Source organism: Kribbella sandramycini (assembly GCF_013131805.1).
Classification (GTDB): Bacteria; Actinomycetota; Actinomycetes; order Propionibacteriales; family Kribbellaceae; genus Kribbella; species Kribbella sandramycini.
Genome location: NZ_JABJRC010000001.1, coordinates 459,994 through 690,679, shown reverse-complemented (window position 1 = coordinate 690,679; position 230,686 = coordinate 459,994). Strand labels below are relative to the sequence as shown.

201 protein-coding genes, 1 tRNA gene, 1 other RNA gene and 1 riboswitch (2 of these 204 running past the window's edge) are annotated in these 230,686 nt (G+C 69.8%); of the genes, 111 read left to right on the top strand and 92 right to left on the bottom strand.

Translation table 11 applies throughout. The annotated features are described in order from the left end of the window. Positions 1–345, top strand: partial view of an NAD(P)/FAD-dependent oxidoreductase gene (locus HPO96_RS02970; RefSeq protein WP_171670767.1) — the 3' end only. Its footprint begins 669 nt before the window's first position; the window shows 345 of its 1,014 coding nt (coding positions 670–1,014); its start codon lies beyond the left edge, outside the window; the stop codon is at positions 343–345. Positions 346–454: 109 nt separating this feature from the next. Further along, positions 455–1,036, top strand: coding sequence for a DUF305 domain-containing protein (locus HPO96_RS02965; RefSeq protein WP_171670766.1), 582 nt, complete (start codon positions 455–457; stop codon positions 1,034–1,036). 208 nt (positions 1,037–1,244) lie between these two features. On the opposite strand, the gene HPO96_RS02960 is transcribed toward HPO96_RS02965, so the two are convergent. After that, complete coding sequence (locus HPO96_RS02960; protein ID WP_171670764.1) at positions 1,245–2,792, bottom strand: helix-turn-helix domain-containing protein; 1,548 nt, start codon at positions 2,790–2,792, stop codon at positions 1,245–1,247. A 90-nt stretch (positions 2,793–2,882) separates the two neighbouring features. Between HPO96_RS02960 and HPO96_RS02955 the strand changes: the two genes are divergently transcribed. Then, positions 2,883–4,148: an NAD(P)/FAD-dependent oxidoreductase gene (locus tag HPO96_RS02955; protein WP_171670762.1), complete on the top strand. Its 1,266-nt coding sequence runs from the start codon at positions 2,883–2,885 to the stop codon at positions 4,146–4,148. Between the two features lie 245 nt (positions 4,149–4,393). Here HPO96_RS02955 and trxA read toward each other — a convergent pair whose 3' ends face one another. Continuing rightward, positions 4,394–4,783, bottom strand: a complete 390-nt coding sequence (trxA, locus tag HPO96_RS02950) for a thioredoxin (protein ID WP_171670761.1) — start codon at positions 4,781–4,783, stop codon at positions 4,394–4,396. A gap of 67 nt (positions 4,784–4,850) precedes the next feature. Further along, entirely contained in the window at positions 4,851–5,726 is an 876-nt protein-coding gene (locus HPO96_RS02945) for an aldo/keto reductase (RefSeq protein ID WP_171670759.1), read from the bottom strand. 632 nt (positions 5,727–6,358) lie between these two features. Here HPO96_RS02945 and HPO96_RS02940 point away from each other — a divergent pair. The 8 genes from HPO96_RS02940 to HPO96_RS02905 all read left to right on the top strand — a co-directional run bounded on the left by HPO96_RS02940 (position 6,359) and on the right by HPO96_RS02905 (position 16,285). After that, positions 6,359–7,423, top strand: coding sequence for a conjugal transfer protein (locus HPO96_RS02940; RefSeq protein ID WP_171670757.1), 1,065 nt, complete (start codon positions 6,359–6,361; stop codon positions 7,421–7,423). 49 nt (positions 7,424–7,472) lie between these two features. After that, a complete protein-coding gene (locus tag HPO96_RS02935) occupies positions 7,473–7,760 on the top strand; it encodes a hypothetical protein (protein WP_171670756.1) in 288 nt (95 codons plus the stop codon). Next, a complete protein-coding gene (locus HPO96_RS02930; RefSeq protein WP_171670754.1) occupies positions 7,760–8,332 on the top strand; it encodes a hypothetical protein in 573 nt (190 codons plus the stop codon). The genes HPO96_RS02935 and HPO96_RS02930 overlap by 1 nt, the downstream gene beginning before the upstream one ends. Then, positions 8,319–11,108, top strand: a complete 2,790-nt coding sequence (locus HPO96_RS38900) for an ATP-binding protein (RefSeq protein WP_171670752.1) — start codon at positions 8,319–8,321, stop codon at positions 11,106–11,108. The genes HPO96_RS02930 and HPO96_RS38900 overlap by 14 nt, the downstream gene beginning before the upstream one ends. Next, positions 11,105–13,084, top strand: coding sequence for a TrbL/VirB6 family protein (locus tag HPO96_RS02920; RefSeq protein WP_171670751.1), 1,980 nt, complete (start codon positions 11,105–11,107; stop codon positions 13,082–13,084). Before HPO96_RS38900 ends, HPO96_RS02920 begins: the two co-directional genes overlap by 4 nt. A 156-nt stretch (positions 13,085–13,240) precedes the next feature. After that, positions 13,241–14,020 carry a hypothetical protein gene (locus HPO96_RS02915; protein ID WP_171670749.1) on the top strand — a complete coding sequence of 260 codons (780 nt, stop codon included), beginning with the start codon at positions 13,241–13,243 and terminating at the stop codon, positions 14,018–14,020. Positions 14,021–14,035: 15 nt separating this feature from the next. Further along, positions 14,036–15,184: a VldE C-terminal domain-containing protein gene (locus HPO96_RS02910; RefSeq protein ID WP_171670747.1), complete on the top strand. Its 1,149-nt coding sequence runs from the start codon at positions 14,036–14,038 to the stop codon at positions 15,182–15,184. A gap of 36 nt (positions 15,185–15,220) precedes the next feature. Beyond that, positions 15,221–16,285: a M48 family metalloprotease gene (locus HPO96_RS02905; RefSeq protein WP_171670746.1), complete on the top strand. Its 1,065-nt coding sequence runs from the start codon at positions 15,221–15,223 to the stop codon at positions 16,283–16,285. 83 nt (positions 16,286–16,368) lie between these two features. On the opposite strand, the gene HPO96_RS02900 is transcribed toward HPO96_RS02905, so the two are convergent. The 3 genes from HPO96_RS02900 to HPO96_RS38895 all read right to left on the bottom strand — a co-directional run bounded on the left by HPO96_RS02900 (position 16,369) and on the right by HPO96_RS38895 (position 20,078). Continuing rightward, positions 16,369–17,460 (bottom strand): winged helix DNA-binding domain-containing protein, encoded by a 1,092-nt coding sequence (locus tag HPO96_RS02900; RefSeq protein ID WP_171670743.1) that lies wholly within the window; start codon positions 17,458–17,460, stop codon positions 16,369–16,371. Between the two features lie 45 nt (positions 17,461–17,505). Further along, positions 17,506–18,486 (bottom strand): SDR family oxidoreductase, encoded by a 981-nt coding sequence (locus HPO96_RS02895; protein WP_184999622.1) that lies wholly within the window; start codon positions 18,484–18,486, stop codon positions 17,506–17,508. A 155-nt stretch (positions 18,487–18,641) separates the two neighbouring features. Then, the gene (locus HPO96_RS38895; RefSeq protein ID WP_171670741.1) at positions 18,642–20,078 is read right to left on the bottom strand and encodes a flavin-containing monooxygenase; all 1,437 of its coding nucleotides are present in this window, start codon (positions 20,076–20,078) and stop codon (positions 18,642–18,644) included. 71 nt (positions 20,079–20,149) lie between these two features. On the opposite strand from HPO96_RS38895, the gene HPO96_RS02885 reads away from it, so the two are divergent. The 8 genes from HPO96_RS02885 to HPO96_RS02850 all read left to right on the top strand — a co-directional run bounded on the left by HPO96_RS02885 (position 20,150) and on the right by HPO96_RS02850 (position 30,114). Further along, positions 20,150–20,737 (top strand): TetR/AcrR family transcriptional regulator, encoded by a 588-nt coding sequence (locus HPO96_RS02885; RefSeq protein WP_171670740.1) that lies wholly within the window; start codon positions 20,150–20,152, stop codon positions 20,735–20,737. A 136-nt stretch (positions 20,738–20,873) separates the two neighbouring features. Beyond that, positions 20,874–22,334: a M4 family metallopeptidase gene (locus tag HPO96_RS02880; protein ID WP_171670738.1), complete on the top strand. Its 1,461-nt coding sequence runs from the start codon at positions 20,874–20,876 to the stop codon at positions 22,332–22,334. Between the two features lie 41 nt (positions 22,335–22,375). Then, positions 22,376–23,281 (top strand): oxidoreductase, encoded by a 906-nt coding sequence (locus HPO96_RS02875; protein WP_171670736.1) that lies wholly within the window; start codon positions 22,376–22,378, stop codon positions 23,279–23,281. 432 nt (positions 23,282–23,713) lie between these two features. Then, positions 23,714–25,306 carry a CocE/NonD family hydrolase gene (locus HPO96_RS02870; protein ID WP_171670734.1) on the top strand — a complete coding sequence of 531 codons (1,593 nt, stop codon included), beginning with the start codon at positions 23,714–23,716 and terminating at the stop codon, positions 25,304–25,306. Beyond that, on the top strand, positions 25,303–26,349 hold the full coding sequence (locus HPO96_RS02865) for a lactonase family protein (protein WP_171670733.1): 1,047 nt from the start codon (positions 25,303–25,305) through the stop codon (positions 26,347–26,349). Before HPO96_RS02870 ends, HPO96_RS02865 begins: the two co-directional genes overlap by 4 nt. A 77-nt stretch (positions 26,350–26,426) precedes the next feature. Further along, a complete protein-coding gene (locus HPO96_RS02860; protein ID WP_171670731.1) occupies positions 26,427–28,892 on the top strand; it encodes a LamG-like jellyroll fold domain-containing protein in 2,466 nt (821 codons plus the stop codon). 70 nt (positions 28,893–28,962) lie between these two features. After that, positions 28,963–29,775: an aldo/keto reductase gene (locus HPO96_RS02855; RefSeq protein ID WP_171670729.1), complete on the top strand. Its 813-nt coding sequence runs from the start codon at positions 28,963–28,965 to the stop codon at positions 29,773–29,775. A gap of 3 nt (positions 29,776–29,778) precedes the next feature. Continuing rightward, positions 29,779–29,846, top strand: a riboswitch (guanidine-III (ykkC-III) riboswitch). Between the two features lie 19 nt (positions 29,847–29,865). Next, positions 29,866–30,114: a CBU_0592 family membrane protein gene (locus HPO96_RS02850; protein WP_171670727.1), complete on the top strand. Its 249-nt coding sequence runs from the start codon at positions 29,866–29,868 to the stop codon at positions 30,112–30,114. Here HPO96_RS02850 and HPO96_RS02845 read toward each other — a convergent pair. Next, positions 30,111–30,944: a hypothetical protein gene (locus HPO96_RS02845; protein ID WP_171670726.1), complete on the bottom strand. Its 834-nt coding sequence runs from the start codon at positions 30,942–30,944 to the stop codon at positions 30,111–30,113. The two genes, HPO96_RS02850 and HPO96_RS02845, sit on opposite strands and share 4 nt — an antisense overlap. A 174-nt stretch (positions 30,945–31,118) precedes the next feature. Between HPO96_RS02845 and HPO96_RS02840 the strand changes: the two genes are divergently transcribed. From HPO96_RS02840 to HPO96_RS02830, 3 genes are read left to right on the top strand one after another with little or no spacing between them, the layout of a single operon-like run. Beyond that, positions 31,119–32,153 (top strand): AAA family ATPase, encoded by a 1,035-nt coding sequence (locus HPO96_RS02840; protein WP_171670724.1) that lies wholly within the window; start codon positions 31,119–31,121, stop codon positions 32,151–32,153. A gap of 29 nt (positions 32,154–32,182) precedes the next feature. Continuing rightward, on the top strand, positions 32,183–33,145 hold the full coding sequence (locus HPO96_RS02835) for a DUF58 domain-containing protein (RefSeq protein ID WP_171672319.1): 963 nt from the start codon (positions 32,183–32,185) through the stop codon (positions 33,143–33,145). Next, positions 33,145–34,098, top strand: a complete 954-nt coding sequence (locus tag HPO96_RS02830) for a VWA domain-containing protein (RefSeq protein ID WP_171670723.1) — start codon at positions 33,145–33,147, stop codon at positions 34,096–34,098. The genes HPO96_RS02835 and HPO96_RS02830 overlap by 1 nt, the downstream gene beginning before the upstream one ends. 51 nt (positions 34,099–34,149) lie before the next feature. Here the strand turns inward: HPO96_RS02830 and HPO96_RS02825 are convergent, their stop codons facing one another. Then, positions 34,150–36,360 (bottom strand): glycoside hydrolase family 9 protein, encoded by a 2,211-nt coding sequence (locus tag HPO96_RS02825; protein ID WP_202885470.1) that lies wholly within the window; start codon positions 36,358–36,360, stop codon positions 34,150–34,152. A 170-nt stretch (positions 36,361–36,530) separates the two neighbouring features. Here HPO96_RS02825 and HPO96_RS02820 point away from each other — a divergent pair, with 170 nt between their 5' ends. Genes HPO96_RS02820 through HPO96_RS02805 form a run of 4 tightly spaced genes read left to right on the top strand, consistent with a single transcriptional unit; the run spans position 36,531 to position 40,642 of the window. After that, entirely contained in the window at positions 36,531–37,808 is a 1,278-nt protein-coding gene (locus tag HPO96_RS02820) for an ABC transporter substrate-binding protein (protein ID WP_171670721.1), read from the top strand. Beyond that, positions 37,805–38,767 carry an ABC transporter permease subunit gene (locus HPO96_RS02815; protein ID WP_171670719.1) on the top strand — a complete coding sequence of 321 codons (963 nt, stop codon included), beginning with the start codon at positions 37,805–37,807 and terminating at the stop codon, positions 38,765–38,767. Before HPO96_RS02820 ends, HPO96_RS02815 begins: the two co-directional genes overlap by 4 nt. After that, positions 38,764–39,591 carry a carbohydrate ABC transporter permease gene (locus HPO96_RS02810; RefSeq protein ID WP_171670717.1) on the top strand — a complete coding sequence of 276 codons (828 nt, stop codon included), beginning with the start codon at positions 38,764–38,766 and terminating at the stop codon, positions 39,589–39,591. Before HPO96_RS02815 ends, HPO96_RS02810 begins: the two co-directional genes overlap by 4 nt. 40 nt (positions 39,592–39,631) lie before the next feature. Next, positions 39,632–40,642, top strand: coding sequence for a LacI family DNA-binding transcriptional regulator (locus HPO96_RS02805; protein ID WP_337796489.1), 1,011 nt, complete (start codon positions 39,632–39,634; stop codon positions 40,640–40,642). A 206-nt stretch (positions 40,643–40,848) separates the two neighbouring features. Here the strand turns inward: HPO96_RS02805 and HPO96_RS02800 are convergent, their stop codons facing one another. The 6 genes from HPO96_RS02800 to HPO96_RS02775 form a co-directional block, all read right to left on the bottom strand. Continuing rightward, positions 40,849–41,346 carry a DUF3145 family protein gene (locus tag HPO96_RS02800; RefSeq protein ID WP_171670715.1) on the bottom strand — a complete coding sequence of 166 codons (498 nt, stop codon included), beginning with the start codon at positions 41,344–41,346 and terminating at the stop codon, positions 40,849–40,851. Positions 41,347–41,591: 245 nt separating this feature from the next. Then, a complete protein-coding gene (gene fabF, locus HPO96_RS02795) occupies positions 41,592–42,827 on the bottom strand; it encodes a beta-ketoacyl-ACP synthase II (protein WP_171670714.1) in 1,236 nt (411 codons plus the stop codon). A gap of 108 nt (positions 42,828–42,935) precedes the next feature. Beyond that, positions 42,936–43,184, bottom strand: a complete 249-nt coding sequence (locus HPO96_RS02790; RefSeq protein WP_171670712.1) for an acyl carrier protein — start codon at positions 43,182–43,184, stop codon at positions 42,936–42,938. A gap of 77 nt (positions 43,185–43,261) precedes the next feature. Beyond that, the gene (locus HPO96_RS02785; RefSeq protein WP_171670710.1) at positions 43,262–44,257 is read right to left on the bottom strand and encodes a beta-ketoacyl-ACP synthase III; all 996 of its coding nucleotides are present in this window, start codon (positions 44,255–44,257) and stop codon (positions 43,262–43,264) included. Next, positions 44,254–45,180 carry an acyltransferase domain-containing protein gene (locus HPO96_RS02780; RefSeq protein ID WP_171670709.1) on the bottom strand — a complete coding sequence of 309 codons (927 nt, stop codon included), beginning with the start codon at positions 45,178–45,180 and terminating at the stop codon, positions 44,254–44,256. Before HPO96_RS02780 ends, HPO96_RS02785 begins: the two co-directional genes overlap by 4 nt. A 78-nt stretch (positions 45,181–45,258) precedes the next feature. Next, positions 45,259–46,464 (bottom strand): helix-turn-helix domain-containing protein, encoded by a 1,206-nt coding sequence (locus HPO96_RS02775; RefSeq protein WP_171670707.1) that lies wholly within the window; start codon positions 46,462–46,464, stop codon positions 45,259–45,261. Positions 46,465–46,502: 38 nt separating this feature from the next. On the opposite strand from HPO96_RS02775, the gene HPO96_RS02770 reads away from it, so the two are divergent. Further along, a complete protein-coding gene (locus tag HPO96_RS02770; protein ID WP_171670705.1) occupies positions 46,503–47,564 on the top strand; it encodes a PHP domain-containing protein in 1,062 nt (353 codons plus the stop codon). On the opposite strand, the gene HPO96_RS02765 is transcribed toward HPO96_RS02770, so the two are convergent. Further along, entirely contained in the window at positions 47,450–49,483 is a 2,034-nt protein-coding gene (locus tag HPO96_RS02765; RefSeq protein WP_171670704.1) for an NACHT domain-containing protein, read from the bottom strand. The two genes, HPO96_RS02770 and HPO96_RS02765, sit on opposite strands and share 115 nt — an antisense overlap. A 142-nt stretch (positions 49,484–49,625) precedes the next feature. Between HPO96_RS02765 and HPO96_RS02760 the strand changes: the two genes are divergently transcribed. From HPO96_RS02760 to HPO96_RS02750, 3 genes are all read left to right on the top strand, one after another. Further along, a complete protein-coding gene (locus HPO96_RS02760) occupies positions 49,626–50,630 on the top strand; it encodes a pirin family protein (RefSeq protein ID WP_171670702.1) in 1,005 nt (334 codons plus the stop codon). A gap of 8 nt (positions 50,631–50,638) precedes the next feature. Then, positions 50,639–50,977, top strand: coding sequence for a hypothetical protein (locus HPO96_RS02755; RefSeq protein ID WP_171670701.1), 339 nt, complete (start codon positions 50,639–50,641; stop codon positions 50,975–50,977). 111 nt (positions 50,978–51,088) lie between these two features. Next, positions 51,089–52,102, top strand: a complete 1,014-nt coding sequence (locus tag HPO96_RS02750; protein WP_171670699.1) for a hypothetical protein — start codon at positions 51,089–51,091, stop codon at positions 52,100–52,102. Here HPO96_RS02750 and HPO96_RS02745 read toward each other — a convergent pair. Next, positions 52,074–53,558, bottom strand: coding sequence for a peptide MFS transporter (locus HPO96_RS02745; protein WP_337796488.1), 1,485 nt, complete (start codon positions 53,556–53,558; stop codon positions 52,074–52,076). The genes HPO96_RS02750 and HPO96_RS02745 overlap by 29 nt on opposite strands. Positions 53,559–53,644: 86 nt before the next feature. Here HPO96_RS02745 and HPO96_RS02740 point away from each other — a divergent pair, with 86 nt between their 5' ends. The 4 genes from HPO96_RS02740 to hisD all read left to right on the top strand — a co-directional run bounded on the left by HPO96_RS02740 (position 53,645) and on the right by hisD (position 58,285). After that, positions 53,645–54,637 (top strand): hypothetical protein, encoded by a 993-nt coding sequence (locus tag HPO96_RS02740; RefSeq protein ID WP_171670697.1) that lies wholly within the window; start codon positions 53,645–53,647, stop codon positions 54,635–54,637. An 84-nt stretch (positions 54,638–54,721) separates the two neighbouring features. After that, a complete protein-coding gene (locus HPO96_RS02735; protein WP_171670696.1) occupies positions 54,722–55,513 on the top strand; it encodes an IclR family transcriptional regulator in 792 nt (263 codons plus the stop codon). 138 nt (positions 55,514–55,651) lie between these two features. Next, positions 55,652–56,929, top strand: a complete 1,278-nt coding sequence (locus HPO96_RS02730; protein ID WP_171670694.1) for a chymotrypsin family serine protease — start codon at positions 55,652–55,654, stop codon at positions 56,927–56,929. Between the two features lie 93 nt (positions 56,930–57,022). Beyond that, complete coding sequence (gene hisD / locus HPO96_RS02725) at positions 57,023–58,285, top strand: histidinol dehydrogenase (protein WP_171670693.1); 1,263 nt, start codon at positions 57,023–57,025, stop codon at positions 58,283–58,285. A gap of 9 nt (positions 58,286–58,294) precedes the next feature. Here the strand turns inward: hisD and HPO96_RS02720 are convergent, their stop codons facing one another. The 8 genes from HPO96_RS02720 to HPO96_RS02685 form a co-directional block, all read right to left on the bottom strand. Next, on the bottom strand, positions 58,295–59,254 hold the full coding sequence (locus HPO96_RS02720) for a dihydrodipicolinate synthase family protein (protein WP_171670691.1): 960 nt from the start codon (positions 59,252–59,254) through the stop codon (positions 58,295–58,297). 19 nt (positions 59,255–59,273) lie between these two features. After that, positions 59,274–60,011 (bottom strand): amidohydrolase family protein, encoded by a 738-nt coding sequence (locus HPO96_RS02715; RefSeq protein ID WP_171670689.1) that lies wholly within the window; start codon positions 60,009–60,011, stop codon positions 59,274–59,276. Continuing rightward, complete coding sequence (locus HPO96_RS02710) at positions 60,008–60,883, bottom strand: amidohydrolase family protein (RefSeq protein WP_171670688.1); 876 nt, start codon at positions 60,881–60,883, stop codon at positions 60,008–60,010. Before HPO96_RS02710 ends, HPO96_RS02715 begins: the two co-directional genes overlap by 4 nt. Next, positions 60,880–61,977, bottom strand: a complete 1,098-nt coding sequence (locus tag HPO96_RS02705; protein ID WP_171670686.1) for a mandelate racemase/muconate lactonizing enzyme family protein — start codon at positions 61,975–61,977, stop codon at positions 60,880–60,882. The genes HPO96_RS02710 and HPO96_RS02705 overlap by 4 nt, the downstream gene beginning before the upstream one ends. After that, entirely contained in the window at positions 61,974–62,732 is a 759-nt protein-coding gene (locus HPO96_RS02700; RefSeq protein WP_171670685.1) for an amidohydrolase family protein, read from the bottom strand. The genes HPO96_RS02705 and HPO96_RS02700 overlap by 4 nt, the downstream gene beginning before the upstream one ends. Then, positions 62,729–63,460, bottom strand: a complete 732-nt coding sequence (locus tag HPO96_RS02695) for a creatininase family protein (protein WP_171670683.1) — start codon at positions 63,458–63,460, stop codon at positions 62,729–62,731. The genes HPO96_RS02700 and HPO96_RS02695 overlap by 4 nt, the downstream gene beginning before the upstream one ends. Further along, positions 63,457–64,410, bottom strand: coding sequence for a Gfo/Idh/MocA family protein (locus HPO96_RS02690; RefSeq protein WP_171670681.1), 954 nt, complete (start codon positions 64,408–64,410; stop codon positions 63,457–63,459). Before HPO96_RS02690 ends, HPO96_RS02695 begins: the two co-directional genes overlap by 4 nt. Before the next feature lie 99 nt (positions 64,411–64,509). After that, positions 64,510–65,034: a GNAT family N-acetyltransferase gene (locus HPO96_RS02685; protein WP_171670680.1), complete on the bottom strand. Its 525-nt coding sequence runs from the start codon at positions 65,032–65,034 to the stop codon at positions 64,510–64,512. Positions 65,035–65,114: 80 nt separating this feature from the next. Between HPO96_RS02685 and HPO96_RS39850 the strand changes: the two genes are divergently transcribed. The 3 genes from HPO96_RS39850 to sfnG all read left to right on the top strand — a co-directional run bounded on the left by HPO96_RS39850 (position 65,115) and on the right by sfnG (position 67,574). Further along, on the top strand, positions 65,115–65,186 hold the full coding sequence (locus tag HPO96_RS39850; protein WP_420371457.1) for a putative leader peptide: 72 nt from the start codon (positions 65,115–65,117) through the stop codon (positions 65,184–65,186). A gap of 61 nt (positions 65,187–65,247) precedes the next feature. After that, complete coding sequence (locus tag HPO96_RS02680) at positions 65,248–66,465, top strand: acyl-CoA dehydrogenase family protein (protein WP_171670678.1); 1,218 nt, start codon at positions 65,248–65,250, stop codon at positions 66,463–66,465. Then, complete coding sequence (gene sfnG, locus HPO96_RS02675; RefSeq protein ID WP_171670677.1) at positions 66,465–67,574, top strand: dimethylsulfone monooxygenase SfnG; 1,110 nt, start codon at positions 66,465–66,467, stop codon at positions 67,572–67,574. Before HPO96_RS02680 ends, sfnG begins: the two co-directional genes overlap by 1 nt. Before the next feature lie 171 nt (positions 67,575–67,745). Here sfnG and HPO96_RS02670 read toward each other — a convergent pair whose 3' ends face one another. Beyond that, positions 67,746–68,948, bottom strand: a complete 1,203-nt coding sequence (locus HPO96_RS02670) for a hypothetical protein (RefSeq protein WP_171669882.1) — start codon at positions 68,946–68,948, stop codon at positions 67,746–67,748. Between the two features lie 173 nt (positions 68,949–69,121). Beyond that, the gene (gene aceE / locus HPO96_RS02665) at positions 69,122–71,890 is read right to left on the bottom strand and encodes a pyruvate dehydrogenase (acetyl-transferring), homodimeric type (protein ID WP_171670675.1); all 2,769 of its coding nucleotides are present in this window, start codon (positions 71,888–71,890) and stop codon (positions 69,122–69,124) included. Positions 71,891–72,144: 254 nt separating this feature from the next. On the opposite strand from aceE, the gene HPO96_RS02660 reads away from it, so the two are divergent. The 5 genes from HPO96_RS02660 (at position 72,145) to HPO96_RS02640 (ending at position 84,351) form a co-directional block, all read left to right on the top strand. Further along, a complete protein-coding gene (locus tag HPO96_RS02660; RefSeq protein WP_171670674.1) occupies positions 72,145–72,585 on the top strand; it encodes a DUF3052 family protein in 441 nt (146 codons plus the stop codon). Between the two features lies 1 nt (position 72,586). Next, positions 72,587–73,051, top strand: coding sequence for a redoxin domain-containing protein (locus HPO96_RS02655; protein WP_171670672.1), 465 nt, complete (start codon positions 72,587–72,589; stop codon positions 73,049–73,051). A gap of 21 nt (positions 73,052–73,072) precedes the next feature. Further along, positions 73,073–73,149 (top strand) — tRNA-Val (locus HPO96_RS02650). A gap of 100 nt (positions 73,150–73,249) precedes the next feature. After that, entirely contained in the window at positions 73,250–73,483 is a 234-nt protein-coding gene (locus HPO96_RS02645) for a hypothetical protein (RefSeq protein ID WP_171670671.1), read from the top strand. Between the two features lie 428 nt (positions 73,484–73,911). After that, on the top strand, positions 73,912–84,351 hold the full coding sequence (locus tag HPO96_RS02640) for a non-ribosomal peptide synthetase/type I polyketide synthase (RefSeq protein WP_171670669.1): 10,440 nt from the start codon (positions 73,912–73,914) through the stop codon (positions 84,349–84,351). A gap of 353 nt (positions 84,352–84,704) precedes the next feature. On the opposite strand, the gene HPO96_RS02635 is transcribed toward HPO96_RS02640, so the two are convergent. Further along, on the bottom strand, positions 84,705–85,658 hold the full coding sequence (locus HPO96_RS02635) for an ROK family protein (RefSeq protein WP_337796487.1): 954 nt from the start codon (positions 85,656–85,658) through the stop codon (positions 84,705–84,707). Between the two features lie 198 nt (positions 85,659–85,856). Between HPO96_RS02635 and HPO96_RS02630 the strand changes: the two genes are divergently transcribed. Both HPO96_RS02630 and nagZ read left to right on the top strand, forming a co-directional pair. Next, positions 85,857–86,786 carry an ornithine cyclodeaminase family protein gene (locus HPO96_RS02630; protein WP_171670667.1) on the top strand — a complete coding sequence of 310 codons (930 nt, stop codon included), beginning with the start codon at positions 85,857–85,859 and terminating at the stop codon, positions 86,784–86,786. Between the two features lie 22 nt (positions 86,787–86,808). Continuing rightward, on the top strand, positions 86,809–88,290 hold the full coding sequence (nagZ, locus tag HPO96_RS02625) for a beta-N-acetylhexosaminidase (RefSeq protein ID WP_171670666.1): 1,482 nt from the start codon (positions 86,809–86,811) through the stop codon (positions 88,288–88,290). Here the strand turns inward: nagZ and HPO96_RS02620 are convergent. Next, positions 88,274–89,470, bottom strand: coding sequence for an ROK family protein (locus HPO96_RS02620; protein WP_171670664.1), 1,197 nt, complete (start codon positions 89,468–89,470; stop codon positions 88,274–88,276). The two genes, nagZ and HPO96_RS02620, sit on opposite strands and share 17 nt — an antisense overlap. Before the next feature lie 93 nt (positions 89,471–89,563). Between HPO96_RS02620 and HPO96_RS02615 the strand changes: the two genes are divergently transcribed. The 5 genes from HPO96_RS02615 (at position 89,564) to HPO96_RS02595 (ending at position 95,915) form a co-directional block, all read left to right on the top strand. After that, positions 89,564–91,195 (top strand): alpha-amylase family glycosyl hydrolase, encoded by a 1,632-nt coding sequence (locus HPO96_RS02615; RefSeq protein WP_171670663.1) that lies wholly within the window; start codon positions 89,564–89,566, stop codon positions 91,193–91,195. Positions 91,196–91,217: 22 nt separating this feature from the next. Beyond that, the gene (locus tag HPO96_RS02610) at positions 91,218–92,507 is read left to right on the top strand and encodes a Nif3-like dinuclear metal center hexameric protein (protein WP_202885469.1); all 1,290 of its coding nucleotides are present in this window, start codon (positions 91,218–91,220) and stop codon (positions 92,505–92,507) included. 60 nt (positions 92,508–92,567) lie between these two features. After that, a complete protein-coding gene (locus HPO96_RS02605; protein WP_171670659.1) occupies positions 92,568–93,281 on the top strand; it encodes a zinc ribbon domain-containing protein in 714 nt (237 codons plus the stop codon). 76 nt (positions 93,282–93,357) lie between these two features. After that, positions 93,358–94,482, top strand: coding sequence for a bifunctional RNase H/acid phosphatase (locus HPO96_RS02600; protein ID WP_171670658.1), 1,125 nt, complete (start codon positions 93,358–93,360; stop codon positions 94,480–94,482). Positions 94,483–94,487: 5 nt separating this feature from the next. Further along, positions 94,488–95,915, top strand: coding sequence for an RNB domain-containing ribonuclease (locus HPO96_RS02595; protein WP_171670656.1), 1,428 nt, complete (start codon positions 94,488–94,490; stop codon positions 95,913–95,915). Here the strand turns inward: HPO96_RS02595 and HPO96_RS02590 are convergent. After that, entirely contained in the window at positions 95,904–96,470 is a 567-nt protein-coding gene (locus HPO96_RS02590) for a TetR/AcrR family transcriptional regulator (RefSeq protein ID WP_171670655.1), read from the bottom strand. The genes HPO96_RS02595 and HPO96_RS02590 overlap by 12 nt on opposite strands. Before the next feature lie 48 nt (positions 96,471–96,518). Here HPO96_RS02590 and HPO96_RS02585 point away from each other — a divergent pair, with 48 nt between their 5' ends. Continuing rightward, the gene (locus HPO96_RS02585; protein ID WP_171670653.1) at positions 96,519–96,995 is read left to right on the top strand and encodes a GNAT family N-acetyltransferase; all 477 of its coding nucleotides are present in this window, start codon (positions 96,519–96,521) and stop codon (positions 96,993–96,995) included. On the opposite strand, the gene HPO96_RS02580 is transcribed toward HPO96_RS02585, so the two are convergent. Then, entirely contained in the window at positions 96,992–98,149 is a 1,158-nt protein-coding gene (locus HPO96_RS02580; RefSeq protein WP_171670651.1) for an alpha/beta hydrolase, read from the bottom strand. The two genes, HPO96_RS02585 and HPO96_RS02580, sit on opposite strands and share 4 nt — an antisense overlap. Before the next feature lie 40 nt (positions 98,150–98,189). Then, positions 98,190–99,092 carry an aldo/keto reductase gene (locus HPO96_RS02575; protein WP_171670649.1) on the bottom strand — a complete coding sequence of 301 codons (903 nt, stop codon included), beginning with the start codon at positions 99,090–99,092 and terminating at the stop codon, positions 98,190–98,192. Positions 99,093–99,183: 91 nt separating this feature from the next. Between HPO96_RS02575 and HPO96_RS02570 the strand changes: the two genes are divergently transcribed. Next, a complete protein-coding gene (locus HPO96_RS02570) occupies positions 99,184–99,681 on the top strand; it encodes an NUDIX domain-containing protein (protein WP_171670648.1) in 498 nt (165 codons plus the stop codon). On the opposite strand, the gene HPO96_RS02565 is transcribed toward HPO96_RS02570, so the two are convergent. Beyond that, positions 99,682–99,858 (bottom strand): hypothetical protein, encoded by a 177-nt coding sequence (locus HPO96_RS02565; protein WP_171669880.1) that lies wholly within the window; start codon positions 99,856–99,858, stop codon positions 99,682–99,684. It lies immediately after the preceding gene. Between the two features lie 63 nt (positions 99,859–99,921). After that, complete coding sequence (locus tag HPO96_RS02560) at positions 99,922–100,614, bottom strand: helical backbone metal receptor (protein WP_171670646.1); 693 nt, start codon at positions 100,612–100,614, stop codon at positions 99,922–99,924. 293 nt (positions 100,615–100,907) lie between these two features. On the opposite strand from HPO96_RS02560, the gene HPO96_RS02555 reads away from it, so the two are divergent. Then, positions 100,908–101,528 carry a histone H1-like repetitive region-containing protein gene (locus tag HPO96_RS02555; protein ID WP_171670644.1) on the top strand — a complete coding sequence of 207 codons (621 nt, stop codon included), beginning with the start codon at positions 100,908–100,910 and terminating at the stop codon, positions 101,526–101,528. 52 nt (positions 101,529–101,580) lie between these two features. On the opposite strand, the gene HPO96_RS02550 is transcribed toward HPO96_RS02555, so the two are convergent. Further along, the gene (locus HPO96_RS02550) at positions 101,581–101,769 is read right to left on the bottom strand and encodes a hypothetical protein (RefSeq protein ID WP_171670642.1); all 189 of its coding nucleotides are present in this window, start codon (positions 101,767–101,769) and stop codon (positions 101,581–101,583) included. Between the two features lie 55 nt (positions 101,770–101,824). Between HPO96_RS02550 and map the strand changes: the two genes are divergently transcribed. From map to HPO96_RS02535, 3 genes are read left to right on the top strand one after another with little or no spacing between them, the layout of a single operon-like run. Beyond that, on the top strand, positions 101,825–102,673 hold the full coding sequence (gene map, locus HPO96_RS02545; protein ID WP_171670640.1) for a type I methionyl aminopeptidase: 849 nt from the start codon (positions 101,825–101,827) through the stop codon (positions 102,671–102,673). Then, a complete protein-coding gene (locus tag HPO96_RS02540) occupies positions 102,670–102,903 on the top strand; it encodes a hypothetical protein (RefSeq protein ID WP_171670639.1) in 234 nt (77 codons plus the stop codon). The genes map and HPO96_RS02540 overlap by 4 nt, the downstream gene beginning before the upstream one ends. 25 nt (positions 102,904–102,928) lie before the next feature. Next, positions 102,929–103,195: a hypothetical protein gene (locus HPO96_RS02535; protein WP_171670637.1), complete on the top strand. Its 267-nt coding sequence runs from the start codon at positions 102,929–102,931 to the stop codon at positions 103,193–103,195. 16 nt (positions 103,196–103,211) lie between these two features. Here HPO96_RS02535 and HPO96_RS02530 read toward each other — a convergent pair whose 3' ends face one another. The 4 genes from HPO96_RS02530 to HPO96_RS02515 form a co-directional block, all read right to left on the bottom strand. Then, on the bottom strand, positions 103,212–104,678 hold the full coding sequence (locus HPO96_RS02530; RefSeq protein ID WP_171670635.1) for a S10 family peptidase: 1,467 nt from the start codon (positions 104,676–104,678) through the stop codon (positions 103,212–103,214). Between the two features lie 69 nt (positions 104,679–104,747). Further along, entirely contained in the window at positions 104,748–105,875 is a 1,128-nt protein-coding gene (locus HPO96_RS02525) for a ThuA domain-containing protein (RefSeq protein WP_171670633.1), read from the bottom strand. Positions 105,876–105,883: 8 nt separating this feature from the next. Continuing rightward, positions 105,884–108,697 (bottom strand): carbohydrate-binding protein, encoded by a 2,814-nt coding sequence (locus tag HPO96_RS02520; protein WP_171670632.1) that lies wholly within the window; start codon positions 108,695–108,697, stop codon positions 105,884–105,886. 13 nt (positions 108,698–108,710) lie between these two features. Beyond that, on the bottom strand, positions 108,711–111,518 hold the full coding sequence (locus HPO96_RS02515) for a fascin domain-containing protein (RefSeq protein WP_171670630.1): 2,808 nt from the start codon (positions 111,516–111,518) through the stop codon (positions 108,711–108,713). 142 nt (positions 111,519–111,660) lie between these two features. Between HPO96_RS02515 and HPO96_RS02510 the strand changes: the two genes are divergently transcribed. Further along, entirely contained in the window at positions 111,661–112,029 is a 369-nt protein-coding gene (locus HPO96_RS02510; protein ID WP_171670628.1) for a DUF952 domain-containing protein, read from the top strand. Between the two features lie 8 nt (positions 112,030–112,037). Further along, positions 112,038–112,437: RNase P RNA component class A (gene rnpB, locus HPO96_RS02505), an RNA gene on the top strand. A gap of 11 nt (positions 112,438–112,448) precedes the next feature. Here the strand turns inward: rnpB and panB are convergent. Continuing rightward, on the bottom strand, positions 112,449–114,431 hold the full coding sequence (gene panB, locus HPO96_RS37855) for a 3-methyl-2-oxobutanoate hydroxymethyltransferase (RefSeq protein WP_238354679.1): 1,983 nt from the start codon (positions 114,429–114,431) through the stop codon (positions 112,449–112,451). Positions 114,432–114,595: 164 nt separating this feature from the next. Then, positions 114,596–116,368, bottom strand: a complete 1,773-nt coding sequence (locus HPO96_RS02495; protein ID WP_171670627.1) for an NAD+ synthase — start codon at positions 116,366–116,368, stop codon at positions 114,596–114,598. Positions 116,369–116,949: 581 nt separating this feature from the next. Between HPO96_RS02495 and HPO96_RS02490 the strand changes: the two genes are divergently transcribed. Genes HPO96_RS02490 through HPO96_RS02480 form a run of 3 tightly spaced genes read left to right on the top strand, consistent with a single transcriptional unit; the run spans position 116,950 to position 119,521 of the window. Continuing rightward, entirely contained in the window at positions 116,950–118,113 is a 1,164-nt protein-coding gene (locus HPO96_RS02490) for a DUF418 domain-containing protein (protein WP_171670625.1), read from the top strand. Positions 118,114–118,121: 8 nt separating this feature from the next. Further along, entirely contained in the window at positions 118,122–118,580 is a 459-nt protein-coding gene (locus tag HPO96_RS02485; RefSeq protein WP_337796486.1) for a hypothetical protein, read from the top strand. Continuing rightward, positions 118,577–119,521 (top strand): hypothetical protein, encoded by a 945-nt coding sequence (locus tag HPO96_RS02480; protein WP_171670623.1) that lies wholly within the window; start codon positions 118,577–118,579, stop codon positions 119,519–119,521. The genes HPO96_RS02485 and HPO96_RS02480 overlap by 4 nt, the downstream gene beginning before the upstream one ends. On the opposite strand, the gene HPO96_RS02475 is transcribed toward HPO96_RS02480, so the two are convergent. Continuing rightward, positions 119,447–119,854 carry a hypothetical protein gene (locus HPO96_RS02475; RefSeq protein ID WP_171670621.1) on the bottom strand — a complete coding sequence of 136 codons (408 nt, stop codon included), beginning with the start codon at positions 119,852–119,854 and terminating at the stop codon, positions 119,447–119,449. The genes HPO96_RS02480 and HPO96_RS02475 overlap by 75 nt on opposite strands. A 116-nt stretch (positions 119,855–119,970) precedes the next feature. Here HPO96_RS02475 and glnA (HPO96_RS02470) point away from each other — a divergent pair, with 116 nt between their 5' ends. Further along, on the top strand, positions 119,971–121,311 hold the full coding sequence (glnA, locus tag HPO96_RS02470) for a type I glutamate--ammonia ligase (protein WP_171670618.1): 1,341 nt from the start codon (positions 119,971–119,973) through the stop codon (positions 121,309–121,311). On the opposite strand, the gene HPO96_RS02465 is transcribed toward glnA (HPO96_RS02470), so the two are convergent. Together HPO96_RS02465 and HPO96_RS02460 are read right to left on the bottom strand one after the other, a co-directional pair. Then, positions 121,308–121,877, bottom strand: coding sequence for a peptidylprolyl isomerase (locus HPO96_RS02465; protein ID WP_171670616.1), 570 nt, complete (start codon positions 121,875–121,877; stop codon positions 121,308–121,310). The genes glnA (HPO96_RS02470) and HPO96_RS02465 overlap by 4 nt on opposite strands. A 45-nt stretch (positions 121,878–121,922) precedes the next feature. Further along, positions 121,923–122,477 (bottom strand): hypothetical protein, encoded by a 555-nt coding sequence (locus tag HPO96_RS02460; protein WP_238354678.1) that lies wholly within the window; start codon positions 122,475–122,477, stop codon positions 121,923–121,925. Between the two features lie 147 nt (positions 122,478–122,624). Between HPO96_RS02460 and HPO96_RS02455 the strand changes: the two genes are divergently transcribed. Further along, positions 122,625–125,609: a bifunctional [glutamine synthetase] adenylyltransferase/[glutamine synthetase]-adenylyl-L-tyrosine phosphorylase gene (locus tag HPO96_RS02455; protein WP_337796485.1), complete on the top strand. Its 2,985-nt coding sequence runs from the start codon at positions 122,625–122,627 to the stop codon at positions 125,607–125,609. Positions 125,610–125,622: 13 nt separating this feature from the next. Further along, complete coding sequence (gene trmB, locus HPO96_RS02450; RefSeq protein ID WP_171670614.1) at positions 125,623–126,327, top strand: tRNA (guanosine(46)-N7)-methyltransferase TrmB; 705 nt, start codon at positions 125,623–125,625, stop codon at positions 126,325–126,327. Here the strand turns inward: trmB and HPO96_RS02445 are convergent. After that, positions 126,308–128,872, bottom strand: a complete 2,565-nt coding sequence (locus tag HPO96_RS02445; RefSeq protein ID WP_171670612.1) for a family 78 glycoside hydrolase catalytic domain — start codon at positions 128,870–128,872, stop codon at positions 126,308–126,310. The two genes, trmB and HPO96_RS02445, sit on opposite strands and share 20 nt — an antisense overlap. Before the next feature lie 92 nt (positions 128,873–128,964). Between HPO96_RS02445 and HPO96_RS02440 the strand changes: the two genes are divergently transcribed. The 6 genes from HPO96_RS02440 to HPO96_RS02420 all read left to right on the top strand — a co-directional run bounded on the left by HPO96_RS02440 (position 128,965) and on the right by HPO96_RS02420 (position 133,877). Beyond that, on the top strand, positions 128,965–130,368 hold the full coding sequence (locus HPO96_RS02440) for a M1 family metallopeptidase (protein WP_202885467.1): 1,404 nt from the start codon (positions 128,965–128,967) through the stop codon (positions 130,366–130,368). A 91-nt stretch (positions 130,369–130,459) separates the two neighbouring features. Next, positions 130,460–130,573: a putative leader peptide gene (locus tag HPO96_RS39495; RefSeq protein ID WP_337796484.1), complete on the top strand. Its 114-nt coding sequence runs from the start codon at positions 130,460–130,462 to the stop codon at positions 130,571–130,573. Positions 130,574–130,656: 83 nt separating this feature from the next. Then, positions 130,657–131,721 (top strand): aliphatic sulfonate ABC transporter substrate-binding protein, encoded by a 1,065-nt coding sequence (locus HPO96_RS02435; RefSeq protein WP_171670611.1) that lies wholly within the window; start codon positions 130,657–130,659, stop codon positions 131,719–131,721. A gap of 24 nt (positions 131,722–131,745) precedes the next feature. Then, complete coding sequence (locus tag HPO96_RS02430; protein ID WP_171670609.1) at positions 131,746–132,552, top strand: ABC transporter ATP-binding protein; 807 nt, start codon at positions 131,746–131,748, stop codon at positions 132,550–132,552. Next, positions 132,539–133,414 (top strand): ABC transporter permease, encoded by an 876-nt coding sequence (locus HPO96_RS02425; RefSeq protein WP_171670607.1) that lies wholly within the window; start codon positions 132,539–132,541, stop codon positions 133,412–133,414. The genes HPO96_RS02430 and HPO96_RS02425 overlap by 14 nt, the downstream gene beginning before the upstream one ends. Positions 133,415–133,487: 73 nt before the next feature. Then, positions 133,488–133,877: a PLDc N-terminal domain-containing protein gene (locus HPO96_RS02420; RefSeq protein ID WP_171670605.1), complete on the top strand. Its 390-nt coding sequence runs from the start codon at positions 133,488–133,490 to the stop codon at positions 133,875–133,877. Positions 133,878–133,893: 16 nt separating this feature from the next. On the opposite strand, the gene HPO96_RS02415 is transcribed toward HPO96_RS02420, so the two are convergent. The 4 genes from HPO96_RS02415 to HPO96_RS02400 form a co-directional block, all read right to left on the bottom strand. After that, entirely contained in the window at positions 133,894–134,148 is a 255-nt protein-coding gene (locus tag HPO96_RS02415) for a WhiB family transcriptional regulator (protein WP_272954505.1), read from the bottom strand. Between the two features lie 224 nt (positions 134,149–134,372). After that, positions 134,373–134,732, bottom strand: a complete 360-nt coding sequence (gene crcB / locus HPO96_RS02410) for a fluoride efflux transporter CrcB (RefSeq protein ID WP_171670604.1) — start codon at positions 134,730–134,732, stop codon at positions 134,373–134,375. Continuing rightward, a complete protein-coding gene (locus tag HPO96_RS02405) occupies positions 134,729–135,139 on the bottom strand; it encodes a fluoride efflux transporter FluC (RefSeq protein WP_337796483.1) in 411 nt (136 codons plus the stop codon). Before HPO96_RS02405 ends, crcB begins: the two co-directional genes overlap by 4 nt. Further along, entirely contained in the window at positions 135,136–135,666 is a 531-nt protein-coding gene (locus HPO96_RS02400) for a histidine phosphatase family protein (protein WP_337796544.1), read from the bottom strand. Before HPO96_RS02400 ends, HPO96_RS02405 begins: the two co-directional genes overlap by 4 nt. A gap of 643 nt (positions 135,667–136,309) precedes the next feature. Between HPO96_RS02400 and HPO96_RS02395 the strand changes: the two genes are divergently transcribed. Both HPO96_RS02395 and HPO96_RS02390 read left to right on the top strand, forming a co-directional pair. Continuing rightward, positions 136,310–137,389, top strand: coding sequence for a 3-deoxy-7-phosphoheptulonate synthase (locus HPO96_RS02395; protein ID WP_171670602.1), 1,080 nt, complete (start codon positions 136,310–136,312; stop codon positions 137,387–137,389). Between the two features lie 73 nt (positions 137,390–137,462). Next, positions 137,463–139,538 carry a phosphocholine-specific phospholipase C gene (locus HPO96_RS02390; protein WP_171670600.1) on the top strand — a complete coding sequence of 692 codons (2,076 nt, stop codon included), beginning with the start codon at positions 137,463–137,465 and terminating at the stop codon, positions 139,536–139,538. Here the strand turns inward: HPO96_RS02390 and HPO96_RS02385 are convergent. Further along, complete coding sequence (locus HPO96_RS02385) at positions 139,528–140,535, bottom strand: LacI family DNA-binding transcriptional regulator (RefSeq protein WP_202885466.1); 1,008 nt, start codon at positions 140,533–140,535, stop codon at positions 139,528–139,530. The genes HPO96_RS02390 and HPO96_RS02385 overlap by 11 nt on opposite strands. 128 nt (positions 140,536–140,663) lie before the next feature. Here HPO96_RS02385 and HPO96_RS02380 point away from each other — a divergent pair, with 128 nt between their 5' ends. The 4 genes from HPO96_RS02380 (at position 140,664) to HPO96_RS02365 (ending at position 145,287) form a co-directional block, all read left to right on the top strand. Continuing rightward, positions 140,664–141,662: a substrate-binding domain-containing protein gene (locus HPO96_RS02380; protein ID WP_337796482.1), complete on the top strand. Its 999-nt coding sequence runs from the start codon at positions 140,664–140,666 to the stop codon at positions 141,660–141,662. 120 nt (positions 141,663–141,782) lie between these two features. Next, positions 141,783–142,658 (top strand): ABC transporter permease, encoded by an 876-nt coding sequence (locus HPO96_RS02375; RefSeq protein ID WP_337796481.1) that lies wholly within the window; start codon positions 141,783–141,785, stop codon positions 142,656–142,658. After that, positions 142,655–143,449 (top strand): ATP-binding cassette domain-containing protein, encoded by a 795-nt coding sequence (locus HPO96_RS02370; RefSeq protein WP_171670595.1) that lies wholly within the window; start codon positions 142,655–142,657, stop codon positions 143,447–143,449. The genes HPO96_RS02375 and HPO96_RS02370 overlap by 4 nt, the downstream gene beginning before the upstream one ends. Further along, complete coding sequence (locus HPO96_RS02365; RefSeq protein ID WP_171670594.1) at positions 143,446–145,287, top strand: glycoside hydrolase family 32 protein; 1,842 nt, start codon at positions 143,446–143,448, stop codon at positions 145,285–145,287. Before HPO96_RS02370 ends, HPO96_RS02365 begins: the two co-directional genes overlap by 4 nt. Here the strand turns inward: HPO96_RS02365 and ybaK are convergent. Beyond that, on the bottom strand, positions 145,274–145,759 hold the full coding sequence (gene ybaK / locus HPO96_RS02360) for a Cys-tRNA(Pro) deacylase (protein ID WP_171670592.1): 486 nt from the start codon (positions 145,757–145,759) through the stop codon (positions 145,274–145,276). The genes HPO96_RS02365 and ybaK overlap by 14 nt on opposite strands. A 465-nt stretch (positions 145,760–146,224) precedes the next feature. Next, positions 146,225–146,899, bottom strand: a complete 675-nt coding sequence (locus HPO96_RS02355) for a helix-turn-helix transcriptional regulator (protein WP_171670591.1) — start codon at positions 146,897–146,899, stop codon at positions 146,225–146,227. Positions 146,900–146,975: 76 nt separating this feature from the next. Between HPO96_RS02355 and folE the strand changes: the two genes are divergently transcribed. Further along, complete coding sequence (gene folE, locus HPO96_RS02350) at positions 146,976–147,590, top strand: GTP cyclohydrolase I FolE (protein ID WP_171670589.1); 615 nt, start codon at positions 146,976–146,978, stop codon at positions 147,588–147,590. A gap of 25 nt (positions 147,591–147,615) precedes the next feature. Here folE and HPO96_RS02345 read toward each other — a convergent pair whose 3' ends face one another. Both HPO96_RS02345 and HPO96_RS02340 read right to left on the bottom strand, forming a co-directional pair. Further along, positions 147,616–147,939 carry a hypothetical protein gene (locus HPO96_RS02345; protein WP_171670587.1) on the bottom strand — a complete coding sequence of 108 codons (324 nt, stop codon included), beginning with the start codon at positions 147,937–147,939 and terminating at the stop codon, positions 147,616–147,618. Between the two features lie 199 nt (positions 147,940–148,138). Next, on the bottom strand, positions 148,139–148,492 hold the full coding sequence (locus HPO96_RS02340) for a DUF805 domain-containing protein (RefSeq protein WP_171670586.1): 354 nt from the start codon (positions 148,490–148,492) through the stop codon (positions 148,139–148,141). Between the two features lie 83 nt (positions 148,493–148,575). On the opposite strand from HPO96_RS02340, the gene HPO96_RS02335 reads away from it, so the two are divergent. The 3 genes from HPO96_RS02335 to HPO96_RS02325 are packed head-to-tail and all read left to right on the top strand — an operon-like array spanning position 148,576 to position 153,763. Continuing rightward, positions 148,576–149,982, top strand: coding sequence for a 3' terminal RNA ribose 2'-O-methyltransferase Hen1 (locus HPO96_RS02335; protein WP_171670584.1), 1,407 nt, complete (start codon positions 148,576–148,578; stop codon positions 149,980–149,982). After that, positions 149,979–152,498 (top strand): polynucleotide kinase-phosphatase, encoded by a 2,520-nt coding sequence (locus tag HPO96_RS02330; RefSeq protein WP_171670582.1) that lies wholly within the window; start codon positions 149,979–149,981, stop codon positions 152,496–152,498. The genes HPO96_RS02335 and HPO96_RS02330 overlap by 4 nt, the downstream gene beginning before the upstream one ends. A 20-nt stretch (positions 152,499–152,518) precedes the next feature. Further along, complete coding sequence (locus tag HPO96_RS02325; protein ID WP_238354677.1) at positions 152,519–153,763, top strand: alpha/beta fold hydrolase; 1,245 nt, start codon at positions 152,519–152,521, stop codon at positions 153,761–153,763. 1 nt (position 153,764) lies between these two features. Here HPO96_RS02325 and HPO96_RS02320 read toward each other — a convergent pair whose 3' ends face one another. After that, positions 153,765–154,745, bottom strand: a complete 981-nt coding sequence (locus tag HPO96_RS02320; RefSeq protein WP_171670579.1) for a carbohydrate kinase family protein — start codon at positions 154,743–154,745, stop codon at positions 153,765–153,767. A 95-nt stretch (positions 154,746–154,840) separates the two neighbouring features. Between HPO96_RS02320 and HPO96_RS02315 the strand changes: the two genes are divergently transcribed. Genes HPO96_RS02315 through HPO96_RS02295 form a run of 5 tightly spaced genes read left to right on the top strand, consistent with a single transcriptional unit; the run spans position 154,841 to position 158,621 of the window. Then, the gene (locus HPO96_RS02315) at positions 154,841–155,476 is read left to right on the top strand and encodes an O-methyltransferase (RefSeq protein ID WP_171670577.1); all 636 of its coding nucleotides are present in this window, start codon (positions 154,841–154,843) and stop codon (positions 155,474–155,476) included. Beyond that, positions 155,473–156,114: a heme ABC exporter ATP-binding protein CcmA gene (gene ccmA, locus HPO96_RS02310; RefSeq protein WP_171670576.1), complete on the top strand. Its 642-nt coding sequence runs from the start codon at positions 155,473–155,475 to the stop codon at positions 156,112–156,114. The genes HPO96_RS02315 and ccmA overlap by 4 nt, the downstream gene beginning before the upstream one ends. Then, positions 156,111–157,667, top strand: coding sequence for a DUF6297 family protein (locus tag HPO96_RS02305; RefSeq protein ID WP_171670574.1), 1,557 nt, complete (start codon positions 156,111–156,113; stop codon positions 157,665–157,667). Before ccmA ends, HPO96_RS02305 begins: the two co-directional genes overlap by 4 nt. A gap of 49 nt (positions 157,668–157,716) precedes the next feature. After that, positions 157,717–158,067, top strand: coding sequence for a PadR family transcriptional regulator (locus tag HPO96_RS02300; RefSeq protein ID WP_171670573.1), 351 nt, complete (start codon positions 157,717–157,719; stop codon positions 158,065–158,067). After that, a complete protein-coding gene (locus tag HPO96_RS02295; RefSeq protein WP_171670571.1) occupies positions 158,064–158,621 on the top strand; it encodes an HAAS signaling domain-containing protein in 558 nt (185 codons plus the stop codon). Before HPO96_RS02300 ends, HPO96_RS02295 begins: the two co-directional genes overlap by 4 nt. Here HPO96_RS02295 and HPO96_RS02290 read toward each other — a convergent pair. Then, entirely contained in the window at positions 158,610–159,662 is a 1,053-nt protein-coding gene (locus tag HPO96_RS02290) for an LLM class flavin-dependent oxidoreductase (RefSeq protein WP_202885464.1), read from the bottom strand. The two genes, HPO96_RS02295 and HPO96_RS02290, sit on opposite strands and share 12 nt — an antisense overlap. 79 nt (positions 159,663–159,741) lie before the next feature. Here HPO96_RS02290 and HPO96_RS02285 point away from each other — a divergent pair, with 79 nt between their 5' ends. Continuing rightward, positions 159,742–160,176, top strand: a complete 435-nt coding sequence (locus HPO96_RS02285; RefSeq protein WP_171670569.1) for a VOC family protein — start codon at positions 159,742–159,744, stop codon at positions 160,174–160,176. 3 nt (positions 160,177–160,179) lie between these two features. Here the strand turns inward: HPO96_RS02285 and HPO96_RS02280 are convergent, their stop codons facing one another. The 3 genes from HPO96_RS02280 to glnA (HPO96_RS02270) form a co-directional block, all read right to left on the bottom strand. After that, positions 160,180–160,539 carry a YciI family protein gene (locus HPO96_RS02280; protein WP_171670567.1) on the bottom strand — a complete coding sequence of 120 codons (360 nt, stop codon included), beginning with the start codon at positions 160,537–160,539 and terminating at the stop codon, positions 160,180–160,182. Between the two features lie 27 nt (positions 160,540–160,566). Beyond that, positions 160,567–160,905, bottom strand: coding sequence for a YciI family protein (locus HPO96_RS02275; RefSeq protein WP_171670566.1), 339 nt, complete (start codon positions 160,903–160,905; stop codon positions 160,567–160,569). A 136-nt stretch (positions 160,906–161,041) separates the two neighbouring features. Next, positions 161,042–162,466 carry a type I glutamate--ammonia ligase gene (gene glnA, locus HPO96_RS02270; RefSeq protein ID WP_171670565.1) on the bottom strand — a complete coding sequence of 475 codons (1,425 nt, stop codon included), beginning with the start codon at positions 162,464–162,466 and terminating at the stop codon, positions 161,042–161,044. A 190-nt stretch (positions 162,467–162,656) separates the two neighbouring features. Between glnA (HPO96_RS02270) and HPO96_RS02265 the strand changes: the two genes are divergently transcribed. Further along, a complete protein-coding gene (locus tag HPO96_RS02265; protein ID WP_171670563.1) occupies positions 162,657–163,124 on the top strand; it encodes an RDD family protein in 468 nt (155 codons plus the stop codon). 58 nt (positions 163,125–163,182) lie between these two features. Further along, positions 163,183–163,698 (top strand): hypothetical protein, encoded by a 516-nt coding sequence (locus tag HPO96_RS02260; RefSeq protein ID WP_171669879.1) that lies wholly within the window; start codon positions 163,183–163,185, stop codon positions 163,696–163,698. On the opposite strand, the gene HPO96_RS02255 is transcribed toward HPO96_RS02260, so the two are convergent. The 3 genes from HPO96_RS02255 to lipA form a co-directional block, all read right to left on the bottom strand. Further along, positions 163,695–164,975, bottom strand: coding sequence for an SAM-dependent methyltransferase (locus tag HPO96_RS02255; RefSeq protein WP_171670562.1), 1,281 nt, complete (start codon positions 164,973–164,975; stop codon positions 163,695–163,697). The genes HPO96_RS02260 and HPO96_RS02255 overlap by 4 nt on opposite strands. 175 nt (positions 164,976–165,150) lie before the next feature. Next, complete coding sequence (locus HPO96_RS02250) at positions 165,151–165,846, bottom strand: DUF4191 domain-containing protein (protein ID WP_171670560.1); 696 nt, start codon at positions 165,844–165,846, stop codon at positions 165,151–165,153. A gap of 16 nt (positions 165,847–165,862) precedes the next feature. Next, positions 165,863–166,801, bottom strand: coding sequence for a lipoyl synthase (lipA, locus tag HPO96_RS02245; RefSeq protein ID WP_337796480.1), 939 nt, complete (start codon positions 166,799–166,801; stop codon positions 165,863–165,865). A gap of 221 nt (positions 166,802–167,022) precedes the next feature. Between lipA and HPO96_RS02240 the strand changes: the two genes are divergently transcribed. Together HPO96_RS02240 and HPO96_RS02235 are read left to right on the top strand one after the other, a co-directional pair. Beyond that, positions 167,023–168,369, top strand: coding sequence for a sensor histidine kinase (locus HPO96_RS02240; RefSeq protein ID WP_171670559.1), 1,347 nt, complete (start codon positions 167,023–167,025; stop codon positions 168,367–168,369). Continuing rightward, complete coding sequence (locus HPO96_RS02235) at positions 168,366–169,028, top strand: response regulator (RefSeq protein WP_171670557.1); 663 nt, start codon at positions 168,366–168,368, stop codon at positions 169,026–169,028. The genes HPO96_RS02240 and HPO96_RS02235 overlap by 4 nt, the downstream gene beginning before the upstream one ends. On the opposite strand, the gene HPO96_RS02230 is transcribed toward HPO96_RS02235, so the two are convergent. Continuing rightward, positions 169,000–170,148, bottom strand: coding sequence for a low temperature requirement protein A (locus HPO96_RS02230; protein ID WP_337796479.1), 1,149 nt, complete (start codon positions 170,146–170,148; stop codon positions 169,000–169,002). The genes HPO96_RS02235 and HPO96_RS02230 overlap by 29 nt on opposite strands. Before the next feature lie 142 nt (positions 170,149–170,290). On the opposite strand from HPO96_RS02230, the gene HPO96_RS02225 reads away from it, so the two are divergent. Beyond that, entirely contained in the window at positions 170,291–171,031 is a 741-nt protein-coding gene (locus HPO96_RS02225; RefSeq protein WP_171670555.1) for an NAD(P)H-binding protein, read from the top strand. Further along, positions 171,028–171,222 (top strand): hypothetical protein, encoded by a 195-nt coding sequence (locus tag HPO96_RS02220; protein WP_171670554.1) that lies wholly within the window; start codon positions 171,028–171,030, stop codon positions 171,220–171,222. Before HPO96_RS02225 ends, HPO96_RS02220 begins: the two co-directional genes overlap by 4 nt. Positions 171,223–171,232: 10 nt before the next feature. On the opposite strand, the gene HPO96_RS02215 is transcribed toward HPO96_RS02220, so the two are convergent. Next, positions 171,233–172,117, bottom strand: a complete 885-nt coding sequence (locus HPO96_RS02215; protein ID WP_337796478.1) for an RNA polymerase sigma-70 factor — start codon at positions 172,115–172,117, stop codon at positions 171,233–171,235. Positions 172,118–172,325: 208 nt separating this feature from the next. Here HPO96_RS02215 and HPO96_RS02210 point away from each other — a divergent pair, with 208 nt between their 5' ends. The 3 genes from HPO96_RS02210 to HPO96_RS02200 all read left to right on the top strand — a co-directional run bounded on the left by HPO96_RS02210 (position 172,326) and on the right by HPO96_RS02200 (position 175,445). Continuing rightward, on the top strand, positions 172,326–173,207 hold the full coding sequence (locus tag HPO96_RS02210) for an ABC transporter ATP-binding protein (RefSeq protein ID WP_171670550.1): 882 nt from the start codon (positions 172,326–172,328) through the stop codon (positions 173,205–173,207). Next, entirely contained in the window at positions 173,204–174,373 is a 1,170-nt protein-coding gene (locus HPO96_RS02205; protein WP_171670549.1) for an ABC transporter permease, read from the top strand. The genes HPO96_RS02210 and HPO96_RS02205 overlap by 4 nt, the downstream gene beginning before the upstream one ends. Before the next feature lie 109 nt (positions 174,374–174,482). Next, complete coding sequence (locus tag HPO96_RS02200; RefSeq protein WP_171670547.1) at positions 174,483–175,445, top strand: LysR family transcriptional regulator; 963 nt, start codon at positions 174,483–174,485, stop codon at positions 175,443–175,445. 33 nt (positions 175,446–175,478) lie between these two features. Here HPO96_RS02200 and HPO96_RS02195 read toward each other — a convergent pair whose 3' ends face one another. Together HPO96_RS02195 and lipB are read right to left on the bottom strand one after the other, a co-directional pair. After that, a complete protein-coding gene (locus tag HPO96_RS02195) occupies positions 175,479–177,212 on the bottom strand; it encodes an MFS transporter (RefSeq protein ID WP_171670545.1) in 1,734 nt (577 codons plus the stop codon). An 86-nt stretch (positions 177,213–177,298) separates the two neighbouring features. Then, complete coding sequence (lipB, locus tag HPO96_RS02190) at positions 177,299–178,009, bottom strand: lipoyl(octanoyl) transferase LipB (RefSeq protein WP_337796477.1); 711 nt, start codon at positions 178,007–178,009, stop codon at positions 177,299–177,301. A gap of 103 nt (positions 178,010–178,112) precedes the next feature. Here lipB and HPO96_RS02185 point away from each other — a divergent pair, with 103 nt between their 5' ends. After that, positions 178,113–179,564 carry a protein kinase domain-containing protein gene (locus HPO96_RS02185; RefSeq protein ID WP_171670541.1) on the top strand — a complete coding sequence of 484 codons (1,452 nt, stop codon included), beginning with the start codon at positions 178,113–178,115 and terminating at the stop codon, positions 179,562–179,564. A gap of 78 nt (positions 179,565–179,642) precedes the next feature. On the opposite strand, the gene HPO96_RS02180 is transcribed toward HPO96_RS02185, so the two are convergent. The 3 genes from HPO96_RS02180 to lpdA all read right to left on the bottom strand — a co-directional run bounded on the left by HPO96_RS02180 (position 179,643) and on the right by lpdA (position 184,135). Next, entirely contained in the window at positions 179,643–180,533 is an 891-nt protein-coding gene (locus HPO96_RS02180; protein WP_171670539.1) for a TIGR01777 family oxidoreductase, read from the bottom strand. A gap of 151 nt (positions 180,534–180,684) precedes the next feature. Continuing rightward, a complete protein-coding gene (sucB, locus tag HPO96_RS02175; protein WP_171670537.1) occupies positions 180,685–182,592 on the bottom strand; it encodes a 2-oxoglutarate dehydrogenase, E2 component, dihydrolipoamide succinyltransferase in 1,908 nt (635 codons plus the stop codon). 154 nt (positions 182,593–182,746) lie between these two features. Beyond that, the gene (gene lpdA / locus HPO96_RS02170) at positions 182,747–184,135 is read right to left on the bottom strand and encodes a dihydrolipoyl dehydrogenase (RefSeq protein WP_171670536.1); all 1,389 of its coding nucleotides are present in this window, start codon (positions 184,133–184,135) and stop codon (positions 182,747–182,749) included. A gap of 137 nt (positions 184,136–184,272) precedes the next feature. Here lpdA and HPO96_RS02165 point away from each other — a divergent pair, with 137 nt between their 5' ends. After that, the gene (locus HPO96_RS02165; RefSeq protein WP_171670534.1) at positions 184,273–184,590 is read left to right on the top strand and encodes a hypothetical protein; all 318 of its coding nucleotides are present in this window, start codon (positions 184,273–184,275) and stop codon (positions 184,588–184,590) included. 14 nt (positions 184,591–184,604) lie between these two features. Here HPO96_RS02165 and HPO96_RS02160 read toward each other — a convergent pair whose 3' ends face one another. Further along, positions 184,605–185,375 carry a nitrilase-related carbon-nitrogen hydrolase gene (locus tag HPO96_RS02160; RefSeq protein WP_171670532.1) on the bottom strand — a complete coding sequence of 257 codons (771 nt, stop codon included), beginning with the start codon at positions 185,373–185,375 and terminating at the stop codon, positions 184,605–184,607. Positions 185,376–185,404: 29 nt separating this feature from the next. Here HPO96_RS02160 and HPO96_RS02155 point away from each other — a divergent pair, with 29 nt between their 5' ends. Then, positions 185,405–186,043 (top strand): GntR family transcriptional regulator, encoded by a 639-nt coding sequence (locus HPO96_RS02155; protein ID WP_171670531.1) that lies wholly within the window; start codon positions 185,405–185,407, stop codon positions 186,041–186,043. On the opposite strand, the gene HPO96_RS02150 is transcribed toward HPO96_RS02155, so the two are convergent. After that, entirely contained in the window at positions 186,030–187,334 is a 1,305-nt protein-coding gene (locus tag HPO96_RS02150) for an MFS transporter (RefSeq protein ID WP_171670529.1), read from the bottom strand. The two genes, HPO96_RS02155 and HPO96_RS02150, sit on opposite strands and share 14 nt — an antisense overlap. A gap of 91 nt (positions 187,335–187,425) precedes the next feature. Here HPO96_RS02150 and HPO96_RS02145 point away from each other — a divergent pair, with 91 nt between their 5' ends. Next, positions 187,426–188,100: a DUF2848 domain-containing protein gene (locus HPO96_RS02145; RefSeq protein WP_171670527.1), complete on the top strand. Its 675-nt coding sequence runs from the start codon at positions 187,426–187,428 to the stop codon at positions 188,098–188,100. Beyond that, positions 188,091–188,426, top strand: a complete 336-nt coding sequence (locus HPO96_RS02140) for a cupin domain-containing protein (RefSeq protein ID WP_171670526.1) — start codon at positions 188,091–188,093, stop codon at positions 188,424–188,426. Before HPO96_RS02145 ends, HPO96_RS02140 begins: the two co-directional genes overlap by 10 nt. Here the strand turns inward: HPO96_RS02140 and HPO96_RS02135 are convergent. Continuing rightward, positions 188,415–189,908: a leucyl aminopeptidase gene (locus tag HPO96_RS02135; RefSeq protein WP_171670524.1), complete on the bottom strand. Its 1,494-nt coding sequence runs from the start codon at positions 189,906–189,908 to the stop codon at positions 188,415–188,417. The two genes, HPO96_RS02140 and HPO96_RS02135, sit on opposite strands and share 12 nt — an antisense overlap. A gap of 97 nt (positions 189,909–190,005) precedes the next feature. Between HPO96_RS02135 and gcvT the strand changes: the two genes are divergently transcribed. From gcvT to HPO96_RS02095, 8 genes are all read left to right on the top strand, one after another. Continuing rightward, positions 190,006–191,109 (top strand): glycine cleavage system aminomethyltransferase GcvT, encoded by a 1,104-nt coding sequence (gcvT, locus tag HPO96_RS02130; RefSeq protein ID WP_171670522.1) that lies wholly within the window; start codon positions 190,006–190,008, stop codon positions 191,107–191,109. A gap of 105 nt (positions 191,110–191,214) precedes the next feature. After that, positions 191,215–194,049: an AfsR/SARP family transcriptional regulator gene (locus tag HPO96_RS38890; protein WP_171670521.1), complete on the top strand. Its 2,835-nt coding sequence runs from the start codon at positions 191,215–191,217 to the stop codon at positions 194,047–194,049. Positions 194,050–194,346: 297 nt separating this feature from the next. Beyond that, on the top strand, positions 194,347–195,354 hold the full coding sequence (locus HPO96_RS02120; RefSeq protein ID WP_171670519.1) for an ABC transporter permease: 1,008 nt from the start codon (positions 194,347–194,349) through the stop codon (positions 195,352–195,354). A gap of 41 nt (positions 195,355–195,395) precedes the next feature. Next, positions 195,396–197,159 (top strand): ABC transporter substrate-binding protein, encoded by a 1,764-nt coding sequence (locus HPO96_RS02115; protein ID WP_171670518.1) that lies wholly within the window; start codon positions 195,396–195,398, stop codon positions 197,157–197,159. A 105-nt stretch (positions 197,160–197,264) separates the two neighbouring features. Beyond that, entirely contained in the window at positions 197,265–198,257 is a 993-nt protein-coding gene (locus HPO96_RS02110) for an ABC transporter permease subunit (RefSeq protein WP_171670516.1), read from the top strand. After that, the gene (locus HPO96_RS02105; protein WP_420371453.1) at positions 198,254–199,408 is read left to right on the top strand and encodes an ABC transporter ATP-binding protein; all 1,155 of its coding nucleotides are present in this window, start codon (positions 198,254–198,256) and stop codon (positions 199,406–199,408) included. Before HPO96_RS02110 ends, HPO96_RS02105 begins: the two co-directional genes overlap by 4 nt. 19 nt (positions 199,409–199,427) lie before the next feature. Further along, on the top strand, positions 199,428–200,486 hold the full coding sequence (locus tag HPO96_RS02100; RefSeq protein ID WP_171670514.1) for an ABC transporter ATP-binding protein: 1,059 nt from the start codon (positions 199,428–199,430) through the stop codon (positions 200,484–200,486). Between the two features lie 66 nt (positions 200,487–200,552). Next, positions 200,553–203,423, top strand: a complete 2,871-nt coding sequence (locus HPO96_RS02095; RefSeq protein ID WP_171670513.1) for an AfsR/SARP family transcriptional regulator — start codon at positions 200,553–200,555, stop codon at positions 203,421–203,423. 7 nt (positions 203,424–203,430) lie between these two features. On the opposite strand, the gene HPO96_RS02090 is transcribed toward HPO96_RS02095, so the two are convergent. From HPO96_RS02090 to HPO96_RS02040, 11 genes are all read right to left on the bottom strand, one after another. Then, the gene (locus tag HPO96_RS02090; RefSeq protein ID WP_171670511.1) at positions 203,431–203,982 is read right to left on the bottom strand and encodes a hypothetical protein; all 552 of its coding nucleotides are present in this window, start codon (positions 203,980–203,982) and stop codon (positions 203,431–203,433) included. Positions 203,983–204,030: 48 nt separating this feature from the next. Continuing rightward, positions 204,031–205,140, bottom strand: a complete 1,110-nt coding sequence (locus HPO96_RS02085; protein ID WP_171670509.1) for an ROK family transcriptional regulator — start codon at positions 205,138–205,140, stop codon at positions 204,031–204,033. Positions 205,141–205,170: 30 nt separating this feature from the next. Then, complete coding sequence (locus HPO96_RS02080) at positions 205,171–205,926, bottom strand: adenosylcobinamide-GDP ribazoletransferase (protein ID WP_171670507.1); 756 nt, start codon at positions 205,924–205,926, stop codon at positions 205,171–205,173. Then, positions 205,923–206,450 carry a bifunctional adenosylcobinamide kinase/adenosylcobinamide-phosphate guanylyltransferase gene (locus tag HPO96_RS02075; protein WP_171670506.1) on the bottom strand — a complete coding sequence of 176 codons (528 nt, stop codon included), beginning with the start codon at positions 206,448–206,450 and terminating at the stop codon, positions 205,923–205,925. The genes HPO96_RS02080 and HPO96_RS02075 overlap by 4 nt, the downstream gene beginning before the upstream one ends. Continuing rightward, positions 206,443–207,252 carry an ECF transporter S component gene (locus HPO96_RS02070; protein ID WP_171670504.1) on the bottom strand — a complete coding sequence of 270 codons (810 nt, stop codon included), beginning with the start codon at positions 207,250–207,252 and terminating at the stop codon, positions 206,443–206,445. Before HPO96_RS02070 ends, HPO96_RS02075 begins: the two co-directional genes overlap by 8 nt. After that, the gene (locus HPO96_RS02065) at positions 207,249–208,859 is read right to left on the bottom strand and encodes an ABC transporter ATP-binding protein (RefSeq protein WP_171670502.1); all 1,611 of its coding nucleotides are present in this window, start codon (positions 208,857–208,859) and stop codon (positions 207,249–207,251) included. The genes HPO96_RS02070 and HPO96_RS02065 overlap by 4 nt, the downstream gene beginning before the upstream one ends. After that, positions 208,856–209,944, bottom strand: a complete 1,089-nt coding sequence (locus HPO96_RS02060) for a CbiQ family ECF transporter T component (protein ID WP_171670501.1) — start codon at positions 209,942–209,944, stop codon at positions 208,856–208,858. The genes HPO96_RS02065 and HPO96_RS02060 overlap by 4 nt, the downstream gene beginning before the upstream one ends. Next, complete coding sequence (locus HPO96_RS02055; RefSeq protein WP_171670499.1) at positions 209,944–210,633, bottom strand: SCO2322 family protein; 690 nt, start codon at positions 210,631–210,633, stop codon at positions 209,944–209,946. The genes HPO96_RS02060 and HPO96_RS02055 overlap by 1 nt, the downstream gene beginning before the upstream one ends. A 131-nt stretch (positions 210,634–210,764) precedes the next feature. After that, the gene (locus HPO96_RS02050) at positions 210,765–210,977 is read right to left on the bottom strand and encodes a hypothetical protein (RefSeq protein ID WP_171670497.1); all 213 of its coding nucleotides are present in this window, start codon (positions 210,975–210,977) and stop codon (positions 210,765–210,767) included. Then, positions 210,974–211,984, bottom strand: coding sequence for an aldo/keto reductase family protein (locus tag HPO96_RS02045; RefSeq protein WP_171670496.1), 1,011 nt, complete (start codon positions 211,982–211,984; stop codon positions 210,974–210,976). Before HPO96_RS02045 ends, HPO96_RS02050 begins: the two co-directional genes overlap by 4 nt. A 31-nt stretch (positions 211,985–212,015) precedes the next feature. Further along, positions 212,016–212,606: a DUF3043 domain-containing protein gene (locus HPO96_RS02040; RefSeq protein WP_171670494.1), complete on the bottom strand. Its 591-nt coding sequence runs from the start codon at positions 212,604–212,606 to the stop codon at positions 212,016–212,018. Positions 212,607–212,772: 166 nt separating this feature from the next. On the opposite strand from HPO96_RS02040, the gene HPO96_RS02035 reads away from it, so the two are divergent. The 4 genes from HPO96_RS02035 (at position 212,773) to HPO96_RS02020 (ending at position 216,343) form a co-directional block, all read left to right on the top strand. Beyond that, the gene (locus HPO96_RS02035) at positions 212,773–213,579 is read left to right on the top strand and encodes a PspA/IM30 family protein (RefSeq protein WP_171670493.1); all 807 of its coding nucleotides are present in this window, start codon (positions 212,773–212,775) and stop codon (positions 213,577–213,579) included. Further along, positions 213,576–213,851 carry a PspA-associated protein PspAA gene (pspAA, locus tag HPO96_RS02030; protein WP_171670491.1) on the top strand — a complete coding sequence of 92 codons (276 nt, stop codon included), beginning with the start codon at positions 213,576–213,578 and terminating at the stop codon, positions 213,849–213,851. The genes HPO96_RS02035 and pspAA overlap by 4 nt, the downstream gene beginning before the upstream one ends. A gap of 265 nt (positions 213,852–214,116) precedes the next feature. After that, the gene (locus tag HPO96_RS02025) at positions 214,117–215,643 is read left to right on the top strand and encodes a sugar transferase (protein ID WP_337796476.1); all 1,527 of its coding nucleotides are present in this window, start codon (positions 214,117–214,119) and stop codon (positions 215,641–215,643) included. A gap of 100 nt (positions 215,644–215,743) precedes the next feature. Beyond that, on the top strand, positions 215,744–216,343 hold the full coding sequence (locus HPO96_RS02020; protein ID WP_171670489.1) for an RNA polymerase sigma factor: 600 nt from the start codon (positions 215,744–215,746) through the stop codon (positions 216,341–216,343). 32 nt (positions 216,344–216,375) lie between these two features. On the opposite strand, the gene HPO96_RS02015 is transcribed toward HPO96_RS02020, so the two are convergent. From HPO96_RS02015 to HPO96_RS01970, 10 genes are all read right to left on the bottom strand, one after another. Beyond that, positions 216,376–216,747: a hypothetical protein gene (locus tag HPO96_RS02015; RefSeq protein WP_171670487.1), complete on the bottom strand. Its 372-nt coding sequence runs from the start codon at positions 216,745–216,747 to the stop codon at positions 216,376–216,378. Positions 216,748–216,754: 7 nt separating this feature from the next. Further along, positions 216,755–218,374: a right-handed parallel beta-helix repeat-containing protein gene (locus HPO96_RS02010; protein ID WP_171670486.1), complete on the bottom strand. Its 1,620-nt coding sequence runs from the start codon at positions 218,372–218,374 to the stop codon at positions 216,755–216,757. A gap of 35 nt (positions 218,375–218,409) precedes the next feature. Further along, positions 218,410–219,606 (bottom strand): glycosyltransferase, encoded by a 1,197-nt coding sequence (locus tag HPO96_RS02005; RefSeq protein WP_171670484.1) that lies wholly within the window; start codon positions 219,604–219,606, stop codon positions 218,410–218,412. Further along, positions 219,606–220,832, bottom strand: a complete 1,227-nt coding sequence (locus HPO96_RS02000) for an O-antigen ligase family protein (protein WP_171670483.1) — start codon at positions 220,830–220,832, stop codon at positions 219,606–219,608. The genes HPO96_RS02005 and HPO96_RS02000 overlap by 1 nt, the downstream gene beginning before the upstream one ends. Beyond that, complete coding sequence (locus HPO96_RS01995; RefSeq protein WP_171670481.1) at positions 220,829–222,454, bottom strand: YveK family protein; 1,626 nt, start codon at positions 222,452–222,454, stop codon at positions 220,829–220,831. Before HPO96_RS01995 ends, HPO96_RS02000 begins: the two co-directional genes overlap by 4 nt. Further along, positions 222,451–223,662 (bottom strand): Wzz/FepE/Etk N-terminal domain-containing protein, encoded by a 1,212-nt coding sequence (locus tag HPO96_RS01990; RefSeq protein WP_171670479.1) that lies wholly within the window; start codon positions 223,660–223,662, stop codon positions 222,451–222,453. The genes HPO96_RS01995 and HPO96_RS01990 overlap by 4 nt, the downstream gene beginning before the upstream one ends. 67 nt (positions 223,663–223,729) lie before the next feature. Beyond that, the gene (locus HPO96_RS01985; protein WP_171670478.1) at positions 223,730–225,658 is read right to left on the bottom strand and encodes a heparinase II/III family protein; all 1,929 of its coding nucleotides are present in this window, start codon (positions 225,656–225,658) and stop codon (positions 223,730–223,732) included. Further along, positions 225,655–227,799 (bottom strand): bi-domain-containing oxidoreductase, encoded by a 2,145-nt coding sequence (locus tag HPO96_RS01980; RefSeq protein WP_171670476.1) that lies wholly within the window; start codon positions 227,797–227,799, stop codon positions 225,655–225,657. The genes HPO96_RS01985 and HPO96_RS01980 overlap by 4 nt, the downstream gene beginning before the upstream one ends. Before the next feature lie 12 nt (positions 227,800–227,811). Continuing rightward, the gene (gene asnB / locus HPO96_RS01975; protein WP_171670475.1) at positions 227,812–229,728 is read right to left on the bottom strand and encodes an asparagine synthase (glutamine-hydrolyzing); all 1,917 of its coding nucleotides are present in this window, start codon (positions 229,726–229,728) and stop codon (positions 227,812–227,814) included. 1 nt (position 229,729) lies between these two features. Beyond that, on the bottom strand, positions 229,730–230,686 hold the 3' portion of the coding sequence (locus HPO96_RS01970) for a glycosyltransferase (protein ID WP_202885463.1). Its footprint extends 270 nt past the window's final position; only the last 957 of its 1,227 coding nucleotides appear in the window; its start codon lies beyond the right edge, outside the window; it ends in the stop codon at positions 229,730–229,732.

Here is a 230,686-nt window from a genome sequence, read left to right as displayed (position 1 = left end):
GCGCCCGCATCGACCGTGCTGGGAGCAGGTCCGCTCCGCCAGCGGGTACGCCGCCGGGTGGTCGGTCGGGTGTTGCTAGTAGGGGACGCCGCCGGGTACATCGACGCGCTGACAGGGGAGGGGATCGCGGTAGCGCTCCGGACGTCGGCCGAACTGGTGGACTGTCTGCTCGACGACCGCCCGATGGACTACGAGGCCGCCTGGCGCCGGGTGTCGCGTGAGTGCCGCCTGCTGACGGCTTCGTTGCTCTGGGCCCGTAACCGCCGCCTGCTCGCGCCACACATAGTTCCGGCCGCGGCCCGGCTCCCCGGCGTCTTCGCGCACATCGTCAACCGCCTCTCCTGACCGGCCCGTGGCGGCTTTCCGACACCCTCTGTACCTCGTCCAGCACGCTCGGTACCCTCACCACAACGCACCCCCTCGCGACCACCGCCCCGTCTTGAGGAGTCTGCTCATGAAAGCTCTCGCTGCCCTGGCGTTGCTCGCCGCCCTGGCCGGCTGCGGCTCCCCGACGGTGGCCGCGCCGCCGCCGGCTGCCACCCCGACGCCCAGCGCACCAGCCAGCACCCAGCCCGGTGAGCTGAAGATCGACCCGTCGTTCAACTCCGAGGATCTGGCCTGGATCGAGCTGATGATCCCGATGGACGACCAGCTGCTCCGAGTGCTCGCGATGGCCGAGCAGCAGGCGTCCGACCCCGCCATCCGCGCCTTCGCGACCAGCGTCGCCGACGGCCACCGCACCGAGCTGGAGCAGCTCAAGGAGACGCGGACCCGCTCCGGCCTGCCGATCCGCAACCCGCACGAGGGGCACGACATGCTCGGCATGATGACCGAGCCCGAGATCGTTGCCCTCGGCAAGACGTCCGGCGCGGCCTTCGACCAGTTGTTCGTCAAGAACCTCAAGGAACACCTCGACGAGACGATCGTGATGGCCGGCAACCTCGGCAAGATGGGCAAGGACCCGCGGACCAAGGAGTTCGCCGCCGCGATCGCCGTCAGCCGCGCGGCGCAGGTCAAGGAGCTGGCCGCGCTGTAACAACGACAAGGGGTCCGGCGATCGCTCAGACAATCGCCGGACCCATGAGCCCGAGCCTCCTGGTGAAAGGCTCGGACCCGGCCGCCGCTCCAGCCTCCTGGTGAAAGGCTGGATCAGCGACAAGGAAGACTCTGTCAGCCGCATGTTGCCCAACCATTGCCGGAACATGAAGCCTTGTTACACGGGCCTGTGGCGTAGCTCTCAGTGCTCAGTGACCGGTGCGCACGGTCGCGATCTGCAATTGCAATGCCAGTCGTTCGACTGGATCACTGAGATCGAGCTCGGCGATCTCGCCGATCCGCTTCATCCGGTGCCGCAAGGTGTTCGTGTGCAGATGCAGCTCCCGCGCTGCCCGCTGCGGCTGCCCCGGATGCTCCAGCCAGGACTGCAGGGTTTCGACGTACCCGGTGTCGTGCTCGATGTCGTGCCGCAGCAGTGTCGCCAGCGGACCGTCCATCTTGTTCACGTCCAACGACATCACTGCCCGGTGCACAGTCAGCACGTGCCAGGCCTGCTCGACGCGCAATGCGGGCCCCGGTGCGACGCCTCGGCGTACCAGCCCTAACAGCTCGACTGCCTCGGCCCGCGAGCTCGGCAGATCCGCCGGACCGCGCGCCGGGCCGCCCGCTGCGGCCACCGTGCCCGGTGCTGTCTTGCTTTGCTCGGCCACCAGCTTTGCCAACCACGTCCACGACCCTGGGCCTTCGGCGTCCGTGACGACAGCGAGCACTGTGCCGTCCAGGTCGGCCAGCTGTGGGTCGCTCCATCCGTGCCGTCGTCCGATCGACTCCCACAGGTCGAGCTGTTGCGGTACGTCGTACCCCTCAGGCGATCCGAGTGCGACCACGCGCCACGGCTGGGGCGGTAGACGCACGTCGACCGGGTTGTCCGGCGAGAACTGCCGTAGCAGCGTCCGCAGTCGATCGATCGCACTGCGCCGCGCTACATCGGCCTGCGCGCGCAGCCGCAGCATGTGCAACGCCAGTACGGACGCCGCGTTGCTGAGCTCCGCAGTGACCTCATCACTCACCGGACCATCGACAACCGCCCAGATCGACCCCAGCCACTCACCACCAGCCCGCACCGGTACGACGAGCCGCGGCCTGATCCCGTTCGGCCCGTCCGGCACCAGAAACGGCTCACTGGACCGAGCCAGCCGCCGAAAGATCCCCCGGGCCCGGAAGTGCGCAATCACCTCAGCCGGCACCCGTCGACCGACGATGGTCGACACCCGCGTCGGGTCGGTGAAGTCCTGATTGGAGGAGTACGCCAGTACGCGGGACTGGTTGTCCTCAATCGTCACCGGAGCGTCGACAATCGCCGCAGCCGCGTCAGCCAGCGCAAACAGGTCCTGATGGACGCCGGCGTCTCCAGCAACCGGGGAGTCCGGCGCGGCAGCCCGGTCGATGACACCGCGCAGCAGCCAGACCACATGCGCCCACGTCACGCTCGGCTGCAGCGCGATCAACGTCAGCAGCCACCGCTCGGCTGCGGCGATCACAGTCGGCTCCTGAGCGACCGACGTCCGCAGTACGACGCCGGACGCGTTGCCGGCCGCGCAGCGCTCGACCAGCTCCACCGCCTCCTCGGCGTCCCGCAGGCCGAGCCCCAGCACCAGATCGCCGGGCTGACCGGTTGCAGGCTCCTGCGGATCGGCCAGAAAGACGTCCCGGACTTCTGCGTCGCCTTTACCCGGCGCGACCACGTCGAAGAGCGCAGGGCCGACAGCAGTGACCAGGTCAGGCGCGGTGATCATGAAGTTATTGTGCGCTGAGCACAGTCATTTGTCCCGCGAATGGTGTGATCGCACCATGACAGCCGTCTGCAGCGGGCGCACCATCGATACATGGTCGCTGCTGGTTCCACTCATATCGTTCCCGACCGCGTCGCCGTCGTCGGCGCGGGCATGGTTGGTCTGGCCACCGCTTGGTTCCTTCAGGAGGCGGGCGTCGAGGTCACCGTGCTCGACCGCGAAGGCGTCGCCGCAGGCGCGTCCTGGGGTAACGCCGGCTGGCTGACGCCCGGCCTGGCCACTCCGCTGCCGGAGCCGGCCGTCCTGAAGTACGGCGTCCGCGCGGTGCTGAGCCCGTCCTCGCCGGTGTACGTGCCGCCGAGCGCGAGCCCGCGGCTGCTCAACTTCCTGACCCGGTTCGCCCGGAACAGCACGGCCGGCCGCTGGAAGACCGCGATGGAGTCGCTGGTCCCGATCAACCGGCAGGCGCTGCCCGCGTTCGACTTCCTGGCCAAGGCCGGGGTCGAGGCCCAGACGTACGAGGCCAAGTCGTTCCTGGCGGCGTACCGGACGGAGGCCGAGCGCAGCGTCCTGCTCGAGGAGATCGAGCACATCCACGCCGCCGGCCAGGGCATCGAGTTCGAGGCGATCACCGGTGACGACGCCCGCGAGATCGAGCCGTCGCTTTCCGACGAGATCGGCGCCGCGATCCGCCTGCACGGCCAGCGCTTCATCAACCCGGGCGAGTACGTCGAGCTGCTCGCCGACTCGGTCCGCGCCCGCGGCGGCCAGATCATCAGCGGCGTGATCGTGAAGGACATCATCGACGAGATCCGCGGCGTCCGGCTGATCACCGGCGACGGCGAGACGGACCCGTTCGACGCGGTCGTGATGGCCACCGGCGCCTGGCTGACCGACCTGGCCAAGGACTTCGGCGTCAAGACCGTCGTCCAGGCCGGCCGCGGCTACAGCTTCAGCGTCCCGATCGCGCACGTCCCGGCCGGGCCGGTCTACTTCCCGGCCCAGCGGGTCGCCTGTACGCCCCTCGGCGACCGGCTGCGGGTCGCGGGGATGATGGAGTTCCGCAAACCCGAGGCGAAACTGGACCCGCGCCGGATCGACGCGATCGTGGCGGCGGCCCGTCCGCTGCTCCGCGACGCCGACCTGGACGCCCGTACGTTCGAGTGGGTCGGCCCGCGGCCCTGCACCCCTGACGGTCTCCCGATCATCGGGGCCACCGCCTCGCCGCGCGTCTTCGCGGCCGGCGGGCACGGGATGTGGGGGATAACGCTGGGTCCGATCACCGGCCAGCTGCTGGCCGAAGCCATCACCACCGGACGTACCCCGAGGGAGCTCGCGCCGTTTGACCCGCTGCGCTGAGCCCCGCGGAGGGACCGGCGTCGACCGGTCCCTCACGGGGTGCTGACCACGCCTCTGACGGCACAGGTGAACCCTTCCGGACGGCAGCCTCACCCGCCCGGCAACCACCAGGCTCACCCGCGCCGCTCCGGTCAGCGCCCCCGGAGCGGGCCCTGGAAGTCGATCTCCTGCCCAGGGCCCGCTCCCGATCAACGAACGAAGCCCCGGACTCCTGTCGGAGGAGCCCGGGGCTTCGTTCGTACGGATCAGTGCGTGTGCGGCTCGCTGCCGTGCTCGGCCTCGTGCGCGGCGATCTGCGCGCGCACCTCGTCCATGTCGACCGCCCGCAGCTGGGTGATCAGATCCTCCAGCGCGGCCGCCGGGAGCGCGCCCGGCTGCGAGTACAGGACGACGCCGTCGCGGACGGCCATCAGGGTCGGGATCGACCGGATCTCGAAGGCCTGGGCCAGCTCGACCTGCGCCTCGGTGTCCACCTTGGCGAACCGGATGTCCTCATGGGTCTCCGAGGACTTCTCGAACACCGGGCCGAACATCTTGCACGGGCCACACCACTCCGCCCAGAAGTCGACCAGGACGAGGCCTTCGCCACCGACGACCGCGTCGAAGTTCTCCTGGGACAGCTCGACCGTTGCCACTACGACCTCCGAAGTTAGACGACTACAGGTCCTACAACACCGAACCGCCCCCGAGTGTTCCCGGCGCTCAGATCGGCATGTCCACGAACGGGGAAGCGTAGTCCCGGACCTCCTGGAGGATCGACGCGGCGTCGTCGGCCGACAGCTCCGCCCGCTCCCGCTCGGCGATGATCATCTGCTTCAGCAGCCGCGTCTCGCCGGCCGTCGCCAGCCCGGTGATCTCCGGGTGCCCGTTCAGCAGCCAGGCCGTCGCCGCGGTGATGTAGCGCTGCTCGTCGAACGGCCGGTACCAGGTGTCGTACGTCTTCTCCTCGCCGTCCCGCCAGCCGCGCCGGGCGATCATCTTGATCGTCATCAGGGCGGCGTCCGAGGCCTGGACGGCGGCGACCAGCTCGGCGTAGTCGGCGGCGTACTGCGGATCGGTCGACAGGTGGTAGTTCAGCGGGGTGAGCACGGAGTCGAAGTCGAACCGGCGCAGGCCCTCCCGGTGCACGGACGGCGCCTGCGCGGTGTGACCGGTGATCCCGATCGCGCTGACCAGACCCTCCTCCTTGGCCCGGACGGCGGCCTCCAGCGAACCGCCCTTGCCGGTCACCAGGTCGAGGTTCTCCAGATCGCAGACGGCGTGCATCTGGATCAGGTCGATGTGGTCGGTGCGCATCCGCTCCAGCGAACGATTGATCTCGGCCCAGGCCTCGGCGTACGTCCGCCGCCCGGTCTTGGTGGCGAGGAAGATCCGGTCCCGGATCTCGGGCATCCGCGGGCCCAGCCGGAGCTCGGCGTCGCCGTAGTCGGCCGCGACGTCGAAGTGGTTGAAACCGGCGTCCAGGGCCTCCTGGATCGAGGCGTCGGCGCGATCCTGGTCGACGCCGCCCAGCGACGCGGCGCCGAAGATCAGTACCGAGGACTGGTGGCCGAGCCGGCCCAGTCGGCGAGTTTCCATCCGGGTCCTCCAGGGGTAGCAGGGGTACTGCGACCCTATGCCCGGACAAACCGGTTTTGACCCCTCGCCACGGGAGAGTTTTCCACAGGGGAGTCCGCGGATCGGTTACTATGCGTGATCAGTTGGTGCGTTCTTTTACCATGTTGTTCGCACGGGTTTTCGAACCTGTCGGCGGCGTGTGGCATGGTGTGCGCTGCCCGATCGACAAGGTGGGGATGAGAGAGGAGCTATGGCGACGGTACCGAAGGTGTCACGCTTGGCGTTTCAGGGTGACACTGCCCGCGAGCGGGGTAACAGTATGGCTGCGGGGAGCGATGGAACATCCGGATCCTGGTCCCAGGGCTCCCGATGGACAGTTGCTTGCCGTATCCTCCCGGCTACTGTCCGCGTAACTGCTGTCTGAGGGGCGGGTAGGTATGAGTTGGTGGCGAACTTTGCTGAATCTGCCGCCAAAAGGTGAGCATTGGGCAGACCAGCGGCGGCCGAAGAAGGCCGGTCGCGGGCGCCCGCAGAGCACCGCACCGGAGTGGTGGCAACACCCCGACGGCCCGGTGTCACCCACCCCTCGCCAGGCACAGGGCGTAGCCGCGCAGTATTCCGCGCCGCCCGGCCCACCGCCCGCCGGTGGAGTGATGGCTCCGCCTCGGCGTCCGGGTGCTCCGCAGCCGGGGCCGGGTCAGACCGGTCCGGCGCCGGCCGGTCCGCCGCCCGAGCAGCGTACGGGGCAACGTCCGCCCGAGCGGCTGCGGCAGCGGTCGCCGCACGGCGCCCATGCGGCTCCCGGTCCGGTGCGCGAGGTGCTGGAGCCCGGTCAGGCCCCGTGGTCGACCGAGCCCGAGTCCTCGTTCTCGACCTGGGCGCGGCGGTTCTTCCGCGGTCTGGTGGTCGCTGTGCTGCTGCTCGCGGCCATCAGCGGTATCCGCTCCTGGATCAGCCCGAACCGCACGCCGGAGACCGTCGTCACCGGGCAGAACAGCTTCCCCGCCGACGAGTCGCGCGCGATCGCGACGCGGTACGCGATCTCCTACCTGACCTGGGACGAGCAGACCCCGGATGCGCGCGCCGCGCAGGTCCGGCTCGACCTCGCCGCCGGCCTCGACACCCGCGCGGGGTGGAACGGCCGCGGCAAGCAGGCGGCGATGATCGCGTACCCGGGTGAGGTCAAGATCGATCCGGGCGGTGTCGCCGCGGTCGTCGACGTCCGCGTGCGCGTGCAGACCTACTTCCTGAAGGGCCGGGTCTGGACGCCGGGCGCCAGTTCCTGGCAGCGGCTGTCGGTCCCGGTCGCGCGGACGGCGGCTCGCGTGGTGGCCAGCGGCGCGCCGACCTTCGTCCCGGACGGTCCCGCCCCCCTCCCGGAGAACCTGCCCGAGTCCGGCGTACCGGATGACGATCTGACGGCTGCAACGCTCAAGGACGCGGAGGCGTTCTTCAGTGCGTACGCCGAGTCCGACAACAAGGTGGCCGCGGTGACGGCGCCGGGTGCGACGATCCGCAGTCTGGGCGGCGCGGTCAAGCTCGAGAAGCTGAAGGACTGGCAGGTCTACACGGGTAACGACGACGAGCGCCGGGCGACCGCCGCCGTCACCTGGGACGGCGCGGGGGACACCGCGCTGGACCAGACGTACACGCTCACGTTGCGGCGTACTGTCGCCACCGACGGAGCACAACGATGGCAAGTGGCCGCCGTCGGATGACATCAGCGACTGGCCGTCGGATCACCGAGGCACCAAGGGAGACACCGCAATGACGACGCACGAACTGGCTGTGAGCGTGGTTCAGCTCGCCGCGCCGCTGGCCGACAGCAACGTCCCGACGGGCGCGGATTTCAAGGACTGGGTCCTGGTCATCGCGGGGAACATCTTCATCGCCATCCTCGTGCTGCGGGCGATCGGCCACTACTTCAAGCGCGAGTGGGGCGAGCTGTTCGGCCACATCGCGGCCGGGGTGCTGGTCGGCGGGCTGATCTACGCCAACAACCAGACCATCAACGTGCTCAAGGGCTTCTGGGGATTGCTCTCCGGGGGTAATTGATGCGTGTCGGCCGGACCCTTACCCACCACTTCGAGATCGAGACCCGGCAGTACGACCTGCTCGGCATCGACCTCGGAGAAGGCGCGCGGCGGCGGATGATCATCTTCGGCGCGGTGATCATCCTGCTCTGGATCGCGTTGCTGTTCCCGTTCATCGGCGTCCCGCAGAAGGGCACCGTGAGTCTGTACGTCGTACCGCCGTTCGTGATCACCGCGTTCGGCTGGCGGCCGGGCAAGTTCCACGAACGCCGCCGCCGCGTGACCGAGTGGGCGCTCGCCGTCCGTTACGCGTTGCGCGCGCATCGGCCGATCATCGGGCTCGGCGCCCGGGCCGCCGACAAGACGGAGTACCTGCCCTGGCGGGAGCGCGTCGCGACCCAGAAGGTGGCCAACCTGGCGAAGGCCAGAGTGACCCCGGAGTGGGAGCGCGAGGCCGTGGTAGAGCTGGATCCGATGGTCCGCGCCGGCGCGGACATCACGGTGAACCAGCGCGCCCGGCTGCTGGGAGCGGACCACGTACGCCGGATCTCCGGCAAGAACTCATCCGGAAGAGGCAGGCATGAAGATCGCTGACAAGCTCCTCAACCTGGTGGGAGTCGGCCGCGAACGCGGCCTGCCGCCGCCACGCCTGGTCGCGATCGCCGATGGCCTCCTGGTCACCGAGCGCAGCGCCGAGGCGTGGTTCCTGATCTCGGTCGCCAACACCGACCTGGCCACCGAAGCCGAGCAGGACGCTGCGCTGGATGCCGCGGTCAGTGCCGCCGCGACCATCCTGGGCGACCGGCTCAGCCACCTCAAGGTGGTCTGGGGCCGCTCCACCGGCCAGGACTACATCGACTCGGTCGCCGGCCACTACCGGCTCGGCGACCACGAGGCCTGGGCGCAGACCCGGGCCGACCGGATCGACGAGATGCGGATGCCCGAGCGGTACGTCGCGCTCGGCGTCCACCTCAGCGACCGCGACCCGCGCGCCACCGCGCAGGTCCGCGGCTCGATCAGCGACGCGCTGGGGACGACGTCCTGGCGGGTCAGCGCGCGCGAGCTCGCCCACCTGGACGAGCGGGTCCGCAAACTCGGCCGCCAGCTCGGATCGACCGTCTGGCGGGCGCACACCGCGCCGGCCGAGGTGATCTCCTGGCTGATCAGCCGCGAGATGCACCGCGGCGCCGTCGCGGCTCCGCGCCGCGGCCTGATCACCGGCGCCTCGCTGGCCCGGCTGACGTCGGGCCGCGTCGTCCCGTACACCGATCACCTGCGGATCTACGACTCGCGCGGCCAGATCGCGGCGTACACCTCGGTGCTCGCGATGACGGACTTCCCCGAGGAGCTCGAGACCCCGGGCGCGGGGGAGTGGCTGCGGACGCTGTCCGAGATCAAGGCCATCGACGACGACGGCGACGAGATCGACGTCACTGTCGAGGCGTCGGTGCGGTTCCGGGTGCTGACCAAGAAGACCGCGCGCCACCTGGTCGACGAGACCCGGAAGAGCGCGAAGGAGCAGCGGCGGTCGGCCGCCAAGGGCACCGCCGAGGAGACCGCCGACGAGATCGTCGAGACCGAGCGGGTGATGCGCGAGGTCAAACGCGATATCAACCGCAGCGGCCTGACCCTGGTCGAGGACCACCCGCGCCTGCTCGTCAGCGCGGACACCCGCGAAGACCTCGAGGCCTACGTCGACGCCGTCATCGCCCACTACGCCGACCGCGGTATCACCGTCGCGACCGGCGCCGACGAGCAGCGCGACCTCTGGCTCGAATCCCTGCCCGGCGACCAGCTGCGGGTGCCCGACCTCGGCCACGTCCGCGAGTCGACGGCGTTCTTCGGCTCCTGGTTCTGGGGCGGCGCCTCGATCGGCGACGCCACCGGCCCCGCCATCGGCTACCTGACCGGCTCGACCCCCGGCCTGGTCCGCTTCGACGCCGCCGCCGGTTCGGCCCTCGGCGACGCGACCACGACGCTCTTCCTCGGCCGCTCCGGCCGCGGTAAGACGACCGCGGCGATGCTCGGCGGCCTCGACTCCGCCTTCGCCGGTGCCTGGGTCCCCCTGCTCGACCTGAAGGGCGACGCCGCCGGCGTCTCCGCAGTCGCCGCCGAGTACGGCGTACCGACCGCAGTCATCGAGATCACCGCCCAGTTCTCCGGCGCCGCCGACCTGCTCCGCGTCCTCCCCGTCGACGACGCCCTGCTCCAAGCGCCGTCCCAGCTGATGCTCCTGCTGCCCCCGCACCTGCGCGGCGCCGCCGAAGCCCCAGTGGTCGCCGCCACCCGCGCCGAGATCCAGTCGCCGGATCCGTCCTCCTGGGGCGTCATCCAGCGTCTGTGCAACTCTGAAGAGGAGACCGTCCGCACCGTCGGCTTCGCGCTCCGCGACCTCGTCGAGACCGGCCTCGGCTCCGTAGTGGCCGGCCCGCCCTCGGGCCTCTCCTCCCTCACGACCAACCCAGGCCTCTGGGTGGTCCAAATGCCCGGCCTCACCCTGCCCTCACCCGAATCGGCCCCAGAATCCTGGTCCCCGATCGAGCGCGTCGGCATGGCCTGCCTCCGCGGCTGCCTGGCCTGGATGATCCGCACCACCGGACGCCGCGAATTCCGCGGCCGCTCCAAGGTCGTCATCGTCCCCGAGGTCCACCTCCTGACCAAGACCCCCGACGGCGCCTCCTTCCTCGACTACATCGCCCGCGTAGGCCGAGCCCTCGGCGCCTCCCTGGTCCTCGACACCCAAGACCCGGCCTCCATCCTCAAACTCCCCGGCCTGGTCGAGCAGATCACCACCCTCTTCGCCTTCAGCCTCCGCTCCAAAGAACAGGTCGACTCCCTCCTCGAACTCCTCGGCCGCCCCCAAACCGCCCCCTACCAAACCCTCGTCCGAGGCATCAACACCGCCGCCAACGGCAAATCCATCCGCCACGGCCACTGCATCATGCGCGACCGCTGGGACGAAGTAGCCACCGTCCAGATCGACATCCCCTCCCAGCGCGTAGCCGCCCTCCTCCGCACCACCCCCGAATCCGAACACGCCCCCACCACCACCCCCGCCCTCCCACCCCCCACCCCCGCCGACCCCTTCACCGACCAAGACCCCGAAGACCTGATCCCCCCCGCCGCCACCGCCCAATCCCAAGCCCACACCACCACCCCACCCCCCACCACCCCCCAACCAGACACCCTCCAACACCCCGTCCCCCCACCCGCACCCCCCAACGGCACCCCCATAACCCGCCACGAATCCCCCATCGGCCCCGACGAGGTCTACGACCAAGAAGCCGACCACCCCGCCTACAACGAAGCCATGCACACCCCCACCCCACCCCCCGACGACCGCCCCTCCAAAAAGGAGCACGTCGCATGAAATGGCAGCGCCGGGCCCGCGCGGCGCTGACCGTCCTGGTCATCTGGACCATCGTCAGCAGCCAAATAGCCCTGGCCGCCGACCCCGACCAGGGCCCCACCAACCCCACCGGCTTCGCCGACCTCCTCCCCACCCCCGACCTAACCCACGGCGACACCCGAACCCTCTTCGAGCAATACAGCCCGATGGACTACGGGCTCGACTTCGATACGGGCTTGTCGAACACGTTCAACATGATCTTCAACGGTTACGCGTCGATCGTCATGATGTACGTCCTGGCGATCACCCGCGCGGCGATCTCGGTCGGTTGGTGGCTGTTCTCCTTCACGGATGTCAAGCCGCTGACTGATGCCACCTCGGCGACGATCGGCGCGACAGGGACTCAGCTGGCCGGTTGGTTGTTGCCTTCGGCACTCGCTTTTGGTGCTGTTGTCGCGTACACACAGCGCCGCGCTACGGGGAGCGCGATGGGGCAGCTCGTCTGGGTCTTCGTCGCGGGTCTGCTCAGCGTCAGTTTCGCGGTCGCCCCGGCGACCTGGTTGCGTGGGGTCGACGGTGCGCGTCAGCTCGGAGCCGGGGCCGTCATGACGGCTTCGTCAGATGCGTTGGGCCCCACAAGCCAGAGCCCGATTCCCTGGCCTGAGCCGGGGTTCACAGGCACTCCACGCGACACCTTGCTGCGTAAGTCGGCAGACGCGAGTTGGCGGGGCTTCGCGGTAACGCCTTGGTGCATTGCGGAGTTCGGATCGATCTCGGCCTGCGAGCGATATGGCAAGGGCATGCTGACCGCGGGTGTCAGCCATGACGCGAGGAACGACTACGTCGACAGAGTCATCGCGCCCGCCGAGGGCGGAAACGACTCTCCGACCGTTCAATGGATCAAGGGTGAGAATCCCTTCGGGCGGGTCGCGGTCGTCATGATCGCAGCCATCGTTGCCACGTTGTTCGGATTCCTGAACATCGGCTTGGCGTTCACTGCGCTGATGGCGTTTATCGGGGCATTGTTATTGTTGGTCGTGGGGGTGTTCTTCGCCTGTTTGTGGATCATTCCGGGTCGTCCACGACAGTGGGGGATGAACTGGTTCGAGGCGCTGGTGGGGCTGGTGCTTCAGTCGTTCCTGGCGATGCTCGTGTTCGGCACCGCGCTGACGCTCGTGACCGCCGTGTTCACCTTGTCGGGACCACTCGGCTGGCTTCCGGTGACCGGGCTGGCGATCGTGGTGCTGCTCGTCGGGTTCAGGCTTCGGCGATTGCTGGACAACCTCACGACGATGATGCGGCCAGGCTCTGGCAGCATCATGCTCGGAGGGATGGCGCGTCGCGGCGCGACGACCGCAATCAGGCGACTCGCCGGCATGCTGGGAAGCCGCGGAACCTCACCACAACCTGCGGAGCGCACGCGGGACCGCAGGAGCGGTGCCGAGTCCGCCCCGCAGCGCGTGTCGTCGGTTCGGGTGTATCGGCAGGCTCCGGTTGTCGGGTCCTTGGGGCGCGGTTCCGGGAGTTCGCCGTACGAGCTGACCAGTGGCGCCGGGCGACGCGGCGATGGCACGGCAGGCGGTGGGCAGGATGGCCCAGGGGCGGGCGGACGCCTTGCGGCAGCCGCGGCGCCAGGCGCGCCGACGTCTGCGCTGAATCTTGCCCGTTCCCGCAATCAGAACAAGTCCGAAGGCAGACGAACCATCTCCGTCACGACCGCGGGCGTCGCATCAACAGGAGCGGCCTCTTCGTCCGGCGGTTCGCGTAGCTCGGCCGATGCGCCAAAGGCTCGCCATTCGCGGCGGTCGGTCTCCGCTCCGGCCAGCGAGAGCAGGTTCGAGCCTCGTATCCACTCGTCGTCGGCGAGCCTTCGTGAAGGCCCGCCCAAGGCGCAGCGCGTGCGGCGAAAGTCACCTGGCTCACAGCAGCGGACATTCCGCGAGTACTCGGCTGTGACCAAGGACGGCGTGACCGTGCACGTTCCGACGCGCAGGTGATGCCGGATGGCCCGCAGACCACGTTCACCCCGGGACCGTCGCGAGGGCGGTTCAACTCCCCGGCACCGTAGCGACGTTCCGGACCGCTACGGCGCTGACGAGGAGTCCTACTCCGGGCGCCGTCGTCCGGAGGCTCCGGACGGCTGGCGTTCGTTGATGAGCTCCGACTACGACTACCCGGATGAGCTCGATGAACTCACCGGTCGTGAGCGCCGGCGGGCCAAACGGAACTGGCGCCGGGACGATCATGCGCAGCGAATGGCTTGGCTGCGCAATCAGCGCCAAGCTGAGCCCACCAGTCCGGCGATCATCGTCGGCCTGGTGGTCGTTGTCGCGATCGTCGTCCTCGGACTCGGTGGCGGTCTGCCACGCCTGTTCGGCGGAAACAGTTCCGACGACGGCGGTCCGGTCAGCCTCCTGACGCCGGGGCGATCGGTGGTCCTTCCCACCGAGCCGTCGGACGGCGGTCAGCCGACCAGTTCGGCGACCACGACGCAGGTCACACCGCCTCCACCGCAGACACAGCGGCCGTCGGGTACATCCCTGGCACAGGCGAACGAGATCGTAAGTGCCTGGGCGAAGGCGTTCTACACGCGCGACCCCGGTGCCGAAACTTACGCGGCGCTGGTCGCGCGGTGCACGAAGTACATGACTCCGGACGTCGCCTCGAGCTTCAGCTCGGCCGGTGACCCGACCTACGACGCGCTGAAGAACGACAGCGGCAAATCGACGGTGCTTGCCGCACCGGTAACGACGCCGCCGCCCACTGCGGACGCGCCGGTCGACACCCCGGAGCGGATCACCCGATTCGTCAAGGTCACGATCAACCTCACCGGAAAGCGGCCACAGAGGTTCGACGTCCCGCTGCTGGTCACCGTGAGCAGCCAAGACAATCAATGGCTCATCAGCGACGTGTCCGGCGGGACCGGGCCATGACGACGGGAGGCCACGATGTTCGACGAGCGTGATCTCGGGCGCGGGCTCTTGTCGTTCGGGAGCCGGGGCCTTGCTGCGAAGGCGGCAGTTGCCTTGGCCATGATCGGCGTGGCGAGTTTGCTGATCCTCGCGCCGTTCGGAGGTGGCACCACGTCTCAGGCCGCATGTCTGCCGGGCCTTCCGGGCCAAGGTGGGGATGTGCGGCCGAAGGGGCCGTTGCGGCAGGTGCAGGTCGGGTTCGCTCAGCTGATCGACCAGATCGCGCGGGATCGGGGCCTGCCGGGTAAGGCGACGCTGATCGCGATCATGACCGGCCTGGTCGAATCAGAGTTGCAGAACCTGGACTATGGGCATGCCGACTCGCTCGGGATCTTTCAGCAGCGGCACCTCGCGGGCTGGGGAGAGCCCGACCAGATCAGAGACCCTGTGTACGCCATCAACGCATTCTTCGGTGGTGACGATCCGCCGTCCCCGCCGGGTCTGGTCGACATCAACGGGTGGCCGTCGATGGCGCTCGGCGACGCCGCGCAGAAGGTACAGGTGTCAGCATTCCCGGACCGGTACGCACAGCGCGAGAGCGAAGCGCGCGACATTGCCACTGAGGCAGGCATCGATCTCACCCGGCCTGGAAACCCTTACGCCGGCCGCTCAGGCGCACCGACGGCCGGCTCGGGTGACGGCGTACTCGACAGCGACGACGACTGCGGCGGCGGCGAAGGCGGCCTGACCAGCGGCCAGCCGGTGAACGGCGTCTGGCCGCCCGAGCGTCAAAGCGTCACCGACCCGACCGGCACCGGCGGCCTCGTCACACCGCGCACCGCCAACTGGGTCGCCGAAGCCCGCAAGAACCTCGGCACCCTCAGCATGAGCTGCTGGGACGCCCACCTCTGGAACCCCGCCAGCGACCACCCCCGCGGCAAAGCCTGCGACATCATGGTCGGCGCCGACTCCAGACGCTCAGCCCCCGCCAAAGCCCGCGGCGACCAGATCGCCAACTGGGCCATCACCACCGCCGGCACAACCGGCGTCCGCTACGTCATCTGGTACGGCAAGATCTGGTCCTCCCGCCGCGGGACCTGGATCCCCTACAACGGCGGCGGCGTCTACGTCCCCACCGACGCAACCGGCGGCCACTACGACCACGTCCACGTGTCGATGTGGTAGCCATGTACCACCGCTCGACTACAGGAGGAACACCTCATGATCGGCCCCGGTGAGCCTGACAACCAGCCTGGCGCTGAGGAGCCGAACACAGCATGGGGAGCGATTCCCCCTGGTCAGCCGGGACCGCCGAATGTCCGTCCCCAACAGCCGTGGGGTCAGGTTCCAATCCCCTTTGGGCAGCAGAACGACGGTCAGGCTCCGCGGCAGCGGTTGCCCGAACCCTCCGCCTGGACTGCCTTGCTCTCTGCCGTTCCATGGTTTTTCTGGAGCCTGGTACTCGTCGTTTGGGTCGCTAATGCCGTCGGATTTCCGCGCGGCTGGATCGTCGTCGGCCTGTGGATCTTGTCGGCGGGGTTGATCTTTCTACCCGCGACCGAGGACCTGCTCGCGAGATATCTCTTCCGGCTGCGGAGACCGACTCAAGTGGAGATGCAGCGCTTGGGCCCGCCTTGGCAACAACTGCTGCATCGAGCGGCAACGCCAGAGGGCCGGTTTGTGTTGTGGATCCAGGAATCTGACGAAGTCAACGCGAGCCCGACGCCTGGACATACCGTTGCCGTGACGAGATGGGCGCTGTACACACTGCCGCCTCAACACCTCGAGGCCGCGCTGGCGCACGAGCTGAGTCACCACCTCGGTGGACGCGCCTGGTTGAGCCTCATCAATTTCTGGTACTCGATACCGGCTCGCGGGGGTCTGATCGTTGTTCGGGCAATCGCGGGACTGATGCGGCGAGTCCCGGCACTCGGATGTGCGGTAGTAGGTTTCCTGGTACTTGCCTACGCCGGCATCGCCCTGGTGGTGTTCACGTTCGACCACGGCTATATTTGGCCGTTTATCTATCTGACGCCGTTCGTCGCCCCTCCCTTGCTGGCCTTGCTGAGCCGTTGGCAGGTGAAAGAAGCCGACCGGAAGGCGGCGTTGCTCGGCTACGGGCCGCACTTGGTACAGGCCCTCTATGGCTGGCAGATGCAGCACCAGGATTCGATGGGTCGTGAGACCAGCCGCCGCGCTCAAGTCATGTCGAGCACGCCATCGCTGATAGAACGCGTCCACACGATCGAACGGGCCGGCGGCGTCCCACCACAGACCTGGAGCTAAATCTTCAATCGACAAGTCTTTGTCGGCTTGAACATATCTATGCAAGTTCTGCGGCCCGTCCCTCTTGGGGCGGGCTTTGGGGTTTAGGGGGTGAGGATTTCGATCTCGTGGGTGGCGGTGGGGTTGGTGAAGGTTAGGAGGGTTTGGGCTTCGGTGGTTAGGGGGGAGTGGGTTTTTTTGGGGAGGGGGGTTAGGGGGGTTATTTGGAGGTGGGTTTGGGTTTTGGTGTTTTTGGTGAGGCGGTAGGTGGCGGCTACTTGGCCGTTGTGGAGGATGGTGCCGGAGGAGAAGAGGGATTGGAGGCGTTTGGGGGTGGGGGTGAAGCGGGAGCGGTCGGCGTGGGAGATGAGGAGGTTGTCGTATTCGGGGAGGAAGCGGATGGGGGGGTCGGTGTCTTCGGCGGGGAGGGTGAGGTGGGGGAGGTCGTAGAGGGTGCGGTTGGTTTCGGCGTCGGTGTAGGTGCGGAGGTCGAGGCGGTCGAAGATTTCGGAGAGGTGGGTCAGGCCGGACCAGGTCTGGGCGTCCATGACGGAGGCGGGGCCGTAGGCGGCGAGGTAGCGGAGGACCAGGGAGTCGGGGTCGGGGTTGGGGTCGAGGGGGGCGTGCAGCCAGAGTTCGGGGAGGGACATGGCGGGGTTGCCGCCTTTGCCCCAGATGCCGCGGGGTGGCGTCTGGATGGTGGGGAGGAGGCAGCGGACGGCGTGGGCCAGGGCGGCCGGGTCGCGGTCGGGCCAGAGCGGGCCGAGGTGTTCGCGGAGCTGGACGGCGGTGGCGGGGCTCTCGGTGATGCGGTCGATGCCGGCTTGCAGGACGGCGGGCATGTCGAGGCCTTCGAGGCGGTGCCGGCCGAAGGTCATGTTCTGGAAGACCTCGCGGTCCAGGCGAGGCTGGATGAGCGGGCGGAACGCGAGGAAGTCGCGGCCTGACATCAGGTGGATGGTGGCGCGCATCATCGAGCCGCGGATCGCCTGGCGGGATTCGAGCAGGTCGACGAGTTCGTCCTGGTGGAAGTCCTTGAGCCGCGTCCAGAGGCCGACGTACGGCGCCAGCGGCTGCTGGGCCTGCATGCCGACGAGGTGCTCGATCGCTTCGTACGCGGTCGCGTCGCGGCGCTCGAGGAGCCACTGACGCTGGAGGGTGGCGCGGTTCTGGGCCTGCAGGCTCAACTTCGACATGGCAGATCTTCTCCCGGCGATCGGTTCATTCGCCAGGAAATCAGGTCAGTGTCGCGATGTGCTGAAGGTGCTGACACGCTCTGTGTACGACGCGCGTGCGGCCGGGTCGGCGTACAGGCCGCGGTCGTCGCCGGCGAGGCGGCGGGCGTGGGCCATGACGGTGCTCGGGACGAGGCCGTCGAGGAGTTTCCAGCCGCCCAGCCAGCGGGGGACGGCGAGCTCGGGCTGGCGGGTGCGGCAGGTGCGCAGTACGGCGGCTGCGACGTCTTCGGGGTCGACGGTGGGGAGGATGCCGCCTAGGCGGACGCCGGATGACAGTGAGGTGCGGACGGCGGAGGGGAGGACGGCGCTCGCGGTCACCCCGGTGCCGTGCAGTTCGCGGCGGACGGCGGCGGTGAGGCCGACTGCGGCGTACTTCGAGGCGTTGTAGACGGCCATGCCGGGGAAGGGGATCTTGCCGGCCATGGAGGCGATGTTGACGATGTGGCCGTGGCGGTTGGCGAGCATACCGGGGAGAACGAGGCGCATGCCGTGGATGAGGCCCCACACGTTGACGTCGAGGGTCGCGCGGCTGATCGCGTCGTCCTCGTCGAGGAAGCTGCCGAGGGGCATTACGCCGGCGTTGTTCACCAGTACGTCGATGCGGCCGTGCTGGTCGAGTACGTCGTCCACGAACTGCTTGAACGAGTCGCGCGAGGTGACGTCGAGCTGGCGGACGGCGGGGGTGGGTCGGGTTTGTTGTTGACCGGCGTGGGCTTCGGCGGTGGTCGCGTTGCCGTCGCCGGAGTTGGAGGGGGTCGGGTGGGTGTTGAGCGAGGGGTGGGCTGGGGGTTGGTGGGTGTTTGAGCGGGCCTGGGCGGTGGAGGTGGGGTTCGGGGCGGTGGGGGCTGCGCTGGGGGTGGGGTCGAGGTCGGCGGGGTGGACGGTGGCGCCGGCGGTGGTGAAGGCGGCGGCGGTGGCTTGGCCGATGCCGCGGGCGGCGCCGGTGACGATGACGACCGCGCCGGTCAGGTCGAGGGGTTTCATGAGGTTACCTCCGGGGGCCTGTGGTGGTTGGGGTGGTTGTGGACCGGCGGGGGCTTTGGTGGTGGTCGGGTGGGCGGCGCCGGGTGTGTGAGGTGCGGAGGAGTCGACTGGGTGGGCGCGAGGTGCTTCGGGAGTGGGGTTGGGGAGGTTTGGGGTTAGGAGGGTGGGGTGGGGGTGATTTTGTAGTGGGTGGGGGTGAAGGTGGTTAGGGTGCGGCGGAGGGTGGGGGTGGAGTGGGGGTAGTTGAAGGAGTTTTGGCCGGTGGGGTCGTGGTAGTAGCTGGTGCAGTTGCCGGTTTCGTAGACGGTGGTGCGGAGGGCGGCTCGGGTGGTGGTGACGAAGTGGGCTTGGGGTTCGGGGCGGACTTCCAGGATTGAGTCGGGGTGCGAAGTCAGGGCGGTGAGGATGTGGGCCAGTTGGGCTTCGAGGATGGTGAAGGCGGAGGTGTGGCCGGTGCCCAGGTTGGGGCCCAGGAGGTTGTAGAGGTTGGGGTAGCCGGTGACGGTGGTGCCGAGGTAGGCCTGGGGGGAGCCTTGCCAGGTTTCGGCGAGGGAGGTGCCGGCGTGGTTGTGGATGAGGCCGGCGATGGGGAGGTCGAGGATCTTGAAGCCGGTGCCGAAGATGACGGCGTCGGCTTCGATCTTGGTGCCGTCGGCGCCGATCACGGCGGAGCCGTCGAAGGCGGCGACGGCGGTGGGGTGGACGGCGACGTTCGGGGCGGCCAGGGCGGGGTAGTAGGTGTTCGACATCAGGATGCGTTTGCAGCCGAGGGTGTACGCTGGGGTCAGCACCGACCGTAAAGTTGCCGAGGGCACCGATCGTCGGAGGTGCAGGCGGCCGGCGGCTTCGACCACGCGCATCAGGCGCGGATGACGGAAGCCCAGGCCGAGCAGCTCCATTCCGAGGTACTCCGCGCCCCGGAGCAGCCGCTGCGCGATCGGGAAGCGCCGAAACAACCATCGCTCCAAGTGCGGGACGTAATGGTCCGGCTTCGGCAGCACCCACTGCGCAGTCCGCTGAAAGACGTGCAATGAATCGACCACCGGCTGCAGCTCCGGAATGAACTGCACCGCCGAAGCGCCCGTCCCGATCACGGCGACCCGCTTGCCGGCCAGGGAAACCGAATGGTCCCACCGCGACGAATGAAAGACCGGCCCGTCGAACGACCCCGGGATCGCCGGCATCAGCGGCTCGTGCCAGGGTCCGGTCGCCGTGATGAGCACCCGCGTCTCCAGCGGCCCGTCAGACGTCTCCAGCACCCACGAGGAGCCGGACCAGTCCGCCCGCAGCAGTTCGACCCCGAACCGCAGATGCGGGTCGACGCCGTACGCCGACGCCGTGTCGGCCAGGTACTGCCGGATCTCCTCCTGCCCGGCGAACGCCCGTGTCCACGACGGGTTCGGCGCGAACGAGTACGAGTACAGCGCCGACGGCACGTCGCACGCACACCCCGGATAGGTGTTGTCGCGCCATGTCCCGCCCAACGACTGCGACTTCTCCAGTACGGCGAAATCCGTGATACCCGCCTGGCGCAACCGGATCGCCGCGCCGAGTCCCGACGCACCCGCGCCGATGATCACCACATCCATCATCAGAATCACCTCCAGAAACCGACGGTATCTGAATACCCAGGGAATGCCAATGCCTCGCTAGAGTGCGGTCCATGGCGAGGATGACCCGCGCGGAGAGCCAGGCGCAGACCCGCGAGACGCTGGTCGCGACGGCGGCCGACCTGTTCCTGAAGGACGGGTATGCCGCCACGTCGCTGGAGAAGGTGGCCGACGAGGCCGGCTTCTCCAAGGGCGCCGTCTACTCGAACTTCCGGAACAAGGACGAGCTGTGCCTGGCCGTCGTCGACGCGATCCGCGCCGATCAGGCCCAGAAGCTGGCCAGGGCGCTCGAAAACCGAACCACCCTCGAAGAGATGCTCGCCGGGTTCGAGCGGTGGGCGGAGGCGACGATCGGCGACGTCGGCTGGACAACGTTCGAGGTGGAGTTCTCGGTCCGGTCCCGGCAGGACGAGAGCATCAGAGTGGCGGTCGCGGAGCGGAACCTCGCGATTCGGGAAGCGGTGACCCTGCTCCTCGACGAGCATGCGCGCGCGTTCGGCATCACGCTGCCGATGCCCGCCGCGGACTGCGCGACCGCGCTGCTCAGCCTCGGCGTCGGGCTCGGCGTCCAGCGCGCGATCGACCCGCAGGTCGGCGTCGCGGTGCTACCGAGCGTGATCCGGCTGCTGGCCGGCGGCTAGCAAGGATTTCCCTTGCCGCCCGGAAATGGCCGGACGTTCTGCTTCCCACCGGGTACCGAACCGAACTAAGGTCTCGACGGATCGTAGTGGTTGCGTCACGCAACCCGAACGAATCGCCGACTGTGGGAGGGAACGTATGTCGAAACGCCGCAAGGCGATCGTGGCCGTCACCGCCGGGCTGGCCACCATCTCACTCGGGCTGTCCTTCACGAGCGCTGCGGGGGCAGCGCCGGAGGCCGCGACCAGCCTGGGTGACCTGAAGCTGATCAAGACCAAGACGTCGCTGCTCGGCAAGCACTACTGGTACCAGCAGACCTTCAAGGGCCTGCCGGTGATCAACGGGTACTACGCGAAACACGAGTCCAAGGCCGGCGTGCAGATCGCCGACGGCCGCGACGCCGTCCCCGCGAACCTGGACGTCTCGGCTGCTCTGCCCGCCGCCGGCGCGACCACCAAGGCGAACGACGCGATCAACGCGCGCCGCGCCCGGGCCCGGATCGCCGGCACCGAGAAGGAGGCCGAGCGGATCCCGGCCGCGACCCAGGGCACCGCGCAGCTCGCGGTCGTCGGCGGGCCGAACGCGCGCCTGGTCTGGGCGGTCACCAGCCGCTCCGCCGAGGGCGCCAGCCGCTCGCTGGTGGACGCCGACAGCGGCGCCGTCGTCGAGTCGAAGGTGATCACCGATCACGCCACCGGCCGCGGCTCGGTCTTCGACCCGAACCCGGTGGTCAGCGAGCAGAACGAGCAGCTGACCGACAACAACGACAAGAACAGCGACGAGTTGTTCCTGGCGCAGAAGAACGTGCTGCTGCGCAACCTCGACGGCTCCGGCAAGCTCAACGGCACCTACGTCAACATCAAGGAAGCCAAGGGCGGCGTCGCCGAGAACAAGAACAACAACTTCGTCTACCAGCGCCAGAACGACAAGTTCGAGCAGGTGATGGCGTACTACCACGTCAATCAGACGCAGGAGTACATCCACCAGCTGGGCTTCACCGAGGTGAACAACGAGTCCCAGGACTTCGCGATCAACACCTTCGCCGGGGACAACTCGTTCTACGACCCGTCGATCGACAAGATCACCATGGGCGAGGGCGGGGTGGACGACGGCGAGGACGCCGAGGTCATCTGGCACGAGTACGGTCACGCGATCCAGGACGACGTCGTCCCCGGGTACGGCGAGTCCCTGCAGGCGGGCGCGATCGGCGAGGGCTTCGGCGACTACTGGGCCGTCACGATGTCCGTCCCGGTCAGCAACGGTTTCGAGCTGCCCTGCGTGATGGACTGGGACGCCACGTCGTACACCTCCACCGAGCCGCACTGCCTGCGCCGCACCGACACCGGTAAGACGACCGACGACATCGTCGGCCAGGTGCACGACGACGGTGAGATCTGGTCGAACGCGCTGTGGGACATTCACAACGCGCTCGGTCGGGACAAGGCCAACAAGGTGATCCTCGAAGGCCAGTTCTTCTACGCGCCGGACACGTCGTTCGCCGACGCGGCCCGCGTCACCGTCCAGGCGGCCCGGCTGCTCTACGGCAAGCCGACCGCACAGCAGGTGACCGACGCCTTCAAGGCCCGCAAGATCCTCTGAGCGTGACCACTCCAGGTCATGCACCCGCTACGGTGGGCCGCATGACCTGGAGTACCGCCGACATCCCAGACCTGACCGGACGACGTGCGCTGGTCACCGGCGCGACCAGCGGCCTCGGCTACGAGACGGCCAAGGTCCTGCTGGAGCGGAACGCCGAAGTCGTGCTGGCCGCCCGCAACCCGCAGAAGACCGCTGAAGCCGCAGTCAGCCTGACCAAGGCGACCGGCAAGGTGCCGCGGACGGTAGAGCTCGATCTGGCCGATCTGGCCAGTGTCGAGCGGGCGGCGTCCGAATTGGCGCAGAACTACGACGGCCTGGACATCCTGGTCAACAACGCCGGTGTGATGGCGACGCCGTACCGGCAGACCATCGACGGGTTCGAGCTGCAGATCGGCACCAACCATCTCGGCCACTTCGCGCTGACCGGCCGGCTGATGCCGCTGCTCGCCAACGGCCGTGTGGTCACGGTCAGCTCGTTCATGCACAAGTCGGCGATGGGCCTCCAGCAGGCCGACCTTCGCCAGCCCGCGGCCAACTATTCGAAGTGGCCGCAGTACAGCAAGTCCAAGCTCGCGAACATCCTCTTCATGCTCGAGCTCGGACGCCGCGTCCCACAGATCCTCAGCGTCGGCGCGCACCCCGGCTACGCCTCGACCCATCTCCAGGCCGCCGGTCCCGAGCTCGCCGGGCAGCGCCTGCAGGCCAAGCTCTGGGCCGGGATGAACCTCTTCGCCCAGTCCGCCGCGGCCGGCGCATGGCCCAGCCTGTACGCCGCGACCCAGCCCGGCCTGCAGCCGGGCGCCTACGTCGGCCCGAGCTTCTTCGAGTACCGCGGGACGCCGAAACTCGTGCACCCGACCCGCCTGGCGCAGGATCCGGCCCTCGCCGAACGCCTCTGGTCCTGGTCGGTCGAGGCCACCGGCATCGATCCGGCTTTGGTGGGCTGACCCAGAAGCCGGCTGGGCTGGCCCAGCAAACGGTGGGAGGGCCTACCGCAGGCGGTTCGCCCGCCCCGGCTTTGGTGGGCTGACTCAGAAGCTGGTTGGGCTGGCCCAGCAAACGGTGGGAGGGCTTACCGCGGGTGGTTCGCCTGCCCCGGCTTTGGTGGGCTGACTCAGAAGCTGGTTGGGCTGGCCCAGCAAACGGTGGGACGGCTTACCGCGGGCGGTTCGCCTGCCCTGGCTTTGGTGGGCTGGCCCAGTAAACGGTGGGAGGGCCTACCGCGGGCGGTTCGCCTGCCCTGGCTTTGGTGGGCTGGCCCAGAAGCTGGTTGGGCTGGCCCAGCAAACGGTGGTCGTGGGCACTCTCCGTGCCGAGCTAGTGACACACCGGCAAACTGCACGTTACCCTCTGGTAATTTCCGAGCCGGAGGTCGTCCCGTGCGCAGAATCGCCGCCGCCCTAGCCCTTGCTCTGCTGGCCGCACTCGCGCTCGGCCCGCCCGTCCAGGCCGCCCAGCCCGGGTTCAGTACGTCGTACCAGCGCATCCAAGGGGCCGGCGGCATCCAGATCGGCGCGGTGGTCCTGACACCCACCGGGCAGGGGAGTGGCCCGTTCCCGCTGGTCGTGATGCCGTCCAGCTGGGGTGTCCCGAACCTCGAGTACGTCGGTCAGGGCGCGAAGCTGGCCAAGGAAGGCTTCCAGGTCATCTCCTACACCAGCCGCGGCTTCTGGGACTCCGGCGGCGGGATCGACATCGCCGGCCCGCCCACCGTCGCCGACGTCTCCAAGGTGATCGACTGGGCCGCGCTGCACACCCCCGCCGACACCAGCAAGGTCGCCGCGGTCGGCATCTCGTACGGCGCCGGTACGTCGCTCCTGGCGAGCGCCGAAGACCCGCGGATCAAGGTGGTCGGCGCGCTCAGCGGCTGGGCCGACCTGATCAAGTCGATCAACCCCAACGAGACCGTCTCGCTGCAGGCCGTCGCCGGTCTCCTTGCCGCCGGCAATGTCACCGGCCGCCCAGGCCCCGAGATGCAGTCGCTGCAGACCAAGTTCGTCACCGGTCAGTGGGACGCGGCAATTGCCGAAGGCAAGCAGCTTTCACCCGTTCGCTCCGCCCAGACCGTCGTTGCCAAGATCAACCGCAACAGGCCGGCCGTCTTCCTCGCGAACGCCTTCGAGGACTCGATCTTCCCGCCCACGCAGTACACCGACTTCTTCACCGCGCTCACCGGCCCGAAACGGCTCCTGTTCGCACACGGCGATCACGCCGTCCCCGAAGTCCCCGGCGCGATCGGGCTGCCCAATGAGACCTGGGACGAACTGGTCTCCTGGATGCGCCACTACCTCACCGGCGCCGCCAACGGCGCGGACGCCGAACCCGCCGTCCAGCTCAAGTCTCAGCGGAACGTCTGGCGCGGCTACCCGAACTGGGCCGCCGTCGGCGAGCCGATGACGACATACCTGACCAAGCCGACCGGTGTCATCCCAACTGGTGGACTGCAGGCGAATCGACCAGAAACTGCCTGGAATCGGGGTATCGCGGCCGGCGTGCCGACGATCGCGGACAGCGGGGTCGCCCTGGTTTCCGGCGTACTGCAAGGTTTGTTGTCGATTCCGACCGGCGTCGCCACGCCGCTGATCGATCGATCATTCGCCGGCGTCTGGTCCGGCCGGCCCGCCGAGCGGACGACGATCGTCAACGGGTCCCCGGAACTGCGCTTCACAGCAACACCCTCCGTAAAGGACACTTCACTCTTCGCGTACCTCTATGACGTCAACGCGCTAGGAGTCGGATCCTTGATCTCGCACAAACCGCTCACACTGCGAGGGGCTACCCCCGGCCAGGCCGTCTCGATCGACCTGCGGATGGAGGCCACCAGCTGGGAAGTTCCGGTCGGTAATCGCCTCGTCCTGGTCGTCGACACGGTCGACCCGCGCTACCTCGGCCGGAGCTCCGTCGGCAGCACGGTCACCTTCAGCTCGCCGGCCGGCGACCCGTCCACGCTGACCGTCCCGGTGGCGGCATGACGACGACGCGCCGGGGATTCCTCGGCCTCACCATCGCCGCGATCCCCGTCGCCGCCGGGGTGTCGAAGGCGACCGCCGCCGATCCCCGCTACCTGTACTACGGCAAGTACGGCGACGGCGTCGGGATCGCGACGTACGACGCGGCCGGCAAGATCACCGCGGTAAGCACGCTCAAGGGCGTCGCCGACCCGTCGTTCGTGATCCGGACCGGGAACCGCCTGTATGCCGTCAACGAGCAGCAGGCCGGCGCCGTCACCGCGATCGCGATCGATGCCCCCGGCAAGCTTCGGCAGATCAACCGGCAGACCAACGGCGGCGCCGCGCCCTGTCACCTGGTCGTTGCCGACGGCCACGTCATCACCGCGAACTACACCTCCGGCGACGTCGCCGTGCACAAGCTGCGCTCGGACGGCGGGATCGGCAGCCGGACGGATCTGGTCGAACACCAGGGTTCCGCGCCCCACGCCCACCAGGTCGTCCAGATCGGCCGGTACATCCTGGCCGTCGACCTCGGCACCGACTCGGTCTACACCTATACGCTCACCAACGGGAAGCTCGCGCTCAAGTCCCAGGTGAAGCTGAAGACCGGCGCCGGGCCGCGGCACCTCGCCGTCCACCCGTCGGGCAACTTCGTCTACGTGGCGAACGAGCTGGACAGCACGATCAGCGTGCTCCGGTACGTCGATGGCGTGCTGACCGTGTTGAACACGCAGACGACCGTGCCGGCCGGCTCGCCGAAGAACTACCCGGGCGAGGTGATCATCTCCGCGGACGGCCGCTTCGTCTACCTGACCAACCGCGGGCACAACAGCATCGCCGTGTTCGCCGTCAACGGCGACGGCTCGACGCTGACGCTGAAGGGGACGCCGTCCGCGGGCGGCGTCTGGCCGCGGCACTGCATCATCGACCCGACCGGCCTGCTGATGTTCGTCTCGAATCAGAACTCGGGCAACATCGTCAGCTTCGCGGTCGACCCGCAGTCCGGTGGGCTGACCCAGAAGAGCTCGTTCAGCACCCCGAGCCCGGTGTGCGTCAATGTTTGATTTTGATTGAGGTCTTGCGTTTTTGAGATGAGAACGTTTCCATGGGAGCGCCTTTCTCCGCCCCGAGAGGAGCTCCCATGCTCAGAGTTGTCGCCGCGGCCGCGCTTGCGGCCGCGGCAACCCTGGCGCCGACCGTTCAAGGTCCGGCCCAGGCCGCCCCGGACTGGCAACCCGGCACCCCACCGCTCAGCACGCCCTGGACGGCCGACGTCTCGCCGTCCAACGCGCTCCCGGAGTACCCGCGCCCGCAGCTGACCCGGCCCGAGTGGCGCAACCTCAACGGCCTGTGGGAGTTCGCCGCGGCCGCGCCGGGGGAGCAGCCGCCGATCGGCCGCACCCTCGGCGAGAAGGTCCTGGTGCCCTACCCGATCGAGTCCGCGCTGTCCGGCATTCAGCGGCACGAGGACCGGATGTGGTACCGCCGGACCTTCACCGTGCCCCAGCAGTGGAAGAACCAGCGCCTGCTGCTGCACTTCGGCGCCGTCGACTACGACGCCAAGGTCTATGTGAACGGCCGGCTGGCCGCCACGCACCGCGGTGGGTACGACGGCTTCGACGTCGATGTCACCAACTACCTGCACCGCAGCGGCCCGCAGGAGCTGATCGTCTGGGCCGAGGACCTCACCGACGAGACCTTCCAGCCGATCGGCAAACAGCGCAAGGTCGGCGACCGCGGCATCTTTTACCAAGGCAGCAGCGGGATCTGGCGCACGGTCTGGATGGAGCCGGTCAGCGCGGCCCGCGTCGACCGCCTCCAGCTCACCCCCGACCTGCCGGGTAAGGCGTTCAAGGTCACCGCCGACACCTCCGGTCCGGCGAATCTGGACGTCGAGGTGACGGCGTACGACGGTCGTCGTCAGGTCGCCAAGGTGCGCGGCAAGGCCGACACCCAGCTCCGCGTCCCGATCCCGAACCCGAAGACCTGGTCACCCGACAAGCCGTTCCTGTACGACCTCAAGGTCCGCCTGATCGACCGCGGCAAGACCGTCGACCAGGTCGGCTCGTACGCCGGCATGCGGTCGGTCGGTCTGGTCAAGGGCCAGGACGGCCGGCTCCGGATGGGCTTGAACGGCAAGGTGCTGTTCAACCTCTCCACCCTCGACCAGGGCTTCTGGCCGGACGGCCTGAACACCGCGCCGACCGATGAGGCGCTGGCCTTCGACCTCGTCCAGCACAAGCGGCTCGGCTTCAACACCGTCCGCAAGCACATCAAGGTCGAGCCGGATCGCTGGTATTACTGGGCCGACAAGCTCGGCCTGATGGTCTGGCAGGACATGCCGTCGGCCAAGACCTCCCCGATTCCGGACCCGTGGCGCGACCAGTTCAAGTCCGAGCTGCACGAGATGATCGAGGAGCACAAGAGCTTCACCTCGATCACCGTCTGGGTGCCGTTCAACGAGGGCTGGGGCGAGTGGGACCGCGAGGAGACCGGCCGGATCGCCGACTCGGTCAAGGCGCAGGACCCGTCCCGCCTGGTGAACGCGCACAGCGGCGTCAACTGCTGCGCCTCCAAGGGCGACTCGGGCCGCGGCGACCTGATCGACCACCACGCCTACCTCGGCCCGGGGACGCCGTCCCCGGCCGGTGAGCGCGCCGCGGTCGACGGCGAGCACGGCGGCTTCGGACTGAAGACGCCCGATCACATGTGGTTCGGCGACGGGTTCGCCTACGAGATGACGCCGGACAAGGCGACGCTGACCCGGCGGTACGTCGAGAACCAGCGCGATGTGCTCAAAGCCGCCAACCGGTGCGGGATCAGCGGCTCGGTGTACACCCAGATCACCGATGTCGAGGGTGAGCTGAACGGCTTCTTCACCTACGACCGGCAGGTCCCGAAGATGGACTTCGCCCAGGTCCGCACGATCAACGAGCAGATGATCGCGGGCGCCGACGGAACCGGGACCGGTACGCCGCCGCCCGGCCCCGGCACACCGGGTGCCGACGGCATCCACTTCTATCCGCTCGACGGCACCACCGAGGACGTCGTCGGTGATCAGGACGCGACGCTGATGAACGGCGCGACCTTTGCCCCCGGCAAGAACGGCCAAGGCGTTGCCCTGAACGGATCCAACCAGTTCGTCGACGCCGGCGCCGCGCTGCTCGACACCAGCGGCAACTACACCGCGAGTGCCTGGGTGAAGCTGAACAAGGTCGACGGTTTCCAGACCTTCGTCAGCCAGGACGGCGATCGCGACAGTGCGTTCTTCCTGCAGTACTCCGGCGCCGACGAGCGGTTCGCGATGAGCTTCCCGGGGGTCCGGGCGCTCGCGCCGACCAAGCCGAACGCGGACCAGTGGTACCACGTCACCGGCGTCCGGGACGCGACCAAGGGCGAGCTGCGGCTGTACGTCGACGGTCAGCTGGCCGGCGCGAAGTCGGCCTGCACGCTGGACGCGTCGTCCACCGGCAACACTGTGATCGGCCGGGCGAAGTTCGGCGGTAACCAGGTCGACTTCCTCGACGGCACGATTGATCAAGTGCACGTTTACGATCGCGCCCTCACCGATGCGGAGGTGCAGACCCTGTACGCATCGGGTCGCTGACACACCGCCGAGATGCGAGCGCTTCGCACCTCCCCGATCCTTGTAAGCACCAAAGAGGGAGGTGGCTGCGATGGCCGCGCCTAGCCAAGCGCTCGCGCCTCGGACTGTCAGCGGGTTCCGACCACCGCGGTTCGGGCTCGGCGGCTCGCGTCTCGGCGAGCCGCCGGGTCCGGACGGCGACGCGGCAGCCACCGCGACCGTGGACGCCGCCTACCAGGCCGGGATCCGGTTCTTCGACACCTCCCCGGCGTACGGCGAATCCGAGCGCCGGCTCGGGGCCGCGCTGGCCCGCCGGCCGCGCGGCGAGTTCCTGGTCTCCACCAAGATCAGCGGCCCGGACGCCGAGGAGTCGATCCGCGCGAGCGCCCAGCGGCTCGGCCTCGCCGTCGATCTCGCGTTCCTGACCGAGCCGGCCGCGGTCGGCCCGGCGTCCGGCGCCCTGGAGGGGTTGCGCCGGCAGGGGCTGATCAAGGCGATCGGTGTGGCGTCCGGCGACTGGCAGCTCCTCGACCACCTCGTCCGTGACCACGAGCTGGACTGCGTCCTGCTGGCCGGTCACTTCTCGCTGCTCGACCAGAGTGCGCAGCCGTTGCTGGATCGCTGTCTCGCGCGGAGCGTCTCGGTGGTCGTCTCCGGGGTGCTCTCACCCGAGGTCCTGCACAGCGACAGCGTGCAGGCCCGCCGGATCTCGGCCGTCTGCGAGCGGTACGGCGTTTCGCTCGCCCAGGCCGCGCTGGCGTTCCCGGCCCGGCATGCCGCGGTCACCTCGGTGCTGATCTCGGCCGCGAGCCCGGCGGAGATCCGCGCCGACGCGGCTCTGGTCCGGCAGCCGGTGCCGGCGACGCTCTGGCGGGATCCGGAGCTGCTGCGCTTGCTATCCTGAGGGCAGGGCCCGCGGATCGCGGGTTCCCGGACGAGTGGTGTCGTACCCGGTCGGCGAAAAGACGGCACCTGCCCCTGGAGGGGCTTTCCGATGCATGTCCTCGATGTTGTCGAGATCGCCGGCGCGCTGACCATTCTGATCGCCTTCGCGGCCGCCCAGGCCGGGCGGCTGCGGCAGCGCACGGTCAGCTACCAGCTGCTCAACCTGCTCGGCTCGGGCGTCCTCGCGGTGATCGCTGCCGTCGAGTCCTCCTGGGGCTTCCTGCTCCTGGAGGGCAGCTGGGCGATCATCAGCCTGGTCGGCCTGCTCACGCTGAACCGGACCAGGCAGGAGACCTAGAACCGATCGTTCGGATCGGTCGGGGTCGCGCTGGACGTGCCGGTCGGGTTCGGCGTCCCTGGCGTCGGGGACGCCGTCGGGTCGGGCGACTCCGTGCCCGGCGGCGGAGTGGTCGGGGTGATCGTGACCGTGACCGTGTTCGTCGGCGTCGGGACGACCGGCGGCGGGTCGAGCGGCTCGGCGTTCCGGAACAGCAGCCAGGCCAGGAACACCGCGACGGCCATGATCAGCGCCATCGCGGCCAGGGCCCACCACAGCGCGGCCCAGGAGGCCGGGCGCAACGCGTTCGGCCAGGGCAGCGGCCAGATCCGGAACAGGCCCGGGCGGCGCCGGTTCTCCCAGTAGTGCCGGAAATCCGGCCCGCGCAGCCGGCCGGCCTGCGGGATCCGGTCCATCAGGACGGCCGACAGCACCTCTTCACCGCGGCGTTCGGCGAGCAGCCGCTCGTCGGCCGCCGCGCTGGTGCCGTCGTCCGCGCGGATCGGCCCGAAGGCCGCCCAGAGCGCGAGATCGTCGTCGTCCGCGCCGTTGTGGGCCAGGACGACGTCCTCGGGCAGCGCGTCGACGGCGTGCACGAACCGGTCCCGCGCGGCGGCGTCGTCGGCCGAGCCCTCGGTCATCATCGCGACCACGGCGTCCTGGCCGGTCTCGTCGGCGGCGGTGTAGAGGTAACCGGCCGCGTTCGCGCCGAGCCGGCCGCGCAGCCAGAACTCGCCGACCCGCGGCGGATCCTCGGGCTGCAGCGGCAGCGCATCCGGAATCACGCGCGCAGGTGTGTCCGCCGGCTCGTCGGCCGACGGCGCCGCCGCGGGTGATTCGGTCGCAGTCATCGACCCAATCCCACCACATCGGTGGTAGCAGTGTCGCCACGGACCGGATTTGCGCGGCCGGGGAGGATGTCCTGGTGGGCCGTGCAGCGCCGGACCCGCGGATCTGATGGAATGGCCGATGTCGAACGCAATCGGGGAGTGACGGTCCGCAATCTGGACCCTGGAAGGACAGGCATGACCGAAACCACGGTTCCAGCTGGATCGGTGGCGCAGCAGTCCCGGCTGATCGGTGAGGCGATCAACGAGGTCAAGCGGGTGATCGTCGGCCAGGAGCACATGGTCGAGACGCTGATGGTCTCGTTGCTGGCCAAGGGCCACTGCCTGCTCGAAGGCGTGCCGGGCGTCGCCAAGACGCTCGCCGTGCGCACCTTCGCGGCCGTCGTCGGCGGCACCTTCGCGCGCATCCAGTTCACCCCCGACCTGGTCCCGTCCGACATCGTCGGCACCCGGATCTACCGGCAGACCCGGGAGGCGTTCGACATCGAGCTCGGGCCGACCTTCGTGAACTTCGTGCTCGCCGACGAGGTGAACCGGGCCCCGGCCAAGGTGCAGTCGGCGATGCTGGAGCTGATGGCCGAGCGGCAGGTGTCGATCGGCGGCCAGACCTTCCCGATGCCGAAGCCGTTCATCGTGATCGCCACCCAGAACCCGATCGAGTCCGAGGGCGTCTACCCGCTGCCCGAGGCGCAGCGCGACCGCTTCCTGGTCAAGATCGACGTGCCGCACCCGCGCGGGCACGAGGAGTTCGAGATCCTGCGCCGGATGAGCGTCGACCCGCCCGAGCCGCGGCAGGTGCTCAAACCCGAGACGATCATGGAGCTGCAGCGCTCGGCCGAGCAGGTCTTCGTGCACAACCTGGTCGCCGAGTACGCCGTCCGCCTGGTGATGGCGACCCGGACGCCGACCGACTTCCACCTGCCCGACCTGGAGCCGATCATCGAGCTCGGCGTCAGCCCGCGGGCGACGCTCGGCCTGATCGCCGCCGGCCGCGGCCTGGCCCTGATCCACGGCCGCGACTACCTGCTGCCGAGTGACATCCAGACCGTCGCCCTCGACGTGATGGGCCACCGCCTCGGCCTCACCTTCGACGCCGTCGCCGACAACATCGACCCGCGCGCCGTCGTCGAGCGCATCCTCGCCACCGTCCCACCGCCCCAGCCGGTCTGGCGCGACGGCTCCGATGGCACCGGACGGCCGGAGTTCGTCTAGTGAAGGATCGCCCCGACCCGCGGGCTGCGATGACGATCTCGCAGCTCGCGCCCGAGCGCGCGCTGCGCCGGCTGGAGCTGAGCGTCGTGCGGCGGCTCGAGGGTTATCTGCACGGCGACCACCTGGGCCTGCTGCCCGGCCCGGGGACGGAGCTGGCCGAGGCCCGGGCCTACCAGGTGGGCGACGACGTCCGCCGGATGGACTGGGCCGTCACCGCGCGGACGACGATGCCGCACGTGCGGGATCTGATCGCCGACCGGGAGCTGGAGACGTGGGCCCTGGTCGACCTGTCCGGCTCGATGAACTTCGGGACGTCGACGCTGGAGAAGCGCGAGCTGGCGGTCGCCGCCGTCGCGACGGTCGGCTTCCTGACGCACCGGCTCGGTGACCGGTTCGGCGGGCTGATGCTGCGCGACTCGGCGTTGCGGCGCTGGCCGGCCCGGTCCGGCCGGCTTGCGCTCTACGGGCTGCTGCGCGCGTTGCTCGCCGAGCAGTTCAGCAGTGAGCAGCAGGCCAGCCGCAGCGATCTGGCCGCCGCGCTGGAGTCGATGGCCCGCACGCAGCGCAAACGCGGGCTGCGCGTGGTCGTCTCCGACTTCCTCACCCCCGAGGACGGCGAGGTCGACAGCCGGCTGGAGCCGTCGTGGGAGCGCGCGATGCGCAAGCTGACCGCCCAGCACCAGGTGCTCGCGGTCGAGATCGTCGACCCGCGCGAGCTGGAATTGCCGAATATCGGCGTCGTGATGATCGGCGACCCCGAGACCGGCCAGGTCCGCGAGATCGACACCCGGCGCCGCAAGGTCCGGGAGGCGTTCGCGCTGGCCGCGATGGCACAGCGGGAACGAACCCGGATCGCGCTGCGTAGGGTAGGTGCCGGGCATCTGGTCCTGCGCACCGACCGGGACTGGGTCGCCGACACCGTGCGCTTCGTCCTCGCCTACCGGCGGATGGCCCCGCGCTTGCACCAACCGCCGAAGGGAGTGGCTCGCTGATGGATTTCCTGTCTCCCGGCAGGTTGTGGATTCTGCTGGTCATCCCGGTGATCATCGCGGTCTACGTCTACTTGCAGCACCGCCGCGCGCAGTACGCGCTGCGCTTCACCAACATCGCCCTGCTGGACCGCGTCGCGCCCCGGCGTCCGCAATGGCGCCGGCACCTGGCGGTCGCATTCGCGCTGCTGGCCGCCTTCTCCTGCACGGTCGCGTTCGCGCAACCCAAAGCGAAGGTGAAGGTGCCGCGCGAGCGGGCCACGATCGTGGTCGCGATCGACGTCTCGCTGTCGATGATGGCCACCGATATCGACCCGAACCGGCTCGAGGCCGCGAAGCGCTCGGCGAAGAACTTCGTCAACCAGCTGCCCGGCAAGTTCAACGTCGCCCTGGTCAACTTCGCCGGGACGGCGTCCATCATCGTCCCGCCGACCACCGACCGGGCCACCGTGCTGCGTTCGATCGACGGGCTCGACCTGGCCGAGTCGACCGCGACCGGTGAGGGCATCTTCACCTCGCTGCAGGCGCTCACCCAGGTCCCCCCGGACCCGGACCACCCGAACGACCCGGCCCCGGCGCGCATCGTGCTGCTCTCCGACGGTAAGCGCACCGTCGGCCGCACCGCGCAGGAGGGCGCCCAGGCCGCCAAGGCGAAGAACACCCCGGTCTACACGATCTGCTTCGGCACCGACTCCGGCTTCATCGAGATGGAAGGCATCCGGCAGCGCGTCCCACCGGACCGCGCCGAGCTGCGCAGCGTCGCCGACATCAGCGGCGGTGAGGCCTACACCGCCGAGTCCGCCGGTGAGCTCGAGGACGTCTACAAGGACATCGGCTCCTCGGTCGGCTACGACGAGGTCGACAAGGAAGTGACGTCCCGCTTCGCCGGTATCGCCATGCTCTTCACTTTGGCCGCGGCCGGCGCCTGCGTCGCCATGGCCTCCCGCTTCCCGTAGTACGACGAAGCCCGGCCCCCTGCACCAGGGAGCCGGGCTTCAGCGGGTTGGTCAGGCTTCGTCGGCGTACGCCGTCAGCCAGGCGAGGGCGGAGTTCCAGTTGATGGCGACCTCGTTGGTGGAGTACGAGCCGAGCTCGTCCAGGTAGCACTTGGCCGGGGCACAGCCCTGCAGGTTGCGCTGGGCAACGGGATCCTGAAGGCCGGAGTTCGGGCCGCCGGCCAGCGAGCCCGGGTACGGCGACGGGAACGCCGGGTTCAGCGAGTGCGACCAGAACCGATGGTGCTGCTGGTGGCTGTCACGTTCGCCGTAGCCCGTCACGTAGGACTGGTTGAGCGCATTCCGCCCGAGCAGGTAGTCCAGCGACTCCAGTGCCGCTGACTTGTACGCCGACCGCCCGGTCAGGTCGGCCGCGAGCGCGAGAATCATCGCGTTGTTCGCCGTCCCGCTGTTGGAGCCCCAGACGTATCGCCCGTTGGCCGGCTTGTACGGGTTGGCGTAGCCCTGCGACCGCAGGTCGGCCAGATAGGTGTCGGCTGCCTTCGCGATCCGGCCGACCAGCTTCAGCTGATCGAGGATCGACAGCCGCCACGGCGCCCGGGCGAGGGCGAGGTCCGCGAGTCCGCCGGTCTCCTGCCAGGAGAAGCCGTCGGCGGCCTTCAGCGTGGTGGTGATGTGCCGCTTGTACGCCGTTTTCCCGGTCGCCGTGAACAGCTCGGCCGCCGCCCAGGAGAACTCGTCGGTCACCTTGACGTCGTCGTACGCGCCACCGCCGACGCCGCCGTCCGGTGCGTAGACGGCTGGGTGCTGCAGCGCCGCCGTCCAGGCCTTCTGGGCGATCGAGAGGCAGCGGTTGGCGAACGCGTGGTCCCAGCGTGCGTAGACGCGGGCACAGCGAGCGCCGATCGCGGCGACGTTCAGCGTCGCGGCGGTGGACGGCGGGTAGAGATACCGCGGCTGCGGGTCGGACGCCGGGGCGAGGGCCATCCCGGTCCAGGCGGCGTCGTGAATCTTGTGGTGGACCATGCCGGCCAGCGGTTGACCGGCCGGGACCTGCATCCGCAGCAGGAAGTCGATCTGCCACCTCGCCTCGTCGAGGACGTCCGGCACCCGGTTGGTGTTCTCGGGGATCTTCAGCGCGATCTTGTCATCGGTCGCCTCGTAGAGGTCGAGCAGTTGCCAGGCGGCGATCGCGCCGTTGACGACGTACTTGCCGTGATCGCCGGCGTCGTACCAGCCGCCGCGGACGTCGAGGCTGTAGTCGCAGCTCCCGGGGACGCAGGGGACCGACGTGTCGCCCTTGTTCGGCGCGACGCCGACGTGTCCGGCCGCCCGGGCCCACGCGTCGCCGACGTACTTCGCCTCGATCGGGATCCCGCTGCGGTTGTTGTAGAAGTACTCCAACGACTCCTGCCGGAGCTTCGAGTACAGGTTCTTCGCGATGTCGAACGGCTCGCTGACGTCCTCGCCGACGACGAGCCGGAAGCCGCTGCCGCTCTTGCGGTAGCTACCGAAGTCGATCAGCTGGACGTCGTCGCCCGACAACGCGTCGGCGCCGTACGGCGTGGTCTTGCCCCGGGCAACCGTCGTGTTGCTCGCATCAACCAATCGCCACTCCAGGGGAGTGGTTGCCGTCGTCACGTACGTCGCCCGGTGCGGCCCGCTCGGCAGGTAGCCGAGCTGGTTGACGCGGACCGGCGAGCCGAAATCGCGAACCCCACCAGGAGGCACGATCCCGCCGACGACCGAGATGTTGTCCAGACACAGCGTGTAGGCCTCGGTCGCGCCACCGGCCTGGAAGGACAGCTGACCATGGGTGTCGGTGACCGGCGACGTCCCGGTGAAGGTGAAGCTCTGCATGGTCGTCGTCGCGGTGACCGTCCGGTTCAGCGCCGTCCCGTGCGGCGGGCCCTGCTGCTGCAGCACCGCCTTGAAGGCGATCGGCTTGGTCGCCGACGCGTCGAACTTCAGCGTGTACGGCTGCCCCTGCTCGAGCGGCAGATCGTCCTGGCCGATCATCGCCTCCCACGGGTTGACCGTCCCGGCCGGCACCTGGGCGCAGAGCTTCCCGTCGGCGACCGCGGACGGCGTGGTCGAGCTCGACCACCACGGCTCCCGCTCTTCGTCGAACGTCCCGTTCAGCACCCGCTCGTACGGCGGGTCGGCCGCCGTGGCCGAGGTGGTCGCGACCAGGGTCGCAGCGAGGACGGTGAGCGCGGCGGAGCCGGCGATCACGGCGGATCGTCGTCGGGCAATGGGCATCGGTATGCCTCCGGGAGAAGCTGGGAGCGCTTGCAGAAACCTGAGCGTCGCCGGATCGAAGTGCTGTGTCAAGACTGAAATGAGGGAGAAATCTAGGCTTCACAAAACTCGGGCAATCGCTTACCGTCTGCTGGAAGCGCTCCCAGTTTCTTCCAGTTTTAGGAGTTCGGATGTCGGCAAAGTGGTGGGCAGCAGTGGCGGCGGTGGGTCTGGTGGCAGTAGCCGGGTGCGGGGGCTCGGGAGACGACGCGGCGGCCGACGGCACGATCACGCTGACCGTGAAGACGTTCAGCCAGTTCGGGTACGACGAGCTCTACAAGCAGTACGAGAGCACGCACCCGGGGATCAAGATCAAGGAAGACAACATCGCCAAACTGGTCGACTACACGCCGAAGCTGCAGCAGTGGCTGACGGCGGGCAGCGGCGCGGGTGACGTCGTCGCGCTGGAGGAGGGCATCCTGGTCAAACTGATGGCCAAGCCCGACCAGTTCGCCAACCTGCTGGACCAGGGCGCGGGCAGCCTGAAGGGCAACTTCCTGGAGTGGAAGTGGAACCAGGCGCTGACCACCGACGGGAAGAAGCTGGTCGGTCTCGGCACCGATATCGGCGCTCAGGGGATGTGTTATCGCACCGACCTGTTCGCCAAGGCCGGGCTGCCGACCGACCGGGAGCAGGTCGGCGCGCTCTGGCCGACCTGGGACCAGTACCTTGCCACCGGCAAGAAGTTCGCCGGCGCCAACACCGGTGCGAGCTTCTTCGACACCTCCGGCTCGATCTACCAGAACATCCTGATGCAGCAGGGCGACACCACGTACTTCGATCGCTCGAACAACCTGATCGTGGACAGCAACCCCGGCGTCCGGAAGGCCTGGGACCAGACCGTCTCGATGGTCGACGCGGGGCTGTCCGGCAAGCTGCAGATGTGGAGCCCGGCCTGGAACGCGGGTTTCAAACAGGGCACCTTCGCGACCATCCCGTGCCCGGCGTGGATGCTCGGCATCATCAAGGACCAGGCCGGTCCGGAGAACGCGGGGAAGTGGGACGTCGCCCGGGTGCCGGGGGAGGGAGCCGTCCGCGGCGGGTCGTTCCTGGCCGTGCCGACGCAGAGCAAGCACCAGAAGGAGGCCGCCGAGCTGGTGAAGTTCCTGACCAGCCCGGAGGGGCAGACGGCGGCGTTCAAGGCGAAGAACAACTTCCCGTCCGCGCCGCAGGCGCTCGACGACCCGGCTGTCGCGGGCGCGGTGAACGAGTACTTCAACAACGCGCCGGTCGGCAAGATCTTCGCCAAGTCCGCGAAGGAGCTGAAGCCGGTCTACCTCGGCCCGGAGAACCAGCAGGTCGGCGAGGCGGTGGGTGACGCGCTGACCGCGGTCGAGCAGGGCAAGCTGAAACCGGACGAGGCCTGGTCCAAGGCCGTCGCCGACGCCCAGCGGGCTGCCGGCAAGTGACCACCGACGCTCCTGCCCGCCCGGCGCGGACCGCCCCCACGCCGGGCGGCGCCCGCACCCGGCCGGGGTGGTGGAACCGCTTCGACCTGCACGGATCGCCGTACCTGTTCATCGCGCCGTTCTTCGTGCTCTTCGCCGCCTTCGGCCTGTTCCCGCTCGGCTACACCGCTTGGGTCTCGCTGCGCTCCTGGGACCTGACCGGGGACGCCGGTTTCGTCGGGTTCGCCAACTACAGCCGGCTCTTCGGCGATCCGGATTTCTGGAACGCCGTCGTGAACACCCTCGGGCTGCTCGTGCTCGCGACCGTCCCGCAGTTGCTGCTGGCGCTGATCGTGGCCGCGCTGCTGAACCGGCCGCTGCGCGCGCTGCTGGTGTTCCGTCTCGGCGTCCTGGCGCCGATCGTCACCTCGGTCGCCGCGGTCGCGATCGTCTTCGGCCAGCTCTACGGCCGCGACACCGGTCTGGTGAACGGCGCACTCGGCCTGATCGGGATCAGCCCGATCGACTGGCAGGCGGGCAAGCTGTCGTCCTGGGTCGCGGTCTCCAGCATGGTCAACTGGCGCTGGACGGGGTACAACGCGCTGATCTACCTGGCCGCGATGCAGGCCATCTCGCGGGATCTGTACGAGGCCGCGCAGATCGACGGCGCCGGCCCGATCCGGCAGTTCCGCAACATCACCGTGCCGCTGATCCGGCCGGCGCTGATCTTCACCGTGGTGATGTCGGTGATCGGCGGCATGCAGCTGTTCACCGAGCCGCTGCTGTTCGGTCAGGGCGATGTCTCGGGTGGCAGCCTGCGGCAGTTCCAGACGATCGCGATGTACATGTTCGAGCAGAGCTTCCAGAACTTCGACTACGGGTACGGCTCGGCGGTCGCCTGGATGATCTTCCTGCTCACCGTTGTGGTCGGCGTCGTCAACCTGCTGATCAGCCGTCGCCTGCGGGGAGGCGCCCAATGAAACAGCGCAACACGCTCGTCTACCTGACCTTGCTGGTCAGTCTGGTGCTGTCGATCTTCCCGCTGTACTGGCTGTTCGTCGTGGCCACCCGGTCGAACGACGTGATCGGCCAGTTCCCGCCGCCGCTGGCCCCGGGCGGCAACCTGGGCGACAACATCCAGCGGCTGTTCGGCCCCGAGGCCGAGGAGGCGCATTTCGCCCGCGGTCTGCTCAACTCGGCGATCGCCTCGATCTGCGTGACCGTCTCGGTGGTCTTCTTCTCGTCCCTGGCCGGGTTCGCGTTCGCGAAACTGCGCTTCCGCGGCCGCAACGCGCTGCTGATCTCGGTGCTGGCGACGATGATGGTGCCGGTGCAGATGGGCATCGTGCCGCTCTACATGGTGATGGTGAAACTCGGCTGGCAGAACCACCTGCAGGCGATCATCGTGCCGTTCCTGGTCTCGGCGTTCGGCGTCTTCCTGATGCGCCAGTACGCCGAACGCGCCGTCCCGGACGAGTTGATCGAAGCGGCCCGGCTGGACGGCTGCTCGACGTTCGGGCTGTTCGTCCGGGTGGTGTCACCGGCGCTCCGCCCGGGCGCCGCCGTTCTCGGCCTGTTCACGTTCATGGGTACGTGGAACGAGTTCCTCTGGCCGTTGGCCGTGATGGAGGCGGACAACCCGACCGTCCAGTTCTCGCTCAGCCAGCTCGCCACGCAGTACTACACCGACTACACGCTGATGTTCACCGGGACGCTGATCGCGACCGTGCCGCTGCTGCTGGTCTTCATCCTGTTCGGCCGGCAACTCATCAGCGGGATCATGGACGGCGCAGTCCGGTCCTGATGACTTACCCTCTATCCACTCCGACCTCTAAGGACTGCTGGTGACCGACCACTCCCGACGCCAAGTCACACTCGACGAAGTCGCCGAGCGTGCCGGGGTGTCCCGTTCCGCCGCGTCGCGGGTGATCAACAACGCGCCGCATGTCAGCAAGGCGAAGCGGGAGGCTGTGCAGCGGGCGGTCACCGATCTCGGCTACGTGCCGAACGCGACGGCCCGGGCGCTGGCCACCCAGCAGGTGGGCGCCGTCGTCCTGGCGATCTCCAGCGACAACCCGCAGGTGTTCGCCGACCCGTTCTTCGCCGAGGTCGCCGTCGGCGTGAACTCGGTCCTCGAGGAGACCGAGCTGGAGCTGATCCTGCAGCTGGCTACCTCGAGCCGCGGCCAGACCCGCCTCGAGCAGCTGCTGCGGACGCGGCAGGCCGACGGCGTCATGCTGATGTCGATGCACGGCGACGATCCGCTCGCCCAGCTCGCCGAGAAGTCCGACGTACCGGTCGTCTTCGGTGGCACCCCGACGAACTTCGAGCCGCAGTACTACGTGGACGCCGACAACCGCGGCGGCGCCCGGCTGGCCACCGAGCACCTCGTCGCGACCGGCCGGCGCCGGATCGCGACCATCACCGGCCGGATGGACGAAAGCGCCGGCACGGCCCGGTACAAGGGCTACCAAGAAGCCCTCGCCGTGGCCGGTCTCGACGCGGGCCGCGTCGTGTACGGCGACTTCAGTGAGGAGGGCGGCGGGCAGGCAATGGAGCAGTTGCTCGCCGAACACCCGGATCTGGACGCCGTCTTCGTCGCCTCGGACCAGATGGCGATCGGCGCGATGCGTGTGCTGAAGCTCGCCGGCAAGACGATCCCGGGGGACGTCGCGGTCGTCGGCTTCAACGACGTCGCCCTGGCCCGGCACACCGAGCCGCCGCTGACGACCGTCGCGCAGCCGATCCAGTCCCTCGGTCGCGAAATGGCCCGGATGCTGCTCGCGCTGATCGCGGGGGAGTCGCCCACCCCGCTGATCCTGCCGACCCGCCTGGTCCAGCGCGCATCCAGCTGAACACGCACGAAGGGCGCGAACCCTGAGGTTCGCGCCCTTCAAGTGGTGCGGCCGCTGTTTTCGATGACCGGGGGTGTCCCGACACCCGGTGACCCAGCGGCCACGGCCCCTCCACCCTTGTGGAATGTCTGATGCTCACTCTGCCCGAAAAGTTCGGGCGTTGTCTGTGCTCTTCACGGCTTTCTTCTCAAGTTCTCAGGGTGTGTTCAGACAACCTGGTGCAGCCAGCGAACCGGAGCGCCGTCTCCGGCGTACCGGAAGGGTTCGAGCTCGTCGTCCCAGGGCCGGCCGAGCAACCGCTCGACCTCTTCGGTCAGGTCCGCTTCGCCACTGGCCGCCTTCAGCATGGCCGCCTTCAGCCGCTCCTCGGGCACCATGATGTCGCCGTGGACGCCGGTCGTCGCGTGGAAGATCCCGAGCGTCGGCGTGAACGAGTACCGCTCACCCTCGACGCCGTTACTCGGCTCCTCGGTCACCTCGAACCGCAGCTTCTGCCAGCCGCGCAGAGCCGACGCCAGCTTCGCCGCCGTCCCCGCCTCGGCCTGCCAGGACAGCTCGGCCCGGTAGGTGCCCTGGGCTGCCGGCTGCGGCGTCCAGTCGAGTTTCACGGGCACGCCGAGTACGCCGCCCGCGGCCCACTCGACATGTGGACACAACGCTGACGGCACCGTGTGGACGTACAGAACGCCACGAGTCGTCGCCACCAGGACCTCCTGTGCTCGAGGTGCGCCTTCCCCAGCGTTCTCGAACAACTCTTCGGCCCCGGCGGAGCACTGCGTACATACTGCACCACAGACCCCCGCAACACCAGTAACTTCGCCGTGTCAACCACCTCACGGCCGTGTCGCGGGTCTGTCGGTAAGGACATGAGGAGGGCCGCGATCTGGGCGCCCCCGACTGGCCGGAGCCGGCGCGCCGCGCCCCTACCTCATGTCCTTCCCGACGTTGATCAGACCGTCTTGAACGCGATCGCGGCGTTGTGGCCGCCGAAACCGAACGAGTTGTTCAGGGCGGCGAGGTCGCCGTCGGCGAGTTTGCGCTGCTCGGTGGCGACATCCAGCTCGATCTGGTCGTCGAGTTTGTCGACGTTGATCGTCGGCGGGACGACGCGTTGGTGCAGGGCGAGCACGGTGGCGATCGACTCGACCGCGCCGGCGGCGCCGAGCAGGTGGCCGATCATCGACTTCGGCGCGGTGGCGACGGCGTCGTCCGCGGCCTTGCCGAGGGCGAGGCGGATCGCCAGCGACTCGGCGATATCACCCTGCGGGGTGGACGTCGCGTGCGCGTTGATGTGCTTGATGTCGGCCGGGGTCAGGTCGCCCTCGGACAGCGCCCGCTCCATCGCGCGGCGCGCGCCGGAACCGGTCGGGTCGGGCTGGGCGATGTCGTGACCGTCGGCGGAGATCCCGGCGCCGGCGATCTCGGCGTAGATCTTCGCGCCGCGGGCCTTGGCGTGCTCGTAGGACTCGAGCACCAGGATGCCCGCGCCTTCACCGAGCAGGAAGCCGTCGCGGTCGGCGTCCCACGGCCGGGAGGCGCGCTCGGGCTCGTCGTTGCGCTTGCTGAGCGCCATCATCTGGCTGAAGGCGGCCAGCGGCAGCGCCATGATCGCGCCCTCGGTGCCACCGGCCAGGACGACGTCCGCGCGGCCGAGGCGGATCTGGTCCAGCCCCAGGGCGATCGCCTCGTTACCGGAGGCGCAGGCCGAGACCGGGGTGTGCACACCGGCCTTGGCGCCGAACTCGAGGCTCACGTACGCGGCCGAGGAGTTCGGCATCAGCATCGGGATCGCCAGCGGCGAGACCCGGCGCGGGTTGTTCTGCAGGGCGTCGTAGTTCGCCAGGGTGGTGTGCAGGCCACCGATGCCGGAGGCAACGGCCACGCCGAGGCGCTCCTTGTCGAGACCGGAGCCCTCGAGACCGGAGTCGGCCCAGGCCTCGCGCGCCGCGACGACCGCGAGCTGGGCGTTGCGGTCCAGCCGGCGGGCCTTCACGCGCTCGATCACCTCGGTCGGCTCGACCACCACCGGCGCGGCGATCTGGACGGCCAGGTTCTGCACCCAGTCGTCGGTCAGCCGGCGCGCGCCGGACCGACCGGCCAGCAGGCCTTCCCAGGAGCTGGCCACATCGCCGCCGAGCGGGGTGGTGGCTCCGAGCCCGGTGATCACGACTCGGGTCTTCGACATCTGTACCTCATCCTTCACGAGATCTGGGGGAGTGGGAGGGCCGGTGGTGCTCATCGGTTCTGAGCCCGATGAGCACCGGCCAGCACGGGTACGGCTGATCGAGTTGGATCAGCCGTTCTGGGCGCGCTCGATGAACGCGACCGCGTCGCCGACGGTCTTCAGGTTCTTGACCTCGTCGTCGGGGATCTTCACGTCGAACTTCTCCTCGGCGGCCACCACGACCTCGACCATGGAGAGCGAGTCGACGTCGAGGTCGTCGGTGAAGGACTTGTCCAGCTGGACGTCCTCGACCGGGATGCCGGCGATCTCGTTCACGATCTCGGCGAGGTCGGAACGGATCTCTTCGGTGCTGGCCATTGCAGTGGTTCCCTTCGAATGGTGTGGTTCAGCCGGTGCGGCCACCTGAGCCGCCCCGGACAACTATGGCGGATGCCTTACGGCAGCCGGATGACCTGGGCGGCGTAGGTGAGCCCGGCGCCGAAGCCGATGACGAGCGCGAGATCGCCGCTCTTGGCCTGGCCGGACTCGCGCAGCGCGCTGATCGCGAGCGGGATCGAGGCGGCCGAGGTGTTGCCCTGGCGCTCGATGTCGCGGGCAACGATCACGTGCTCGGGCAGCTTCAGCGCCCGGCGCATCGCGTCGGTGATCCGCATGTTCGCCTGGTGCGGCACGAACAGGTCGAGCTCCTCGGCCGGGACGCCGGCCACGTCGAGCGCCTGCTGCGCGACCTTGGCCATCTCGAACGACGCCCAGCGGAAGACCGGGTTGCCGTCCATGGTCAGGTTCGGCCAGTTCTGGCTGCCGGCTGCCTCCTGCCAGGACTCCTTCTGGCTGATCACGGCGTGCTGCGTACCGTCGGAGCCCCAGACGACCGGACCGATCCCCGGCTCGTCACTCGGGCCGACCACGGCCGCGCCGGCGCCGTCGGCGAAGATGAACGCCGTGCTGCGGTCGGTCCGGTCGGTGATGTCGCTGAGCCGCTCGACGCCGATCGCGAGCACGTACTTCGCGCTGCCGCCGCGGACCATGTCGTTGGCCAGTGCGAGCCCGTAGCAGAACCCGGCGCAGGCGGCCGACACGTCGAACGCGGCCGCCGTCGGGGCGCCCACCTCGACCGCGATCTGGGTCGCGATCGCGGGCGTCTGGTACAGGTGCGTGACGGTCGAGACGACGACGCAGCCGATCTGCGCCGGGTCGATCCCGGAGTCCTGCAGGGCCTCCTTGGCCGCCTGCACCGACATCATCAGGATCGTCTCGTCGTCGGAGGCCCAGCGGCGCTCCTTGATCCCGGAGCGGGTCTGGATCCACTCGTCGCTGGAGTCGATGTGCTCCAGGATCTCCGCGTTCGGCACCACGCGGCGCGGCCGGTACGACCCGAGGCCGAGCACCCCGGCGTACGGTGTGCCGGTCTGGGCCGCGATCGCGGTCATGCGTGCTTCCCGACGAACGCGCGGGCGTCGTCGAGCTGGTCGGGGGTCTTCAGGGCGAAGGTCTCGACGCCCTTCAGGTTGCGCTTGGCGATCCCGGCCAGCGTGCCCGCCGGGGGCAGCTCGAGGATTCCGGTGACGCCGAGCTCGGTGAAGGTCTGCATGCACAGGTCCCACCGGACCGGCGAGTTCACCTGGGCGACGATCCGGTCGAGGGCGTCCTGACCGCCGGTGACGACCTGGCCGTCGCGGTTGGAGAGCAGCTTGACCACCGGCTCGCCGGTGCTGATCGCGGTCGCGTACCTCGCCAGCGTCTGGACGGCCGGCTCCATGTGCTTGGTGTGGAAGGCGCCCGCCACCGAGAGCTGGATCAGCCGGGTCTTGGCCGGCGCGTCGGCCGCGAACGCGGCCAGCTCCTCGACGGTGCCCGCGGCAACGATCTGGCCGGGGCCGTTGTCGTTGGCCGGGGTCAGGCCGTACTCCGCGAGCTTCGCGAGCACCTCGTCCCGGTCGCCGCCGAGGACGGCCGTCATCGAGGTCGCGGTCAGCGCGGCCGCGGCGGCCATCCCCTTCCCGCGCTCGCGGACGAGGACCATCGCCTGCTCGACGGTCAGCGCGCCGGACAGGGCAGCGGCGGCGAGCTCACCGACGCTGTGGCCCGCGAGCGCACCGGTCTTGGCGACCGCGTCGGCCGGGTCGTCGAACAGCGCGGGCGCGGTGGCCAGCGCCGCGGCCACGAGCAGCGGCTGCGCGATCGCGGTGTCGCGGATGGCGTCCGCGTCGGCCTGGGTGCCGTAGTGGGCGAGGTCGAGACCGGCGACCGCGGAGAGCCAGTTCAGCCGGCTCTCGAAGGCGGGATCGGCCAGCCACGGCTCGAGGAAACCTGGGGTCTGAGCACCCTGACCGGGCGCGACGATGACGAGCACGTGACCACTCTCCCTGAACAGCTGCCCGCGCGGGCAGCTATGCAGCACGAATTCTGCCCGGCGCTCTTTGTAGAGATCCTACAAAACGGTACTTCCGGGCTCGGGATTGAGCAGGCGGCCGAGGGTGAGTGCGACACGTAAGGTGAAAGCGTCGCGGGGATTCAGCGGCTGGTAGCCCGTGAGTTCGGCCACACGCTTCAGCCGGTACCGGACGGTATTGGCGTGGATGAACATCGCCCGGGCCGTCGCCTCGATCGAGCCACCCGAGTCCAGGTACGCCGAAACGGTGTCGAGGAGCACGCCGTCGCCTGCGGTGAGCGGTGCGTAGACGTCGGTGGCGAGCTGCCGGCGGGCGTGGCCGTCTCCGGAGAGTGACCGCTCCGGGAGCAGCTCGTCGGCCTGGACCGGGCGCGGCGCGGCCGGCCAGGCGGCCACCGCGCGCATCCCGGCGACCGCCGCCCGGGCCGACGTCACGGCCGCCATCAGGTCTTTCACCACCGGCCCGACCACGATCGGGCCGGGGCCGAACCAGTGGGCGAGCCTTTGTGCGATCTCGACAGGTTTGCCCGTACCGCCGAGTACCAGGACCAGCCGGTCGCCCTGAATCGCGCACAGAGCGTCAGCGCCGGCCTCGCGGGCCGCGTGCCGGACGGCGTCCGCGACCTGCGCGTTCTGCTCGGCCGCCGGGGCGCGCCCGACGACCACGGCGACGTCGGCCGATCCCGTCGTCCCGGCGGCGCCGGACCAGCCGAGGGCCGAGGCGCGGGAGCGGACCGCGTCGTCGGCCTCGCCGCGGATGACCGAGTCGACGACGAGTGCCTCCAGCCGGGCGTCCCAGGCGCCGCGCATCTCGGCCGCCTGGGCGTAGACGGTCGCGGCCGCGAACGCCACCTCGCGCGCGTAGCGCTGCATCGCCCCGTGCACGGCCGGTACGTCGTCCGGCGGCAGCAGGTCGGCGAACGCCGTCTCCATCACGTCGATCGTCGTCCGGACCAGATCGACGGTTTGGTGCAGCGAGATCACCCGGGTGAACTCGCGCGGCGCGGACCCGAAGATCCGGGTCGGCATCGACGAGTTCTCCTCCGGGTCGCGGAACCAGTCAACGAACGCGGTGATCCCGGACTGCGCCACCAGACCGATCCAGGACCGGTCCTGCGCCGACAAGCCCCGGAACCACGGCAGCTTCTCGTCCATGGCGGCGGTAGCCGCGGTCGCTAGCGCGCCGGTCTGCGCTTGCAGCCGCTCGGCCCGCGCCAGGTGCTCCCGCTCCGCCTCCTTCGCCACACCCCGACAATACGGTCCGGCTGCGCAATGATGGGCACATGACGGACAAGGCCGGCGTGGATGCCGCTGTCGAGGCGCTGCGGGCGATCGGGTACTACCTGGAGCGCGATCGGCAGCCCACCCATCGGGTGAAGGCCTATCGGCGCGCGGCGGACACGATCGCGGCGCTGCCGGCCGCCGAGGTGCGAGCGCGGCGCCGGGCCGGGACGTTGACCGAGTTGCCGGGGATCGGGCCGAAGACCGAGGCCGTCATCCTCGAGGCAATGGACGGCGCGACGCCGTCGTACCTGGCCAAGCTGGAGGGCTCCGCGAGCGACCTGACCACGGAGGGGACGACGATGCGCGCGGCCCTGCAGGCCGATCTGCATCTGCACTCCGAGTGGTCCGACGGCGGCAGCCCGATCGAGGAGATGGCCCGGACGGCGCACCGGCTCGGGCACAAGTACCTCGCGCTCACCGACCACTCGCCGCGGCTCACCGTCGCCAACGGCCTCTCCCGCGAACGCCGGCTGCAGCAGCTCGACGTCGTCGCCGAGCTGAACAAGAAACTGTCCGCCGAGCTCGACGGCTTCCGGATCCTGAACGGGATCGAGGTCGACATCCTGGACGACGGCTCGCTGGACTGCGACACCGAGATCCTGGCCCGGCTCGACGTCGTGGTCGCCAGCGTGCACTCGAAACTCCGGATGGCCGCCGAGCCGATGACCGAGCGGATGGTTCGCGCGATCGCCAACCCGCACGTCGACATCCTCGGGCACTGCACCGGCCGGCTGATCACCGGCGACCGCGGCACCCGCCCGGAGTCCGACTTCGACGCCGAGGTGGTCTTCGAGGCCTGCCGCCAGTTCGGCACCGCGGTCGAGATCAACTCGCGCCCCGAGCGGCTCGACCCGCCGCGACGGCTGCTCGCGCTGGCCGCCGAGATGGACTGCGTCTTCGCGATCGACACCGACGCGCACGCGCCGGGTCAGCTCGACTGGCAGGTCTACGGCTGCGAGCGCGCCGAAGCCTGCGACATCTCGCCCGAGCGCGTCGTCAACACCTGGGACGTCGACGACTTGCTCGCCTGGACGACCAAGCGGCGGGACAAACCGGCGTGACGGAAACGGTAGGTCGCGCCGACCTGCTGCAGGATGCCGCGGCGCCGCGCGTCCTCCAGGAAGGTCAGTAGCCGCCAGGGCAGCCGCGAGCCGCGGAGCCAGGTGAGCTTGGCGAGCAGAAAGCGGAACCAGGCGACCGCGCCGGCGTCCGGGTCGACGCCCTTCGTCCGCAGCACCCAGTGGATGACGGCCCACGGCAGGCCGTTGAACAGGCCGCCCGACAGACCCGCGGTGACGCCGATCGCCAGCGCGAAGAGCGGCCCGGAAATGATCCATCCGGCCGTTCCGCAGGCGAGGCCGTAGGCCAGGACGAACGCCAGCACGAAGATGCGCTCGCGTTCGAGCACGATGGCCGGGCTGACCGCCTTCTCGACGTTCACCGGACTCGTCAGCCCGTAGACCGCGCCGAGCGGCAGGCCGAAACCGACGAACGCCCAGACCGCCGACAGATCGTGGTCGAGCACGAACACGGCGGCGCCGCCGATCAGCCCGACGAACAACCCGCCGGCCAGCCCGATCGGGAACAGATCGAGGCTGAGCCGGAACTCGACCGTCGTCGGCTTCAGCCGGGACCGCGCGGCGCGAACGCCGATCAGGACGCCGAGCACCAGCCCGCACCAGGCGCCCCACACCGGCCCGAACAGGTAGCCGACCCCGATCCCCACCCCGAACCCCGTCGTCAGCAACGCCGCCAGCGCCGTCAACTGCCCAACCACCGGCTCCGCCGAGTCCGCCAACCGCCACCAAGCAATCCGGCCCTCGATGTCCTGGGCCTGGTTCTCCGGATCCGGCGCTGCCCGGCGCCGCTCGACCTCGATCGCCAGGTTGGTCAGCCATTTCTCGGCCTGCGCTGCCGTCCACCGCTGCATACCCCAGCGTTTGTGGCCGTCGAACCGGGCCCTGATCAGCCCGTCGAGCAACCGGTCGCGGATCCGCTCGGCGACGGCGTCGTCGGGCCCGCTCCGGTCGAGGGCGTCGCCGTGCCTGTCGGGGCCGACGAGGGCGCGGGGCGTTTCGGCGTACGCGACTGCGGCGAGCCAGACCATCAGCGGCGTGTCGAGCGCCCTGGCCACGGGCTTGTCGCGCTGCAGGAGCTGCCGCCAGTCATCGACCGCGCACTTCGGCGCTTCCTGCAGGTACTTGAGGATCTGCCCGCTGCTCAGCGGTTTGAGCTGAACGACCGCCGCACCGGCCAGTGGACGCCGTGCGGCGACCGCATCGGCGTACGCCTGCGTTCGGCTGGTCAGGACGAACGGGAAGTCGGCGTCCTCCTCCGAGAGCTCTTTGAGCACGGAGGCGTGCCGCTCGACGGACAGCTCGTCCAGCCCGTCGAACAGCGGCAGCATGTGGTTGCGGACGAAGTCCCGCAGCTCTTCCGCGCGGTTCGCCTTCGGCGCGAACGCGAGCCCGGCGAACTGTTCGGTGACGTAGGTCGTCAGGAAGTCCTCGACGGTGCTTTCGGCCTCCCACGCGGCCAGCGGGACGATCACCGGCACCCGGCCGCGGACCGCCGCCGGGTCGGCCAGCAGCCGCTTGGTCAGCAGGAGCAGCAGCGCGCTCTTGCCGGCGCCACCGTCGCCGAGAACGACCCAGCGCCGGTTCGGCACCCGGAGAAGCTGCTCGATGATGCCCTCCGAATCGCCGGTCAAGCGGCGGCGGGGGACGGCGCGGGCATCGCGGTCCATCAGCTCGCTCGGCCCGGCGACCCAGGAGACGGTCAGCGGGCCTTCGTTCAGCTGGTTCGCGTTGGCGTCGCGCAGTCGCTGCCGTTCGGACCGGATCGCGAGCTGGGCCGACAGTGCCGGGACCTCCGGGGCGGGCGGGGCCTGCCGTCCGGCGGCCCAGAAGGAGACGACGATGGCGATCGCCGTACCGCTGAAGGAGAGTACGTCGACCAGTTGGCTGTCGGTCTGGGTCATCAGGAGCACGGCTACGGCCACGATGAGAGCGGTGAAGGAGAGAGCCGCCAGGTGACGCCGTTGGACCATACGTAATTGTCCGATGACGACAGGTCACGGCACCACTCGAAGGCTGTCGGGCGGGCGGCGTACATTGCATGACATGAGCGACCTGGAGAAGGATCCGGCCGAGGTTGTCTGCAGCGGCGGTGCGCAGGGGCCGGTGTTCGAGTTGCTGGAGCCGCGCGAGGTGGTGCTCGGGCGGTCGACGAAGGTGCGCCGGCTGCTGCCGAACAAGAACCGCCGGATGGTCGGCGCCTGGTGCTTCGTCGACCACTACGGGCCCGATGACCTGAGCGGCCGGGTCGATCCGTACGACGTACCGGGGGAGCGCGGCATGCTCGTGCCGCCGCATCCGCACACCAGCCTGCAGACGGTCAGCTGGCTCTTCGAGGGCGAGATCGAGCATCGCGACAGCGTCGGCTCGCATGCGCTGGTCCGCCCCGGCGAGCTGAACATCATGACCGCCGGCAACGGCATCGCCCACTCCGAGGTCTCCACCCCCGACGCGCCCCCGACCCTGCACGGCGCCCAGCTCTGGGTCGCCCTCCCCGACGCCGTCCGCAGCACCGTCGCGCCTGCCTTCAACGCGTACGCCGACCTCCCGCGCGCCGACCTCAACGGCGGCAAGCTCACGGTCATGATCGGCACCGTCGCCGGCGTCACCTCACCGGCCCCGGCGTACACCCCGCTCGTCGGCGCCGACCTCACCATCGACCCGGGCCGCACCATCGAGCTCCCGCTCACCCCCGCCAACGAGTACGCCGTCCTCGTCGTCGACGGCGCCCTGACCGTCGGCGACCTCACCCCCACCTTCGGCCAACTCGCCTACCTCGGCGCCGGCCGCGAGTCGATCCATTTGGTTGCCTCTGACAACGGAGTCCGCTGCCTGCTGCTCGGCGGCGAACCCTTCACCGAAGAACTCGTCATGTGGTGGAACTTCATCGGCCGCACCCACGAGGAAATCCTCCAGGCCCGCACCGACTGGACCACCGCCCTCACCACCGGCCACCCCCGCTTCCCCACCGTCCCCGGCTACGAAGGCGCCCCCCTCCCCGCCCCACCCCTCCCCGCCACCACCCTCAAACCCCGCCCCCGCACCCGCTGACTCGCCTGATGAATGATCCGAAGGCCGAGGGCGAGTCGGTGCTGGGGCAGATCCGGCCGCACGGAATGTCCGACGAGGAGGCGCGGAACCTTTCGCTGGCGAGGGAAGCGATCAACTTCTTCGTCGGCGAGTGCAGCGGGCGGCTGGGGGCTGAGGAGGCGAAGGCCTCGCCTGACCCGCAGCTGATCGCGCACTGGCGAGAAGAGAGCCGACTGGCTGCCGAGGCTCGACGGTTCCTCCAGGTCGACGACCCGCACGGCGTCCAAGCAGTCCTCGACCACTACAACCGCCGCCTCCGCGAGCTCAACCAACTCCACCCGCACGGCGGCGGTGACAGGCCCACGTGAAGCGGCCATGAGGTACTGACCAGGGCAACGGTTTCGGTGCTGGTCGAAGAGTTGTTTCGCGGCTGTCGAAAGGGTGGTAGCGGGCGGCTGGAGGCGGCGACGCTCCGGGATATGAGAAGACTTCTGGTGAGCGGGGTCGCGCTGGTGCTGGGGGCGATGCCGGTGACGGCGTCCGCGGCGCGGTCGGGCGAAGGACCGTGCCGACGCGAGACGGTGGCGGGCATCCCCGGGATGTACGCGGTGGCGATCCAGCAGACGGATCCGACCGGGCGCTTTCAGGTGGGCTACGCGAAGGCGACCGCGCGGGGTGAGTCCCGGCTGGTGTTGTGGCGGGACGGAACGCCGCTCGACCAAGGGCCGGTGGGTGGGCTCGACGCCGGGTGGCTCGATGTGAATGCCCGCGGTCAGGTCGCAGGCAATGGTCGCGTGGGCGGCGTGGACAAGCTCTGGCGGTGGAGCCAGACCGGCGGGCTCGAGCCGCTCCCTTTGCCCGCGAACACCACGGACGGCGCTGTGATGGCCATCAACGGCCGCGGTGAGATGGCCGGGGCAGCCTGGGCGGGGGAGGACCCGGTCGCGGTGGCGTGGTCGGCGGACAAGACGCTTCGGGTGCTGGCGACGCCTGCTGGGTTCACGCGGGCACATGCCTACGACATCGATGGTGATGGCACGGTCGTCGGCGAGGTTTGGGACTGGGACCGGGAGGGTGCCGGCTGGCGGGCCCGCCGTGCGATCGCATGGGCGCCCGACGGTAGTTGGCGCCTCCTGCCGCGCGGTAGCTCCGACCGGGCGCACAGCTACGCGAGAGTGATCCGGGACGGAGCCGTCCTTGGCGTGACATCGGGCGACGACACCTTCAGTTGGGTGGAGCGCAACGGCACGCTGACCCGCGTCGGTGAGCTGTACCCCACACTGCTCGGCATCAACTCGACCGGCGCGATTCTCACCGACAGCGACGTGCGCACCCCGGGAGGTACGCCGCGGAAACTGCCGGAGATCGACGGCGCCGACCCGATGGACGGCGGCTCCTATCCGACCGGGATCACCGACACCGACCTGGTCTACGGGTACGACTGGTTGGACGGGGATCGGCGGCTTATGCCGGTTCGGTGGGATTGCCGGTAGCGGTGTGGCGGCGGATCCAGGGGGAGAGGGTGTAGAGGACGAGGGCGAAGACGATCGTGACGATCGCCAGGCCGCCGAAGTAGGCGGTGTCGGAGGCGCCTTCGGTGGCTTGGACGAGTTGGGCCGTGATCGCCTGGCCCGCGGCGGGGGCGAGGAACCAGAGCGCCATCATCTGGCTGAGGAAGGCGCGCGGCGCGAGGACGGTGGTGGCGGCGAGGCCGACGGGGGAGAGGAACAGCTCGCCGAGGGTCTGGATGACGTAGACCAGGACCAGCCAGAGCGGGGAGGCGAGGTTGTCGCCGACGACCTCGGAGGCCAGCGCCATCACGGCGAAGGAGATACCGGCGAGCAGCAGGCCGGTCGCGAACTTCTGGCCGATACCGGGGCCGCGGTCGCCAAGTTTGATCCAGATCACCGCGAAGACCGGGGCCAGGACGATGATCGAGAACGGGTTCACCGACTGGAAGAACTCCGGCGAGATCGTGGTCCCGAAGAGAGTGAGGTCGGTCCGGTCGGCGGCGAACGAGGTCAGCGTGGTGGCGGCCTGCTCGAAGACCATGAAGAACAGCATCGCCGCGATGAACAGCGGAATGTACGCGCGGACGCGCTGCCGCTCGACCGGGGTCACCAGCGGGCTGCGGAGCAGCATCGTGAAGTACGCGATCGGCGCCAGGAAGCACAGGTAGGAGATCGCGTCGACGACCGGCTTCGGCCCGACGCCGCCGGACAGCCAGGCCGAGAGGCCGAAGACCACGCCGAGCAGGGCCAGGACGGCGACGGTCACCTTGATCATCCCCGGCCGGTCCGCGGCGGTCAGCGGGTTCGGCGGGGTGTCGCCGCGGCCGTGCAGGGTGCGGCGGCCGAGCAGGTAGGCGACCAGCGCCAGCGACATCCCGACCGCGGCGGCCGCGAACGCGACGTGGAAGCCGAACTCGCGGCGCAGGAACCCGACCACGAACGGCGCCGAGAACGAGCCGATGTTGATCCCCATGTAGAAGATCGAGAACGCCGAGTCCCGGCGCTTGTCACCTTGTTCGTAGAGCGTCCCGACCATCGTGGAGACGTTCGGTTTGAGCAGTCCGGTGCCCAGGGCAACCAAGGCGATCCCGAAGTACGCCGGTCCGGTGGCCGGCAACGCGAGGCACAGATGCCCCGCGACGATCACGACGCCGCCGTACAGCACCGTCCGCCGGGCGCCGAAGACCCGGTCGGCGAACCAGCCGCCGAGCACCGAGAGCAGGTAGACCGAAGCGCCGTAGATCGACACCACCGCCTGCCCGAGCGACTCGCCCAGGCCGAGCCCGTGCGCCTGGTCGGTCAGGTACAGCAGCAGGATCGCCCGCATGCCGTAGTAGCTGAAGCGCTCCCACAACTCGGTGGTGAACAGCGTCATCAACCCACGCGGATGTCCGAAGAACGTCTTCTCCGCGCTTTCGGCCGACTGCAATCCCGACACGGTCCACTACTCCCTGCTCAACTGGTTGAGAAACGCATCGACCGTAACCCGTCCCCCGACCGCCACGCCAACCGAGGTGCCCGCCGATGCTCACATGCCGCCGCCTGCTCACCCTCGTCACTGCCCTCCTCCTGACCGTCAGCACGCTGACCGCCGGCGCGACCGAAGTCACAACCGCCACCCAGCGCGGCGGCTCCAACTTCACCTGGTTCCGCCTCGACGGCTGCGATCGCGAGCCGTACTCGACCATCGAGGCCTTCGACCGCTCGGCCCCCGAGATCCGCGCCGCGCTGAAGACCCTGTACGACGGCGGCCAGCGCCGGCTCCGGATCGGCATCTTCCATCGCCGCGGAAACGCTCCCGGCGGCACCACGATGGACTCGACCGGCGGCGACCTCTCACCCCGCAACCGCGCCAACCTGACCAGCTATCTGGCCGCGGTCGAACAAGCCGGCTTCGCCGAGGTCGCCGTTGCCTTCCACCCGATCGGCGAGAACGACCCGCACACCTGGAGCAGTTTCAGCGCGAGCCACTACGCCGAGAACCGCGACCTGATCGCCAACCTGCGCCCGCTGATCGCGGCGGCCGGGCTCCCGTACACGATCGACCTGCTCAACGAGGGGCTGCCGATGACGACGCAGCCCGTCCTGCAGGACTACTCGACTCGGCTGTGGGCCGACTACACCGCGCGCTTCGGCAAGAACGACACGGTCGGCTTCTCGATGACGGTCTGGATCGCCAACCGGGTGGAGACGATGGCCGAGGTGTACGGCGGCAACCTGCCGAACGTGTTCGACGTCCATCTGTACGGCGACGACGAGGGCAACGGCGACGAGTACGAGCAGTTCGTCGCGGCGCACCGGGCGATGGCCGAGCGTGGCTACCACCAAGGGTGGATCATCGGAGAGGCGCACTACGCGGACGCCGCCGCGGCCGCGAACATCCGTCGCGCGATGGCCGAAACCGGACGTACGGTGTTCTACCTGACCCAATGGCCGTGGACCCGGCAGAAGCGCTGCCGGGATGTGGACGTGGCGCCGCCGACCGACTTTCGGGTCTACGCGGAGCAGGGCTTCTGAACCGCCGAAGGGTTCGTCATGCGAGGTTGATCTCTGCGATTCGGGATAGACTCCAGCAAGTTTCTGCCGGAGTCGGGAGTCGAGATGGTCAGCAGTGAACCGGCCGGCGAGCGGTCGCCGTCACCAGCGGTCGCGCGGGCGCTGACGGTCCTGGAGACCCTGGTCGAGTCCGACGAGGAGCTGACGCTGACCGCGCTGGCGAAGAAGGCGAAGATCCCGCTCGCCACCTGCGCGTCGATCGTCTACACCCTCGAGCAGCGCGACTACGCGAGCCGCCGGGTGGTCGGGCGCAGTCACTTCTGGCGGCCGACCCTGCGGCTGTACGGGCTGGCCACGCAGCTGATCCGCAAGGTCGACCTGTCCTCGGTCGCGAACCGCGAGATGCGGCAGGTCGCCGACCGGCTGGGGATGCCGGTCCATCTCGGCGTGCTGACCGGCACGAGCATCGTGTACGTCGCGAAGGCCGCGATGCCCGGGTTCGTCCAGTTCGACACCTACCCGGGCAAGGTCTCGCATTTCAACCTGACCGCGTTGGGCAAGGCGATCGCCGCGTTCCTCCCCGAGGAGGAGCTGGTGCCGCTGCTCGGGCACCTCGAACAGGGCTACGGGCCGAAGGCCAAGCCGGTCGACGAGGCGAGTTTCCGGGCCGAGCTGGCGAAGGTCCACAAACAGGGCTACGCCGTCGAGGACCAGGAGGAGCAGGCCGATATTGCCTGTGTCGCCGCGCCTTTCTTCGCCGCGGGCGAGCAGGTCGCGGGCGCCGTCGGCGTGACGTCGTTCTCCCGGGATCTGAACCGCGACAAGCGCAAACAGGCCCAGGAGGCGCTGGTCCAGCTGGCCGCCACGATCTCGGAGCGGCTCGGCACCATCGCCTGATCCGGGCCTGTCCGGATCGAGGCAAAACCGCAGCAGACCGGTATCCGGACCCCGTTCATCGTTGTATTGCCGTCGTGCGCCGGATTAGCGTGACGACCGCCTTTTGTAGTCCGCCCCCCACGGAAGGTCTGTTTCGTCATGCGCAAATTCCTGGTACTCGCAGCCGCCGCAACGGCTGCCGCCACCGTCGGAGCCGGTTTCACAGCGCCGGCCGTCGCCCAATCCACCCCATCCTCCCCGCCGCCGTCGGTCTCCGGCCGCGACAATCCCGGGCCGGAGTTCTGGGAGCAGCAGGCCAAGGTGGTCGACGTCGCCGACGCGATCACCGCCGCCCATCGCGCCCTCCCGGGTGATTCCGGGTACGCCGGTCTGGTCGTCGACGCGGCCACCAGCAGTATCAAGCTGTATTGGCAGGGCCCGGTCCCGGCCGCCGTCACCAAGGCCGGCCTGAACAGCACCGGCGTCAAGATCACCGCCGATCCGACTGCCCGGTACTCCTTCCAGCAGTTGCTGAAGGCCACCGATCGGGTGATTGCCCAACGCAAGTCGATCGACGGCGCCGAGGTCGTCTCGTCCGGTCCGCTGAACGACGGCTCCGGCCTGCGGATCGGCGTCCGCGGTGGGCAGGCCAAGGCCGCCGCCAAGGCCGCGATCGCGGCCGCGGCCGGCGGAATCGCCGTCACCGTCGTCGGCGAGGACCCGCAGACCTCGGTCGCCACGCCCGCGGCGTCCGGCTTCGGGACGCAGAGCCGCTGGAACCAGCAGGCCTTCGGCGGCGCGCGCTGGCGCAACGACGGCGGCGGCGGTTGTTCCGAGGGCTTCTCGCTCGGCTGGGAGGGTGACTCGGCGATGGCCACCGCCGCGCACTGCTCCGGGCTCGGCGGCGGGGCTCGCAACCCGGAGAACGGCTCCCAGTACGGCTGGATCAGCAACCGGTACACGAACCGCGACATCGAGGCCATCCGGCCGCTGAACGCCAACGACAAGGGCTTCTTCCAGGCGTCGATGTGGTGGGGTAACACCGGCGGCCAGGAGCTCTGGCCGGTCCGCGGCCTGACCGGCAACCACCCGGGCATGGTGACCTGCAGTTCGGGCGCCTACTCCGGCTCGATCTGCGGGCTGCGGATCGTCTCCAACGGGACGACGCACTGCTACCCCGACTTCTGCCCGACCGGCATGGTCGACGTCCGTACCGACAACGGCGGCCCGGTCTGGGGTCCCGGTGACAGCGGCGGCCCGATCTCGATTCCGATCGGCAGCGACGTCCGGGCCGGCGGCATCATCTCGGGGAGTGACAAGGGCGGTTTCCCGACGTACTGCGTCGGCGAGCAGAACCGCTCGTGTGCCAGCTACGGCTGGTACGCGCCGCTGGACCAGTGGACCGGCGAGACCGGGTTCGTGCTCCGGACCCGATAGTGGTCTAGACCAACGGGTGGCCGGCTGTTCCCGGCCGGCCACCCGCCTCGTACCGTCGTTGCGGGCAACTGCGCCGAGACGAGGAGAGCGACGATGGCCGAACACCTGAAAACCGGCTGGCCGCAGCGGGTCGCGCGTCAGCAGGACGTGATCGACACCGTCAGCCGGATCCTGTCCGAGGTCGAGCACGAGGGTGAGGCTGCGATCCGGCGCTGGTCGTCCCGGCTCGACGGCTGGGATCCCGACACGTTCGTGCTCCCGGCCGAGCGGATCAAGGCTGCCGCGGGGACCGTGGACGACGAACTGGCCGCGCAGCTGGAGTTCGCGCGGGCGCAGGTGGAGCGGTTCGCGCGGGCGCAGCGGGCGACGCTGTCCGATCTTGAGGTGGAGACGCTGCCCGGCGTCGTGCTCGGGCACAAGCATCTGCCGATCAGCCGGGTCGGCTCGTACTCACCTGGCGGCCGCTACCCGCTGATCGCGTCGTCGATCATGACGGTGACCGTTCCGAAGGTCGCGGGCGTCGACACGGTCGTCGCGGTCGCGCCGCCGCGGGACAGCGGTGGTATCTACGGCCCGCAGCTCTACACGATGGACCTGGCCGGCGCCGACGCGATCGTCTGTCTCGGTGGCGTCCAGGCGTTCGCCGCCCTGGCCTTCGGCGTCGAGGACGTGCCGCCCGTCGACCTGGTCGTGGGCGCCGGCAACGCGTACGTCGCCGAGGCGAAACGGCAGCTGTTCGGGACGGTCGGGATCGACCTGCTCGCCGGTCCGACCGAGGTCGCCGTGATCGCCGACGAGACCGCCGACCCGCGCCTGGTCGCGGCCGACCTGCTCGGCCAAGCCGAGCACGGCTTCAACAGCCCGGCCCTCCTCGTCACGACGTCCCATGACTTCGGGACGGCGGTGATCGCCGAGGTCGAGCGCTGGCTGGAGGGCGACTGGCCGACGGTCGAGGTCGCAGGCGCCGCCTGGAAGGAGCACGGCACGGTCGTCGTCTGCGCCTCCCGCGAGGAGGCCGTCGCGGTCTCGGACGCCTACGCGCCCGAGCACCTCGAGGTGCAGACCGCGGACGACGACTGGTACGCCGCGAACCTGCGCAACTACGGCTCGCTGTTCATCGGCCCGGAGTCGACGGTCGCCTTCTCCGACAAGTCGATCGGCACCAACCACGTCCTGCCCACCGGCCGCGCCGCTCGCTACACGGGCGGCCTGTGGGTCGGGAAGTTCCTCAAGACCGTCACCTACCAGCGGCTAACCCCAGGAGGCGCACGCGTAGTCGCGCCGTCGACTGCCGCCATCGCCGATGCCGAGCTGATGTACGGCCATGCGCTGACGGCTCGGCTTCGGCTGGAATGACGGCGCTCTTCAACCCAGCGGCGGCAGGAACTCCGCGAACTCCGCGAGCACCCGGTCGACCATCCGGACCTCCTCGGCGTCCAGGTGATGGGCCGGCTCGCGGCAGTAGGCGCTGCTGAACAGGCCGCGCCGGACCGAGATCAGCTTCTCCGCCGCGATGATGCGCTCGGTGTCGAGCATCCAGTAGGAGATGTAGGGCAACAACCGCCGGTGCAGCTCGTCACCGCCGGCTTCGTCACCGGTCGCGAACCGGCGCCAGATCTCCACGTAGATCTCGGTCAGCGAGCAGCCCGGCTGGGTGCCGACCGCGCCGCGCCGGATCGCGTCGGGCAGCTGGACGCCGGCGTACCCCTCCAGGGACGGCAGGGCCGGCGTGCCGGCGGCCAGGTCGGCGATCAGCGGGCCGGGCGGGCTCGACTCGACCTTGACCAGGCGCAGGTTCGGGTGGTCGGCGGCGATCGAGCGCAGCAGCTCGGCATCCAGGCTGGTGCCGGTTTCGCTCGGCGCGTACTGCAGGACCATCGGCGCCGGGGCGATCGCGGTCAGCACCGTCCGGACGTGGTCGGCCAGCGCCCGCCGCGACGGCGCGAGGAAGTGCGGCGGCAGCAGGTTGATCAGGTCGGCGCCCGCCGCCACCGACTCCATCGCGCGCTGCGCGGCGAGCCGGGTGGCGTGGTCCTGGACGGCGATCACCGCGGCGACGTCCGGGCGTTCCCGCGTGTACGACAGCAGGATCTCGGTCAGCGCGCTGCGTTCGTCCTCGGCGAGTTTGTGGAACTCCGACGCGAACCCGGGGAACATCACGCTGCTGACACCGGTCCCCAGCACGTAGCGGACGACGCGGTGGAAACCGGCGTAGTCGACCTCGCCGTCGGCGGTGAACGGGACCTCGAGCACAGGGGAGACGCCGCGCACCAGCAGCGCCACGTCGTCGGTGGGCCGCTCGGACCCGATCTCGGTGGTGGCCATTGTCATATCTCCTAAGAGCTCACTGATGGGCGAGGAGCCGGGCGAGGTTGCCGCCGAAGACCGCGGCCTTGCGATCGGCGTCCAGCGGCCAGTCGCGGATCCGGTCCACTTCGGCGACCGGCACCGTGTACGGCGCGTCGGTCGCGAAGATCAGCCGTTCGGCGCCGATCCCCGGTTCGTTCTGGAAGCCGGTGAGAACTGTGTCCCACGGGGCGTACGCCGTGTCGCCGTACAGGTTCGGCGCGTGCAGCAACGCGGGGACGGCGTCGATCCAGAAGTCGGTCGCGCCGCTCTTGCCCATGATGACCGGCAGCTCCGGCCGCCGCCGGGCCAACGTTGCCAACGGCAACGGCAGCGCGGTCGGCGGCGTCCCGGTCCGGACGTAGACGAACCAGCCGGCGTCGGTGGCGAAGTCAAGCAGCGGATCGAGCAGACCGTCGAGCAGGTCGAAACCCTGCAGGGTCGAGTCGACGGCGAGTGCGACGGCGCCGGCATCCAGCGCGCGGTCGAGCTCGTCGATCGCGGCCCGGCCGCGCCAGGGGTTGGCCACGGCGTAGGCGAGCAGCCGCCCGCCGGACTCCGCGGCGGCCACGGCCGTCAGCTCGTTACCCTCGCGATTGTCGTACGCCGTACAGCGCTCACCCGGCGCGACCACGGCCCGATCGATGCCCAGGGCATCCATCGTCGCGATCAGCTCGGCGGGTTTCAGCTCGACCTCGCGGCCGTCGCCGATCCGGCAGTGCGCATCGATGATCATCGCGGCGCCTTCAATCCGAGCGCGCCGAGGGCGTCGGCGTTGATGATGTTCTCGATCACCTCGTCCGGCACCCGGGGCAGCTTGGTGCCCTGGAGCATGTCGTTGACCGTGTCCAGCCCGGTGATCGCCTCGGCGGTGTTCGCGATCGGGAAGTCCGAGCCGAGCAGGAGCTTGTCGGCCGCGCCCCATTCGACCGCGTTGATCAGCGACTGGTAGAGCACCCACGGCCGCAGGTAGATCGACGAGACGTCGGCGTACACGTGCGGGTGTTTGCGGATCGTCACGACGGTCTCGCGGCTCCACGGGTGGCCCATGTGCGCCATCACGATCCGCAGCTCGGGGAACCGGAGCGCGATCTCGTCGGTGACGAGCGGGTAGGTGTAGCGCAGCGGGGCCTCGCGGATCGGCGAGGCGCCGGAGTGGAACAGGATCGGCAGCGCGTGCTGCTGGCAGTAGGCGTAGAAGGCCAGCGCGGGCTCGCCGAGCGGATCGAAGTTCTGGTAGTTCGGGCCGAGTTTCACCCCGACCAGGCCGAGGTCGCGACAGCGGTCCGCCTCCTCGAGCGCGCCGGGCCGGGTCGGGTTCACCGACATGAACCCGATCCGTTTCGACGGGTTGTCCTGGACGAACTCGGCCGTCGCGTCGTTACAGCGCTCGGGCGGATACGGGACGCCGGTCGCGGCCAGCGGGTCGTCGACCGCGATGTTGAACACGATCGACACGTCGGCCGCGGACATCGCCTCGTCGTAATCGGCCCACGAGTTGGTGGTGACGACCGGCCGGTCGTTGCGCCAGTTGGTGTACACCTGCCGCTCGTCGTCGGGCACCGCGTCGCGGTGGGTCGGGGTGTGCGCGTGGACATCGACGATCATCGGAACTCCCGCAACAGGTCGGCTCGCAAGGTCACTCCCAGGCCGGGTTCATCGCTCAGCCGGACCAGCCGGCCGTCACTGTCGAGCGGTTTCGCCAGCACGTCTTCGGTGTAGTAGTGGGCGCCGATGATGTCGCTCGGGTACGGCGACAATCGGGGCAGGGCGGCGGCGACGTGCAGCTGGGCGGCGGCGCCGATCCCCAGCTCGCCGTTCGAGCCGATCAGCACGTCGAGCCCGTGCGCGGCCGCGACCTCGCCCATCCGGACGGCGCGGCCGGGGCCGGCGCTCTTGCCGACGTACAGGCTGACGACGTCGGCGGCGTCCGCGCCGATCACGTCGACCAGGTCGTGCAGGCCGAAGACCGACTCGTCCGCGATCACCGGCAGGCCGAGCCGGCGCAGCTCGCGCAGGCCGTGCAGGTCGCGCGGCTCCAGCGGTTGCTCGACGAAGTCGACGTTCAGCGCGGCCAGCTCGGGGATCGCGCGGGTGGCGTCCGCGCGCGTCCAGCCGCCGTTCGCGTCGGTGCCGAGGAACGCGTCGCCGGCCAGCTCACGCGCGTGGCGGACCCGCTGCAGGTCGCCTTCGAGACCGAGGCCGACCTTCACCTTGAAGGCGCCGAACCCGGCAGCGGTGGCCGCGCGATACGCGCGCTCCAGGTCGTCGCCGTTGCCGGAGAGCGAGAGCTTGATGGGGATCTCGGTCCGGTACGGCCCGCCGAGGGCGACCGCCAGCGGGACGCCGAGCGTCCGCGCGTACGCGTCCCACAACGCGATCGAGACGCCGGCCTTGGTGAACGGGTTGCCGGCCAGCACCTTGTCCATCAGGTCGTCGGCCGCGCCGACCGGGGTCAACGGACTGCCGATCAGGGCCGGTGCGATCACCGTGCGGATGAAGTGATCGGCCGTCGTACCGTCCTCGCCGGACCACAGCGGCGTCGCGCTGACCTCGCCGTACCCCTCGACGCCGTCGCTGGTGATGACGCGGACGAGCAGGAAGTCGGAGCGGTCGTGCGCGCCGCGGGCGCCGCGGACGAGCAGCTCGGGGTCGGCATCCAGACTCACCGGGGCGGTCTGGATGGCCGCGATCGTCGTCATGTGCGGTCCAGCAGGCGGCGCGGGTTGTCGATGAGCATCGCGCGGCGCTGGGCGGCGGTGATCCCCCAGCCGTCGATCTCCTTGACCCTGGCGACGGCGTAGTCCTGGCTGGCCTGCTCGGACAGACCGGCGTCGGTGCCGAAGATGACCTTGTGCGGCGGCGCTTCGGCGAGGATGCGGCGCGCGGCGTACGGCGGTGTGCCGCACAGGCAGAGATAGAGGTTCTCGGTCTCCTGCGTCATCGCCAGCGACTCGCGCCAGAGATCGTGCAGACCGCCGTGGCCGAGGATGACCGGCAGCTTGGGGTGCCGGCGGGCCAGCGCGGCGATCTGGCCGGCGGTCGAGTACGGCGGGGTGCCGTCGTGGACGAGCAGGACGCCGCCGGCCCCGGCGATCACCTCGCAGATCGGGTCCAGCCCGCGCTCGTGCATGCTGAAACCCTGTAGCCACGGGTGCAGTTTGAGGCCGCGCAGGCCGAGCTCGCCGACCATCCGCTCGGCCTCCTGGACGGCGCTCTTGCGGCGGACGGCGACGGTGCCGAACCCGATCAACCGGTCGGGGTACTTGTGCACGAACTCGGCGAGCTGGTCGTTCGACTCCGGCGTCGGATCGAAGAGGCCGTCGTGACTGAGCACGACCGCGCGCTCGATCCCGGCGCCGTCCATGAAGGCGACGAACTCGTCGGCGCCGAAGGCCGCGCCGCCGAGCCAGGTCGCGGTCTCCCAGGCCGGGGTATGGGTATGGAAGTCGATCACAACGCCTCCGCGAGGGTGATGAGCCGGTCGCCCAGTGCTGTGGCGAGTTGGTCGAACCAGACGCGGCCGGTGGCCGCGTCGGCGTGTTCCGGGTGGTCGGTGTAGCCGTCGATGCGCCGCCAGCTGTCGGCGTCGTGCAGGGTGACGTCGTCGACGGCCGGGTTCGCCGGCGGCTCCTGGCGTGGTGCTCGATCGGCGACGAAGGATTCGTCCTGCGCGAGCATCAGCGCCGTCTCGAAGACGCCGGCGTGCCCTGGGGCGGGGGTGTCGCCGAGATCCCGGGCCAGCCGCCAGTAGTCGAGGTGGGCGACGCTGACGGCGTACCGGTTGGCGGCTGCGGAGGCGGCGGTCGCGCAGATCCCGACGTTACCGCCGTGGCCGTTGACGATGACGAGTCGTTTGCCGCCGCACGCCGCGAGTGAGCGGGTCAGGTCGAGGAGGAGCCCGAGGAGGGTCTCCGGACTCAGCGACAGCGTGCCGCCGAAGGGGAGGTGATGGTCGGAAGCGCCGTACGGGAGGGCGGGGGCGAGGACGAGCGGGCGGCTCACCCGCTCGTGGGCCAGTGTTGCCGCCTGCTCGGTGACGGCCTGCGCGAGCATCCAGTCCGTACCGGTCGCCAGGTGCGGGCCGTGTTGCTCGGTGGCGCCGATCGGCAGCAGGACGATTGCCTCGGGCAACGTCTCGGTGAGGACGGCGCGGTTGCTGTGGTGCCAGCGGAGCAAGGTCATCCGGCCCTCCCGGCGAGAAGTTGTGCGGTCTGCAGCGCGGCGATGCCGTCGTCCAGGGACGGCTCGGCGGGCCCGCCGACCGACAGCGCGACGAAGCGGTTGAGCTGGCGCTCGAAACACCGGGTCATCCGGTCGCCGGGGAAGCGGACGACGCGTTCGCCCTCGGCGGTGACGAGCTTCAGGTCGAAGGTGAAACCGTCGAGGACGGCGAGCCCGCGGTCGCCGAGTACGGTCAATTCACAGCGGGGGAGCGCGCTGGTCAGCCAGCCGAACTCGACCAGCGCCTGGTGCCCGCCCGGGTAGCTGAGCCGGCCGCCGACCAGGTTCGGCGCGGGGAGACCCGGCCGGGTGCGGACCGACCAGGCGTCGTCCAGACCGATCGGCGGCGCGCCGAGCAGGTGCGTCAGCCAGTCGAAGACATGCGCGCCTTCGTGGACGACGGGCATCCCGTGCTCGAGGGTCGCGGTGATCCGGGCGGTGTGCTCGGCGTCGTCCGGCCGGAACTGCTCGTCGTAGATGTGCGCCCGGATCAGCACCGGCGAGCCGAGCGTGCCGTCGGCGATCCACGTCGTCAGCTGCGCGATCGCCGGATCGTGCCGATACGTCAGCCCGACCTGCACCCGCGCCCGCTCGGCCGCAGTGAGCTGCTCGTAGATCTTCGCCGCCTCGACCGACGTCGCCACCGGCTTCTCGGCCAGCACGAACAACCCGGCCCGCGCGAACTCCACCACCAACTCCGGCGTCACCCAAGGCGGCGTCGCCAGCACCACCCCATCCACCGCCCCCACATCCACCGTCTCCGCAACCGGCACACCCACCCCGGCCATGGCCGCCCGCCGCGCCGGCTCCGGATCCACCAGCTGCACCAGCTCGATCCCCGGATGCGCCACCAGCGCCGGCACATGAGCCGCCCGGGCAATATCCCCCAGCCCCGCCACCGCGACCCGCATCCGCCGGCACCCACCTTTCGAAATATCAGAGATACCTTCTGCTTTCCGAAAGTTTAAGCGAGAGTGCCGCGTCCCGGCAACGGCTGCCGGGACGTTTCGTCACAGCGTGATCCAGTACCGCCTGGTTCGCCCGAGCCACGTCTCCCGCACGTCCTCCAGAATGCCGCCGTTGCGCTCGATCGTCCGCGCCGACGCCGGATTGGCGTCGTCGCAGGTCACCAGCACTTTCCCGAGCCCGAGCCCGCGCGCGTGGGCGAGGATCTCGCCGAGCGCCCAGCCGGCCAGCCCGCGCCCCCGGGCCGACGGGCGGACGCCGTACCCGATGTGCCCGCCACCCTCCAGCAGCCGGTCGGTCAGTCGGTGGCGCAGGGTGATCGCGCCGAGGTACTCGTCGCCCTCGACGATCCACCAGTACGTGGCCGGCACGGACCCGGGCGGCAGAGGAGTGTCGTCGTCGCTGCGCTGTCGCAGGTGGCCTACCCAGGCCGCGAATCCCTCGGTGGTTTCCGCGTCGTGTTCGTCCTCGTGGAATCCGGAGCCGTGCTGGGTGGCTGAGCCCCATTCGGCGCGGGATTCCAGCCAGGAGTTCTGAAAGGCGGCGTCCGGTGCGATCAGTGCGGGCATGGATCGAGGGTAGGTCCATTGGATGAGACGGGGTACCGGGTTGTTGACGAATGTCTAGTTGATTGGTTGAGAATGGGGTTATGACGAGCGAGCTGATCTTGGTGCAGCGGCGCCACATCGACCTGCTGCGCGTCGCCTCCCAGGCGTGTTGATTCCAGCGGTCGGCCCCAACCCCACCCTTTCGGAATCCCCTGGGAACAAGGAGAAACACCTATGTCTACGTCAGAGCTTCGCCCTGCGCTGTCCGATGTGGCGCCGAGTACGCCGCAGGAGTGGATCCAGCGGGCGGCCGAGGTCGCGGCCGTGCTTGCGGTGGACGCCGCCGATCGTGATCGGGCCGGCGCTACGCCGTACGAGGAGGTTCGGCTGCTGAAGGAGTCCGGCCTCGTGACGCTGCTCGGGCCGCGGGAGCACGGTGGCGGCGGCCAGGACTGGCCGACGGCTTATCAGGTCATTCGGACGGTCGCGGCCGCGGACGGCTCGATCGGGCAGCTGCTCGGTTACCACCTGCTGTGGTTCTGGGCGGCGCGGCTGGTCGGGACGAAGGAGCAGATCGCCGCCGTCGAGGAGCAGGCGACCAAGAACAAGTGGTTCTTCGGCGGCGCGGTGAACCCGCGGGACGCCGACGTCGTCGTCACCGACGAGGGCGACACGCTCAGCTTCAACGGGCGCAAGAGCTTCTCGACCGGTAGCAAGGTCTCCGACGTCACCGTGCTCGAAGGCACCCTCGACGACAGCGGCACGCACGTCTTCGTGATCGTCCCGTCGAACATCGACGGCCTGACCTTCCATGACGACTGGGACAACATCGGTCAGCGGCTGACCGAGAGCGGCAGCGTCAGCCTCAACCACGTCCGCGTCAACTGGGACCAGGCGGCCGGCTTCGTCGGCAAGACCTTCCAGCCGCGGGTCTACAACACGCTCAACGTCCCGACCATCCAGCTGGTCTTCGTGAACTTCTACCTCGGCATCGCCCGCGGCGCGCTGGAGACCGCGGTCACCTACACCCGCGAGAAGAGCCGCTCCTGGCTGCACGGCGGGCACTCCCAGGCCGTCGACGAGCCGTACGTGATCGACGCGTACGGCGACCTCCAGTCGAAGCTGTGGGCCGTCGAGGCGCTGGCCGACGCGGTCGCGCTGGAGGGCCAGGTCATCCACGCCAACGCCTGGGAGGTCACCGAGCAGCAGCGCGGTGAGCACGAGGTGCGCGTGGCCGCGGTGAAGGCCCGGGCGACCGAGGTCGCCCTCGAGGTGACCAGCCGGATCTTCGAGGTGACCGGAGCCCGCTCGACGGCGAGTATCGAGGCGCTCGACCGGTTCTGGCGCAACGTCCGGACGCACACGCTGCACGACCCGGTCGCCTACAAGCGCCGTGAGGTCGGCCGCAACGTGCTCGTCGGCGAGCTGCCCGAGCCGACCTGGTATTCCTGATGTCGACCGAGCGCGTCACGGACGCGATCAAGTTCGCCTACTGGGTGCCGAACGTCAGCGGCGGCCTCGTCACGAGTGACATCGAGCAGCGGACCAGCTGGGACTACGAGTACAACAAGAAGCTCGCGCAGACGGCCGAGCGGGTGGGCTTCGAGTACGCGCTCAGCCAGGTCCGGTACACGGCGAGCTACGGCGCCGAGTTCCAGCACGAGTCGACCAGTTTCAGCTTGGCGTTGCTCTTGGCAACGGAACGGCTGAAGGTGATCGCCGCCGTCCACCCCGGGCTGTGGCAGCCCGGCGTCCTGGCCAAGTTCGGCGCGACCGCGGACCACCTGTCCGGCGGCCGGTTCGCGGTGAACGTCGTCAGCGGCTGGTTCAAGGGTGAGTTCACCGCGCTGGGCGAGCCCTGGCTGGAGCACGACGAGCGCTACCGGCGATCGGCGGAGTTCCTGCAGGTGCTGCGCAAACTCTGGACCGAGGACCACGTCGAGTTCGCCGGCGACTTCTACCGGATCCGCGACTTCACGCTGAAGCCGAAACCCGGTGTCGTTCCCGAGCTGTTCCAGGGCGGTAACTCGACCGCCGCCCGCGACAACGCCGGCAAGCACTCGGACTGGTACTTCTCCAACGGCAAGGATTTCGACGGCGTCACCGAGCAGCTGCTCGACGTCCGGCGCAGCGCGCAGGAGGCCGGCGGCCGCGAGGTGAAATTCGGGCTGAACGGGTTCATCATCGCCCGGGACACCGAGAAGGAAGCCCGCGAAACGCTTCGCGAGATCGTTGCCAAGGCCAACAAACCGGCCGTCGAAGGGTTCCGGGACGCCGTCACCCAGGCCGGCCGGTCGGCGCCCGACGGCAAGGGGATGTGGGCCGACTCGTCGTTCGAGGATCTCGTCCAGTACAACGACGGCTTCCGCTCCCAGCTGATCGGCACCCCCGAACAGATCGCCGAACGGATCGTCGCCTACCGCCGGCGCGGTGTCGACCTGATCCTTGGCGGCTTCCTGCACTTCCAGGAGGAGATCGAGTACTTCGGCGCCCGGGTGCTCCCGCTGGTCCGTGAGCTCGAAGCCGCCGAACGCACCGCCGAACTGGAGCTCGCCGGGTAGATCCGCCACTGGGCGCCCACAGTCGCCAGCGCCCGCGGCACCCACCGACAGGGTCGGCCCGGGGTCCCCCAGGCCCCGGCCGCACCTGCTGCCGGCCGTCCACCGATCGGTCGGCAGATTATGACGGCAGGCCCACCTCCCCGTGCACAGGGTGGTGGGCCCGCCTGCGGTTTACAGCTTGACCGGCGCGCCCTTCGCGTCGGCCGCGGTGCTGCTGAAGCGGAAGTTGCCGTCGAACCGGGTGAATCCCGGCCCGGACGGAACGGCCAGCGGGCCCCAGCCGGTCGGCCGGAAGCGGTTGTTGACCGCGCTCACGTTCCCGTACGACGCCTTACCGGTCTTCTCGACGTACAGGTTGTAGCCGCCGCCCTCGATGTAGTTGCCCTCGATATGCACGTTGTGGATCGGCAGCCAGGTCGGCTGGATGAACAGCCCGCCGGTCTCGTTACCGCTGGAGCAGTCCAGCCGGTTGTTGACGAACTTGACCGTGCGCCCAGCGGCGTCCCGGAAGTCGCGGATGGTGGCCGCCTCGTTGTGCGACTCACCGTGGGAGCGCAGTCCGTAGACGTAGTTCTGCTCGGCGAGCGCGGAGTGCGTCGTCCCGGTCTCGAAGAAGCAGATCCCGGAGCCCATCCCGTGCATCAGGTTGCGCTGCAGGGTGCCGACGCCGAGGAAGGCGCAGGACCCGGCGATCTTGGCCGCCGGCAGTTGCGAGGCGTCGATCTCGGAGTCGCGGATGACGACCTGGCCCTCCTTGGTCGCGCTGCAGTTGGCGGCGCAGACGGTCGTGGTGACCAGGAACGCGTTGTGGTAGCCGGTCGACTTCGGCTTGATACAGGACTTGTCGACGGTGATCCGCCCGTTGCTGAGGTCGAGGGGCTGCTCGATGCGGACCTTCGAGAGGACCGTGCCGGCTGCCGGTTTGGCGCTACCGGTGTACAGCGGCAGCGAGGCGCAGCTCAGGCCGTGCGGCGCGAGGCCGACGTTCTTGGTGGTCAGCTGCCAGCCGAGCAGCCCGACCGGTTTCGTCGTCGGCGGCACGGTCGGCTTCGTGGTCGGCGGCGGTGTCGGCTTGGTGGTCGGAGTGACGGTCGGCTTCGGCGTCGGCTTGGTCGTCGGCGGCTTCGTCGGCGTCGCGCCGACGGCCTCGTAGCGACACGTCACGGTCTGCCCGGCGACCGGGTTCGCGACCTTCGGGCAGACGAGCCGCAGCCGCGGCGTCGGAGTGGCCACCGCTTGCGCGGTCTGGCCGGTCTGGGCGCTCTGCGGCGCCGGTTGCTGGGAGGCGGCGTTCGAGGTGAGAACCACCGCGGTGACTCCTGCGCCGGCGATCAGGGCGGCGATCAGCGGGAGGAGAACGAACTTCCTGGACAATCGAATGGCTCCGGTTCGAGGACGGTACTGCTTTTGACTCCCCGTATCCCCGTGCGCCCCGGAACCTAGCAGTGCCTGCCCGCGCAGTCATCTGCCTTCGATCCTGGTCGAAGGACAGGACAAATGAAAGCGGCCCACAGCCAGGCTGTGGACCGCTCTCCGGACGACGGCGATCAGGCGCCGGCGCCCTCCTGCTTCACACCGGCGACCGCGGTCGGGTCGTCGATCCGGTACTTGCGGGCCGCCTCGGCGGCAACCTCCGGCTTCACGTCACCGCGCTTGGCGAGGATCTGCAGCGCCGCGACCACGACCGACTCGGCGTCCACCTGGAAGTGCCGCCGCGCCGCGGCGCGGGTGTCGGCCAGGCCCCAGCCGTCGGTGCCGAGCGAGGTGTAGTCGTTCGGGACCCAGCGCGAGATCTGGTCCTGCACCGCGCGCATGAAGTCGCTGACCGCGACGACCGGGCCCTTGGTGTCCTTCAGCTGCTCGGTGACGAACGGCACCTGCTCCGGCTCGTCCGGGTGCAGCAGGTTGTGCTCCTCGGCCGCAACGGCGTCGCGACGCAGCTCGTTCCAGGACGTCACCGACCAGATGTCGGCGGCCACCGAGTACTCCTCGGCGAGGATCTGCTGCGCCTTGCGGATCCACGGCAGCGCGACACCCGAGCCGAGCAGCTGGACGCGCGGCACGTCGTCACCCGACGCCGTCTGGTACTCCTCGAAGCGGTACATCCCCTTCAGCAGGGCCGCGACGTCGAGGTTCTCCGGCTCGGCCGGCTGGGCGACCGGCTCGTTGTAGACGGTGAGGTAGTAGAAGACGTCCTCGCCGTACGGCTTGTCGTTGTCCAGCCCGTAGCCGTACATCCGGCGCAGGCCGTCCTTGACGATGTACGCCACCTCGTAGGCGAACGCGGGGTCGTAGTGCACGGCCGCCGGGTTCGACGAGGCGAGCAGCGGGGAGTGGCCGTCCGCGTGCTGGAGCCCCTCGCCGGTCAGCGTCGTCCGGCCCGCGGTGGCGCCGATCACGAAACCGCGGCCGAGCTGGTCGCCGAGCGCCCAGAGCGAGTCGCCGGTGCGCTGGAAACCGAACATCGAGTAGAAGATGTAGAACGGGATCATCGGCTCGCCGTGGGTGGCGTACGCCGTCCCGGCCGCGATCATCGAGCCCATCGCGCCGGCCTCGCTGATGCCCTCGTGCAGCAGCTGACCCTGCGGCGACTCCTTGTAGGAGAGCAGCAGGTTGCGGTCGACCGCCTCGTACTGCTGGCCGTGCGGCGAGTAGATCTTCGCCGTCGGGAACATGGAGTCCATGCCGAAGGTGCGGTACTCGTCGGGGGCGATCGGGACGATCCGGTGACCGATCTCCGGGTCCTTCATCAGGTCCCGGAAGAGGCGGACGAGCGCCATCGTGGTCGCCACCGGCTGGTGGTTGCCCTTGCTGAGCGGCTTGTAGACGTCGTCGCCCGGGAGCTTCAGCGTCTTCGGCTTGACCCGGCGCTCGGGCAGGAAACCGCCGAGCTGGGAGCGCCGCTCCATCATGTACTGGTACTCCGGCGAGTCCTTGCCGGGGTGGAAGTACGGCGGGTTGTAGGCGTCCTCGAGATCCTTGTCCTCGATCGGCAGGTAGAGCCGGTCGCGGAAGGTCTTCAGGTCGTCCGAGGTCAGCTTCTTCATCTGGTGGGTCGCGTTGCGGCCCTCCAGCGCCTCGATCGTCCAGCCCTTGATGGTCTGGGCCAGGATCACCGTCGGCTGGCCGACGTGCTCGGTGGCGCTCTTGAACGCGGCGTACACCTTGCGGTAGTCGTGCCCGCCCCGGGGCAGTTTGCGCAGGTCGTCGTCCGACAGGTTCCGCACCATCGCCTGCAGCCGCTGGTCGCCGCCGAAGAAGTTGTTCCGGATGTAGTCGCCCGACTCCACCGAGTAGGTCTGGAACTGGCCGTCCGGCGTGGTGTTCATCTTGTTCACCAGGGCGCCGTCGTGGTCCTGCGCGAGCAGCGCGTCCCACTCGCGGCCCCAGATCACCTTGATCACGTTCCAGCCGGCGCCGCGGAAGAAGGCCTCCAGCTCCTGGATCACCTTGCCGTTGCCGCGGACCGGGCCGTCCAGCTGCTGCAGGTTGCAGTTGATCACGAAGGTGAGGTTGTCGAGCTCCTCGCGGGCGGCCAGGCCGATCGCGCCGAGCGACTCCGGCTCACCCATCTCGCCGTCGCCGAGGAACGTCCAGACGTGCTGCTGGCTGGTGTCCTTGATGCCGCGGTGGTGCAGGTACCGGTTGAACCGCGCCTGGTAGATCGAGTCCAGCGCGGCGAGCCCCATCGAGACCGTCGGGTACTCCCAGAAGTCCGGCATCAGGCGCGGGTGCGGGTACGACGACAGGCCCTGGTGCGGACCGCGGGAGACCTCCTGGCGGAAGCCGTCCAGCTGGTCGGCGGTCAGCCGGCCCTCGAGGAAGGCGCGCGCGTACATACCGGGGGAGGCGTGCCCCTGGATGAAGATCTGGTCACCGCCGCCGGGGTGGTCCTTACCGCGGAAGAAGTGGTTGAAACCCACCTCGTACAGGCTCGCGGCGGACTGGTAGGTGGCGATGTGACCGCCGACCTCGAGCCCCTTGCGGTTGGCCTTGCTCACCATCACCGCGGCGTTCCAGCGGATGAAGGCCCGGATCCGGCGCTCGATGTGCTCGTCGCCGGGGAACCACGGCTCGCGCTCGGGCGGGATCGAGTTGATGTAGTCGGTGCTCCGCAGCGCGGGCACGCCGACCTGTCGCTCCCGGGCTCGCTCGATCAGCTTGAGCATCAGGTAGCGCGCTCGCGCCTTGCCGCGTTCGTCCAGCACGGCGTCGAGCGACTCGACCCACTCACGTGTCTCGTCGGGGTCGATGTCGGGGAGCTGGGTGGGCATCCCCTCGGTGATGATGGCTGGTGGTTCGTGTCCGGAAGCCACGGTGTCCTGCCGTTCTCTCTGGTTGTCTTCACCGCAATCCTGTCACCTGTTCGGAATGCGTTCTACTTCGGTCCTCCCTGGAGCGTGAATACGGTTGCCGGAGCGTGAACTGAGCGGACACGGACAGTGCCCGGCACGCGGATACCGGACACGTCACGGATACCTCGTGCATACTTGCGCGACGCGGTACGTCACGATGGACTACTGCTATTGACGTCTAACCCCGGGCAATCGGGGACCACGGAGGAGGACCTGTGAGCGCGACCGCGGACCACGCGGACGGCAAGGAGCAGCCGAACATGGCCGCCCGGCTCGGCCTGGAGGCCGGCTGGATCGTCCAGGAGATCGGCTACGACGACGACTGCGACGACGATCTGCGCGACGCGATCCGGGAGGTCACCGGCGAGGAGTTCGTCGACGAGGACACCGACGAGGTGGTCGACGTCGTATTGCTCTGGTTCCGCGAGGAGGACGGCGACCTGGTCGACGCCTTCTTCGAGATCCTCACCGACCTCAAGGCCGGTGGCGTCGTCTGGCTGATGACCCCCAAGGTCGGCCGGGACGGATACGTCGAGGGCAGCGAGATCGCCGAGGCCGCTCCGACCGCCGGGCTGTCCACGACGAGCACGCTGAGCGTCACCGACGACTGGTCGGCCACCAAGCTGGTGGTGCCGAAGTCCGGCCGCCGGGGCTGAGGTGACCGCTGCCGTCGGCAGCCGGGCACCCGACTTCACGACCCGCAACCAGCACGGCGAGCAGATCCGGCTCTCGCAGTACGCCGGCCGCCCCGTCGTCCTGGTGTTCTACCCGTACGCCTTCAGCGGCGTCTGCACGAGTGAGCTGGCCGCGCTCCGCGACCGGCCTGCCCTGCTGCGCGCGGCCGAGTTCCTGGCCGTCTCCTGCGACCCGATGTTCACCCTGCGCGCGTACGCCGACGCCGAGCGGCTGGAATTCGGCCTCCTCACCGACTTCTGGCCGCACGGCGCCATCGCGTCGTCGTACGGCGTCTTCGACCCCGCCCGCGGCGCCGCCCGCCGCGGCACCTTCGTCATCGACGCCGCCGGCGTCATCCGCTGGACCGTCCTGAACCCGAACCCCGACGCCCGGAACCCGGACGACTACGCCGCGGCGCTGGCAGAACTGGGGGCCGATCTCTTGTAAGCTTCTCCGGTCGCGTCACGCGGGCTGTTAGCTCAGTTGGTTAGAGCACCTCGTTTACACCGAGGGGGTCGGGGGTTCGAGTCCCTCACAGCCCACCATCGTTCAAGCTGGATCGAATACGTTGAGCGGCTCGGGTCCGCCCGGCTACCGTCTGTCTCCGTCAATCACTCCAAGTAACTTGAGATTGAGGAGAGACACTTGTCTTTGAAACGACGCACCGCATCCGCACTGGCCGCTGTGGCGCTCGCGGGCGGAATCGCCGCCGTCTTCCCCGCCGTGGCCGCCGCAAGCCCCAACTCCTACGTCAACACCTACGACACCACCTCCGCGTGTGGAGCCAAAGCTCGCGCCCTGGCCAACAGTGATTCCATCACCGAATGGGAGTGCCGGCCGAACGGCGGTAGGTGGGACCTGTATGTGACCTGGGCCTGAACCGGCCCGAGGCTCCGGCGACCGCCCGCGCTGGAGCCAGGTGCGCGCCATCCCCTTTTCTGGACGGCTGTTCAGCCATTGCTCTTTGGTCACGGGGCCGTATCCGACTCGCTCCCCAGTCGTTGAGAACGGTGTCGGCGGGGCGGTGGAATTCTTAACTCTTCGCTGCCTGGAACGGGCTCGGTTTCGGCCCGTCCCGGCTGGTAGGGTTCACGGCTGTCGGTCGGCACGATGACGCACCGGGTCCGCCTGGTCACGACATCGGTCCGGCAGGCCGAAAGTTCACGGGGCAACGTGTCGGTGAGAGCGAGACGGGTGTGCCCTGAGCCCGGCTCCGTCCAGTTGGGGAGGCGCTTGTCCGTGGGTCATCGACCGGCTCGCGCCGTCGTGGTCGGCGCTGAGATGACTCCGTTGGCGGTGCGGCGGGCGTGGTGAGGAGCAGTGCGGACCGGCCCGCGATCAGCACCGGGCCGGCGTTGATGATTCCCGCGGGCTACCCGCGCGACCTGCCCAGCGCGCTGCTGCGCGCGGCCCGCGATTTCGGCGCCGCGGGGGTGGTCGAGATCGGCCCGGACGGGCGCGAGACCAAACTCGACTTCCCGACCCTGCTCGAGCTGGCCGCCCGGATCCTGGCCGGCCTGCGCGCGAACGGCGTCCGCGCCGGCGACCCCGCGGTCGTGCACTGCACCGAGCCGGTCGGGTTCTTCGCCGCATTCTGGGCCTGCACGCTCGGCGGCATCCGGCCGCTGCTGATGGCCCCCTCGCTCGAGGGCGACCGTACGGAGTCCGGCCGCGAGCGGCTGCGCACCGTCACCGACCTGCTCGGCTGGACGGTGCTGATCGGCCGGCCCTCCGACCTGCCCGACGACCTCGGTCTCCCGGTCCTCGACCCGGATGCGCTGGCTGGGCACGAGCCGACCAACGAGTTCCACCGCCCGGCCGCGGACGACGTCGCCGTCCTGATGCTCTCCTCGGGGACGACGGGCGCGCCGAAGATCGTCCAGCTCACGCACCGCGGGCTGGTCGAGTTCGCCGCCGGTACGCCGGCGATGCTGCCGGTCCGCCCCGGGCAGACCACGCTGAACTGGCTGCCGCTCGACCAGAGCGGCGCGTTCCTGCTCTACCATCTGCTGCCCGTGTTCACCGGCTGCACGAACATCCACGTGAACACCCGCTGGGTGCTCGACGACCCGCTGCGCTGGCTCGACCTGATGGACCAGCACCGCGTCAACCACTCCTGGTCGCCGAACTTCGGCTACCGGCTCGCGACGCAGGCGATCGCGGGGGAGCCGGATCGGCACTGGGATCTGTCCGCGCTGCGCAGTCTGGTCAGCGGCGGTGAGCAGATCACCGTGCCGGTGATGTCGGAGTTCCTCCGGCTGACCAACCGCTTCGGCGTCGTACCGGAGACGTTCGTCGCGGCCTGGGGGATGACCGAGACGGTCACCGGGATCACCTTCGCCCGGCCGGGCCTGACGCCGAACGTCCATCGCGTCCGCGTCCCACCGACCGGCGTCGTCGAGTGGGTCGACCAGCGCCCGTCCAGCGGCAAGGTCGCGGTCGCGCGCCCCGGCAAACCGCGGACGGAGGCGCCCGGCGTCCTCAGCCTGGTCTCGGTCGGCGCGCCCGCCCCCGGTACGACGGTGCGGATCGTCGCCCCGAACGGCGCCGTCCTGCCCGAAGGCCGGATCGGCCAGCTGCAGGTCGCCTCGGCCCGCGTCACCCCCGGCTACCTGGGCAACCTCGAAGCCGACCGGACGGCGTTCCCCGTCGGCAACTGGCCGGCCCGCAAGTGGCTCGCCACGGGCGACCAGGGCTTCATCACCGGCGGCCAGGTCGTCATCACCGGCCGCGACAGCGAACGCATCATCATGAGCGGCAAGCTCTACTACGCCCACGACATCGAAGCCGTCGCCGCGACCGTCGTCGGCGCCGAACACGGCCTGGTCGCCGCCTGCGGCGTCGCCGACACCGAAGCCGGCACCGACCGCCTCGTCGTCTTCTACGCCCTGACCCCCGACTCCGTCCCCGGCATGGACCAGGCGATCCGCTCGCTCATCCAGTCCCGCCTCCAGCTGGCCGCCGAGGTCGTCGGCGTGCCGCGCCGCGACTTCCCCACCACCCCCGGCGGCAAGGTCCTCCGCCCCCTCCTCAAACAACGCTGGCTCGACGGCACCCTCGAAACCCCGCCCCACCCCCACATCGAACCCGCCGGCGCCACCCCCTTCTCCGGCCCGACCGGCCAAGGCCCCGAATCAGCCACCGCCCACACCCAAACCACCCCCTCCGACGAAGACCCCACCGAACGCACCACCGAACTCCCCGTCATCCGCCTCGCCTGGCAACGCACCCTCGCCAACTCCATCCCCACCCCACCCCAACGCCCCACCCAACTCCTAACCCCACCCAACCCCGACACCGAGCTGACGCCTGAGCCCACCGCCCAGACGACCCCGGCCGAGCCAGATCAGCCCGAGGCACCCGCCGCCGACGACACCTCACCAGCCGCCGAGCACCCCGAGGCATCGGAGACTCCTGCCGCCGCGGAGCAGCCGACATCCGAGCCCGCCACGCAGCCGACCCCGGTCGAGTCAGACGAACCCGAGGCACCCGCTGCCGCCGAGCATTCCGAGGCAGCGGAGACTCCCGCCGCGGAGCAGCCGACATCCGAGCCGGCCACGCAGGTGACCCCGGCTGAGACGGACGACGTCGCAGCACCCGCCGCCGACGAGACGTCAGCAGCCGCCCAGCATCCCGACGCAGTGGACACTCCTGCCGCGGAGCAGCCGACCGCCGAGCCCGCCACGCAGTCGACCCCGGTCGAGTCCGACGAGGTCGCAGCAGCCATCGCCGTCCAGCCCCAGCCTGCAGAGAGTCCCGCCGCGACGGCCGAACACCCGGCCGCGCAGGCGGACTCGGCGCAGGTGGACGCCGAGGAGCAGCCCACCGCCGCCGAGCCGACCGAGGACGCCGACGCCGCCGTCGAGCAGCCCGCATCGCCCGAGCCCGCCCGCGCGGAGCAGCCGACCGCCGAGCCGGCCGCGCAGACGACCCCGGCTGAGCCGGACGAGGACGCAGCACCCGCGGGCGCCGACGAGACCCCAGCCGAAACCTCAAACCCCGAGCTCTCGTCCGAGGCGGGCGCGCCCGCTGCCGAGCAGCCCGAAACACCCGCACCCGCAGTCCCGAACGCCGCCGTCGACTCAGCCGACGGCGCAGCACCTGCCGTCGCCGAGCAGCCCACACCTGTTGAGCTGACCGAGGACGCCGACCCGGCCGTCGACCAGCCCGCATCAGCCGAGCCGACGCGAGCGGAGCAGCCGAGAGTCGAGCCTGCCGCGCAGGTGTCCCCGGCTGAGCCGGACGAGGACGCAGCATCCACCGCCGCCCAGTCAGACGCAGCCGAGCCCGCTCTCGCGGAGCACCCGGCAGCCGAGCCGACCGCGCAGGCGACCCCGGCCGAGCCGGACAAGGTCGTACCAGCCGCCGCCGACGAGACCTCAACAACAGGCCCAGACACCGAGCTCTCGTCCACCAGCGTCACCCATCCGACCGCACCCGAGCCGGCCGCCGTCCCGGAGCCGGACGCCGAGCAGTCCGAGCCCGCAGACCCGGGTGCCGCGGAGGAACCGGCCGTCGAGCCGCAGCCAGTCGAGGTCCCGGTCGCTCGGGTCGAGCCGGTCGAGGTCGCGCAGCCTGCTCACACAGACGAGTCGGCCGCCGCCCCGGAGTCGGACGCCGAGGACGTCGCCGCGGCCGAGCCCGCGGCGCAGCCGGCAGCCGAGCCGTCCGGGGCCCTAGACGCGCATGCGGACCCGGCCGAGGCGGCCGAGGTCGCCGTACCCGCCGCTGCCCAGTCCGAAGCAGGCGAGCCAGCTCTCGCGGAGCAGCCGACAGCCGAGTCGTCCGCAGCCTCAGGCGCGCAGGGGATCCCGGCAGAGGCGGGCGAGGTTGCGGCACCCGCCGCCGACGAGACTTTGGCCAAAGCGCCGAACGCTGAGCTCCCGCCCGGGACGGACGAGCCTGAGGCTCCGGCCGCCGTCCAGGCCGAAGCAGTCGAGCCCGCTCTCGCGGATGAGGCGACAGCCGAGTCGTCCGTAGCCTCAGACGCGCAGGGGACCCCGGCAGAGGCGGGCGAGGTTGCGGCAACCGCCGCCGACGAGACGCCGGCGAAAGCCGCGAACGCTGAGCTCCCGCCCGGGACGGACGAGCCTGAGGCTCCGGCCGCCGTCCAGGCCGAGGCAGTCGAGGCTGGCCCTGCGGAGCAGTTGGAGTCCGTGGGTGCGGACGTCGTCTCCGAGTCGGTCGAGGTCGCGACACCGGCTGTCGCTCAGGCCGAGGCAGTCGAGCCCGCTCTCGCGGATGAGGCGACAGCCGAGTCGTCCGCAGCCTCAGGTGAGCAGGCGGATCCGGCGGAGGCGGGTGAGGTTGCAGCATTCGTCGCCGACGAGTCCGAGGCAGTCGAGCCTGCGCTTGTGGAGCGGCCGGAATCTGTTGGCTTGGACGGCGTACAGCCGGTCGCGGCACCGGCCGTCGCTCAGGCCGAGGCAGTCGAGCTCGCGGTGGGGCTGGAGGGCGTACGGCCGGCCGAGGTCGCGGCGGCTGCTGTCGCCGCCCGGTCCGAAGGTGTCGAGGTCGCGGAGGTCGCCGTTGAGCGGCCTGAGTCCGTGGAGCCGGCTGCTGCGGAGGAGCGGGCTGTTGAGCCGGAGGCGGTTGTCGGCTCGGATGCTCAGGTGGAGCAGCCTGAGGTCGGGGAGCCTGAGTCTTTCGACGAGCCGGTGGATCCCGAGCAGGCTGCCAGCGAGCTGGTCGATGCCGAGGCGGCTGGCGTTGTCGGGCCTGAGGTAGCTGAGGTTGGAGAGGCTGCCGTCGAGCAGTCCGAGGCAGGTGCGTCCGCGCCGGCGGAGGAGTCGTCGAGCGAGCCGTCCCTGGAGACGCAGGCGAAGTCGGTCGACGGGGATGTTGCGGCGTCCGCCGCCCAGCCCGTGGTTGCGGATGGGGCGCCGGACGCCGAGGTCGAGCTGGCTGCTGCCGGCTCGGAGGAGCAGGCGAAGGTTGCGGGGGCGGTTGGGCGGGGGCTGGCGGCGGTGGGGGCGCTGGTGGCTGAGCCGGGTGGGAAGGTTGCGGGGCAGGCGGGGCGGGGTGGGAAGGGGGCTGTTGACGGGGTTGCTGTGGTGGGGCTGGCTGGGCGGTTCCCGGGGGCGGAGACGCTGGAGGTGTTCTGGGACAACCTGGTCGGCGGGGTCGAGAGTGTGGGGCCGGCCGGTGGGGTGCTGGACGACGTGGAGTCGTTCGATGCGAAGTTCTTCGGGTTGAGTGACCGCGAGGCCGAGTTGATGGACCCGGCGCAGCGGTTGTTCCTCGAGGTGTGCCACCAGGCGCTCGAGCACGGCGGGTACGGCGGTACGACGAATCGGGTCGGCGTGTTCGCGGGCTCGGGGATGAACCTGTACGGGCGCCGGCCGCAGCCCCGCGATTCGCTCGCGGCCCGGGTGGCGTACCGGCTCGGGCTGACCGGCCCGGCCATCGGCGTCCAGTCGGCGTGGTCGTCGTCGCTGGTCGCCGTCCATCTGGCTTGCCAGGCGCTGCGCTCCGGTGACGCCGACCTCGCGCTGGCCGGCGCCGCCGCCGTGCAGGTGCCGCAGGCAACGGGTCCGGAGCCGAGCGAGGTGCTCTCGCCGTCCGGTCATGCGCGCGCGTTCGACGCGGCCGCCGACGGCACCGTGGGTGGGAACGGCGTCGCCGCCGTCCTGCTCAAGCGCCTCGACCAGGCCGTCGCGGACGGCGACACCGTGTACGCCGTCATCCGCGGCACCGCCGTCAGCAGCGAGGACGCCCCGGGCGGCAATCAGGCCGATCTGATCGAGCGCGCGTTGCAGCGCGCCGGGTTCGCGGCCGAGTCGCTCAGCTACCTGGAGGCGAACGCGATCGGCAGCGGCCCGGCCGACGCCGCCGAGGTGCGCGCGCTGTCGGCGGCGCTGCGCCGGCACACCGACAAGGTCGGTTTCTGCACGATCGGCTCGGTGAAGCCGAATATCGGCCACCTGGACAGCGCCGCCGGGATGGCCGGCCTGATCAAGACGATCCTGATGCTCCAGCACCGGATGCTGGTCCCGACGATCAACTACCGCAAGCCGAACCCGGAGCTCGGCCTCGACGGCAGCCCGTTCACGATCGGCACCAAGGCCCGCGACTGGGAGTCCGGTACGACGCTGCGGGCCGGCGTCAGCGCCCTCGACGAAGGCGGGACGAACGCCCACGTCATCCTCGAAGAGCCCCCGCGCCAGGTCCGCCGCGGTGACGACGGCCCCGTCGTCCTCCCGCTCTCGGCCCCCGACCCCGACGCGCTGACCGACCTGGTCGAGCTGTACCGCACCGACCTCGGCCACGGCACCGGCCATCGCCTGATCGACCTCGCCGGTACGACGGCGCTCGGCCGGTCCGCGCATCGGCACCGCATCGCCGTCGCGGGCGGCACCGAGGCCGAGCTCGTCGACGCACTCGGCTCGGCGCAGGCGACCGAGGCCCCGCGCGGCGGCCCCGGCGCGCTCGGCTACGCCTTCACCGGCCAGGGCGCGGCCCGCCGCGGTATGGCCGCCGGGCTCGCGGCCCGCTTTCCGGTCTTCCGGTCCGTCCTCGACGAGTGCGACCGCGTGTACGCCGAGGAGACCGGCGGCAGCCTGCTCGAACTGCTGCTCACCCCAGCCGGCTCCGACGGCGTCTGGCCGACCGAGACCGCGCAGCCCGCGCTGTTCGCATTCGAGCTCGCGCTCGCCCGGCTCTGGCAGTCGTTCGGCGTCCAGCCCGCGCTCGTCGTCGGCCACAGCGTCGGCGAGTACGCCGCGCTCTGCGTCGCCGAGGCCCTCTCGCCGGCGGACGGCGTCCGCCTGACCGCCAAGCGCGGCGAGCTGATGCAGCGCGGGACGGCGCCCGGCGCGATGGTCTCGGTACGCGCCGACGCCGATCGCGTCCGCGAGCTGGCCCGCACCTCCGGTGTGGAGATTGCCGCCGGCAACGGTCCGCAGTCTTATGTGCTGAGCGGCTCCGAGGTGATCGTCGGGCAGTTGGCCGCGCAGCTCGACCAGCTGCAGGTCGCCTACCAGCGACTGGACGTCGATCGCGCGTTCCACAGCTCGCTGGTCGAGCCGATCCTGTCCGATTTCGCGGAGATCGTCCGCGGGATCACGCTGAAACCGCTGCGGACGCCGATGGTGTCGAGCTGGTCGGGTGAGCTGCTGGAGTCCGGCACGGTTCTCGACAGTGAGTATCTGGTCGGCCAGCTGCGCCAGCCGGTCCTGTTCGGCGACGCCGTCGAGGCCGTCACCGCGGCCGGGTGCCGCCGCTTCCTGGAGCTCGGCCCGGACGCCGTCCTCAGCCCGGCCGGGCGCCGCATCGCCCCGAACAGCACGTGGATCCCGGCCCAGCGCCTCGGGCAGGATCCGGTGCTCGCCACCATGAACGGTCTGGCCGAGCTCTACGAGCAGGGCCAGGAGATCAACTGGTCGAAGGTGTACGCGTTCAGCGGTCGCGTCCCGCTGCCGACGTACCCGTTCCGCCGGGTGCACCACTCGATCGAGACTCCGGCCGCGACGACGGCCGCGGCGCCCGAGGGCCGCAGTCAGGTGAGTGCGTTCGAGCGCGCCGCCCGGGCGCAGGCCGTCGGGTCGACGGCCGCGGTGAAGCGGATCCCGCTGGATCCGCCGGCTGAGGTCGCCGAGATCGAGACGGCCGACGAGCAGCTCGACGAGGAGTCGCCGTTCGCGCTCCCGGCCGAGACGCACTCGGTCGACGCCGACTACCTGGCCCAGGCCGGGTCGCTGTCGGGTGACGAGGTGTCCGCCGAGCGCTACCGCGACGCGCTGGACGCCGTCCTCGACCTCACCTGTGAAGAGCTGCGGCTCGACCCGTACGACCTGACCGTCGACCACACGTTCGCCGAGCTGGGTGCGACGCCGGAGTCGATGGCCCCGGTGATCGACCAGATCAACGAGCGGTTCACCGTCGAGCTGACGCCGGGTGAGCTGTTCGGCGCATTCACCACGCCGCACAAGCTGGCCACCGCGGTTGCCGTCCAGACCGCGCGCGCGGACGCCGAAGAAGAAGTTGCGGAGAGCAACGAAGAGCCGGAAACTCCTGTGGTGGAAGCGGTTTCGGTGCCGGTCGTCGAGCTGGCGGTGGCTGAGGTCGGCGTCGACACGGACGATCCGCGGACGGCGCTCGCGGTGCTCGGCTCTGGGTTGGCGGAGCTGGCGGCGAAGGTCGACGAGGCTGCTGCCGCGACGGGTGCGGCCGAGCTGCCGGGGAGTGGGATGGCTGCGCTGATGTCGCAGCAGTTGCGCGTTGCGGGTCAGCTCGTCGAGGGTGTCACCAAGCTGATGAGCGAGCAGCTCGCGCTGCTGAACGAGGTGCAGACGACGCAACCGGCAGTACCTGTGGACGAAGAAGTAGCCGAGGGCAATGAAATGCCTGAGGGTGACCAGGCTGCCGACGACATGATCGACGATCCTGGTGCGCCGGTGGCTGTGGTCGACGTGCCGGATGACGAGTTGCCTGGGCTGGTCGACGAGGATCCGCGGGAGCGTGAGCTGCGGCGGGTGGTCGTCGAGCAGGAGGTCGCTCCGTCGGTCGCGGGCTGGCGCCGCGACCTCGGGTACTGGCAGGTCGCGCTGGCCGGCGCCGAGCCGCTGGTGCTCCCGGCGGACGGCGTCCGCACCGGCAAGGTCGCGTCGGTGAAACTGGAGCTGACCGACGAGCTCGGCGACGAGGTCTTCGTCTTCAGCCGCGAGCGCAAGGTCAGCCCGCTGATGACGATGCTGGCCGCCGTCGGCACGGTCCTCGGCCGGTTCGCCGCCCAGGACGACGTCACGATCGGATCGGCCCTGATCCGCCCGCAGGGCGACACCTCCGCGGCCCCGCGCCGCGCGCTGCCGATCCGGATCGACCTGTCCGGTGAGCCCGATCTGGGTGAGCTGGCACACCGCGTGCGCGATGTCACGACCGGCGCGTTCGAGCACGCCGGCACCGACCTCGCGATCCTGGAGCGCGACCCGCTCTTCCAGGTCCTGGTCGAGTTCGAGGACGGCGACGACGAGCTCCCCGAGCCGCTCGACCTGCGCCTGCGCCTGACCCACCACGGCGCCGGCATCACCTGTACGGCGGACTACCGCGAAGGCCTGTTGCATCGGGCAACGATCGACCGGCTGCTCAACTACCTGCAGGCCGTGTTGCACAGGGCAACCAACGAGCCCCGCCTCCGGCTGCCCCAGCTGATGCAGCCGATCGCCTCCGACCTGGAGGCACTCCGCCGGCTCGAAGGCGACCTCGAGCCCGTCGGCCCGATCGGCCGCAGCCGCCGCGATGCCGTCGTCGCCGGTGAGCTGAGTGGCCTGCACACGCTCTTCGAGCAGCAGGTCGCCCGGACGCCGGACGCCGTCGCGCTTGCCCAGGGCAACCGTGAGCTCACGTACGCCGAGCTCGACCGCCGGGCGAACGCCGTCGCCTGGCAGCTCGCCGATCTCGGCGTCAAACCCGGCCAGATCGTCGCGATCCGGGTGGCCCGCGGGACCGAGCTGGTCGTCGCGGTCCTCGCCGTCCTGAAGTCCGGCGCGGCGTACCTGCCGCTGGATCCGGGCGTCCCCGAGTCGCGCTGGGCGTTCATGGTGAACGACGCCGCCGCCGTCGCCCTGGTCGGCGACGACGCCGCGCTCGCGGACCGGCTCGGCCTGACGCTCGTCCCGGTCGCCGCAGTCGACGGCGATCCGCGGGCCCGGCAGGCGCCGCCCGTTCAGGCCGCGGCCGACGACATCGCCTACTGCATCTACATCTCCGGCTCGAACGGCAACCCGAAGGGCGTCCTGGTCCCGCATCGCGGCCCGGTCAACCTCGTCCGGCACTACCTGCGGACGCGTAGCTCCCTGCGCACCTTGCAGTGGACGTCGTTCGGCTTCGACGTCCACGTTCAGGAGATGTTCACCGCGCTCGCGTCCGGCGCCGGCCTCGTGCTGATCGGCGAGGACGACCGTTACGACCCGGACGCCGTGATCGCCGCGCTCCGCGATCACCAGGTCGAGCGGCTCTTCATGACCTTCAGCCCGCTCACCGCGCTGCTCGCCACGATGCGCCGGCTGCCCGAGCTGCCCGCCCTGCGGGAGATCGTCGCGGGCGGCGAGGCGATGGTGCTGACGCACAAGGTCCGCGAGTTCCTCGACGCGCATCCGGACTGCCGGTTGTTCAACGAGTACGGCCCGGTCGAGGCGTCGATCGTGACCACGATCCACGAGGTCGACCCGGCCGAGGACCGGCCGTCGATCGGCCGCCCGGTGGACGGCGTCGCCGTCCGGCTGCTCGACCAGGCGCTGCGTCCGGTGCCGGTCGGCGGGGTCGGCGAGATCCACCTCGGCGGCGCGGCCGTTGCCCAGGGCTACCTCGGGCGGCCCGAGGAGACCGAGCTGATGTTCGTGCCGGACCCGGTGCACCCGGGCGGCCGGCTCTACCGCACCCGCGATCTGGGCCGCTGGCGGCCGGACGGCACGCTGGAGTACCTGGGCCGCGCCGACGATCAGGTGAAGATCCGCGGCCACCGGGTGGAGCCGGGGGAGACCGAGCACGTGCTGGCCGACCAGCCCGGCGTGATCGACGCGGTCGTTGTCGCGAACAACGACCCGGCCGGCGACACCTGCCTGATCGGGTACGTCGTCCTGGAGGACAGCGACCCGGCCGTCCTGGCCCGGCTGATGCTCGACCTGGGCAAGGAGCTGCCGATCTATCTCGTCCCGGCGGACCTGATCCCGATCGAGGAGCTGCCGCTGGACGACAACGGCCGGCTCGATCGCGGCCGGTTGCCCGAGCCGGAGTGGCTGCGCCCGTAGTACGGCAGCCCGTGGTCGCGGGCAGGCGGGAACGGGGGAGTAGAGCGGTCCTCTACCCTCCCGAGGACCGTTCGCACTCACCTGCGGGGCCGCCGGGCATGGCGGCCCCCGAACGCGGGGGCGGCGGAGGGTCTCCCCTCCGCCGCCACACGCGTTCCGGTCGGTCCACGGCCCCCCATCGACCGACCTTGCCCGGTTGGTCCAGGCCCCCCTTGACCAACCGTGGATGACGTGCCCCCACCCCATCCATCCGTTGCATCGTGGGGAACGCAGTCGTCGTTACACCAAACGCAGTTATTCGTAAGAATTGCGCAAAGTTGCGCGATCAAACCTTTGCCGGACGAGGGTGCTGATCAGCTGATCGAGGCCCAGGCCTGGTGGGCAGCGCCGAGCAGGCCGGCATTGTCGAGCTGCGCCGGGACGACGTTCAGCTCGGTCACGAATGGCAGCTGCGCGAGCCGCTTGACCCACGCCTGCACCGGGTCGAACAGCACCGGCCCGGCCTTGGAGACGCCGCCGCCGATCACGACAGTGGTCAGGTCGACGGTCACGGCGGTCGCGATGATCCCGGCCGCGAGGGCCTGGGCGCCGTCGTCGAAGGCGGCCAGGGCCAGCTCGTCGCCGTCCGCGGCATCCGCGGCCAGGACGGCGGCGTCGACCGGCTCGCCGGCCCGCCAGCCGTTGCGCTGGGCCCGGGCGACCATCCGCGGGCCGCTCGCGTAGGTCTCGACGCACCCGAACGAGCCGCAGGCGCAGGCCTCGCCGTTCTGATCCACGACGACATGGCCGATGTGGGCCGCATTGCCGGACTGGCCGAGCAGCGGCCGTCCGTTCAGCACGATGCCGCCGCCGACCCCGGTCGAGACGACGATGCCGAGCAGCGTGTCGGCGTCCCGGCCCGCGCCGGTCCAGAACTCGCCGAGCGCGAAGCAGTGCCCGTCGACGCCGAGGGTGACCGGTACGCCGACCAGGTCACGGACCCGCTCGACGAGCGGGAAGTTGCGCCAGCCGGGGATGTTCACCGGCGAGATCAGGCCGTGCACGGCGTCCAGCGGGCCGGCCGAGCCGATGCCGACCGCGATCGGGCGCGCCTCGCCGCGGACCTTCTCGACCAGGACGGCGAGCGCCGCGAACACCTCGTCAGCACCGCCGGCCGGGGTGGCGATCCGGTCCTGGACCAGGATCGTGCCGTCCGCGGACACCAGAGCGGCGGCCATCTTCGTGCCGCCGATGTCGATCCCGAGAACCGCATCCGGTCCGTGCGGGGACGACTCCGGGGCGGAGTGGCGGGTGCTCTGCGCTGTCACGTAACGGTCTCCGTCGGGGGCGGCCAATGTCGAGAGACAACGTTATCTGTAGTCGGCCGGATCGGCGAGTGGAGATCGGAACCAATCTGCGCCGAACCTGCATAAACGAGCGTTCGCCTGCCCTTGACAAGGCCTGACAACGATGGCGTTCGGGACACTTCCGAACGGGTTCCGGCGGTCCCGTGAGACGGTGGTCGGGTGACAGCACCCGAGCGGCCGGCGCAGTTCACCGCGGACGACGTCCGGGCGGTTCCGCCGGAGCGGATCGTCGCGGCGATCCGGCAGGCGGCGGCCGATCCGGCGACCCTGGAGCGGAGCGCGCCGCGCTCGGCGTTCCCGGCGCCCGGCGGTGAGTTGTTGCTGATGCCGGCCACCGACGACCAGCTGACCGGCGTGAAGATCGCAACCATTGCCCCGGACAACCGCTCGCTCGGGCTGCCCCGGGTGCAGGGCGTCTACGTGCTGTTCGACGCGACCACGCTGACCCCGGTCGCCGTCCTCGACGCCGTCGAGCTGACCGCCGTCCGGACCGCCGGCGTGTCGATGGTCGGGATCGATGCGCTCGACGGCGCTACCGGCCGGACGGCGATCGTCGGGACGAGTGTGCAGGCGCGCAGCCATCTGCGCCTGTTGGCCGAGCTGGGGTGGTCACGCGAGTTCACGATCCACGGGCGCCGGGCGGACGCGGTGGCTGAGCTGGTGGGGTATGCGAGTGGTCTGGGCGTCGACGTCCGGGCCGGGACGCCGGATGATCTCGGGCGGGCCGGTCTGGTGGTCTGCTGCACCTCGGCGAGTACGCCGGTGGTCGGTGCGCTGGCGGACGACGTACTGGCGGTTGCCGTCGGCTCCCATACGGCGACTGCGGCCGAGCTGCCTGCGGAGCTGTTCAGGGGTGCGCAGGTGGTGGTCGAGTCGCAGGGCGCGCTGGCGACGGAGGCGGGGGATGTGATCCAGGCGATCGCGGCCGGAGCCTTGACCGCGGATGAGGTCGTCGAGTTGGGCGCCGTGCTGCGCGGCGACGTCCAGGCCGATCCACGGCGGCGGCGCATCTTCAAGACCGTCGGCATGGCCTGGCAGGACCTGGCCGTCGCGACGGCGGTTTTCCGACATGGGGTGGCGAACGCGTAGCCCGCCGGGAGAGGGTGTGGGGATGACCGATCACCTGGCACGTGATGCCGCCGGCGCGCTCATCGTCGGCCTCCCCGGGACCACCGCCTCCGACGACCTCCGCCGCGCGGTCGCCGGCGGGCTCGGCGCCGTCATCCTGTTCACCCGGAACGTCACCGACGCCGAGCAGGTGATCGCGCTGACCAGCAGCCTGCGGGCCGAGCGGCCGGAGCTGATCATCGCGATCGACCACGAGGGCGGCGAGTTCAGCCACCTCGCGCCGGCCGACCGGTGGCCGCTGTCGTCCCCGCGGACGCTCGGCGATCTGGACGACGTCGACCTGACCCGCGCCTCCGCGCGCGACGCGGCCGCGACGCTGGCCTCGCTCGGCATCGACCTGATGCTGTCGCCGTCGGTCGACGTGAACAGCAACCCGGCGAACCCGATCATCTCGACCCGCTCGTTCGGGACGACGGCCGATCGGGTGTCGCGACACGGCGTCGCGTTCATCGAGGGCGTGCTGGAGGCGGGGATCGCGGCCTGCCCGAAACATTTCCCGGGGCACGGCGACGTCGCCGTCGACTCACACCTGGACCTGCCGCGGGTGGACCGGTCGATCGCGGAGGTGCAGGCGGTCGAGCTGGCGCCGTTCAAGGCGGCGATCGCGGCCGGGGCCGACGTGATCATGAGCGCGCACATCGTCTTCTCGGCGTACGACGATCAGCCGGCGACGCTCTCGCGGCGGATCCTGACCGGGCTGTTGCGCGCGGAGCTGGGCTTCGGCGGGGTGATCACCACCGACGCGCTGGAGATGCAGGCGATCACCAACACGCAGTCGATCGAGGACGCCGCGGTGGCGTCGATCCGCGCGGGTGCGGACCTGGCGATGATCGCGACCGGGACGGCGGACGCAGCCGCGCTGACGGCCCGCATTGTCGATGCCGTGGGCAACGGTTCGCTGGCTGGCGAGCGGGTTGCGGAGGCGGCCGGGCGGGTGCGGGCGCTGGCGGCGTCGCTGGCTGAGCGCAAGCGGCAGCCGGGGCTCGACGGGGCGCCGGTTCGCGAGGTGGCCGAGCGGCTGGTCGCCGGGCAGACGTTCCCCGCGCTGGGCGGCGCGCCGTACGTCGTCGACCTCGCGCAGGGGCTGCACCCCGCGTGGCACCCGTATTTCAGCGGCCTGCCGGAGATCTTCGCCGAGGTGATTCCGTCGTCCGGCGGCGTCGTCCTGCGCGGTCGGCATCATGCCGAGGGTGCGGAGTCCGCCGACGGGGTGGCTGCCGCGATCGCCGCGGCCGCGGGCCGTCCGCTGGTGGTCGCCGTCCAGGACGCCGTCCGGACGCCGTGGATCCGTGAGGCGCTGGATGCGTTGCTCGCCGGTCGTTCGGCTGCCGATGCGTTCGTGTTGTGCACCGGCATCCCCGAGGACCAGGCGTTGGTTCCGGCGGGTATCCCGTCGGCCGTCACCTCCGGCCGCAACGTCGTCGTCCTGCAGGCAGTGGCCCAGGCGCTCAGCCGCCCGGCCTGAGCTCCAGATCCAGCGCATGCGCCTCGACGTAGTTGAGCGCATGCCGCACCGCCCCGACCGACACGATCGCATCCCCCAACGACGACACCGCCACCCGAGGCGGTGTCGTCGTGAACCCGCTCAACTCCGCCTCGATCTCCGGCACCAACACCCCCGCCGCCTCCGCCACCCCGCCCCCCAGCACCACCAACTCCGGATTGAACAGAATCCCCAAGGTCGCAATCACCCGGGCCGTCCGCCGCGCCACCCCCCGAAGGATGCCCAAAGCAACAACATCCCCCACCCCCGCCGCAGCGAACACTTGTTCGGCGCTCACTGGGCCGGCAAGCTCCCGCAAAGTACTTTCCAGGTTCGGATCAGCTAGTGCTGTTGCGGCGGCGGCTCGGATGGTTCGGGCTATGCCGTGGGTGGTGCCTACGCCCTCGACGAGTTTGAGGTAGAGCATTTCACCGGCGCCGCCGCGGGAGCCGTGGAGGAGGCGGCCGGAGTCCATCAGGCCGGAGCCGAAGCGCTCGCCGGCCAGGAGGACGGCGAGGTCGTCGACGTTCTGGGCGACGCCGCGCCAGTGTTCGCCGAGGGTGGCGAGGTTGGCGTCGTTCTCGAGGAGGGCGGGCCAGTGGTGGAGGGTGGTGAGATGGGTGCCGAGGGCCGGGTCGAAGAGGCGCCAGAACTCGTCGTCGGCGAGGATGTGGCCGGCGCGGTCGACGGGGGCGGCGACGCCGATCCCGGCGGCGAGGACCTGGGCGTGGGTGACGCCGGCGGCGCCGAGGGCTTCTTCGATCGCCTGGTCGACGAGTTCGGTGCGTTCGGCGGGGGTTTTGACGGCGGCGAGTGAGCGACCGGCCTTGGCGACGGTGACGCCGCGCAGATCGGCGAGCAGGACGGTACTGCGGGCCGCGCCGACGTCGACCCCGAGCACGTACCCGGCCCGGCTGTTGAACTCGAACCGCCGCGACGGCCGCCCGACCGTGGCGTGACCCGGGTCGAGCTCGACGACCCAGCCCATCTCGATCAGGTCGTTGCAGACCGCGTGCACAGTCGCGCGGGTCAGCCCGGTCGCCTCGATCAGGCCGGTGCCGGTCATCACGCCGGCCCGGGACAGGACGCCGAGCAGTTTCGCCGCGTTCACCCGGCGGAGCAGCGGCGGTGTCGCCGCCGCGGTGATCGAATCCGTCGCCATCGTCGCCTCTTGACCTCGTCAGGAACCACGCGCAGAATACTGCAGAGTCTAAATTTAGAGTCTATATAAACAACTCGGCAAGGTGAGGCCCTCGTGACGAGTCCGCAGACGATCGACCCCGACTGGTGGCGGCAGGCCGTCGTCTACCAGATCTACCCGCGCAGCTTCGCCGACTCCGACGGCGACGGCATCGGCGACCTGCCCGGCATCATCAGCCGCGTCCCGTACCTGGCGGAGCTGGGGATCGACGCCGTCTGGCTGAGCCCGTTCTACCCGTCCGCGCTGGCCGACGGCGGGTACGACGTCGACGACTACCGGAACGTCGACCCGCGGCTGGGCACGCTCGACGACTTCGACCGGCTGGTCGAGGCGCTGCACGCGGCGAACATCCAGCTGATCGTCGACATCGTCCCGAACCACACCTCGGACCGGCACGTCTGGTTCCAGGAGGCGCTCGCCGCCGAGCCCGGCTCACCGGCCCGGGAGCGCTACATCTTCCGCGACGGCGAAGGCGACCAACCGCCCGCCGACTGGGACTCCGTCTTCGGCGGCTCCGCCTGGGCGCGCACGGACGACGGCCAGTGGTACCTGCACCTGTTCGCCGCCGAGCAGCCCGACCTGAACTGGGAGCACCCCGAGGTCCGCGCCGACTTCCTGACCACGTTGCGGTTCTGGTCCGATCGTGGGGTCGACGGCTTCCGCGTCGACGTCGCCCACGCCCTGGTGAAAGACCTGACCGAGCCGTTCAAGTCGAAGTCCGAGCTGCCCCGGCAGTCCGAGTCGAACGGCGTCCACCCGCTCTGGGACCGGGACGGCGTCCACGAGATCTACCGCGAGTGGCGCGCCGTGCTGAACGAGTACGACCCGCCGCGCTCGGCCGTCGCCGAGGCCTTCGTCCCGGCCGCCCGGCGGGCCCGGTACGCGAGTGCGGAGGGCCTCGGGCAGGCGTTCAACTTCGACCTGCTGCAGGCCGACTGGGACTACGCCAAGTTCCGCCAGGTGATCGAGGCGAACCTCGCGCTCGCCGACCAGAACGGCTCGTCGTCGACCTGGGTGTTCTCCAACCACGACGTCGTCCGGCACGCGACCCGCTACGGCCTGCCGAAGGACCCGTCCGGCCTCTGGCAGGACGGCAAGGCGTGGCTGCTGAGCAACGGCACCGAGCCGACCGTCGACGTCGAGCTCGGCCTGCGCCGGGCGCGCGCCGCCGTCCTGCTGATGCTCGCGCTGCCGGGTTCGGCGTACCTCTACCAAGGTGAGGAGCTCGGCCTGCAGGAGGTCGGCGAGCTACCGGCGGCGAATCTGCAGGACCCGGCGTACTTCCGTTCGAAGGGCGCCGAGAAGGGCCGCGACGGCTGCCGGGTGCCGATCCCGTGGACGGTCGGCGGGCTCTCGTTCGGCTTCGGCAGCGGCGGTTCGCACCTGCTGCAGCCGAAGTGGTTCGGCGCGTACTCCGTCGAAGCGCAGGAGTCGGACGCCGAGTCGACGCTGAGCCTCTATCGCAAGGCGCTCGCCGTCCGCCGCGGGCTGCAGACAGCGAACTCGCTGACCTGGAACGACACCTCCGACGGCGTCCTGCACTTCACCCGCCCCGGCGGCTGGCAGTCCGTCACCAACTTCGGCCAGGCCCCGATCGAGCTCCCGGACGACGCCGCCGTCGTTCTGTCCAGCGGCCCACTCGAAGGCGCCAAACTCCCCAGCGACACCACAGCCTGGCTGATCTAGCGGGTTTGCGAAGATGGGCCTCGTGAACCCGAGGCTCGCCGACGTCATCGCCGTACTCGACCGCCTGTACGACCCGTCCTGGGCCGAGTCCTGGGACGCGGTCGGACTGGTCACCGGCGACCCCGACCAGCCCGTCCGCCGCATCCTGTTCGCGGTGGACCCGATGCGCGAGGTCGTCGACGAAGCCATCGCGGGCTCGTACGACCTCCTCGTCACCCACCACCCGCTCCTCCTCCGCGGCGTCAACTCCGTAGCCGCCACCACCCCCAAAGGCCGGGTCCTCCACGACCTCATCCGCGCCAACACCGCCCTGCACGTCTGCCACACCAACGCCGACAACGCCAACCCCGGCGTCAGCGACGCCCTCGCCCAAGCCCTCGGCCTCACCAACCTGCGCCCCCTCAACCCCCTGCCCACCGACCCGATGGACAAACTCGTAGCCTTCGTCCCGGTGGCCGACGCCGAGAAACTGGTAGAAGCCTTAGCAGCCGCCGGCGCAGGCCAAGGCACCCACTACGACCAAGCCGCCTGGACGGCGCCGAGCCACCGCCTCGGAGCAGCCGCCGACGCGGCTTCAGGTGGTGAAGTGCGGGGCGCCGCGACCAGCAGCGCCCCCTCGGACGGTGTGCCGGGCCGCGAGGCGGCGGATGCCGCCGGGGCCGCCGGGGGTGGCGGACCTGTTGCCTGGGCCAGCGTTGGCGAGATGACCTTCCGTCCGCTCGACGGCTCCAACCCGGCTACCGGGCGCGTCGGTCACGTGTCGCGCGTACAGGAAGCCCGGGTGGAGATGGTGTTGCCGCGGGGGAAGCGGCGGGCGGTGTTGGGGGCTTTGCGGGCGGCTCATCCGTACGAGGTGCCGGCGTACGACTTGATCGAGTTGGTGGCTGAGCCGGGGGATCGTGGCGGTGGTCGGATTGGGGTACTCGAACAGCCGATGGACTTGCGGGAGTTCGCGCAACGAGTGGCGGACAGCTTGCCGCGGACGCAGCACGGCGTACGGGTGGCTGGTGATCCGGCGCGGACCATCCGGACAGTTGCTGTGGTGGGGGGTGCGGGGGACTCGGAGTTCGCGCGGGTGCGGGCGGCGGGGGCCGACGCTTATGTGACGGCTGACCTCAGGCATCACCCGGCGACGGAGGCGGTGGCGTACGGCGAGGGCCCGGCGCTGGTCGATGTCGCGCACTGGGCGAGTGAATGGCCGTGGTTGCGGGACGCGGAGCGGCTCCTGAGGGACGGGTTGGCAGCCCAAGGCAGTACGGTGGAAACTCACATCTCGACGCTCTGCACCGACGCATGGAACGTGCGGCTCTGAGCGCAAACTGAACGAACTAAGGAGCCGACTCTGAACGCCGAGCCCGCCGTCCAACGCCGGTTGCTGGACCTGCAGGATCTCGACCTGCAGCTGGATCAGGTCGCCCACAAGCGCAAGTCGCTCCCCGAGCACCAGGCGCTGACCGAGTTGCTCGCCGAGAAGTCGGTGGTGGACCGGGAGCTCGTCACCGCGGACACCGAGGTCGACGACCTGCAGCGCGAGCAGAAGAAGGCCGACAGCGATGTGGAGCAGGTCCGGCAGCGCCGGGCCCGCAACCAGCAGCGCATCGACTCCGGTCAGATCAGCTCGCCGAAGGATCTGGAGAACCTGCAGCACGAGATCGGCTCGCTGGAACGCCGGATCTCCGACCTGGAGGACGCCGAGCTCGAGGTGATGGAGAAGCTCGAGGCGGCCGAGGTCGTGCAGGCCGGCTTGCGCGGCCGCGCGGAGGCCTTCGCCGGCAAGCAGTCCGAGCTGGAGGGCAGCCGCGACAGCCAGCTGAAGGAGCTCGACGAGCAGCGCGCCGGCATCGCCGAGCAGCGGGCCGGTGTGGTCGGCGAGCTGCCCGAGGCGCTCGTCACGCAGTACCAGCGGCTGCGTGAGCACAACGGCGGGATCGGCGCCGCGCCCCTGGTCGGCAAGCGCTGTATGGGCTGCCGGATGGAGCTCGCCCCCTCCGACCTGTCCGCGATCAAGGCGGCCGCCCCGGACGCCGTCCTGCGCTGCGAAGAGTGCGGCCGCATCCTGGTGCGGACGTCGGAGAGCGCGGTATGAGGGAGCGCAGCGAGCTCATCAACCAGCACAGGCCGCTTTGTGCCTCGTTCGCGCCCGGAGCGAAGCGAGGACGTGAATGAGCTACGGCCACGTGATCGTCGAGGCGGACGGCGGTTCCCGGGGCAACCCGGGCCCGGCGTCGTACGGCGCTCTCGTCCGCGATCCGGCGACCGGCCAGGTGATCGCGCAGGACGGGAAGACGATCGGTATCGCGACCAACAACGTCGCCGAGTACTCCGGGCTGATCGCCGGCCTGGAGCTCGCCGCGGAGTACGCGCCGAACGCCTCGATCGAAGTCCGGATGGACTCCAAACTCGTCATCGAGCAGATGGCCGGCCGCTGGAAGATCAAGCACCCGGACATGAAGCCGCTGGCGATCAAGGCCCAGGGCCTCGCACCCTTCGGCACCGAGTGGACGTGGGTGCCCCGCGCGCAGAACTCGGCCGCCGACGCCCTGGCCAACAACGCGCTGGACGGCGTGCCGATTCCGCTGGTGCCCGAGGTCGGGGCGCCTGCGCCCGCGGCCGCCAAGGAGCCGTCGGATCTGGCGAAGGCCATGCAGGGCTGGGGCGCCCAGCTCGAGCCGCCGACCCAGCTGATCTTCCTCCGCCACGGCGAGACCCCGCACACCACCGAGAAGCGCTTCTCCGGCTCCGGTGGCGACGACCCGTCCCTGAACGACAACGGCTGCGCCCAGGCCGAGGCGGCAGCGCAGTTCCTGGCTCGCCGAGGCGGCATCGACGCGATCGTCACCTCCCCGATGCGCCGCGCCCGCGAGACCGCGGCGACCGTCGGCGCGCAGCTCGGCCTCGACACCGCCGTCGACGACGGCTGGATCGAATGCTCCTTCGGCGACTGGGACGGTCACACCTTCGCCGAGGTCCAGCAGAAATGGCCCGACGCGCTCAGCGCCTGGCTGGAGACGACCACGGTCGCCCCTCCTGGCGGTGAATCCTTCGACACCTGCGCCCGCCGCGCCCGCTCGGCCCGCGACGGCCTGCTCACCCGCTTTCCGGGGAAGACCGTCCTCGTCGTCACCCATGTCACGCCGATCAAGCTGATGGTCCGCTCGGTCCTGCAGGCCCCGATGGCCTCCATCTTCCGGATGGAGCTCCACCCGGCCACGCTGACCGAGATCCACTGGTACGCCGACGGCCTCGCGTCGCTGAGGTCCTTCAACGTCCAACCCTCGCTACTCTGACCCCCATGCCATTGCAGAAGGTGCGGTTCGCGGCCGACGTCCCCGATGTCTTCCGGAAGTCGCTGCAGGACATCCGGCGTGAGCTGGAGGTCCCGGCCGGGTTCCCGCCGGCGGTGGTCGCGGCGGCCGAGGCGGCGGCGCCGCGGCTGCCGGAGCTGGACCGCACCGACCTGGAGTTCGTCACGATCGACCCGCCCGACTCGATGGACCTCGACCAGGCCCTGCACCTCGAGCGGGCGGGTGACGGTTACGTCGTCCACTACGCGATCGCGGACGTCGGCGCGTTCGTCGCCGCCGGTGATCCGATCGACGCCGAGGCACGGCGCCGCGGCGTGACGCTCTACGCGCCGGACCAGCGGACGCCGTTGCACCCGCCGGAGCTCTCCGAGGGCAAGGCCTCGCTGCTGCCTGACCAGGTCTGCCCGGCCGTGTTGTGGACCATCCCGCTGAACGCGCGCGGCGAGCGCACCGGCGTGACCTGCGAGCGCGCGCTGGTGAAGTCGCGCGCCAAACTCAACTACGCCGGCGTCCAGCAGGAGCTCGATGCCGGGACGGCGTCCGAGCCGCTGCAACTGCTCCGCGAGATCGGCAAGCTGCGCGAGCAGCTCGAGCTGGAGCGCGGGGGAGTGAACCTCCCGATCCCCGACCAGGAGATCGTCAAGACCGACGGCAGCTGGAGCCTGGAGTTCCGCGCGCCGCTGCCGGTCGAGGGCTGGAACGCGCAGATCTCACTGCTCACCGGGATGGCCGCGGCCGACCTGATGATGCAGGGCAAGATCGGCATCCTGCGCACGCTGCCCGAGGCCCGCGACGACCTGCGCCGCAAACTCGAGCACACCGCGAAGGCGCTCGGGATCGCCTGGGCGCGGGAGACGACGTACGCCGAGTTCATCCACGGTCTCGACCCGAAGGTCCCGGCGCACGCGGCGATGCTCGCGGCCTGCACGGTGCTGTTCCGCGGCGCCGGCTACACGCCGTTCACCGACAGCGTGCCGAAGCGTCCGCAGCACGCGGCGATGAAGGCGGAGTACGCGCATGTCACCGCGCCGCTGCGCCGGCTCGTCGACCGCTGGGGCAGCGAGATCTGCCTCGCCCTGTCTGCCGGCGTCGAGGTGCCCGCGTGGGTCCGCGAGTCCCTCGACGAGCTGCCCAAGATCATGGAGGAGGCCGACCGCCGCGCGAACGCCTACGAACGCGCGATCGTCGGCATGGTCGAGGCCGGCCTGCTGCACGAGCGCATCGGCGAAGAGTTCGACGGCGTCATCACCGACATCGACGACCGCGAGCCGAACCGCGGCACCGTCGTCCTTTCCACCTTCGCCGTCGAGGGCCGCGTCACCGGCTCCAACCTCCCCCTCGGCACCGCAGTCCGCGTCAAACTCACCGAAGCCGACCTCACCAAGCGCACCGTCGCCTTCGAGCTAGTCCCGTAGGTAGTCCTCGACGGCGGCCGTCGTCCGTTCGAGATCGCCGGTCGCCAACAGGTCGAGCAACGCCCCGCGCAACATCGCCAGGACGGCGGTACGCCGAGCCGCACTCGCAGCCGTCTCCGGATCCGCCTGGCTCGCCTTGAGCAGCTCGAGCCAGTCGTCCACCGTCGAGCGCCCGTAATCACCCCACGGCCCCTCCGGCGCCACCAGCGACCGCCCGTACGCCTCGACCCAGAACTTCATCAACGGACGCCGCTCGACGGCCACCAGCCATGTCCACAACTCCCGCGCCACCACAGTCAGCCCGGCCGGCTCGGCGTCCGCGCTCCCGATCTGCCGCAGCAACGCCAACTCGTCGGCACGCGCCCGCTGCAGCAGCGCGCGAATCAGCCCGTCCTTGCTGCCGAACAGGAACAGCAGCACCCGCGGGCTGGAGCCGATCGCGGTCGCAAGCGGTCGCAGCGACAGATCGGCCAGGCCGTGGGTGAGCGAGTACTCGTAGGCGCGCTCGAGCAGCTCCTGCTCACGCGCGGACGGGGCTGGCTTCGTCGTCGGCACGAGGTCTAGTATTACCCACTGAAACAGTCGTGTCAGTAGGAGGTGTGGATGATCAGGAAGCTGGGGAAGCCGGGTGATCTCGGCTGGGTGGTGCAGTCCCATGCCGAGTTGTACGCGGCGGAGTACGGATGGGGGCAGCCGTACGAGACGCTGATCGCGCAGATCGTGGCGGCGTATGCGACCGAGCACGATGACGCGCGGGAGGCGGGCTGGATCGCCGAGGTGGACGGCGAGCGGGTCGGCAGTGTGTTCTGCATGCGCGGCCCGGATGAGGCGACCGCGAAGTTGCGGCTGCTGCTGGTGGCGCCGGAAGCGCGCGGGCGGCGGCTGGGTGCTGAGTTGGTCGACACGTGTCTGGCGTTCGCGCGCGAGGTTGGCTACAAGCGCATGGTGTTGTGGACCAACGATCCGCTCGTGGCCGCGCGGCACATCTATCTCGCGCGGGGGTTCACGCTGACGAGCGAGGAGCCGCATGACGCGTGGGGTGAGTCCGTGGTCGGGCAGACCTACGAGGTCGAGCTCTAGGAGGGGCAGGCGGGGGCGCCGGGGGCGGGGGTTTGGAAGAGGGCGTGGGAGAGGAAGGTGGTGAGGTAGCCGGCTTGGCGGGTCAGGGCGCGGGCGCCGTCGGCGCTGCCGAGGGGGAGGGTTCGGCGCAGTGGCCAGGCCAGGTAGTAGACGCCGTAGTCGGTGAAGTTGTAGTGGCGGGCGTCCGGGATGGTGGCGCACCACGAGGTGTTGGTGCTTGCCCTGAGCAACGATAGGGCGGTGTCGCGATCGGCGTCGCTCTTGGCGTCCGGCCCGCAGATGCTGGTGATACAGGAGTCGTCCGCGCCGAGCAGCATGATCGGCGCCTGCACGCCCTTCGACACGGCCTGCCCGAACTGGCGCCCGTCCAGGTCGACGGCGGCAGCGCAGCGCGCATCGGTCCGGCATGCTTCGAGTGCCGCGGCGCCGCCGAAGCCGTGCCCGACGTACGACGCCCCGACCGTCGTGTTCACGGAGTTCGGGAACTGCTTGGCCACCTGCGCCGCCGCGAACCGCGCGTCCCCGGCCCAGGTGGCGACGAGCTGGTCGCCGGCTTCCTGGATCCCCGGGCCGTCGTCGTCCAGATTGCCCGGGCTCGCTTCGGGTTTGCTCTCGATCGTCTGCCCGTCGATCACGGTCAGCTTCGCGCTGTACGTCGGCGTCACCCCGGCCACCAGATAGCCATGACTGGCCAGGTCTTCCGCGAGGGCGGCGTACGTCGGCGCCGACAGCCCCATGGCCGGCAGCAGCGTCACCACCGGGAACCGGCCTGGCGCGATCGCCGCCTTGTCGAGCGCCGGATCGCGGACGGCGTCGAGTTGTCCTTGCAACATCGACCAAGGCTTCTCGGCCTGCAGTCCGCCCCATTGACCCGGCGCGTACTCGACCTTGCGTGCGGCCACGCCCTTGGCCACCGGGTACCAGACCCACACCGACAGCCGGCGGGATCCTTCGGAGAACGGATCGCGCCGTGCGTTGTCGGTCCAGTCGTAGGTTCGGCGTCCGACCTGCAGATCTCCGCTCGGCGCCGGCAACCCGACCGGCTCCGAGCGTTGCACCAGCACCCAGCCCGCATACCCGCCGCCGCCGACCAGCACGAGCAGGAGCAGGATCACAATCCCGGTCCGCACCTTCCGCACACCCCGCGATGCCATGACCCCACCCTTTCACGCGGCGGACGCCGGCGCGCGGTTTCTAGATCCAGGGCAGGGCGGAGCGTTCCGTCCAATACTCCTCAGGCTGCTGCGCGAACTCGGCCAGCGGGCCTTCCGCATGCGCCTGCAGATTGCTCTCCAGTTGAGCGGCCGTCGTCGCGCCACTGAGTACGACATCGGCCCACGGCTGCGCGGCGGCTGCGCCCAGGGCGAGCGCGTCGGGGGAGAGGCCGTGCTTGCGCGCGAAGACGTTGAACGGCGTCTCGCCGGCCCGCGTGGTCAGACGGCCGTTGGCGACGGCCTCCTTGATCGTCACGAGCCAGCCCGCGGCGTGCGCTTCGGCGAGTGCCGGACCAGCGGACGGTTCGAGCACGTTCCAGGTGGACTGGACCGCCGTGAAGGGCGTGTCGAGTGCAAGCGCCTTGCGCAGCGTCGCGCCCTGATGCGGGCCGCTCGTCGAAAGCCCGACCCGGACGCCGCTGTCGGCCAGCTCGCGTAACCGGTTCAGCAGTTCGGCGTCGTCGAGCGCCGGGCTGTCCGCGGTCAGACTGTGCACGAGGTAGACGTCGGGCGAACTGCCCAATGCCTGCAGCGTCTCCGGCCACTGACGTTCGAACGTCGCCGGCGAGTGGTCCTTCACCTCGTGCGTCGCCGCATCGTGCCGCCAATCGGCGACGTACGTGTAACCCCACTTGGAACCGATGGTGACCTGACTGCGACGCTCCGGCGTCAGCCACTCGCCGAGGAACACTTCGGCAAGCCCGTAGGAACGCGCGGCGTCGAAGTACCGAACGCCGGACTGCCACGCCTGCTCCAGCAGCTGATGCGTTCGTTGCCGTAGGTCCTCGACCGCGCGGCCGGGCGGCAGATCCTCGTCGTGCCCGAGGTTGATGTACCCCGGCCGTCCGAGCGCGGCCAGGCCTAGACCGATACGAGCCGTCATGGGTTCCAGCGTAGGTGTCGGCAGCAACAACTCCGGGGACGCGCCGGGAGAGCACGCATCGGTTGCGAGAGGTCGCCTACCGTTTTGTGGTGTGAGCGAATCTCGGTTGCCGCCTCCAGGAACCGTCGTACGGCGGACGACGGCCCGTGTGCTGCCCGTGCGTCCGGACGGGAGGGTGCTACTGCTGCACGGCTGGGATCCGCTGAAACCGCAGGTGCCGTACTGGTTCACGATCGGCGGCGGCGTGGAGACCGGCGAGTCGATCCTGGATGCCGCCTGCCGTGAGCTGCGCGAGGAGGTCGGCATCGTGCTGCCGGCCGACGCGCTCGGGACGCCGGTCGCGACCAACGAGATCGAGTTCGAGTGGGGCGGCGCGCGGATCATCCAGGCGCAGACCTTCTTCGCGGTCGCGGTGGATGCCGTCGACGTGACGTTCGCGAACCAGGAGGAGCTGGAGCTGCAGACGATCAGCGCCCACGGCTGGTGGTACGGCCACGATCTCGAGGCGACCGGTCAGGCGGCGCATGTGACGATCCCGGGGCTGCTGCAGCAGGCGGCCGACGCGATCACGCTGCGCCGGGCGTCCTGATCAGCGCGAGCGCGCCTCCTTGAGCACCTTCTTCGGAACCTTCTTGTCGACCTTGTAGTGCGTGCGGTCGAGCCGCTCCGCGCAACCGGCATCAGCCAGCCGCTTCAGGACCACCGGGCACTTCTTGCACCTCGGCTTGTCCTTGCAGCATTTCTTCTTCGCGGTCATCGACGGCACGCCGCCACTGTAGGTGAGGCAAACCTAACCGTCTACCTGAGATGGCAATGATCGTGTCGCAGGTCACGTCAGCTGTTCGCTCAGCACCGCCCGCGCCTCGACCAGTGACGGTCCGTACCAGGTCAGATGCCGTCCGGAGACGCACTTCGCCGGCTGCCGGAAAACCTCCGGGCCGTCCGCGGGGGTAAATGCATAAGGCTCGTCGGGAAGGACCGCGAGGTCGTACTCCGGCAATGTCTCCGGGTCGAACTTCGGATAGCGCTCGGCCGAATCCGCGAACACGTTGTCGACGCCGATCCGGGCCAGCAGATCACCCGCGAAGGTGTCCCGGCCGAGCGCCATCCACGGCCGCCGCCAGATCGGTACGACGGCCCGGCGGCGCGGCCCGGCGTACGGCGTACTCCACACCGCGCGCGCTTGCCGCAACCACTCGGGTCGTTCGCGGGTGATCGTCAGCAGCAGTTCGTCGAGTTGATCGAGTGCTTCGCCGACGGTCGTCATCGACGTCATCGCGATCGTGATTCCGCGGGCGCGCAACGCGTCGAGATCGGCCGCGCGATTCTCTTCGGCGTTCGCGATCACGACGTCCGGAGCGAGCGCTTCGATCTGTGCCAGATCGGGATTCTTGGTGCCGCGAATCCGTGCCACGTCGAGGCTCGCGGGATGTGTGCACCAGTCCGTCGCGCCGACCAGCAGGTGTGCGTGCGTGATCGCGATCGACTCGGTCAGCGAGGGGACGAGACTCACCACGCGCATCGTTCGCAGTCCTCCGATCGAAGTCCGTTGCCAACGACAACACTGCGCCAAACGGCCGTTCGACACGAACTTTGCGCGCGTGTCGTGAAGAAATTATCCGGCCGCCCGGCGCGCCACTTGACCTCGTCGAAACCCTTCTGTACAAGGATTTTCGCCATTTTTGCCCGGGTTTGCGATCAGGTCGCCTTAACCTGCAGGCGTTTCAGGTGCTTTACGAAGGCACCAAGTGTTGTCATCATCGTGACGACGAGGAATCCACCGTGGTTTTCCTCAGCCGCACCAAGGAGGCAGAAGTGCCAGCCAAGAAGGCAGCCGCAGGGAAGGCGACAGCCAAAAAGGCTTCTCCCGCCAAGAAGACTGTCGCGAAGAAGGCCCCCGCCGCGAAGACGACCACCGCGCGGAAGGTCACCGCGAAGAAGACAGTCGCCAAGAAGGTGAGTGCGGCAAAGAAGACCGCCGCCAAGAAGACGGTGGCGAAGAAGGCGCCGGCCAAGAAGGCCACCACCGCGAAGAAGACGGTCGCGAAGAAGGCGCCGGCGAAGAAGGTCGTGGCGAAGAAGGCCCCGGCCAAGAAGGCCACCACCGCGAAGAAGACCGTCGCGAAGAAGGCTCCCGCGAAGAAGGTCGTCGCGAAGAAGGCGGTCAAGAAGACGGTCGCCAAGAAGGCGCCGGCGAAGAAGGTCGCGGCCAAGAAGGCACCGGCCAAGAAGACCGTGGCGAAGAAGGCGCCGGCCAAGAAGGTCGCCGCCAAGAAGGCCCCGGCCAAGACCGTCGCCAAGAAGGCTCCGGCGCGCAAGGTCGCGGCGAAGAAGGCGGTCAAGAAGACCGTGGCCAAGAAGGCTCCGGCGCGTAAGGCCCCGGCCCGGAAGGCGCCGGCCCGCAAGACCACGACCGCGCGCCGTACCGCACGCTGACAAAGCTGAGGGGCGCCACCGGATTCCGGTGGCGCCCCTTACGCGTCGGCGATCAGTCGTCGTTCCACTTCGGGTCGTTGTCCCAGGCTTCGTTGCGTTCCTCGACTTTTTCCAGCGCCCGCGCGGCTTCCTCGGGTGAGTTGTACGGCCCGAGCCGGTCGGCCGACTTGGCGCCGGAGTACGGCTCCACCTGACCGGTCCTGGTGTTGTAGTACCACTCGTTGCTGTGATCGTCGCTCATCTCGGGCTGACCACCTCTCCGGAGTCCTGGGTCTCGTCATTAGAATGTTCCCACCATGTCGATCCTCACTCCCGGCGGCATCTCGCCGCGCCGCGAAGTTCCTGCCGCCATTCCGCGCCCCGAGTACGTCGACAAGCCGGCCCCGGCGCCGTACGACGGCTCCTACGTCACCGCGCCGGAGCTGATCGACAAGATGCGCGTCGCGAGCAAACTCGCCGCGCAGGCGCTGCAGGCGGTCGGCGCCGCCGCCAAGCCGGGCGTCACGACCGACGAGCTGGACGCCGTCGGTCACGAGCACCTGATCGAGCGCGGCGCGTACCCGTCGACGCTGGGCTACCGCGGCTACCCGAAGTCGCTGTGCACCTCGGTCAACGAGGTGATCTGCCACGGCATCCCCGACGACCGCCCGCTCGAGGACGGCGACATCGTCAACGTCGACATCACCGCGTTCCTGGACGGCGTCCACGGCGACACCAACGCGACGTTCCTGGTCGGCGACGTCGACGAGGAGAGCCGCCTGCTCGTCGAGCGCACGCACGAGGCGCTGCTGCGCGGGATCAAGGCCGTCAAACCCGGTCGCCAGGTCAGCATCATCGGCCGCGTGATCGAGTCCTACGCGAAACGCTTCGGGTACGGCGTCGTCCGCGACTTCACCGGCCACGGCATCTCGACGTCGTTCCACTCCGGCCTGATCATCCCGCACTACGACGACGAACGCTTCGACGACGTCATCGAGCCCGGCATGACCTTCACCATCGAGCCGATGCTGACGCTGGGCAGCTACGACTACGACCTCTGGGACGACGGCTGGACGGCGACCACCAAGGACAAGTCGCGCACCGCCCAGTTCGAGCACACGCTCGTCGTCACCGACACCGGCGCCGACATCCTCACCCTCCCGTGAACCTGCAGCGCTACGAGCACGCCCACCTGACGGGCATCGTGGCGCTCTGCGAGGCCGAGGGGTGGCCGAGCCTGGGCGCCGACCTGCACCGCGCGCACGCCACCCTCACAGCCCCCGGCGTCACCACCGTCGCCGCCCTCGACGGCGACCTGGTCACCGACACCGCCGAGCCCTTCTACCGCTCCTACGAACACCACCGCACCTTCACCGGCTTCCGCCTCTACCCCTAACCCGCCGGCCTGCCACACTGCAGCAGTGACCAAGACGGCGTCCGTGGTGCTGCGCAGACTCTTCGACTTCAACGCGGAAGGCGCCTGGGGCTGGGCCTGGTTCGTCGCCCGTGTCCTGCTCCTCGGCCTCGGCAGCGAAGCCGGCCAAGCCCTCTACCGGCTCCTCACCGGCGCCGACGTCGGCCTCGGCTGGTTCGGCGAACGCATCCTCGTCAACCTCTACCTCTGGGCCACCATCATCGCCACCGCCCTCTACTCCCACCACGACCGCCGCCGCGCCCAACCTTCCTGACCCAGGCGATCACCGGTCAGCGGTTGGAGGCGGTCTGGATGAAGGCGGCCAGGTCTACGGCCTGCTGGATGCGGGACGGCTCGTGGACGTACATCATGTGGCCGGCCGGGTAGTACTTGACCTCGATGTTGGCGGCCAGGTCGCGGGGGATGTTGAGCCGGGCGAGGGTGTGCTCGGTGGCGAAGTACGGCGTGGCGCCGTCGTAGTAGCCGGAGGCGACGTGGATCTTCAGGTGCGGGTTGGTGCGCATGGCGTCGGCGAGTTTGTCGGCGACGGTGATCTGGGCGCCCTCGAACTCCTTGAACGACCAGTTCTTCGCGGCGTCCGAGCTGAGCGTCTCGTAGTGCAGGTCGTTGCTGTAGCCGAGTTCGGCGCGGACGTAGTGGTTGAGGGCGGCGGCGTACGGGCCGATGATCGCGGCGAACGACGGATCCTTGCCGCTGGCATCGATCGCGTAGTCCTGCTCCCAGCCGAGGAAGCGGCCGTCCAGGCGGCCGACGGTACGGCGCTGGGAGCGGAGCAGCTCGGTGTAGAAGCGCTGGTGCTCGATCCGCAGGTCGACGCGGTCGATGTAGTCCTCGGACAGGCCGGTCAGCGCGGCCAGCCGGGTGACCACCTCGGCCCGGTAGTCGGCGGGGATCCGGTTGCCCTGGGCAAGGGCATTCGGGTAGCGGCCGGCCGCGAAGCGCTCGGCGTCGGCGATCACCTCGTCGAGGGTCCGGTCCGGGATCAGGCCGTGGTAGTGCGCGATCGCGGCGTACGTCGGCAGGAACAGGGTGTACGGCAGGTCGTTCCCGGCGTAGAAGTCGAGCGTGCCGAACTCGAGGACGACGGAGATCAGCATCACGCCGTTCAGGTACATGCCGTAGCGGCTCTGCAGATGATCGGCCAGCCCGGCGGCGCGGGTCGTCCCGTAGGACTCGCCGGCCAGGAACTTCGGCGAGATCCAGCGCCCGTGCCGCGACGTCCACAGCCGGATCACCTCGCCGACCGACTCCAGATCCCGCGTGAAGCCGTGGTAGTCACCCGGCTTCTCACCCTCGACGGCCCGCGAGTACCCGGTCGAGACCGGGTCGATGAACACCAGGTCGGTGTACGGCAGCAGGCTCTCCGCGTTGTCGACCAGCTCGTACGGCGGCGCCGCCACCGACCCCGCGTCACCCGAAACCACCCGGCGCGGCCCGAGCAGCCCCAGGTGCAGCCAGATACTCGAAGACCCCGGCCCGCCGTTGAACGCGAAGGTCACCGGCCGCTCGGCCGCGTCCGCGTCGTCCAGCGTGTACGCCGTCACGAACACTTCGGCCTTCGGCTGGAAGCCCTCCGACTTACCGTCGGTGAGCACCTCCTCACGCAGCACGATCCGGCCGGTCGTGGCGGTGTAGTGCAGCTCCTGCCCGCCGATCGTCACGCTGTGCCGGGTGGCCACCAGGTCGTCGGTCGGCGCGGCCGGCTTCGTGGTCTCGGTGCTCTCGTCGTTCGCCATGTCAGGCACCCTAAACGACCTCAGGTGTACGGCGACCCGGACCGCCTCCGGGCCGCCGTACACCAGCTCCTAACTCAGCGAGAAGTTGTCGACGTCGAACAGCGCGCCCGACCCACCGCTGAAGGTCAGGAAGAGCGGCCCGGTGCCGGATGCGGTCAACGCGGTCGTGACGGTCTGGTAGTTCTCCCAGCCGCCGGTGACCGGGACTGCGACCGATCCGAGAATCGGCCCGGTCGCCGAACCCGACCGAATTCGGATCGTGCCGCCGATGCCACCGGACGAGATCCGCGCGGTGAACCGCGTGGCGCCCGCGGTACTCACCTGCGAGTAGCCCGCCCAATCGCCGTTGTCGATGTAACCGAGCGTCCGCCCGCCGGTCGCGCCGTTGTGCGGCGCGATCTGAACGCCGGACTGCGACGTGAACGCCTCACCCTCGATCGGGATGACCGGGGGAGTGGAGGTCGCGCCCGCGGCGTACTGGATGCCGCCGAGCAGGTGCTGCCGGAAGGCCGGCTCGGAGTACGACGCGATCGTGTGCCCGAAGCCCGTGTAGAACGACCGCCCCGAGCCCTGGGCGTGGTACCAGGCGATCGGGTGGTCGCCCATGTTGCCGCCGCTGTAGGTGGACTCGTCGAGGTTGATCAGCACACGCACGTTCGGCCGCGGGTTGGTGCCGTAGTTGTACAGCTCGTCCGACCGCACCCAGGTCGCGCCGAGATGCGTCGTCGACTGATGCGTGCGGTCCTCGACCCGGGCGGTGACCTGCTGGATGTGCGGGTGGCTGTGGAACCACGCGCCGACCAGCTGCCCGTACCAAGGCCAGCCGTACTCCGTGTCCGCGGCCGCGTGGACGCCGACGTACCCGCCGCCGCCGTTGATGTACGACTCGAACGCGGTCTGCTGCGCGGCGTTCAGCACATCCCCGGTCGTGCTCAGGAAGACGACGGCCTTGTACGCCGCCAGCGACGCGGTCGTGAACGCGTTGGCGTCCTCGGTCGCGGTGACCGTGAACCCGTTCGCCGCGCCCAGGTCGCGGATGGCCTGGATCCCGGCCGGGATCGAGTCGTGCCGGAAGCCGGCGGTCTTGCTGAAGACGAGCACCTGGTACGGCGCCACCGCGCACGCCAGCTCGGTGTTCAGGCCGGCGACGATCAGGCCACCGGCGATGAGTGCGGTACGTCGGGAGAAGGTGGTCATGATGCTCCTCAAGGGGTGACGGTGAAGGTGTCGACGTCGTACAGGTTTCCGGCGCCGCCGACGAAGGCCAGGAACAGCGGACCGCTCGCGGCGCCGTTCAGCGTGGTCGAGACGTTCTGGAAGTTCTCCCAGCCGCCGGTGACCGGGACGGCGACCGACCCGAGCAAGGTCCCGGTCGCCGCGCCCGCGCGGATCTGCAGCGTGCCGCCGGCGCCGCCCGACGAGATCCGGGCGGTGAAGCCGCGCATCCCGGCCGTGCTGACCTGCGAGTACCCGGCCCAGTCGCCGTTCTCGATGTAGCCGACGGTCGCGCCGCCGCTCGCGTTGGTGTGCGGCGCGCGCTGGACGCCGGACTGCGAGGTGAACGCCTCACCTTCGGTCGTGGTCCCGCCGGAGCCGGTCGTGTTCAGCGTGAACGCGTCCAGGTCGAACAGGTTGCCGCCGGTCGGGCCCTTGAAGACCAGCACCAGGGTGGTCGATCCGGACGGCCGGTTGCTCAGGTTGCCGCTGACGTTGACGAACGTGTCCCAGCTACCGGTCGGCGACACGGCGGCGCTGCCCAGCAGCGTTCCGTTCGGCGAGCCGACTCGGACCTCGAGTGTGCCGCCGACGCCACCCGACGAGACCCGCGCGGTGAACGAGGTCGCGTTGCCGACCACGTACGGCTGGAAGGAGATCCAGTCGTTGTTGTCGACGTACCCGACGGTCTTGCCGCCCTCGGCCGTCGCGTGGTCGGCGAGTTGGATGCCGGCCTGCGCGCCGAAGTGCTCGGCCTGGCGGTGCCGTGGCTGCAGCTTGTGCTTGTCGACCGAGGTCAGTCCGCCGTTGTCGGTGTAGGACGCGGTGAAGACGCCGTACACGTTGGCTGCCGGGTCGTGCTCACCGTCCACCGGTACGTCGATCGATCCGCTACAGCCGTTCTTCGCGGTGATCTCGTGTTCGTGCGAGTCGTGGCCGAGCAGGTAGGTCACCTTCACCCGGGAGCAGTCGATCGTCCCGTCCTCGGGATCGGTGACGGTGACCTGGAACGGCACGTTGTCGCCGAACGAGAACAGCTGTCCGTCGGCGGGGGTCTGCATGGTCACGGTCGGCGCGGTGTTCCCGACGCTGATCTGGACGTTCGCCGATCCGGTCAGTCCGGTCGGGTCGGTCACGGTCAGCGTCGCGGTGAAGTTGCCGGCCGTGTTGTAGGTGTACGTCGGGTTGGCCTGGGTCGAGGTGCCGCCGTCGCCGAAGGTCCAGCGATAGGTGAGCGCGCCGCCCTCGGGGTCGGAGCTGCCGGCCGAGGAGAAGTTCACCGTCAACGGGCGGCCGCCGGACGTCGGCGTACCGGCCGCCTTGGCGATCGGGTTGCGGTTCTGCGCGCCGATGTACTCGATCCGCCAGAGCGCCTGGTTGTTGGAGCCGGTGCCGTAGTCGAGGACGTAGAGCGCGCCGTCCGGGCCGAACGCCATGTCCATCACCTGCGTGCCGGTCCAGGGGAAGGCGCCGATGTCGCCGACGCCGCCGGTCCCGGTCACCTCGATGGCCTTGATCCAGCGGCGGCCGAGCTCACCGGCGAAGTAGCGGCCGTTCAGCGAGGCCGGGAACTTGACCGGCGAGTTCAGGTTGGCGTCGAAACGGTACACCGGGCCGCCCATCGGGGACTCCGAGCCGGTGCCGAACTCGGGCGGCGTACCGGCGTCACCGGCGTACCGGATCCAGGACGGCTGGGCCGGGGGCAGCGTGGTCAGACCGGTGTTGCGCGGTGAGTTGTTCGTCGGGCCGCCGGTGCAGTTGAACTTCGCGCCCGAGGGGCCGCTCGGGAACACGTAGTCGTTGTAGGTCTCGGTGCTGGTGTTCAGGCCGGTGCAGTACGGCCAGCCGTAGTTGCCGGGGGCAGTGATCCGGTTGAACTCGACCTGACCGTTCGGGCCGCGGTTCGGGTTGGTGACACCGGCGTCCGGGCCGTAGTCGCCGAGGTAGACGATGCCGGTCGCCTTGTCGACACTCATCCGGAACGGGTTCCGGAAACCCATCGCGTAGATCTCCGGCCGGGTCTGCGCGGTGCCGGGCGGGAACATGTTGCCGGCCGGGATCGTGTAGGTGCCGTCGGCCTGCGGTTTGATCCGGAGCACCTTGCCGCGCAGGTCGTTGGTGTTCCCCGACGTCCGCTGCGCGTCGAACTGCGGGTTCCGGTTGGACCGCTCGTCGATCGGCGTGTAGCTGTCGGACTGGAACGGGTTGGTGTCGTCGCCGGTGGTCAGATAAAGGTTGCCGGCCGCATCGAAGTCGATATCGCCGCCGACGTGACAGCACTGGCCGCGGTCGTTGGGCACGCGCAGCACGATCCGCTGGCTGGCCAGGTCGAGCGTGTTGTCGGTCCTCAGGACGAACCTTGACAGGTGCAGCTCACCCTTCCAGGTGTCCCAGGTGGATTGGCTGCCTTCGGTCGGGGCGTCGCCGCCCGGTGTGTTCAGCTGCGGTGAGAAGTACAAGTAGACAAAGCGGTTCGTCGCGAAATTCGGGTCCACCGCGACGCCCTGCAGACCTTCCTCGTCATGGGTGTAGACACTCAGCTTGCCGGCCAGCGACGTCGCGCCGTTCACATCGGTGATCCGCACCGAGCCGTCGCGGGCGGTGTGGATCACCGACCGGTTCGGCAGGACGGCGAGCGACATCGGCTCGCCGAGCTCGTTGGCGCCACTGGCCAGCGAGATCTGCTGGTAGTCGCCGGGCGGGATCGTGGAGCCGGCGACCGCCGTGGAGGCGGTCAGGCCGAGAGTTGCGGTCAGGACGGCGGAGATCAGCAAGGAGATCCGCCGGACACCTTTCCTGGTCATATGGCTTGCTCCTTCAGTTGTTGATCAGGTCGAATTGCTCCCAGGGGCCGATCGCCGCTCGGTTGGCGATCAGGGCGGCCGCGCCGGCGTTCTCGGCGCAGACCAGGTTGTTGTTGACTTGCGCGCGGAAGCTGACCGTGCCGTCGCCGTTGCGGATCAGCTGGAACGTCTCCCAGGAGCCGACGGCGGCGTTCTTGGCCAGCAGCGGAGCTGCCCCGGCGTTGTCGGCGGCGACGTACAGGCCGTTGGCCTTGGCCTTCAGCGAGACGTTCCCGTTGCCGAGGTCGGCCATCTCGAACTGCTGCGCGGTATCGATCGTGGTGCTGTTCGCGATCAGCGGCGTCCCGGTGCCGGCCGTTACGTACCTGCCATTGGCGCGGGCGCGCAGGCTGATCGTGCCGGTGCCGGGCGTTGCCTTCGGCAACCCGATCGAGACCCGGTCGTAGCGCCGGGCGACAGTGGCCGGCGTTCCGGTGAGGGCCTCGAACGGCTGGACTGCGGATCCGGTCTTCTCCACCAGGTAGGACCGGCCGGCCTGCGCCGGAATCGTGAACGTCGTGCTGGACTGCGCCGGGACGACGACGGCCCGGGTGCGGCCGTCGAGCACGGTCACGTTCTGACCGGGCCACGGACTCCGGACGGCGAGCTGCTGGTCGGCGCCGGAGCTGATCGCCACCGTGGTCGGCGTCCCGCCGCTGACCTGGACGTGCACCTTCGACTTGTGGCCGATGGCAACCGTCCCTTCGCCGGTCCAGTCACTCGGCCAGGCGGGTGCGATCCGCAGCAGGCCGTCGTAGTCCTGCGCGAGCGCCTCCGGTACGGCGATCGCCAGCACGCCGGAATGCTCGATGTACGGCTCCGACGCCTGTTGGGCGGTGAAGCTCGCCATCCCCGACGGATAGACCTGGAACTGCCGGATCGCGGCCAGTAGCGCGGTCTTGACCTCGCCGGCCATTCCGAGCCGGGCGGCGTGCAGCGCGTCGTAGCTCCAGGTGTGGCTGTTGACGTAGCTGCGGGCGGTGTAGGTGCGGCGGCCGAGCGCCGAGTTGTCACCGATCAGGTTGAACGGCCAGACCGCTTCCAGGCCGATGTTCTCGAAGTTGCGCCGCTGGGCGGCCGGCTGGGTGGAGGGACCGATCATCGTGGTGCCGTTGGCGTCGTCCGCCGGGGTCAGCAACTGTTGCTGGGTCGCCGTGTCGGTGCGCGGCAACGTCTGCAGTTTCGGGATCGCCGCGTTGAGCTGATTGACCAGCGCCGCGTCGACGTTCAGTAGTTGCGCGGCCCGGACGGCGACCGGGAAGAACGACTGCATGGCCGCGACATCCGTGGCCGGGTTGGTGACGTCCCACTGGGTTTCATGGGCGTTCGACCGGGTGTGAAGCTTGCCGTCGGCACCCGTCGTCGCGTGCGAGAGCAGGAACTGCGCCGCGCCCTTGATCAACGGATACTGCGCCTGCAGGAAGGCCCGGTCGTCGGTCATCCGGTAGTGCTCCCACACCCACAGGCCGACCTCCGCGCCCGTGGTGACGTTGAGGGAGTTCCACATCGGCGGGATCGTCGAGTCACACGACGCGTTGTCGTTACCGCCGTTGTAGGTGCCGTTGCCGTTGAACCGCATCGTCTCCGGCACGCAAAGCCCTTGTTTGCCGGGCATGTGCGCGCTGGTCCAGGCGGCGATCGCGTCCAGGTTGTCCCGGTAGAGCCGGAACATCGGATCGTTGAGCGCGGGCAGCCCTGCGGCCAGGTTCGCGGCGACCTGCATCCGCAGGTTCCAGAACCAATAGCCGGCCGGATACCAGTCCCGTTTGTCCTGCGAGAACGTGAACAGATCCGCGACCCCGGCCTGGGAGCCGGGCAGGACGCCGCGACTCTGCGCCGCGCTCGCGTAGAGGAAGATCGTCCGCAGGTTCTCGACGTAGTCGCCGGTTCCGTCGGGTGACGTGATCTTGATCAGCCCGGCCGAGCTCCAGTAGTTGTGCCACCACTGGAGATGCGCGGCGCGAACCTCACCCTGCAGCGCGCCGCTCAGGACGCTGTTCGTGGTGGCGAGCGAATCGCCGCCGGTCCAGGCCGGCGCCGCGACGACGACCCGGAACGAGCCGTTCGCGTTCGGCTGGAAGCTGACCTGGGCGGTCAGATTGTCGGGGGTGGAGGCAACGACGTTGCGACCGCCCGCGCTGATACCGGCGAGCGAGCCGAAGGTGCGTCCGGATGCGCCGGCGCCGTTGTTGTCGATCCACGTTTCGGCGAGCGCCGCCGTACCGCCGACGGCTCGGGCCTGCGGCGCCCGCCCGGACCACAGCTTCACCTGTGCGGTCTGGGTGCTGTTCGGGTCGGCGCCGGTGACGTCGACGACGAGCTGCTGGGTGTCGGCCCGGATGAACACCGTCGCGGTCATCCCGCCGCCGGATTGCCGGAGCATCCCGTCGTACAGGTCGAGTTTCGCGGTGAAGTCGGCCGCGCCGGTGAGCCGGGACAGGCCCGGAATCACCAAGTGGCCAAGGGATTTGCGATCGGGGAAGGTATCGGTGCGGTTGAGTTGGGCGGTGAATCCGCCGGCGGCCCAGACGGCTGCGCCGAGGGCGCCGTTGCCCAAGGGGAGCGAGTCGGCCGGGGCCGGGTTGGGGCGCTGCAGGACGACGTCCGAGCGCCGGACGACGTTCGGGGTGTCGACGGCGAACGCGCCGTCGCGCCAGGCCGTGGTGCCGGGCGCCGCCTGAGCCGACGGTGCGGACAACACACTGGCAGTCAGGGCCAGACAGAGCAGGATGCGGAGCTTCGGCCGGATTTTGGGCAGGCGTGAGCGCACTGGGAAGTGCATCGGACCTCACTGATGGTGCGGGGCGGACCCATCGGCCGGGTGCGGGCGAACCCTGGGTGCTATCGGATGTTTCCTGCCCCGGAGCGTCACGTCAAGACTTCGTTGGGCGACCATCCGAAGTAACTTGTTCTAATCTGTGCCCATGGCGACGATCTTTCATCTCGCGCTCCCCGGCGACTGGGCGGCCGCACTGCAGGCGGGCTGCTACCGGTGGTCGACGCGCGGCAAATCCCTGGACGACGGCGCGACCTTCATCCACGCGTCGCGGCACGACCAGGTCGCGATGGTGGCCAACTTCGTCTACGCCGACGTCGAGGGCGCGCTGAACCTGCTCGTGATCGACACCGAGCGGCTCGTCTCGGCCCTGTGCGACGAGGACCTGGACGGGATCGGCATCAGCTTCCCGCACATCTACGGCCCGCTGAACCTGGACGCGGTGGTCGACGTCCGCGATTACGAGCGCGGCCCGGACGGCCGATGGCCGGAAGTCTCCCCGCAAGCCGTATCCTGATCCCGGAACGGGCCGGTCGGGCGATCGCGTCGTCCACGCGAGTGGGCGCCGAGGAAAGTCCGGACTCCACAGGGCAGCGTGGTGGGTAACGCCCACCCGGGGCAACCCGCGGGACAGTGCCACAGAGAACAGACCGCCAGCGGCCTGGATGAACCCCGTGGTTCATCCAGGTGCGGGTGAGGGTGAAACGGTGGTGTAAGAGACCACCAGCTCCCCAGGTGACTGGGGAGGCTCGGTAAACCCCACGTGGAGCAAGGCCAAGAAGGACGGCGGGCAACCGTCGTCCGCGCGAGCGTTCGAGGGCTGCCCGCCCGAGCTCGCGGGTAGGCTGCTGGAGGCGGCTGGTAACAGCCGCCGTAGATGGATGGTCGCCGACAACAGAATCCGGCTTACAGACCGGCCCGTTCCCAACTCCCGGCTCAGAAGGTGTGCTCGTCTCCTGGGAAGGCGCCCGAGGCGACATCGGCGACGTACGCCGTGACGGCCCCGGTGAGGATGCCGCGCAGATCGGCGTACTGCTTGACGAAGCGCGGCATCGCGCCGGAGCGCAGGCCGGCCATGTCCTGCCAGACGAGCACCTGCGCGTCGGTGTCGCGACCGGCGCCGATGCCGACGGTCGGGATCGGGACGCGTTTGGTGATCTCGGCCGCGACGTCACCGGGCACCATCTCCAGCACCAGCGAGAACGCGCCCGCCTCGGCCAGCGCGACCGCGTCGTCGATCAGCCCGGCCGCCTGGTCGCCACGACCCTGGACCCGGTAGCCGCCGATGCTGTGCTCGCTCTGCGGTGTGAAGCCGATATGCGCCATCACCGGGATGCCGGACTGCGTCAGCTTCTCGACCATCGGGACGACCGTCCGCCCGCCTTCGAGTTTGACCGCGTGGACGCCGGCCTCCTTCATGAACCGCACCGCGGTGTGGAAGGCCTGCTCCGGCGACGCCTGGTAGGAGCCGAAGGGCAGGTCGGCGACCACGAGCGCGCGATCGACGGCGTTCGCGACGGCGCGGGCCAGCGGGATCAGCTCGTCGACGGTGACGCGGAGCGTGGTGTCGTAGCCGAAGACGTTGTTGGCCGCCGAGTCGCCGACCAGCAGCACCGGGATCCCGGCCTGGTCGAAGATCTCCGCGGTGTACTGGTCGTACGCCGTCAGCATCGCCCACTTCTCGCCGCGGTTCTTCATGTCCCGCAGGTGATGGACGCGGTACCGGCGCGGGGTTCCGCTGCCGGAGCCGCCACCGGATCCGCCGCCTTCAGGCGGCCGCTTCTCCGTGGGACGGCTTTCGGCCGGTGCGCCCTCGGACGCCGTACTCGCGCTGGGCTGGGCCCGGCGCGCGGCGCGGTGCGAGGCGACGTGATCGATCGCGACCTGGCTCGGGGCGTCCTGCTGGACGTCCGCCCGGCGGCGAGCGCCGACCCGGCGACCGCTGGACGGCTCGCTGATCGGGGTGTTGCTCTCGTACTCCGCGCTCGGGTCGGACAGGTAGCTGGTGTCCGGGGCACTCGCCGGGGCCGGATTCTGCGCAGGCTGTGGCGCAGGCGGGACCGGCGGTGGCGCCGGCTGCTGTGCCTGCGGCTGGGCCGGCTGCTGGGTCTGCGCCGGCGGCTGTTGTGGCCGCTGCTGGACCGGCTGCTGCGGCGGTTCGACCGGCTGGTGCTGCTGCGGCTGTGCCTGCTCGACCGGCTGTTGCTGCGGCGGCTCGATCGGCTGCTGGGACGGCGGCTGCGGCGGAATGATCGGCTGTACGCCGGTGAGCGCGCTCGGCTGGTGTGCGGGTGGGCGACCGGGCGGCGGCTGGCCGTAGCTGGTCGGCGGCTGCTGGCTCAGACCATTCGTCGGTGCGGCGCCGTTCTGCATCGGCGTCGGGGCCGGGCTGCTCCAGTTGCTCGACCCGTTGGACGCGGGCGGTGCGGGCGGGCGCGGAGCCTGCTGCGGCGGGGGGCCGCTGGGCGCCTGCCGGTTCGGCGGCACGCCGTTGCTCCCGTTCGTCGGGGCAAACGGGCTGGCCTGCCGGTTCTGCGGTGGCTGCTGCGGCTGAGCCGGCGGCTGCTGCGGGCGGAACGGGTTCTGCTCCTGCTGCTGGTACGGCGGCTGGCCGTAGCCCTGGGGCTCCTCGGCGTACCGCTGCTGCTGCGGCGGCTGCGCAGGCGGCGAAGCAGGCAGGTACGGCGACTTCGGCACGTACGGCTGCTGCGGCACCGGGCCGCGCTCGAACTGGCGAGGGGCGTTCGGCAGCGACGGCGACGGGTCGAGACCGAGGCCACTGGCCCGATCCCGCCACGGGTCGCTGTCGTAGTCCGAGCGGCGCTGTTCTTCGGTTGTCCGGTTCGACGGTCCGGTCCCGTACGGCGAGGGCATCTCCTCGTCGTCCTGGGTACCGGCCGACAGGAAGTTGTCAACCATGCCCTCATCGTCCCACCGATGCGGAGGGTAAGCGCCACCGCCCGTGGGTGAGTGGTCCGTCACGTCGTCGCCGGACAGGCCGGAATAGCCGCGGGAGTCCTCGCTCGGTTCCACTTGCGAGCCCCACGGGGTGTCTTCGGATGGGCGGTACCGCCAGGAGTCGCTCAGTGCTCGGCTGCCTTCCTTGCGTCCTCACGCCATGCATTGGTGATCGGCAACCGGCGGTCCCGGCCGAAGGCCTTGTGGGTGATCTTCGGGCCCGGTGGGAACTGCCGGCGCTTGTACTCCGCGCGGTCGACCAGCTGGATCACCTTGCTCACCAGCTCGGTCTCGAAACCCGCGGCAACCAGCTCGGCGCTGCCGCGGTCCTGCTCGACGTAGTCGTCCAGCATGTCGTCCAGGAGGTCGTACGGCGGCAGCGAGTCGGTGTCCTGCTGACCGGGCCGCAACTCCGCGGACGGGGGTTTGGCGATCGAGTTCTCCGGGATCGGCGGCTGCTGGCCGCGCTTCTCGGCATCGGCGTTCCGCCACTTGGCCAGCCGCCAGACGACGGTCTTCGGCACGTCCTTCAGCGGGGCGTACCCGCCGACCGCGTCACCGTAGATCGTCGAGTAGCCGACGGAGAGCTCGGATTTGTTGCCGCAGGCAAGCACCAGGTGGCCGTCGGCGTTCGACAGGCCCATCCAGACCACGGCCCGGACCCGGGCCTGCAGGTTCTCCTCGGCCAGACCGGTCAGGCCGAGGGTGTCGATGAACGGCTGCACCATCGGCTGGATCGGGATCACCCGGTAGTTCAGCCCGGTCCGCGCGGCCAGCTCGGCGGCGTCGTCCTTGGAGTGCTCACTGGAGTAGACGCTCGGGTTGGAGATCCCGAAGACGTGCTCGGCGCCGATCGCGTCACAGGCGATCGCGGCCACCAGACTCGAGTCGATCCCCCCGGACAGGCCGAGCAGCACCGACTTGAACCCGTTCTTCTGCACGTAGTCGCGGAGCCCGGTCACGATCGCGCCGTACATCTCCGCCTCGTCCGACAGCCGGGGCGCGACGGCGGCCGCGATCGGCTCGTACGCCGGCAGCGGCTCGTCGTGGATGACGGTGTGCACGATGTCGATCCCCTCGTGCGACCCGGACGGCGTACCGGTCGCGGCGGGCAGGTCGAGGTCGACGACCATCGAGCCCTGCTCGAACTGCGGGGCGCGGGCGAAGATGTCGCCCGTGGCGCCGGCGATCAGCGAGTCGCCGTCGAAGACCAGCTCGTCCTGGCCGCCGACCAGGTTCACGTACGCGAGGGCGCAGCCGGCCTCGCGGGCACGCCGGGTGACGAGCTCGCCGCGGACGTCGTCCTTGTTCGCCTCGTACGGCGAGCTGTTGATCACCAGCAGCAGACCCGCCCCGGCCGCCTTCGCGACCGCCGCCGGCCCGCCGTCCTGCCAGAGGTCCTCGCAGATGACGATCGCGACGTCGACGCCGTGGATCCGCACCACCTGCAAGGTGTTCCCGGGCACGAAGTGCCGGAACTCGTCGAAGACTCCGTAGTTCGGCAGATGATGTTTGACCGCGCTGGTCACGACGCGGCCCTGATGGATCACCGCGGCCGCGTTCGTCGGCGAGCCTTTCGGCCGGCCGAGCCGGTCCACGCCCATCGCCGTCCCGCTCGCGCGATCCAGGTAACCGCAGACGACCACGATGTCGCCGAGCCCTTCGGCCGCCAGCCGCTCGGCCAGCCGCCGGATCTTCACCTGCGAAGCATCCACGAACGACGCCCGCAGCGCCAGGTCCTCGACCGGATAACCGGTCAGCGCAAGCTCCGGGAACGCCACCAGCCGGGCGCCCCGCTCCACAGCGTTCCGTACCCAGGCGACGATCTTGTCGCTGTTCCCGTCCACATCACCGACAGTCACATTCAACTGAGCAAGAGCCACCCGAACCTGAGCCACGAAAGCACCCTACTGTCTCCCCCGGCTCTCCCCACCCCCAATGCCCCCCACAACACGCAGACCATCCTCTCCACCCCCCGTTTCCTGGGCCCACCCACCGCCCCGTGGGTGAGCCAGCCGCAGGCGATTGGCCCACCCCCCGTTTGCTGGGTGGGCCCAGCAAACGGGGGTGGGGTGCGCGGGCTGGGGGCGGTTTGCTGGGTGGGCGTAGGTGTTTGGTGGGTGAGCCCACGAGTTGGTGGGTGGGCCAGCGGTAGGCGGTTGGCTCACCCACCGTTTGCTGGGTGGGCCCAGGAAACCGGGGTGGGGTGCGCGGGCTGGGGGCGGTTTGCTGGGTGGGCGTAGGTGTTTGGTGGGTGAGCCCACGAGTTGGTGGGTGGGCCAGCGGCAGGCGGTTGGCCCACCCAGCGTTTGCTGGGTGGGCCCAGGAAACGGGGGTGGGGTGCGCGGGCTGGGGGCGGTTTGCTGGGTGGGCGTAGGAAACGGGGCGAGTGCGGCGGGCTGTTTTCTGTACGAAGGTTCGCCCGGGTGGGAACTTTCGTACGACGACGGCGGCGGGGCGAACCGGTTGAGTGGGTGGCATGAATGGAGTGGGCGGGCCTACTGGGGTGGGGGAGCGAGCGCTCGGGCCGGATCTGGCCCGGGGGTTCATGTTGTTGTTCATCGCGCTGGCGAACTCGCATTACTTCGTCGGCGGCGCGCGGTGGTTCGGGGGCTTCCCGGTGGACGGGAACGTCCTGGATCGCGGCGCCGGGTTCCTGATCTCGACCTTCGTCGACGGCCGGGCGTTTCCGATGTTCGGCGTGCTGTTCGGGTACGGCGTGGCGCAGATCGTCCGGCGGCAGCGGGAGAGCGGCCGGGAGTGGTGGCCGATCCGGAAGCTGTTGTGGCGGCGGAGCCTGGTGCTCGTCGTGGTGGGCTTCGCGCACGCGATGCTGCTCTACGTCGGCGACATCCTCGGCGCGTACGGCGTGCTGCTGTTCCTCGGCGTCTGGGCACTGCGCTGGAAGGACATCTGGCTGTTCATCGTGGCCGGCCTGGTCTGGGTGCTGACCGCGTTGCCCAGCGACGACTCGTTCTCGACGATGACGGAGGGCCCGGATCCGGCCATGCTGCCGCCCGAGCTGCTTGGTCAGTTCGCCGATCGGCTGGGCGCGCATTCGATCATCGCCTTACTGGGCTGGATCGGATTCGTTGCTCCGTTCCTGATCGGTTTGTGGGCCGGACGGCGCCGCATCCTCGAGCGCCCGGCCGAACACCAGACCCTGTTGCGGACGACGGCGCTCGTCGGCCTGACGATCGCGATCCTCGGCGCGCTCCCGGTCTCACTCGTTGTCGGCGGCATCATCAAGCAGCCGGCCAACGACACGCTCAGCTATCTCGGGCCGTTGCACGACGCAACCGGTCTCTTCGGTGGTTTCGGGTACGCCGCCCTGATCGTGCTGATCGCCCGCCGGCTCACCCGCGGCCGATTCACCACCGCGATCGCCGCGGTCGGACAGCGGTCGATGACCTGCTACCTGGCCCAATCGGTGGTCTGGACGATCGTTTTCACGCCCTACCTGCTCGGCCTGTCGAACACCCTGACCACCACGACCACGGCGCTGCTCGCGATCGCGACCTGGCTGGCCACGGTCGGTCTGGCCGAGTGGATGCGGCGCAAGGGCTATCGCGGGCCGTTCGAGTCGATGATCCGCCGGCTCACCTACCGGACGAAGAAGCCGAAAACCGCGCTGGTGGTCTAATACGTCAGGTGACGAACGGTGATCGCCGGCTGGGACGGGCCGGCAAGACGATCCGGGTGGCCGTCGCCGTGGTCGGGATCGGGCTGCTGATCAACGGCTCGGCCCGAGCCTCCGACGACGCCTGGCCGTTCGGCCCGATGTCGCAGTACGCCGGCAGCGTGGCGGACGACGCCGAGGTCACGTTCACCCGGATCACCGCGCAGACCGACGCCGGGACATCGGTCGACGTACCGCTCAACATCGAGGGCGCCGGGGTCGCCCGGGCCGAGATCGAGGCCCGGACCGGCGAGATCGTCAAGAACCCGGCGCTGCTGCAACAGGTCGCCGACGGCTGGGCGAAGAAACATCCCGATCAGCCGAAGTACCTGAAACTCGAACTGATCCGCGACACCACCAAGCTGGTCGGCGGTCGCGTCGTCGGCCCGCCGACACCTGAGGTCCTCGCCACCTGGCAGGTCCGCCGATGACGACGGTCACCGAACAGCCGCCGAGCCGGGCGGCCCGGATCGCGGGCTGGTTCACGCCGTCGATCGCGCTGGCCCGGATCGCCTGGCTGCGGACGATTCTCTACCTGTTCGTCATCCTCGACATGCACGCGTTCGTCCGCGACACCCGGCTCAAGGGCGAACACCCCGATCTCTACCAGCCGCTGCTGCTGGCCCGGATCTTCCACCTGCCCGTCCCGTCGGTCGCCAACACGACAGCGCTGTACGTCGTCCTGATCGTGGCCTGCCTCATCGGCGCGACGAACTACTTCCCCCGGGTCGCCGGGTGGATCGTCGCCCCGGCGTTCACCTGGTGGGTCCTGATCGGGATGAGCGACGGCAAGGTCGACCACGACCACCTCGCGCTCGTGGTCGCGCTGTGGGTGCTGCCGACCGTGTCCGGGGCCCGGCGCGGGGCATCGGCGTACGGCGATCAGACCCGGTCGGAGGCAGCCGGGTGGGCGGTCCGCTGTGTGCAGATCAGTGTGATCGCGACGTACTTCCTGTCCTGGGTGGCGAAGGTTCGCAGTCCGGGGTGGAAGCTGCTGTCGTGGCCGAACAGCGCGATTCTGACCTGGGCGATCGTGCGGCGGCCGCATCCGGTCGGGGAGTGGCTGCTGCTGCATCCGTGGCTGCTGCAGGTGATGCAGTGGGTCGGGTTCGTCGCCGAGTTCCTCTCGCCGGTGATCCTCTGGCTGAAGGGCCGCTGGCAGCTGCTCGGCGCGCTGTTCTTCATCGGCTTCCACGTCGCGAACACGGCGATCCTGCTGATCCACTTCCTGCCGACCGTGGTCTGCTGGCTGGCCTTCGCGCCGCTGGAGCGGATCGTGCCGTTCGTCCGGCGGAAGCTACACCGCGATCCCGGACAGGCCGAAGACCAGGCCGAAGATCGCGGGCAGGCCGAGCAGCAGGCCGGCGCGTAACCGGAAGCGGCGGCCACCGGGCCCCGGCGTCCGGACGACGCGGGACAGCACGGCCCCGGCGTACCCGAAGACGAACGCGGCGAGCAGGATCTGCCGGGTCGGCAGGCCGTCGGCGTCGTGGTGGGTCAGCCCGAGCGCGACCAGCCCTGGGCAGCAGAAGGCGCACATCCCGAACCCGATCTCGGGCAGCGGGAGCCAACGGCGGCCGAGCACGTCCCGCTCGGCGGGCCGGCGCTTGCGCAGCGACTGGACGAAGCGCGCCGTCGACAGCAGCAGGTCGCTCAGGCAGAGGATCCCCGCCACCACGAGAGCGACCCGAAACGTCGTTTGCACGGGGACACGGTATGACCTGACACGTCAGATGTCTCGGCCAGCACGTAACGTCTGCTTAACAGAGGCGGGGCACACTGTGTGAGGGCCGCACAACCTGACGAGCGAGGTGGACCGGAATGGACAAGCAGCAGGAGTTCGTACTGCGCGCACTCGAGGAGCGCGACGTACGTTTCGTGCGGCTCTGGTTCACCGACGTACTCGGGTTCCTGAAGTCGGTGGCGGTCGCCCCGGCCGAGCTGGAGGGCGCGTTCTCCGAGGGCCTCGGGTTCGACGGCTCGGCGATCGAGGGGTTCGCCCGGGTGACCGAGGCCGACATGCTCGCCAAACCGGACCCGTCGACGTTCCAGATCCTGCCCTGGCGCGGCGAGACGATGGGTACCGCGCGGATGTTCTGCGATATCAACATGCCCGACGGCTCGGCCTCGTTCGCCGACCCGCGGCACGTGCTGAAGCGGACGCTGTCGAAGGCCGCCGACCTCGGCTTCACCTTCTACACCCACCCCGAGATCGAGTTCTACCTGTTCAAGTCGCTGGCCGGCGCCCCCGGCACGACGCCGGAGCCGGTCGACTCCTCGGGCTACTTCGACCACACCCCGCAAGGCATCGGCAACGACTTCCGCCGCGAGGCGATCACGATGCTGGAGTCGATGGGCATCTCGGTCGAGTTCAGCCACCACGAGGGCGGCCCCGGCCAGCAGGAGATCGACCTGCGGTACGCCGACGCCCTGAGCACCGCCGACAACATCATGACGTTCCGCGTCGTGGTGAAGGAGGTCGCGCTCTCCCAGGGCATCTACGCCTCCTTCATGCCGAAGCCGCTGAGCGACCAGCCCGGCTCCGGGATGCACACCCACATGTCGCTGTTCGAGGGCGACCGGAACGCGTTCTTCGAGGGCGGCGCGCAGTACCAGCTGTCCAAGACCGGGCGCGCGTTCATCGCCGGCCTGCTGCACCACGCCGCCGAGATCACCGCCGTCACCAACCAGTGGGTGAACTCCTACAAGCGGCTCGCCGTCGGCGATGAGGCGCCGTCGTTCGTCTCCTGGGGGCACAACAACCGCTCCGCGCTGGTCCGGGTGCCGATGTACAAACCGCACAAGGGTCAGTCGTCGCGCGTCGAGTTCCGCTCGCTGGATTCGGCCGCCAACCCGTACCTCGCGTTCGCGCTGATGCTCGCCGCCGGCCTGAAGGGGATCGAGGAGGGCTACGAGCTGCCGCGGGAGGTCGAGGAGGACGTCTGGTCGCTGACGCCGCGGGAGCGCAAGGCGCTCGGGATCAAACCGCTGCCGGGCAGCCTGGCCGAGGCGATCCACGCGATGGAGGAGAGCGAGCTGGTCGCCGAGACCCTCGGCGAGCACGTCTTCGACTTCTTCCTCCGCAACAAGCGCGCCGAGTGGCAGGACTACCGCCGCCAGGTGACGCCCTTCGAGCTCAACAAACTCCTGCCGGTGCTCTAACCGATCCGCACTTCGCTGATCCGGACCGGGCGGTCCGGGTCGGCGGCGAGCTGGTCGAGCAGGACGAGGCCGTTGCTGACGGCGCCGATGATCGTGGTGCCGGCCGGCGCGCCGTGCACGTCGTGGACCAGGAAGAAGCCGCCGCCGTTCCCGTCGCCGTCTTTGCTGACGGCAACCACGCCGCGGCGGTACTGCTCCTGGCCGGTCAGCTCGGTCGGGTAGCGAAAGCCGGCTTGGCCCGCGCCGCACTCGAGGATCGCCCGGGTGCGGCACGGAGTCTCGTGGTAGTACCGGTTCAGCGCGAGATGCGTGAAGCTGTGCACCGCGCAGGGCGCGTTCTTCCGGTCGAGCCGGAGCTCCAGCGTGCCGCGATCGGTGCTGACGGTGACCTTCACCGCGCCGAGCAGCGGCGCCAGCGAGTACGGCGGCCGGACGTCGCCGTCGCCGGTCCGCGTGTAGGTGCAGTTCTTGAACAGCGCCGGCGAGGCGTGCGCGACCCAGCTCTCCAGCACCAGGACAGCGGTGGCGACCAGGACGACGGCAACTGCTCGTTTCCAGAGACGCATGATCCTGAAGGTAACACTCAGTGTGCGGTTAGCAACAGAGTGTGTTCAGAGGGAGGTGGCGGCTTTGAGCAGCTCGTCCGGGGCGGGCTCGGCCGTGAGAGGTTCGGCCGGGACCAGGTCGGAGCCGTGCGTCGACGTCCAGCGCGCGGCGGCCGTCGAGTGCCGGTACGGCGGCTCGATCGCATCCTCGGCGACAGGCACCGGCTCGACCGGCTCGAGCACCGGCTCGGTGGCCGGCTTCGGCGGGATGACCGGCGTCCCGTCGGGCGCCATCGCGTGCACCTCTTCGACGGTCAGGAAGCCGACCGGCCGGGTGCCTTCGGTGATCACCACCACCGCGCCCGGGACGATCTGCTGAGCCTTGTTCCCCTGGCCGGGCACCAGGATGCCGTCGGCCTGGGTGCGCCAGGCGCTCGGCGCGAAACCGCGCAGCGCTATCCCGGCCTGCCCGTCGTCCGCGGTCCGTGGTGGCAGGAACGCGGTGGCTGTGTAGTCGTAGTCGTAGTCCGGCTCGGGGGGCCCGGACACTCGCCCGCCCTGCTGGGGCGTCAACCAGACCACCATGCCCCGAACGGCGAGCGACCCCGTCATCATGACCATGACGCCTCATCATGCCGATTACTGCCCGAATACGCCAGGCAACTCCGTGTGTTGACCGCAATCCCCTTTAGACGTCACCGCAACCGGCTCGCGGTACTGCCGAGATTCTGTCACGGCGCCTGCCGGGACCCGGATAACCTGACCGTCGTGGCGGAGGCGCAAAGAGGGTCCGGTGAAGGCCGGCTGGTCCGGTTGGGGTTCGGCGACCCGCAGGGCGCGACCGCGCTGCTGCGGCAGCTCGACGCCCTCGATCCGCACGGCCCGATCGCGACCGAACAGCTGATCACGACGCTGTCGGAGTCCGCCGATCCGGATCTTGCGCTGCACGGCCTGCTCGGGATGGCCGAGGCACTGCACCGCAACGACTACGATCTCGGCGCGTTCACCCGGACGCTGGAGATGGACGACGACTTCCGCCGCCGGCTCGTCTACGTGCTGGGCGCCAGCGAGGCCTTCGGCCGGCACCTCACCGTGCATCCGCGGCACTGGTACGACCTGGCCGATCCGTCGCTGACCGGCTCGCGGCCCTCGATCGAGGACGTCGCCGCCAAACTCGCCACCGCGGTCGACGCGGCCAAGCCGGTCGACGCGTTGCGCGTCGAGTACCGCCGGCTGCTGCTGCGGCTGGCCGCGCGGGACCTGGCTGAGGGCTTGCTGGTCGACGAGGTGGCCGCGGTGCTGGCCGATCTGGCCGGCGGCGCGCTGGAGACCGCGTTGCGGATCGCGCGGAACGACTACTTCACCGCCCACCCCGGCGCGGCCGACTGTCGGATCGCGATCATTGCCATGGGCAAGTGCGGTGGCCGGGAGCTCAACTACGTCAGCGATGTGGACGTGCTGTTCGTCGCGGAGCCGCTCGACGGCGAGCCCGAGCTGCCGGCGCTGAAGACGGCGTCCCAGCTGGCCGCGGCCGCGATGCGGATCTGCTCCGACCACACCGGCGAGGGCACGCTCTGGCCGGTCGATGCCGCGCTGCGCCCCGAGGGGAAGTCGGGCCCGCTCGTCCGCACGCTCGACAGCCATCTGGCCTACTACGGCCGCTGGGCGAAGACGTGGGAGTTCCAGGCACTGCTCAAGGCCCGCCCGGTCGCCGGGGACGCCGACCTCGGCCGCGAGTACGCCGAGCGGATCGGCAAGCTGGTCTGGTCGGCGGCCGACCGGGAGGGGTTCGTCACCGACGTCCAGGCGATGCGCCGCCGCGTCGTCGACCACATCCCGGCCGCTGATGTGGATCGGCAGCTCAAGCTCGGTCCCGGTGGGCTGCGCGACGTCGAGTTCGCCGTCCAGTTGCTGCAGCTCGTGCACGGCCGCAGTGATGAGGCTGTGCGGAGCGGGACGACGCTGGTCGCGCTGGAGTCGCTGACGACGAGCGGCTACGTGGGCCGGACGGACGGCGCCGTCCTCGCGGATGCTTATCGCTTCCTGCGGTCGATGGAGCACCGCATCCAGCTGTACCGGCTTCGGCGTACGCATCAGGTGCCGGAGGACGACGCCGACCTGCGGCGGCTCGGGCGCTCGCTCGGGTTCACCAAGAACCCGGTGGCCGATCTGACGGCCGCGTGGAAGAAGCATGCGCTGGAGGTCCGGCGGCTGCACGAGAAGCTCTTCTACCGGCCGCTGCTCGCGGCGGTTGCCCGGATTCCGGGTGGCGAGGTCCGGCTGACGCCTGAGGCGGCGCGGCAGCGGCTGACCGCGCTCGGGTACGCCGATCCGGCGTCCGCGCTGCGGCATATCGAGGCGCTGTCGGAGGGGGTTTCGCGGCGGTCGTCGATTCAGAAGGCGTTGCTGCCGGCGATGCTCGGCTGGTTCGCCGAATCACCCGATCCGGACGCCGGGCTGCTCGCGTTCCGGACCATCTCGGACAGCCTCGGCTCGACGCCGTGGTACCTGCGTCAGTTGCGTGATGAGGGCGCATCGGCCGAGCGGCTGGCCCACCTACTGGCCAGCGGCCGGTACGCCGTCGACCTGTTGCAGCGTGCGCCGGAGGCGACCGCGATGCTCGCCGACGAGCGCGAGCTGGTCCCGCGGACGCCGGAGAGCTTGCTGACCGAGATGTCCGCGGCCGCAGGCCGGCAGGAGCAGCCGGAGGCGGCTGTCGCGGCGATTCGCGCCGTCCGCCGGCGGGAGTTGTTCCGGGTCGCCGCGGCGGATTTGTCCGGGCTGGTCGAGGTCGAGGCGGTCGGTGACGCGCTGACCGGGATCTCGGTCGGGACGCTGACGAGTGCGCTCGAGGTCGCCCGGCGCAAGGTCGCGAAGGGGCAGCCGGAGCCGACCCGGATGGCGATCGTCGCGATGGGCCGCTTCGGCGGTCACGAGCTCGGCTACGGCAGCGACGCCGATGTGATGTTCGTCCACGACCCGCTGCCCGGCGCGGACGAGAAGGCGGCCACCGATTTCGCGACCCAGGCCGCGACCGAGCTACGCCGGATGCTCGCGCTGCCGGGCGCGGATCCGGCGGTGGCGATCGACGCGGATCTGCGGCCCGAGGGGCGGCAGGGGCCGTTGGTTCGGACGCTGGCGTCGTACGCGTCGTACTACGCGCGCTGGTCCGCGGTGTGGGAGGCGCAGGCGCTGCTGCGCGCCGATCCGCTCTGCGGCGATGCCGAGCTCTGTACGGCGTTCCGCGCGCTGATCGACCCGCTGCGCTACCCGCCGAACGGGATCAGCGAGCGGGACGTGATGGAGATCCGCCGGATCAAGGCCCGGGTCGACGCCGAGCGGCTGCCGCGCGGCGCGAACCGGAGCACCCACACCAAACTCGGCCGCGGCGGGCTCGCCGATATCGAATGGACCGTCCAGCTGCTTCAGCTCCGCGAGGCGCGGAACATCCCAGGCCTGCGCACCACCCGCACGCTCGCCGCACTCCGCGCCGGTGTCGAGGCCGGGCTGGTCGACGCCACCGAAGCCGAGACGCTGGGCATCGCCTGGGAGCTCGCCAGCCGGATCCGGAACGCGATCATGCTCGTCCGCGCCCGCCCCGGCGACTCGCTGCCCACCGACCCCCGCGACCTCGCCGCCGTCGCCCAGATCTGCGGCTACCCGCCCGGCGAGTCCAGCCGCTTCTCCGACGACTACCTCCGCATCACCCGCCGCGCCCACAACACCGTCGCCCGGCTGTTCTGGGACGACTAATACAATCTGGGCGGTGGAGACGACGGAACGGGTCAAGCGGCGGGGTGTGTTGAGCACCACGCAGCGTGGTGTGCGGATGACGGCCGGGCAGAAACGGGCGTGGGATGCGCACTGGGCCGAGCTGGGGACCACGGTCGAGGAGCTGGCGGCTGGGCCGACGGATCTGGCCGCGTGGTTCGGGCGGACGGCGCCGACCGTGCTGGAGATCGGGTCCGGGATGGGGGATGCGACCGCGCAGCTGGCGGTGGCCGCGCCGGAGGTGAATCATCTGGCCGCCGAGGTCTACACGGCCGGTCTCGGGCAGCTGATGATGTGGGTCGAGAAGTACGACCTGGAGAACGTGCGGTTGCTCAAGGGCGACGCGACCGTCTTCCTGGCCGAGCATGTCGAGCCGGGTGCGCTGGCCGGCGTCCGGATCTACTTCCCGGATCCGTGGCCGAAGAAGAAGCATCACAAGCGGCGGCTGATCGCGCCCGGGTTCGTCGAGCTCGCGGCCTCCCGGCTGCAGCCCGGTGGAACGTTGCATCTGGCCACGGACTGGGCGCACTACGCCGACCAGATGCTCGCGGTCTGCGACGCCGAGCCGTCGTTGCGGAACTCGTACGACGGCTGGGCGCCACGCCCCGAGTGGCGGCCGGTGACCAAGTTCGAGGCGCGGGCGCAGGCCGAAGGCCGCGAGGTTCGCGACCTGATCTACGTCAAGCGGTCCGGCTCGTGAAGTTCCAGATCCCGGCGCCCACGGTGTAGCTGGTGTAGCCGTCGGCGTACGTCGCCTCGCCCGCCAGCGACTGCGGGACGGCGGCGACATCCGTGGGGGAGTCGGAGGGGACGTGCACCTCGGCCGTCATCCCGACCGGAACATGAACCTCCAGCGCGAACACCCGGCTGACCTGCCGCCAGGACAGGGTCACCCGGCCGCGAATCGTCGTGGTCCGGACACTCGCGGACGTCGTCGCGCCGCGAGCGTCGGGGCGGACGACGATCCGCTCCCACCCGGCGCCGAGGTTGCGAAGTCCGGCCACGTTCTCCAGGATCCACTGCACGACCGTGCCCTGGAAGTAGTGGTTGCGCGAGCGGGAATCGGCCTCCCACATCTCCCACATCGTGTCCGCGCCCTGCTCGAACCAATAGCCCCAGCTGGGATAGCTCCGCTGCAGCGCGACCTTCGTCGCCGCCTCGCCGTATCCGTACGCGGTCAGCACCGGCAGCAGCAGACCGACGCCGAGGCAGCCGGTGTTCAGATGGAACCCGCGCTGCTCGACATCCGTGGCCAGGTTGGCCGCGACCCGTTCGGCGAGCTCCTCGGGAACGATGCCGAAGGCAAGGGGGACGACGTTCGACGTCTGCCGGTAGTCGGGGTCGTCGGCACTCCGATAGATCCCCGTCTCGCGATCGAGGAAGGCGCGATTGATGCCATCGGCAAGCTCTGCGGCGGCCTTGCGGTAATCGTGCGGCCGGCCGATCAGATCGCCGAGCTCCGCCGCGGCGAGCAGCGCGCGACAGAGGTACGCCGTGGCGGTCAGCCGCCGGTCCTCAGGGGCCGGGCCGTCGCTGTATCCAGGTGGGAGCCAGTCGCCGAGCACGCTGATCGACAACCCGTCCTCGACCCGGTCCAGCTCCCAGTTCAGGTAGCGGGTGAGCGAATCCCAGTGCTCGCGGACCAGCCGCTCGTCGCCGTACGCGCGGTGCAGCTCGTGCAGCAGGATCGGGTAGACCGTTGGCCACTCGGTCGCGGGGGAGAGCTCCTCGAAACCCCAGCCGCTGGTGGGCACGATGACCGGCAGCTGGCCCGAGTCGGCCTGACTGTCGCGGATGTCGCCGAGCCATTTGCCGAACAAGCGTGCAAGGTCGAGTGTGGCGAGCATCGTCGGCGCGCCGACCTGGGCGTCACCCGTCCAGCCGTTCTTCTCGTAGAACGGGGTGTCGGTCGGGATGCCGTGCAAGTTGCTCAGCACGGTCCGGCGCATGGCCTGCTCGAACTGCTCGTACGCCGGTTCGCTCGACGTGAACGCGGTGACCGAGGCGACGTCGGAGTTCACCACGCGCAGCTCGACGTCCGGCCGGGCGCCTTCGATCTGGACGTAGCGGAAACCCTTGTAGGAGAAGCGCGGCTCCCACTCCTCGACACCGGAGCCGGCCGCGATGTACTCGTCGCGCTGGATCCGGTCGCCGTCGACGTGCCCGTTCACCGCGATGACGTTGCCGTTGGCAACTGTCTCGCCGTAGGTGAGGGTGATTGTCGTCCCGGCGCCGGCGGTGACCCGGAGTCGCGCCCAGCCCGCGGTGGTGCGGCCGAAGTCGGCGATCCACACGCCGGGCCGGACTTCGTCCACCGCCACCGGCGGCACCGTTTCGACGACCCGGATCGGCTCGTGCTCCTGTGCTCGCAGGCGGCCGGCGGGCGCGTCGACCAGCGTGGCTGATGACCAGGCGGAGTCGTCGAAGGCGGCGGTGTCCCAGCCGGGGAGGGCGCGGCGGGCATCGTACGTCTCGCCGGTGTAGAGGGAGTCGGAGACGGTCGGGCCGCCGATGACGCGCCACTGGTCGTCGGTGCCGACTTCGGTGACACGCCCGTCGGCGTACTCGATGACGAGCCGGGCAAGCAGGCGGGGCTCGCTCGTCCACGGCGCTTGGTGCCAGCGCCAGACGTTGGGGGTGTTCATCGCGAAGAACCCGCGGCCGAGCTCGGCGCCGACGGCGTTGTCGCCGGGCTGCAGGAGATCGGTGACGTCATGGGTGACGTAGAGGACGGTGCGGCCGTAGTCGGTGAAGCCGGGGTCGAGGACGGCGTCGGTCACCGGCTGACCGTTGAGCCGGAGGTCGGCGTACCCGAGGCCGCTCGCGTACAGCCGGGCGCGCTGGATGTCGCCGTCCACGGTGAAGGCGCGACGGAGCAGGGGCGCGGTGTCGGTCGTGCCGCCGATCCACTGGGCGTTGGCGAAGCCCTCGTTGCGGAGGGCGGTCTCGAACCAGTCGCTCGCGGTTGGGGTCTCGCGGTCGTCGGCGTCCCAGAGGCGGACCGTCCAGTGGTAGCGGGTGCGCGGGGTGAGTGGCGGGCCGTCGTACTCGATGCCGAAGCTCTGGGCCGACGGCACTTTGCCGGAGTCCCAGACTTCGGTGTCGCCGCTGGTCAACTGCACCTGGTACGCCGTCTGGCGCGCGCCGTAGCCCGGTGCGGTGGCGACCCAGCTGAACCGCGGCCGATCCGCATCGGTTCCCAGCGGGCGGACGGCGTACTCGGTCTTCAGTGATCCGACCAGCATGGGCGGCGGCTCCTCGAGCTTTACGGGGACGATACGTCTCCCTTGATTACCTGCTCGATGACCCATCAGCAAGTGTGAAAAAGGGAGTGCCCATGCAGCTTGTCCGCAAACTAGGTCTGCTGGCCGTCGCGGGGGTGATGCTGTCCGGATCCGGCCTCGCGCCGGCCGACGCGCAGGAGCGGCTGATGCCGACGCTCGGCAACGAGGGGTACGACGTCCAGTCGTACGCCGTCGCCTACGACTACCGCCCGGGGTCGTCGCGGATGACGTCGTCGGTCGACATCGTCGCGCGGGCGTCGGAGCGGCTCGAATCGTTCCAGCTGGACGCCGTGGCGCGGGAGGTGCGCTCGGTGACGGTGAACGGGCTGGCGGCGACGTACACGCTGGACAACACGGCCGAGAAGCTGTCGATCACCCCGCGGCAGCGGGTGCCGCGGGGTGCGAAGTTCGACGTCCGGATCGCGTTCACGGCCGACCGCTCGCTGGAGCCGAAGTCGCCCGCGTTCGGGGAGCAGGACAAGTTCGACCACTGGACGGACTGGGAGGGCGGGTTCCAGCTGATGGGGCAGCCGGACCGGTCGCATCTGTTCTTCCCGATGAACGACGTCCCGCGGGACAAGGCGCGGGTCAGCTTCCGGGTCACCGTGCCGCGCGGCTATCAGGCGGTCGCGAACGGGACCCTGCGATCGACCAAGACCGTCGGCGACCGGACGACGTACGTCTTCGGCACCCGTGATCCCATCCCCACCCACGTGGCCCAGCTGGCCGTGGGCCACCTGACCGAGATCAAGGGCACCGGACCGCACGGTCTGCCGCTCCGCTCCTTCGTCGACAGCTCGAAAGCGGCGGCCGCGCGCGGGCGGGTCGCGCTCGTCCCGGCGCAGCTGAAGTGGGTCGAGGACGCGATCGGCGCGCCGTACCCCTACGAGACGTACGGCGTGCTCGGCGTCGGCGGCGTCACCGGCTACGCCATCGAGAGCGCAACCCTCTCGATGTTCAACGCCGACTACCTCACCGGCCCCGCCGACCAGGGCACCGGCACGATGATTCACGAGCTCGTCCACCAGTACTTCGGCAACGCCGTCTCGGTCCAGAACTGGGACGACATGTGGCTGAGTGAGGGGCACGCGGCGTACTACACCGGTCTCTACCGCGACGCTCAGGGCGATGTGAAGCTCGACGACTTCATGCGCGACGCGTACCAGTTCGAAACCGGGCAGCGCCCCAAGTACGGCCCGCCCGGCCGCCAGCAAGACCTCCCCGGCCTGCTCGCCGGCACCAACCCCGGCGGCGCGGTCATGCTCTACGGCCTCCGTCAGCAACTGGGCGCGAAGACCTTCCAGCAGATCGAACGCACCTTCTTCCTGCGCCACCGCCATCAGGCCGCCACGACCCAGGACTACATCGACGTCGCGAACGACGTCTCCGGCCGCGACCTGACCGCCTACATCACCGGCTGGATCTACGGAACGGAAACCCCGCCCTTCCCAGGCTGAACCCGGCTGCCCCCATCGGTCTCCGATCGAAAATGATCGTTTGTCTCAGTTTCTGAATCGCTGTCTCGGATGGTGATATAGGAGGCTGTTGATGGACTTTGTCGGGTTTGATGGGGGCATGCAGGTCACCGCCAACCGGCCCGCCGACGCGCTCACGCGCCGTCGGCACGTCGACCTGCTCCGGGTTGCCTCCGCCACCTGTTGACCTTCGGCGTTTCCCCCAGCCCAGCTCTGCTGAAACACGCCCGCTCGTGGCCGCCGGCCACCCGCACCCTTTGAAGGTCTCCTGTGCGTACTGCCCGTTTTCGTCCCCGCCTGCTCGCTGCCGCGCTGGCACTCACCGTCGCCGCCGCCGGGTGCAGTCGCGCCGAGCGTGATCCCGAGCCGGCCGCGCCCGGCGGGCAGGGGCCGGCCGCCGAGCTGCGGCTCGGGTACTTCCCGAACGTGACGCACGCGGCCGCTCTGGTCGGGCTCGACCAAGGGTTGTTCACGAAGGATCTCGGCGCCACGAAGCTGGTGCCGACGAAGTTCAACGCCGGTCCGGAGGCGGTCGGCGCGCTGCTCGGCGGCTCGCTGGACGCGTCGTTCATCGGCTCGGGCCCGGCGATCAACGCGTACGCGAAGTCGAACGGCGAGGCGGTCCGGCTGATCGCGGGCGCGACGTCCGGTGGCGCGCAGCTCGTGGTGAAGCCGACGATCACCAAGCCGGAGGATCTGGTCGGCAAGACCGTCGTGACGCCGCAGCTCGGCAACACCCAGGACGTGTCGCTGAAGAAGTGGCTCGAGGAGAAGGGCCTGGCAGGCAAGGTCAAGGTCACCAACCTGGAGAACGCCCAGACCCTGGACGCGTTCAAGCAGGGCCAGGTGGACGCCGCCTGGCTGCCCGAGCCGTGGTCGTCGCGGCTGGTGCTGGACGCCGGCGCCAAGGTGCTGCTCGACGAGCAGACCCTGTGGCCCGACGGGAAGTTCCCGACCACCGTGCTGATCGTCCGGACGCAGTTCCTGCAGGAGCACCCGGAGTCGGTGCGGGCGCTGCTGAGCGGTCTGGTCGCGGCGATCGACTTCGCGAACAAGGACCAGGCGCAGGCCAAGACCGTCGTCAACAAGCAGCTCAAGGAGCTGACCGGTAAGGACCTCAAGCCGGCCGTGATCGACCGCGCGTTCGGCAACATCCAGATCACCGCCGACCCGGTCGCCGCGACGTTCGAGCAACTCGCCAAGGACCAGGTCACCGCGAAGATCGCCAAGGAGGCGCCGAAGGTCTCCGGCTTCGCGGACTTCACCCTGCTGAACGAGGTGCTCGGCAAGGCCGGTCGGCCGACGGTCGATGCCGCCGGTCTCGACACCAAGTAGTCCCGCCGAACGAGGAGAGAGCTCATGACCGCGACCGTCGAGGCAGCGCGCGCAACGACCGGGAACGCCGTCCGGCCGGTGCGGTTCCACCAGGTGGGTAAGGCGTTCGGGACCGGAAAGAAGTCGGTTGTCGCGCTGGAGGGCGTCGACCTCGCGGTCGAGACCGGGGAGTTCGTGTGCCTGCTCGGCGCCTCCGGCTGCGGCAAGACCACCTTGCTGAACCTGGTCGCCGGGCTGGACCAGCCGACCACCGGGCGGATCGAGCTCGGCTCGTCCCGGCCGGCGGTCGTCTTCCAGGAGGCCGCGCTGATGCCGTGGCTGACGGCCGCCGGGAACGTCGAGCTGCCGTTGCGGCTGGCCGGCGTCCCGAAGGCGCAGCGCCGGGCGAAGGCGGCCGAGTTGCTCGAGCTCGTCCGGCTGGGCGGGCTCGGGGACAAGCGTCCGCACGAGTTGTCCGGCGGGATGCGACAGCGCGTCGCGCTGGCCCGCGCGCTTGCCTCGACGACCGACAACACCGGCTCCGGCGCGGGCAAGCCGTCGCTGCTGCTGATGGACGAGCCGTTCTCCGCTCTGGACGCGATCACCCGCGACGTGTTGCAGGGTGAGCTGCTGCGCATCTGGCAGGCGACCGGGACGGCGATCCTCTTCGTCACCCACGACGTCCGGGAGGCCGTCCGGCTCGGTCGGCGCGTCGTCCTGCTCTCCTCGCGCCCCGGCCGCGTCGTCCGGGAGTGGGAGGTCGCCGGCCTGGCCGGCGCCGCCGAGGCCGCCGCCGTCGAAGAGATCAACGCCGAACTGCGGAAGGTGATCAGCAGTCATGCCGCCGCTTGACCTGAAGGACGGCTCGGTCGAGGCCGGTCTCGACGCGCTCGACACCCCGGTCAACGCGCCGGAGGGCAATCTGCTCCGCCGGATCGCGGCCCGCGCGCTGCCGCCGATCGGCGCGATCGTGCTGGGCATCGTGATCTGGCAGGTGCTCTGGGCCGCGGCGTTCTGGCCCGAGTTCAAGCTGCCCGCGCCGATCGCGGTCTGGAACCTGATCTGGGAGCTGATCAGCACCGGCAAGATCTTCGAGCTGTTCTGGACGTCGGTGCACCGGGCCGTGATCGGATTCGCGATCTCGCTGCTGATCGCCGTCCCGCTCGGGCTCGCGATCGCCAACATCCAGGTGGTGCGCCGGGGGATCGGCCCGCTGGTCTCCGGGTTGCAGAGCCTGCCGTCGGTGGCCTGGGTGCCGGCCGCGATCCTCTGGTTCGGGCTGAACGACTCCGCGATCTACTGGGTCGTGCTGCTCGGCGCCGTCCCCTCGATCGCGAACGGCCTGGTCTCCGGTCTGGACCAGGTGCCGCCGATCCTGCCCCGGGTCGGCAAGGCGCTCGGCGCCGGCCGGATCGGCGGGATCCGGCACATCCTGCTGCCGGCCGCGCTGCCCGGGTTCCTGGGCGGGCTCAAACAGGGCTGGGCGTTCTCCTGGCGGTCGCTGATGGCCGCCGAGCTGATCGCGACCTCACCCGATCTGGGCGAGGGCCTCGGCCAGTACCTGCACAACGGGATGTCGCTGTCGGACATCTCGATGGTGTTCGCGGGCATCCTGCTGATCTTCGTCGTCGGCGTCGGGATCGAGCTGCTGGTCTTCCGCCCGCTGGAGAACTCGGTGCTGAAGGCCCGCGGGCTGACCGCCTCGGCGCGCTGAATCCGGTTACGGCTCCGCAACTGCGGGGCCGTGTCCCGGCGTCCGTTCGGCCCAGCGCCGTACTGTGGGGAGCGTGGGTCGATATCTGCCGTTCCTGATCAGCCTGGCGCTCACCATCTACGCGCTGTTCCACTGCATCCAGACGCCCGATGACGAGGTGCCGCACCTGCCGAAGCTGGTGTGGATCGTGATCATCGTGTTCGTCCCGTTCGCGGGGCCGATCGTCTGGCTGCTCCTGGCGCGCCGCAGCGGCGCCAAGCGGGTGCGTGCGGTCAAGCCGCAACGACCGCCGGCCCGCCCGGTGGCGCCCGATGACGACCCGGACTTCCTCAAGTCCCTGGATCGCTACCGGGATCCGCGCACGACCGGCACGCCGCCGGCCGAACCGCGGCCCGAGCAGGATCAGGCCGGTGAAACGCCCAAGGACGAGTCACCGACCGAATCCGACGACGGTAAGAAGTAGGGCTCGACCGCGCCGATCACGCGGACTTTCGGTGCTCCAGCGGGGCGTTGTCACGCTCGGACTCCGTGGTGCCGCCCCAGACGCCGTACGGTTCTCCGACCGACAAGGCGTGCTGGCGGCACTCGGGCTGAACCGGGCAGGTTCCGCAGAGCGACTTGGCCACCATCTCGCGAGCGCGTTTGCGAACGCCGCGCTCCGATTCGGGGGAGAAGAACAGCTCCGGGTTGACATCGCGGCACGCGGCCTGCGACTGCCAGTCCCACAGATCCATGAGCGGGCGGGGTAGGCGAGGCATCCCTCTCGACATGGCAACCTCCTATGACTCACCGTGAGCGCGGACGGGCGCTCGGTGAAAACTATGCTCAACTCATGCCGAGTTCAACCCTTGTCGTCTCGAACTTCGGTCCATTCGTTATCAGCGCGTGCCGTTGCAGGCTGTGATCACGGTGTTTCACGCGGAGAGCGTGTTCACCGGGTCACCGGCTGTGACATGGATCACGTCGCGATTGCGGCCCCGGCAAGGGCCGCAAACAAGCCGATTCCGAGGTTCAGGATCACGTTCAGCAAGGCTTTGATCCGCAACCCCGAACCGGCCAATGCCGTTGTCTCGGCCGCGAACGTGCTGTAGGTCGTGAACGCGCCGCAGAACCCGACTCCGATCAGCAGTGTCCAGGTCTGGTCGGCGACTCCGGTCATCAGCCCGAGGACGAAACTGCCGGCGACGTTCACGGCGAAGGTTCCCCAGGGCAACGGCTGCTGACTGCCCCGCAACAGCCGCCCCACAAGGTGTTTGTCGGCCAGGAACCGCAGCGGGGCGCCGATCGCGGCGCCGAGCGCGACGAGCAGGGCGCTCATCGGCGCCGCCCCAGCCACGCGCCCACGGTTGCCGCGAGCAAGGCTGTCGCGACCGTGCCGAAGAAGTAGACGAAAGCAACGAACAAATGCGCGTGCGTTTGCACGTGCATCAGCTTCTCGGTATCGACGGCGTACGTCGAGAACGTCGTGAAACCGCCGAGGACGCCGGTGCCGAGAAATGGCCGCAGCAACGGATGGGATTGCGGGGTCAATCGGGCGAACAGCACGCCGATCGCCAGACAGCCCGCCACGTTCGTCAGGAAGGTCGCCCAGGGAAAACCGCCGGGCGAATGCGGAATCGCCGCCGCGAGCCCGTAGCGGGCCAGTGAGCCGGCGATCCCGCCAAGGGCGATCACACCGAGTACCCGTGGTAGCCCCGGTGGCCGCAGTGTCTGCGCCTCGCTCACTCCGCCGGATCGTAGCGGTAGTACTCGTGGCCGCCGTGCGCCGTCCCGGTCGCACCGGTCAGGGCCTCGATGACCGCCGAGTGGGTGATGGCGAGCACCGGACCGCTCGTCAGCGCGGTGTGCCGGGCCAGAGCCGCGAGCGCCCGCTCCCGGAGCCGGGACCGCGGCTCCCAGCGCCGCTCGATCCCGTCGGGCCACTCGCCGGCGTACGCCGTGAACTCGGCCTGGGCGGCCCGGACGTCGGCGACCCCGCGCCGGCCGGTGTTGTCGGGCAGCCAGTCGCGCAGGTCGTAGTCGACGCGGACGCCGAGCGCGAGCCGGTGCCCGATGATGGCCGCGCTCTGCAGCGCCCGGGTGTACGGCGAGCTGACCAGGTACGTCGCGCCGATCCCGCTGAGCAGATCGGCCAGCGCCTCGGCCTGCTTGACCCCGGCGGCGGTCAGCGGCGCGCTGTCGGCCGCGGCCCCGGGCAGGCCCTGCTCGTCCACGCGGCCGTAGTCGGGCTCGCCGTGCCGGACGAGGTAGATCTGGGTGACGGACGCCGAGCTACCGAAGATGTCGAGCCCCAGCCCAGCCCTGGGGAGCGGACGGAGGTCGGGTGCGGTGAAGATCGTCGAAGAGTTGATCGATGCCTCCGGGCGGTTGGGGGCGATTCGAGGGACCTGATTCGGATCTGGTGTCGAGCCAGCGCACCTCGGTGGCGCCCTGGTGCCCGTGCACGGCGAGCACGGCCTCCAGACCCGGCCAGACAGCTGTCGCGGGGTTGTCGCCGCGCCAGCGCAGTGCCACCGATCCGTCGCTGAACTCGCAGCCTTCCGCGACGACGCCCGTCCCGGAGACTCCGCTCGGATCGCGGTACCGCACCAGCTCGAAGACCCGCGGCCTCACTCTGCCTGGCACCCCTCACGTCTCGACCCGTTGTTGCAGCGCTCAACGAGCCCGGGGACGGGTTGGTTACTGCGCGGGTGCTATCGTCGGTCCCGTGAAGCGCAGCTATTGGCGATTTTTTGAGTGGCCGGCTCCGGTGCCGGGCAGCTCAGCCGATCGCTGACGCCTCCCCGCAAACCGCCGAGCCGGCCCGAAGGCAAGGACATCCGTCCTTGCCTTTTCTCGTTCCCAGCCGGCTGACTGCGACCTTCCGCGGTGCTCCGGCGGAAAGGTCCCACCACCATGAACACCCTGCCCCGACGATCCGACCAGGCTGCTGTAGCCGACCGCCGGATCGAGAAGACCGTCCCGTTGATCACGCCGCTCGCCCTGCACGACGAGCTGCCGCTGACCGGCGAGCTGGCGGACACCGTGGTCGCCGGCCGCCAGGCCGTCGCCGACGTCCTGAACGGCTTCGACGACCGGCTGCTGGTCGTTGTCGGCCCCTGCTCGGTCCACGACGCCGACGCGGCCCTCGAGTACGCCGAGCGCCTGCGACCGGTCGCCGAGCGGCTCTCCGACGGCCTGCTCGTGGTGATGCGGGTGTACTTCGAGAAGCCGCGCTCGACCCTGGGCTGGAAGGGCCTGATCAACGACCCGGGCCTGGACGGCTCCGGCGACGTCAACCGCGGTCTGTGGATCGCCCGGCAGCTACTGCTGCAGGTCACCGAGCTCGGCCTGCCGGTCGGCTGTGAGTTCCTCGACCCGATCACCCCGCAGTACATCGCCGACACCGTCGGCTGGGGTGCGATCGGCGCGCGGACCGTCGAGAGCCAGGTGCACCGGCAGCTGTCGTCCGGCCTGTCGATGCCGATCGGCATGAAGAACCGGCCCGACGGAAGCATCGCGACCGCGGCCGACGCGATCAAGGCCGCCGCCGTCCCGCACGTGTTCACCGGTATCGCGCATGACGGCGCCCCGGCGATCCTGCACACCCGCGGCAACCCGGACTGCCATCTGGTCCTGCGCGGCTCGGACACCGGCCCGAACTACGACGCCGCCTCGATCGCCGCCGCGACCGAACTGCTCCGGACGGCGGGCCTGCCGGAGCGGGTCGTCGTCGACGCCAGCCACGGCAACAGCCGCAAGGACCACCGCCGGCAGCCGATCGTCGCGGCCGAGATCGGCGCGCAGGTCGCCGCGGGGGATCGGGCGATCGTCGGCGTGATGCTGGAATCGTTCCTCACCGAGGGCCGCCAAGACCTCGATCCGACCCGTGAGCTGGTCTACGGCCAGTCCGTGACGGATGCCTGCATGGGCTGGGAGACGACCGAGGCAGTCCTCACCGAACTGCGTGATTCTGCTCTCAAGCGTCGCGGCTGAACAGTAGCGAACCGACCTCGGAATTCATCTGCGGGTCTTGCGGTGGCTACTAGGCGCTCATAAGGTCCGGACCATGACGGATATCTCCCGGCGCCTGGTGCTCGGTTCGGCGGCCGGCGGGGCAGCGTTGTCGCTGCTCCCGCCGTCGCTGCACACCGCGATGGCGCAACCTGTGCGGCGCGGCGGTCTGCGAGCGATCGAGCACGTGATCGTGCTCATGCAGGAGAACCGGTCGTTCGACCACTACTACGGCACGCTGCGCGGCGTCCGCGGGTACGGCGACCGCCAGCCGCTGCGGCTGCGGAACGGCCGAAGCGTCTTCCAGCAGCCGAAGACCGGCGGCGGCGAGGTGCTGCCGTTCTCGATCCGCGCCGCGGCCGCCGCGGCCGGCCGCAAACCCGACGACATCCAGTACCTGGGCGCGCTCCCGCACGGGTACGGCGACGCGACCCAGGCCTGGAGCAACGGCTGGAACGACAACTGGGTGCAGGCCAAGACGGCCGCCTCGATGACCCACTACGACCGCCGCGACATCCCGCTGCAGTACGAGCTGGCCGAGACCTTCACGATCTGCGACGCCTACCACTGCTCGGTGAACGGCTCCACCAACCCGAACCGCAACTACCTCTGGTCGGGCACCGTCGGCTTCGAGCCCGGGACGACGCAGCGCGCGGTCACCAACGCCGCGTACGACTACGACCACCAGGGCTACGACTGGACGGCGTACCCCGAGCGGCTGGAGAAGGCCGGCGTCTCCTGGCAGATCTACCAGGAGTGGGACAACTTCACCGACAACGCGGTCGAGTACTTCAAGACCTTCAAGGAGCTCGGGCGCCGGATCCTGGCCTCCGTCCCCGGTGGCTACCGCACCACCGAGGAATTCTACGACAAGCTGTTCGCGAAGACACCTGCCGAGCAGCAGCAGGCGCTCAAGGACCTGGCGGCTGCCGTGGCCAAGCAGCCGAAGGCCGACCAGAAACTCTTCCACCAGGCGATGTACCGCTCCGAGCCCGAGACGCTGATCACCCGGGTCAAGGCCGATATCAAGGCCGGCAAGTTGCCGCGGGTCAGCTGGCTGGTGCCGTCTGCGGTGGACTCCGAGCACCCGGGCTCGTCCACGCCGGTCGCCAGCGCGAACCTCGTCTACGAGCTCCTGGACGCGATCGCCGCCGACCCGGAGGTCTGGTCCAAGACGGCGCTGTTCATCAACTTCGACGAGAACGACGGCTACTTCGACCACGTCCCGCCGCCGGTGGCGCCGCGGCCGGAGTCCGGTGAAGGCGACGACTGGTACGCCGGTCAGCCGATCGGCCTCGGACCGCGGGTTCCGATGACCGTGGTGTCGCCGTGGACCGTCGGCGGGCATGTGAACTCCCAGGTCTTCGACCACACGTCGGTACTGCGCTTCCTCGAACGCTGGACCGGCGTCCGCGAGCCGAATATCAGCACCTGGCGGCGGACGGCGTGCGGCGACCTCACCTCGGCCTTCGACTTCGACCGCTCGTACCGGCAGCCGAAGGTGGATGCGCCCGGCCCGATCCCGGCGCCGATCGCCCGCTGGAAGCCGACCCCGCCGGCCGACCAGGCCGTCCCGCAACAGGAGACCGGACGCCGCCCGGCGCGCCCATTGCCTTACCGGCCGGCAGTTTCCGGTTGTGTTGCCGATGGCAAGTTGAAGATGGCGCTGGGCAACGAAGGCGCCGAGGCCGCGCATTTCGCGATCTACTCCTACGGCGGTGAGCTGCCGGCGCCGGCGCATCTCGACGTCCGCCGGGAGCACACCGAGGCGATCGCGGTCGACGGGCCGTACGAGTTCGCCGTCCAGGGGCCGAATCGGTTCTGGGCCGAGCTGGCCGGATCGACCGACGGGCTCGCCGCGGGGCTCGACGTCCAGACCTGTCAGCGTGGCAACAGTCTTGAGCTCGCGCTGGTGAACACGTCTCGCAAACCGCTGACGCTGAAACTGAAAGCGCGGGGCTACGGCAGCAAGGCGGTCACGGTCACGCTGCGCGGTAAGCAGAGCCGCGAGGTGCCCTGGCCGACCGACACCGGCTGGTACGACGTCGAGGTCACGGTGGTCGAGGACACGACGTACCGGCGGCGGCTGAGCGGCCACCTGGAGACGGGCCGCGCAAGTGTCACCGGCTGATCGGCCGGGGGCAGCCGCAGGACTGCCGGTGCATGATCTCGGCCGGTAGCCGGATGGTTTGCGCGGGCGCCCCGGGGTCGTTCATCCGGCGGAGCAGCAGCTGAACGGCCCGGGCGCCGATCGCCGTGGAGGGTTGTGCCACGGTGGTCAGGCCCGGGCTGAACAGGTCCGCCCAGGTGAAGTCGTCGAAACAGGCCAGGGCCATGTCCTTCGGGACGTCGACGCCGGCGGCGTGGAAGGCGGCCAGGGCGCCGATTGTCATGCTGCTGTTGCCGGTGAACAGCGCGGTCGGGCGGTCGTCGAGCTCCAGCAGCTCCCAGGTCGCCTTCCGGCCGCCCTCGCTGGACGACGAGCCGACGCGGATCAGCTCGGGATCGACCGGGACGTTCGCGTGCTGATGGGCGAGCTGGTACCCGCGGACGCGTTCGGAGCTGGTCGACAGGCCGGGGATCCCGCTGAGCATGCCGATCCGGGTGTGGCCGAGGGACAACAGGTGGTCGACGATCGCCGTACTGGCGGTCTCGTTCTCGACGCCGACCTGGTCGATCCGCAGCTCGGGGTCGATCCGGTCGACGACGACGTACGGGATCGCGTGGTCGCGCAGCATCGGCAGGGTGAGGTCGCGCCAGTGGTCGGCGGGGGCGATCACCAGGCCCTCGATCCGGTGCGCGAGCAGGTTCGCGACCGCGGCGGACTCGTAGCGCGCGTCGTCGCGGGTGTCGACGATGATCAGGTTCAGCCCGGCGCGGGTGGCCTCGCCGTCGATGCCCTGGATCAGCTCGACCCAATAGGGGTTGCTGGCCACGGTGATCGCGAGGCCGATGGTCCGGTTCGAGCCGGCGGCCAGCGAGCGTGCGGTCGGCTGGTGGCGGTAGCCGAGCCGCTCCATCGCGCGCTGCACCCGCTCGCGGGTCGCGGGGGCCACCAGGCGGGTGCCGTTGACCACATGCGAGACCGTGCTGACCGACACTCCGGCGGCGCGAGCGACCTCGGTCATGGTGACCATCCGTCGTATGGTCGTTGCTCAGGGTGCTTTGCGCAAGGTTTTGCGCAAAGCCGGAAACCAGTGGGCGGACCGGTCTAGCTTCGCGACTCACAACCGACCCCGCTCGGGAGGGCAGACCCGTGAGAAGAACCGTCCCCGCCGTCCTGCTGACCGTCGCCCTGCTGGGGACGGCGGCCTGCACCCAGACCAAGAGCGGCAGCGGGGGCGGTGACAGCGGCGGGCCGGTCAAGATCGGCCTGGTCACCAAGACCGACACCAACCCGTACTTCGTGAAGCTCCGCGAGTCGGCCAAGGCGCACGGGCAGACCAAGGGCGCCGAGGTGATCGCCGTCGCCGGCAAGTTCGACGGCGACAACGAGGGCCAGGTGGCCGCGATCGAGAACCTCGTCCAGCAAGGCGTGAAGGGCATCCTGATCACGCCGAGCAATTCGACCGGCATCCTCGGGGCGCTCAAACAGGCCAAGGAGAAGGGCGTTCTGGTGATCGCCCTGGACACCGAGACCGATCCGAAGGACGCGGTCGACGCGACGTACGCGACCAACAACGTGACCGCCGGCGAGCTGGAGGGCAAGTACATCAAGGCCACCCTCGGCACGACGCCGCCGCGGCTCCTGATGATGGACGGCACCCCCGGCGGCACCGTCGACGAGCAGCGGCACCGCGGCTTCCTGCAGGGCATGGGCCTGAAGGACGGCGACCCCGCGATCATCGGCGCCGCCCCCACCAACGGCGACCAGAACAAAGCGCAGGCCGCGATGGAGAACCTCCTCCAGCGCGATGCGACCGTCAACGCCGTCTACACCCTCAACGAACCCGCCGCCCGCGGCGCCGTCGCCGCCCTGACCGCCAAGGGCCTGGCCGGCAAGGTGGCCGTCGGCTCCATCGACGGCGGCTGCCAGGGCGTCGCCGACGTCAAAGCCGGCAAGTACCTCGCCACTGTCATGCAGTTCCCCAAGAAGATGGCCGAACAAGGCGTCGACGCCGTCGTCGCCTTCGCCAAGGACGGCACCAAACCCGCCGGCTTCCAAGACACCGGCGCCCAACTCATCACCGACAAACCCCTCCCCGGCCTCGACTCCAAAGACACCACCTGGGGCGCCCAGAACTGCTGGGGCTGACCGATGAGTGTGACTGAGAAGGCGGCGCCTTCACTGCGCAACCGTTCGGCGGAAGCTTTCCTGCACAATCCCGCACTCGGACCGCTTGCTGCGCTGCTCGTCGCGATTGTGGTGTTTTCGGTGACCACCAGCACGTTCTTGACTGTGGACAACTTGAGCTTGGTGGTTCAGCAGTCGCTGGTGGTGGCGACGTTGGCGCTCGGGCAGACGTTGATCGTGCTGACGGGCGGGATCGACCTGGCGAATGCGGCGATCATGGTGCTCGGGACGATGGTGCTGGCGAAGCTGGTGATCGGCGGGAGTTCGTCCGTGGTCGCGCTGGTGGCCGGGTTCCTGGTGTGTGCTGCGCTGGGCGCGGTGTCGGGTGGGTTGGTGACGTGGCTGAACCTGCCGCCGTTCATCGTGACGCTCGGCATGCTCACCGTCGTCCTGGCGGCCGGGCGGTTGTACTCCGAGGGCAACTCGTTCCCGGTGACGGACAACCTGCTCGGCGTCCTGGGGGAGGGCGGGTACCTGTTCGGGCAGATCCGGGTCACCCACGGGATGACGCTGGCCGTGGTGATGTTCGCCGTCACCTGGTACGCGTTGACACGGACGGCCTGGGGCCGCCATGTGTATGCCCTGGGCAACGACCCGGAGGCGGCCCGGCTGACCGGTATCCACGTCGGCCGGACGCGGTTCAGCGTCTACCTGGTGGCCGGCGTGATCTACGCCTTCGCCGCCTGGCAAGCCCTCGGCCGGATCCCGAACGCGGACCCGAACGCCTTCCAGACCGGCAACCTGGACAGCATCACCGCCGTCGTGATCGGCGGCACCAGCCTGTTCGGCGGCCGCGGCAGCGTCCTCGGCACCGTGGTCGGCGCGCTGATCGTCGCCGTCCTGCGCAGCGGCCTCACCCAGGCCGGGATCGACAGTCTCTACCAGGACGTCGCCACCGGTGTGCTCGTGATCGCGGCCGTCGCCTTCGATCAGATCGTCCGGCGGAGGTCGCGATGACCGCCCCGGCCCTCCAGGCGCGCGGCCTGGTGAAGCGCTACGGCCGCGTCACCGCGATCGACGGCGCCGATTTCGATCTGCTCCCCGGCGAGGTGCTCGCGGTGGTCGGCGACAACGGCGCCGGCAAGTCCAGTCTGATCAAAGCGCTGTCCGGCGCGCTCGTCCCCGACGAGGGCACCGTTCTGCTGGACGGCGTGGAGACGCATTTCCACTCCCCGCTCGACGCCCGCCACGCCGGGATCGAGACCGTCCATCAGACCCTCGCGCTCGCGCCCGCGATGGATATCGCGACCAACCTCTTCCTCGGCCGCGAAATCCGCCGCACCGGCCCGCTCGGCAGTGTGCTCCGGCTGCTCGACCGCGGCGCGATGCGGCAGCAGGCCCAGGAACAGCTAGATGCCCTCGGCATCGAAACCGTGCAGCACATCGGCCAGTTGGTCGAGACGCTGTCCGGTGGTCAGCGCCAGGCGGTTGCCGTCGCCCGGGCGGCGATGTTCGGCCGCAAGATGGTGATCATGGACGAGCCCACGGCCGCGCTCGGGGTCAAGGAGTCCGGCCAGGTGCTCGACCTGATCCGGCGGATCCGCGACCGCGGGCTGCCGGTGGTGCTGATCAGTCACGACATGCCGCAGGTTTTCGAGATCGCCGACCGTATCCACGTCCACCGGCTCGGTCGCCGCGCTGCCGTCGTACGCCCGGCGGACGCGACGATGAGTCAGGTGGTCTCGCTGATGACCGGGGCCCTGCGCCCCGGCGACCCGGATGCCCCGCCCAACCTGGTGGACACATGACGAACTTTCCGTACCCGCCCACGAACTACCAAGAGGACAACCGCGGCCAGTTCCACTTCAGCACCCGCAGCGGCTGGATGAACGACGTGAACGCGCCGCTCTACTATCGCGGCGTCTACCACCTCTACTACCAGCACGCCCCGAACAGCCTGGTCTGGAACACCATGCACTGGGGGCACGCGACGAGCACCGACCTCGTGCACTGGCAGCAACGACCGATCGCGCTCGACCCGGCGATCCACCCCGGTGACCTGTGGTCGGGTGGCGGCGTCGTCGACTGCGGGAACGAGAGCGGCCTGAAGAACGGCGACCACGACCCGATCCTGGTCTACTCCGGGACGAACGGCGTCACGATCTTCTACAGCCTCGACGGCGGTGACACGTTCACGGCGTACGACGGCGGCCGCAAGGTGGTCACCCCGGCCGGGACGAGCCGCGATCCCAAGGTCTTCTGGGATCCGGTCTCGCAGCGCTGGGGCATGGTGCTCTGGTCCGATGCCGGCGGCAACGGCGCCGACTTCTTCAGCTCGACCGACCTGCTGTCGTGGACGTTCGCGTCGCGCTACCGGGCCGACTGGCTGTTCGAGTGCCCGAACATGATCCGGATGCCGCTCGACGGCACGTACCACTGGGTCCTGCACGACGGCGGCGGCCGCTACCTCGTCGGCGAGTGGGACGGTACGTCGTTCCGCACCGACTGGTCGGCGCCGCAGAAACTCAACCAGACCGAGACGTTCGCCGGCGCCGGCTACTACGCGGGGCTCAACTTCTCCAACCTGAAAGGCGATCGGGTCGTCTCGATGGCCTGGCAGGGCGAGAACTACGGCTCGATCTGGACCGGTAACGCGTCGTTCCCGGTCGACTTCAAGCTGCGGCGGACGACGGACGGCGTCCGCGTCGTCAGCACGCCGATCGCCGAGCTCGCGTCGCTGCGGGCGAACACCCGTACCTGGACGGATGTCGCTCTGGATGACAAATCGGCGCGCCGGCTGCTGAGCGGCGTCCGGGTGCGGACCTATGAGCTCGATGCGACGATCGACGTCCGGAGCGCGCGGCGGTTCGGGTTCCGGTTGCAGACCGGGCCGGGGGATTGGTACGACCGGGAGGTCGCGTACGACGTCCGGGCGCAACAGCTGGGCGGTGTGCCGTTGCGGCCGAAGTCGGGGAAGATCAAGCTGCGGATCCTGGTGGACCGCGGGCAACTCGATGTCTTCGGCAACGATGGCGAGGTCTACCAGAGCTACAACGTGAACTTCGACAGCCTGCCCGGCGGGGACGGCCTGGAGCTGTTCACCGAGGGCGCGATCCGGCTGGAGTCGCTGACGATCCACGAGCTGGCGTCGATCTGGCGACCGCCGGGTGAGTCGACCCTGGAGACCAGCCTGCAGGGGCCGTGGTACGCCGCCCGTGGCCAATGGAGTGATGTTGCCGCGGGCAAACAAGGCAAGTCGCCCGGCGACGGTTTCTACCTCAGCACGGCGACCGGGTCGGACTTCACGCTGGACGGCGACGTCCGGCTCGTCGAAGGCGTCGCGGCGGCGCTCACCTTCCGGGCGACGAAGGATGCCTCGCAGCATTACACGGTGAACGTCGATGCGGCCGCGAACGTGGTGAAGCTGTGGCGGCCGGGTCGCGATATCGCGACCGTCCCGCTGCAGGTGGAGCGCGGCCGCACGTACCACTTCACCGTGGAGGCGACCGGGCCGCGGATCAAGGTCGCGCTCGACGGCAAACAGGTCATCGACGCGAACGACGCGACCAGTGCGGCGGGCCAGTTCGGGATGAACGTCTACAACGGGACCGCCGTCGTCCAGGACGTGACGGTCAGCGCGCGATAGCCGCCGTCCGCGCTTTGGTGATCGTGATCAGGTCGGCGGGGGCGAGGCCGAGGTCGAGCCCCCGCCGGCCACCCGACACGTACACGGTGTCGTGGGTCGTCGCGGTCTCGTCGACCACGGTCGGCAGCGGGCGCTTCTGGCCGATCGGGCTGATCCCGCCGACGACGTACCCGGTCGTCCGCTCGGCTGCGGCCGGGTCGGCCATCACGGCCTTCTTCCCGCCCACCGCGGCCGCGATCGCCTTCAGATCGAGCTGCTTGTCCACCGGCACCACCCCGACCGCCAGCTTCCCGTCCACCTCGACCAGCAGCGTCTTGAACACCCGCTCCGGCGCGAGCCCCAGCACCTCCGCAGCCTCCAGCCCGAACGACTTCGCCGCCGGATCATGCTCATAAGCATGTGTGCTGAACGCAATCTTCGCCTTGCTCAACACCACCGTCGCCGGCGTCCCCGCCCCCTGCTTCTTCGCCACACCCAGGACCCTACCCGCCCCACCCCATTTGCTGGGCCAGCCCAGCGGCAGGCGGGTGTGTGAGGCGCAGGCGGCTGGCCGACCCACCCCCGGCTGGGTCAACCCAGCAAACGGGGTGAGCCGGGCTCGGGCTGGGGCTGGGGCTGGGGCCGGGGCTGGGCCGGGTTGTGCCCGTCTGAGCCCGTTTGCTGGGTCAGCCCAGCGGCGGGTGGGTGTGTGAGGTGCAGGCGGTTGGCTGACCCACCCTCGGCTGGGTCAGCCCAGCAAACGGGGTGAGCCGGGCTCGGGCCGGGGCCGGGCCGGGGCGGGGCCGGGGCTGGGGCTGGGGCTGCGCCGGGTTGTGGGGCTTGGACGGTGGTGGGCGGACGCCCGCCACTCACTTACTCCCGGTTCAGGGCGCCCTTACTCCCGGTTCGGGGCGTCGCCGGCGCTCGGCTGAGCGTGGGCGGGGCTGGTTCTGCATGGTTAGTGAGTGGGGGCGGTGCGCCCTCTGACAACAAGCCGGACGCAGCAGTGCCCGGCCGCCGGGAGCAGTTGGGCCTCCAGGGGGCTGTTTTTCGCCTCGGCCAGACCGTTCACCAGGTGCAGGTTCATGTGGCAGACGAGCTGGGTGAAGTCGGCGGCCAGGCGGCGGAACGGGCAGTTGACCAGCGCGATGTCGGCGCCGTCGGCGCGTGGTTCGAAGCCGTTGGCTTGGAGGGTCTCGACCAGCGAGTGGTCGGGGCGCGCGAGGGAGGCGCCGTAGGCGTGGGCTTGGCGGTTGAGGGCGTCGCGTGGGGAGGTGTTGGTGGCTTCGGCTTCTTGGACGGCGGCGGCGAGGAGGCGCCCGGCGACGGCGTACTGGCGTTCGGGGAGGGTGATCTCGATCTCGGTGTCGGAGCGGTGGTAGAGCTTGGCGGGGCGACCGGCGCCGGGGCCGGTCCGGCCGGTGCGGCGTTCGAAACAGGTGGCGAGCAGTCCTTCGTCGACCAGGCGATCGAGGTGGAAGGCAGCCGTGGTGCGGGGGATCGCGAGCGCGGCGGCCGCGTCGTCCCGGCTGACGGCGGTGGGCTGGGCGACGACGTACTCGTACAGCCGGCGCCGGGTCGGCTCCTCGAGTACGGCGACCGCCTGGAGGCCGGCGTCCCAGCTGCTGTCCACGGGACGATTCTATCGACAACATCCGTTGGTGAAACAGTATGATGTCCGTTCGTTGAACTCTCAGGGAGTGTGGCAGATGGCGATCTCCGCCGATCTCGAACCCGTTCCCCCGCTGCGCATCGTCGCCGGCCGGGAGCAGATCGACCTGCCGGCCGCCGAGCGCGCGGTCGCGGACCTGCTGACGGCGCTCGGGCGCGACCCGAACAGCGCACATCTGGCCGACACCCCGCGCCGGGTGGCCAACGCGTACGCCGAGATGCTGACGCCGCGGGAGTTCGCGCTGACGACCTTCCCGAACGACGAGGGGTACGACGAACTCGTCCTGGCCAAGGACATCCCGGTGCAGTCGCTGTGCGAGCACCACCTGCTGCCGTTCCAGGGCGTCGCACATGTCGGCTACCTGCCCGGCGACCGGATCCTCGGGTTGTCGAAGCTGGCCCGGGTGGTCGAGTTGTTCGCGCGCGACTTCCAGGTGCAGGAGCGGCTGACCAAACAGGTCGCCGACTGGCTGCAGAGTCACCTGGCGCCGAAGGGCGTCGGCGTCGTGATCGAGGCCGAACACCAGTGCATGTCGCTGCGCGGCGTCCGGGCGGCCGGCTCGCGGACGGTGACGTCGTCGCTGCACGGCATCCTGCGGGACAGCGATCGCTCCCGCCAGGAGTTCTTCGCGCTGACCGGCCTCACCCCGTAGCGGCGGCGGTCAGCCGAAGCCGAGGTCAGGCAGAGGCGACTGCCGGCGGGTGGTGATGGGTGTACCGGCCGGTGGCGAGGATGTGCGCCACCTCGCCCGGCAACAGGTCGGTGCCCGGGACGGGCTCCATCTCGGAGACGTCCAGCCAGCGGACGACGGTCGCGCCGTGGTGGCCGTGGACGGCGAGGATGGAGTCGAGATCCGGCCAGACGGCCGTGGACGGGTTCGCTCCGTGCCAGCGCAGGGCGACCGAGCCGTCGGTGAAGACACAGCCTTCCGCGACGACCCCCGTCCCGGATACCCCGCTGATGTCGGTGTAGCGCAGTAACTCGAAGGTCTGGGGTTTCATAGTCCTTTCCCCGTGGATCGGCCCGGATCGGGCGCGGTTGGGCGCTCGCCACAAACCGGGGACAAGTACCGAGTGTCAGCGGGGAAGAACGATCTGTAGCGACTCTTCTTCTGCAAACAAGCTAGGGCCAAAACCCCCGACACGCCAGACCGGGGCGGCGGGGTGGGGCAGAGATGGCACAGATGTCCCGCCGTGTGTCTCAGGAAACGGCTTTGGGGTTCGGGCCGAACTGGTTCGCGCCCGGCGTCCCTTCCTGCACGGCGAAATAAAGGATCACGAACCCGCCCAGCGGAACCAGCTGGATCAGCACCCACCAGCCGCTGCGATCCGTGTCGTGCAAGCGGCGGACCGTCACGCCGAGCGCGGGCAGCACGATCGCCAGGAGGTACAGCGGCACGAACACCCCGGCCCCGGGCGTGCTCAGCGCGTAGTCCAGCATCCGCATCACGATCAGCAGCAGGAACGTGAACAGTGTGAACGTCCAGTACTCGCGGCGCCGCGACCGGCCGTTGAACACGGCGTACTTCTTCAGGGCGATCAGATACCAACTCATGAGCCGACCGTAGCGGCGTAGGGGATCACTCACGGTGGGTAATTCGCTGCCGGGATGAACGCGGCGCGTGATCGAATGGTGCGGTGCTCCTGACGATGACCACCGACCTGGCCGGATTCGACCACCCCGCGAGCGATTTCGGGTTCCTGTTGCACAAGAACCCCACCCGACCTCAGCGGACCGAGATCGTCGGCGGCACCGCCCATGTGTTCTATCCCGAGGCGACGGACGCGCGTTGCTCGGCGGCCCTGCTGCTCGAGATCGACCCGATCGCGCTCGTCCGGGCCGGCCGCGGCAAAGCGCCGGAGGGGTTCACCCTCGGCCAGTACGTGAACGACCGCCCGTACGCCGCCTCCAGCCTGCTCGCGGTCGCGATGAGCAAACTGTTCCGGACGGCGATGACCGGGCGCTGCGATGCCCGGCCCGACCTGGCCGCCCAGCCGATCCCGCTGGAGCTCCACGTCCCTGCGCTGCCCTGCCGAGGCGGAACCGAGCTGGCCGAGCGGATGTTCGGCCCGCTCGGTTGGGCCGTCGATGCCCGGCCGGTCCCGCTCGACCCGGAGCTCCCGGCCTGGGGCGACTCCCGGTACGTCGATCTGCGGCTGTCCGGCGTCCTGCGGTTGGCCGACGCGCTCAACCACCTCTACGTCCTGCTCCCGGTGCTCGATGACGCCAAGCACTACTGGGTCGGCTCCGACGAAGTCGACAAGCTGGTGCGGGCCGGCGCCGGCTGGCTCGGCGCCCACCCGGAGAAAGACCTGATCTCGCACCGCTACCTCGCTCACCGCCGCTACCTGGCCGACTCGGCCCTGGAGCGCCTCGCCGAGGCCGACGGCGCCGCGCTCGCCGAGCCGGACGACGACGCCGAAGGCCCGGTCTCGCTCGCGGTGGAGCGGCGGACGACGGTCGCCGCCGTCCTCCGTGAGCTCGGCGCACGCCGGATCGTGGACGTCGGCTGCGGCGAAGGCGCCCTGATCGGCGAGCTGCTGAAAGACCCGATGATCGGTGAGCTGATCGCGACCGACGTCTCCGCTCGCGCCCTCATCGCGGCCAAGCGCCGCCTGCACTACGACGACCTGCCGGACCGGCAGCGTGAGCGGCTGCGGTTCCTGCAGTCGTCGGTCACGTACGCCGACGAGCGGCTGGCCGGCCTGGACGCCGCCGTCCTGATGGAGGTCGTGGAGCATGTCGACCCGCCGCGGCTGGGCGCCCTGGCGCACTCCGTCTTCCAGGCGGCCCGCCCGGCCGCCGTCGTGCTGACCACACCGAACAGCGAGTACAACGTGCGTTTCGAGTCCCTCCCGGCCGGTGCGTTCCGGCACCCCGACCACCGCTTCGAGTGGACGCGGGCGGAGTTCCACGCCTGGGCGACCGGCGTCGCGGCCCGGTACGGGTACGCCGTCGAGTTCCGGCCTGTCGGCGCGGACGACCCCGAGGTCGGTCCGCCGACGCAGCTCGCGCTCTTCCGGCGTACGGAGGTGGCCGCATGATCGACATCCCGGCACTCTCGCTCGTCGTTCTCGTCGGTGCCAGCGGCTCCGGCAAGTCGACGTTCGCGCGGACCCATTTCAAGGGCACCGAGGTCATCTCCAGCGACTTCTGCCGCGGTCTGGTCTCGGACGACGAGAACGACCAGGCCGCCACCAAGGACGCCTTCGAGGTGCTGCACTTCATCGCGGGCAAGCGGCTTGCCGCCGGGCGGCTGACCGTGATCGACGCGACCAACGTGCAGCCCGAGGCGCGCAAGGAGCTGGTCGCGCTGGCGCGTGAGCACGACGTCCTGCCGGTAGCGATCGTGCTCGACCCGCCGGAGCGAGTCTGCGTCGAGCGCAACGAGCTGCGCGGCGACCGGCAGTTCGGCGCGAAGGTGATCACCCGGCAGCGCGGTCAGCTGAAGCGCGGGCTGCGCAGCCTGAAGCGGGAGGGCTTCCGGAAGGTCCATGTGCTGAACAGCGTCGAGGAGATCGATGCCGTCAGCATCGAACGGACCCGGCTGTTCAACGACCTGACCGACCGGACCGGGCCGTTCGACATCGTCGGCGACGTCCACGGCTGCCGCCCCGAGCTGGAGCGGCTGCTGACCGACCTGGGGTACACGCTGCTCCTGGACGACGCCGGTCGTCCGATCGACGCCGTCCAGGAGGGGCGCCGGGCGATCTTCGTCGGCGACCTGGTCGACCGTGGGCCGGACAGTCCGGGCGTGCTGCGGCTGGTGATGGGCATGGTTGCCGCAGGCAACGCATACTGCGTGCCGGGTAACCACGAGGACAAGCTGCTGCGGGCGCTCCAGGGCCGCAACGTCAAGGTCAGCCACGGTCTGGAGACCACCCTCGAACAGCTCGAGCAGGAGACGCCGGAGTTCCGCGCGCAGGTCGCGGCGTTCATCGACGGCCTGATCTCGCACTACGTCTTCGACGGCGGGAAGCTCGTCGTCTCCCATGCGGGTCTGGTCGAGCGGATGCACGGCCGGGCGTCCGGCCGGGTTCGTTCCTTCTGTCTGTACGGCGAAACGACGGGGGAGACCGACGAATTCGGGCTGCCCGTCCGGTACCCGTGGGCGAACGAGTACCGCGGGCGCGCGATGGTCGTCTACGGCCACACCCCGACCCCGGAGCCGGAGTGGATCAACAACACGATCTGCCTGGACACCGGCGCCGTCTTCGGCGGCTCGCTGACTGCGCTCCGCTACCCCGAGCGCGAGCTGGTCGCCGTCCAGTCCGCCGAGGAGTACTACGCCCCGGCGAAGCCGTTGCATGTGGCATCGGCCCCGGCGCGCGAGCCCGATGTGCTGGAGCTGACCGATGTCACCGGGCGCCGGGTGATCGAGACGTCGGTGCACGGCCGGCTGAGCGTGCGCGCCGAGCAGGCGGGTGCGGCGCTGGAGGTAATGAGCCGGTTCGCGATCGATCCGCGGTTCCTGCTCTACCTGCCGCCGACGATGAGCCCGGTCGCGACCTCGCCGCTGCCTGGGCTGCTCGAACACCCGCTCCAGGCCTTCGAGACGTTCCGCGGCCAGGGCGTCACCGAGCTGGTCTGCGAAGAGAAGCACATGGGTTCGCGGGCCGTCGTCCTGCTGACACGGGACGACGAGGTCGCCGAGAAGCGGTTCGGTCTGGCCGGCCGCGGTGCGCTGCACACGCGGACCGGGCGCTCGTTCTTCGAGCCTGCGTTGACCGATGAGCTGCTGTCCCGGCTGCGCGGTGTCGCCGAAGCGGCCGGCATCTTCGACGAACTGGACACCTCTTGGCTGCTCCTCGACGCCGAGCTGCTGCCCTGGAGCGCCAAAGCCGAAGAGCTGCTCCGCGACCAGTACGCCGCCGTGGGCGCGGCCGCCCGGACATCGTTGCCCGCAGCAACGGCAGCTCTGGAGTCGGCGGTCGCGGCCGGGCTGGATGTCGGTGACCTGCTGGCGACGATGCAGAGCCGGGCGGTCAATGCGGACCGGTTCACCGCGGCGTATCGACGCTACTGCTGGCCGACCGACGGGCTGGACGGCGTGCGGATCGCGCCGTTCCAGGTGCTCGCGACCGAAGGCTCGACGTACCAGGATCGCCCACATGCTTGGCATCTGGACATCGCGGACCGGCTTGTTGCCGCAGGCCCCGAGTTGATCACGCCGACGCGGCGGTTGTTCGTCGACGAGTCGGCGTGGAGCGACGGCGTCGCCTGGTGGGAGGAGCTGACCGGCGCCGGCGGTGAGGGCATGGTCGTGAAACCCGCGGCGAACCTGATCCGGACGGCGAAGGGCCTGGCTCAGCCAGGGCTCAAGGTCCGCGGCCCGGAGTACTTGCGCCTGATCTACGGGCCGGACTACACCGAACCCGCCAACTTCGAGCGCCTGCGCGACCGCAACCTCGGACACAAGCGCTCACTCGCGCTCCGCGAGTACGCCCTCGGCCTGGAGGCCCTGGAGCGGGTCGCCCGCGGCGAGCCGCTGTGGCGGATCCACGAATGCGTTTTCGCCGTCCTCGCCCTCGAATCGGAACCGGTGGACCCACGACTGTGAAGAGTTACACGATCCCAGGAATGCATGTCCGCGAGCACGTCGTACCGGTGCCGCTGGACTGGTCGGATCCGTCGTCCGAGCGGATCGACGTGTTCGCCCGCGAGCTCGTCGATCCGGCCCGGAAGGACGAGGAGCTGCCCGTCCTGCTCTACCTGGCCGGCGGGCCGGGTGGGAAGGCGCCGCGGCCGCTGGCGCCGAACGGATGGGTCGGCCAGGCGCTGGAGTCGCATCGCATCCTCTTGCTCGACCAGCGCGGGACCGGCCGCAGTACGCCGGTGACTGCGCGGCGGATCGCGGCGTTCGACGACGGGCACGCCGCCGCGGCGTACTTGGCGCACTTTCGGGCCGACTCGATCGTGGCGGACGCCGAGCACCTGCGGAAGACGCTGTTCGGCGGTGAGCGCTGGTCGACGCTCGGGCAGAGCTACGGCGGCTTCACCACACTCGTCTACCTGTCCCAAGCGCCCGAAGGCCTGGCCGCTTGCTACATCACTGGCGGCCTGGCGCCGATCACGGCCGACGCGACCGAGGTCTACCGGCGGACGTATCCGCGGGTCGCGCAGAAGAACGCCGAGTTCCGCCGCCGCTACCCGCACGTGGCCGATCGGCTCGCCGCGATCGCGGACCGGCTCGCGGCCGGCGACGTCCGCCTGCCCGATGGTGACCTACTGACGGTTCGCCGTTTCCAGCTGCTCGGGATCGATTTCGGCATGAAGCCCGGCTACGAGCGGGTGCACTGGCTGCTCGACGAGGCCTTCGACGGCGATGAGCTGGCTGACGGATTCCTCAGTCAGGTCGAGGCGGCGACGTCCTTCCGCGGTAACCCGCTGTACGCCGTCCTCCAGGAGGCCATCTACGCCTCCGGCGCCGGTGCGCCCGCCTGGGCCGCGCAGGCCGAGCGCCCGGCCGAGTTCGCCGCGGAGGCCCGGCCGCTGCTGCTCACCGGCGAGATGATGTACCCCTGGATGTTCGAGGAGATCGCCGGGCTACGGCCGTTCCACGCCGCCACCGAGGCACTGCACGCGCGCACCGAGTGGCCGGAGCTGTACGACCTCGACCGGCTGGCCGCGAACGACGTACCGGTCGCGGCTGCCGTCTACTTCGACGACATGTACGTCGACTCGGGCCTGCAGCTCGACACGGCGAGCCGCGTCGGGAACCTGCAGGCCTGGGTCACCAACGAGTTCGAACACGACGGCATCGGGTCGGACCGCGTCCTCACCCACCTGACCGAGCTGATCCGCTCGGTCGGTGGGCCGCGGTAGCTCAGCGCAGGTTGAGGGCGGTGGCAGCGGTGTCGGCCGCGGCGGCGCCGTACGCCTCGGTCAGCCGGTCGAGGAAGGCGGCGCGGTCCAGGGTGTACTCCTGGGTGCCGACGGTCTCCAGGACGGTCGTGGCGAGTGTGCAACCGACCTGGGCGGCGACCTCGTGATCGAGGCCGGCGGCGCGGCCGGTCAGGTACCCGGCGCGGAAGGCGTCGCCGCCGCCGGTCGGGTCGACCAGGCGCGGCGCGGGTACGGCCGGGACCTTGGTGATGATGCCGTCGGCGTTCTCGATGACGACGCCGTCGCCGCCGTGCGTGGTGACGCGGACGCCGACCTTGCCGAGGATCTCCTCGTGGCTCCAGCCGGTCTTCTGGACCATCAGGCCGGCCTCGTACTCGTTGCTGAACAGGTACGCCGCGCCGTCGATCAGCGTGCGGATCGCGTCGCCGTCCATCCGGGCGAGCTGCTGGGACGGGTCGGCCGCGACGGCGATGCCGTGCTGACGGGCCAGCTCGGTGTGCTTGAGCATGCCGTCCGGGTCGTCGGCGCCGATCAGCACCAGGTCGATCCCGCCGGTCGCGGCGTGGATCGCGCCCAGGTCGAGCTCGCGGGCCTCGGCCATCGCGCCGGTGTAGAACGAGGCGATCTGGTTGGCGTCCAGATCCGTCGTGCAGGTGAAGCGGGCGGTGTGGACGTTCTCGCAGACGCGGACGTGGGAGACGTCGACCCCGGCCGCCGTGAGGGCGGCGCCGTACTCGGCGAAGTCGGAGCCGACCGAGCCGACCAGCGTCGAGGAACGGCCGAGCTGGGCCATCCCGTAGCAGATGTTCGCCGCGACGCCGCCGCGGTGCACGACCAGCTCGTCGACCAGGAACGAGAGCGAGACCTTGTGCATCTGCTCTTCGAGGAACTGGTCCTTGAAGCGGCCCGGGAACGTCATCAGGATATCGGTCGCGATCGATCCGGCGACGGCGATGCGCATACGGTGTGCTCCTCGATGGGGGTGGTGGTGCGGCGTTCGGACAACCCATAGAGACTACAGCCGACCGTTCTAATACATAGGAGGGCACATCTCACATGGGCTCACAGGTTCAGGTGACCGACGAACTGCACGACTACATGGTGGCGCACGGCATGCCGCTGGACCCGATCGCGACCGAGCTGGTCGCCGAGACGCAGGCGCTCGGTGACGAGGCCGAGATGCTGACCACGCCCGACCAGGCGGGGCTGCTGACCACGCTGACCCGGCTGACGTCGGCCCGGCGCGCGGTCGAGATCGGGACCTTCACCGGGTTCTCCGCGCTCGCGATCGCCCGCGGCCTGCCGGCCGACGGGCAGCTGATCTGCCTGGACGCCAGCGACGAGTGGACGTCGATCGGCCGCCGCTACTGGGAGCGGGCCGGCGTGGCGGACCGGATCGAGCTCCGGATCGGCGACGGGCACGAGCTGGCCGCCGAGCTGGACGGCTCGTTCGATCTCGCGTTCGTGGACGCCGACAAGCCGGGGTACGTCGACTACTTCGAGAAGCTGGTGCCGCTGATCCGGCCGAACGGCGTCCTGCTGTTCGACAACACGCTGGCCGGCGGCCGCGTCGTGAACGCCGACGGCCCGGAGGACCGCAAGGAGTTCAACGCGCACATCGCCAAGGACGACCGGGTCGACGTGACGATCCTCGGCATCGGCGACGGCCTGACCCTGGTCCGGAAGAAGTGAGCAAGGCGACGGCGCGGCTGGCGGTCACGGAGCTGCAGCACAAGTACGGCGATCGGCCGGTGATCGAGGGGCTGACCTTCACCCTGGCCGCGGGGCAGGCGATCGCGCTGGTCGGGCCGAACGGCGCCGGCAAGACGACCGTCCTGAAGTGCATCGTCGGCGCGGCCGAACCGGCCGCCGGCGTGATCCTCCTCGACGGCCTGCCGATCGACGAACGCTCCGAGACCGTCCGCCGCGACGTCGCCACCCTCCTCGACGACCTCGACTTCTTCCCCGACCTGACCGCCGCCGAGCACCTCGATCTGCTGGCCCGCGCCCACGGCAACCCGACCCCTGAGGACCTCGTCGACACCGTCCTGGACGACATCGGCCTGCTGAGCGCCGCCGACCAGTTGCCCGGCTCGCTCTCCTCCGGCCAGCGCCGCCGCCTCGCCCTGGCCACCACGCTGGTCCGCCCCCGCAAGCTCCTCGTCCTCGACGAGCCCGAAGCCCGCCTCGACACCGCCGGCGTCACCTGGCTCGCCGACCGCCTCGCCGCCGAGAAGGCCACCGGCACCGCCATCCTCTTCGCCAGCCACGACCCCGCCCTCGTCGAAGCCGTCGCCGACACCACCGTCACCCTCACTCCGCTCCCATGACCGCACCCGACGGCCCGGTGGTCTACGACCCCGCCGACTTCGGAGCCATCCCGACCGCGCGCAGCATGCGCCGCTGGATGCGCACCACCCGCCGCAAACACGCCGACCGCACCTTCGGCCAGCTCTTCGAAGACATCTACCTCGTCGTCTTCACCATCGCCATGGCCGCCGCCACCGGCGGCAGCGTCGTCAAACACCTGAATGCCCAAATGCTCTCCTGCACGTCGGCACACTGTGTCCGGCTCTGGAGCCTGCTCCCCTGGATCCTGGTCCCGTTGCTGACAGCAACTACCCTGCGAGTCCTGCTGAGCGTAGGCCCGGTCGCCGCCTCCCGCGCCACCGGCTTCTGGCTACTCGCCACCCCGGTCAACCGGACCGCACTGCTCAGGCCCACCTATTGGCGTGCCCTCGCCGGGGTGCTGGTGTTCGGGGGCGTGCTGTCGACGGTCGCCTGGGCGGTGCTCGGGGGAGCTCCCACCACGCTGAGTGAGGCGACGATCGTCACGACCGCGCTGCTGCTGGTCGCGGCGTGCCTCGCGGTGTGGGCGCAGCAGACGGCCCGGCGGACACGATGGACGCTCCGGTTCGCGGACCTGCTGCTGGTCGTGGCGTCGATTCCTTCGGCCTGGCTTGCCGTGCTTCGTTTCAACGAAGACTTGTCCCCGGTTGAGTCCGTGCTGATCGACATCCACCTCAGTGAGCAGCAGGAAGATCTGCTGCTTTCCCCGGAGACCGTCCGGTTGTTGACGATCAGCTCGATCGCCGTCGTCGTACTCGCCGTCCTGATCCTGCGTACCGCGCGGACGCTCGACAGGTTGAGTCGGGCGAGTGTGATTGCGGGTGGGGAGTTGCTGGCGGGGGTTGCGGGGGCGGCGAGCAGTCTGGACCTCAGCATGCTGGCTGATGTGGTGGCGGGGCGGCACTGGCGGCTGGCGGGGCGGGCGCGGAGCCGGCGGGGGAGGGGCGCGCATGGTGGGGCGCTGGTGCATCGGGAGTTCTTGCGGATCCTGCGCTGGCCGCGGCGCCTGGTGATCGCGTTCGCGTTGCTGGTGGTGCCGTACGCGATGGCCGGGGCCGGGTTCGATCCGTTGGTGCCGATCGCGGCCGGGTTCGCCGGGTTCGCGGCGATCCGGCCGTTGCTGGACGGACTGCGGTCGGTGTGCCGATCGCCTGGGTTGGTGCGGGCGCTCGGGTACGACCTGCGCGAGCTGCGGGTGCTGATGGCGGTGGCGCCGGGTGTGATCACGGCTGTCTGGGCGCTGGCGGCGTACCCGGTGATCGGGAGTGCTGCGGGTGCGTTCGCGGTCGGGGCCGGGGTGCTCGCGGGCGCCGTCCGGCAGGCGTCGGCGCGACCGCCGTCGTACGCCGGACCGCTGGTCGCGTCGCCGATGGGCGCGATCCCGCCGGGGCTGTTCTCGCAGCCGATCCGCGGGTTCGACGTGCTGCTGATCTGCTTGTTGCCGGTGCTGCTCGGGCTCGGGCCGACCTGGGTGCTCGCGATCCCGGTGCTCGTGCTGACCGTGATGTTCGCGATCCGCCCGAAGACCGACTGACCGGGAAATGGCTTGCCGCCTGCTGGCGTGAACAGGTACCTTGTGTCGCATGGTAGCCGAGAAAGTCTTCACGCAGCTGCGGCGCGGAACGCTGGAGTACTGCGTGCTGGCGCTGTTGCAGGGCGAGGAGCGGTACGGCTTCGACCTGGTGAAGGCGCTCGGCGAGATCGACGGGATGGTCACCACCGAGGGCACGATCTACCCGCTGCTGGCGCGGTTGCGCCGGGAGGGGCTGGTGGAGACCAGCTGGCGGGAGTCGGAGTCCGGGCCGCCGCGGCGGTACTACCGGTCGACCAAGGAGGGGAGTCAGGCGCTCGCCGACTTCACCGCGGACTGGGAGCGATTCCGGACGTCGGTCGACACCATTTTGCGCCGGGGTATCGAGGGGAGCCAGGGATGAGCGCGGATCAGCTGGTCGACGCGTATTTGGACTACCTGACGAAGGCGGCCGAGCCACTGCCGGCCGAGCGGCGGACCGACCTGATCGCCGACGTCACGTCACATATCGCCGAAGCGCGAGCGGCCGGTGCGACGACGGAGTCCGACGTCCGCCAAATGCTCCAGCAACTGGGTGACCCCGACGACATCGTCGCCGCCGCCACCGACGGCCTGGTCCTGGTCGAGCGGCCGAAGCCGCAGCCGCGGCTCGGCGGGCGCGAGATCCTCACGCTGATCCTGCTGCCGTTCGGGGCCTACATCTTCTTCGTGGGTTGGGTTGTGGGCGTCGTCCTGCTGTGGATGTCGGACCGCTGGACGCGCAACGAGAAGCTGCTCGGCACACTGGTGACGCCGCTGGGCTACGCGTCCGTCCAGGCGTTCGCGACGGTCGACGGCGACGTCCTCCAGCTGCCGCAGGCGGTCACGATGCTGATCGCCATCGTGCTGCTCGTGGCGCCGCTCTGCACGTTCGTCGTACTGGTCTCGCGCGGGCGGCCGGGGCGGTCAGCGCAGTAGCGGGAGCAGCTGCTCGCCGATCCGGATCGTCTCCTCGCGGTACGGGGTGTCGGACAGGATGAAGTGCGTGATGCCGAGGTCCTGGTACTTGCGCAGCGACTTCGCGACGTCCTCGGCCGATCCGACCAGCCACGTCGTCCCGGCGCCGCCACCGCCGTACTTGCCGGGGGCCGTGTAGAGGTTGTCGTCGAGGACGTCGCCGCGCGCGGCCAGGTCGAGGAGCCGCTGCTGCCCGACCGCCTTGAACCAGCGGTGGTCGCGGTCGCCCGCGTTCTCCGCCATCGTCGCGACCCTCGCCTCGGCGTCCGCCCAGGCCTGTGCGGTGGTGTCGCGGACGAGCGTGGTGATCCGCAGGCCGAACTCGAGCGGCTGGTGCTCCCGGCCGAGCTCGGCCTCGAGCTCCCGAAGCCGGCTGATCCGCGCGGCGACGCCGTCCAGCGGCTCACCCCAGAACAGCTGGACGTCGGCGTCCGTCGCGGCGACTCGCTGGGCGGCCTCGGACGCGCCGCCGAAGTACAGCTTCGGGTGCGGCCGGCCTTCGCGGGCCAGGGGCCGGGTGGCGACGGTGGAGCCGGTGACGCCGAAGTGCTCGCCGTCGTACGTCACGTGCTCTTCGGTCCACAGGCGGCGTACCAGCTGGAGGAACTCCTTGGTCCGTGCGTACCGCTGCGCTTGGTCACCCTCGGCATCGCCGTACGCGGCCAGGTTGTCCTGACCGGACACGATGTTGATCAGCAGCCGGCCACCGCTCAGCTGGTCCAGCGTGCCGGCGGCGGAGGCGAACTGCGCAGGCCGCCAGTACCCCGGCCGGATCGCGACCAGCGGCTGGAACGTCGTCGTCCGCGCCGCCAGACTCGCCGCCACCGTGAACGTGTCGGGCCGCCCCCACCCCGTCCCCAGCAGCGCCCCACCCCACCCGTGCTCCTCCGTCAACCGAGCCAGCTCGGTCAACCGCGCCAAGCTGTTGTGCCCACTCGTCGCATCATCCCCACGATGCCCGGGCTCCACCTGATTCGGGATGTACCACAGGAATTCCGCCATACACCCCAGATTAAGTCGATCAGATCACTAGACTTACTCTGTCTCGCCTGATGGCCCACCCCCGACCTAGGGTGGGCCAATGGCATCGGTCAAGCAGTTCCAGGTCACCTTCGACTGTGCGGAGCCCGAGCGGGTGGCGCGGTTCTGGTGCGAGGTGCTGGGGTACGTCGTCCCACCGCCGCCCCGGGGGTTCGACTCCTGGGAGGCGTTCAGCCAGTCGCTGCCCGCTGAGCAGCAGGGCTCGGCCTTCGCCGCTGTCGACCCGGACGGCGTCGGCCCCCGGTTGTTCTTCCAGCGGGTGCCCGAGGGCAAGGTCGTGAAGAACCGCGTCCATCTGGATGTGCGGGTGGGCACCGGGCTGGTCGGAGCCGAGCGCCTCGCGGCCCTCGAAGCCGAATGCGCCCGTCTCCTCCCGCTCGGCGCCACCCGCGGTCAGCTCCTCGTCGCCGACGGCGTCAACGAGTCCTGCCTCAACATGCAGGACCCGGAAGGCAACGAGTTCTGCCTGGACTGACGGTCAGTCGACCTTCGGCCACGGCTTGAACTTCCGCACCTCCTGCGGCCACCCGCACGCCTCGGCGACCTTCGCCGCCCACAGCTTCGCGGTCTCGTCGTCCGGTACGTCGACGATCGCGAACCCGCCGAGGAACTCCTTCGTCTCCACGTACGGCCCATCCGTCACCAGCACCTCCCCGCTGGTCGGATCCGCGCCGTACACCGGCCCGTCCTCCTCTTCGAGCCCACCGGCGAACACGTACACCCCGGCGGCCTGCATCTCGCGCGTCACCGCCATCGCCAGCGGCGCCCGCCCCGCGTACCACTCCTCCGGGTGATCGCCGACCCACTGCTGGTTGAAGTAAATGAGGTACTCAGCCATCCCAACTCCTCCGCTCGATCGAACCTGTCAACTGAACTGCCGCACTTCCTGCGGCCACCCACACGCCTCGGCCAGCTTGCCGGCCCACACCTTCGCGGCCGCGTCGTCCGGCACGTCGATCAACGCGAACCCGCCCAGATACTCCTTCGTCTCCACATACGGCCCATCCGTGATCAGCGCCTCCCCACCCGTCGGCTCCGCGCTGAACACCGGCTTGTCCTCCTCCAACCCGCCGGCGAACACATATACCCCCGCCGCCTTCATCTCCTCCACCGCAGCCTCCGCCAGGGGCCCCCGACTCGCGATCCACTCCTCCGACCGCTCACCCACCCACTGCCGATTGAAGTAAATGAGGTAGTTAGGCACAACGACTCCTCCACTCCCGGCGAACCCAACGCCCGCCACTACCCACGCTACGAACGCCCACCCCCAATTTCGACAGACACGACGAAGCCCACCCGGCGGGACACCGGGTGGGCTTCGGGGAGTGCGGGGTTACGACTCAGACGTCGTAGTAGAGCTCGAACTCGTGCGGGTGCGGGCGGAGCTGGATGGGGGCGATCTCCTGGGTGCGCTTGAGGTCGATCCAGGTCTCGATGAGGTCCTTGGTGAAGACGTCGCCTTCGAGGAGGAACTCGTGGTCGGCCTCGAGGGCGTCGATGACGGCCGGGAGGGAGGTGGGGACCTGGGCGATACCGTCGTGCTCCTCCGGGGGGAGCTCGTAGAGGTCCTTGTCGACCGGGTCGGCCGGCTCGATCTTGTTGCGGATGCCGTCGAGGCCGGCCAGCAGCTGGGCGGCGAAGGCCAGGTACGGGTTGGCCGACGGGTCGGGGCAGCGGAACTCGATGCGCTTGGCCTTCGGGTTCGAGCCGGTGATCGGGATCCGGATGCAGGCCGAGCGGTTCCGGCTGGAGTAGACCAGGTTGACCGGGGCCTCGAAGCCGGGGACCAGGCGGTGGTAGGAGTTCACCGTCGGGTTGGTGAAGGCGAGCAGGGACGGCGCGTGCTTCAGCAGGCCGCCGATGTACCAGCGAGCGGTGTCGGACAGGCCGCCGTAGCCGGACTCGTCGTAGAACAGCGGGTCGCCGTTGGACCACAGCGACTGGTGGCAGTGCATCCCCGAGCCGTTGTCGCCGAAGATCGGCTTCGGCATGAAGGTCGCGGTCTTACCGGCCTGCCAGGCGGTGTTCTTGACGATGTACTTGAACTTCATCACGTCGTCGGCGGCCTTGAGCAGCTCGTCGAAGCGGAAGTTGATCTCGGCCTGGCCCGCGGTGCCGACCTCGTGGTGGGCGCGCTCGACGATCAGGCCGGACCGCTCCAGGGCCAGCGTGATGTCGTCGCGCAGCTCGCCGAAGTGGTCGGTCGGCGCGACCGGGAAGTAGCCGCCCTTGTAGCGGACCTTGTACCCGCGGTTACCGCCGTCCTCGACGCGGCCGGTGTTCCAGGCGCCGGCGACGGAGTCGATCGAGTAGTGCGAGGAGTTCGCCTTGGTCTCGAACCGGACGTCGTCGAAGACGTAGAACTCGGCCTCCGGCGCGAAGAACGCGGTGTCCGCGATCCCGGTCGACTTCAGGTACTCCTGCGCCTTGCGGGCGATGTTGCGCGGGTCGCGCGAGTAGGCCTCGCCGGTCAGCGGGTCGTGGACGAAGAAGTTGACCACCAGCGTCTTGGCGCTGCGGAACTCGTCGATGTACGCGCTGGTCGGGTCCGGCAGCAGCTTCATGTCGGACTCGTGGATCTGCTGGAAACCGCGGACCGACGAACCGTCGAACGCCAGGCCGTCTTCGAAGACCTCCGGTCCGAACGACGACACCGGCACGGTGAAGTGCTGCATGATGCCCGGCAGGTCACAGAACCGGACGTCGACGATCTCGACGCCCTCGTCCTTGACGTAGGCGAGCAGCTCCTCAGCGCTGGAAAACATACGAACTCCTCGGGGTGGCTCAGAGATTGACTCGAACCTAGGGCCTGCCGATTACTCGGCCGTGACCCCAGTGTTTCGCTGGTGTTACGCCCAGCGTGTCCGCGCTGACCCACTGGCGTGCTGCCGTCACGCCCTGAGATGTTCAGATCCGCCGTCCGGCGGCCCAGGGCATGTCCGTAGGCTAGCCATCATGGCATCATCGGCCCAGCCGGGCACAGGACCCTCCGGCGAGTTCCGTTTTCCGGGTAATCGGCTCGGCCTGCCCGAGGAGGGGCCCGGGTCGGCGGCCGGCTGGGGCCGGCGGATCGGCGCCCTGCTGCTGGACTGGCTGCTCGCGAGCCTGATCGCCTCCGCGATCACCGGCAAGCCGATCTGGGCGGGCGGCAACGATTTCGGGACGGCGCAACTGGTCACGTTCTTCGCGATGAGCGCGATCCTGAGCGGCCTGGCCGGCGGCACGATCGGCCACCGCGTGCTCGGTCTGCGGGTGATCCGGCTGAACCCGGGTGCGAGCGGCGGATACACCGCTCAGGTCGGTCTGCTGGGCGGCGTCATCCGCACGTTCCTGATCTGCCTCGTCATCCCCGCGGCCGTCTACGACCGGGACCGCCGGGGCCTGCACGACCGGGCCGCCGGCACCATCGTCGTCCGCCGCTGACCTGGCAGCTCCCTGCCATCCGGCGCCGGACGCCGGAAGCCGCCGCCAAGCTGATCGGGTGCACACGTCCCGCGTCGCCCTGCTCGCCGTACCCCTGCTGGCCCTGGCCGCCTGCGGCTCCAGCGAGCCGGTGGCTCAGGACACCCCAACGCCCAGTACGCCGACTCCGACTGTCAGCTCGCCGACGCCGACACTCCCTAGTCCGCCGAGCCGGACGCCCAAGCCGACCCCGAAACCCACGCCGACCCCCACGGCGAAGGACGGCTCCGACTACTCGGCCTGCCGCGACGGCAGCTGTGAAGTCCTGCTCCGCCCGTCCACCACCCTGAAGTTCCGCGGCGGCGCGCTCAAGATCGGCAAGATCGGGAAGTTCGTCGACTTCACCATCTCCGGCCGCTCCGGCGGCGGCAGCGGCCGCCTCGCCCCCGGCTGCGTGGTCAACTTCCGCCCCGGCGGCACCGCGGTCAGCTGCGGCAGCAAACTCCCCGGCCCGGCCAAGGACCGCCCCGGGATCAACCTCCGCGTCCCGTACGTCGGCGGCGGTCGCGCGATCCTGAACCTGCATCAGGTCTAACGCCGGGTGAACCGCATCTGCACGTCGTCCAGGTATCCCGTCCGGAAGCCGGCCTCGGAGTACGCGAGGTAGAACTCCCACATCCGCCGGAACGTCGGGTCGAACCCGAGCGCCTCGATCGCGGGCCAGTGCTCGATGAAGCGGTTGCGCCAGATCCGCAGCGTGCGCGCGTAGTCGGCGCCGAGGTGCAGCAGGACCTCCGGCCGCAGCCCGGTGTGCTCGGCGGTCACCTCCTCGATCACCTTCACCGAGGGGATCAGGCCGCCCGGGAAGATGTACTTCTGCACCCAGGTGAAGGTGTTGCGGGTCGCCAGCATCCGCTCGTGCGGCATCACGATCGCCTGGACGACGGCGACGCCGCCCGGCGCGAGCCGCCGCTCGATCGCGTCGAAGTAGACCGGCCAGTACTTCTCGCCGACCGCCTCGATCATCTCGACGCTCAGAACGGCGTCGAACTCGCCGATCTGGTCGCGGTAGTCGCGCAGCGCGACCTGCACCCGATCGCTGACCCCGGCGTCCGCGATCCGCCGCTGCGCGAGCAACGCCTGCTGCGCGGCGATCGTGATCGCCGTCACCCAGGCGCCGCGCTGCGCGGCCCGGATCGCCAGGCTGGCCCACCCGCAGCCGATGTCGAGCACCCGCGAGCCGGACTGCACACCGGCCGCGTCGAGGATCGCGTCCAGCTTCGCGAGCTGGGCCGGCGACAGCTCGTCGTACGACGCCGTGGCCAGATCGGCCGTGGGATCGCCGCCGCCGAAGTACGCCGCGGAGTATGTCAGCGTCGGGTCGAGGAACTCCGCGAACATGCCGTTACTGAGGTCGTAGTGCCGGCTGATGTTCTCCCGGGCGCCGGCCCGGTCGTTCTCCTGCTCGCCGGGCTGGGAGCGCGTCACCAGCCAGCGCAGCGACTGCGCCCATTTCGGCAGCAGATGCCGGGTCTCCTCGTTGCTGAACCGCTCGGCGAACGGCACCAGCAGATCGGCCAGATCCGTCCCCGGCTCGGGATCCCAGTCGCCGGCCAGGTAGGCCTCACCGAACCCGGAGCCGGCGTCCTGACCGAGCCGGTCCAGGAAGGCGGCGCCGCGGTGCACCCGCATCGCCGGGCCGCCGAGACCGTACGACTTGCCCTCGAGATGGATCGTGGCCGGCAGATCCTTGGCGATCATCCGGATGGCGACCAGCGCGCCGACCCGGCGGATCGGGTTCGAGCGCGGGGGAGCGAGGGTGGGCCATTGCTCGGCCACCGGCTGGTGCGCCGCCGGCATCAGATCCGTCATCGTTCCTACCTCACCCCTGGAATCCGCTCCTGGTCGCACCTTAAGGCCCGGAGCCGACACGCGGTGGCGACACGGAGGCACACTCGTGCCAAGTCGCGGTCCGTGCGGTGGCGGACCCTGCTCCCCGCCCCTTCAACGGTCCCGGGGGCCGTCGAGTTACAGATCCGTCGCTCGGTCAGCGGCCCTTCATCGCCTGGCGCGCGCCCTTGAGGCTGGTCGGGACCGGACCCTTCGGCATCGGGACCTGCGGGCGGACGGCGTCCAGCGCCTTCAGCCGCTGCAGCAGGTCGGTGATCTCCGAGGGCTGCAGCGCCTGCGGCAGCTTCATCACGTGCTTGGTCAGCTTGCGGATGTCGATCTCGTCCTCGCCCTGACCGGCGACGAGAGTGATCACCGGCGCGCCGCCGGCCACCCGGGTGTGCTTCTTGCCCTCGGCGGCCAGCAGGTTCTTGACCCGGCTCGCCTGGCCCTCGCCGACCAGCACGATGCCCGGGCGGCCGACCACCCGGTGCACGATGTCGGCGTTCTTGGTGACGGCGACCGCGGGCGTGACGTTCCACCCGCGGCGCAGCGTCTGCAGGGCCGACGCGGCCGCGCCGGCCTGGCCCTCGATCTGGCTGTACGCCGCCTTCTCGACCTTGCGGCCGAAGACGATCGTGGCGGCCAGGAAGCCGAGCGCCACACCGAGCGGGATCCAGACCAGCAGCGGCCCGACGAAGAAGCCGGCCGCGACGAACACGGCCACGATGCCGAGGAAGATCCCCGCGAGCACCAGCCCGACCGTCGGGTCGGACTTCTTGGTCAGCTGGTACGCCGACCGGATCTGCTTGAGCCGGCTGGTCTTCTCGGCGGGCGCGTCGTTCTTGGCCATCTCTACCTTTGTCCTGTTATGCCTGGGCAGCGTTCATACGTGACTCGACGGCCTGACGGTACAGCCGCCCGGCCCGGTAGGACGACCGTACCAGCGGACCGGACATCACACCGGCGAATCCGATCTCGGTCGCCTCGTCCTGCAGTTCGACGAACTCCTCCGGCCGCACCCAGCGCTCGACCGGGTGGTGCCGCACCGACGGGCGCAGGTACTGGGTGATCGTGATGATCTCGCAGCCGGCCGCGTGCAGGTCCTTGAGCGCGACGCTGACCTCGTCCCGGGTCTCGCCCATGCCGAGAATCAGGTTCGACTTGGTGACCAGGCCGTAGTCCCGGGCCTGGGTGATCACGTCGAGCGAGCGCTCGTAGCGGAAGCCGGGCCGGATCCGGCGGAAGATCCGCGGCACCGTCTCGACGTTGTGCGCGAACACCTCGGGCCGCGAGGAGAACACCTCGGCCAGCTGCTCGGGGACGGCGTTGAAGTCCGGCGCGAGCATCTCGACGCCGGTGCCCGGGTTCAGCTCGTGGATCTGACGGATGGTCTCGGCGTACAGCCAGGCGCCGCCGTCCTCCAGGTCGTCACGGGCGACGCCGGTCACGGTCGCGTACCGCAGGCCCATGGTCCGGACCGATTCGGCGACCCGGCGCGGCTCGTCGCGGTCCAGCGCCTCGGGTTTGCCGGTGTCGATCTGGCAGAAGTCGCAGCGCCGGGTGCACTGGTCGCCGCCGATCAGGAAGGTCGCCTCGCGGTCTTCCCAGCATTCGAAGATGTTCGGGCAGCCGGCTTCCTGACAGACCGTGTGCAGGTCCTCGGATTTCACCAGCTTCTGCAGGGCCTGATATTCCGGTCCCATCTTGGCCCGCGTCTTGATCCACTCGGGTTTGCGCTCGATCGGGGTCTCCGCGTTGCGCACCTCGAGCCTGAGCAGTTTCCGTCCTTCAGGGGCGATCGTCACGACTCCCAGAGTACGCGCCCACGTTCAGGCGTCATCCACCCGTAGGGCCTGGCCAGCATTCTGCTGCGTGCTGCGCGGCACTCGGCACGGCATCTCGCCGCACGGGTGCAAAGGCGACGATGCTCCGCATCGACCCCTCCGCCCTCGCACACCGAGCTACCGCCCCGATCACCTGCTCGCGACTGCAGCAGAACGCCGCCCAGGCCCTACGCTGATGAGCTATGGCCACCCTTCACCTCGGCAGTACGCCGGCCGCCGCGGAGCCTGGCACGCCGCCCGGTATCGGGACGCCCGCGGACGGCTGGACCCGCCCGGGCCCGACCCGCGAGGAGCAGCGCAACGACCTGATCCTCGGCGTGGTGCTGGCGCTGCTCGGCGTGTTCGGCACCGAGCTGGCCCGCGGTGGGTACCCCGAAGCGGCCGACCTCGGCCTCGGCGGCGTCGAGGCGTACGTGCTGAGCGCGGCGATCGCGCTGCCGCTGTGCCTGCGCCGCCGGTACCCGATCCCGGTCCTGCTCGTGGTCGCGGCGCTGTTCGTGGTCACCGGGGAGCGGACGTTCGTCGCCTTCGGCGGCAACCTGGTCACCCAGGCCTCGATGTTCATGGCGATCTACGCCGCCACGGCCTGGGCGCGCGACCGGCGGTTGATGAAGGCGGCCAACGGGCTGGTCTTCGTCGTGATGTTCGGCTGGCTGACGCTGAATTTCATCGAGGCGCTGCAGGCGAACGCGATCGAAGGGCCGAACAAGGCGCTGCTGTCGCCGTACGTGTCGAGTGTGATCCTCGGCGTCGCGCTGAACGCCGTCTACTTCTTCGGCGCCTACTTCTGGGGGCGGACGGCGTGGGGGATCGCCCGGCAGCGGTACGAGCTGGAGCGGCAGGCGGCCGAGCTGGCCACCCAGCAGCAGGCGAACGCCCGCCGGGCGGTGATCGACGAGCGGCTGCGGATCTCCCGCGAGCTGCACGACGTCGTGGCCCATCACATCAGCAGCATCGGCGTCCAGGCCGGCGGCGCCCGGCGCGTGATGGAGAAGGACCCGGAGGCGGCTCGCAACGCGCTGAGCGTGATCGAGGAGTCCAGCCGGACCGCGGTGAACGAGATGCGCCAGCTGCTCGGCATGCTCCGCGCGGCCGACCCCGATCTGGACGTCGACACCCCGGAGACCAAGGCGCCGCGCGCGGGCGCGGACCGGCTGCCCGCGCTGATCGCCGAGGTGAACGGCGAAGGGCTGGCGGTCGGTTTCCACCAGATCGGGGCGCCGCTGCAGCTGCCCGAGACGGTCTCGGTGTCGGTCTACCGGATCGCGCAGGAGGCGCTGACGAACGTACGCCGGCACTCGACCGCCCGCAGCGCGCACATCACCCTGCGCTACCTGGGCGACGCCGTCGAGCTGGAGGTCCTGGACGACGGGCGGCCCAAGCACGCTCCGGTCGGCAGCCGGCTGGGGCATGTCGGGATTCGTGAGAGGGTCGGTCTGCTCGGTGGTGAGAGCGAGATCGGCCCCCGGCCGGTCGGCGGCTTCCGGGTCCGCGTCCGGATCCCGGTGCAACGAGGAGTCGAAGCATGATGCGCGTCCTGCTGGTCGACGACCAGGACCTGGTCCGGGCCGGTTTCCGGATGATCCTGTCGGTCGAGCCCGAGATCGAGGTCGTCGGCGAGGCGGCCGACGGCGCTCGGGCCGTCGAGCTGGCCAAGGAGCTGAAACCGGACGTCGTCCTGATGGACGTCCAGATGCCCGGGATGGACGGGATCACCGCGACGCAGCTGATCGTCGCCGCGGAGGCCGGCAAGGTGGTGATCCTGACCACGTTCGACCGCGACGACTACCTGTTCGAGTCGCTCGGCGCGGGGGCCAGCGGCTTCCTGCTGAAGAACACCGCCCCGGAGGACCTGGTCGAGGCGATCCAGATCGTGCACTCGGGGCATGCACTGCTCGCGCCGGAGGTCACCCGGCGGGTCATCAAGCGATTCACCGGCGGTGGCGAGCGGGTCTACCGCCCGGACCTGCTGGAGGGTCTGACCGACCGCGAGCGGGAGGTGCTCGGCCTGATCGCCCGCGGCCTCACCAACACCGAGATCGCGAACCAGTTGTTCGTCGGTGAGGCCACGGTCAAGACGCATGTCTCCCGGGTGCTGCTGAAGCTCGGCCTGCGCGACCGCGTCCAGGCCGTCGTCTTCGCCTACGAGTGCGGCCTGGTCACGCCGGGCGACGACCTCGCCGGCTGAGCACCGCAGCGACGAGCAGCACGACGACGGCCGCGCATCCGAGCACCACACCGACCGCTGACAGCACCAGCGGGAGCATCAGAACGACGGTCACGCTGATGAGCACCAGAATGAGCGGTGTGACCGGCGGGCTCACGATCGGCGCGTGTACCAGCCACAGCATGGTGAGGAACACAGCTACCGGCAGGGCGACGGCGTACCCGACGGCCTGCGATGCGTGGGTGGTTTCTTCGACGGCCACCTCCAGTCCACCGCCGAGTGCGGCCAAGGCGGCGAAGAGGAAGTAGTGGCCGTAGCCCCAGCTGTACGAGTGCGCCCGGCGTTCGCTGAGGCCTTCGCCGGAGGGGTGCAGGAAGTAGAGCCACCAGAGGGCGAACAGCAGCACCAGTCCGGCGCCGGCGACCAGAATGAATGCACCGCCGACCTGGTCCGCCTCGACTGCTGCTTGCACCCCGCGGCTGGCGGCTAGCACGCTCTCACCGAGCAGAATGATCGCGAAAAGGCCGTACCGCTCGGCAATGTGATGCGGATGCCAGTTCGTCGTCACGGTCGAGTGCTCGGCCCAGCGCGGCACGGCGAGTTCCAGGACGACGAGCACGACGAACGACGGTAGTGACAGGTCCAGGACGACCAGCGCCAAGGCCCACCCGATTTGGGTGACCGCGATGCCCACGGCGTACTTGAGCGCCGTACGCCGTCTCTCTACGTCCTCGTAGGCAGCACGGAGCCACTGCGCGATCAGACCGACCCGCATCAGGAGATAGCCGGCCAGAACGATCCGGTAGTCGCCACTGCTCGCGGCCGCGTGCACTCCGGCGGCCAGCACGAGGACTCCGGCCATCTGAACCATCGTGAGGAGCCGGTATGGGACATCGTCCGTGTCGTACGACGAGGCGAACCAGGTGAAGTTCATCCAGGCCCACCAGATCGCGAAGAACACCTGGAAGAAGCCGAGCACGTCCGGATGACCGTCGGCGATGCTGTGCGCGAACTCGGCGGTCACTGCCGCGACCGCCACCACGAAGGTGAGGTCGAACAGCAGCTCCAGCGGGCTCGCGGTGCGGTGCGGCTCGTCGATCGGCCGGGCCGTCATCCGGATCCGGAGGCGTGTGGTCGGCACCCGGGGTCTCCTCTCATGGGGGCTCTGCCCCTCATGACAGCCCGGCTGGCAGAAATGTGACGGGCGATGTCACAAACCCGGGGGCTGTCCGGTCGTGACAGTTGAGCGGCGCCAGTCGGGTGCCAGGGGACAGGAGACTGTTGTGAAGATCGTCGTGATCGGCGGCACCGGACTGATCGGATCGAAGGTCGTACGGCGGCTGGAGGCGCACGGGCACCAGGCGATCGCCGCCGCGCCCAACACGGGTGTCAACTCGCTCACCGGCGAAGGCCTCGACGAGGCGATGGCGGGCGCGTCGGTCGTGGTCGACCTGTCGAACTCGCCGTCGTTCGAGGACAACGCCGTGCTGGAGTTCTTCCGGACCTCCACCACCAACCTGCTCGAGGCCGAGAAGAAGGCCGGCGTCGGGCACCACGTGGCGCTGTCGATCGTCGGCACCGAGCGCTCGCCGCAGATCGGCTACTTCCGCGCCAAGGTCGCGCAGGAGGAGCTGATCCAGACCTCTGGCATCCCGTTCTCGCTGGTGCACGCCACGCAGTTCTACGAGTTCGTCAAGGCCATCGCGGACTCCTCCGAGGTGGACGGCGCCGTCCGGATCCAGCCGGTGAACTTCCAGCCGATCGCCGGCGACGACGTCGCGGACGCGGTCGCGAAGACCGCCGCCGGCGAGCCGCTGAACAAGCGGATCGACGTCGCCGGGCCGGAGCTGAGCCGGATGGACGAGTTCTTCCGCAAGGCGCTGGCCGACCTGGGCGACCCGCGCGAGGTCATCACCGACCCGGAGGCGACGTACTACGGCGCCGTGGTCGCCGAGGACGCGCTGGTCCCGATCGACGAGGTGACCCTCGGCCGCATCCACTACGCCGACTGGGAAAAGCAGTGAGCGGCGAGCGCGAGGAGTTCCTGCACGGGCTGCAGGCCGAGGTGGAGGGGGAGCTGCAGGCGATGCAGTCCGCCGTACCGGACGCCGCACTGCCGGTCGAGCAGTGGATCATGGACCCGGCCGAGGAGGCCGTCGAGCAGGCCGGCCTGACCAGCCTGCTCGGTGCGGTGAAGGCGCTCGAAGAGGAGTAGTAGCTGTTGCTCAGCGGGCCAGCGCCGCGTTGGCCCGCTGCAGCTTGTCCGGATTCATCTGGACGTTCACCCGGTAGATGCCCTCCGCCGACGCGCTCACGGTGATGATGTTGCGGATGTTGCCGTCGGCAATGACGATCAGGGCCGGTCCGCCGTTCATCTGCGTCCACACGGTCTCGACGCCCACCCAGAACCTGGTGTGGAAGGAGCGGAAGAACTTCGCCACCCGCTCGCTGCCGACCACTGGGAACTTCGATGCGCGCGCCTTGCCGTTGCCGTCGGACACACTGGTCACATCGGGTGCGAACAGCCCCTCCAGCTCCAGCAGGTCACCTGACTTGGCTGCGTTCACGAACGCGGTCAGCAGCCGCTGCTGCTCGGCGGCGTCCACAGCGATCCGGCGTTCGCCGTCCACGTGCTTGCGGGCGCGGCTGACCAGCTGCCGCACGGCCGGCTCGTTCAGCTGCAGGATGTCTGCGATCTGGCTGTACGGGTAGTCGAACGCCTCCCGCAGTACGTACGCCGCTCGCTCGTTGGGCGACAGCCGCTCCATCAGCAGCAGTACGGCGAACTCCAGCGCCTCACCGCGCTCCGCGCCGAGGTACGGGTCCGCGCTGGTGTCGACCGGCTCGGGCAGCCACGGACCGATGTACGCCTCCCGGCGGACCCGGGCCGACTGCGTCGCGTTGATCGCCAGCCGCGTGGTAGCCGTTGCCAGGTAGGCCGCTGGATTGAGTACTACGCTGCGGTCGGCCAGCTGCCAGCGCAGCCAGACGTCCTGGACGATGTCCTCGGCCTCGGACGCGCTGCCGAGCATGCGGTAGGCGATGCCGAACAACCGCGGCCGGACCTCGTTGAAAACCGCCGCTGCCTGCTCGAGGTCGTCGTCACTCACGGAAATCATGATCCTCCCTGCTGCTGCCGTCACCAGCCTGGACCACGTGGACACGCCGGATGTGACAACGACGGACCGTGGCGTACGCCACGCCCTCCGTCGCGCGGATGACGTGGGTGATCAACCGCGCGGCCGACGTCCGGCGGGGCCCGCGGTCACTAACTTTGAGTTACGACGGGGGCCGATGTGACAAAGGATGGGTGGACGGATGCTGAGGGTGGCTGGGCTCACTCGGCGGTTCGGTGAACAGCTCGCGCTGGACGACGTGACATTCGACGTCGTCCCGGGCCGGATGACCGGGTTCGTCGGTGCCAACGGTGCCGGTAAGACGACGACGATGCGGATCATCCTCGGCGTACTCGCCGCGAGCTCCGGAGAGGTGTTCTGGCAGGACAAGCCGCTGACGCAGGCGGTCCGGCAGGACTTCGGCTACATGCCGGAGGAGCGCGGGCTGTACCCGAAGATGAAGATCCGCGACCAGCTGATCTTCTTCGGCCGGCTGCACGGGCTGGCGGCCGGCGCCGCGGCCGAGCGGGTCGACAAGCTGATCGGGCGGCTCGGGCTGGCCGAGCGGGCGACCGACGTCCTGGAGAACCTGTCGCTGGGCAATCAGCAGCGAGTGCAGATCGCGGCGGCGCTCGTCCACCAGCCGATCGCGCTGGTCCTCGACGAGCCGTTCAGCGGCCTCGACCCGCTGGCCGTCGACGCGATGGTCGACCTGCTCCGGGAGGAGGTGACGCCCGAGGTGCCGGTGCTGTTCTCCAGCCACCAGCTCGACCTGGTCGAGCGCCTCTGTGACGACCTGGTCGTGCTGTCGCGGGGCAAGGTCGTCGCGGCCGGTCCGGTCTCCGAGCTCGCCGCGAGCCAGACCCCGACGTACCGGCTCGTTGTCGACGGCGACGCGGGCTGGCTGCGCGACCTGCCCGGTCTGCGGGTGCGCGACGTGGCCGGCGGTACGGCGCTCTTCGACGTCGAGGACGACGCCGTCGCCCAGCAGATCCTTCAGCAGGCCATCGGCCGCGGTCCGGTCCTGGAGTTCGGGCCGGAGCGAGTGGCCCTCAGCGACGTCTTCCGGGAGGCGACCCGATGAACGACCGGACCCTTGATCGGCCGTGGATGCTGATCGCCGAGCGGGAGATCACCACCAAGCTGCGGGACAAGACCTTCATCGGCTCCACGCTGGTGATGCTGGTCGTCGTCCTGGCCGCTGTCATCGTGCCGGCCCTGCTATCGGGGAACAGCGAACCGGACAAGATCGCGGTGACCAGCGATGCCGGCGCGGCTGTCGTCGCGCAGGCGGACGCCGCCGCGGGCGGGAGCGGGTACGAGGCGGTCCGGGTCGCCGACCGCGCCGAGGCGGAGAAGCGGCTCGAGACCGATGCCGCGGCCGCTCTGGTGCCCGCTGCCGACGGCTACGTGCTGATCGGCAAGGAGAAGGTCGACTCCGGTGTCGAGAGCGGGCTGCGGGCCGCTGTCGCCGCGGTCGGGATGGAGCAGAACGCCGCGAAGGTCGGGCTGACGCCCGAGCAGCTGCGCGCGGGGACGCAGGTGACTCAGGAGCTGCTGGAACCGGGCTCGCTCCCGGCGGGCGTGAGCGACTTCGTGAACCTCGGGATGGCGCTGGTGTTCTACATGACCGCGCTCGGCTTCGGGATGATGATCGCGCAGAGCGTCGTCCAGGAGAAGGAGAGCCGGGTGGTCGAGATCCTGGCCGCCTCGGTGCCGATCCGGTCGCTGCTGTGGGGCAAGGTGATCGGGAACGCGACGCTCGCGCTCGGCCAGATCCTGGTGATCGCGATCGGCTCGGTGATCGGTCTGACGGTGACCGACCAGCTCGACATCCTGTCGGTGATCGGGCCGGTGGTCGGCTGGTTCGTGGTCTTCTTCATCCTCGGGTTCGTGGCGCTGGCCGGGCTCTGGGCGGTGGCCGGCTCGCTGGCCACCCGGCAGGAGGACCTCGGGTCGACCACGCTGCCCGGGCAGATGATCCTGATGATCCCGTTCTTCTTCTCGGTGTTCGCGGGGTCGACGGCCAAGACGGTGGCCTCGTTCGTGCCGATCGCGTCCTCGATGTCGATGCCGGGGCGGATGCTGACCGAGGACGTGCCGCTGTGGCAGCCGCTGGCGGCGATCGCGATCCTGATCGCGACGACGGTGCTGATCATCCGGCTCGGCGCCCGGCTCTACGAGCGGACGCTGCTGCAGACCGGCCGCCGGCTCGGTTACCGCGAGGCGATGGCGCTCGAAGCGCGTTGACCTATCGTGACGGCCGGGGCGAGCGTTACAACTTTCGCTCCGGCTGTAACGAAACCGTGATGTAGGATGCCTGTGTGCTGTGTCTTGACCTCGACTACGGTCTCAACGCATGAATGTGGAGCTGCGCCATCTCCGTGTCGTCGTCCTGGTGGCCGAGGCGGGGTCCGTCGGGCGGGCCGCTCGCTGGCTGAAGGTGAGCCAGCCGAGCCTGACCGCGCAGCTCAAACGGATCGAGGCCGCCTTCGGCGGTGAGCTCTTCGAGCGCTCCCGCACCGGCGTCACCCCGACCGCCCTCGGTCGGTACGCCGTCGATCGGGCCCGGGCCATCCTGGTCGACGTCGACCACCTCGCCGCGACCGTGTCGGCGATGACCGCGGTCGAGTCGAGCGCCGTCCGGCTGGGCGGTTTCCCGACCGCGCCGATGTCGGGGATCGCGTCCCGGCTGCGGGAGCACGGCGAGATCGAGCAGGTCAGCATCGAGGTCGAGTGGTCGACGAGCGTGCTGCTGCAGCAGCTGGAGAGCGGCCGGCTCGACTTCGCGCTGCTGCGTGAGTTCCCCGGGTTCGAGCTCCGGTTGCCGACAGGGGTCGAGGCCGTCACGGTCGTCGAGTCCGAATCGGCGTACGTCGTCATGTCCGCCGACCACCCGATCGCCCGCAAACCCGGTGCTGAGGTCGAGCTGGGCGCCCTCGCCGACGAGGAGTGGATCGGCGAACCGCCGGACGACAGCGGCTTCCATGTGCTCTTCCGGGCTGCCTGCGAACAAGCCGGCTTCCAGCCCAAGGTCGAGCACCACTCCGTCGACACCTCGGTCCTGATGGGCTTCGTCACCAGCGGCCAAGGCGTAGCCCTGGTCTCCCCGACGTCCTACCGCCTGCTCTCCACCGACGTCATCACCCGACCCCTGGTCGGCGACCCCATCCACCGCCGCCTCCTGCTCGCCTGGAGCACCGAGTCCCCCCGCTCCCAGATGGCTCCCGACGTCCTCCACATGGCCACCGCCGCCTACGAAGAGGCCGTAGCCGCCCAGGCCCGCCACTCCCACCCCACCCACCAAATGCACGTGGCGTGAGCCCACCGGGCCCACGCCACGCACTCACATCTCTCAAGCCCCCGCCGGCCGCACCCCCGCCGCCCCGAACGGCCCCTCAAAAGCCCCCAAATGAAACTCCCCAGTATCCTCCGGATCTTCCATCCGCTCCCGATACTGCGTCCCCACCCGCTCCACCGGCCCAACCCGCCGAGCCCCCTCAACCGGCTCCTCACCCACCGGCGGCTCCTCAACCGGCACAACAGCCACCGGCGGCGTAACAACCGGCGAAGACCCCCCACCAGACCCCTCAACCGGCGAAGCACCCCCCGGACCCGCCTCGGCCGGGGGAGTAGCCCCCGGAGCCGCCTCAACCGGGGGAGTAGCCACTGGAGCCGCCTCAACCGGGGGAATAGCCCCCGGAGCCGCCTCAACCGGGGGAGTAGCGCCCGAACCAGCAGCACCACCCACCACAGCCCCACCTGCCGCCGACCCACCGACTACCGGCCCACCAACGGAACCCCCAGCAGCAGGCCCCTGAGCCCCACCTGCTGAAGAACCACCGGCTACCGGCCCACCAACGGAACCCCCAGCAGCAGTCCCGCCAGCTGCGGAACCACCAGCTGCGGAACCACCAGCCCCAGGCCCTTGAGCCCCACCCTCTTGCTTTTCCTCGGCCGCTGCATCGCCAGCCCCCACAGACTCCCCGGCCGCCTCAGCAGACCCACCAACCGCGGACCCATCTGCTGCAGAACCAGCTGCCGCCGACCCACCTGCTACCGGACCGCCAGCGGAACCACCGGCAGCCGTCTCACCCGCCACCGGACCACCAGCGGAACCACCGGCTGCAGGCTCCTGCGCTCCACCCTCCTGCTTTTCCTCGGCCGCCGCGTCGCGAGCCCCCACAGACTCCCCGGCCGCCTCAGGAGACCCACCACCTGCAGACCCACCCGCGGAGGGCTGCACGGGGACAGGCTGGGTGTTCTCCGGCTCAGCGCCACCGGTGCTCGGGAACAACATCGGCTGGGTATCCTCACCCGGATCCTCGACAGCAGCATCAACCGGCGCGACAACGGTCTCGTCCCGATCACCCGGCGCCACCACCGTCTCGTCCCGCTCGTTGCCACCGGCAACAGTCTCGAACGACGCCGTCCGCTCCGGCTCACCCACCGGCGCACCCGCGACCGGGAACTGCGCAGTGTGCTCATCAGCCTGACTCCGCGGCCGCACCGGCTCTTCATCGAACAGATCGTCATACCGCCCCGACCGGTCGTACGACTCGTACGCCGACCCGCCGTACCCATCCTCCGCATACCCACCAGCCGCAACCGGATAAACCGCCGCAGCCGCCGCCTCCTGCTGCGCCTGCGCAGCTTCCTGCTCGCGCTGCCGGCGCTCGGCCTCCGCCCGCGCACGCCGACGCCGCTGCACCCCGCGCACGATCAGCTGAATCGCGTACACCAGCGAGATAACAGTAAGAATCGGTACGACGCCGTTCAGCGTGAACTGCCGCGTCCCCTCGACCATCCCGTTCGTCACCCCGGGGACGTCGTTCAGGAAGTTCGTGGTCCGGTTCGGGATCCACAGCCAGCAGTAGACCAGCGTGCCGAAGGCGAGGAACGCCCCGATCGCGGCGGCGCCGGAGAAGTACGACACCACCGCCCAGAAGAGCAACGCGCCGATGCCATAGGCAAGCACCATCCCCTTCGCATTCAGCTGGATGCCGCCCGGCGCCGCGAGTACTCCGAACACCGCCGGCCCGGCCAGCGCGACCGCCACCCCGAGCAAGAACCCAAGAAATTTGGACACGCCCCCACCGTAGCGACGTTTCCGGCCCGCGCCTGGGAGACACTTCGCAGTCTCCCCGACAGGCAACTACTTTCAGTGCGCGAAGGTCACACCGTGAGGCCGTAGGTGATCCCCGCCGGCGGACCGGACGCGATATCCGGCGTCCGCTCGTACTCGTCCCACGCGAGCATCCGGTCCAGCTCGCGGCGCACGGGCTCCAGCACCTCGGTGACCGGTACGTCGCGCCCGAGCTCCTTGGACAGCGTCGTGACATCGGCGTCCGAGATCCCGCACGGCACGATCCGGTCGAACCAGGCCAGGTCGTTGTCGCAGTTCAGCGCGAACCCGTGCATCGTCACGCCTTGCGTGACCCGGATGCCGATTGCCGCGATCTTCCGCGCGCGGCCGCGCTCGTCGGCGGCGACCCAGACCCCGCTGCGGCCCTTGATCCGCCCGGTGGTCACGCCGAGCTCGGCGCAGACGGCGATCAGCGCCTCCTCGAGGCGGCGCACGTAGTCCACGACGTAGACATGTGAGGCGAGTTTGACGATCGGGTACCCGACCAGCTGACCGGGCCCGTGCCAGGTGATCTTCCCGCCGCGGTCGACGTCGACGACCGGCGTCCCGTCGAGCGGGCGCTCGTGCGGCTCGGTGCGCTTACCGGCGGTGTAGACCGGCGGGTGCTCGAGCAGGATCACCGTGTCCGAACCGGTGCCTTCGGCAACCTCGGCGTGCAGCCGCCGCTGCTCGGCCCACGCGGTCTCGTAGCCGACCGCGCTGTCGCCGAACCCGGCCTCCACGTACTTGATAGCCCTCACGCCTTCGAGTGTAGGCCGCCGATCCCAGCCCGGGGCGGCGGCCTCCGCCCGAGCCTGTGGATAACTTCGGCGGCGCCGGACGGAAACGCGGCATTCTCTCGTCATGGAACTCGACGACCTGGCCGGCTACCGCCTGCGCCGGAGGCTCGGGTCCGGGTCGGCCGGCGCTGTCTGGCAGGTCCGCGACCTCGCCTCCGGGCGGAACGCCGTGCTCAAACGCATTCCCGTGACCGCGATCCATCGACAGGAGCAGTTCCGTGACGATCTCCTCATCCTGCAACGCATCCGGCATCCGCATCTGGCCAACGTGCTGGAGGTCCGCGAGTTCGCCGCGGAGTGGCTCGTCTTCAGCCAGCATGTCGCCGCCGGCTCCCTCGCCCAACTCCTCACCCGACGCGGCAAGCTGTCGCCCGGCGAGCTCGTCACCCTCCTCAGCCCCTTGACCGACGTCCTCTTCCACCTCAACCGCACCGGTCTCGTCCACGGCCGCATCACGCCCGCCAACATCCTCTTCGACGCCGATGGCCGCCCGGTCCTCACCGACGTCGCCCTCCACACCCGCAACCTCCGCCCTCTGACCAGCGCCCGCTTTCCCGACCCCTCGACCCCGAACGACTACCTGGCCCTGGCCGCGCTGACCGACACCTGCGCCGAACCGAGCTCGCTCTTCCCGCCGTCCCTCTTCACCGACACCCCACCGCAGAAACTCCCCAACCACCTCCTCACCCTTGCCGCTCCCGAGCCCATCGCCTTCCCCACACCCGAGCCAACTCCCAACGACCCGCTGGCCCGCCTGACCCGGACCCACGTCATCCACCCGGCCCAGTCCCAACTGATCGGCACCACCCACCTGGAGCCGGCCGTCACCTGGTCCACCCCGAACGACTCACCGACCACCCCGCGCGCCCAACCCCCGCCGAGCCTCCCAGCTCGGCTAATCCACACCTTGCGCCTGAGAACCCACACCGCCCACCCCGCGTACGGCGTCCTGGCAGCCGTCGCGCTGGGCGCCGCCGTAGTCCTCGCCCTCGGCCTGGCAGCTCAAGGCGTCCTCACCACCACGCCCCGACCAACCTCGTCCCCAAGAACCACCGAGCCGACCGCCGCACTCTCGAACCCCAGCCGTCCGAGCCAGACGCCCACACCGCCACACTCCGCCACCCGGGCGGCCGTCGACTGGCTGGCCGTCCTTCAAGCCCTGGATGCGCAACGTGCCCAAGCCTTCGCCAGCCTCGATCTCGAATCCCTCGACCGGATCTACATGCCGAACACCCAGCCCTGGCGGTCCGATCGAGCCCTGCTCACCACTTACCGCCGCAAAGGAATCCGCATCCGCAACCTCCAGATCCAGATCGACGGCAACACCGTCGTCCGCCAGTCCACAACCAGCGTCACCCTCCGCACCACCGACCACCTCGCCCAAGGCCAGGCCATCACCCGAACCGGCGCCACGACCAAGCTCCCGCCAGGCAGCCCCACCACCCGCCTGATCACCCTCACCCTGACGCCGCCGCCCAACCCCACCTGGCGGATCGAATCCATCACGCCCGCATGACGTACTGCGAGGCCTGCGTCCAGCCGAGATGACTGTGGAGGGCAGAGATGACTGGGGAGGGCCGGGGTGCCCGGCGGGCTAAGTGTGAAGGGCGGCAGTGATGGCTTCGGGAGCGTTCGGGTGGCGGAAGGTGAAGCCGGCGGTTTGGAGGCGAGTGGGCAGGGCGCGGTTGCTGCCGAGCAACTCCCAGGCGAACTCGCCCAGGGCGGCCTTCATCACCGCCGCCGGGACAGGGATCAGAGCGGGGCGATGCAGGGCTTTGGCCAGTTCGCGGGCGAACTCCGCGTTGGTGACCGGATTGGGAAGGGTGACATTGATGGGACCAGTCAACGTTTCGTGGTCCGCCACGAAGCGGGCGGCGCGGAGCCAGTCGGTGAGTGAGACGACGGGGAAGTACTGCGTGCCCGAGCCGAAGCGGCCGCCGAGGCCGAACCGGAAGGGCAGGCTGAGCAGCTGGAACGCGGGCGCCTTCCGGCCGAGGACGACGCCTGTGCGCAGCGAGGCGACGCGGCAGCCGGCCTCGCGCGCCGGGTCGAGCGCGCCCTCCCACACGCGGACGACCTCAGCGAGAAAGCCGTCGCCGAGCGGGGTGTCCTCGGTGAGGACGTCGTCGCCGCGGTCGAGGCCGTATCCGCCGACGCCGCTCTGCGTGATCACCGTGGGGCGCCGGTCCAGCTTGGCGGCAGCGTTCGCCAGCGTGCTGGTCGTGCTGACGCGGCTCTCCCGCAGCACCGCCCGGTACGTCGGTGTCCACGGCCGGCCGATATTCGCGCCGGCCAGGTTCACTAAGACGTCGGCGTCGGCGATGGCGTCCAGATCGAGCTCACCGCGGGCCGGGTCCCAGCGCAGCTCGTCAGGTGCGGCGGGCGCGCGGCGGACCAGGCGGACGACGTCCTGCCCGTCGGCGGCCAGGTCGCGAGCGAGGGCCTGGCCGAGGAAGCCGGAGGCGCCGGCCAGCACGTACTTCATCGTGTTCGCTCCAAGCTGTTGTCGGTCGCGTACCGGGTGCCCACCGGGCCGGAAACGGTACCGGCGCCGGTCCGTCGGGACGGAGCCGGCGCCGGGTCGCGCTGTCGTGCGGGTGCTGCCGGGCGCCGGTCAGGCGCTCGGGTCAGCGGGATCAGACGTCGAACTGAGCCTCTTCGAGGCGCTGCTTGACCGCCGTCAGGTAGCGGGCCGCGTCGGCGCCGTCGACCAGGCGGTGGTCGTAGGTGAGGGCCAGGTACACCATCTGGCGGATGGCGATGGTCTCGCCGAGCTGCGGGTGCGTGATGACGACCGGGCGCTTGACGACCGCGCCGGTGCCGAGCATGCCGACCTGCGGCTGGTTCAGGATCGGGGTGTCGAACAGCGCGCCGCGGCTGCCGGTGTTCGTGATCGTGAACGTGCCGCCCGCCATCTCGTCCGGCAGCACCTTGTTGTTGCGGGTGCGGTCGGCGAGGTCGGCGATCTTCTTCGCCAGCCCGGCGATGTTCAAGTCGCCGGCGTTGTGCACGACCGGGACCATCAGGCCGCGCTCGACATCCACCGCGATACCCAGGTGCTCGGCGGCGTGGTAGGTGATCTCGCCCTTCTCCTCGTCGATCGAGGCGTTGAGCTTCGGGTACTGCTTGAGCGCGTCGACCGCGGCCAGCGCGAAGAACGGCAGGAACGAGAGCTTCACGCCTTCGCGCGCCTCGAACTCGGCCTTCTTGGCGTTGCGCAGCTTGGCGATCTCGGTGACGTCGACCTCGACGACCGTGGTCAGCTGGGCCGAGACCTTCAGGCTGTTGACCATGTGGGCCGCGATCGCCTTGCGGATCCGGCTCATCTTCTCGGTCGTGCCGCGCAGCGGGCTGATCGTCGCCGCCTTCGCGGGAGCGGCGGCGGCCGGGGCCTGCGGGGCCGGTGCGGCCTTGGCGGCCTCGGCCGCGGCGATCACGTCCTGCTTACGGATGCGGCCGCCGACGCCGGTGCCCTGCACGGACGCCAGGTCGACCTGGTGCTCGGCCGCGAGCTTGCGGACCAGCGGGGTGACGTAGTTCGGGCCGTCGCCGTTCGCGGACGGCGCGGGCGCGGCCGGAGCGGATGCCGCCGGGGCCGCCTGCGGGGCCGGAGCCTGTGCGGGCGGAGCGGCCTGCGGGGCCGGCGCGGCCGCGGGGGCCTGGGCCGGGGGAGCAGCCTGCGGGGCAGGGGCTGCGGCCGGAGCCTGGGCAGCGGGGGCCGGTGCGGGGGCGGCCGGGGCCGCGGGAGCCGGTGCGGCGGCCGGAGCCGGGGTCTCTTGCGCCGGAGCGGCCGGGGCTTCCTGGGCCGGTGCGGCGGCGGGGGAGCCGGAGCCGACGATGGCGAGTTCGGCGCCGACCTCGACGGTCTCGTCCTCGGCGACCTTGATCTCGAGGAGCTTGCCGGCGACCGGGGACGGGATCTCGGTGTCGACCTTGTCGGTGGAGACCTCGAGGAGGGGCTCGTCGACGGCCACGTCGTCGCCGACCTGCTTGAGCCAGCGGGTGACGGTTCCTTCGGTGACGCTCTCGCCGAGCGCGGGGAGGGTGACCGAGGTGCCGGACGCCGGGCTCGCGTTACCCGCGGCGGCCGGAGACTCTGCCTGGGCCGAGTTGTCAGCGGCCGGAGAAGGAGCGGGGGCCTGCTCGGCGGGGGCAGCCGGAGCGGCGGGCGCCTCGGCGGCGGGGGCCTGCGCGGCCGGAGCGGGGGCCTCGGCGGCCTGCTCGGCGGGGGCCTGCTGGGCCGGGGCGGCCTGCTCGGCGGCGGGCTGCTCGGCGGGGGCCGCGGGGGCGGAGCCGGAGGATTCGCCGGCGTCGCCGATGACGGCGAGTTCGGCGCCGACCTCGACGGTCTCGTCCTCGGCGGCCTTGATCTCCAGGAGGGTGCCCGCGACGGGCGACGGGATCTCGGTGTCGACCTTGTCGGTCGAGACCTCCAGCAGGGGCTCGTCGACGGCAACCGTGTCGCCGACCTGCTTGAGCCAGCGGGTGACGGTTCCTTCGGTGACGCTCTCCCCGAGGGCCGGCAGGGATACAGAGGTCGGCATGACGGTCGTTGCTCCTTCGTCTGATCGGTCGGGTGCCAGCCTACGGTGCGCTCGGCGCGGGCCGGACGCGGGTCGTCCGAGTCCGGTGAACTCGGCGGCCCGCGTCTCCAACCTACTCCGGAGTACCAGCGGCCCCGGGTGGTTTCAGGCGTGGTCAGTCATGGAAGTGCAGAGGCTTGCCGGCCAGCGCCAGGTGCGCTTCGCCGAGGGCCTCGTTCTGGGTGGGGTGGGCGTGGACGAGCGGGGCGACGTCGGCCGGGTAGGCCTCCCAGTTGTAGATCAGCTGGGCCTCGCCGATCAGCTCGCCGACGCGCGAGCCGACCATGTGCAGACCGACGACGGCGCCGTCGCGGGCCCGGACGAGCTTCACGAACCCGGCGGTCTTCAGGATCTGGCTCTTGCCGTTACCGCCGAGGTTGTAGTTGAGGATCTCGACGTCGCCGTGCTTCTCCCGGGCCTGCTCCTCGGTCAGCCCGACCGAGGCGACCTCCGGCTCGGAGTACGTCACCCGCGGGATGCCGGCCTCGTCGATCGGGGTCGGCGCCAGGCCGGCCAGGTGCTCGGCGACGAAGATGCCCTGCTGGAAGCCGCGGTGCGCGAGTTGCAGCCCGGGCACGATGTCGCCGACGGCGTACACGCCCGGCACGCTGGTCTGCAGGGTGGCGTCGACGGTGACGAAACCGCGGTCGAGCGCGACGCCGACCTGCTCGTAGCCCAGGCCGGCGGTGTTCGGCCCGCGGCCGACCGCGACCAGCAGCACCTCGGCCTCGATCACCTCGCCGCCCGCGACGGTCACCTGGACGCCGTTCTCGACGACCTTGACCGACTCGAACCGCGTGCCGGTCTTGAAGCCGATCTTGCGCTTGCGGAAGGCGCGCTCCAGGGTCTTGGAGCAGTCGGCGTCCTCGGCCGGGACGAGCCGCGGCAGCGCCTCGACGATGGTCACCTTGGTGCCGAACGACGTCCACGCGGAGGCGAACTCGACGCCGATCACGCCGCCGCCGAGCACGACCGCGGACTCCGGCACCCGGTCCAGCGTCAGGGCGTGCTCGCTGGCGATCACGTGCTGACCGTCGATCTCGAGCCCGGGCAGCGACCGCGAGTACGAGCCGGTGGCCAGAATGACGTTCCGCCCGGTGTACGTCGTCTCCCCGACCTGGACCGTGGTCGCGGAGGTGAGCCGCCCCTCGCCCTCGACCACCGTGATGCCGCGCGCCTTCAGCTGGCCCTGCAGGCCCTTGAACAGGCGATCGACGACGCCGTCCTTGTACTTGTTCACACCGCCCATGTCGACGCCCTCGAGCGTCGTCCGGACGCCGAACTGCTCGCCGTCGCGGGCCGAGTCGGCCACCTCGGCGGCGTGCAGCAGCGCCTTGGTGGGGATACAGCCGCGGTGCAGGCAGGTGCCGCCGACCTTGTCCTTCTCGATCAGGACGACCGATTGCCCGAGGGTCGCCGCGCGCAGGCCCGCGGCGTAACCGCCGCTGCCGCCGCCGAGAATCACCAGGTCGTACGTCGTACCGCTGTCTGCCGGGTTCGTCACAGGTTCCTCCGTGGGCGTGTGGTCGGCGGGCCGGCTCCGGATCGCGGCGCGGGGCCCGGCGTCATCTTCGCACGGCCGCCGCAAACCGTTACCGGGGCTTTCTGCGGTGACTTGCCGTGATGCGCGACACTTGGTCCATGAAGTGGTTCGGTCGCCGGCAGAAGGCCGGAACGATGCGCAAGTCGGACAGCCCCGACCAGGCGCACCTGCGGGAGTTCGCCCTGAGCCGCCAGGGGGTCGAAGGTTTCGTCGAGCCACGGACCGCGGTGACGGAGTACACGCTGCTTCTGGTCGCCATCGACGGCGAGTGGACGAGGCGGCGGGTGCCCTCGGTCCAGTGGGCGCACAACTTCGCCAACAAACTCGGCATCCCGTCGTACGACGCCGCCGTGGTCGGCTACCCGCCGCGGATGCGCGAGTACAACGCCCGGATGAAGAAGCAGGGCCTGATCTAAGCGCCCTGCTCAGCTCAAAGGATGGGCACCCGCGCCCGGATCGGCGCGACCACCTCGGTGTCGACCGTCGCGTGCAGGATGCCCGCGGTGTGATCGAGCCGAGCCGCGGTGTGGCCCAGGGGAGTGGTCAGGCTGCTCCGCCCGATCCCCAACGGGTCGGTGCCCTGCGGCGGCGTATAGGCCTGGTCGCAGGCGAGCAGCCATGCCTGCGCGTCCGCGGCCCGCGCCCGGGTGAGCAGATCCCACTGCTCCTCCTTGCCCGGCCCCGCGCCCCAGGACGCCGGGACGACGATCAGCTCGGCCCCGAGCCGCCCGAGTGCGGTGAACTGGTCGGCGAACCGCAGGTCGTAACAGGTCGCCAGCCCGATCGTGACGTCCCGGTACCCGAAGCTGACCAGCTCGTTGCCCGGGGCAACCGTGTCGGACTCACGCGACCCGAAGGCGTCGTACAGATGGATCTTCCGGTACGCCGCCTCGACGCCGGGCCCGGTCGCGAGCAGCGTGTTGTGGACGCGGCCGTCCGCGGCCGGCTCGAACAGCCCGGCGACGACGACCACCCCGAGCTCGGCCGCGACCTTGCGCAGTCCGGTCGCGAACGGCCCGTCGAGCGGCTCGGCGATGCTCCTCAGATCGGTCCCGAATGCGGCCAGCGTCGCCTCGGGCAGCGCAATCAGCTCGGCGCCGCCGTCGGCTGCCCGGCGGACGGCGTCCGCCGCGGCGGCCAGGTTCGGCACCGGATCGGCGCCGGTCGTGAGCTGGGCCGCAGCCACGCGCAACACTGTCATGAGGACCTCCAAGCCTGTATACATTGAGTATGCAATTGAGTGGGGATTCCGGCCGGGACCGTGCCTATCAGTACCTGCGCGGGACCGTCCTGAGCGACCCGGCCGTGTCGGGAACGTTCATCAACGAGCAGGCGGTCGCCACCGAGGTCGGCATCTCGCGGACGCCGGTCCGCGAGGCGCTGCTGATGCTCGCCGCCGAGGACCTGGTGCAGCTCGTCCCGCACCGCGGCGCCTTCGTCGCGCCGGTGCCGGGCCGCGAGATCGCCGAGATGATGCAGGCGCGCGGGGTGATCGAGACGTGGGCCGCCACGACGTCGCTGGCCGCCGGTAACGCGCCGGTCGCCGCGATGGCCGCCGTGCTGGAGCAGCAGCGCGCGATCGTCGACCGGGGCGACGCCAAGGAGTTCATCGAGCTGGACAGCCAGTTCCACGCGCTCCTGGTCGCCGCCGCCGGCAACGCCGTACTCGGCCGGCTCTACGACAACCTGCGCGCCAAGCATGTCCTGCTCGGCATCGTCGCGCTGCAGCGCAGCGAGACTCGGCGGCAGGATGTGCTGACCGAGCATCAGGCCATTGTCGACGGTTTGGCCACCGGGAGCTCCGAGGCGGCCGAGAAAGCGATCCTCGGCCACCTCCAGACCACCGGCGGCATTCTCATGCACGGTTGAGTGCCAGCTCCTCGTCGTCCACAACAGCCCGGCCGAGTCGCAGTCCGACCAGAGTGACCAGGCAGGCGACCACGATGTACAGCGCGATCACGTAGCCGGTCCCGGCCTTCGCCAGGAAGTACGTGAAGGCCAGCGGCGCCAGCGCGCCGCCGATCACCCCGGCGAACGTGTAGGCCAGTGAGCTGCCGGTGTAGCGCAGCCGCGCGGTGAACTGCTCCGACACGAACGCCGCCTGCGGTCCGTACATCAGCGAGTGGAACACCAGCCCGATCACCACGCCGAGCACCAGAGTGCCGAGCGAGGAGGCGATGGCGAAGAACGCCACACTCCAAATCGCGCCGCCGACCGCGCCGATGCCGTAGATCAACCGCCGACCGTACCGGTCGGACAGATAGCCGGAGAACGGGATCAACGCGACCTGACCGGCAGAGCCGATCAGCACGGCGGTGACCGCCTGGCCGCGACTCATATCGAGCTCGTTGGTCGCGTAGGTCAGCACGAACACGGCGAACATCGCGTAGAGCACATCCGGCCCGACCCGCGCCAGGATGGCGGCGAGCAACGGACGGCGCTGTGTCCGCAGCACCTCGGTCACCGGAGCGGTCGGCCGGTCCCCACGGGCCTCCAGCTCCTTGAACACCGGCGTCTCTTCCAGCTTGGACCGGATGAGCAGACCGAACGCAACCAGCACAGCCGACAGCAGGAAGGCGATCCGCCAACCCCAGCTGAGGAACTGATCCTCGGTGAGCAGCCCGGCCAGCAATGCCAGCACGCCGTTCGCCATCAAAGTGCCCAAGGGTGGACCGACCTGCGCAGCAGACGCCCAGAACCCGCGCTGCCCAGCCTGGCTGAACTCACTGCTCAGCAGAACCGCGCCACCCCACTCGCCGCCCACGCCAACGCCCTGCGCGAACCGCAGCACCACGAGCAGCGTCGGAGCCAGTGCGCCGGCCTGCGCATGTGTCGGCAGCAGACCGATGAAGAAGGTGGCTACGCCGATCAGCAACAGGGTGGCGACCAGGACGCGCTTGCGGCCGATCACATCCCCGAGCCGGCCGAAGAAGATGCCGCCGAGCGGCCGGGCGATGTAGCCGACCGCGTACGTCCCGAAGGCCTGCAGGGTGCCGGTCAGCGGCTCGCTGCCGGGGAAGAACAGGTCGCCGAAGACCAGCGCGGCCGCGGAGCTGTAGACGGCGAAGTCGTACCACTCCAGCGACGTGCCGGACAGGCTCGCGGCGAACGCCTTGTAGAGGCCACGGCGTTCCGTGGTGTCGGTGCTGGGGCTGGACATCGAGGTGGACCTCCTTGGGGGATTGCTCCATACTCGTTGTATACGACGTGTTCACGCAAGCTCTCGGAGCAGAAAATCGGAGGATCCTCAGATGCTGCGCTTCGCCCTACCCACCGGCGGTGAGCGGGAAATCACCGTCCGCTACGCCCTGAACGCTGGATACGCCGGTCGCGACACCGCCCAGGTCCAGCACCACGTCGATGAGTTGGCCGAGCTGGGAGTCCCCGCGCCGACCCGCATCCCGACCCTGTACCCGCTGTCGGCGTCTCTGGTGGGCCGGCCGGAGGTTGTCCAGGTCGCGCACGGCAAAACCTCCGGTGAGGCGGAGTGGGCACTGGTCGTCGGCGACTCGCCCGAGGACCTCCTGCTGACCGTCGCCTGCGACCACACCGACCGCGCGCTGGAGGTACACGGCGTCGCCTGGAGCAAACAGTCCGCACCGGACGTGCTGGGTGATGTGGCGTGGCCCCTCAAGGAGATCGAGGGTGAGCTGGACCAGTTCACGCTGAAGGCCTGGGTCCGGCACGGCGACACCGAGCAGCTGATCCAGGACGGAACGCTCGCTCAGCTGTTGCCCCCGTCGTACTGGATCAAGGAGCTGGGTGACCGGCTGGTGCCCGGCACGGTCCTGCTCAGCGGCACGATACCGATGATTGCCGGGGTCGACCAGTTTGCTGACGCGTGGCGGGTTGAGATGTCCGATCCGCGCGGTGTGACGAGCCGCATCGTCTACAGCGTCGAGCAGCTCGCAGAAGCATGGTCGTGAAGGAGGAGCGCGAGTTCTTCCCCACAGGTGACATCGCCTGGGAGGTGGTCGAGGGCATCGAGCAACGCGTGCTGAGCATCGACAACGCCGACGGCACACTGACCAGACTGGCCCGCTGGCCGGCCGGCACGACTTCCGGCGTCGACGTCATCCAGCACGACTACGTCGAAGAGGTGTACCTGTTCGAGGGTGAGCTCACCGACCTCACCCTCGAACAGACCTTCCACCCCGGCGACTACGCCTGCCGGCCGCCGGGGATGCCGCACGGTCCCTACACGACCGTCAACGGCTGCCTGATGCTGGAGATCCGCTACTCAGCTCGCTGAGGTGGCGAGCTCGACCAGGGTGCGGACGCCGTACCCCGTGCCGCCGGCCGGCGTATAGCCGGCCGCGCCGCCGTCGTTGAAGGCCGGGCCGGCCACGTCGAGGTGCACCCAGTCGATGCCGTCGGCAACAAAGTCGCCGAGGAACGCGGCCGCGGCGAGGGCGCCGCCCCAGGGCTCGCCGGTGATGTTGGCCAGGTCGGCCACCTTCGAGTGCGACTTCAGCTTGTCGAGCATCTCGGCGGGGATCGGCAGCGGCCACATCGCCTCGCCGGACGCGACGGCGGCGTCCACGACCCGGTCCCGGGCGGTGTCGGTGTTACCGAAGGCGCCGGCCACCTTGGTGCCCAGGGCAACGACGCAGGCGCCGGTCAGGGTGGCCACGTCGACGATCAGATCCGGCTGGTCCTCGGAGGCGCGGACCAGCGCGTCGCCGAGCACCAGCCGGCCCTCGGCGTCGGTGTTCAGCACCTCGACGGTCTTGCCGCCGTACATGGTCAGGACGTCGGACGGGCGCGCGGCCGAGCCGGACGGCATGTTCTCGGCCATCGCCGCGTACGTCGTCACCTGGACCGGCAGCCCGAGCCGCGCGATCGCCAGCGTCGCCGCGATCACGGCGGCCGCGCCGGCCATGTCGGACTTCATGCTGATCATGCCGCTGGCCGTCTTCAGCGAGAGGCCGCCGGAGTCGAACGTGATGCCCTTGCCGACGAACGACAGGTGCGTCACCGGCTTCTTCGGCGTGTAGCTGAGCCGGACCAGCCGCGGCGGGTTGGTCGAGCCCTGGCCGACACCAAGGATGCCGCCGTACCCGCCCTTGACCAGGGCCTTCTCGTCGAGCACCTCGACCTTCACGCCGTGCTCCTTGCCGAGTTTGACCGCGTGCGCGGCGAACTCGACCGGGTGCAGGTCGGACGGCGGGGTGTTCACCCAGTCGCGGACCAGGCGGATCGCGTCGGCGGTCACCTCGGCGCGCTCGAGCGCGAGTTTGGCGTCCTTGTTCCGCGCGAGGTCGGTCAGCACGATCAGCGCGCCCGGCTCCTCGGCGGAGCTCTCCGACTTGTACGCCGTGAACGCGTACCGGCCGAGCAGCGCGCCCTCGGCCACCGCGCGCACGCACTCGGCGTCCGGCGTGGGCAGCGCGAAGGCGACCGACTGGCCGGACTTGGCGGCGCGGACGCCGGTGCCGGCGGCGGTGCGCAGGTCTTCGGTCTTCAGCGTGCCGTCGGGGGCACTGCCGAGCCCGACGGCGATCAGCGTCGCCGAGCGGCCGGGTTTCGGACCGGGAACCTTGGTCACCTCACCCGCCTTGCCGGTGGCGCCGAGGCCGGACAGCACCTCGACCAGCTTTCCGCCGTAGGCGGCGTTCAGCGACTCGGTACCGGCGGGCAGGGTGACGCCGCCGCCGAGTTTGACCACGCCGATGACGACCGCGTCGGTCTTGACACCGGCCGCATCGGACTTGCTGAGGGTGATGGTGCTCACGAAAATCTTCGGCCTCCTTGACCGGCGGACGGAAAGCCGGTCGTGACGGTACGTGAATACTGCCTTCGCATGCTACGCGTCCGGTAGTTTCCCCTCCATGACCGGATCGCCTGAGTTGAAGAAGTCCCCGTTGCACGAGCGGCATGTCGCGCTCGGCGCCAAGTTCGCCGAGTTCGGCGGCTGGGAGATGCCGCTGGAGTACTCCGGCGTGGTCGCGGAGCACACCGCCGTCCGGACGTCGGTCGGCGTGTTCGACGTCAGCCACCTCGGCAAGGCGACGGTCAAGGGCCCGGGCGCGGCGGCGTACGTGAACGCCGCCCTGACCAACGACCTGGGCAAGATCGCGCCGGGGCAGGCGCAGTACACGCTGTGCTGCAACGAGCGTGGCGGCGTCGTCGACGACCTGATCGCGTACCTGCACGCCGACGACGATGTCTTCCTCATTCCGAACGCCGCGAACACCGCTGAGGTCGTCCGCCTGCTGCAGGCCGATGCGCCGGCAGGCGTCGAGGTGACCAACGTCCACGACGACTACGCGATTCTGGCGGTCCAGGGCACCGACAGCGACGAGGTGGTCGCCGCCATCGGTCTGCCGACCGGCCACGACTACATGTCCTTCGCGGTCGCCGACTTCGCCGGTACGCCGGTTGTCGTCTGCCGGACCGGCTACACCGGCGAACGCGGGTACGAGCTCGTCGTCCCGAACGCCGCGGCGGTCGCCGTCTTCGACGCCCTGCTCGACGCCGGAGCGCAGTACAACCTCGTCCCCGCCGGCCTGGGCGCCCGGGACACCCTGCGCACCGAGATGGGCTACCCGCTGCACGGCCAGGACATCTCCCCGGACATCACCCCGGTGCAGGCCCGCTCCGGCTGGGCCGTCGGCTGGAAGAAAGAGCACTTCTGGGGTGACGAGGCTCTCCGCGCCGAAAAGGCCGCCGGCCCGGCCCGCGTCCTCCGCGGCCTGCTCGCCGCCGGCCGCGGCATCCCGCGCCCCCACATGACGGTCCTGTCCGGTGACACCGCCCTCGGCGAGGTCACCTCCGGCACCTTCTCGCCGACCCTCAAGAAGGGCATCGCCCTCGCCCTCCTCGACGCCACCGTCAAGGAAGGCGACCAGGTCACCGTCGACATCCGCGGCCGCCAGGAAACCTTCGACGTCGTCAAACCCCCGTTCGTCACGGTGAACGTCCGCGAGAGCTGACCATCAGCCCCAATCCCAGGCTCGAGCCATCACACTCCCTTTCGCTAGGGGCGGGTGCGGCTCGATCCTGGGCCGGGGCTGTTACCAGGCGCCTACCATGTGCCAATGGAATTCCGCCTGCTCGGTCCGGTCGAGATCTGGTCGGCCGGACACCCGGTGGTGCTGAAACGCCGGCAGGAACGCCTGGTGCTCGCAGTACTGCTGCTCGAGCCGGGCAAGCCAGTCGCCGCAGACCGGCTGATAGCGCTGCTCTGGCCCGAGGCGTCGCCCAGCAATCCCCGCCGGGCCTTGCAGGTCTACATCTCCCGCCTGCGCGCTGTCGTCGATGCCGACCTCACCAGCGGTCCCGAGGGGTACGCCGTCCAGGCAGCGCCTGGTAGCACCGACATCGAGCAGTTTCGGACCCTCATCACCCAGGCGCGCGGTGAATCGGACCTGGGGCTGCGCACCAAGCTCGCGACCGATGCCCTGTCGCTGTGGCGTGGGCCTGCTCTGGCCGACGTCACCACTGACGACGTACGCCGCCGCCTCTGCTCTGGTCTTGAGGAAGAGCGCTGGGCCGCCGAAGAACTGCAGATCAGCACCGAGCTCGCTCTGGGCCACCACCAGGACCTCCTCCCACGCCTGGCCGAGCTGGCCGCTGCTGAGCCCACTCGCGAGTCGTTCGCCGCCGCGCTGATGCTCGCGCTGTACCGCTCCGGTCGCCAGACCGACGCACTCGCCGTCTACACGGAGCTAGTGCGTCATCTGGATGAGGAGCTCGGAGTAGAGCCCGGTACCGAGCTGCGAGACCTCCAGGTCGCCATCCTGCGCCAAGACCCGTCGCTGGACCTCCTCATCCAGGCGGCCGTTCCCCGCGAGCTGCCCGCTGATGTGAGCTTGCTGATCGGACGGGACGACGTACTGACCGAGCTGTCCGCAACACTGAAGAGCGGCGGCCACACCGGCGTACCGACCGTCGTCTGCCTGTACGGCGCCGCCGGCACCGGCAAGTCGGCAGCTGCCGTCCGCCTCGGCCACCTCCTGGCGGACTCCTTCCCGGACGGTCAGCTCTTCGCACGCCTGCAAGACGTCAACGGGCACGCCCTGCCCCCGCGCGCCGTCCTAGGTCAGCTCCTACGCTCCCTGGGCGTCGACGGCTCAGAACTACCCGACGCACTCGAAGAGCGCTCCGCCCTCCTCCGCAGCCGCCTAGCCAACAAATCCACCCTCCTACTCTTCGACGACGCCGTAGACGCCGGCCAGCTCCGCCCCCTCCTCCCCGCCGCCGGCGCCGTCATCACCACCTCCCGAACCCCCCTCCTAGGCCTCGAAGACGCCACCCACCGCGAACTCCACCCCCTCGACCACACCACCAGCGCCCAACTCCTCGGCGCCCTCTCCGGCCTCCCCGCAGCCCACCTCACCGAAGTCGTCCCCCACTGCGCCGGCCTCCCCCTCGCCCTCCGCATCGTCGGCGCCCGCCTGGCCCTCATCCGCGAACCCGTCAGCCACGTAGTCCAATCCCTCGCCGACGAATCCCGCCGCCTCGACTACCTCGTCGCCGGCGACCGAGCCGTCCGAGCCAGCCTCGACCTCACCCTCGCCCTAGCCACCCCCGAAGCCCAGGCCCTCTTCACCCGCCTCGCCATCGTCACCGCCGACGAGTTCGGCCCGTGGGTGGCCGCCGCCCTCCTCGACACCGACGAGACGTCAGTAGCTGCCGTCCTCGACTCCCTCACCGCCCTCGGCCTGATCCAGCTCCGCCGAGTCGCTCCACCCCGCTACGGCCTGCACGGCCTGCTCCGCGCCCGCACTGCCGAGCTGTACGCCGACCTCGAGCGGCCCGACCGCGACGTTTACGAGAGTCGTTACCTCGACACGGTCCTCCGCCTGCTCACGATCGCCGACGCTGCCATCGACCATTCGCTGGTCAGCCAGATCGAGGTCGATCCTGGCGGCGGCCCGGCCTTGCCGGCCATCGAGGCCGCAGCCGCTGCCGGCGCCGACTGGCTGGACGGCGAGGTGTCGGTGATCCGGGCCGCAGTGGAACGCGCGGCCGGCCCCTGGCCGCGGAGCGCCGGCATGCTGGCAGTGCGTTTCCGCGGCTATCTGCTGGTCCGAGACTCTCGTGATGACCGGCTCGCGGTTCTGCAAACCGCACGGGACGCCGTCGCCGGTACCGCCGACGTCGGCCTGGAGGCGGAGCTGGATCGCTCGTTGTTCGGCGTGTTCGCCCAGGCCGACGCTGCTCCGGAGCTGCTGGCCGAGCTGGCCGAGCGAGCTGTCGACTCCGCCCGCCGTGCGGGCTCGGTGCCGCTTCTGCTCGGTGCACTCAACCAGGTTTGCTGGGCAGCCGGCGCCCGCGCGGACTACGAGCGCATGCTCGCCGTGGCCGATGAGATGTACGAGCTGGCCGAACATGATCCCGCGGCTGACCAGTCCTGGGCTCTGGATCAGCAGTACGGCGCCTTGTACGGTCTGGGCCGGATCGCCGAGGCCCAGAAGGTGGCACGGGCGATCTGCCGGGTTGACGACACACAGAGCCGAACCCGCGCCATCCGGCTGGTCATGCTCGCCGAGGCCTTGTTGGCAGAGCCGGACCTGGGAGTGCGGCACACAGCCGAGTTGCAGACGCATGTGCGGGAAGCACAGCAAATCGTCGAACGACTGGGAGACGAGCTGGGATTGGCGCACGTCCTAGCCATGGCGGCTCAGGTGCTCGTCATCACCGGCCGCCTGAGTGAAGCTGGCGAGGTGTTACTCCGGGCCGAGGAGATTCTCGACCGGCGCCCGAACGCGGGCGGCCGGGTGCGCGTCGCCATCGGGTGGGCCCGGCTGCTCTTCGTCGCCGGGCGCGTCGGGGAAGCGCACCAGACCCTTTCCGCGGCGATTCCGGGAGCGACGCTCGAGGGCGCGCACGAACTTCGGCAGCAGCTGGGGTTGCTCGGCGAGGGGTGATCCAGGGGTGTTCGGAGGGGCGATTTCGGGGGAATCGGGAAGATCTCGGAAAAGGGCCGATTGTTACATTCTGTTATTTTTGTGGCACAAATTGGCCACTGTCGGTGCTGTGCCGACGCATTTTGCGTAGGTTTGACTGCGGAAAGTGAGCAAATGGGGTAAAAATTCGGGTCTGGTACGTCTTCCGGTAACGATTTGCGCACTGGTCGGGAACACGGCTGGTTTGGTGCCGGACAGTCGGGCAGGCTAGCGCGCGGCGTGGAGGAATCCGGGCTGTCAAGCGAATTTGGAGCGCGCATGAGCATTGGGGCCCCTGACTCGAGTGTGGGGATCGAGGAGCACCCGGCATCGGCCGAGCCGGTCCGCGCGAGTGGTGTCGCGCACGGCAAGTCTCCGACCCGGATCGCGATCGATCGGCTCCGTAAGGACAAGGTCGCGATCGTCTGCGCGTGCATCGTGCTGTTCTTCGTTCTGGTCGCGGTGTTCGCGCCCCTGCTGGCCAAACTCGAGGGTGGCGACATCTCCACCTTCAACGTGAAATTGGTCGACGAGTTCGGATTCCCGACCATCGGGTTCACCTCCGACCACTGGTTCGGCGTCGAGCCGCGCACCGGTCGCGACCTGTTCGCCCGCTGGGTGTACGGCGCCCGCCCGTCGCTGATCGTCGCGTCGGTGGCGACCCTGTTCGGGACGACGGTCGGGGTCGTGATGGGCCTGCTGGCGGGCTTCCTCGGCGGCTGGGTCGACCGGGTCATCTCGTGGGTGATCGACTTCGTGCTGAGCCTGCCGTACCTGCTGTTCGCGATCGCGATGGTGCCGATCGTCGAGTCCTGGCGCGGCGGGGCGTTCACGCTCAGCCCCGAGGAGCAGGCGAGCACCCGGTTCTACGTGCTGATCTTCGTGCTCTCGTTCTTCGGCTGGGCCGGACTGGCACGTGTCATCCGCGGCGAGGTGCTCTCGCTGCGCGAACGTGAGTTCGTCCTGGCCGCCAAGGCCATCGGAGTGTCCACGCAGCGGATCCTCTTCAAGGAACTGCTGCCCAACCTGGTCGCCCCGATCGTCATCTCGGCCTCGCTGGCCTTGCCGGCGTACGTCACCGCTGAGGCCGGGCTCTCGTTCCTCGGTGTCGGTCTGATCGAGCCGGTTCCCTCGTGGGGCCAGACGATCGCCACCGCCACCAACTGGTTCAAGGCCGACCCGATGTACCTGTGGCTGCCGGTGATCGCGATCACCATCCTGGTGCTTGCGCTCGCCCTCCTGGGTGACGCCATCCGGGACGCCTTCGACCCCAAGACTCGCCGGTAGTGCGGCGATTGCCCGAGCGGCAGAAAAGGAGAAACCCGACCATGCAGTGGAAACGGATCACCGCGGTTTCGGCGACGGTCATGCTGGCCGCCGTAGCCTGTGGCAGCCCGTCCTCGAACAACGGAGGCACCGGCGGCGACAGCGGCGGGCAGACGAACGCGACCCAGACCAAGGTCATGGACGAGTCCGCGAAGGGCCCGGCCGCCGAGGTCGACGGCGCGAAGAAGGGCGGGACCGTCACCGTCCTGTCCGACGTCACGCCGTCCACGTTCGACCCGACCGACACGTACTACACCGACGGCTTCCAGATCCAGAAGCTGTATCTGCGGTCGCTGACCCAGTACCGGCTGGACGGACCGGATCACAAGCCGGTCCTGGTTCCGGACCTCGCCGAGGACCTGGGCAAGGTGTCGGACGACAAGCTGACCTGGACCTTCAAGCTGAAGAAGGGCATCAAGTACTCCGACGGCACCGACGTCAAGGCCGAGGACTACGCGTATTCGATCAAGCGGTCCTTCGCCCACGACCTCTACAACAACGGCCCGGGCTACCAGATCCAGTACTTCCTGGACGGTGACAAGTTCAAGGGCCCGTACGGCCCGAACGGCGACAGCTTCGCCGGTGTCGAGACGCCGGACGACAGCACGCTGGTGATCAAGTTGCGCAAGCCGTTCGGCGACCTGCCGTTCTTCGCGGCGTTCCCGCTGTTCACGCCGATCCCGAAGGCCAAGGACACCAAGGACGCGTACCAGAGCAAGCCGCTGGCCACCGGTCCCTACATGGTCCAGTCGCTGAACCCGGGCGCCGAGCTCAAGCTCGTCAAGAACCCGAACTGGGACCCGAACACCGATCCGGTTCGGCACCAGTACGTCGACGGCTTCAACTTCAAGTTCGGTCTCGACACGCTGAAGATCCAGAACCAGATCCTCGCCAGCACCGGTCCGGATGCCAGCGCGATGACCTACAGCAACATCGACGCGACCCTGGTCCCGGAGCTGAACAACGGCAACAAGAAGGACCAGCTGATCCAGGGGCCGGCGACGTGTAACCGGATGTTCCCGATGGACACCCGCAAGATCCCGCTGCCGGTCCGGAAGGCCATCGCGGCCGCGTACCCGTACGACACCGAGCGCAAGGTCGCGGGTTGGACCTCCCTGGCCGAGCCGGCCACCTCGACCTACATGTCGCCGTCGGTGCCGGGCTGGGAGAACTACGAGGTTCCGGGCCTGAACGGCAAGGGTGACGGCGACCCGGCCAAGGCCAAGCAGATGCTGGAAGAGGCCAACGCGGTCGGGTTCGAGGTCTCCTGGTACTACTCGAACGACCAGAAGATCGCCACGACGCGCAGCCAGGTTCGCGAGCAGGCGCTGGTCAAGGCCGGCTTCAAGGTCAAGGCGATCGGCGTCCCGACCGCCAAGATCCGTGAGGTCACCGGTGACCAGAACGCTCCGGTCAACACGCTGAAGTCGCCGGTGGGCTGGTGCTCCGACTGGCCGAGCGGCTCCTCGTGGGCGCCGGTGCTGTTCCGCTCCGACGCGATCGAGCTGGGCAACAGCGTCGGTCAGCTGACCGACAAGGCGCTGGACGCGGAGATCGACAAGGTCAACCAGCTGGACCCGGAAGAGGCCCTGAAGACCAAGGCCTGGATCAAGCTGGACAAGAAGATCATGGAGGAGTACCTGCCGGCGCTCCCGATCTACCAGTCGCGGTCCGCGTTCCTGGTCGGTACCAACATCGGTCACCCGATCAACGACCCGTCGCAGGGGTTGCCCGAGTTCACCTCGCTGTTCCTGAAGCAGCCCTGATCGCCAGCTGATCGAGCAGTCCTGAACTGCTCGTTCTGATCGCGAAGCGGGTGGCCAGGTGGTATTACCGCCTGGCCGCCCGCGGCGATCGGTGAGGAGAAACCTGTGTTGTACTTCCTGGGGCGCCGCATCATCAGCGCTCTGTCCGTCGTCTTCGTCACCCTGGTGGCGACGTTCGCGCTGTTCTTCGTCGCGCCCACGGACCCCGCGGGTGCGATCTGCGGAGCGCGTAACTGCCCGCCCGACCGGCTGGCGGAGATCCGGGCCGGCCTGGGGCTCGACGAGCCGAAGGTGAAGCAGTTCACCAGCTACCTCGAGGGCCTCGTCGCGGGCCGGACGTACGTGAACGGCGGCGTCGAGCGCGACTGCGCGGCACCGTGCCTCGGGTACTCGTTCAAGAACGACCGGCCGGTGCTGGACATGCTCAAGGAGCGGCTCCCGGTCACCATCTCGCTGGTCGCGGGCGCTGCCGTCATCATGCTGACGGTCGGCGTGACGATCGGGTCGATGGCGGCCAAACGCCGGGGCACGGCCGGTGATCGCGCGCTGGTCACCAGCACGCTGATCGTCAGCTCCATCCCGTACTACATCGTCGCGCTGATGATCTCGCTGTATCTGACGATCTTCTACCCGATATTGCCGCGGGGGCAGTGGACGTCCCCGTTCGACAGTCCCGGGAAGTGGATCGCCGGGTTCGTGACGCCGTGGCTCGTCCTCGGCCTGGTCAACACGACGCAGTACGTGCGGTACTCGCGCGGCTCGATGGTGGAGTCGCTCAGCGAGGACTACATCCGCACCGCCCGGGCCAAGGGTCTGTCCGATCGGGTCGTGACCTACAAACACGCCCTGCGGACGGCGCTCATCCCGGTGATCACGATCTTCGGTCTGGACGTGGCCGGTATGCTCGCCGGCGCGATCTTCACCGAGCGCATCTTCGACCTGCCCGGGCTCGGCCAGCTGGTGCTGCAGAGCCTGGTGAACTACGACCTGCCCGTGATCATGGGCACGGTGCTGATCTCGTCGATCTTCCTGGTCGCGGCGAACCTGGTCGTCGACATCGTCTACAGCCTGATCGACCCGCGGGTGAGGCTGTCGTGACCGAGCCCACCCCCGACGACCGGAAGGACGCCATGTCCGAGACCGCAGCCGAGCAGCCGGCCGAGGCCAAGCGCGGCCCGGAGGTCGCCACCCGGGAGCGCCGCCAGGGCGCGCTCAGCCCGAGCGGCGAGACGCCGTACCTCGTGGTCGAGGACCTGACGGTCAAGTTCCCGACCGCGGACGGCGTGGTCAGCGCGGTGAACGGGCTGAGCTACTCGGTCCCGCTCGGCCGGACGCTGGCGATCGTCGGCGAGTCCGGTTCCGGCAAGTCGGTGTCGAGTATGGCGGTGATGGGTCTGCACGACCCGCGCCGCAGCAAGATCACCGGCTCCATCCGGCTCGGCGGCGACGAGCTCGTCGGGATGCCGGAGGCCGACCTGATGAAGGTCCGCGGCGACGCGGTCTCGATGGTCTTCCAGGACCCGCAGTCCTCGCTGCACCCGCTGTACACGGTCGGCAAGCAGATCGCCGAGGCCTACCTGGTGCACCACAAGGTGTCCAAGGAGGTCGCGAAGAAGCGCACCCTGGAGATGCTCGACCTGGTCGGCATCCCGAACCCGGCGCGCCGCTTCAACCAGTACCCGCACGAGTTCTCCGGCGGTATGCGGCAGCGCGCGATGATCGCGATGGGTCTGGTCAACGACCCGAAGCTGGTCATCGCCGACGAGCCGACCACCGCGCTCGACGTCACCGTCCAGGCCCAGATCCTGGACCTGCTGAACAACCTGCAGAAGGAGTTCGGCTCCGCGATCGTGCTGATCACGCACGATCTCGGCGTGGTGGCCGAGATGGCCGACGACGTCCTGGTGATGTACGCCGGCCGCTGCGTCGAGTACGGCACCGCCGAGGACGTGCTGGCCAACCCGCGGATGCCCTACACCTGGGGTCTGCTGGAGTCGATCCCGACGGTGTCGGCGGCCAACGAGCGGCTGCGCCCGATCAAGGGACTGCCGCCGTCGCTGCTGAACCTGCCGAGCGGCTGCTCGTTCAACCCGCGCTGCCCCTACAAGGACCGCGTGAAGGGCGAGCGCTGTACGACGGATCTGCCCGAGCTGCTGCCGGTGGACGGCGCCGGCCTGCACACGTCGCGCTGTCACCTGCCGGACAAGGCCTCGATCTACGAGACCGAAGTCCTGCCGAGACTGGGCTGACGAGGGACTGAGGAGAGAAATGAGCGACACGGTACGCCCGATCGACCAGGCGCCCTCGAACGCCGAGACGCTGCTGCAGATCCGCGACCTGAAGATGCACTTCCCGATCAAGGAAGCGGCCGGCCTGGCCCGGACCAAGAAGGTCGTGCAGGCCGTCGACGGCGTCAGCTTCGACCTGAAGGCCGGGGCGAGCCTCGGCCTGGTCGGCGAGTCCGGCTGCGGCAAGTCGACCACCGGGCGGATGATCACCCGGCTGCTGACCCCGACGTCCGGCCAGATCCTGTTCAAGGGCACGGATATCGCGCGCCTGAAGGAGAAGGACCTGCGGCCGTTCCGGCGCCAGCTGCAGATCGTCTTCCAGGACCCCTACAGCTCGCTGAATCCGCGCCAGACGGTCAGCAACATCATCAGCACCCCGCTGCGCGTGCACAACCTGGTCAAGAAGGGCAAGGAGCTGGCCCGGGTCCAGGAGCTGCTGGAGCGGGTCGGCCTGAACCCCGAGCACCACAACCGCTACCCCAACGAGTTCTCCGGCGGTCAGCGGCAGCGGATCGGGATCGCCCGGGCGCTCGCGGTCGAGCCCGAGGTGATCATCGCCGACGAGCCGGTCTCCGCACTCGACGTCTCCATCCAGGCCCAGGTGATGAACCTGCTGGAGGACCTGCGCCGCGACCTCGGCATCGCGTTCGTGTTCATCGCGCACGACCTCGGCGTCGTCCGGCACTTCTGTGACACGGTCGCCGTGATGTACCTGGGCAAGATCGTCGAGCAGGGGCCGCGCGAGCAGATCTACGGCGCCCCGCAGCACCCGTACACGCAGGCGCTGCTGTCCGCCGCTCCCGACCTGGGCACGATCCGCGGCATCCCGCCGAAGGAGCGGATCCGGCTGGTCGGCGACGTCCCCTCGCCGATCGACCCGCCGAGCGGCTGCCGCTTCCGCACCCGCTGCTGGAAGGCCGAGGACATCTGCGCGACCCAGGAGCCGCTGCTCGAGGGCAAGCCGCAGTCGACCCCGGGCCACGCCGCGGCCTGCCACTTCGCCGAGCCGAAGCTGGACCTGACCGCCGCCACCGCCTGACCGCACCATCTCGAGAGCCGCCGCTGCCCACTGTGGCCGGGGCGGCTCTCGGCCTATCATCCGCAGATGGAATTCCGCCTGCTCGGAACGCTCGAGGTCCACGACGGCGACACCGAGGTCAAGCTGGTCCGGCGGCAGGAACGCGTGCTGCTCACCGTGTTGTTGCTGAGGGCAAATGAAGTCGCCGCTCCGGAACAGCTGATCGATCTGCTCTGGCCCACGGACCCGCCGCCGGATGCGCGCGGCGCGCTGCAGGTCTACGTCTCCCGGCTACGCAAGGCCGGTATCACCATCGACGGCGGCCGCGACGGGTACGCCGTCCGAGCCCCCGTGGGCTCGACCGATCTCGACCGCTTCCGCACGCTCGTCGCGGCGGCGCGCGGCGTACCGGACCCAGTCACCCGCGGCAGTCGCCTGCGCGCGGCGCTGGAGCTCTGGCGTGGCGATGTGCTCCCCGACCTCGACGATCGGACGACGCGGGGCCGGCTCTGCGCAGCTGTGGACGAAGAACGCCGGAGCGCGTTCGACGATCGGATCGACGCCGAGCTGGCCGCCGGTTCGTACGCCGGGCTGCTCGCCGAGCTACCCACCGCCGTCGCACAAGAGCCGACTCGCGAGCACACAGTCGCCGCTTGGCTGACTGCGTTGCACCGCACCGGCCGCCGCCAAGAGGCACTCGACGCGTACGTCGACGTCGCTGCCACCCTCGCCGACCGATTCGGGCTCGAGCCCGCGCCCGCCCTCCGCCGCCTCTACGCCGCGATCCTGCGCAACGACCCCGAGCTGACGACAGATGGCCAGGCGTCGGACGACGCCGTCCCGCGCGAGCTGCCGGTCGACATCTCGCTGCTGACCGGTCGCGACGACCTGATCGCCGAGGCCGTCGACGTGCTCACCCAACCGGACCGGGACCGGCCCGCCGTCTACCACCTCTGGGGTGGTGCCGGCGTCGGTAAGTCCGCGACCGGCGTACGGATCGCGCACCAGGCAGCTGCGGCGTTTCCCGATGGTCAGCTCTTCGCCCGCTTGCAGGACGTCGCCGGTGCGCCAGTCGCCGCCCACGCGCTGCTGGGCCGCATGCTGCGGTCGCTCGGGCTGTCGTCCGGTGAGATCCCCGAAGGTCTGGCCGAGCGCCGCGACGTACTGCGCGAGCGGACGGCGGAGCTGGCGCTGCTGGTCGTGCTGGACGACGCTCTCGACGCGGAGACCGTCGAACAGCTCCTGCCGCCAGGTCCGCGCAGCGCGGTCATCGTCACCTCACGCGCGCCGCTACCGGAGCTGACGGACGCCGTACCGCACCGCGTCCTCCCGCTCGACCCAGCGATCAGCCGCGACCTCCTGCTGCGGCTGATCGGCCGTCCGGTGCGCGACGAGGGGGCGATCGCAGTCCTGATCGATCACTCGGCCGGTCTGCCGCTGGCGTTGCGCATCGTCGGTTCCCGGCTCGCGTTGTCGGGTGATGAGCTGCTGCCGACGCTGGCTGGATCGTTGGACGTCGAAGATCAGCGGCTCGACTCGATGGTCGCCGGGGACCTCGCCGTCCGGGCCAGTCTGGATCGCACGCTGGTGCTGGTGGACTCCGAAGCCCGCCAGCTGCTGGAGCGGCTCTCGCTGGTCGGTGTCGCCGAGTTCCCGGCCTGGGTGGCGGCCCCGCTGCTCGACACCGACGAGTCGGCCGGGGAGGACGCTTTCGCGCGGCTGGTCGATCTGGGCCTGGTCGAGCTGGTGCGGCCTGGCTGGTACAAGATGCACGCCCTGGTCCGTTCGTACGCGGCTGAGCGGTTGGAAGCGCCGTCCGAGCCGTTGGACCGGTTTCTGCATGCAGCCCTGCGGCTGCTGGTCGTCGCGGACGACGGGCTCAGCCACGGTTTCACTACCGCGCAGGCGACGCTCGTGCCGGAAGAGGTTGGTCTGAAGCAGGCAGAGCGTGAGCTGGCCGGCAACGAGCGACAGTGGCTGGGGGAGTCCTGGCCGTTGCTGCAGGCCGCGGCTCTGACGGCCATCGGAGCCGGGCGGCTCGAACTGGCGGTGGCGCTTGGGCTCCGGCTGAACAGCTTCTACATCATCACCGACCTGCGGGAGCCGCGGATCGACGTTCTCCGTGCACTCGCCGAGGCGTTGCGGGCAGCCGATCAGCTGGAGCTGGTCGTCCGGACCGAGATCTGCCTCATCCCCGCGCTCGGCTCGCCGGACCCGCGGAGCTGGCCGGTCGCCGAATCGTGCTGGGCGGACGCGCAGCGGCTCGGCTCGGCCGAGCTGAAGGTGCGCTCGTTGATCAACCTGTCGAACTGCGCTCGCCGGCAGTGCGACTTCGACCGGGATCGGGAGGCCAGTGAGCTGGCGCTCGAGCTGATCGATCATCAGGGCGGTCCGGCCGAGGTGCGGTACATCGTCTTCCGCAACTTGGGGCAGAACGCGGCCGCGCGGCGTGACCACCAGGCCGCCTGCGAGTGGTTCGAGAAGCAGCTCACCGAGTGTCCGCAGGGGACCGTGCAGGAGTTCTACGCGCAGAACGGGTACGCCGAGATCCTCGTCCTGGAAGGGCGCTTCGACCAAGCGGAGTCGGCCTTGCGGCGGGCTCGCCAGGTCTGCGCGCCGCTGCGGAGCGCCTATCTCGACGCGCAGGTCGATTGCCTGAGCTCGCTCCTGGAGCTGCGCCGCGGGAACGTCGACGAGGGCCGGCGGCTGCTCGACCAGGCCCGGGCGCGATTCGACGGCGAGCCGGGGCAGGACATCGCGATGTACCTGATGGAGTTCGAGTCACAGCTGGCGATGGCGCGGGGCGACCGGGTGAACAGCCGCCGGATCCGCCGGGAGCTACTCGAGCTGCTGGAGGCCCGCGGCGATCTGCTGGGCGCCTACCAGGTGCGCTACGACTTCGAGCACGACCCCTGGTGGTCCAGCGACTCCGCGGAGCCGCTGGACGCACGCGATTGAGAGGTCGTTACCTGGTGGTCCAGACGTAGCCCATCGGGCCGTCGACGCGCCAGCCGGCCTTCTTGTGCGCGTTCACGGCGGAGGCGCGGACGACGCGCCAGCCGCCGCCGGTGCCGCCCTTGGAGACGCGGAAGACCTGGACGCGGTCCTTGGCGGCGGCGACCGGGACGCGGCCGACGATGCCTTCGTACTTCCACTGCTTGGAGGCGCTCAGCTTGTCGCGCTCGGCGGCCGACAGGGTCAGCAGGTACGTCGACTTCTTCAGGTTGCGCAGCCGGTAGACGGCCACCGTGCCCCGGATCGCCTTGGTCGAGACGTAGCCGGGCGGCGTGCCGGTGTTGGTGAACTTGAGGCCGCGGGCGCGGTTGTACTCGGCCTGGCTCGCGGTGTAGAAGTAGCCGGCGTTTCCGACGGTCTTCATCTCGATCAGCGTGGCCCGGTACGACGTCGCCGCCGGACCGCTCTGCGCCGCGCCGGCCTGGTTGGCGACGACGATCCCGCCGGTCGCCAGCGCCGCGGTCGTGACGGCGGCGCCGACGATCTTCCATTTCTTTGACATGGCCGGAACGCTAGCGGCGGGCGGGGCCATCGCCCGGCGCGGCCGAATTCAAGAGTTGAACAGATGGGCGGCGAGCTGGACGGCGCCGCGCAGCTCGGCCTCGGCGCCCGCCGTGGCCAGGCGCAACTCGACGGCGGCGGCTGCGCTCGGGATCGCGGAGTGGTCGAGAGCTTCGCGCAGCGGGAGCAGGACCAGCTCACCGGCGGTGGCCAGTACGCCGCCGACCGCGATCACCTCGGGGTTCAGCAGGTTCACCAGACCGGCGACGGCGATGCCGACTCGGCGTCCGGCGTCCTCGATCACGCGGCGGCAGCCGAAGTCGTCCTGGAGGGCGCGGTCGACGATGTCGGTCAGGCTGAGTGGGCCGTGGGATGCGGTCAGGCTGCTGATCAGCGCGTGGGATCCGACGTACGTGTTGAGGCAGCCGCGGTTGCCGCAGGGGCAGATCGGGCCGTTCGCGTCGATGGTCACATGGCCGATCTCGCCTGCGGTGCCGGCTGAGCCGCGGAAGAGTTCGCCGTTGAGGATCAGGCCGGTGCTGACGCCGTCCGCGAGCTTCAGGTAGCAGCCGTTGTGAACGCCTTGTAGGGCACCGGTTCGGAGCTCGCCGAGCGCGGCCAGGTTGGCGGTGGTGTCGAGTGCGACGGGGGCGCGTAGGTGGTCGGTCAGTGTTGCTGCGAGGTGCTCGCCGCGCCAGTTGGGAGTGATGCTGCTTGGGCGGCCGACGGCGATCGCGGTGAGCTTGCCGAGGTCGGCGTCGATGCTCTCGGCGAGATCGGCGAAGCGGCGGACGACGCACGTCAGTCCGTCGTCGGGTGACAGCGGCGTCCGTTGCTGGGCGCGGAGCTTGCGGGAGTCGTCGGCGATCGCCAGGTGGACGTCGTCCGGGCCGAACACGAAGCCGGCCAGCAGACCGCCGCCGGACGCGGGCGCGACCAGGACGGCGCGGCGGCCGTTGCGCACGCTGGGGGAGAGCTCGACCAGCCCGGCGTGGTCGAGCTCGCGGACCAGGTTCGACACGGTCGCGGGGGACAGGCCCGATGTTTTCGCGATCTCCACCTGGGTGAGTGGGCCGTGCCGACTGACGACCTCCAGAACGCGCGCCCGGTTGGCTTCGCGCAGCGAACTCTGCGAGCCGGGGGCGGATCTTGCGTTCATTAGCTGAACATAACGAGCTTCCGGTTCATCTCAGCTGCTCAGCGCCAGGGTGAGGAGGCTGATGGGCAGGGCAAGTTCGACGGCCGCGCCCAGTACGTCGCCTGTGACGCCGCCCAGGAGCTTGCGGGCCCGCCGGGTGACTGCGAGTGCGACGCCGATCGCCAGCAGCACCGCTACGCCCGCCGCCCAGCCGAACGCGACCACCGCGCCCGCCGTCACCACCGCACTCACCAGCGCCGCCGTCCACGTCGGCACCGTCCCGGCGACGACGCCTCCCAGCCCGTCCGGTCGCGCCGACGGGACGCCGCTCCGGCACGTCCACACCAGCGTCAACCGACTGGCCACCACGGCGATGAGGATCGCCTGCCAGCCGAACCCGGCCTCGATACAAACCGCCAGCGCAGCCACATCCACCAGCAGCACGCCGACCAGACTCAGCACCCCGAACGGCCCGATGTCGCTCTGCTTCATGATCCGCAACATCGTCTCGCGGTCCCGCCGGCTCCCCAGCGCATCCGCGAAGTCAGCCAGCCCATCCAAGTGCAACCCACCAGAAACCCCAGCCACCACCAGCACCCCCAACACCGCCGCCAGCAACCCAGCGCCCGGCCGAACCGCCAGCACCCCCACCACCACCCCAGCCGCCAGACCCCCAACCACCCCACCCACCACCGGCGCCAAAACCATCGCCCGCCGCCCCACCCCCCGATCCACCACCCGAACCACCCCCACCGGCAAAACCGTCAACAACCCACCCCCCAACCGCGCCCCGTCCAGCCAGCTCATGTGAGGGGGAGGGTTCGGCCGGCGATGGTGTAGAGGGCGGTGGTGGAGGTTAGGGAGATGGCGGTGTTGAGGCGGCCCATGAGGTCGCGGAAGAGGCGGGTGCCGGGGTCGGCGGGGACTACGCCGGCGCCTATGTCGTTGCTGACGGCAACTGTGCGGCGGGGGGTGGCGGACCAGGCGGCGGCGAGGTCGGCGATGGCTTGGTCGATGGCGGGGGAGCGGGTGAGGTCGGACCAGGTGTCGTGGGCGTCCATGGTGCGGGAGAGCCAGAGGGTGAGGCAGTCGACGAGCAGGGGCGGGCCGGGGGATTCCAGCAGGGGGATCAGGTCGATGGTTTCGATCAGGCCCCAGGTGGGTGGGCGGCGGGCCTGGTGCTTGGCGACGCGGTCGGCCCATTCGGCGCTGCCGGCGTCGTCGCCGCCGGTGGCGACGTAGAGGACGTCGGGGACGTCGGCCAGCAGGCGCTCGGCGGCGAGCGACTTGCCGGAGCGGGCGCCGCCGAGGATGAGGGTGCGGTCAGGCATGCGGGCTCCTTGGGTCGAACACGACCGGTGCGTCGAAGGCCGCCTTGCGGGCGGTTCGCCGGAACGCGTTCAGAACGGGACGGCCGAGAACGAGGACGAGCACGGCGCAGAGGATGCCGCGCGGGATGTCCCAGCCGAGCGAGGTGGCGACGACGAAGAGCAGGTACCGGTGCAGGTTCTCGGCCAGCGCATCACCGGGAATGAAGGAGAAGTCGCTCCCGAACGTCGCGTACGGCCAGAACCACAGGTTCATCACGAAGCCGTACGCCACCCCCGCCACCAGCGAGTACGCCGCCAGCAACAACAACTCGATCCGCCCACCGACCCGCGGCAACAGCCCGGCGAAACACCCCACCCAGGCACAGGCGAACATCTGGAACGGCATCCACGGCCCGACCCCGCCGCTGATCAGCGCGCCGCCCAGCAACGACACCGACCCCAGCACGAACCCGAACCCGGCCCCGAACGCCCGCCCCGCCAGCACCAGCAGGAAGAACCCCGGCTCCAGCCCCGCCGTCCCGGGCCCCAGCGCGCGCAGCGCAGCCCCGACCGCCGCCAGCATCCCCAGCAACGACACCACCTTGGCGTCGATCCCGGACTCCGACAGCTCCGCCAGTACGACGGCCACCAGCAACGGCAGCAGCAACACGAACAGCCACGGCGCATCCGTCGTATGCCCGATCGCCGACTCACCGGCCTGCGTCGTCTGCCAGAACAACGGCCAGGCAAAGGCCACCACCCCGACCAGCGACGCCAACAGCAACGCCGCCGTACTGCGCGGCCGCAGCCGGATCAGGTTCACGACGCCCGCTCCAGCGCCGTCGCCACTTCGCCAACGGTCAGGAACGGCAGCGGCGCCAGAATCTTCGCCACCTGCGGCGCGAACGCCGGTGAGCCCGCCACCACCGTCGCAGTCTCGCCGTCACTCACCAGCTCACCGTCAGCCAGCACCATCACCCGAGTAGCGACCTCAGCCACCATCTCGACGTCGTGCGTTGACAACAGCACCGCATGCCCTGCAGCAGCCAGCTCACGCAGGATCTCGACCAGCCGCCGCTTGGCGCCGTAGTCCAGCCCGCGGGTCGGCTCGTCGAGCAGCAACAGCGGGGGAGCACCGCACAGGACGACGGCCAGCGCCAAACACAACCGTTGCCCCTCGGACAGATCCCGCGGATGCAGTTCGTCGGCGACATCCGGCGCCAGCCGCGCCAGCAACGCCCGACACGTCCCGGCAGCCACCTTGAAGTCGGCGTCCGCCCCAGCACACTCATCCGCAACGGTTGCCGCATACAACAGGTCGGCCGGCTCCTGCGGTACCAGCCCGACCGCCTGCACCAACCGAGCCGGTCGCGTCCGCCGCGGATCCGCACCGGACGCCGTCACCGTGCCCGACCGCGGCGGCACGATCCCCACCAGCGCGTTGAGCAGCGTCGACTTCCCAGCCCCGTTCCGCCCCATCAGCGCCACGATCTCGCCCGCGCGAATACTCGTCGAAACCCCGCGCAGCGCAGTCACCGACCCGTAGCCGACGACCAGATCACTACACCGCGCCAGCTCCACCCCGAACGTCACCGTACGCCGAAGCGGCACAGCCCCGGTCAGCTGCGTCCGCAGCGCCCCAGCCGACCGCCGAGCGTCCCGCACCGACAGCGGCAACGGCGACCACCCAGCCAGCCGCCCAAGCTCCACAACCGGTGGCGCCACCGGCGCAGTCACCATCTGGTCAGCCGGCAGCCCAGTAGTCACCAGCCCAACCCCACCAGGTACTTCGATCACCCGATCGGCGTACTGCACGACCCGCTCCAGCCGATGCTCAGCCAGCACCACAGTCACCCCGAGGTCGTGTACGAGCCGCTGCAGCGCAGCCAGCACCTCCTCGGCCGCCTGCGGGTCCAGAGCCGATGTCGGCTCGTCCAGCACGAGCACCGCCGGATGCGACGTCAGCGCCGCACCGATCGCGGTTCGTTGCCGCTGGCCACCAGACAGTGACGTCAGCGCCCGATCCCGGACGTCGGCCAGCCCCAGCAGGTCCAGCGTCTCCTCGACCCGGCGCCGCATCACATCCGGCGGCGTACCGAGCGACTCCATGCTGTACGCCAGCTCGTCCTCAACGGTGTCGGTGACGAACCCGGTCAACGGATCCTGACCGACGAACCCGACCACATCAGCCAGATCCCGCGGCCGGTACTCCCGCGTGTCCCGCCCGTTCACCAGCACCCGACCAGCCAGCGTTCCACCGGTGAAATGCGGCACCAGCCCGTTGATCGTCCGCAACAACGTCGACTTCCCCGAACCGGTCCGCCCGATCACCAGCGCCAGCTCACCCTCCGGCACGGTGAAACTGACATCCCGGACGGCGGGCTCGGCTGCGCCGTCGTACGTCACACTCACTCGATCGAACTCGATCATGCGGCCACCCGCCGTCCCTGCGGCGGCGCAGCGAGCGCCGGAGCCAGCCCAACCAGGACGCCGAGCACCGGCAACACCGGCACCGGCGGAACCACGAGGGGCCCGGCCAGCAGCAGCCCGTGCACGCCGCGCACCGCAGCAACCACCATGACCGCCGCAGCAACCGCACCGGCCGCAACGACCAGCCACTCCGGCAGCGCCCAGGGATCAGGCCGGTAGCGGGTCCGTGTGACCCGCTGTCGCCCGATCGCGAGCGCACTGACCGCTAGCAGCAGCCCAATCGCCAACGTCAGCAGTGCGAACGGAAAGCTCATCGCATCTGTCAGCAGCGCGTAGACCCCGAGCAGAATGCCCAGCAGCCCCAGCAACACACAGAGCCCAGTTATCCGGCGCTGCCGCCGCGGAACCTGCGCAGTCCGCCCGTAGCCGCGCGAATCCATCGCTGCGGCCAGCTCGACCGACCTGTCCAATGCGCCCTCCAGAACCGGCATAGCCGTCGTCCGGAACGAGCCACGGGTCCGGCCGCGCAACCGGCGGGCCGCGCGAATCCGGCGCGCATCGGTCACCAGCTGCGGTGCGAACGTCAGTGCGACCACGCAGGCGACACCCATCTCATAGAGGGCCCCCGGCAACGACTTCAGCAGCCGCCGTGGGCTGGCCAGCGCATTCGCCGCGCCGATACAGCACAACATCACCGCAAGCTGACCACCGTCGTACAGGGCCGTGACGACCGCCTCGGCGGACACCTCACCGCCGAGCTTCACACCGGCCGCCCAGTCCGGCAAGGCGAGCTGCGGAAGCGTGAACAGCACCGTCGGCCCCTGCGAGCGCGTCGACAACAACGCCTGCAGGACGACGCGAACGCCGATCACGACCAGCCCAAGCTTCAGGAACGCCGCATAGCTGTTCGCCCACGGCGCATCCGTACGCCGGGCCGCGACCACGAACCCGGTCACTGCGAGAATCATCAGCAGCAGCACGGGATTCCGCGTCCGGCTCGCCGCGACGGCCATCCCGAGCGCCCACAACCACCAGGCCCCCGGGTGCAGCGCCCGGGGGAGCGTCAGCCGATGGACAGCACGCACTACTCGCTCGTGCGCCGGCGACGGACCAGAGCGATCCCACCGACCGCCAGCAGCGCGATGATCGCGCCACCGACCGCGAGCGGCCAGACCGCGCTGTCGTCGGAGTCATCCGGCACGGACGGCGACGGCGCGCTCGACCCGACCGCCGCGCCGATCGTCAGCTCCACCGGAGCGTCGGTGGCCGGGACCTTGATGTTCTTCACCTGGTCGCCGCAGCCCTTGCTCGGGTAGCCGTCGATCCCGCAGGTGAGGCCCTTCTCGATCCGGGTCGGCGCGATCGCCGCCAGGACCTTCGCCCCGTTGGCCGCCGGGTCGGTCACCACACACGTCCCGGTCGCCGGACCGGGCTGCTCACCGGTCAGCGCATCTTCCGCAGTGCCGTCGTCGACGACGACGGCGACCCGCTTCTTCCCGCTCTCGGCCGGAGTGTCGGCGCAGATCTTCGCGAAATCACCGGCCGCCCGCGGCACCCGGGGCTTCGCGCCGCCGACGGCGTACCGCCAGCCCTCCACCGACCCGTCCGCCGGGACGACGACATCCGCGCCCTTCTGTGCGAACGCCCACTGCCCGCCACTCCACTGGTAATAGCCCCAGAAGCGGTACCCGTCCTCGGCCTGAGCCTGAGTCGCACCGGCCCCCACGAGCACCAGCCCGGCCAGCACACTGAACAGCACTCGTCGAAGAGTCACGGCCGCAGCTTAGGGCATGCCGCCCAGCCCCACGCCTACTGCGGGGCACTCGGCACGGTGCATCGCCGCACGCCCTGACAAGCAGCAACCGGTGCGACGCCGCGTAACGACGTCGCACCGGGCACCGGAGTTCAGTCGGTCGTCTCGGCCAGGCTCATCGGGCCGTAGACCTCGCGGCCGTCCTCGAGCAGGAAGACCTGCCCGACGCCCTTCTCGGCCAGCTCGCGCCAGACCTCGCCGAGCCAGCTCTCCGCGTCGCCCTGGGCGGAGAACTCGGTGCCGCCGACCTCACTCGGGTCGACGACGGCGCCGCTCGCGGTCTCGAACCGCCACACCCAGCTCATCGGCCCGGCCGGGTCTGCGGGGCGTTCTGGGCGGTCTTGGCCGGGTCGCGCTCGACGATCCCGCCGAGCACCTCGTCGATCCGCTTCAGCACGGACTCCTCCAGCGTGACGCCGGCGGCCTTGACGTTCTCGGCGACCTGCTCGGGCCGGGAGGCGCCGATGATCGCGGAGGCGACGTTCGGGTTCTGCAGGACCCAGGCGACGGCTAGCTGGGACAGCTCCAGCCCGGCCTCGGCCGCGACCGGCTTCAGCTCCTGGACGCGGGTCAGGACGTCGTCGTTCAGGAACCGCTTGATCATGTTCGCGCCGTTGGCGTCGGTGGCCCGGGAGCCCTCCGGCGGCTGCGCGCCCGGCAGGTACTTACCGGTCAGCACGCCCTGCGCGATCGGCGAGAAGACGATCTGGCTGATCCCGAGCTCCTCGGACGCCGGGACCACCTCGGCCTCGATCGTGCGCCACAGCATGCTGTACTGCGGCTGGTTCGAGACGAACGGGATGCGCAGCTCGCGGGCCAGCCGGTGCCCCTCCCGCAGCTGCTCGGCCGTCCACTCCGACACGCCGATGTAGAGCGCCTTGCCCTGCCGGACCACGTCGGCGAACGCCTCCATGGTCTCCTCGAGCGGCGTCTCGGTGTCGAACCGGTGCGCCTGGTAGAGGTCGACGTAATCGGTCTTCAGCCGCTTCAGCGAGGCGTTGATCGACTCGTGGATGTGCTTACGGGACAGGCCGACGTCGTTCGGTCCGCCGGGACCGGTCGGCCAGTAGACCTTGGTGAAGATCTCCAGCGACTCGCGCCGCTCACCGGCCAGCGCGTCGCCGAGCACACTCTCCGCCTTGGTGTTGGCGTAGGTGTCGGCGGTGTCGAACGTGGTGACACCGGCCTCCAGGGCCGCCCGCACACACGCCGTCGCCTGCTCGTTCTCCACCTGGGAACCGTGCGTCAGCCAGTTCCCGTAGGAGATCTCACTGACCTTCAAACCACTGTTGCCGAGATAGCGGAAGTCCATACCCCGACCCTATCCGGTCAGGAAGCCAGATTCAGCTGGGCCGTTCGCCGCGCTTGACCATCGGCTTGGGCAGCCGCCAGCGGCGCATCTGCATCGTCCGGCGGACGGCGTAGAACCCGATGCCCTTGGCGGACTCGGTCGGGAACTTCACCCCGACTGCCTTCTTCAGCCCGGCCGAGAGCAGGAACCAGTCGCCGGCGATGAGCAGGATCATCGCCAGGAAGAACAGGTTCACCACGCCGGCCAGCCAGATGAACTGCTGGGAGAACACGACGCCGACCAGCGAGACCACGAGCAAGACCGGCAGCGCGAACTCCATCACCGAGTACCGGGCGTCGACGTAGTCGCGGGCGAACCGGCGGACCGGGCCCTTGTCGCCGGCCGGCAGGTACCGGTCGTCGCCGGTCTGCATGGCGGCCTGCATCTTGGCCCGCTCGGTGCGGACCTTGTCCCGGCGCAGCGCCGCGGCCTCCTTGCGGTTGCGCGGCTTCTTGAAGGTCGCCTTGCGGGCGGCCTCGGCCTCCTTGCGCGACGGCGTGGGCCGTCCCTTGCCGCCCACCTTGCCCTGGGGCTCGGCGGGTACGGTGTCAGTAGTTGTATCGGACTTGGTACGACGGAACACGGGGTCTGAACCTCATTCGGCAGGGCAGTCGCGACTCGGGGTGGTCCCCGGAACTAAACACCACTTTATCCGGGCCGGTCCTGATGGTGTGGTGACCCATAGGGACATAGGGTGGATGACACGCACGCCGGGTCGACGGGCCGGCGCAGAAGGGGTACGGATATCGATGAGCATCTTCAGGCGAGTGTCGACGATCTTCAAGGCCAAGGCGAACTCCGCCCTGGACAAGGCCGAGGATCCTCGCGAAACCCTTGACTACTCCTACCAGAAGCAGCTGGAACTGCTGCAGAAGGTACGCCGCGGCGTCGCCGACGTGGCCACCAGCCGCAAGCGGGTGGAGCTCCAGGCGTCCCAGCTGCAGGCGCAGTCGGCCAAGCTGCAGGACCAGGCGCAGAAGGCGCTCGGGATGGGCCGTGAGGACCTGGCCCGGGAGGCGCTGACCCGCAAGTCCGCGCTGCAGGGCCAGATCGACGACCTGACCACGCAGCACGCGCAGCTGCAGGGCGAGGAGGAGAAGCTCACGCTGGCCTCCCAGCGGCTGCAGGCCAAGGTGGAGTCCTTCCGGACCCGCAAGGAGACCATCAAGGCCACCTACACCGCGGCCGAGGCGCAGACCCGGATCAACGAGGCCTTCTCCGGGATCTCCGAGGAGATGAGCGACGTCGGCCTCGCGGTCCAGCGCGCCGAGGACAAGACCCAGCAGATGCAGGCCCGGGCCGGCGCGATCGACGAGCTGCTGGCTTCCGGCGCGCTCGACGACGCCTCCGGCACGCAGAAGGACAGCATCACCCTGGAGCTGGAGCGGATGTCGTCCACCTCCGGCGTCGACGACGAGCTGGCCGCCATGAAGGCGCAGCTCGCCGGGGGCAGCGCCCCCAAGCAGCTGTCCGGTGAGGCAGCAGCACCCGCCCAGCAGCCAGTGCAGCAGCCGGCCGCCGAACCGGCCCGACCGCAGGACGGAGATGTTCGATGATCATTCGCATCATGGGTGAGGGCCAGTGGCAGCTCGCCGATGAGAAGGTCGACCAGCTGAACGCGGTCGACGGCGAGCTGGAGAAGGCCGTCTCGGCCGGTGACGAGGAGGGCTTCCGGACGGCGTTCGCCGCCCTGCTCGACTTCGTCCGCTCGGGTGAGAAGGTGCCGGACGAGGTGCTGCACGACTCCGACGCGATCCTGCCGCCGAGCGACAGCTCGCTGTCGGAGATGCGCGAGCTGATCAGCGGCGACGGCCTGATCGCCGGCTGATCCAGTACCGACCCCTGCGCGAGCGCCCGTTCGGGTGATTTGCGAGACCCCCGGGACCGGAAACGGTTCTCCCGGGGGTCTTGTCGTTTCCGTCGGGGCCGGTGGGTTGCGCACGGGTAAACACTCGCGATCAATGCTGTCGATTGCCGGTGGGACGTAGTACTCTCGTGCCCACGCCGTTGTGGGGGCGGCGTTTGGACGAAGTCCGTGACGGGGAGTGGGTTGGTCGCGGGGTTCGCTGTTCACCTGTGGGGGGTGACTGTGCGTGACTGAAATTGTCATGTCCGAAGGTTTGGCCGAACCGGCCGATCTTCGGCCGGCGACTTCGGGGGAACGTCGTCGGCCGGTCTGGATGGTTCCGGACGAGGTACCGGCGGTCGTGCCGAGGTCGGCGCGTTTCACCGAGGCGCGCTGGGTGGCGAAGTACCGGTGGGCCGCGCTCGCCGGCGACCTCGCGGCCGCGCTGATCGGGGTGTCGCTGGCGCTCGTCGGCCGGTTCGGGGCCCAGATCAACCTCGGCTACGTCGTGCTCGGCGCGGTGCTGCCGATCGCGTGGCTGGGCTGTGTGGCGCTGGCGCGCGGCTACGAGAGCCGCTACTTCGGCACCGGGCCGGAGGAGTTCCGGTCCATCATCCGGGCGGCCGTGGGGCTGACCGCGGCGGTCGCGATCACGTCGTACGCGACCAAGAGCGAGGTCGCCCGCGGGTTCGTGCTGCTGGCGGTGCCGATGACGTGTCTGGCGGCGATGTTCGGCCGCTGGCTGCTGCACCGGCAGATCTCCTGGCGGCGGTTCGCCGGGCGCTGTATGCGCCGGGTGCTCGTGGTCGGGCGCAACGAGCAGGTGACCACCTTGCGGCGGCACCTGGAGGAGCGGCCGGCCGACGGCTACGTCGTGGTCGCGACCTGCCTGCCGCGTGGCGACGCGTTCGAGGAGCCGGAGCCGGAGCGGCTGGGCCGCACCGAGATGGACATCCTGGCCGGTGTCGACCAGTACGACGTCGACGTCGTCGCGGTGGCCGCGGACCCGGAGCTCACCGGGCACTCGCTGCGGAAGCTGTCCTGGGCGCTGGAGCAGCGGGGGGTCGAGCTGATCGTCTCCCCGGGCATCGTCGAGGTGGCCGGGCCGCGGATCTCGATCCGCCCGGTGGCCGGGCTGTCGCTGCTGCACCTGGAGCGGCCGTCGGTGAGCGGCGGCCCGCACCTGCTGAAGAGCATCTTCGACCGGGTGGTCGGCGGCCTGCTGCTGATCGCCGTCGCGCCGATCCTGCTCGTCGCCGGGCTGCTGGTGAAGCTGACCAGCCGCGGCCCGGTGCTGTTCAAGCAGACCCGCGTCGGCCGCGGCGGGGAGCAGTTCCCGATGCTGAAGTTCCGCACGATGGTGGTGGACGCCGAGGCCCGCAAGGCCGAGCTGGTCGCGCTGAACGAAGGTAACGGGATCCTCTTCAAACTCCGCGACGATCCGCGGGTGACGAAGGTCGGCCGGTACCTGCGGCGGTTCTCGATCGACGAGCTGCCGCAGCTGGTCAACGTCCTGCGCGGCGAGATGTCCCTGGTCGGCCCGCGGCCGCCGCTGCCCGCCGAGGTCGCGCAGTACGCGATCGACGACGCGCGCCGGATGCTGGTGAAACCGGGTCTGACCGGTTTGTGGCAGGTCAGCGGACGCAGCGACCTGACCTGGGAGGAGTCGATGCGGCTCGACCTGCGGTACGCCGACAACTGGTCGATCGCGCTGGATCTGCTGATCCTCTGGAAGACCGCCCGCGCCGTCCTGGGTAGTGACGGCGCCTACTGATCACCCTCCGCGCGGCCGATGGGGGTCGGCCGATGCGGATCAGCAAGCACGCACGGGCGTGCGACGACACTTTTGCGGTGCATTCCCGAGGGGGGAATTCATGGTGCAACACCTCAGTGCCGGGTCCGGTACTGATTCCGAATCGACGACGACTGCTGCCGTTCGGTCCGAGGCCGCGACCCTGGTGATCCAGGCCGCGTCCGGGGACCAGGGGGCGTGGAGCAGGCTGGTCGACCACTATGCGCGGCTCGTCTGGGCCGTGACGCGCAGCTTCCGGCTCAGCGACAGCGATGCCGCGGACGTCTCGCAGATGGTCTGGCTGCGGCTGCTCGAACACATCAACCGCGTCGACCCCGAGCGGGTCGGCGCCTGGCTGGTCGTCACCACGCGGCGCGAGTGCCTGCGGGTGCTGGCCTTCCGCAAGCGGGTGCTGCTCACCTACGAGTCGGCGGCCTTCGAGGAAGAACCCGGCGACCAGCCCGAGCTGGACGCCGATCTGATCGCGCTCGAGCGGGCGGCCGACGTCCGCGAGGCCCTGCAGCAGCTACCGGACCGTTGGCAGCAGCTGCTCGGCATGCTGATGGCCGACCCGCCCGCGCCGTACGCCGAGATCTCCAAGCAGATCGGGATCCCGATCGGCAGTATCGGCCCGATCCGCGGCCGCTGCCTGGACAAACTGAGACTGCTGCTTGCCTCCTGAAGCAGCCGAACACGGCGCCCGGCGCCGCACCGTCAGAGCATGATCCAGGCGGTGCGGACCGGGCGCCGAGTGCTGTTCGGCCAGCTGAGCAGGAAGCTCACCAGCCGCGCCGTCCCGGCGTCGCTGCCACGTGACTCGACCGCCACCGGCCCGGCCGGCGACACCCGCAGCTCCACGGTCAGATCGGCCTGCCCGCGGACGTCGACGTCCAGCGTGATGCCGTGGCCGACGAACCGCAGCCGCCGCTCGTCACAGCGGCTGTCCGGCGCGTCGACCAGGCTGTCGAAGATGACGTCCAGGACGTCGAGATCCTGCTCGTGCCGGCCGAACGCCGCATAGCCGACCGAGCGCAGCAGAGCGATCTGTGCGCCGGTCGGGCTGAGTTCGGGGGGCGGCAGGGTCATCGACGACTCAGCGCTCCCCGGAGATCTTGATCACGCTGTCCTCGTCCTGGCCGTACGGCGCGCCCTGCCAGGCGGCCCAGTTCACCGAGTTGCCCTGCTCGTGCACGTTGAAGTTCCACGGGCCGCTGTAGGTGTTGGCGTAGAACTTGTTCGCCTGCTTGAAGGTGATCGCGTCCTCGATCGTCCGCGCCTTGTACGGCGACCAGTCCGGGAACGTGCCCCAGTTCGAGAAGATGCCGTTGTAGCCGCAGCCGCTGCTGGACGAGCACTTGTCGCCGAGTTTGTCCGGGTTCAGGTTGAAGGTGTTGCCGTGCACGCGGACGTTCTGCGTCTTCCACCGGCAGTCGCCGAGATAGGGCTGGTTGGCGATGTTCTGCGCGTTGCAGGACTTGATCGTCACCACCGACGGGTTCACCAGCGTGCCCGAGCCGGTGCTGGTGTTGGCCGGCGAGCCCGCGAACCGGTCGGCGTTCTCCCAGAGGATGATGCCCGACCAGTTGTCGGTGAAGACGTTCTCGGTCACCTCGAACGCGTCGCCGTACAGCCCGGCGACCCGCTTGTCGGAGCCGGATTCGGACAGGTAGACCGCCGGCGCCGGGAAGCCCTCGTTCGCCGGGCCCTTGCCGAGACCGTTGCGGACGAAGGCGTTCCGCCGGATCAGCGCGTTGTAGCTGGTCTCGTAGATCAGCCCCTCGGCGTAGTTGCCGGAGATGTAGTTGTCCTCGATCGTGAACGCCGAGTTGTTCGTGTCGGCCCACAGACCGGCGCCGTGGTTGTCGTGGATCCAGTTGCCGCGGACGTTCGCGCCGGCCACCGCCCAGAACTTGCCGCCGCCGGTGCAGCCGCAGCCGGGCCGCAGGTTCTCCCAGTCGTCGGTGTTGTTCCCGGTGATCTCGTTCCGCTCGACCGTGACGGACTGGACGCGCTCGGGGTTGTAGGCGTTGAAGCCGTACTGGCCGTTGTCGCGCAGGCAGTTGCCGCGGATGGTGTTGTTGCTGCCGATCATCAGCCCGGCGCCCGCGTTGCGCTGCACGGTGTTGGCCTCGATCGTCCAGCCCGGGGACGCGTTGTGGTTGACGACGCCCTCGTCGTTGTTACCGCGCGCCTTGCCGAAGTTCTGGATGGTCAGGTGGCTGATCGTCACCTTGGCCGCGTAGCCGGTGAAGGCGTACTTGTTCTTGTTGCCGCCGTCCAGGATCGCGCCGGGCGCGCCGATGTACCGGTTGCCCTCCTTCGGGATCACCTGGACGAACTCGCCGTCGCCGAGCCGGTGCGTGCCGGGGGCGAGCCAGAACGTCGTCCCGGCCGGGCGGTCGGCGGTCAGGTCCTGCAGATTCTGCGCGGTGGTCACCGAGACGGCGCCCGGGGGCGGCGTGGCCGGGCCGCTGAGGGCCTGCAGGTTGCCGCAGATCGCCACCGGCGGTTTGGTCGGCGCGGTCTGGGCCTTGGCCGGCGTGGTCGACGTGTCGCCGGCGCCGCTGCCGACGCGGATCGTGTCGCCGCCGGTCAGCAGGGCGGCTGCCGAGACCAGCGCCACCAGGGCGACCGCGCTCCCGCCGACGAGGACGCGTCGCGAGCGGTACCACCGGGATCCGCGGCCGGTGGCCTGCGGAGAGCGCTGTTCCATGATTCTTCCTTCGGGGCCTGGCGGGCTGGGTCTGGCTAGCTCGGTACCGGATTCGCGATCGCGAACCGGTAGACGTCGAGCAGTTGCTGGAGATTGCTGGTCGGGTCGTGCCGAGTCTCGTACGTCGTCCGGGCGTTGCGGCCCAGCTCGGCGTACTTGTCGGGGGCGGTGTCCACGTCGAGCAGGAGTTTGGCCAGCTCGGCCGGACGGCCCGGATCGAACAACTCCCCGTCGACGCCCGCGGTTACGAGCTCGGGGAAGGAACCGTGCGCGGACGCGAGCAGCGGCACGCCGACCGCCATCGCCTCGACCACGACGAGCCCGAACGTCTCCTCCCACTCCGACGGCAGCACGACCGCGCGCGAGTCGCCGATCAGCCGGAAGATGTCGGGTTTGGCGAGCATCCCGCGCAGTTCGACCGACGGCCGATCGGCCGCCCACGCGGTCACCTCGTCGAGCATCGGCCCGCCGCCGGCGATCACCAGTTTCAGCGCGTCGTCGCCCGCGATCTCGCGGTATGCGTCCCAGCCCTTCATCAGCAGCGGCGCGCCTTTGGCCGCATCCAGCCGGCCGACGTACGCGACTTGCCTCTTGGCTTCGCTTGCGAGCGGACCGTTGTACGGGACGTAGTTGTGCCGGACGAAGCTGCGGTCGGCGTCGAAGTCCATCCCCGCGAGCAGTTGGCGCTGCGAGTCCGAGATGAACAGGTACGCCGAGACCAGGTTCCGCCAGCTGCGCCGGTGCGAGCGGGTGTTCAGGACGGTCGTCGCGGTGGCCAGTTTGGAGCCGCGGTAACAGCTGTTCCGGACGGCGGGCAGCGGGTTGCCGGCCGCGCAGTCGTGGCAGACCGATCCTTCGCGGTAGAAGTCACCACTTGCGCAGAGCAACTTGTAGTTGTGCAGTGTGATCACGACCGGCACCTTCGCCGCGCGGCACGCGTAGAGCACCGACGGGCTGAGCACCGGGAAGGTGTTGTGGACGTGCACCACATCGGGCCGGAACGACTCCAGCTCGGCGGCCAGGTCGCGCTTGCTGGTCGGGTTCCAGACGACGCGCGCGGGCAGCGTCGCCTTCTTCCAGGCCGGCCACTCCTCGATCTCGTCGCTCTGCCGCTCGAACAGCCGGACGTCGTGGCCGAGCCCGGCCAGCGCCTCGCGCTCCTGGTCGACGACGCGGTTCTCACCGCTCGGCGCGGTCGACCGATACCTGTTGTGCACCAGCAGGATCTTCATCAGGCGCCTTCCCGGGACGGTCTCGGATACACCAGCGAAGCGGCCAGCGTCAGCTCCAGCAGGTACGGCGACGCCTCGCTCAGCCCGGTCTCGGTGAACGACGCGACGACGCAGTACGCGACCAGGAACAGCGCGAGCGCCCGCCGCGGCCCCTGCGGGGTGAACCAGGCGCCGACCAGCACGAACAGCACCATCGCCACGTTGAATGCGACGCCGAGCAGTCCGGCGTCGTAGTACGTGCCGAGCCAGTTGCTGTCGATCGGCAGGCCGGTGAACGACTTGTTGGACAGGCCGAACCCGAAGAGCGTCTCGAATGTCGACCGCGGCTGCGCGAGGATCGCCTCCCAGACCGCGCGCCGGCCGGTCAGCGCCCCGACCTCCTCCGGGTCCTGACCGCGGGCGAGCCAGGTCGTGACGACCGAGCCGAGGGTCAGTGCGCCGACCGAGAAGATGCCGATGCCGATCGCGAACGATCGCCGGACGCGGCGCCGCGCCGTGAACAGGCTGAGCCCCGCGATCAGGACGCCGGCCAGCAGGGCGACCAGCGCCGTCCGGGTGTGTGTGAGCAGCAGCACCGGCACCGCGATCAGCACGCTGAGCAGCGCGAGCTCTTTGCGGAGCAGCCCGGCCAGCCACAGGACGGCGGTCAGCCCAGTGGCGACCGCGGCGTAGTGACCGGCCTGGGTCGGCGGGATCGGCCAGATCACACCGGCCAGCCGCTCGTCGGACATCGCGATACCGGGCGCGATGACCAGGCCGAGCACGACCGAGCCGATGATTGCCCACAGCACCATCAGGTGCGTGCGGATCAGCAGCAGGTCGCGCCGCGTCCACCACGGCGACAGCAGCCACAGGACCAGCACGAACAGGCTCAGGCGACCCGATCGGTAGAGGGCGCCGAGCAGGAACTCCGCCCGCAGGCTGGAGATGATCGCCTCGGTGACCAGCAGCGTGGCCAGGAAGATGTAGACACTCGGCCGGACCCGGATCGGCCGGTTCACGGTCAGCACCAGCAGCGCCGCGACCAGCAACGAGCCCTGGGCGATCAGCTTGCCGACCGGGCCGGGGATCGGGATCAGCAGGTCGAAGTCCGGGAAGAACGTCAGCACGTTCAGCACCAGCAACGCCCACACCAGCTGGACCCGCCGGCGCCGCCGGCGTTCCGGCGGCACCGGCCGGAAGCCGGGTTTGGGCAACCGCGCCGCGAGCGCGGTCAGGGTGGTCATCGCGAGAACATCTCGAGATCGACGGAGGCCGGCGCAGTCTCGGCGTCGGCGACGCCGATACCCTCGTCGGTCTTGTCGGCGTGCAGCACGATCGCGGTGTCGATCTCGAGCCCGGCCAGGCGCAACATGTCACCGGTCGAGCGGATCCTGGTCGCTGTCGAGCGCCCGGCCGTCACCACGACGGCCGCCCGCGAGGACCAACTGCCGAGGTGGTCCGCGCCGAGCGCGGGGGACAGGACAGCGAGGCTGAGGACCATGTCCGCGGCTTCCCAGGCGGCGTCGAGCTGGACGTCGCCGGAGCCGGCGGGCCGGTTGTTGTCGCCGACCCGCAGGTAGCAACCCTCGGGCGGCAGCGCGTCCTTACCGGGCACGTGCACCGAGATCCGGCGGCCCTGCTCGGCGAACTTCGAATCGTGGACGCCGGACTCGGTGACGCCGAGCTTCCGGGCGAGCGCGCGGGTCCCGGTCAGGTCGGCGACCAGGATGTGCTTGCCCTCGTCGGCCAGCGCGACGGCCAGCGAGGCGACGGCCAGCGAACAGGCCCGGAGGTCGTCGACGCTGACCACGACCATCGCCGGCGTGGGCCGCTTGGTCCAGACGATCCGCCGGCTGAGGTGCTGCGAGAGCAGCTTGATCCCAGGGTGCTTGGACTGCGACGTCCGCAGCACCCGGGCGAACGGCAGCCAGCTGCGCGGCGGCCGGCCGGTGCTGAGCCGGATCCGGGCGCCCAGCGCGTTCGAGATGTCCTGCCGCTTCCAGAGCCGCTCCGAGATCACGGCCCGCACGATCACGAAGCCCAGGCCGAGGAACAGGCCGGCGGCCAGACCGGTGGCGGCCTTGAGCGCGAGCATCCGCTTGCCCGAGCTGGGCAGCGCGGCCGGCGCGTCGAGCATCCGGCTGCTGTTCATCTTCGCGGCGGACGTCGTGGAGTCGAGCAACTGCTGCTGCACGAACTTGACCTTGTCCTGCGCCGCGTTCAGCCGGGTGACCTCCGGGCTGTTCGGGCGCTGCGGGTCCAGCGGGTCGTCGCCGCCGGCGCGGACCGCCTGCTCGGCCAGCGTCACCTCGTTCTGCGCGGCGGTCAGGTCGCGCTTCAGCGGCACGTCCTGCGCGGCGATCTGCTCGCGGCGGAACTTCAGGTAGGTCTGGGCGACGGTCGTGGCCAGCGTGGTGGCCTCGGCGTCGGTCTTCGCGGTCGCCTTGATCTCCAGCACCCGGCTGGTGATCGGCTCCACGGTGTAGCGGGCGAGCAGGTCGTCCGGCTGATCGGGCAGCTTGAGCGCCGCGATCACCCGGTGCGCGACCGTCCGCGTGGTGGCCAGGCTGACCTCGGTCGCCATCGCCTTCGACGGGTCGTCGCCCTCGCGGGTGGTGATCAGCAGCCGGGCCGAGGCCGCGTGCGGCGCCGGCAGCACGAAATGCGTCGCGACGCCGATGCCGAACCCGGCGATCGCGAGGATCAGCCACAGCCGCAGGTGCCGGACGACAGCGTCCCGCAGGAACCGGAACGTGATCAGGCTGTCCGGCGGCGCGCTGCTCGTCCGCTCGGCGTCGAACAGGCCGTCCTCGTCGTCCCAGCGGCTGCTGGCGCCGGCCGGCTCGGAGTACTGGTGGTTCGTCATCGGTTCCGCCTTGCCGTGCCGGTGAGAAGCGTGGGGAGCCGCGAGCCCGAACGGCGCTGCGACTGCGCGACCCGGCCGATCGTCCGGTCGAACGGGTCGGGATCGGTGACGACGATGCCGTCGATGGTCCGATCGTCGGCGGTGGTGGCGACCGCCAGCCGGGCCAGCTCCTCAGCGGTCACGGTGCCGGCCGAGAGCGCGATGATGGTCCGGGTGGTCGGCTCACCCTCGGGCTGCGGGTCGTCCCGGTCGACCAGCGTCAGGTAGATGTCGAGGGCAACGTTCCCGCGGTCGTCGGTGTGGATCTGGTCGATCACCAGAGACGTGGTGATCCCGAAGGTCGAGGCGAACGCGGCCAGCTGCGGACCGAGCGAGCGGGCCTTGTCGTCGTCCGCGAAGGTGATGACGGTCAGCGAGAGCGGCGGGCCGCCCTTGGCGTCCAGCTCCAGGTGGTGCAGCGTCTTGCGCAGGCTCCAGGCATCGACCGCGGTCGGCGTGTAGTTCTCCAGCAGCTCCGCCCAGTCGGAGGGGTCCTGGGCCGGGTAGGAGGAGACGGACGCGAGGACCGGCAGCCCGACGGCGTCCGAGATTTCGTCGCGCAGCCGCAGCCTGCGGTCGCCGCGGGCCCGGGCCAGCACGATGATCGCGCCGGCGACCGCGCCGAGCAGTGCGCCCAGACCGCCGTACGTCGCCGCGTGGACGAACATGTTGCCGCCGTGCGCCTCCGCGGCGCCCTCGAGCAACCGCGCGCCGGTGCGCTTGCCGAGGTCACCCGGCAGCTGCTTGTCGGTCGTGACGAAGACCAGGTAGACCTGCGCGACCGCGTTGGCGAGCCGGACCGACTGGCGCGCCGATGTGCCCTTGGCCTCGATCCGGATCACGTCGTCGGTGACCGCGGTCGCCTTCACCCGCGACCGGACCGTCTCGGTGGACAGCGCGGGCTGCAGGTTCTGGCCCGCGCTGTGCAGGACCGGGCCGCTCTCCGCGATGTAGACCTGGGTCTCGATACTCTGCGAACCCGCAGTCGAGCCCGCGATCGCAGTCGGCGGCGGCAGCACCACCAGCGCGGCGGACGTGTACATCGGCGGCCGCACGAATGCGTAGGCCACGCCGAGCAGCAGACCGACCACGGCCATCACAGCCATCAGCAGCCGCGACCGCCTGATCGCCTGCCACGACTTCTTCACATCCAGCTGCTGAGCACTCACGGGCCCCCTCCAAGAACGTCAATTCGTTCGCGTATATAGAGGAGGCACAGACTGCCCTGATACACCGTTAACTGCGAAAACGGAAGGTACTCGTCGCAGGACTCTCCGGAGTTAGCTGTCCGGAGCCGATGAGCGTGGTAGCGGGCACTTTGCGACCGAACCGCGGGGAGTACCAGCCGAGCTCACCGCCTCGGTGTTCAGTCCATTTCAGACCGGCTGGCAGTTCAGCGAGCGCCGTACCGGTCGGCCAGGTGAGGCGGGCTGTGCTGCCGTCCAGTTCGGCGGTGACGTCCGGTCCGAGGTGCCAGGCGATGCGGACGTCGGCGGCGGCGTCCAGGTGGTCCTCGACGTGCAGGACGCCGTTGTCCAGCCGGGTGTGCCGGCGGTGCGTGACGGGGGTGTAGCCGTCGTGTTCGGCGTCCCAGGTCGACTTGTCGTACTGGCGGAGGCGACCGGACGCACCGCGGAGCCAGAGGAACGGTCCGCCCCAGGTGGACTGTTCGGCGCCGTTCACCTCGACGGTGTTGTGGCCGATCGTCGAGCGGAAGTAGTTCCGCCACTCCTCTTCACCGTGGTAGCAGTACGTTCCCGGGTCGGCCAGGACGTCGACGCCCCCGACCCGGACCTCCAGCGACAGTGCATCGCAGTGGGCGTGCGCTGCGATCGACAGGAAGCCGTGCGGGCCCGCGTCACCACGGACCCAGATCTCCGGGCCTTCGTCGCTACTACGCAGGATGGTCAGCCCGGCATCGTTGAAGTGACCAGGCTTCTCCGCCGGGCGCTCGCCCTGTGTTCCCTCGATCAGAGCGCCAACCAGGACGGACGTCGCCGTCTGCGGGACTGTCGGCCACCACGGCGCCGTACCGACGACGGCTCCGGCCAGTGCGACGTACGCCGACCAGCTGTGCACATCTGGTGGGTCGAGCACCAGCACCATGCCCTCGTCGTCGTCGCCCTGACGTGGTGGGCGGAGCGTGCTGTCGACGATGGCTGCGGAGACATCCGCCGTACGGGTCAGCAGGGACCAGGTGGCTGGGCTGAGTGGGTGTCCGGCCAGGTCCGCCTCCAGAGCGGCGTACAGGCCGAGTTCGGAGACGAAGCGGTGGTAGTCGGTGGCCAGCTCGCGGTTGACGCCGGAGGGGAACGTGTTGGCGTCCAGCTCGCGTTCGAGCAGCGCTGCGGCGTCGGTGCGCCATTTGGCGCTCTCGCGGAACCAGGGGAACGCACAGGCGCCGACGAGCTGGCCGGCGGCCTCGGCGATCACATGGTTGTTGGCTGACGAGCCGCGGCTGCGGAACGCGGCCAGGTAGCGCTGGTGCCAGCGGATCTGGTTCAGCGCGAGCTCGTTGTGCTCGAACAGGTCGGTGATCTCGGGCCAGTCGTTCAGCAGGCGGCGGATCCACGTCCAGCTGATCAGGCGGATGCCGACCTCGATCCCGCTCGCCCAGTGCACGCCGGACAGGAACGGGTTGGACCGCCACCAGTCGTTCAGATGCTCGGCGACGCGATCGGCGTACTTGTCGTCGTGCGTCAGGTACCAGGCGGCGGCGAGCTGGGTGAGATGGTGGTGCCGGGACAGCTCCCAGACCTGCTTGATGTTGCCGACGGCATCCTCGTTGCGGTGGTTCAGCCGGAAGACGTACTGCGCCGGGTCGGACCGGCGGCCGGTGATCGGGTCGCGGAACCAGTCCGGCGCTTCTAGGTCCGTGCGGTCGGTTCCGAGGACTTCGAGCCGGCCGGCCAGGATCTCGTCGGCCGTCGCGATCACCTGCGCACGGGCCGCCTCCGGTACGACGCATGCCGCCTGGGGCGGGAGCGTCGTCCGGAAGGTCAGATCGTTGCGTAGCGTGCCCGGCGGCTGCGGGTCCTGCCCGGGGCGGACCTGTTGGTACGCCCAGGCAGTACGTCGTCCGTGGTCGGTGGTGCGCCAGATCAGTTCGGCGGGGGACATCCGGCGCAGCCGCCGGATGTACCACCCGAGGGGTTGACGGCTCATACCTTTTCCGGTGCGCCGGATGCCAGGCTCCGGTCGACGGCGATGGTGGCGCGGGTGGTGGCAATGAGCGAGTCGAAGGAGATCGGCATCGGGCTGCCGGTCTTGACCGCCTGGACGAAACGCTCCAGTTCGACGCGCTGGCCTTTGTCGGTCCCGCGGGCCTTGCGGGTCGCGGGTTTGCGGCCGCTCCAGACCGAGGCGCTGCCGAAGTTGTCCAGGCGGGCGTTGCGGCCGCCGCCGGTGATGTCGATCGTCTCCTTGGGGAAGCGCGCGTTACCGCCGCCCACGTAGCTGATCGTCCCGACCGAGCCGTTCGCGAACCGCAGCGTCACCACGACGTCGCCCGCGTCCGGGCCGGGGACGGCGTACACCTCGGTCGGCGTGCTGTCGAGCCACCAGGCGAGGGTGTCGATGAAGTGCCCGCCCTCACCCGCGAACCGGCTGCCCTCCTTGCCCTGGTCCAGGTACCAGCTCGACGGATCGAGTTTGCCCGCGTTCACCAGGTAGCGCAGCGACGAGTTGCCGCCCGGGTCCCCGAACCGCTGCCGCAGATCCGTCAGCAACGGCGCGAACCGCCGGTTGAACCCGACCATCAGCCGGTCGTTCCCGGTCGCCTCCACCGTCGCCACGATCCGGTCGACCTCGTCGGTCGTCAGCGCCAGCGGCTTCTCGACGAACACCGCCTTCCCGGCCTCCAGCGCCCGGCACGTGAGCTCCGCATGCGTACTGTGCCGCGTCACCACGAAGATCGCATCCAGGCTCTCGTCGCCCAGCACCTCGTCCGCATCCGTCGAGATCGCCTCGAACCCGAACTTCCGCTGCGCATTGGCCGCCGACAAGCTCTTGTTGGTAGCCACCCGAGCCAGCACCGCATCGTCGTTCCCCTGCAAATGCGGCAACAACATGCTCGACGCATAATTGCCGGCCCCCACAAACCCCAGCCGAACCGCGCCGCTCGTGCTCTTGCCGGGTTGCTCGACACGCGGCGCGACCTGCTTCGCCTGCTCCAACGGTACATCGGGGTACTCGAAGAGGAAGCCGACGCCGGGGACGGAGCCGGTCGACAGTTTGCTGTAGGCGTCCGTCGCGTCGGCGATCGGGAAGGTGGCGGCGATCAGCGAGCCGATGTCGATCTGTTCGCGGGCGATGAGATCGACGAAGCACTCCAGGTTGCGGCGTTCGGTCCAGCGGACGTAGCCGGCCGGGTAGTCGATGCCCTGGAGCTCGTAGCGGTCGTCGTAGCGGCCGGGGCCGTAGGAGCGGGAGAAACGGAGGTCGAGTTCTTTGTCGTAGTAAGCGTTCCAGGGCAGGTCGAGTTTGGTCTTGCCGATGTCGACGATGCGGGCCCGGTCGCGGGCCAGCCGGGCGGCCGTCTCGACGGGCCCGTTGGAGGAGCCGCCGGCAGCGAGCAGGATGTGGTCGGCACCCAGACCGTTGGATGCCGCCAGCAACGACCGCTCGAGGGCCGCGACGTCGTCCGGTGACGAGCAGTGCAGCGCGCCCGCCTTCTCCGCCATCCGGCAGCGGTCCTCGACGGTGTCGATCCCGAACACGCGGACGCCGGCCGCGACGAGCAGCCGCACACACAGCTGACCGACCAGCCCCAGCCCGATCACCACAGCGGTCTCACCCAGCTGCACCTCGGCCTGCCGAACACCCTGCATCGCGATCGCGCCGACCGTCGAGAATGCGGCCTCCTCCGGCCGGACGCCGTCCGGCACCGGCACGCACAGGTTCACCGGCACCCAGTTGTACTCCGCGTGCAGCGCGAACTCGTTGCCCGCGGCAGCGACCAGCTGACCGACCGAGAACTCCTCGGCCCCCGCCCCGACCTCGACCACGACGCCGCACAGCGAGTAGCCCAGCGGCGTGTAGGAGTCGAGCTTGTTCATCACCTTCTGGTACGTGTTCCGCAGACCCTGCTGGGCGACCGTGTCCAGGACCTTCTTCACCTGGTCCGGCCGCGCCTTCGCCTTACCGACCAGCGACAGTTTCGCCTCGCCGACCTTCATCAGCTCGGTCCCGGTCGAGATCAGCGAGTACAGCGAGCGCACCAGCACGCCGCCGGGCCGGCACCCGGGCGGCGGGACGTCGAGAACCGCCAGCTCACCGGACTTGTAGTTCTGCGCAACCTGCTTCATATGTCTGTGTCCTTAGGAGGTGATCGTCACGCCGAGGGAACGCATGTGCCGCGTCCACGTCTCCAGCGTCAGCAACTGCCAGATCTGCTTCGAATAGTCCTCACGCCCGGCGCGTTCGTCGTCCACGAGCCGCTGCACGGCGGCCCGCTGCAGGAACCCGCTTTCGACCAGCTCGCCGCGCAGCAGGGTGTCGTCGACCAGCTCGCGCAGGTCGTTCCGCACCCAGGCCCGCAGCGGCGCGCTGAACGACGCCTTCGGCCGGTAGATGATCTCCTTCGGCAACCACGCCTCGGCCGCCTTCTTCAGCGCCAGCTTGCTCACCCGCCGGTGGATCTTCTGGCTGCCCGGGATCGAGAACGCCGCGCGCGCGACGATCGGGTCGACGAACGGCGTCCGGACCTCGGTCGAGGCGGCCATCGACGACCGGTCGGTGTAGGCCAGGTTCAGCCCGGGCAGGAACATCCGCGAGTCGGCCAGGCACATCCGGTTCACGTGATCGTCGAGGGTCGTGTCGTGGTAGATGTCGCTGTGCTCGGCGAGCAGCTTCCCGACGTACGGCTCCAGGTCCGGGCTCAGCAGCCCGGTCAGCTGATCGCCGTCGTACATCGTGTAGCTGCGCCGGAAGGCTTCTTCCTCGGGCAGGTTCGCGAACGTCTCGAACCGCTTCGCCCAGCGCGCGTAGCGCAGGCCGCGCCCGCGCACGGTCACCGGGAGCCGGCGTACGGCTGGTCCGATCAGCCCGTTGCGCAGGACGCCGGGCAGTTGCTGGTACTGCGCGCCCATCACACAGGCGAGGTGTTTGCGGTAGCCGCCGAACAGCTCGTCGGCGCCCATGCCGGACAGCAGCACCTTCACTCCGGCGTCGCGCGCGGTGTCGCACATCAGCAGCGTGTTGATCGCGGCCGGGTCGCCGATCGGCTCGTCGAGCATGTCGACGACCCGCGGCAGCAGCTCGACGACGTCCGGCGCGATCTCGATCTCGTGCAGGTCGATCCCGAACTGCTGGGCCACCTTGCGCGCGTAGATCGCGTCGTCCGGCATCGCTTCGAGTTTCTGGTCCTGCGCCCGGAAGGTGATCGTGTACGAGTCGACCGCCGGGTCCATCCGCTTGGCCAGCACGGTCACCAGGCTCGAGTCGAGCCCGCCGCTCAGGAACGTCGAGACCGGTACGTCGGCGACCATGTGCGCCGCGACCGACTCCTCGATCACTTGGCGCAGGTCGGCCGGCGGACCCGCCGCGGCCTCGGTCGCGACGTCGGTCACCCGCCAGTACGTCTCGTGCCGGCTGCCGCCGTCCGGCCGGAACTCGGCCCACGAGCCGGGCGTCAGCTTCTCGACGCCCTCGATCGCGCAGCGCTGCTCGGGCAGCCAGTAGTAGAGCATCGACGAGATCAGCGCGCCGGGCTCGGTCCGCAGTTCGGGGCCGACGGCCGCGACGATCGCCTTCAGCTCGGAGGCGAACAGGATGCCGTCGCCGCGGCGCAGGAAGTACAGCGGCTTGATGCCGAGCGGGTCGCGGGCCAGGTAGAGACTGCCGCTCTCCTCGTCGAGGATCGCGAACGCGAACATGCCGCGGAACCGCTTGAGCGCGTCCGGCCCCCAGCGCCGCCAGGCCTCCAGCACCACCTCGGTGTCGGAGTTCGTCCGGAACGCGACGCCGGACTTCGCCAGCTCGGCGCGCAGCTCCTTGTAGTTGTACAGCTCGCCGTTGTAGCAAAGCGTCAGACCGCGCTTGCTGAACGGCTGGTCCGCTGCCGACGACAGGTCGATGATCGACAGCCGCCGGTGCGCCAGGACGGCGAACACGTCCGGCTCCTCGAAGCGGTACACCGAGGCGGCATCCGGACCGCGGTGCGCGATCCGGTCACTCATCACCGCGGCCAGCGCGTTACCGTCGCGCTGCTGGTAGCAACCGGCGATCCCGCACACCTCAGGACCCCGTCGCGCGGACGACGGTGAACGGGGTGACGTGACCGGTGAGCCGGCCGTACACCTCCAGGTACGCCTTCTGCTGGTGCTTCCAGGCGAGCACCTGCTCGACCCGATCCCGGCCGAACCGGCCCATCCGGCGCCGCGCGACCTCGTCGTCCAGCAGGTCGACGATCGCCTGGCCGTACTTTGCGACGTCGTTCGGCTCGACGTACACCGCGGCGTCCGCGGCCGAGACCTTGGTCTCGATCAGGTCGAAGGCGACGACGGGCAGCTCGAACGCCATGTACTCCATCGTCTTGTTCATCGTGGAGACGTCGTTCAGCGGGTTCTTCGGGTCCGGCGAGAGGCCCAGGTCGGCGGTCGACATCACCGCGCGGACCGTCTCGTCCGGCACCCGGCCGGTGAACTCGATGTGCTCGGCCAGCCCCAGCTCGTCGCGGAGCGCGACGACCTCGTCGAACGAGTCGCCGCCGCCCATCAGCGTGAACTTGATGTCGGTGCGGCCGAGGTTGTTGACGATGTGGTCGGCCGCGCGGACGACGATGTCGACTCCGTCCTGCGGGCCCATCACGCCGATGTAGGTGACCAGGTACTTGTGCCCGTCGCGCAGCGACTCGTCCGGGGTGCTGCGCTGCAGCTTGTCCGGGTCGGGGCCGGTGCGGACGACGGTGACGTCGTGGTTGGCCTTACCGCTACGGGTGATCGCGATCCGCCGGTACGAGTCGTTGGTCGACGTCACGTGGTCGGCCGTCCGGTGCGTCATCCGCTCCAGGAAGCGCAACCCCTTGTACGGCAGGGACGTCGTCCCGCCGAACCGGGACTGGAACAGCTCCGGGCACAGGTCGTGGTGGTCGAAGACGAACTTCGTCCGGTCCAGCCGGCGGAGCAGGATCGCGATCGGCCAGAAGATGTCCGGCGGGTTGCAGGCCTGCAGGACCTGGAACTTGCCGGCCTT

Bases quoted from the DNA above. Each gene is read 5' to 3' on its own strand.
- HPO96_RS02965 (WP_171670766.1), top strand. From the start codon at position 455: ATGAAAGCTCTCGCTGCCCTGGCGTTGCTCGCCGCCCTGGCCGGCTGC.
- HPO96_RS02960 (WP_171670764.1), bottom strand. From the start codon at position 2,792: ATGATCACCGCGCCTGACCTGGTCACTGCTGTCGGCCCTGCGCTCTTC.
- HPO96_RS02955 (WP_171670762.1), top strand. From the start codon at position 2,883: ATGGTCGCTGCTGGTTCCACTCATATCGTTCCCGACCGCGTCGCCGTC.
- HPO96_RS02945 (WP_171670759.1), bottom strand. From the start codon at position 5,726: ATGGAAACTCGCCGACTGGGCCGGCTCGGCCACCAGTCCTCGGTACTG.
- HPO96_RS02940 (WP_171670757.1), top strand. From the start codon at position 6,359: ATGGCTCCGCCTCGGCGTCCGGGTGCTCCGCAGCCGGGGCCGGGTCAG.
- HPO96_RS02935 (WP_171670756.1), top strand. From the start codon at position 7,473: ATGACGACGCACGAACTGGCTGTGAGCGTGGTTCAGCTCGCCGCGCCG.
- HPO96_RS02930 (WP_171670754.1), top strand. From the start codon at position 7,760: ATGCGTGTCGGCCGGACCCTTACCCACCACTTCGAGATCGAGACCCGG.
- HPO96_RS38900 (WP_171670752.1), top strand. From the start codon at position 8,319: ATGAAGATCGCTGACAAGCTCCTCAACCTGGTGGGAGTCGGCCGCGAA.
- HPO96_RS02920 (WP_171670751.1), top strand. From the start codon at position 11,105: ATGAAATGGCAGCGCCGGGCCCGCGCGGCGCTGACCGTCCTGGTCATC.
- HPO96_RS02915 (WP_171670749.1), top strand. From the start codon at position 13,241: ATGAGCTCCGACTACGACTACCCGGATGAGCTCGATGAACTCACCGGT.
- HPO96_RS02910 (WP_171670747.1), top strand. From the start codon at position 14,036: ATGTTCGACGAGCGTGATCTCGGGCGCGGGCTCTTGTCGTTCGGGAGC.
- HPO96_RS02905 (WP_171670746.1), top strand. From the start codon at position 15,221: ATGATCGGCCCCGGTGAGCCTGACAACCAGCCTGGCGCTGAGGAGCCG.
- HPO96_RS02900 (WP_171670743.1), bottom strand. From the start codon at position 17,460: ATGTCGAAGTTGAGCCTGCAGGCCCAGAACCGCGCCACCCTCCAGCGT.
- HPO96_RS02895 (WP_184999622.1), bottom strand. From the start codon at position 18,486: ATGAAACCCCTCGACCTGACCGGCGCGGTCGTCATCGTCACCGGCGCC.
- HPO96_RS38895 (WP_171670741.1), bottom strand. From the start codon at position 20,078: ATGATGGATGTGGTGATCATCGGCGCGGGTGCGTCGGGACTCGGCGCG.
- HPO96_RS02885 (WP_171670740.1), top strand. From the start codon at position 20,150: ATGGCGAGGATGACCCGCGCGGAGAGCCAGGCGCAGACCCGCGAGACG.
- HPO96_RS02880 (WP_171670738.1), top strand. From the start codon at position 20,874: ATGTCGAAACGCCGCAAGGCGATCGTGGCCGTCACCGCCGGGCTGGCC.
- HPO96_RS02875 (WP_171670736.1), top strand. From the start codon at position 22,376: ATGACCTGGAGTACCGCCGACATCCCAGACCTGACCGGACGACGTGCG.
- HPO96_RS02865 (WP_171670733.1), top strand. From the start codon at position 25,303: ATGACGACGACGCGCCGGGGATTCCTCGGCCTCACCATCGCCGCGATC.
- HPO96_RS02860 (WP_171670731.1), top strand. From the start codon at position 26,427: ATGCTCAGAGTTGTCGCCGCGGCCGCGCTTGCGGCCGCGGCAACCCTG.
- HPO96_RS02855 (WP_171670729.1), top strand. From the start codon at position 28,963: ATGGCCGCGCCTAGCCAAGCGCTCGCGCCTCGGACTGTCAGCGGGTTC.
- HPO96_RS02850 (WP_171670727.1), top strand. From the start codon at position 29,866: ATGCATGTCCTCGATGTTGTCGAGATCGCCGGCGCGCTGACCATTCTG.
- HPO96_RS02845 (WP_171670726.1), bottom strand. From the start codon at position 30,944: ATGACTGCGACCGAATCACCCGCGGCGGCGCCGTCGGCCGACGAGCCG.
- HPO96_RS02840 (WP_171670724.1), top strand. From the start codon at position 31,119: ATGACCGAAACCACGGTTCCAGCTGGATCGGTGGCGCAGCAGTCCCGG.
- HPO96_RS02835 (WP_171672319.1), top strand. From the start codon at position 32,183: ATGACGATCTCGCAGCTCGCGCCCGAGCGCGCGCTGCGCCGGCTGGAG.
- HPO96_RS02830 (WP_171670723.1), top strand. From the start codon at position 33,145: ATGGATTTCCTGTCTCCCGGCAGGTTGTGGATTCTGCTGGTCATCCCG.
- HPO96_RS02825 (WP_202885470.1), bottom strand. From the start codon at position 36,360: ATGCCCATTGCCCGACGACGATCCGCCGTGATCGCCGGCTCCGCCGCG.
- HPO96_RS02820 (WP_171670721.1), top strand. From the start codon at position 36,531: ATGTCGGCAAAGTGGTGGGCAGCAGTGGCGGCGGTGGGTCTGGTGGCA.
- HPO96_RS02810 (WP_171670717.1), top strand. From the start codon at position 38,764: ATGAAACAGCGCAACACGCTCGTCTACCTGACCTTGCTGGTCAGTCTG.
- fabF (WP_171670714.1), bottom strand. From the start codon at position 42,827: ATGTCGAAGACCCGAGTCGTGATCACCGGGCTCGGAGCCACCACCCCG.
- HPO96_RS02790 (WP_171670712.1), bottom strand. From the start codon at position 43,184: ATGGCCAGCACCGAAGAGATCCGTTCCGACCTCGCCGAGATCGTGAAC.
- HPO96_RS02785 (WP_171670710.1), bottom strand. From the start codon at position 44,257: ATGACCGCGATCGCGGCCCAGACCGGCACACCGTACGCCGGGGTGCTC.
- HPO96_RS02770 (WP_171670705.1), top strand. From the start codon at position 46,503: ATGACGGACAAGGCCGGCGTGGATGCCGCTGTCGAGGCGCTGCGGGCG.
- HPO96_RS02765 (WP_171670704.1), bottom strand. From the start codon at position 49,483: ATGACCCAGACCGACAGCCAACTGGTCGACGTACTCTCCTTCAGCGGT.
- HPO96_RS02760 (WP_171670702.1), top strand. From the start codon at position 49,626: ATGAGCGACCTGGAGAAGGATCCGGCCGAGGTTGTCTGCAGCGGCGGT.
- HPO96_RS02755 (WP_171670701.1), top strand. From the start codon at position 50,639: ATGAATGATCCGAAGGCCGAGGGCGAGTCGGTGCTGGGGCAGATCCGG.
- HPO96_RS02750 (WP_171670699.1), top strand. From the start codon at position 51,089: ATGAGAAGACTTCTGGTGAGCGGGGTCGCGCTGGTGCTGGGGGCGATG.
- HPO96_RS02740 (WP_171670697.1), top strand. From the start codon at position 53,645: ATGCTCACATGCCGCCGCCTGCTCACCCTCGTCACTGCCCTCCTCCTG.
- HPO96_RS02735 (WP_171670696.1), top strand. From the start codon at position 54,722: ATGGTCAGCAGTGAACCGGCCGGCGAGCGGTCGCCGTCACCAGCGGTC.
- HPO96_RS02730 (WP_171670694.1), top strand. From the start codon at position 55,652: ATGCGCAAATTCCTGGTACTCGCAGCCGCCGCAACGGCTGCCGCCACC.
- hisD (WP_171670693.1), top strand. From the start codon at position 57,023: ATGGCCGAACACCTGAAAACCGGCTGGCCGCAGCGGGTCGCGCGTCAG.
- HPO96_RS02720 (WP_171670691.1), bottom strand. From the start codon at position 59,254: ATGGCCACCACCGAGATCGGGTCCGAGCGGCCCACCGACGACGTGGCG.
- HPO96_RS02715 (WP_171670689.1), bottom strand. From the start codon at position 60,011: ATGATCATCGATGCGCACTGCCGGATCGGCGACGGCCGCGAGGTCGAG.
- HPO96_RS02710 (WP_171670688.1), bottom strand. From the start codon at position 60,883: ATGATCGTCGATGTCCACGCGCACACCCCGACCCACCGCGACGCGGTG.
- HPO96_RS02705 (WP_171670686.1), bottom strand. From the start codon at position 61,977: ATGACGACGATCGCGGCCATCCAGACCGCCCCGGTGAGTCTGGATGCC.
- HPO96_RS02695 (WP_171670683.1), bottom strand. From the start codon at position 63,460: ATGACCTTGCTCCGCTGGCACCACAGCAACCGCGCCGTCCTCACCGAG.
- HPO96_RS02690 (WP_171670681.1), bottom strand. From the start codon at position 64,410: ATGCGGGTCGCGGTGGCGGGGCTGGGGGATATTGCCCGGGCGGCTCAT.
- HPO96_RS02685 (WP_171670680.1), bottom strand. From the start codon at position 65,034: ATGCCCGCACTGATCGCACCGGACGCCGCCTTTCAGAACTCCTGGCTG.
- HPO96_RS02680 (WP_171670678.1), top strand. From the start codon at position 65,248: ATGTCTACGTCAGAGCTTCGCCCTGCGCTGTCCGATGTGGCGCCGAGT.
- sfnG (WP_171670677.1), top strand. From the start codon at position 66,465: ATGTCGACCGAGCGCGTCACGGACGCGATCAAGTTCGCCTACTGGGTG.
- nagZ (WP_171670666.1), top strand. From the start codon at position 86,809: ATGACCGATCACCTGGCACGTGATGCCGCCGGCGCGCTCATCGTCGGC.
- HPO96_RS02620 (WP_171670664.1), bottom strand. From the start codon at position 89,470: ATGGCGACGGATTCGATCACCGCGGCGGCGACACCGCCGCTGCTCCGC.
- HPO96_RS02600 (WP_171670658.1), top strand. From the start codon at position 93,358: ATGAGCTACGGCCACGTGATCGTCGAGGCGGACGGCGGTTCCCGGGGC.
- HPO96_RS02595 (WP_171670656.1), top strand. From the start codon at position 94,488: ATGCCATTGCAGAAGGTGCGGTTCGCGGCCGACGTCCCCGATGTCTTC.
- HPO96_RS02585 (WP_171670653.1), top strand. From the start codon at position 96,519: ATGATCAGGAAGCTGGGGAAGCCGGGTGATCTCGGCTGGGTGGTGCAG.
- HPO96_RS02580 (WP_171670651.1), bottom strand. From the start codon at position 98,149: ATGGCATCGCGGGGTGTGCGGAAGGTGCGGACCGGGATTGTGATCCTG.
- HPO96_RS02575 (WP_171670649.1), bottom strand. From the start codon at position 99,092: ATGACGGCTCGTATCGGTCTAGGCCTGGCCGCGCTCGGACGGCCGGGG.
- HPO96_RS02560 (WP_171670646.1), bottom strand. From the start codon at position 100,614: ATGCGCGTGGTGAGTCTCGTCCCCTCGCTGACCGAGTCGATCGCGATC.
- HPO96_RS02550 (WP_171670642.1), bottom strand. From the start codon at position 101,769: ATGAGCGACGATCACAGCAACGAGTGGTACTACAACACCAGGACCGGT.
- map (WP_171670640.1), top strand. From the start codon at position 101,825: ATGTCGATCCTCACTCCCGGCGGCATCTCGCCGCGCCGCGAAGTTCCT.
- HPO96_RS02530 (WP_171670635.1), bottom strand. From the start codon at position 104,678: ATGGCGAACGACGAGAGCACCGAGACCACGAAGCCGGCCGCGCCGACC.
- HPO96_RS02525 (WP_171670633.1), bottom strand. From the start codon at position 105,875: ATGACCACCTTCTCCCGACGTACCGCACTCATCGCCGGTGGCCTGATC.
- HPO96_RS02520 (WP_171670632.1), bottom strand. From the start codon at position 108,697: ATGACCAGGAAAGGTGTCCGGCGGATCTCCTTGCTGATCTCCGCCGTC.
- HPO96_RS02515 (WP_171670630.1), bottom strand. From the start codon at position 111,518: ATGCACTTCCCAGTGCGCTCACGCCTGCCCAAAATCCGGCCGAAGCTC.
- HPO96_RS02510 (WP_171670628.1), top strand. From the start codon at position 111,661: ATGGCGACGATCTTTCATCTCGCGCTCCCCGGCGACTGGGCGGCCGCA.
- panB (WP_238354679.1), bottom strand. From the start codon at position 114,431: ATGGTTGACAACTTCCTGTCGGCCGGTACCCAGGACGACGAGGAGATG.
- HPO96_RS02490 (WP_171670625.1), top strand. From the start codon at position 116,950: ATGAATGGAGTGGGCGGGCCTACTGGGGTGGGGGAGCGAGCGCTCGGG.
- HPO96_RS02480 (WP_171670623.1), top strand. From the start codon at position 118,577: ATGACGACGGTCACCGAACAGCCGCCGAGCCGGGCGGCCCGGATCGCG.
- glnA (WP_171670618.1), top strand. From the start codon at position 119,971: ATGGACAAGCAGCAGGAGTTCGTACTGCGCGCACTCGAGGAGCGCGAC.
- HPO96_RS02465 (WP_171670616.1), bottom strand. From the start codon at position 121,877: ATGCGTCTCTGGAAACGAGCAGTTGCCGTCGTCCTGGTCGCCACCGCT.
- HPO96_RS02460 (WP_238354678.1), bottom strand. From the start codon at position 122,477: ATGGTCATGATGACGGGGTCGCTCGCCGTTCGGGGCATGGTGGTCTGG.
- HPO96_RS02445 (WP_171670612.1), bottom strand. From the start codon at position 128,872: ATGCTGGTCGGATCACTGAAGACCGAGTACGCCGTCCGCCCGCTGGGA.
- HPO96_RS02440 (WP_202885467.1), top strand. From the start codon at position 128,965: ATGCAGCTTGTCCGCAAACTAGGTCTGCTGGCCGTCGCGGGGGTGATG.
- HPO96_RS39495 (WP_337796484.1), top strand. From the start codon at position 130,460: ATGGACTTTGTCGGGTTTGATGGGGGCATGCAGGTCACCGCCAACCGG.
- HPO96_RS02430 (WP_171670609.1), top strand. From the start codon at position 131,746: ATGACCGCGACCGTCGAGGCAGCGCGCGCAACGACCGGGAACGCCGTC.
- HPO96_RS02425 (WP_171670607.1), top strand. From the start codon at position 132,539: ATGCCGCCGCTTGACCTGAAGGACGGCTCGGTCGAGGCCGGTCTCGAC.
- HPO96_RS02415 (WP_272954505.1), bottom strand. From the start codon at position 134,148: ATGGATCTGTGGGACTGGCAGTCGCAGGCCGCGTGCCGCGATGTCAAC.
- crcB (WP_171670604.1), bottom strand. From the start codon at position 134,732: ATGAGCGCCCTGCTCGTCGCGCTCGGCGCCGCGATCGGCGCCCCGCTG.
- HPO96_RS02395 (WP_171670602.1), top strand. From the start codon at position 136,310: ATGAACACCCTGCCCCGACGATCCGACCAGGCTGCTGTAGCCGACCGC.
- HPO96_RS02390 (WP_171670600.1), top strand. From the start codon at position 137,463: ATGACGGATATCTCCCGGCGCCTGGTGCTCGGTTCGGCGGCCGGCGGG.
- HPO96_RS02385 (WP_202885466.1), bottom strand. From the start codon at position 140,535: ATGACCGAGGTCGCTCGCGCCGCCGGAGTGTCGGTCAGCACGGTCTCG.
- HPO96_RS02370 (WP_171670595.1), top strand. From the start codon at position 142,655: ATGACCGCCCCGGCCCTCCAGGCGCGCGGCCTGGTGAAGCGCTACGGC.
- HPO96_RS02365 (WP_171670594.1), top strand. From the start codon at position 143,446: ATGACGAACTTTCCGTACCCGCCCACGAACTACCAAGAGGACAACCGC.
- folE (WP_171670589.1), top strand. From the start codon at position 146,976: ATGGCGATCTCCGCCGATCTCGAACCCGTTCCCCCGCTGCGCATCGTC.
- HPO96_RS02345 (WP_171670587.1), bottom strand. From the start codon at position 147,939: ATGAAACCCCAGACCTTCGAGTTACTGCGCTACACCGACATCAGCGGG.
- HPO96_RS02340 (WP_171670586.1), bottom strand. From the start codon at position 148,492: ATGAGTTGGTATCTGATCGCCCTGAAGAAGTACGCCGTGTTCAACGGC.
- HPO96_RS02330 (WP_171670582.1), top strand. From the start codon at position 149,979: ATGATCGACATCCCGGCACTCTCGCTCGTCGTTCTCGTCGGTGCCAGC.
- HPO96_RS02325 (WP_238354677.1), top strand. From the start codon at position 152,519: ATGCATGTCCGCGAGCACGTCGTACCGGTGCCGCTGGACTGGTCGGAT.
- HPO96_RS02320 (WP_171670579.1), bottom strand. From the start codon at position 154,745: ATGCGCATCGCCGTCGCCGGATCGATCGCGACCGATATCCTGATGACG.
- HPO96_RS02315 (WP_171670577.1), top strand. From the start codon at position 154,841: ATGGGCTCACAGGTTCAGGTGACCGACGAACTGCACGACTACATGGTG.
- HPO96_RS02305 (WP_171670574.1), top strand. From the start codon at position 156,111: ATGACCGCACCCGACGGCCCGGTGGTCTACGACCCCGCCGACTTCGGA.
- HPO96_RS02300 (WP_171670573.1), top strand. From the start codon at position 157,717: ATGGTAGCCGAGAAAGTCTTCACGCAGCTGCGGCGCGGAACGCTGGAG.
- HPO96_RS02295 (WP_171670571.1), top strand. From the start codon at position 158,064: ATGAGCGCGGATCAGCTGGTCGACGCGTATTTGGACTACCTGACGAAG.
- HPO96_RS02290 (WP_202885464.1), bottom strand. From the start codon at position 159,662: ATGGCGGAATTCCTGTGGTACATCCCGAATCAGGTGGAGCCCGGGCAT.
- HPO96_RS02285 (WP_171670569.1), top strand. From the start codon at position 159,742: ATGGCATCGGTCAAGCAGTTCCAGGTCACCTTCGACTGTGCGGAGCCC.
- HPO96_RS02280 (WP_171670567.1), bottom strand. From the start codon at position 160,539: ATGGCTGAGTACCTCATTTACTTCAACCAGCAGTGGGTCGGCGATCAC.
- glnA (WP_171670565.1), bottom strand. From the start codon at position 162,466: ATGTTTTCCAGCGCTGAGGAGCTGCTCGCCTACGTCAAGGACGAGGGC.
- HPO96_RS02265 (WP_171670563.1), top strand. From the start codon at position 162,657: ATGGCATCATCGGCCCAGCCGGGCACAGGACCCTCCGGCGAGTTCCGT.
- HPO96_RS02255 (WP_171670562.1), bottom strand. From the start codon at position 164,975: ATGACGGATCTGATGCCGGCGGCGCACCAGCCGGTGGCCGAGCAATGG.
- HPO96_RS02250 (WP_171670560.1), bottom strand. From the start codon at position 165,846: ATGGCCAAGAACGACGCGCCCGCCGAGAAGACCAGCCGGCTCAAGCAG.
- HPO96_RS02240 (WP_171670559.1), top strand. From the start codon at position 167,023: ATGGCCACCCTTCACCTCGGCAGTACGCCGGCCGCCGCGGAGCCTGGC.
- HPO96_RS02235 (WP_171670557.1), top strand. From the start codon at position 168,366: ATGATGCGCGTCCTGCTGGTCGACGACCAGGACCTGGTCCGGGCCGGT.
- HPO96_RS02210 (WP_171670550.1), top strand. From the start codon at position 172,326: ATGCTGAGGGTGGCTGGGCTCACTCGGCGGTTCGGTGAACAGCTCGCG.
- HPO96_RS02205 (WP_171670549.1), top strand. From the start codon at position 173,204: ATGAACGACCGGACCCTTGATCGGCCGTGGATGCTGATCGCCGAGCGG.
- HPO96_RS02200 (WP_171670547.1), top strand. From the start codon at position 174,483: ATGAATGTGGAGCTGCGCCATCTCCGTGTCGTCGTCCTGGTGGCCGAG.
- HPO96_RS02185 (WP_171670541.1), top strand. From the start codon at position 178,113: ATGGAACTCGACGACCTGGCCGGCTACCGCCTGCGCCGGAGGCTCGGG.
- HPO96_RS02180 (WP_171670539.1), bottom strand. From the start codon at position 180,533: ATGAAGTACGTGCTGGCCGGCGCCTCCGGCTTCCTCGGCCAGGCCCTC.
- sucB (WP_171670537.1), bottom strand. From the start codon at position 182,592: ATGCCGACCTCTGTATCCCTGCCGGCCCTCGGGGAGAGCGTCACCGAA.
- HPO96_RS02165 (WP_171670534.1), top strand. From the start codon at position 184,273: ATGAAGTGGTTCGGTCGCCGGCAGAAGGCCGGAACGATGCGCAAGTCG.
- HPO96_RS02160 (WP_171670532.1), bottom strand. From the start codon at position 185,375: ATGACAGTGTTGCGCGTGGCTGCGGCCCAGCTCACGACCGGCGCCGAT.
- HPO96_RS02155 (WP_171670531.1), top strand. From the start codon at position 185,405: ATGCAATTGAGTGGGGATTCCGGCCGGGACCGTGCCTATCAGTACCTG.
- HPO96_RS02150 (WP_171670529.1), bottom strand. From the start codon at position 187,334: ATGTCCAGCCCCAGCACCGACACCACGGAACGCCGTGGCCTCTACAAG.
- HPO96_RS02145 (WP_171670527.1), top strand. From the start codon at position 187,426: ATGCTGCGCTTCGCCCTACCCACCGGCGGTGAGCGGGAAATCACCGTC.
- HPO96_RS02140 (WP_171670526.1), top strand. From the start codon at position 188,091: ATGGTCGTGAAGGAGGAGCGCGAGTTCTTCCCCACAGGTGACATCGCC.
- gcvT (WP_171670522.1), top strand. From the start codon at position 190,006: ATGACCGGATCGCCTGAGTTGAAGAAGTCCCCGTTGCACGAGCGGCAT.
- HPO96_RS38890 (WP_171670521.1), top strand. From the start codon at position 191,215: ATGGAATTCCGCCTGCTCGGTCCGGTCGAGATCTGGTCGGCCGGACAC.
- HPO96_RS02120 (WP_171670519.1), top strand. From the start codon at position 194,347: ATGAGCATTGGGGCCCCTGACTCGAGTGTGGGGATCGAGGAGCACCCG.
- HPO96_RS02115 (WP_171670518.1), top strand. From the start codon at position 195,396: ATGCAGTGGAAACGGATCACCGCGGTTTCGGCGACGGTCATGCTGGCC.
- HPO96_RS02100 (WP_171670514.1), top strand. From the start codon at position 199,428: ATGAGCGACACGGTACGCCCGATCGACCAGGCGCCCTCGAACGCCGAG.
- HPO96_RS02095 (WP_171670513.1), top strand. From the start codon at position 200,553: ATGGAATTCCGCCTGCTCGGAACGCTCGAGGTCCACGACGGCGACACC.
- HPO96_RS02090 (WP_171670511.1), bottom strand. From the start codon at position 203,982: ATGTCAAAGAAATGGAAGATCGTCGGCGCCGCCGTCACGACCGCGGCG.
- HPO96_RS02085 (WP_171670509.1), bottom strand. From the start codon at position 205,140: ATGAACGCAAGATCCGCCCCCGGCTCGCAGAGTTCGCTGCGCGAAGCC.
- HPO96_RS02080 (WP_171670507.1), bottom strand. From the start codon at position 205,926: ATGAGCTGGCTGGACGGGGCGCGGTTGGGGGGTGGGTTGTTGACGGTT.
- HPO96_RS02075 (WP_171670506.1), bottom strand. From the start codon at position 206,450: ATGCCTGACCGCACCCTCATCCTCGGCGGCGCCCGCTCCGGCAAGTCG.
- HPO96_RS02065 (WP_171670502.1), bottom strand. From the start codon at position 208,859: ATGATCGAGTTCGATCGAGTGAGTGTGACGTACGACGGCGCAGCCGAG.
- HPO96_RS02050 (WP_171670497.1), bottom strand. From the start codon at position 210,977: ATGAGCTGGGTGTGGCGGTTCGAGACCGCGAGCGGCGCCGTCGTCGAC.
- HPO96_RS02045 (WP_171670496.1), bottom strand. From the start codon at position 211,984: ATGGACTTCCGCTATCTCGGCAACAGTGGTTTGAAGGTCAGTGAGATC.
- HPO96_RS02035 (WP_171670493.1), top strand. From the start codon at position 212,773: ATGAGCATCTTCAGGCGAGTGTCGACGATCTTCAAGGCCAAGGCGAAC.
- pspAA (WP_171670491.1), top strand. From the start codon at position 213,576: ATGATCATTCGCATCATGGGTGAGGGCCAGTGGCAGCTCGCCGATGAG.
- HPO96_RS02020 (WP_171670489.1), top strand. From the start codon at position 215,744: ATGGTGCAACACCTCAGTGCCGGGTCCGGTACTGATTCCGAATCGACG.
- HPO96_RS02015 (WP_171670487.1), bottom strand. From the start codon at position 216,747: ATGACCCTGCCGCCCCCCGAACTCAGCCCGACCGGCGCACAGATCGCT.
- HPO96_RS02010 (WP_171670486.1), bottom strand. From the start codon at position 218,374: ATGGAACAGCGCTCTCCGCAGGCCACCGGCCGCGGATCCCGGTGGTAC.
- HPO96_RS02005 (WP_171670484.1), bottom strand. From the start codon at position 219,606: ATGAAGATCCTGCTGGTGCACAACAGGTATCGGTCGACCGCGCCGAGC.
- HPO96_RS02000 (WP_171670483.1), bottom strand. From the start codon at position 220,832: ATGACCACCCTGACCGCGCTCGCGGCGCGGTTGCCCAAACCCGGCTTC.
- HPO96_RS01995 (WP_171670481.1), bottom strand. From the start codon at position 222,454: ATGACGAACCACCAGTACTCCGAGCCGGCCGGCGCCAGCAGCCGCTGG.
- HPO96_RS01985 (WP_171670478.1), bottom strand. From the start codon at position 225,658: ATGAGCCGTCAACCCCTCGGGTGGTACATCCGGCGGCTGCGCCGGATG.
- HPO96_RS01980 (WP_171670476.1), bottom strand. From the start codon at position 227,799: ATGAAGCAGGTTGCGCAGAACTACAAGTCCGGTGAGCTGGCGGTTCTC.